Origin of the sequence: Marimonas lutisalis, assembly GCF_005434965.1 — a bacterium.
Classification (GTDB): domain Bacteria; phylum Pseudomonadota; class Alphaproteobacteria; order Rhodobacterales; family Rhodobacteraceae; genus Marimonas_A; species Marimonas_A lutisalis.
Genome location: NZ_SKCI01000004.1, coordinates 56335 through 276817, shown reverse-complemented (window position 1 = coordinate 276817; position 220483 = coordinate 56335). Strand labels below are relative to the sequence as shown.

The following is a 220483-nucleotide window of genomic DNA, read 5'->3' as shown; positions in this document are numbered from 1 at the left end:
AGTGCTGACTTCGAACCTTGGCAGCCAGGCGCTGAGCCAGCTGCCCGAGGGGGCGGACCCGAGTCAGGCGCGCCGGGACGTGATGGACGCGGTGCGCGCCCATTTCCGGCCCGAGTTCCTGAACCGGCTGGATGACATGATCGTCTTTGACCGTCTGGGCCGCGACGATATGGACGGCATCGTGGAGATCCAGCTGCGCCGCTTGGCAAAACGCCTGGCCGGACGCAAGATCACGCTGGAGCTGGATGATGCGGCCAAGACCTGGCTGGCCGACGAAGGCTATGACCCGGTCTATGGTGCGCGGCCGCTGAAGCGGGTGATCCAGCGCGCGCTGCAGGACCCGCTGGCCGAGGCGATCCTGGCGGGCGATATCCTGGACGGAAGCACCGTGCCGGTGAGCGCGGGCAGCGAGGGCCTGATCATCGGCGATCGCGTGGGCGCCACGAACAAGCCCAAGCCGGATGATGCCGTGGTGCACTGAGCCTGGTGGCCTTGACTGAAAATGACCCGCCCGGGAGACCGGGCGGGTTTTTTCTGGCCGGCCCCCGCGCCGGTGCGCTCACCCGCCCACCCCGCACCGGCGCGGGGGCCTCGTGCTTGACCCGATAGGCCGGCGCGCGCGGCAGAGGTCTGGATTGAGTATTTATTGCCAAGAAAGACCGGGTGGCGGTCTCGGGCTAGTTGGTCTTTCTTGGTGAAAATACTCACGACCACTGACCCGGCCGCCGCGTCCGAGGGTGCGGCGTGGTCCGGAGGTTTGGACAGGCGGGGCCGAGGCACAAGCCGAGGCCCCCCGGGGCGACGCGCGAAAGCGCGGCGCAACCGTGTCAGCCGTTTTGGCCGGAGCGGCGCAGCCAGAGGATTGACAGGGAGCCGAACGCGATGAGCGTGAGCGTGGCGAGCACCCAGATCGTCAGCGTGAGGTCTCCGACGCAGCCTTCGGCCCGGCCGAGGGCGTGCAGGCCCGAGGGATCGACGCGGGATTCGTACCAGAGCCCGAGGCAGACGATGCCCGAGAAGAGCGCTGCCACGCCGAAATAGAGTTTGCGGCCGGTGAGCAGCGCCAGCGTGAACGCACCCAGGATGCCAAGGCCCGGCAGGGTGGTGGCGATGTGAAACAGCTCATCGAGCCCGGTGGCCGGGCCGTCGGCGGGCGACCAGTAGGGGCGCTCCTTGTCGCAGATTTCCGCCAGGGCGGCGGAGGGCAGGATGGCAAGCGCGAGGCCGATGTGAAGGGCGCGGGAGATCATCTGAGGTTTTGTCCGGTGCTGGCGTCTGCTGATAAGGGTCAGTCTTCCTCGAAAGGATCCCATTCGTCTTCGACTTCGGGAAGGGCTTCGGCCTGGGCTTCGGCGACGATGTCCTGCTGGGTTTTGATGTCGATGATTTTCGCCTTTGGGAAGGCATCGAACACGGCCTGGACCAGGGGATGTTCGCGGGCCTCGGCCTCGAGCGCGTTGCGTTCGGCGTTGCGCAGCTCGAGGATCGAGGGGGCGCCGCCTTCGCTGACCACGGAGACGGCCCAGCGGTTGCCGGTCCAGCGTTGCAGGGCGGAGCCGAGGCGCTGGGCGAGATCGGCGGGGGAGGTTGGCGTCGGCTGATAGGTGATGCGGCCGGGCTGGTAGGAGACAAGCCGCAGGTCGGCCTCGACATCCATCAGGAGTTTGCCGTCGCGGTTGGCGCGGATGAGTTCCACCACGTGATCGAAGGTAGGATAGTGCGCGAGCGCGGTTTCCGCATCCTGCGCCAGTGCGGCGCTGGGCCCGCCGGAATGGCCGGCCTGCACCGTGCCGCGCGACATTGCATGGCTGCCGTTGCCGCCGCCCGGGCCGGGCGCGGGCGCACCGCCGCCCGTGGGTGGGAGGGGCGGCGGGGTGGCATCCTTGAGTTTCTTCACCAGTTCGTCCGGTGTGGGCATGTCGGCCACATGCGTCAGGCGGATGATCGCCATTTCGGCGGCCATCATCGCGTTGGGGGCCTGGGCCACCTCGTCGAGCGCCTTGAGCAGCATCTGCCACATCCGTGCCAGAACGCGCATCGGCAGGGCATCGGCCAACTGTTGCCCGCGGGTGCGCTCATCGGGGCTGACCGTGGGGTCCTCGACCGCTTCGGGGGTGATTTTCACCACGCTGACCCAGTGGGTGATTTCGGCCAGATCGCGCAGCACGGCAAGAGGATCGGCGCCATCGGCATATTGCGCGGAAAGCTCGGTCAATGCGCCGGCGGCGTCACCCTTCATGATCATGTCGAAGAGATCGAGCACGCGGCCGCGATCCGCGAGGCCGAGCATGGCGCGGACCTGGTCGGCAGTGGTTTCGCCGGCGCCGTGGGAAATGGCCTGATCGAGGAGCGAGGTGGCATCGCGCGCCGAGCCTTCGGCGGCGCGGGTGATGAGCGCCAGCGCATCGTCGGCGATCTGCGCGGACTCAGAGTCCGCGATGCGGCGCAGCATGGCGATCATGTCTTCGGGTTCGATGCGGCGCAGATCGAAGCGCTGGCAGCGCGAGAGCACGGTGACCGGCACCTTGCGGATCTCGGTGGTGGCAAAGATGAATTTCACATGCGCGGGCGGCTCTTCGAGCGTTTTCAGGAGCGCGTTGAACGCGCTGGTCGAGAGCATGTGCACTTCGTCGATGATGTAGATCTTGTAGCGCGCGGAGGCGGCGCGGTAGTGCACGCTGTCGATGATTTCGCGGATGTCCCCCACGCCCGTGCGCGAGGCGGCGTCCATTTCCATCACGTCGACATGGCGGCCTTCCATGATGGCGACGCAATGTTCGCACTGTCCGCAGGGTTCGGTGGTGGGGCCGCCGGTGCCGTCGGGGCCGATGCAGTTCATCCCCTTGGCGATGATCCGGGCGGTGGTGGTTTTGCCGGTGCCGCGAATGCCGGTCATGATGAAGGCCTGCGCGATGCGGTCGGCCTTGAACGCATTTTTCAGCGTGCGCACCATCGCGTCCTGCCCGACGAGATCGGCGAAGGTCTCGGGGCGGTATTTGCGCGCGAGAACCTGATAGGTTTTCTTTGCGTCGTCGCTCATGCGATGGCCTTTGCTGGATTCGGGCGTGGGGGGCACGGTAAAGCCGGGCGGCGGGGAGGTCTAGGCCGCAGGTGGGTCAAATGCGGGCCGGTCATTCGACGGGGATGGAATAGAGCACCAGATCGTCACGGAACGTTGCGCCGATGCTGTGCCAGAAAGCCCGGCCTTCGCGGTTCATTTCGAACACCATGAGATGGCATTTGCCGATGCCTTCGCCGCGAAGCCCGGCGATGGCCGCGTCGACAAGCGCGCGGGCGATGCCGGTGCGGCGGTGGTCCGCCCCGGTGGCGAGGTGGTGGATGAAGCCGCGCCGCCCGTCATGACCGACAAGAATGGTGCCGACGATCCGACCGTCGTGCAGGGCGACAAGGCTGAGGCCGGGATTGCGGGCGAGAAAGGCGAGAATGGGTGCATGTTCGTCTGCCGCGCTAAGACCGACACCCGGAGTGGCCTCCCAGAGGGCGCGGGCCTCGGGGTAGTCGCCGGGCAGGAAGGGGCGGAGCGTGATACCGGGGGACATGACCGTTAGATCAACCACAGGATGGCGCCGATGGACAGCGCGCCGAGCGTGACGGTGGCGCTGATCATGGTGAAGCTGTGGCGGTCTTCGACCCGGGCGGAATGTTCGGACAGCCGCTGCCGGGTTGCGACCGCGCGGGCCCGGGCCGACCAGACGAGAAACAGGGACAGCGCGAGAAAGAGGCTTGCCACGGCCTTGGGCGCCCAGGTGGGTTCGAGCGTGCCGAAAACCGCGTGCAGCCCGATGGCGACGCCGAGGCAGCCGAGCGCTGTGCCGAGCGCGCTGTTGAACGTGCGTTCCGAGGCCATGAGGGTGCGATCCTCGGACCATTCGGTGCGCCGGTGCGACTCGGCCTCGGGGCTGGTGTCGGGCTTATCCGTCATGCTCGGAAAGTAGGGGCGCGCAGGGGGCTGGTAAAGACTGGCCGGTTATTCCCATTCCATTTCCGTGAAGACCTGTTGCGCGTTGCGTCCGGCGAGAATGTCGAAGTCAATCAGGTAGGAAAACGCGGACTGGTCGATTTCTACCGAACCGATGATATCGCCGCCCTCGTCGATATAGGCGCGCATCGCGGTGCGCAGATGAGCGATGTAGTCGCGGGTTTCGCGTTTCGCGGTGGCCAGATCGGTGGCCGGACCGTGACCCGGGATAACATGGACCGGATCGAGCGCCGCCATGGCATCGAAGGCCTCGAGCCACTGGGACGACGAGGAGAAATCGAAGAGGCCCAGCAAGCGCCCGACATAGACGATATCGCCGGTAAAGACGGTCGAGGCATCGGGCACCCAGACGAAGCTGTCGCCCGGCGTATGCGCGATGGCCGGGTGGCGGATTTCAAGCGTTCGACCGCCGAGGGAAAGCGTGTAGCTGTCGTCGAAACCGATATCGGCATGGGCGGGCACGGTGCCTGCGAAGGCATCGCCCAGAAGGGTGGAGAGCATGGTTTGCTGCATCGAGGCGCGCGCGGCCTGATCGGCGATGGCGGCGGAGGAGGCGATGACCGTGGCGCCGCGGGCCTGCCAGTAGGCATTGCCGATCCAGCGGTGATCCTGACCGCCGGTGTTGATGACGAAGCGCACGGGCTGATCGGTGAGCGACTGGACGACGGTATCGAGCGCAGCGGCGCCCTGTTCACTGCCGCCCGGGTCGATCAGCACGGCGCCGTCATCGGTGACGACAAGGCCGAAGGTGGCGTTGTTGCCGAGGTTCTCGGGCGTTCTGTTGCCGAAGGGGCCGACGATGGCAAAGGTGCGCGGCGCCACCTCTTGCACGTCGTAGGGCGGGGCCGCACGGGCGGGGAGGGCGAACGCGATCAGGAGGGACAGGGCAAGAAGGACAAGACGCATGGCAGGCTCCGCTGGGTGGGCCCTTGTTATGGCACGAAATGTCACGCGCCGCGAAGCGTGCCGTTGTCGCGGGGCAACAAAGGATTGGCATGAGGGCGGAATCGGGCCAGTCTGGGCGAAGACGAGTTCTGGGGAGTTTTGGGATGCGACTGAGAGGAGTGCGCGGCAGCCGCAACGTGGAGGACCGGCGTGGACGGCGCGGTGCGGCCGGGGCCGGGATCGGCGGTGTCGGGCTGTTGGTGGTGCTGGCGATCGGGTATTTCGCCGGGATCGACGTGACGCCATTGTTGCAGGGGCAACTGGACGGTTCGGCGCAGCAAACCGGCGCGCCAAGGGAACTGACCGCCGAGGAGAAACAGGCGGGCGAGTTCGCCACGCGGGTTCTGGCAACGACAGAGCAGGTCTGGGGGCAGGTATTCCCGCAGGCCTTCGGGCGCGAGTATGCGCCGCCGGTGCTGGTGCTGTATAGCGGAGTGACGCAAAGCCCGTGCGGCGGCGCGAGCGGCGCGACGGGGCCGTTCTATTGCCCGTCCGACCGCAAGGCCTATCTGGATACCGAGTTCTTTGTCACCATGTCGCACCAACTGGGCGCGAGGGGCGATTTCGCGGCCGCCTATGTGATCGCGCACGAGGTGGCCCACCATGTGCAGAACGAGCTGGGCATCATTCCCAAGGTGCACCAGGCGCGGCAGCAATCGAACCAAGTGGAGGCCAATGCGCTGACCGTGCGGCTGGAATTGCAGGCCGATTGCCTGTCGGGGGTCTGGGCGCGGGCGGTGGATGGCCTGTTGGAGCCGGGCGACCTGCAGGAGGCGCTGAACGCGGCGCGGCAGATCGGCGATGATACGCTGCAGCGCCGGGCAGGGCGGGTGCCGCAGCCGCATACCTTTACCCACGGCACCAGCGAACAGCGCCAGCGCTGGTTCGCGACCGGATACGAGACCGGCGATCCCAACCGGTGCGACACGTTCGGGGCCAGCAGGTTGTAGGGCGATGTCCGATCTCGTGGTATTTGCCCTGCCGGTGGGTGGAGGGACCCTGGCGCTGTCGTCGCTACCCGGGCGCGGGGGCGACTATGCCGGCGACCTCGAGGTCTATCGTGAATGGAAGCCCGGAATCGTGCTGTCGATGACGACAGAGGCCGAGTTCATCGAGGTGGGCGCGCCGCATTTCGGCAGCGATATCCAGGGGTTGGCAAGCCGCTGGTGCCACCTGCCGGTGCAGGATTTCGGCACGCCGGGCACCGAGATGGAGGCCAAATGGCCCGAGGTCAGCCAGGCGGTGCGCAGCGCGCTGAACGGCGGCGGCCGGGTTATCGTGCATTGCAAAGGCGGGTGCGGACGATCGGGCATGGTGGCGCTGCGGCTGATGGTGGAATGCGGCGAGGACCGTTTCGAGGCGCTGAACCGCCTGCGGGCCCTGCGCGATTGCGCGGTCGAGACCAAGGGCCAGCTGCAATGGGCCTTTGCGGGGCAAGCCGCCGAGCCCGGGGAAGGGCGCGACCAATAGGCGCGAATCGTGATTATGCACGGGTGAGCGTGCGCACGGAAAACAGCCGGAGCGGGAAGCCCGTGCGAAAAATTGTGCATTGATCCAAGCGATTTGCGGGTTTTGGTAAAGTAACATTACCAGTTTTCGAAAAATCCAATTGTTTTCTGGTCCGACATGCTTAGTAATTGACGGCATGGAGGCTGCGGGGTTTACCTATGGCCTGTGAACGATAACGAAAACGACAACTCGGAGGAGATAAATGGAACGTCGTAAGTTTTTGAAAGGCGCAGCCCTTGGTGCTGGCGCAACCGCGCTGGCAGCGCCGGCGATTGCGCAGGACCGCAAGCAGCTGACCATCGTTTCGACCTGGCCGCGGGACTTCCCCGGCCTGGGCCTGTCGGCACAGCGCCTGGCCAAGCGGATCGTTGAGATCTCGGACGGCCACTTCAACGTGGAATACTTCGCCGCGGGCGAGCGCGTTGGCGCGTTCGACGTGTTCGACGAAGTCGCCTCGGGCAACAGTGAAGCCTATATCGCCGCTGACTACTACTGGGTCGGCAAGCACCCGGGCTTTGCCTATTTCACCGCCGTGCCGTTCGGCATGACCACCCCGGAATGGAACGCCTGGGTGAAGTTCGCTGGCGGCCAAGAGCTGTGGGACGAGCTGTCGGGCGAGTTCGGCCTGAAAGCACTGACTTGCGGCGGCACCGGCGCACAGGCCGGCGGCTGGTTCAACAAGGAAATGAACAGCCCCGACGACTTCAAGGGCCTGAAAATGCGTATCCCGGGCCTGGGCGGCACCGTGCTGTCGAAGCTGGGCGCATCGACCGTGTCGCTGCCGGGCGGCCAGATTTATGAAAACCTGGTGTCGGGCGCGATCGAAGCCACCGAGTGGGTTGGTCCGTACAACGACTACTTCATGAAGTTCTACGAAGCCGCCAAGTACTACTACACTGGTGGCATGCACGAGCCGGGCGGTGGTCTGGCCTTCGGCATGAACGCATCGTGGTGGGGTTCGCTGACCGACTATGAGAAAGCTGTTCTGACCGCGGCCTGCATGGAAGAAAACGGCGCCCAGCCGGAAGAAGCCGCAGCCCTGAACGGTCAGTACCTGCAGAAGCTGATCAACGAGCATGGCGTTGAAGCCCGTGCGTTCAACGAAGACATCTGGGATGCCTTCGGCGATGCGGCGGCGGAAGTGTTCGAGGAAACCCGCGAACACTCGGCCCTGGCTGCGAAGATCAACGACCACTTCCAGGAAAAACTCCGTGAAATCGGGTCCTGGCGCGCCGCGGCCGAGGTCGAATTCTCGCAGCAGCGTAACCGCGTGCTGGGCATGATCTGATTATTGCCTGAACGAGACTTGGGGCGGGGCCGTGAATTGGCCCCGCTCTTCTTACATGAGGCGCAGTCGGCTTCGGGGAGCGAAGTGAAGCCGAATGTCGGCAGTCGGGGGAGTTTCGATGACATCCGCTAGTGCAACACCTGTAGTGCCGAAGGTCGGCGAGACGTCGATGATCGCACGTCTGTTTGGCTGGGGAATGCTGGGCATACTGTTCGCCTTTGCAATCGTGAACGTCCTGAATGTCGGTTGGGGCATTCCAGGGACGCATGAGATTCTTGCCGGGAGCGAAGAGGGCGGCACCTTGATCGCTTGGTTGATTTACGCGGCCGGCCTGGGGCTGGCGGTGGCCTATGTGGTGACGACGCCGGGGCGGAACCTGCGCTGGGATGCCATGAAAATCCACGATTTCAACGTCTACCTGGTCCGAGCCTGTTTCTGGTCGGTCCTGCTGGTGGGCGTGGTCGATGCAACCATCGCGCTGATGCGCGTCGAGAACCTGCTGGGCTTCCTTGGCGAAGACATGGTGCGGGAACTGGGTCGCGCGCAGTTCATCGGACCCAATATTCACCTTCCGCTGGTCGGGCTGGGCCTGATCATCGCGTTGTTCACGCGCACGCTGGGCTTTCACTGGCTGGCGCTGCTGATCGTGCTGGCCGAGCTCTTGATCGTGATTTCGCGCTTCGGCTTTTCCTATGAACAGGCGCTGATGGGCGACCTCGTGCGCTATTGGTATGCCGCGCTCTTCCTGTTCGCGAGCGCCTACACGCTGTTTGAAGACGGCCATGTGCGGGTGGACGTTCTTTATTCCGGTTTCGGATACACCAAGCGCGGCTTCGTCAATGCCTGGGGCTCGATCCTGCTGGGCATGAGCACGGCTTGGGTGATCCTGGCCATCGGCTTCAATGGCAAGCAGTCGATCATCAACTCGCCGGTGATGAATTTCGAGGTGACCCAATCGGGCAGCACCGGCATGTACGTGAAATACCAGATGGCGGCCTTCCTAGGGATTTTCGGGGCGACGATGCTGATCCAGTTCATCAGCTATTTCCTGGAATCCGTGGCGGACTGGCGCGACCACAAGGGCCGGCGTGAAATCGCGCCCGCCGCGGCACATTAAGGAGCGACGGGATCATGGAACTTTATTTTCTCGCTCTTCTGATCTTCCTGATGGCGTTTGCGCTGGGCTCGGGCTATCCGGTGGCCTTCGCGCTGCCGGGCGCGGCGATCATCACCATCGGCGCGGCGGCCGGGGCGGGCTATCTGTTCGCCGGGTCGACGGATGCCTATTTCCACTCCGGTGGGCCACAGCAGTGGCTGTCGGCGGGGGTGACCAACCTTCGAGGGGTCTATTGGGAGGTCGAGAGGGATACGCTGATCGCGATTCCGCTCTTCATCTTCATGGGCATCATGCTGCAACGGTCGAAGATCGCCGAGGACCTTCTGGTAACCATGGCGCAACTGTTCGGCCCGGTGCCGGGGGGCTTGGGCATTTCGGTTGTCTTCGTGGGTGCGCTGCTGGCGGCCACGACGGGGATCGTGGGCGCCACGGTGGTGGCCATGGGCCTGATCTCGCTGCCCGCGATGCTGCGCAACAACTATTCGCCCAGCCTGGCGACCGGCACGATTGCCGCGTCGGGCACGCTGGGGCAGATCATTCCGCCGTCGATCGTGCTGATCATCCTGGCCGACCAGCTGGCCAGTGCGACCGACCAGGCGGGCACCGCGCGAAAGGCGCTGTACAAGGAAGCGACTGGCGAGATTTCGATGCCGTCGACCTTCAGTGTGGCCTCGACCAGCGCGGGCGAGATGTTCCTGGGCGCCTTCGTGCCAGGCATCCTGCTGGTGCTGCTCTACATGGCCTATATCCTGATCTTTGCCCTGTTGAATCCGAAATCCGCGCCGGCGGTGCATTCCGGTGGCAAGTTCGACCGTGCCTTCTGGGGCAAGGTTGCGCTGACGCTGATCCCGCCGCTGACACTGATCTTCCTGGTGCTGGGGTCGATCATCACGGGCGTTGCGACGGTGAACCAGGCCGGGGCCATCGGTGCCGCGGGCGCGTTGATCATGGCGGGCTATCGGCTGGCCGAGGGCAAGGGCAGATTGACCTATGCGCCCGCGCTGATGGCGCTTGCGGCGCTGGGCATGCTTGCCTTCGTGCTGTCGAATTACGAGATGAACCTCAAATCGGCGAACTCGGCCGAGGACTGGACCGGGATCTACCTGGGTGTTTTCGCCGCGACCGTTCTGATCGTTTCGCTGATCTGGAGTGGCCTGCGGGTTCTGAAGATCGAGAACACGATGCACGGCGTCATGCTGGAAACGGCAAAGACCACGTCGCTGGTGTTCATCATCCTGCTGGGTGCGGCGATGCTGACCGCGGCGTTCCGCGCCTTCGGCGGTGAGGAGCTGGTGCGCGAGTTCCTGAATGCGCTGCCGGGCGGGTTCTGGACGCAGTTTATCATCGTGATGGCGGTGATCTTCGTCCTGGGCTTCTTCCTGGACTTCATCGAGATCGCCGTTGTCGTGGTGCCGATCGTGGCGCCCATCCTGCTGGCCGATCCGGGGGCCAACATCACCGCTGTGTGGCTGGGTGTGATGATCGGCCTGAACATCCAGACATCCTTCCTGACGCCACCGTTCGGTTTTGCGCTGTTCTATCTGCGCGGCGTGGCACCGGCGACGGTGAAGACGGTGCAGATGTACAAGGGCGTGATTGCCTTCATCTCGTTGCAGCTGCTGGCGCTCGGGATCGTGGGCGCCTACCCGCCTCTGGTGAACTATCTGCCGAACCGCGTGTCGTTCCTTTCGGAAACCGCGCCACCGCCGAAGAACCCCAAGCTGCAATACTGCATCGAGGAGTATACCGGCAAACAGATCGCGCAGGGAGCGAGACCGGGCGAGGCAATTGCAACGGCGAAAGCGCTGAACCTGTCGGTTCTGCCCAAGGACCTGCAGAAGGACCTGAGCGAGAGCTTTGACAGTGCCGACCAGGCGTTGTTGGACCTGCAGGCGGCGTTCGATGCCGAGAACGTGGTGAACACGGCGGCCGATGATTACCGTCCGCTGCAGCGGCTGGTGCGCGATCTTGAAAAGGATATGCGCAAGCTGAACGAGGAAGCCGAGGAGCTGCGCACGCGCTTCGAGCGGATGCGCAGCGAAGGCGAGGCGGAAGAACGCGCCGAGCTGGAAGCCGAGCGCGAGGTGATGCTGGCCGAGGTCGAAGCTCTGAAAGCGCAGATTCCCGCAAACTGGGAAGAGGACCACAAGCGGTTCGCCGAACTGACCAATGCCGAGCAGAAAGCGCGCGTCACCTATCGCCGCAATGCCGACTCGTCTTGGGAGGCACCGGCGGAGATCTTGGGCGTGCTGCAGGCCAACGAGGCCTTCGCGGGGCTGGAGCAGGAACTGCGCGACATGCGCGGGTACATCGAGGGCGTTGCCGAGAACGATGAAGCGGCCGAAGCCACGGTCGAGGCATTGGAAGGCAAGTTCGGCGAAGTTGCCGGCGCTGGCGATGTGAAATCGGCCCTGTCCAAGGCCCGTCGGGCCCTGCGGGTGAGCCGGTTCGACCGCGAGAAAGCGCTGGAATCGTATGACGATGCGGTGGCGGAATACGAGGCGCAGAAAGCGTGGCGCGCCGAGGCCGAGAGCCTGATGCCGGGGCTGCAAGCCTATCTTGACGGCATTCGCGGAACGCTTGGCATCCGCTCGCAGGAGCGGCTGGACCGCGAACAGGCGCTATACATGGCGTCCTGTAGTGCGGTGCATCGCGATATCTCGCTGAACTTCTGATCAGAAGGCCCCGGGCAGCGCCCGGGGCCTTTTCGCTTTGGGGGCTGTGATGCTGGATGGCATTCGGATCATCGAGGTCGAGGGGCTGGGCCCCGGACCGTTCGCGGCGATGACGCTGGCGGACCTGGGCGCCGACGTGATCGTGGTGCACCGCAAGGGCGGCAACCCCACGCCGGGGGTGCCCGAGCGCTCCGTGCTGGATCGCGGGAAACGCTCGATTGCTCTGGACCTGAAGGATGCGGGCGATCTGGAGGTTTTTCGCAAGCTGGTGGCCACGGCCGACGGGTTGATCGAGGGATTCCGGCCCGGCGTAATGGAAAAGCTGGGGATCGGGCCCGAGGCCTGCCATGCGATCAATCCCGCGCTGGTTTTCGGGCGGATGACGGGCTGGGGTCAGGAGAGCCCGCTGTCGAGCGCGGCCGGGCATGATCTGAACTATATCTCGATGTCGGGGGCGCTGTGGTATGCGGGCGCGCCCGGCGATGCGCCCGTGACGCCCGCCACGCTGGTCGGCGATATCGGCGGCGGGGCGCTTTACCTGGTGGTGGGTCTGCTGGCGGGGATCATGCAGGCGCGGGCCACGGGCCGGGGCACGGTGGTGGACGCGGCGATATATGATGGTTCCGCCCACATGATGAACCTGCTGATGTCGCTGCGCCAGGGCGGCGGCATGCCCGAGACGCGGGGCGCAGGTATCCTGGACGGGCCGCACTGGTGCCGGAGCTACCGGACAAGCGACGGCGGCTGGATGTCGGTACAATGCCTGGAGCCGAAATTCTATGCCATCTTCCTGGACCTGCTGGGGCTGAGCGACGATCCCGATTTCGCCGGTCAGTTCGACCGTGCGCTTTGGCCGGGGGCGACGCGGCGGCTGAGCGAGATATTCGCGGGAAAGACACGACAAGAGTGGGCGGAGCTGTTCCTGGGCACGGATGCCTGCGTGGCGCCGGTACTGAGCCCGGATGAGGCGATGGCGCATGGAATGAACGCGGCGCGGGGCGTGTGGAAGGCGCCGTCGGGCGTGTTGCAGGCGGCGCCGGCACCGCGTTTTGCCGGGCGGGACGCGTGGCAACCGGTCGAGGCGCCGGAGCGCGGCCAGCATGGTGCCGAGATATTGGCGGAACTGAACGAGGCGGAATGATCCGCCAGGGGAGGACCTATGGCCGGGGTGACATTCGAAACGCAGGGCGCGGTTGCGGTGGTCACGCTGGACCGGGCCGAGAAGATGAACGCAATCTCGGTTTCGATGATCCGGGCGATGCACGCGCGGATGCAGGAGGTCGAGGCGCGCGACGACATCAAGGCGGTGATCCTGACCGGGGCTGGCAAGGCGTTTTGCACCGGCAAAGACCTGGAGGATGAGGCCGACCTGACCGACCGCGCGGCGCTGGAGGAAAGCGTCGGCCAGTTGCAGGACATCACCCGGATGATCGTGGAGAGCGGCAAGATTTATATTGCCGCCGTGAACGGCTGGGCCGTGGGCGCGGGATTCGAGATTGCGTTGAATTGCGACCTGTCGATCTGGGCCGAGGGGGCAAGGGCGTTTATGCCCGAGCTGAAATGGGGGCTCTATCCCAGCGGGGGCAGCACCGCAGCGATCCCGAGGCGAGCCGGGGCCTATGCGACCTTCGAAATGCTGTTGCTGCAGGAAAAGCTGCCCGCGCGGCGCTTGCAGGAAATGGGGATGGCCTGGCGGGTGGTGCCCGATGACCTGCTGATGGATGAGGCGCAGGCGGTGGCCGAACAGGTGGCCGGGCTGCCTGCGGCGCGGGTCGCGGACCTGAAACGCGCGGTGAACCGGGCGCTTTATGGCGACCTTGGTGCTGTGCTGGCTGATGAGACGCGGGCATTGGTCGACGCGCTGATGGACCCCGAGACGGCCGAGCGGATGAAGCAATTCGGCGGATAAGGAGGAGAGACATGGCCTATCCCGGACTGGACCCGACACTGGTACCGGTGGTTGCGGAGTTGCAGGCGGCCTTTCCCACCCCGCCGGACGAGCTGGGCCACCAGGAGTGGCGGCGGCTGATGGCAGAGCGGTCGGCCGCGATGCCGAAGACGCGGCCCGAGGGGATGGCGGTGGAAGACCTGGTATTCGAGACACCGTTTGGACCGGTCGGCGCACGGATGTACAGGCCCGCGGGCCTGCCTGATCCGGCGCCCTGCGTGATCTACATGCATGGTGGCGGGTGGATCATGGGCGACCTGAATTCGCATGACGGGGTATGCGTGGACCTGGCGCTGCAGGTGGGCGCGGTGGTGATCGCGCTGGATTACGGTCTGGCGCCGGAAACCCCCTATCCTGGTGCGCTGAACCAGTGCCACTGGGTCTATCACCATCTGCGCGAGACCGCCGCGGCACGCGGGATCAACCCCGGTTGCATGGCGATCGCGGGCGATTCCGCGGGTGGCAACCTGACGCTGGCGGTATGTATGAAGACGCAGGCAGAGGGCGGTGCACTGCCCCGGGCGCAGCTTCTGATTTATCCCTGCGTTTCGAAGAACCTTGAAAGCGCGTCCTATGTCGAGCACGCCGAGGCGCCGTTCCTGGACAAGCGCGGGATGGTTTGGATCTGGGACACCTATCTGCAGTCGCCCGAGAACTGGGGGGATCCGCTGGCCCTGCCGGAACTGGCCGAGAGCTATGCCAGGCTGCCGCCAGCGGTGGTGTTCACAGCGGCGCTGGACCCGTTGTGTTCGGAAGGCGATGCGCTTGCGCAGCGGTTCGTCGAGGATGGCGTGCCGGTGCTGCATGGGCGAGCCGAGGGGCTGATCCACGGGTTTATCCGGTTTCGCGGGGTCAGCCCGCCCAGCGAGGCCGCGTTCCAGCGGATGACCGCGGGGCTGCGCATGTTCCTGGGGCTGTGATCAGTCCGTCGGGGGGTTGAGCGCCAGCCACAGGACGGCGGCGGAGGATACTACGAGAACGGCAAGCGTGGTTGGGCCCAGGCCGAACACCTCGGAAATCGCCGAGATCGCGAAGGAGAGCGCCGAAGTCGACAGCGTGATCGAAACCATCCAGAGCGACATGATACGGCCGCGCAGTTCATCTTCGAGCCGGGCCTGGATGCCGATCTGGAGCGAGACGCCGACATAGGTGCCGGCGAATCCGACGACGGGCGCCATCACCATCGCCATGATGAAAGATGGTGCAAGGACCAGCGCGGCGGTGGCGAGAAAGCCCAGGGCGATCACGCCGAAACGGACGGCGGGCAGCCGCGCGAGGCGCGCGCCGGCGGCGACCTGGAAGAGCGCGGCGAGAAGCGCGCCCGCGCCGACAGCGGAGGTGAGCAGGCCCAGCCCCTCGGCGCCGCGGCCAAAACGGCCGTCGGCGATCAGCGCGAGGATCTCGGTGATCGCGCGGATGGGGCCGAGGGCGGCGACGGTGAGCATCAGGCTGCGCCGGATCGGCCAGCGCGCCCAGCCCTGGCGCAGACCTTCGGCAAGATCGGCGAGATAGCTTTGACGTGGGCCGGTCTGCGCCACTTCGCGCGGGCGCAGGGTGGGGCCGATGACGAGGTTGGGCAGGAACAGCGCAACGGAGAGCGCGGCGGTGGGAATGGTGCCGAACTGGCCGATGAGAAATCCGCCGATGGCCGGGCTGATGATGCGGCCCATGTTGAAATTGAGCGCGGCCAGCGCCACCACCGATCCGATGAGCGGTGGATCGACGAGCCGGGGGCCCAGTGACTGGCGCACCGGGTGGTAGGCCGAGATGATGGTGCCGAAAAGCAGCGCGATGCCGAGGATCGCGGCGGGCGAGAGCATGTCGGCGGCCATCAGCGCCAGAAGCGCGGAGGGGCAGATGACAAGCCCGAGCGAGACCCAGCGATAGGCCACGAGGATCGGCAGGCGATCGGTGAGCGCGCCGAAGAAGGGCGCGGTGAGCGCGACCGGGGCGAGGCTGGCCGCGGCGATGAGGCCCACGAAACTGGGCGATCCGGTGAGATCCCAGGCAAGCCAGGCCAGCAGGACCCGGAAGATCCAGTTGGCGTTGACGCCCGCGACCGCGCCGATGAAGTAGCGGCGGAAACCGGCATGGGAAAAGGCGGCGGCCGCGCTCATGCGCGCGCGCCGGGCTGTGGGTGTGCCGTGGGTTGCTGTTGCATGTGGCGTCCCTTTGCGACGCGTTTATCTGTAGCGCGGGGTGCGGGGGCCGCAAGTGTTACGCTGGGGCGGTCAGATCCTCGACCAGACCGGCGAAGAGACGCGCGCCGATGGGAATGAGATCATCTGGGAAGTCGAAATCGGGGTTGTGCAGCGCGGGGCTGTCGAGGCCGGAGCCCAGAAGGATCATCGCCAGTTCGGTGCCAACGCCGCCGAAGCGGCCGAAATCCTCGGATCCCGGCAAAGGAAAGGGATCGGAGCCGTGGGGGATATTCAGGCGGTGGAGCGTGCGGGTGACGATACCGGCGGCGGCCGGGGTGTTTTCTGTGGTCACGAACACATCCTCGTAGGCTATGTCGAGGGCGAGGCCATCGCTTTGCGCGGCTTCGCGGGCCAGGGTTTCGGCCTCGGCCACGAGGCGTTCCATGCGGGCATCGGTGAGCGCGCGTAGGGTGACGAACAGCTCGGCCTCGCCGGGGGCGACGCCGAAGGCGGGCTCGCCCAGGCGCGCGTGGCAGACGGTGGCGAGAGCGTAATCGGGATCGGTGCCGCATTGGCCTTGGCCAAGTGCCGCGAGCGCCGGCATCAGGCGCGAGAGGGCCGCCATGGGCGAGAGGCCGTTTTCCGGCTGCGAGGCATGTGCGGTGCGCCCGGCAAAGCGCAGGTGCATCCCGCGCGAGGCGCACATCACGGGACCGGCGGTAATGGCTGCGCGGCCCAGCGGCACGCCGGGCCAGTTGTGGATGGCGAAAGCGTAGTCGGGCCTGAAGTCGGCGAAGGCCGGATCGGCCACGACGGCGGCAGCGCCGGCGCCGGTTTCCTCGGCCGGTTGGAACATCAGCACGACCGAGCCGCGCGCCGGGCGCTGCCGGCCCAGCAGACGCGCCACGGCGGCGATCATCGTCATGTGGCCATCATGGCCGCAGAGATGGCCCTTGCCCGGGGTCTGCGAGCGATGGTCGTGGCTGGCGGTTTCCTGGATCGGCAGGCCATCGAGTTCGCACCGCAGGAGAATGCGGGGGCCGGGCGTGCCGCTGTCATAGAGTGCGGCGACGCCGTGACCGCCGAGGCCGGTAACGATGCTGTCGGGCTGCGTGGGGTGGAGCATCGCGACCACGCGGGCGGCAGTTGCGCGTTCCTCGCCGGAAAGTTCGGGATGGCGGTGCAGATCGCGCCGCCATTCGGTGAGTGCGACGAGGTCGGAATTGGTCAGGCCGGGCAGGTGGATCATGGTTGCGCCCCTTGTTCGCGTGCATGGCCCGACAGTATCGGCAGTAAACGCGGGGGCAAGACGGAACTGCGCCCGAGTGCTGCCCGGGCGCAGGGGGGCGGTCAGGCAGACACGTTCAGCGCGAGCGCGGCGGCAAGGTAGCAGAGTGCGGCGATGGCTGCGGCGGCAGAGCGCAGATGGTTCCACCGCGTCCAGTTGCGCTGGTAGGTTTGCCAGAGTGTGCGTGCGGATGCGCTGTGCGGGTCCTGCGAATCGAGCCGCTGGTTCATCGGTACGTTGGCCCTGGCCGTGACCGCCATGACGCCACCGAGGTAGGCGGCAGCGCCGGCCAGCAGCCAGAGTACGACCGGGCCAGAAGCCAGCACGAGACCGACAGCGGCCAGGGTGATCGCCGCGATCGCCATGCCGATCAGGAGGACCATGAATTGCGAGCGATAGACTTCGCGGTTGATGATCTGCATTGCCTCGATCCCCGCGGCGGGCCGGGCCCGAGCGAGCGACCGCATAACGAAATCGGAAAAGGTCAGGAATACGCCGGCGACTAGTGCGGAGGCAAGCGTGGCGGCGATGAGGGTGATCTGGAAGAGGTCAGAAAACATGGTGGCATCCTTCTTTGGCGGGTGTCAGTTGGAAATCGCCACAGTGCGGTGCAGGTTGCCCGCATCGGTGATCTGGTGTTTGAGGAAGTCGGCGATATCGGCGCGCGAGATTTTCAGCGTCAGGCCGCGCTCGTCGGGGCCGAAACCCTGCTTGAACCGGCCGGTGGCCGGGCCATCGGCAAAGGCCGAGGGGCGCACGATGGTCCAGCCGAGCCCGCTGGCCCGCACAAGGCTTTCCTGAAGTTCATGATCGCGATGTACGGGCCGCAGGAGCAGGCCGAACATGATGCGTTTCCAGAAGAAGTTCAGGTTGGCCCAGCTTTCATGCGCGCCGAGCGTGGATTGGCATACCAGGCGGCGAACGCCGTGGCGCTGCATCGCGTTGATGACGTTGAGCGTGCCACGCGACCGGATGGTGCTGGTGCGGGAGGTCCCCGCACCGAGGGTGATGACAGCCGCGTCCTGGCCTTCCACGGCACGCGCCACATCATCGGCGTTCTGCGCGTCGCCGGGGCAGAGCCGCAGGCTGGGATGATCCAGCCCGAGGGCCTGGGGGCGGCGGGCGAAGGCGGTGACAGTATGGTCGTCCGCCAGCAGGCGTTCGACGGCGAGGCGGCCAATGCTGCCGGTTGCTCCGAATACGATGACTTTCATGGGTATCTCCTTTCAATGTGGGAACGGCTGAACTTGACACCGTGTAAAGTTGACATCGTGTCAATACGCGGTAACTTTACATTATGTCAAGTTCGAATCCGAATGCCCGCTCTCGCATCCTTGATGCTGCCTGGACCCTGCTCGAGGAGGGGGGAAGCCGGGTGCGCATGTCAGATATCGCCAAGGCGGCGGGGGTCAGCCGGCAGGCGGTCTATCTGCATTTTCCGTCGCGTGCCGAGTTGCTGATCGCGACGACGCGGCATATCGACGAAGCCAAGCAGGTGGACGCGCGCCTTGCCCCGAGCCGGCAGGCGATGGGCGGACGCGCGCGGCTGGAGCTGTTCGTCGAGGCGTGGGGGAACTATATTCCCGAGATTTACGGCGTCGGGCGGGCGCTGATGGCGATGCAGGACAGCGACGAGGAAGCGCGCAAAGCCTGGGCCGACCGGATGAAGGCCTTGCGCCATGGCTGTGCCGCCGCTGTCGCGGCGATTGCCGCGGACGGGGAGCTGCGGGCGGACCTGACCGGAGAGAAAGCGACCGACCTTTTGTGGACGTTGCTGTCAGTCCGCAACTGGGAACAGTTGACCCGCGAGGCGGGCTGGTCCCAGGCGGAGTATCTAACCGCGGTGAAGGACCTGGCGATCCGGGCGCTGATGAAGCACGCGGGCTGATCCGGGCATGTGCAAATCAGCGGAACACCCGGAGCAGGTTCGATGGCGATCAGAAGTCCAGGTTTTCCACGCTGAGCGCGTTCTGTTGGATGAATTCGCGCCGGGGTTCGACGACGTCGCCCATGAGTTTGGTGAAGAGATCGTCGGCCTCGACCATGTCGTCGATCTTGACCTGCAGCAGGGTGCGGGCATCGGGATCGAGGGTGGTTTCCCAGAGCTGGTCTGGGTTCATCTCGCCAAGGCCCTTGTAGCGTTGCAGCGACAGGCCCTTTTCGCCCTCCTCCAGAATAGCGGTCAGCAGGTCGAGCGGGCCGTGTATGATCTGTTCGCGATCCTTGCGGACGAGGGTTGCGGGCTTGTCGTAGACCTCTTGCAGGGACCGGGTGAAGCTGCCGGTCTTGCGGGCTTCGCCCGAGCGCAGCATCGGGCCGTCGAGCGTACGGACCTCTTCGACGCCGCGCAGGATACGGGCGAGGCGGATGCCGTGATCCTGGGTGATGCGGCCCTGCCAGCCGCGTTCGTATTCAAGCGCGATCTGGTCGAGACGGGCGGCGACCTTGTCGGCGACGCCCTGCAGATCGGCATCGACCGCACCGGGCACGAAGGCGCCGGCAATGGCGGCCTGTTCGAGGATGTGGCGCGGGTAATGCGTGGGGAAGGCATCGAGCACGCGCCTGAGCTGGCGCGCTTCGTCGACCACGCGGGCCAGATCCTGGCCGGCGATCTCCATGCCTGAGCCGAGGCGCAACACGGCGCCGTCGATGCCCTGTTGAATAAGGTATTCATCCAGCGCTGCCTGATCCTTCAGATAAACTTCGGATTTGCCGCGCGCGACTTTGTAGAGCGGTGGCTGAGCGATGTAGAGGTAACCGTTCTCGATCAGCTCGGGCATCTGGCGATAAAAGAACGTAAGCAGCAGGGTGCGGATATGCGCGCCGTCGACATCGGCGTCGGTCATGATGATAATCTTGTGGTACCGCAGTTTCGAGATGTTGAATTCATCGCGCCCGATCCCGGTGCCGAGCGCCATGACGAGGTTGCCGATTTCCTGGCTGGAAAGCATCTTGTCGAACCGCGCGCGCTCCACGTTCAGGATCTTGCCGCGCAGCGGCAGGATGGCCTGGGTGCGGCGGTCACGGCCGGTCTGGGCAGAGCCACCGGCGCTGTCGCCCTCGACGAGGAACAGCTCGGTCTTGGCTGCGTCTTTCTCGGAACAGTCCTTGAGCTTGCCGGCGAGAAAGTTCACGTCCATCGCGGTTTTGCGGCGGGTGAGTTCGCGGGCCTTGCGCGCCGCCTCGCGCGCGAGTGCGGCCTCAACGATCTTGCCGACGATCATCCGGGCCTCGTTGGGGTTTTCCTCGAACCATTCGGAGAGCTTTTCGTTCATCAGGCTCTCGACGGCGGGACGGACCTCCGACGAGACGAGCTTGTCCTTGGTCTGGGAGCTGAATTTCGGATCGGGCACCTTGACCGAGAGCACGCAGGTGAGGCCTTCGCGGGCATCGTCGCCGGTAAAGTTGACCTTTTCCTTCTTCGCGATGCCGCTTTCGGTGGCGTATTTCTGGATCGTGCGGGTCAGCGCGGCGCGGAAGCCCGCCATGTGCGTGCCGCCATCGCGTTGCGGGATGTTGTTGGTGAAGGGCAGCACGGTTTCGTGGTAGCTGTCGTTCCACCACATTGCCACTTCGACGCCGATATCGTCGCGATCGCCTTTGACGTAGATCGGCTCGGGCATCATCGGGGACTTGTGGCGGTCGATGTATTTCACGAATTCCTTGACGCCGCCTTCGTAGAAGAGCTCGGCCTGCAGGGGTTCGGCGGGACGCTCATCGCGCAAGATGATGCGCACGCCGGAGTTTAGGAAGGCCAGTTCGCGCAGGCGTTTTTCCAGCGTGTCGAAGCTGTATTCGAGGTTCGAGAACGTGTCGGTGGAGGCGAGGAAGCGCACCTCGGTGCCCTTGCGACCGTCGGCATCGCCGACGACCCTGAGGTGCTCGGCGGTCTCGCCCCGGACGAACTTGGCATAGTGTTCCTTGCCGTTGCGCCAGATGCGCAGTTCGAGCCAGTCGGAGAGCGCGTTCACCACCGAGACGCCCACGCCGTGCAGACCGCCGGAAACCTTGTAGGAATTCGAGTCGAATTTGCCGCCCGCGTGCAGTTGGGTCATGATGACCTCGGCCGCCGAGACGCCCTCTTCGCGGTGGATATCGACGGGGATACCGCGCCCGTTATCGGAGACCGAGACCGAATTGTCGGCATGGATCGTCACGCTGACATGGTCGGCGTGGCCGGCCAGTGCCTCGTCGATGCCATTATCGACGACCTCGTAGACCATGTGGTGCAGGCCCGAGCCATCATCGGTGTCGCCGATATACATGCCAGGACGTTTGCGTACGGCCTCCAAGCCCTTGAGAACCTTGATGGATTCCGCGCCGTATTCAGGTTGTTGCTGCTCGTTCTCGGCCATGTCCGCGCCTTGGTTATTCTTGATGTCATTTTATACAATTTCTGGGGGGCGATGTTAAGTGGAACGCCAACATTTTGAGGTTTTTTCAACCTTTTAGAATGCGTGGGAAAAGCCGGGGATTTGCCGCATTTCCGCCGGTCTGTGGGCGGCCCGGACAAGGTAGCCTGACGCCGCTCCATTCAGGTGGTGGCAAGGATGGGGAGATCCAGATGTCTGACAATGTTGCGACAGAGACAACGGCCAAGGCGCCGGTGGGCGACAGGCCATTGCGGTTGTGGTCGCTGTTCGAGGCGGTGGCGCAATATGTGCTGATCGTGATCGCCTTTGCCTTCATCCTGGGTGGCAGGAACTTTGCCTTCGCGATCGAGCTTTTTGCGCCGGTGTTGCTGATTGGTGTCGTGGGCGCGGCGCTGCAGATGCTGGTTTCGGTATCGTGGTCATGGCTGTGGGCGGTGTGGCGCCCGGTACAGCGCGCGCCAGAGCCGGCGAAATTCACGGAGCGGGATGCACCTGATCTGCAACCGGCATGACGCCGGTCAGGTGAAGGGGATCACCAGCCCGACGCAGATCAGAAGGCCACCGGAGAAGATGTTGAGCCGGTGCAGCGCTGCCGGGCTTTGCAGGAGGCGCCGGGCCCGATCGAGAAAAAGCGCGAGGCCGAGATTGCCCAGCATCGGCACCACGGCCGAAACGGCGAGAATGGTGGCAACGTCGGATGCGGTGACGCGGGAGAGATCGAAGAACCCGGGAAGCACGCCCATGTAGAAGAGGATGGCCTTGGGGTTGCCCATCACGGCCGCGACGCCGACTGCGAAGCCGGGCCAGAGGCCGGGCCGCGTGAGGCGGCTATCGCCCTGGAGGCGATGGGCGGGTTTGCGGATCAGCATGACCCCCATGACAAGGAAAACAGCAGCCGCGACCCAGCGCATGAGTGACAGGAAATCACCATAGACCGAGAGCACCCAGGCAAGCCCGAAAATGGCGCAGAGCGGCCAGATGAGATCGCCTAGGGCAACCCCCACGGCCAGCGGCCAGGCGCCGCGCATGCCGCCCGAGAGCGCGCGGGCGGTGAGAGCGACCCACACAGGGCCGGGAATGGCCCAGAGCGCGGCCATGCCGCCGGCATAGAGCAGCAATTCGGAGAAGGTGATCGTCATTCGGGTTGGCCATGCATGCGGGTCTCGCTGATCCCGTTCTCTTCGGTCACTTCGAGCCGCTGGGCGCGGTTGCCCAGTTCTTCGAAGAGTTCCGGCCCCGTGCCGGTCATCCAGGCCTGGGCGCCGAGAGCGCAGATCTCGTCATAGAGCGCGGCGCGGCGTTCGGCATCGAGATGGGCCGCAACCTCGTCCAGCAACAGCAGCGGCGGGGCGCCGAATTCCTGGGCCAGGGCCCGGGCATTGGCGAGGATGAGCGAGATCAGTAGTGCCTTCTGCTCTCCGGTCGAGCAATCGCGCGCGGGCACGCCCTTGGCGGCATAGACGCCAGTCATGTCGGTGCGGTGCGGGCCGACAAGCGTGCGCCCGGCGGAGAGGTCGCGAAAACGACTCTCGGCCAGGGCTTCGGCCAGGTCGGCCGAGGTTTCGGGCATTGCGCCTTCGGTCTGGATCAGGTCGAGTTCCGAGGTGGGAAAGGCAGTTTCGGCGGCGCGCTGGGCCGCGTCGAGCTGAGCCAGCGCGGCAAGGCGGTTGGCATGGATCGCGGCGCCGGTTTCGGCCATTTGTTTTTCCAGCGCGACATACCAATGGGCATCGCGCACCATGTCCTTCAGGAGCTGGTTGCGCTGGCGCATGGCCTTTTCATAGGCGAGCGACAGCTCGGCATGGTCGGGAAAAAAGGAAAGGGTCATCCGGTCGAGAAAGCGGCGGCGGCCGTCGGCGCCTTCGATCCAGAGCCTGTCCATCGAGGGGATGAGCCAGAGCACACGCGCGATACGGCCCAGCGCCGTCTGTGCGGCTGCCTTGCCGTCGATGCGGGTCTGGCGGGGTTGCCCGTCCTCGGACCAGAACTCGATCTCATGGACTTGGTGGAGGCTGTGCAGGTGGCCGGTGATTTTCCAGCCCAGAGACTCGGGGCGGCGGGACATGTCCTGCGCGCTGGCGCGGCGCATGCCGCGGCCCGGGGAGAAGAGCGAGACGGCCTCGAGAATGTTGGTTTTGCCAGCGCCATTGGGGCCGTAGATGGCCAGGGGCCGCGCATCACATTCGATCACCGCGCGTTTGTGCGAGCGGAAATGCGAGAGCGTGAGACGGGTGAGCGCGAGGGTCATGACGATGAGGTAGCGCGAATGGCGGCTGGCCGCCAATGGGAAATCACGCGCGCGCGTAGAGCGCAGGCCTGGGGGCCAGCCCCCAGACCCCCGAGGTATTTCCGGTCAGATGAAGCAGGGGATCGGCGCGCGCGATCAGACCCGCATGGGCATGACGACGTAAACGGCCGACGTGTCGTTGCCTTCGCGCATGAGCGTTGGATCGCCCGAGGAATTGAACAGGAAGACGGCATTTTCGCGATCGACCTGGCTGGCGATCTCGAGCAGGTACTTCGCGTTGAAGCCGATTTCGAGGCGTTCGTCGCCATAGGCCACGGCGAGTTCTTCCTCGGCGGCGCCGCTGTCGGGGGCGTTGACCGAGAGGGTGAGCTTGTCTTCTTCCAGGGTCAGCTTGACCGCGCGCGAGCGTTCCGAGGAGACGGTGGCGACACGGTCGACCGCCTTGGCGAACTCGGCCGCGTCGACTTCGAGCCGACGGGTGTTGCCCTGGGGAATGACGCGGGTGTAATCGGGGAAAGTGCCGTCGATCACCTTGGAGGTCAGGGTGATGTCAGGTGTGGCGAAACGCACCTTGGTTTCACTGACCGAGACGGCGATCTGGGTGTCGTCGTCATCGAGCAGCTTGCGCAACTCGCCCACGGTTTTGCGGGGCACGATCACGCCGGGCATGTCGGCGGCGCCATTGGGCAGGTCGGCGTCGATGCGGGCGAGGCGGTGGCCGTCGGTGGCCACGCAGCGCAGTACCTTGCCGCCGTCGGATTCGGAAACGTGCATGTAGACGCCGTTGAGGTAATACCTTGTTTCCTCGGTTGAAATTGCAAATTTCGACTTGTCGAAGAGGCGCCGCAGCACTGGCGCGGGGGCCGAGAAATTCGAACTGTATTCCGAGCTTGCCATCACCGGGAAATCTTCTTTCGGCAGGGTGGCAAGGTTGAAGTGCGAGCGGCCAGCCTCAACCGAGAGGCGGCCCGAGGCGCCGTCATCGGTGAGGGTGACAAGCGCGCCATCAGGCAGCTTGCGGACGATTTCGTGCAGGGTGACGGCGGACACGGTAGTGGCGCCGGCGCGTTCGACCTGCGCGGGCGCGCGATCGACCACTTCGATATCGAGGTCGGTGGCGCGGAAATGCACGTCGGAGCCTTCGGCCTCGATCAGCACGTTGGCGAGGATCGGGATGGTGTTGCGGCGTTCGACGACCGATTGCGCCTGCGAAACGGCTTTCAACAGCGCGCCGCGTTCGATGCTGATTTTCATGCCCTCACTCCTTGACCTTCGGCGGGGAAGGGCACGGTAGCGCCTTTCCCCTGCTGCACAAGTATTTTCTTGGTTTTCGGGTCTATCGGGGCAGAGGTCAAGGGCCGGCGCGCCCGCTGGCGCGGGCAGGCGGGCGGTTTTGCATCAGGCTTCGAGCGCGCGGCGCAGAAGCTCGATATCTTCCTCGATCTGGGCGTCCTGGCTGCGCAGTTCCTCGATCCGGCGGACACCGTGCATGACAGTGGTGTGATCACGCCCGCCGAAGCGGCGGCCGATTTCGGGCAGCGAGCGCGAGGTCAGCTGCTTGCACAGATACATCGCCACCTGGCGCGGGCGGGCGAAGGTGCGCACGCGCTTGGGCCCGATCATGTCGGAGAGGCGGATGTTGTAGTGCTCGGAGACCTTGCGCTGGATTTCCTCGACCGTGATCTTGCGTTCGGAGGCGCGCAGGATGTCGGCGAGGCAGTCCTGCGCCAGTTCGAGCGTGATTTCACGGCCGACAAGCGAGGCGAAGGCGAAGAGCCGGGTGAGCGCGCCTTCGAGCACGCGGACATTGGTCGAGATGCGATGCGCGAGAAATTCGAGCACGCCGTCGGCGAGCACGAGATCGGGATATTGAGCGCGCTGGATGTCGACCTTGGATTGCAGGATGCCGAGGCGCAGTTCGTAATCGGTGGGATGCAGATCGACCACGAGACCGCATTGCAGGCGGCTCTTGATGCGGTCTTCGAGATCCTTGATTTCACCCGGCGCGCGGTCGGCGGAAATGACGATCTGGCGGTTCTGGTCGACGAGCGCGTTGAAGGTGTGGAAAAATTCCTCTTGCGTGGAGTCCTTGCCGGCGATGAATTGCACATCATCGACCATCAGCACGTCGACCGAGCGGAACAGTTCCTTGAAATCCATCATCTTGCGGTCGCGCAGCGCCTGCACGAAGCGATACATGAACTGTTCGGCCGAGAGGTAGAGTACGTTGAGATCGGGGCGGCGGGCCTGGAGCTCGTGTGCGATGGCGTGCATCAGGTGGGTCTTGCCGAGACCGACGCCGCCATAGAGGAAGAGCGGGTTGAAGGTGACCGGGCCGCCTTCGGCAACGCGTTTCGCCGCGGCATGGGCCAGTTCGTTCGGTTTGCCGACGACGAAGCTGTCGAAGGTGAAGCGCGGATCGAGCGGCGCGGCAGGAAGGATATCATCACGCGCTGCGTTGGCGGTGACTGCCGGTGCCGCGGTCTGAGCTGGGGCGGTCCCGTTATTGGCCGCGGGTTTGGCGGGGGCGGCCGCCTGGCCGGTGCCCACGCGGAAACGGATCCGGCGCACATCGGCGCCGGAGGCCGACATCTGATAGAGGATCACATCGCCGAAATTCTGGCTGACATAGTTGCCGAGGAAGCTGGTGGGCACCTGGAAGGTGGCGACGCCGTCGGTGAGGTTGTCGAAGGTCAGCGGCTCGATCCAATTGGTGAAGTTGTTCTTCCCGACCGTTTTCAAGAGAGCCTGCTGAACCTGTCCCCATTCTTCTTGCGTCATCTGTCCCCGATCCACGTCTAATAGCCCCAATCCAACCCTGATCACAAGGGGCACCATATCGCAGCCCCACCACACGAAACCCCTGACTGACAACAGCAACCGCGCACACTGCAAGGCATACAGTGCTGTTGTGATGTCCAGAACGGACCAGCCAAAGGTATGGACACATCTCCGCATCTTTGCACCGACTGTCCCCATTCGGCGCCGCAGACGCTGTGACCCGTCTGCGAGATATCGGACAATGCAGTGCGCAAAATGCGCATTCGAATTGCAGCTTTCCGTCCCGGTTTTCAGGGCTGGAAATGCAGTCCGGACAGCTTGTCCCCCCAACGGCGATGTGACTCGCAGGAGGGAAATTAGCAACATCGAAAGCGGCGGGGCAACGAAACTTCGCGCTTGACTCGGCCTTTTCTGAAAAAGAATCTCCTAAAGCCTTAAAACCCAATGAAATAAGGGCTTCGACAAAAAAGGGCGCTGCCAGCGGCGCGCCCCTTTTCAATCGAATTTCGGGTTCCCGACCTTAGCCGAGAGCTTTGACCCGTGCCGCGAGGCGCGACATTTTGCGCGAAGCGGTGTTCTTGTGGAAGATGCCTTTGGTGACGCCGCGCATCAGTTCGGGCTGAGCTGCGCGCAGGGCTGCCTGTGCGGCATCCTTGTCGCCGGATGCGATAGCCTCTTCGACCTTGCGCAGGAAGGTGCGGATGCGCGAACGGCGGGCTTTGTTGATTGCAAAACGGCGCTCGTTCTGGCGGGCGCGTTTCTTGGACTGGGGCGTATTTGCCATGGTGTCAGGGCCTTTGTCTGGTTCGGTTCATTTTCACTGCGTGACAATGCCCGAAAGGGCCCCGGCGTCGTCCGGGTGATTCTTGCCAAAGCGGGCATCACACGCATGTCTGGGGCGCTTAATACGCATTTGTGGGGAAAATGCAATTGGCAATGCGCCTGCAGCATTTGCCCGCGAACCGCGATACGGCTGGCGCGACCGCCCCCTGTTGTGTTAGCGATGCAATCAAAACGTGCGTGGGGCGCGGGCAGTATGATCCAGAAGGACCTGATCGTTCAATCATCGGCGATCCTGAAACGCCTGAGCGAGGCGGGTTACGATTTCGAGGTCGAGGATGATTTCGACGCGGTGATCGAGTGGAACCGCAAATCGAACCGGGTGCGCCCGCAGCACCCAATGATTTCGCCGATGCGCAACGATTATACCCGCGGAACCGCGTTCTGGACCTTTCTGCTGAAGGATGGCGAAAGGTTGGGCGCGCTGGGCGCACGGTTCATAGACCTGCGGGGCGAGCCCCTGGACCGCTACATCAGGCGCACGGCGAAGGCCCAGTTCGGCAATGGCGAGGACGTGATCGAGAGCATCGCCCCGGTGATGAGCGAATTGATCGGCGGTCGGATTGTGGTCTTCGGGGATCTGTTCATTCGTGAAAACGCGCGGGGGAACGCGCGGGTTCTGGCGGCTTATTCGCGGCTTTCGATGATCCTGGCGGGGATGGAGTGGCCCGATTTCGACTGGATGTTCGCCTATATCGCGCGTGAGCACCTGCGCCTGTCCGACCTGTACGGGTTCACCTATCGGCTGCCGCGGGTCATCATCTGGCGCAAACCCTACCCGGAAGGGCGCGATGACAGCCATATGCTGGTCGCGATCCCGGCCTGTGATTTCCGGCACCTGCTAGCGACGGGGGAAATGAGTAAGTTTTGAGAACAGAAGGATGAAGAGCTGCCCCGTGTCGTCAGTGACCGGTGCGAGCAACCGACGGTAGGTACCCGAGACCCGCACGCCGCCCAGTTCGGAATCGACCTTGCGATCGGAAATCAGATAGGGGTGATTGACCACCTCGGTATGCGCCTGCAGGATTTCCTGCTGAACTTCGGGATCGAAGCTTAGAAATACCTCTTCATAGGTATTGGTTTCGAGCAGGCGATAGTATTTCGCGGACAGACTGTCAGCGCCGATCCAATAGGGGCGGGGAACGGTTTCACCCGGTTCACACGGGTAGTAGAGATTGAGCTTGTTGATCAGCCATTCATGGTTCTGAAGCCGGTTGTCATTCGCCATCAGCCAGTCGAGCACGTCGTCGGTGCCGATGACCTGTCCGGCCTCCGATGCGGCGGCTTCGTGCTCGGCTATGCGTTCGGAAAGCGCGTTGGCGGATTCGGCCTCGGCGTCGGTGGCGGCGTCGGCGGGTGCGACCGAGAGAGAGGGGCGGGCTTCGGCGAAATAGGCGAGCGGCAGATTGAGCGTGGCTGCTAGCGACTCGACCGTGCGGAAGGGGATTTCACGGCCCTTGCGGATTTGCGAATGCAGTGTCGAATAGTTGAGTCCCGCACGCTTGCAGGCCCGCGAGAGCGACAGCCCGCGTGACTTGCATGCTCGCACTATGGTTTCGCCAAGCGACATGACCCTCAGAAAATCGACATATGCGTAAAGACCTGATCGAGATTTGACACGTGGAGGGAAGCTGGTCAACTCATACGTGTGACCGATCCGCAGGCGCGGCAATTCAAACAGTGAGGCAAGGGTAATGATCAAGGGACGGGTTGACGAAATTTTGCAGGAGCAGGACGCGACGCGTCAGCTTGCCTTGTCCCGACAGTTGCGCGCAAAGATCTGGGCGGCGCTGAGCGAGGATGATCGCGCCAAGCTGCGCGGGGCCGGCGTGGATGTCGACATGTTGAGAGCACGGTTGCGGCTTGTCGATCACGGAACTGCGCCAAGTTAGAACGCCCGACCGCGAGGGCCGGGCGTTTTCCATGGTCCTGCAACGGCGTGATCAGCGGTCGCGGAACTGGGGCTCGCGTTTTTCCATGAAGGCGGCCATGCCTTCCTTCTGGTCTTCGGTGGCGAAGAGAGAGTGGAAAACGCGGCGCTCGAAGAGCAGGCCTTCACGCAGCGTGGTCTCGTAGGAGCGGTTCACCGCTTCCTTGACGGCCATGACGGTGATCATGCTTTTCTCGGCGATCTTCTGGGCTGCGGCCATGGTTTCCTTCATCAGGTCCTTGGCGGGCACGACGCGGCTGACAAGGCCTGCGCGCTCGGCCTCGTCGGCGTCCATGAAGCGGCCGGTGAGGTTCATGTCCATCGCCTTCGACTTGCCGATGAAACGGGTCAGGCGCTGGGTGCCGCCGAGACCGGCCATGACGCCGAGGTTGATCTCGGGCTGGCCGAACTTGGCCGTGTCGGCGGCGATGATGAAATCGCACTGCATGGCAAGCTCGCAGCCGCCGCCGAGGGCATAGCCGGCCACGGCGCCGATCACAGGTTTGCGCACCCGAAGCATGGTTTCGGTTTCCGGCGTGAAGAGATCCTCGCAGAACACGTCCGTGAAGCTTTTCTCGCTCATCATCTTGATGTCGGCGCCGGCGGCAAAGGCTTTCTCGCTGCCGGTCAGAACGATGCAGCGCACCTTGTCGTTTTCCTGTGCCTCGGTCATCGCCTGGGCCAGTTCGCGAAGAAGCTGATCGTTCAGGGCGTTCAGCGCATCGGGGCGGTTCAGACGGATGAGGCAGATGTGGTCTTCTACTTCGACGATGATCGTCTCATAGGCCATTGGGAATTCGCTTTCGCTTGTTTCGCATGAGTGGGACTCATTACCACTGTGAAATCACGGATCAAGCTATCTTTGACATTTCGGGCAGTAGTAGGTGGAGCGGCCCGATTGCACGATCCGGCGGATTGTTCCGGTGCAGCCGGGGGTCTTGCAGGGCTCGCCTTCGCGGTCGTAGACATCGAAATTGTGCTGGAAATAGCCCAACTCACCATCGGTCTGGCGGAAGTCGCGCAGAGAGGAGCCGCCGGCGGCGATGGCGTCCTGCAGAACCTGGCGGATAACGGGAACAAGGGCGGCGACGCGTTTGGCCGAGATGCGCCCGGCCTTTCGCGTTGGCGCTATATGGGCGCGGAAGAGCGCCTCGCAGACATATATGTTGCCCAGGCCGGCGACGATGCTCTGATCGAGAAGGGCGGCCTTGATCGGTGTGTTCCTGCCCTTGAGGGCGGTGACGAGATATTCCTCGTTGAAGGTATTGCCCAGAGGTTCGGGGCCGAGTTTCGCCAAGAGCGGGTGCTGGTCGGCCTGATCTGTGGGCACGAGATCCATCGCACCGAAGCGGCGCGGATCGTTGAAGGTGATGCGGGCGCCGTTCTCCATATCGAGGATGACGTGATCGTGCTTTTCTTGCGGGGGGTGATCATGGACAAATTGCCCCAGCGGGTCGCCTGAGACGGTCATGCGGCCGGACATGCCAAGGTGAATCAGCAGGGATTCGCCATTGTCCAGATCCGCGAGGATGTATTTGGACCGCCGCCGCAGGCGCAGGACGGTGCGGCCGGTCAGGCGTTGGACGAAGTTTTCGGGAAACGGCCAACGCAGGTCGGGGCGGTTGACCGCCGCATGGACGATTTTCTGCCCCTCCATCGACGGGGCAAGACCACGGCGGACCGTTTCAACCTCGGGCAGTTCGGGCATCGACCCTCTTTCGACGTCACCGGGGCGCATTGTGCGCCCGTCGCGCCCCGTATAAGAGGGAGCGGACGACGAAACGGCAAGGCTTTACGCTGCGATCATGACCGAGAAAACCACGCATTTCGGATTTCAGGACATACCCGAGGATGAAAAGGCCGGACGGGTGCAGGGGGTGTTCGGTTCGGTGGCGTCGAAATACGACGTGATGAACGATGCGATGTCCTTCGGCATACACCGCGTCTGGAAGGATGCGATGATGGACTGGCTGGCGCCGCGGCCGGGCCAGCGGCTGCTGGACGTGGCTGGCGGCACCGGCGACATCTCGTTCCGGTTCCTGAAGCGGGCTGGACATGGGCATGCCACGGTACTGGACCTGACCGAGCCGATGCTGGTGGAAGGCCGCAAACGCGCGGAAGCGGCGCAGATGGCCGAGAGCCTGGACTGGGTGGTGGGCGACGCGATGGCGCTGCCTTTTGCCGACAACACTTTTGACGTCTACACGATCAGTTTCGGCATCCGGAACGTGACCCGCCCACAAGAAGCGCTGAACGAAGCGTTTCGTGTGCTGAAACCCGGCGGGCGGCTGATGGTGCTGGAGTTCAGTCAGATCCCCAACGATCTGATGCAGAAGGTCTATGACCTTTACTCCTTCAACATCATTCCGCAGATGGGCAAGGTGATCGCGAACGATCGCGAGAGCTATCAGTATCTTGTTGAATCCATTCGCAAGTTCCCGGATCAGGAAACGTTCCTTGAGATGGTGAAAGCGGCGGGGTTCGAGCAGGCGAAATACCGCAACCTGACGATGGGGATCGCCTGTCTGCATTCGGGCTGGAAGCTGTGAGAGGGCCGCACAACATTATCCGCCTGATCCGTACCGGCGCGACGCTGGAGCGGACGGGGGCGATGAAGGTGATCCTGGACGCCTATGACGCGCCGCGGCTGATGCGGGTGGTGCTGCGTGGGCTGGTCTGGCCGTTCCAGTGGCTGGGCGACAAGGGTGACAAGACGATGCCCCCGGCGACCCGGTCGCTGAGCGCACTGGGACCGGCCTATATCAAGTTCGGGCAGATCCTGAGCACCCGGCCGGACCTTGTCGGCGATGAGCTGGCCGTGCAGTTGCGCGTGCTGCAGGACAAGCTGCCGCCGTTTCCGACCGAGAAGGCCAAGATGGCAGTGCGCGATGCGCTCGCATTGCCGGTGCGCGAGGTGTTCGAGGAGTTTTCCGAACCGGTCGCCGCGGCCTCGATCGCGCAGGTGCACCGTGCACGGCTGAAGGGCACGGGCGAGGAGGTTGCCGTAAAGGTACTGCGCCCCGGGATCGAGCGGGCCTTTCAGCGCGATATCGACGCCTTCTATTTCGCCGCGGATGTGATCGAGTTCCTGAGCCCGGCATCGCGGCGATTGCGACCGCGTGACGTGATCAAGCATTTCGAAGGCGTGGTGAAGGGCGAACTGGATTTACGGCTCGAGGCGGCCTCGGCCAGCGAGTTCGCGGCGAACACGGCCAACGATGAAGGGTTCCGCCTGCCTGATGTGAAATGGGCTTTGTCGGGCCGCCGGGTGATGACGATGGGCTGGGCCGAGGGTCTGCCGCTGGGAGACAATGAGGCGCTGGAAGCGGCGGGACACGATCGCCGCGCGCTGGGCGAGCGGGTACTTCAGCTGTTCCTGAGCCACGCGTTGCGCGACGGTTTTTTCCATGCCGACATGCACCAGGGCAACCTGAAGGTCGCCGCGAATGGCGACATAATTGCCTATGATTTCGGGATCATGGGGCATATCGACGAATACACCCGCCGCGTCTACGCCGAGATCCTGTTCGGGTTCATCCAACGTGACTATAAGCGTGTGGCCGAGGTGCATTTCGAGGCGGGCTACGTGCCCGCAGACCGTGATGTCGACGAGTTTGCGCGCGCGTTGCGCGCCGTGGGGGAGCCCATTTTCGGCATGGATGCCAGCCAGATTTCGATGGGCCGGCTGCTGAGCTATCTCTTTGAAGTGACTGAACGTTTCGGAATGGAAACGCGCACTGAGCTGATCCTGCTGCAGCGCACGATGGTCGTGGTCGAGGGGGTCGCGCGGTCGCTGAGCCCGCATCTGAACATCTGGGAGGTCGCAAAGCCGATCGTCGAGGATTACATCAAGCAATCGATCGGGCCGAAGGCATTGGCCCGTGACCTGGCGAAAACGGCGCGGGTGCTGTCGAGGTTCGGGCCGCGCCTGCCCGGGCTGGTTGAGGCGATCCTGGTCCGCCAGAGCGAGCCGCCCGAAGCAGCGGGGCGCACGGGCGGGCGCCGGGTGCAGGTGCTGTGGCTGGCCGGTGGCGTGGTGCTTGGCGCCGCAGGGGCGGCAGCCGCCCTGCTGATCTGAGCCGAGCGCCAATATCCATGCAATATTGTGACACTTGCCGGTGGAGCAGTGCCGGTGGAGGATCGTGTCTGTTTTTTTCAAACAGGATTGCCTAGACTGCCGAAAACAAGTCGGAGTGGCAGGATAATGCGGGTTTTGAAGCCGGCGATTGTTGCAGGATTGGTGGTATCGATTCCGTGGACTGTTTTGGCCCAGAACCTGGTCACGACATCCAAGAACATGTACGGCACCCCGGGCGGGTTGATCGACATGCCCACCGCTGAGATGGCACACGATGGCGAGCTGTCCTCGACTGTGTCGCATTTCGGGGGCACCTCGAAGACTACCCTGACCTTTCAGATCACGCCGCGGCTGACCGGATCGTTCCGCTACTCGGCGCTGAACGAGTATCGCCCCGGACGGGGCGGGCCGAACCCCTATCCCAACGGCACCTATTACGACCGCAGTTTCGATCTGCGTTACCAGCTGTTGACCGAAGGCCAGTATCGCCCCGGCGTTGCCGTGGGTTTGCGCGACTTTATCGGCACGGGTCTTTACGGGTCGGAATACGTGGTGGCGACCAAGTCGATCGGCGATCGGTTGCGTCTGACCGGTGGTGTCGGCTGGGGCCGCCTGGGCAGTTTCAACAGCTTCGCCACGACGGGAACACGCCCCACGGGCGTGATCGGTTCGGGTGGTCTTCCGACCACGGACCGCTGGTTTCGGGGCCCGGTCGCCGGGTTCGGCGGCATCAGCTACCAGGCGACCGACCGGCTGAGCTTCAAGGCCGAGTATTCGTCGGATGCCTATCTGGAAGAGCGTGGTGGCGGCCAGGACCCGGGGTCGAACATGTTCCAGCGCAAGTCGCCCTGGAATTTCGGACTGGATTACCAGGTTAGCCGGTCCGTGAACGTGGGTGCCTATTACCTTTACGGCTCAGAAGTGGGGTTGAGCGTGACGGTGGCGCTGGATCCCAAGAGCTCTCCTGTGCCGGGCGGGGCGGACACCGCGCCATTGCCGGTAGCAATGCGACCGCGGTTTTCGGCCAGCGACCTTGGATGGAAAACGCAGCCGGGCGCCGAGGATAGCCTGCGCGCCCAGGTGGCCGAAACGCTGGCGGGCGAAGGCCTGATCCTGGAAGGCATACGCCTGGAAGGGACGCGCGCACATGTATTGCTGCGCAACACGCGATATGACGTTGAGGCGCAAGCCGTCGGCCGGGCCGCGCGCGTTCTGAGCCGGACGCTGCCGCCTTCGGTCGAAACGTTTACGATCGGGCAGACCTTCAACGGCATGCCGACCGGCGCGGTGACAATGACGCGCAGCGATGTGGAGCGCCTGGAAAACGCGCCGGCCACGGACATGTTCGAGCGCGTTACCTTTGGCGGAGATGCAGGGGCCTGGGCCGGGATGGCGCCCGAAGGCGGTTCGTATCCGAGGTTTGAATGGAGCCTTGGACCATATGCGAAGCTGAGCGTCTTTGACCCCGATAACCCCGTGAAGGCCGATATCGGCGCCCGCCTGTCGGCCGATTACCATGTCGCGCCGGGTTGGGTTTTGTCAGGTTCGGTTTCGGCGAAGATGGTCGGCAACCTGGACGATCCGCCCAGCGGGCGTTCCGGTGCAGGGCCGGGCACTTTGCCCAAGGTACGGTCGAATGCGCGACTTTATTCGATGGGTAACGATCCGCGGATCGATCACCTGACGCTGGCGCGGTACGGGCGTTTGGGCGAGGACTGGTACAGCCGGGTGACATTCGGCTACTTGGAGCAGATGTATGCCGGTATTTCCGGCGAAGTGCTGTGGAAGCCTGTCGATAGCAAGCTGGCGCTGGGCGCAGAGCTGAACTATGTCGCGCAGCGCGACTTTGACCAGCTGTTCGGCGTGCAGAATTACACCGTAGCGACGGGGCATGTATCGGCCTATTACGATTTTGGCGGCGGCTACCATGGGCAGATGGACATGGGCCGTTACCTGGCCGGGGATTGGGGGGCGACCGTGGCGCTGGACCGCGAGTTCGACAATGGCTGGCGTGTTGGCGCCTATGTGACCAAGACCAACGTATCCTCTGCGGCCTTCGGGGAAGGATCGTTCGACAAGGGCATCCGCATCACCGTGCCGCTGAGCTGGGCCACGGGCACCGCAACGCGCCGCAAGAACGACATCGTGATCCAGTCGCTCACGCGTGACGGTGGCGCACGCCTGAATGTGGATGGACGCCTTTACGAAGCCGTGCGCGATGCGCACAAACCGCAGATGGCGAAAACCTGGGGGAAATTCTGGCGATGATCGTGAAACGTAGCATTGCCGCCCTGGCAGCGTGCCTGGCTCTTGCCGCGTGCGGCAACAGGTCGGATCAGAACCAGATTTTCAAGACCTTGAGTGCGGGCTTCCTCAAGAAGGGTGACCAGCAGGGCGGTTCAGTGACGCCCGAGCAGGTGGCCATTGCGATACAGCAATCCCTGCAGGGCACTGATCTGCCCTTGGCGCTGGCGGTGATGGACAAGCGGAATGCGACTGCGATCCTGACGCGGATCGAGACCAATGGCGCCTATGGGACCTGGGGAACATCTGACCGGCGTACCATCATTTTGCGCGGTGGTCTGGTGACGGGCACGCGGGGCCTGGGAAATGATGTGATGTCTTCGGAGATCGACGCGGTTGCCGCGCTTGTTTCGGCGCGCAAAGGCGGGACCGCGACGCGGGTACAGCGGTATCTGGACGGGGAAAACCACACCGTTGCCCTGGTGGCCGAATGCACAGTCGCGCGTGGCGGTGCCAAGCACGTCAAAATCGGCGAGATCAACACCCGCGTAACCGAGATGACCGAGCGGTGTTCGGCCGGTCAGACGCAGTTCGAGAACAGCTACATGGTTGATCCCTCGGGCTATGCGGTGCAGGCGCGCCAATGGCTGAGCCCGGCGAATGGCCATATCTCCATTCAGGCGCTTCGGCGCTGAACCGGGGACAGGGCAGAATGAAACGGCGGGCGTTGGTCACCGGATCGGCGGGTTTTATCGGATTCCATTGCTGCAAGCGATTGCTGGCGGACGGGTATGAGGTGACCGGTCTCGACGCGATGACCGACTATTATGATGTCGATCTGAAGCGGGCGCGGCACGAGATCCTAAATAACAAAGGTGGGTTCCGGGCCGTCGAAGAACGTATCGAGACCCCGGGTGTTTTGCTGGACCTGATGCACGCCGAGCGCCCGGAGGTGGTAATCCACCTCGCGGCGCAGGCTGGCGTGCGCTATTCGATCGAAGCGCCGCGCAGCTATGTCGATGCCAATCTGCGCGGCACGTTCGAATTGCTGGAAGCCGCGCGCGCGGTGCCGCCCGTGCACATGTTGTTGGCGTCGACATCGTCGGTCTATGGCGCGAATGAAAAGATGCCCTATGCCGAGACGGACCGCGCCGACTGGCAGATGTCGTTCTACGCGGCGACGAAGAAGGCAACCGAGGCGATGGCGCATTCCTATGCGCATCTGTACCAACTGCCGGTCACGATGTTCCGGTTCTTCACGGTCTATGGTCCCTGGGGCCGCCCGGATATGGCGCTGTTCAAGTTCACCAAGGCCATCCTGAACGGTGATCCGATCGACATCTATAATCATGGCGATATGCGCCGCGATTTCACCTATGTTGATGACCTTGTCGAAGGCGTGCGGCGCCTGATGGACGTGGTGCCCGGTATGGGACCCACGCAAACAGGGGACAGCCTTTCACTGGTCGCGCCGTGGCGCGTTGTCAATATCGGGCATGGCGCGCCCGTGCGCCTGCTGGACTTCGTCGAGGCGATCGAAGCGGCCATTGGCAAGCCTGCCGAGCGCAACATGATGCCGATGCAGCCCGGCGATGTGCCGGCGACCTGGGCCGATGCCTCTTTGCTACATGATTTGATCGGAGAATTGCCGAAGACCGATCTGCGAACGGGCGTAAGGGCCTTCGTGGATTGGTACCGAGAATATTTCGGCGTTTGATGATCCGAAAATGAGAAACGGCGGCCCGATGGTGACCGCCGTTCCCTGAACCTTTGATCCGGGAGAAGCCCGGAGCGTGATTACGAACCGTCGCTGCTTGAAATGGCTGCTACCGCCGATACCACCACGACCGCCACTGCAATGGTAGCACCTGCGCCCAAGCCACCAATCAAGGGAATGCTGCCCTGAGTGGAAACGAATGGGTCGTTCTTGGTCTCTGCTGCAACCGGTGCAGCGGTGACAGCGGCGAATGCAGCGGCTGCTGCGATAACCGAAAGCTTTTTCATAATTCTCTCCAAACCGTTATTGGCCCGACCGAAGCCGGAGCAATCACAGCGAATATTGCACAGAAAGACCAGTGTTGGAATATCTTTCATGAAGATCGTCCGGATAAATGCACGGGTGCATAAAATAGCATCGAGTCGGCGCAAGACTCTGAAACGACACATCATTCTTGTGAATTTGCACAGTTGGGAATGCGCAACACTCTGAGGAAAAAGGCTTCGGTCCGCGGTTGGGGCCGATTGAGCGATCAAACGGAGCCTGGCGCGGGCTGACGGCTCAGCAGCAGGGTTCGCGCGTTCAGTCGAAGTCGCCGAACCGCAGCCCCTTCATGTTCAGGCGCCAAAGGCTGCCTGCTCCAGGACAAAAGCCCGACGGTAATCCATAGCGCCATTCGCCACGCGCCACAGGCAGTAGGCCGCCATGCGAAGGTGGAACCAGGGGGCCAGGGATTTGTATCGTTTCACCGTTTCGGGGTCGTCGTAGGCATCCTGAAAACGAGCGATCTGGTCCGGGGTCAACGGCGCGCCGCGGTAGACCTGTTGCATGGCCGGTGAGAGAAAAACCGCGAGATCGTGCACCGGATCACCAACTGCCGGGCATTGCCAGTCGATCAGCGTGACGCCGGTATGCGATACGATGATGTTTCCCGGTACGCAATCGCCATGCAGAAGACGGGATTCGCTCGAACGGTCTGGCCCGCCTGCGGGAATGAGCGCGCTCAGCGTGGTGCTGTCTTGGGATGGGCAAAGTGACAGAATACGCCTTGTCTGACGGACAAGCGCGGCGGCACCATCGGCCGCGTGGGGCAGACCATGCGGGACGGGTTGATCATGAAGCCTGCGCAGGGCGCGTGCGACCGGTTCGGGATTCTCTGACCATGATGCGCCGTCGACATGGGAATAGACGATTACCTGGCCAAGGGGCGTTGCCTTTGCGGCGATGAGGCGCGGGGCGAGTCCGGTACCAGCCAGATGCGTGAGCAGTTGAGCCTCGGCCGTCGGTGTGTTGGGAAAAAGCGGGTTGTCATCGGAAGCCGCGAAGAGTTTGACCACGCAGGTTTTGCCGTTTGCCTGAACACGCCAGAGACGGTTGCTGCGCCCGCCTGAAAGTGGAACCCAACAATCAGGATCACCGAAGAGGCCAAGCGACGCGAGGTGCTGGCGCAATTGGGCCTCGATGGTCCGGTGAGGGGTGGGCGGGTTCACCATCACAAGCGCAGATTCCGGAATGGGCAGACTCCAAAGACCTGTCGGGCTTACGCGAGCGGTGGTGAGCCTTCAAGACCTTAGCCCGGGTCGCGCAGGGCCGAAACTTCGGAGGAGGTGACCTGAACGCCGCCGGCCAGGACGAGCGTGGTGGTGCCGGCGTTGTTCTGGGCTTCGATCACGCGTCCGTAGGTTTGAACCGGAGAGGTTGCGACGATCTCTCCGTTTGCTTGGTGTTCGACCTCGAACCGGTAGAGGCCGGAAGGCAGTGGCGCGCCGTCGCCGCTGACGCCGGCCCAGGTGACGGGATCACCCGAGATGTCGATGGGCATGCGCTGGACCTCGGAGCCATCTGTATCGCGCACCACGAGCGAAGCGGTATCGGCAAGCCTGTTGGCCGGTGGGTAAAGCGTGATTGGTGCGCCATCGAAATGGGCGGGCGCGGTGGTGCGTGCCTCCATGCCGACCCAGCTGGCGAGTTGTGTCATGCCGCTATCGCTCATCCGCTCGAGAAGTCCGTTCAGCAGGTCATTGGTCAGCACCTGTTGCTCGACCGAGGAGAATGTGGCGAGCTGAACCGCGTAGTCCGAGCTGTCGATCGGGTTGAGCGGGTCCTGGTTTTGCATCTGGACGGTCAGCATTTCGAGGAAAGTCTGGAAATCCGAGCTGATCTTGGGTTTTGCGGCACTGGCCTGGGCTGCGGATTGTGCGGCGGCTTGTGCGGCGGCGCCGGCAAGCGGTTGAATGGCATCGGTCATGGGGTGTCCTGTTCAGAGGCGAATGTCGAGTTCGGCGGTAGCGGATTGCTGGCGTGCGGCGGGATCCGGGTGGCCGGATGCTGGCGGGCGATCCGGCTCTTCCGGGTCGATCGGCTTGGTCGCGACTTCTGCGGTGCCGTCGGAATCGCGTTGCGCGCCATGGCCGAAATCAAAGCTGATATCGTCATAGCCGATCTGTTTGAATTCAGTGCTGAGCAAGGCGATATGCCGACGTAGCAGATCGAGTGTTTCTCCGCGATCCGCCAGAATGCTGACAGAGATCGACGTATCGGTCTGCACCATCGTCATGCGCACGCGGCCAAGTTCGACCGGGTCGAGTTGTATCTCGGTTGGCCGAGACGACAGCCTGGCGGCGGCCTCGGTGATCTGGGCCGCGATCTGACGGGCAAGACCGGGATGTGAGGCGGGATCGGCCCTTGCGGTCGGTGCCGCCTGTGGCGGGACGGGATCGCGCAGCGAGTCAAGCGGCGTGTCGGGCCTGAGCAGGGCCTCGGCCTCGGTGGGTTGAGCAGGGCGCAGGGTGGGCTGTGTGGGCTGAGCTGTAGCGTTACCTGCCGCCGGTTGCCCTGCGAGCCGTGCCCGGGCCCGGCCGGGTTCGGCCAGCTGCGGAGGCGTCAGCGCATGATCGGGGGGCAGAGAAGGCACAGGTTGCGTGGCCTCACGCGCCTGCGGCGATGTCAACGTTGGAACCGGGCCCGGCATGGCCTGCGCCGGTGCAGGGGGCGGCCCGAGAGGTATGTCCGCCCGCGACGGCGAAACCGGTGCTGAAGTGGCTGCCGAAGGCCGGGTCTGCCGGGCGTCGTGCCCGAAGTCCGGACCGGACGGCGGTGGCGACTTCGGGTCTGCCGCCGATGTGCCTTGCCTGTTAGACATGGATGGCGCAGCGAATGCCTGGAAATTCGCTGTCGGCGAAAACTCGGGCCCGCTCTTGTGCGAGAGGGCGTGCTGGGGCAGGGACGTACCGGCCGCGGTTTTAGCCTGAGCAGGCGAAGCCGGCAAAACGCGAAGCCGTATGTCGTTGGGTGCGTCATGCTTGAGGATGGCAGTTGCGGAGGCGGGCAAACTGGTTTTGTCGATTTGCGGCGGCCGCGCGCCTTGCACCTGGGATTGCGGAGAAGAAAACCTCCGCCCGTCGGAGTGGAGCATAAGCCCGGCATGGTCCCGGGGGGGCTCGAAAGCGCGAGGTGTCGCCGGAGTAGGTCGTGCCGGTGCTCCGAACGCCATATCCGGTTCTGCTGCGTCTGAAGACAGGCGCGTTTCCCTTTCCCGATCGGCATGCGCTGGTGCGGCGATGTCGGCCGTGCCCGCTTCGGGCGATGGTTCCGACGCGAGATTGCCGGTGCCGGTCTTTCCGTCATCGGCTTCCTCCTCCGCTTCGGCAGTGGCAGGAGCGTTGGCCTGATCGCCCGATTTCGGGTCTTCGGCAAGTATCATGCTAAAAACGGTGGCGAAGGCCACGTTTGCGTTTTCGCCCTCGATCGTGGGCGTTTCGGGTTTGGTAGCTGAAGCAGGATGTGCTTTCGTCGGGAAATGAAGCGCAGGGAGTTCTGGCATATCGGCCTCGGGAATTCTTCTGGTCAGATCCGAGTATTCCGCAACACGATTACCGGTTCTTTACCGTTGTCTGCGTAAATCGGGAAAACTGCATCGAATTGGAGATTTTCCCGTGACCGAGATTTCATCACTCTCCGTGGCGAATACTCAAAGGCAGGCGCCGGACACGGCAAGGCATGCGGCGCTGCGCGACGCGGCCCGCAAACTCGAAGCCGCATTCCTGGCGGAAATGCTGGAGTCGGCCGGCGTCGGAAAACCAAGTGAAAGTTTTGGCGGAGGAGCCGGAGAGGAGCAGTTTACCTCGTTCCTGCGACAGGCGCAGGCGGAGGAGATGGTGAAATCCGGCGGCATCGGACTGGCCGAGTCGCTCTATCACGCACTGAAGGAGAGACAGAATGACCACTGAAACCGCAATGCAATCAATCGAGGCGCTGGAGGCGCTTCTGGAGCGCGAGCGCCGCGCACTGCTGAAGGGCGACCTCGATACCCTTGTCGGGTTGCTTGATGAAAAGCGCACCCTGATCGAGACGCTGAGCGAGGATAGCTCGGCTGATGGTGCCGAGTTGCAGCCCTTGCGGGAAAAGGCCGCGCAAAATCAGGTGCTTTTCGACAGCGCACTGGAGGGCATCCGCAGCGTGGCGCAGCGGATGAGCGCATTGCACAGAATCCGCAGATCGCTGGAGACCTACGACGAAACCGGGCGGAAGACGACAATCGACACCCTGAGGCAGGGCGAAATGGAAAAGCGGGCCTGAGAGGCGGTTCGATGTAATACGCTTCAAATGCCGAACAGAAGGGGAGGACGATTTAGGACTACGTTAGGACATATGCGCACAAGGTGGTCTTGCATCCTGAACCGGATGGCGCCGCCTGGCCGATGCCAGCGCTGCACGCGTCAGAACGACATTGGATCCGTCCCGAAAGTGGGCGGGATGTGTAACGGGTGCAAAGCATCCACTGACCAAAGGAAAAATGCAATATCCCTATCTTTCTACCTTTCCTGATCATCGATCTGATCGTCGCGGCAATCCTCATGTCGATGGGTATGATGATGGTGCCCCCGGCGATTGTGTCTCTGCCATTCAAACTGTCCTTTTTCGTTTTGGCCGATGGCTGGAGCTTGATCGCAGGTAGTCTGGTCAGAAGCTATTTCTGACGATCAGCGCCAAGTTCGCACCCTTCAGCGACGACCTTCGCGCAGCCAGGCCGACAGCATGAACCCGGACACGAGGAGCAACACGAGCCAGGTTGGCAGCAGCCGATACTGCATGATACCCTTAGTCTCAAACGCTCCGCGTGGCGTAATGCCAAGCCAGTTGCGACCGGCTGCCGGACGGCCGGGGCGGACAGTCCGGAGCGACGGGAAACCTTCATCCAATAAGGCGAAACCGCCTCTATTCGCTTCGATCAAAGGCTCCAGAACCCCAGGTGTGGCGACGGTCTCGATCAGCTCGCGCGGGGAGCTCGGACCAAGACCCACCACATTCGACAGTTCGCCATCGGTATACCGGTAGAGGCCGATGTCCTCTCCGGTCAGTGTCACTTCGAAACGGCCGGGGAACGTCTCTTCCAACGTCAGGACCCGCGTTTCGCCACCCGGTGTGGTGACTGTCACCGGGGGCGTGGTCTCCTTCAATGTCCGCCTGATGATTCTAATCGTTTCTCCCGAAGTTTCAGCAATCAGCGCTTCCTCTTCCAGCTCGGGCTCTTTCATCATCCAGTGGGCAAGCCGGCGAAGCAATTCGAGCTGCGGTCCGCCATTTTCGTATCCACGGCTCCACAACCAGGCATGATCAGAAGCGAGAAGTGCCACCCGGCCTTCGCCGACACGGTCGAGAACGAGCAGGGGCTGGTCATCGAAGCCCGACATTACGACGTTCCCTCGTGTCGCTTCGACCTCGACCTGACGCAGCCAACGCCCCCACTCGGGCCCTTCACTCGGAGCCGTGAGCCCGGCAGTTACAGGGTGGCGCTGGCCCAATGCGGTTACGGCGGGCCGGTATCCCTGTTCGATGACCCGCGCAGTGGGCTCGGCGGGAATCACCTGCGACAATGGAGATCGATATATACTGTCGGCGCTGGCGAAATCGGGGCCAGCAGCAACAAGGATGGCCCCGCCATTTTCGACATACTGGCGCACGTTATCAAGGTAGAGCGATGGAAGGATTCCACGCCGTTTGTAGCGATCGAAAACGATCAGGTCGAAATCGTCGATCTTTTCGAGAAAGAGTTCGCGGGTGGGAAATGCAATCAGGGAAAGCTCGCCAACCGGTACGCCGTCCTGCTTTTCGGGTGGTCTTAGAATCGTGAAGTGGACGAGATCAACTGAGCTGTCGGACTTCAGAAGGTTTCGCCAGGTGCGCCCGCCGGAATGTGGTTCTCCGGAAACCAGAAGAACGCGCAGTCGGTCGCGAATCCCGTTGATCTGTACGAGTGCGGAATTGTTTCGGTCGGTCAGTTCTCCGTCCGCTTCTGGAATCCGGAACTGAATCACATTCCGCCCGGCATGCGAAAGCGTTAGGGGGAGTTCGATGTTCTGGCCAATGGGCACGTCGAACCGCATAGGCTCGTCCCCGTCCACGGAAATTTCAAGCTGCGTGGTCGTTTCCCCGGCCGGTGTCTGGCCCTGGTCCTCTACCCGGAGCGTCAACGTCGTGCTTTCCTCGACAATGGCATAGGCCGGGGCATCGTGAACAACCAGCCGACGATCCCAGTCATCCGGGCGGCCTGTCAGCATCAAGTGAACCGGTGCGGGCAGGTTGGGCGCGGCTTCAATATCGTGGATCCGGCCATCAGTGATCAGAAACACGCCGGCGATGCGCGACTGAGGCTCTTCCGCGAGAACCTTGGTGAGTGCCGTCATCGCCAGTGTTCCGGTGTCATTGACGCCATCGACCACATCAACGCGTCTGAGCTCGGTGTTTTCGAGGGTCGCAATTCGTTCCTGCAGAGTTGCCAGAGCACTATCAGTTTGCTGAGCTCGATCCGCCAAAGCCTGGCTGGTGCTTTTGTCGACCACGGCAATGACGATATCGGTCAAAGCCTCACGGTCTTCCTGTTGAAGTTGGGGAGAAACTAGCGCAAGGAACAAAACGATTGCTGCCCCGGCCCGAAGCGCCCAGCCCGATAGCCCGTGCAAGATGGCCAGGGCGATAAAGCCCACGGCAAGTACCGCAAGCACGATCAGTACCGGAACCGGAATCAGTGGATCCAAGACGATTGTCGTGATCATTGCCCCAGCCTCTCAAGCAGTGCGGGAACGTGAACCTGGTCGGATTTGTAGTTGCCGGTCAAAACATGCATCACGAGGTTGACGCCAAAGCGAAAAGCGAGTTCGCGCTGACGCTCGCCGGCGAGACCGCGACCGACGGGAAAAACCGGGTTCCCGCGGGCGTCCATGGCCCAGGCCGCAGCCCAGTCGTTGCCGCCAATTACAACAGGGGTCACGCCATCGTTCAGATTGCGGAACGGCATGCCCTCGATCTTTTCTGCATCGGGCGGGGCGGCCTCGACCCAGATATCATTGCTGGTGTGGCGCCCAGGGAACTCCTGCAGCAGATAGAAGGTGCGTGTCAGAACATGATCGGAGGGGACAGGCTCGAGCGGCGGAATATTCAGCGGTGCAGCGAGTTGCTGTAACTTGCGGCCATTCGGGCTGGCCGCGCCGAAACCGGCGATGTCAGCATCCCTGGTATCGAACAGGATCATGCCGCCCGTTCTGAGATAGCGGTTAAGTTTTTCGTACGCTGCTTTGGACGGTTGGGGTTGGTCCGGTGTGATAGGCCAATAAAGCAAGGGAAAGAACGCGAGTTCATCCGTTTCCAGGTTCGCGCCCATAGGGCTCGACGGCTCTACAGAGGTGCGGAAATACAGGGTTTCGGATAGGCCCAAAAGGCCTGCGCGCGCGGTATCGTCAACGGCTTTGTTGCCAGTCAGGACGTGAGCCAGAACAACATCGGCGGTCGCGTCGATAGCCATCTCGTCGTTCGCGAACGAAGGGTCGGGAGCGGCGGCAAGACCGATTGCGAGTGCCGTCAAGCCCGCCGTTCGTGCAGCGAATAACCGACCGCTCAGCCACAATGAGGCGAGGATGTCTGCGAAGAGAAGCAACAGCGCGCCGGCGAGCAGCCAGCCACCGAGAAGGCGTTCCACGCCAGGCTCCATCGACTTGATGGAAATGTCGGCCGGCCAACTGGCTTTGTCGAGCGTTTCACTCGCCGCGAGAACGTTTCGCGAGGTTTGCCGGGAACCGCTTTGGTAGAGACCCGGACGCAGTTCTGGGCCCAGTGGCGCGTTGACGAGGTCTGTGCCGTCGACGCCGGGAAGATCAGCGCCGTCCAGGATCATTCCGAAACCATCAATCACGCGCAGCGGTTGCCAGATTCTGCCTTCCATGTCCGCCGCATCGGGAGAAGTGGACGGCGTCGATACAGAGAGACGCTCGAGCATGTTGACGAAAAGCCCAGACAGGGGGAGCGTTGACCACTCGGCATTGGCCGTAACGTGAAACAGCACTACGTTTCCGGCGCCGATGGGTTTGCGCGTAACAAGTGGCGTGCCATCGCTGAGCCGGGCAATCGATCGCTCGGACAAAACGGGATCGGGTTGAGCCATGACTTGGGCGGAGACCACCACATCGTCTGGGATATCCAGGCCCGAGAACGGCGAGTCCTGATCGAATGGGGCGATTTTCTTGGGCTCGCCCCAACTCATCGCGCCGCCAACGGTGCGGCCACCGGTCCGCAGACGCACGGGCATCAATGGGTGTTCTTCGCGCCGGCTGATTTCACTGGCCGCAACGCGCGGCCCGGCGAAACGTACCAACACCCCCCCTTCCTCGACCCAGGTTTGCAGCGCTTCCTCTTCGATCGGAGATAGTTCGGCAATATCAGCAAGTATAATGACATGCGGGTTGCCGGGAAGCACGGTTTCCAGAGAACCTTCCAAGAGGTCGGTGCTCGTTTCGAGTGCGTTGCGGAGGTAGTGCAGGGGAGAGAGAAGTTCGAGCCCTTCCCGATTTTGCCGTACGGAAACAAGAGCGACTTCACGCCGGCTCAGCCTGTCGTCGGACAGCACGACAGTGCCCGCCCCTTGCAGTCCTCGTATCGAGAAGCGGGTGATGCGTCCGCGCAGCTCACCGGGAAGCGCGAGTTCTGCCTCTGCTTGCGTCTCGCCGGTGTCGAACCGCATCGGAAGTTCCGCAAGGACGCGTTCTATGCCCGCCGGATCGCGTCCGTGGGTCTGAACCAGAACATCGCGCTCCAGCAGAGGATTGGCCCGGGCAGCACTGATCTTGATGAGGCCGTCCTCGAACTCCGGGGAATGGAGTGCCAAGACATCTACCGTGCCCTCCACGACTGAAACAGGGCCTTTCCGCCTGAGATCGCCCAGCAGCTCGAACCTGCCGTCACGTTCTAGTCCGTCCGAGAACCAGACGGTTTCAAAGCTCTCGAGTTTTTCGAGATTGTGGGCGGTTTCCGTCATCATAGCCTTGGTGGGCCCCCACGGTGTTGGTGAAATTCCGGCTATGCGCGATCGCCAGTTTGATGCTGACAGGAACACGAGTGCCTCGGGGGAGGAGAGTTGAAGGACCGCAACGGTTCGTCCGGACCGGCCTGCCTCAGCAAGCAGGTTGTCGACCGAGGCCATTCGTTCCGACCAGTCGTCAGCGCTGGCCCAGCCGCCATCAAGAATGACAAGCAATGGCCCATCGCCCTGGGTTGCATTCTGTTCGGGGTTCAACACGGGCCCAGCCAGCCCGAGGATAACCAGGGCCGCAGCCAAGGAGCGCAGGAGCAGAAGCCACCAAGGTGTTCGATCGGATACGCTGTCATCGTCGCGCAATCCGATCAGCAATCCAACCGCGGGAAACAGGCGGCGGATCGGTGCCGGAGGGACGGCACGCAAAATGATCCATAGAATCGGCAGCGCCAGAAACGCAAGCAAGATCCAGGGGGAGGTAAAGGCAAGTGCGCCCAAGGTCACGATGTGCCTCCATCCAGCGCGCGATAGAGCCACAGCAGAGCGGATTGAGCGCTATCGCTTGTATGATGCAATGTATGTTGCCAGCCTGTCGCACCGCAGAGAGACGACAACTCGGCTTTGCGTTCGGCGAGTTTCCCCAGATATCTGTGGCGCAATTCGTCGGCTTTCAACGTCTCGTGCTTTAAAGTGCCGCCAACGCTTTCGAATATCGTGCGTCCCTTGTAGGGGAAAGCTTCTTCGGCAGGGTCCAGAACCTGAAGTAGAATGCCCCGGACACCGCGATCTGCCGCTTTGGTGAGGGCGGCGGAAACCGCTGCGGTGTCGCCCAGAAAATCGGAGATGAAGACTGCGCGCGCATGAGGCAGCATGCCACGCGCTTCGGGAGCGGCATAATCCACGACATCATCTTGTGACAGCAGTTGCGCGAGCCGGCTAATTTGCGCCTCGCCGCGTCTCGGCGGCAAGGTCGTGCCCGTGAGCCCGACACGCTCACCCCCACGCACGAGAAGGATGGCAAGAGCCAGCGCCAGCAGGCGTGCACGATCCGATTTCTGCGGGATGTCCGAGGCACTGGAGAAACGCATCGAGGCGGCCTGATCGACCCACATGAAAACGCTTTGAGCGATTTGCCACTCATGCTCGCGCACGTATTGTGTGTCCGACTTGGCCGATCGGCGCCAATCGATCATGCGGCGTGAATCGCCTGGCTGCATGGGGCGGTATTGCCAGAAATCGTCGCCGAGGCCCGATCGGCGCCGTCCGTGCTCCCCCAGGAGTATTGCCCCCGCCAAGTGCTCTGCGCGGGCCAGCAGCGGAGGCAAGTGCGCGGCTTCGTATTCGGAGCGCGCGCGCAGATTTTCGGGGGCATCGATCACGCGGCGGCCTCCAGCCCGAGAACGTCGCCGGCTGTCTTTTCAATCATTGCGCTCAGATTCTCTCCGCGTGCACGCGCGGCAAAGTTCAATGCCATCCGATGAATGAGAACAGGCCGCGCCATTGCCAGCACATCATCCGTGCTCGGGGCCAGTCTTCCGTGCAAAAGGGCTCTGGCACGTACCGTGAGCATCAGCGCCTGCGCGGCTCGAGGTCCCGGACCCCATGCGACGGTTGCGCGAACGGTGTCGCTGGCCGTCGGGTCTTCGGGTCGGAAGGCGCGGACGAGGTCGAGGATCTGCTCGACGACGGCTTCCCCGACCGGCATGCGGCGCAACAACGACTGTGCATCAACCAGCTCGGCCGCGGAAAAGACGCTGTGGGCCTCGTCCTCTTCATGACCGGTCGTAGCGAGGACGATCGCACGCTCGGTGTCCCGGTCCGGATAGGAAACGTCTATCTGCACCAGAAAACGGTCAAGCTGTGCCTCGGGCAGGGGGTAGGTGCCCTCCTGTTCAATCGGGTTTTGCGTAGCCAGAACGTGAAACGGTGAAGGCAGGGGGCGGTTCTTGCCGGCCACGGTGACCTGTCTTTCCTGCATCGCCTGCAAAAGCGCTGACTGGGTTCTGGGGCTTGCACGGTTGATTTCGTCAGCCATCAACAACTGGCAGAAAATGGGCCCTTGAATAAACTTGAACTCACGGCTGCCATCGCTTCCGGTTTCAAGCACCTCGCTGCCCAGGATGTCTGCAGGCATGAGGTCCGGAGTAAATTGAACCCGATTGCCATCCAGGCCCATCACGGTCGACAGTGTTTCGACAAGTCGGGTCTTGCCGAGGCCCGGCAAGCCGATCAAAAGCCCGTGACCACCGCACAGCAGCGCTGACAGCGTAAGGTCCACCACCTGTTCCTGCCCGATAAACCGGCGCGTTATCGAGTGTTTGGCCTCGGCCAGCTTTTCTTCGAGTGCTTCGATCTCACGGATGAGGCTGTCGGACTCGGACATGGCAATACTCCTGATGATAGGATAGTGTCTGCCCGACTTTAGCGCGCAGATTGCGAATGGCAAAAGCAATGAGCGGACAAATGAACGTGAACCCGTCGGCCGAAGGGATTGCACAGTCGGCCAAGGCGGCGACCAAAGGGAAAGGGCTTCCCCCGGTCCATCTGTGGAATCCACCGTTCTGCGGCGACCTGGATATGCGGATTGCCCGGGATGGAACATGGTATTACCTGGGCACGCCAATAGGTCGACCTGAACTGGTCCGGCTTTTCTCGACCATCCTGCGTCGGGATGGTGACAAGTATTTTCTGGTCACACCGGTCGAGAAGGTGGGAATCATCGTTGATGACGCGCCATTCGTCGCGGTTGATTTCACTGCTGAAGGCAAAGGGCCGGATCAATGCCTGCGTTTCGAAACCAATGTTGGCGATGAAGTGGATGCAAGCGCCGACAATCCCATTCGCGTCGAGATCGACGAAGAAACGGGCGAGCCGACGCCATATGTACTTGTCAGGGCGAACCTGGAGGCGCTGATTGACCGGAAGAGCTTCTATCGCCTCATCGAACTAGGCGTGGAGCGCGAGGTCGATGGGCAATCATGGTTCGGCCTGTGGTCGAATGGCCGGTTTTTTCCGATCATCCCGTCAGCTGAACTAGCGCGGGCGTAGGCTCCTGCGCTTCAGTGTACGACAAATTCAGCATGCAACGCGCCCGCGGCCTTGATGCTTTTTAGGATGTCGATCATGTCTCTGGGCGAAACGCCAAGCGCATTCAGGCCGGCGATCACTTCCGAAAGAGATGTGCCAGGTTGAACTTCAGCAAGTCCGATTCCCGGTTCTTCGGTTAGTGTGGCATTGGTACGTGGCACGACGACGGTTTCGCCTTCGGAAAACGGATTTGGTTGTATCGCGATCGGGGCTTCCTGCACGCGCAATGTCAGGTTGCCTTGCGACACAGCTACGCGTGAAATCCGGACATCCTGCCCCATGACAATCGTGCCGGACCGCTGATCGACGACCACCCGGGCCTTGCGTTCAGGGCGTACGAGGATGTTTTCGATCCGGCCAAGTGCATGGGCGGGAGATTGTTGCTGGGTGCGCGAAATGTCGAGTTTAACCGTACCGGAGTCCAGCATCAGTGCGACCCGACGCCCGAAGTCCCGGTTGATGGCGGTTTCGATCCTGCTGGCGGTCGTGAAATCGGGCTCGCGCAGGGCCAGTCGCAGTGTTGAGAGCGAGGCCAGCTCGAACTCCACTTCACGTTCTATGCGTGCACCGGATGGGATTACCCCGGCAGTAGGCACGCCCTGCACCACGCCGGCGCCGTCACCTTCGGCGGCAGCGCCGCCGGCGATGATCGTTCCTTGCGCGACTGCGTATATCTGGCCGTCGGCCGCATTCAGCGGAGTCATGACAAGCGTTCCGCCCAGCAGGCTTTTCGCATCGCCGATGGCAGAAACGGTAACGTCAATCGAACCGCCTGCACGGACAAAATGGGGCAGGCTTGTAGTGACAAAAACGGCGGCGACATTCTTGGGTCGGAATTGTTCGCCGGTTACGTTGACGCCAAGACGTTCGAGGATGTTCGACATTATCTCCTCGGTAAAAGGGGCGTTTCTGATTCCGTCGCCGGTTCCATTCAGTCCCACGACCAAGCCGTAACCCACCAGATCGTTGCTTCGGACGCCATCGAACTCGACCAGGTCTTTGATCCTGACCTGATCGGCCCGTACCGGCATGGCCAGCAGGGCAATCAGCATGAAAAATGCGGCAACAAGTTTCATCGCATGAACTCCACCAGTGACAACTGCGACAGGCGGACCGTTACCGTGTAAAGGCCCTCGAGTTGAAACTGCACTTCCTCCAGCCGCGTCGCCGTCTCATATGTGTCGACACCGAGCAATTCGCCAATGGCGTATTTGGAACTCGTAGTCTCCGCTGCGATGCGGGTCTCGATCTCTTCGATCCTTTGCTCCGCATAACCGAGATTCGCCCGGATTTCCGTTACCTCGGACTGAGCCGACAACAACCCTTCTCCAGCGGTTTCCAGGATTTGGGCCTGAAGATCGGGTGGATAGCCCAATCCCGGATCGGTCGCCAGGGCGGCAAGCGCAGTGAAGCGCAAGGTCGTGCGAATTTGCGGAGCATCAGCGCGAAGATTCAGATCGACAGCTTCACCCGGTCCGAGCAGAAATGCGCTCATCCTGCGCGTGGATCCCTTGTATCCTGCGCTTTCAAAGCCGCCGCGAGGAGTATCGAACGATCCTTCGACCGCGCTCAGTATTCCAGCAAGGGTGGTTTCGCCTGCTAGGGCAGTACGGAGATCGCCAAGCATCGTTGCGGCATCAGCGATGGCGCGCCCGTCCGTCAGTGCGCCGGCGAACAGCGTTCTTCCTGCGACGGTTGTGTTCAGGGCGGAAACCATGGCGTCCAATTCGCCGCGTGCCTTTCCGCCCGTGGCGCGCATCGCCTGGGGCAGGCCGTTCTTTCCGACGGAAAGCAGCTCTGGCGCCAATGTAGACATGGACTTTGAAATTCGGCCAAGGGACGATTGCATCACCGACGTTATCGTCTTTGCCTCGCGCGCGGCTGCCTGATATCCGTCCAGAACGCTCAACCCGTGTTCGAGTGCGCCGAGATAGGAATAGTTGCCGCGGAGGTGCTTTGACATATCCGATGCCGCCCCGCTGGCCAGTTCTTGCGATAGCCGCGAAAGTTCTGAGGCAAGTCGTGTATTCTGGCGGCGCAGCACGATGCTGTGCGCCATGTCGCCAATTGAATTGACGGTCATGGCTCAGATCCTCATTAGCGCGTCAATCATTTCGTCGACCGTCTGAAGCATTCGCGCGTTTGCGGCATAGGCCTGTTCGATCAGCATCAGGCGCTGCATCTCCGCATCCGAGTCCACGCCTTCCTCGAAAAGCTGTTTTTCTGCCTCGGCAAAGCGTGTTGTTGCGAAAGTGGCTGATTGCTCGCTGGCGAGGCGATCGACGGCGATGTCCGACAGCAAGCTGCTTTGCAGAGTTGCAGCGCTCACCGCGCCAGGACCGAAGCCACTCGAAGCGGGAACGCGCAGAGCTCCCAATGCGCCATGCATTGCCTGTAAAAGATCGGAATTGCCGACCTCACCTGGTGCTACGGCTCCAATCCCGTCGCGCAAGCGCCACAATCCGCCCCCGGTGGCCGGATCAACTGCAGTATTTACGGCAAGTCGTCCAGACAAGCCGATTTCATTCATATTGGAAAAGGCTGCGCCGGCATCGGTGAAGAGGCCCGCATCTCCGGGCAAGAGCGTTGGATCGACGCCGCTATCCTGGAACCGTTCGACCAGATCGCGCGCTACGGCATCAAGTCTCTCCTGAGCGCCGGGGGCGATCGCGTCGCGGATCTCGAACAGGGCCGACAGCCGCCCGCCCGTTCACGACGGCTGCGGAGATACGCAAATTCAGCTCTCGTATCTGGCCGAGTGCGGTGTTCAAGTGATCAACTGTCGAGGCGATCAATCGATCCGCCTCGCTGCGCAACGCTTGTATGCCGTCTGAGACGGCCTCGAAGCCGATAGCCAGACTCTTCGCATTTGACAGGACCTGATCGAGACGTGCGTTGAGGTCGGGACGACTGGCGGCGGAAACGACACTGGCTTCGAACTCGGCAAGTCTCGCCGACAGTGAAGCCGGATTGTCGGGCCTGCCGACAAGGGTTTCCAGGCGAGCGTGGAAATCCGCCAGTTCGCTGCTTTCGCCCTGTGCTGCAGCGGCCAGTCGATGCTCGCCGACCAGGCCTGGATTGGCGTGTCGCGTTATGCCCAAGACCTGGACGCCGCCATGGTAGCCGAGATCTCTCGCGCCGAGTGCGACTTCACGGCGACCAAATCCAGGTGTCAGCGCGTTTGACAGGTTCGAAGCTGTCACCTGTGCCGAGCGTGACGCGGCAGTAAGGCCGGAAAGAGCATTCGAAAGAGCGCCGGATAGGCTCATGTCTTTTCCCTTCGGTTAGGGGTGCAAATCAGAAACCGATCACCGTTTGATGTTGGTGGTTTCCTGCAGCATCTCATCGACGGTCTGGATCACCTTTGCGTTCGATGAATAGGCCCGCTGCGTTTCAATCATGCTTGTAAGTTCCCCTGCGACATCGGTGGTCGTTTCCTCGCGTGCGAAGGACACGATGTCACCGGTTGGGCCATCACTGGCGTCCCAGAGGAAGTAGGAGCCGCTTTCAGGCGAAGGCAGATAGGTCTGCTCATCCAGTGCGACCATACCGTTGGGATTGGGCAGATCGACCAGCGGGATTTGATAAATGGTCCGCGTAATGCCGGTGTCGAAGAACGCGTGAACGAACCCGTTCGGGTCAACTTCGACCGAGGTCATGTTGCCGACGGGGAAGCCGTCCTTGGAGATGGAAACCGGAGAGAAAGTATCCGATAGCTGGGTCAGTCCGTCCGGTGCGCCGACCAGGCCGATATTGACTTCCATCGGGCCGCCGGCGACATTGACGATCATGGATCCGGTCGCCGGATCATAGGCGCCGCCCGTGGCGCTGGTCACGGATTGAAGCGTGCCGCCCGAGGATCGGCTGTCATCGAAGACAAGTGTGTATTCACCGATCACCACGCCTGGCTGGGCCGTATCAGTGATCGTCATCGTCCATTCGTTGGATGATCCAGTGGCGGGCACCGATGGCGTGAATTCGATCGTGAGATTTTCCGAGGTTCCGAGGTTGTCGTAATATTCGACCGACAATTCTGATGTCGTGCCGGCTGCGCCGGCTTCGGTTTGGGTGGCTGGCAGGTTAACGCCCAGATCAATGCTTGTCGTGGGTTCGCCGGAGAACTGGTTGACGTTGATCTGCACCGGCTCCAACCCATCCGCGGTGTCGCGCGGATATGTTGGAACGGTGCCATCCGGCAGCGCTGGCCAGCCCAGCAGCACGAGCCCGGATTCGGTGCGCAGGTACCCGTCGGCATCCGTTCGGAATGAGCCCGTAGTGGTCAGGTGCATCTGGCTTTGGCCATTTGCGTTCAGCACATCGGTGATCTGTGCAACCGGAAGCATGCCGCGTCCGCGAACTGCCAGGTCGGTCGGGTTCGAGGTGGCCACCAGCGCGCCGCGTTCGTCGATCAGGCGCTGCGTGGTACTGCGCACGCCCCCTGCCGAGTAGGTACCGCCCTGGGAGGAAATGACCATCGAGTGAAAATCGGCTTCGATCCTCTTGTAGCCGAAGGTGGCCGAGTTCGCGATGTTGTCCGAAATTGCTGCCAGCCGGGTTGCATTGGCCGAGAGCCCCGCAACCCCCGCATTGAGCGAAGAGGAAATCGTCATGGATACGCCTTTCTGCTGCATCAACCGTCAATTGATGCCAACAGATATCCGCCCGCGATTAACGCCGCGCTAATGGATAAAATCCGACGGATTTCAGTTATCGCTGCGCAGAACGATCACCTCGAATCTGTTATTGCGAATGGACATCGGATTCTCGGTGGCGAGGCTTCGGTCGGCGTGGCCGGTGACACGCTGTATTCTGGCAGGAGGGAAGCCGCCATCTTCGAAAAGCATGCGGATTTCGTTGGCGCGGGACGCGGACAGATTCCAGACCGGATTGTTGGCCAGCACCACCGCATTCGCACGGGTATGACCGCCAATCGCCACGCCGTTTTCGACGAGGCCCAAAACGCGGACGAGCATCTTAGAGATTTCCCGCATCAGCCCAGTAGGGCGGCGCGAGCTTTTTTCAAAGAGATGTGCGCCCTCGCGTTCGAAAATTTCAATGACCAAGCCTTCATCCGTTACGCGCGTTATGATGTGTTTGAAAACCTCGGGGCTGACGGTACTTTCGCCACCACGACCCATCAGTGCCTCTTCGATTTTCATCAGGTTGTCGCGATCGGCTCCCTCGGTGCCTCCTGCGCCGGACTGCTCAAGGCCGGTGTCCGATACACCGCTTTCGCCGCGCGCTTTGTTCGCCTCCGTCGGGCGCAGGTTGGTCGCGCCGATACCATTCTGCGGAAGCTCAAGTTCAGAGAACACACTGTTCCCTCCGAACGAACCGTCGCCGCCGCCCGACACCCGGTTTATCGGGACTGTCGGGCTGAAATAGTCGGCCACGCCCTTGCGTTGTTTTTCCGTCGTCGCGTTCAGCAGCCACATCAGAAGAAAGAAGGCCATCATGGCCGTCACGAAGTCGGCATAGGCGACCTTCCACGCACCCCCGTGGTGACCGTCGCCGCCGGTGACTTTCTTTCTCTTGATGATGACCGGCGCCGCATTGCCCTGCGCGCTCATGTCCACCACCTTTTCTACTCACCCGAAACAAGCGGTATCAGCCCGGGTATTAACGGGGGTCTAAAGATAAAAATGGAGCTTGGAAAATGCCTAGCGTTTAAGCGTATCGCCCGGCGAGATCATCGGCGTCATCTCGATCTTGCGCGGGTCTGTTGGCGTTTCCGTTTCACTGCTGCGGCGCAGGATGATCTCGGCCGCTTTCTGACCGATCTCTAAACGGCATGCATCCATGGTGGCCAGACGTTTTGGCAACCCTTGCAGCAGTTCGACCCCGTTGAAGCCGGCAAGCCCGACCTGCCCTGGAACGTCGATGCCCTTTTCGAGCAGGTAGAGCAAGCCACCGGCACCGATCATGTCATTCGAAAAATAGATGAAATCGAGGTCAGGTGTCCGCCGGAGAACCGCTTCTGTCATCTCACGCCCTTTGAGGAGCGCGGATCCGCCGGAATAGAATTCCTGATCGGCTATCTCGATGCCGGCTTTCGCCAGAGCCTGAGTGAACCCCTCGAAGCGTTTGCGTGCCCTGTGGTCAAGCGGCATCTTGGTGCCCAGAAAGGCAATGCGTTTGTACCCCGCCTCGATGATCGCCTCGCCCATCATCCGGCCGGCCTTGCGGTGAGATATTCCCACCATGGTATCGATCGGCTGACCGTCGACATCCATGATCTCGACCACGGGAATGCCGCTCGCCTTGAGCATGGCGCGCGATGCGTCGGAATGCTCTAGGCCGGCAATAATCACGCCCGAGGGCCGCCAGGACAGCATTTCATAGAGAACCTTTTCTTCCTTCTCTGGAAGGTAGTCCGTGATGCCGACGACCGGTTGAAGGCCTGAATCCTCAAGCGTTCTGCTGATCGCCGTCATGACCTCGGGGAAAACCATGTTGGACATGGAGGGGATTATCACCGCCACAAGGTTGACCCTCTGACTAGCCAATGCCCCAGCGATCTTGTTCGGAACATAGCCCAAACGCTTGGCCGCCTGCAGGACCTTCTGGCGTGTTGCGTCAGACACGTCGCCCCGGTTGCGCAGAACGCGGCTGACCGTCATTTCGGACACGCCCGAGGCATCGGACACATCGCGTAGGGTGAGCGGTCGGTTCGGGGGCGTGGTCAAGTGAGCGTTTCCGGCATAATGACGTTGCGATCAGTTAGCCCGAACGTGAAGGTCTGTTCAAGCGATCTGCTTCTTGCAAGCCGTCATGCCGGACGTCTTTCATGACAACTGTTCATGACAAGCAGCAAATCCCGCGCTAATAAGGCCGCGCGTGGCCCCGTGGCTCAACTGGATAGAGCAGCCCCCTCCTAAGGGGCAGGTTGCAGGTTCGAATCCTGCCGGGGTCGCCAAAATCGGCGAAATAGGCAGACCCGTTCAACTGGCTCGAATATGCCGTCGTAGCTTTTGCCCGTGGTCGCTGTTTTGCTGATGAGCTATAGTGCGTTCGAAGGCACGGCGGGCAATGAAACCTGACATTTCTTACATGAGACGAGCAGCATTCATTCTGGCGATGGCCTGGCCCGGGGTTTGCGCTGCCGTAGAGCAAGTGGAGCTGCGCGTTTCGGGCGGAGCAAACCAAGCCCTGCAAGAAAAGCTGGCTGACAGTTCGGTCTTGAACAGCCTTGCCGGTCGGGAAGACGTGCAGCCCGATGAAGTCGTTGCGGCTGCTCGAAGCGATTACGCACGTCTGGTCGAAACACTTTACGCCGAGGGATATTATTCGGTCGTTGTGCACATTCGCCTGGATGGGAAAGAGGCAGCGCTGATCGATCCCCTGACCCCACCAGACCGCGTGAATGCCGCTCTTATAGAAGTTGAGCCCGGACGGTTGTTTCGGTTCGGCAATGTAAGAATTTCGCCGCTGGCGCCAGGTGCATCGCCTTCCGAAAAGTTCCTGGCAGGGGCACCAGCCTCGGCTACGGTCGTTCATGACGCGGCGCGGTCTGCGGTGGATGACTGGCGCCGGGCCGGCCATGCGAAAGCCCGCGTTGACCTGCAAGTTGTTCTTGCCCATCACGATGCCGCGCGTCTGGATGTGGATGTCGGTATTGTGCCAGGTCCGCGGGTAAGGTTCGGAGACGTGGTCGTGTCCGGGGATACTGCTGTGCGGGTGTCTCGGATTCGGCAAATCGCCGGCATTACTCGCGGTCTGCGATATTCGCCTGAAGTGATGGAAAAGGCCGCCACGAGACTGCGCAAGACAGGTGCGTTCAAATCCGTGCAGTTGACCGAGGCCGCGGGCGTGGCCCCTGATGGCGCCATGGATATCGGGATTTCCGTTGTCGATCAGAAACCCCGTCGTATTGGCGGTGGATTGGAGTATTCCAGTTTCGACGGGCTGACCCTGTCAGGCTACTGGCTGCATCGAAATCTGCTCGGCGGCGCGGAAAGGTTTCGGGTCGACGCCGAAATCGCACAGATAGGAACAATGCTGCAGGGCATCGATTATTCCCTGTCGTTCCGGCTGGAGAAACCGGCGGTCTACGGGCCCGACACGCACTTCTTTGCCGAGGCGGGCTTCTACTACCTCGATGAGCCCGGTTTCCTCGAGGAGCGGGCCGAGATTACCGTTGGGGCGTCGCGTACGTTCAGCGACAAACTTACTGGGGAACTGGGCATTGGATACGGTTTCGTAAGTGTTACCGATCGCTATACACTGCCGCACACCACGCGAGAGCTTCGGATCGTCGGCCTGCCGTTGACGGTGACGTATGACGGCCGCGACGACCCACTGGATGCCTCCAGTGGGGTTTATCTGCGCACAGATCTGCTGCCGTACTTCGAAACCTTTCAATCGCAGACCGGCGCGCGTCTGGAGTTCGACGCCAGAACCTACAGGACAATCGGGGAAAGCGGCGCCGTGGTGGCCGCGGGAAGACTGCAGCTCGGTGCGCTGGTCGGGCCTACGGCCCAGGCAGCGCCGCCGGCCTTTCTGTTCTATTCCGGCGGGGGGGGTACGGTGCGTGGTCAGCCCTATCAATCGCTGGGTGCCGATTACGGCGGCATTACGCTGGGGGGGCGAAGCTTCGCGGCACTTTCGGGCGAAGTGCGTTTTCCGGTCAGTGAGTGGTTCGGGCTTGTCGCGTTCGCGGATGCGGGCTTTGTCAGCAGTGGTCTTTTCGACGCGGGTGATTGGCATGCGGGGGCCGGTCTGGGGGTGCGATACAAAACCCCGGTTGGTCCGATTCGGCTGGACGTTGCTGGCCCTGTAGGGGGCGCTACCGGTGACGGCGTTCAGCTCTATGTCGGGATAGGGCAGGCGTTCTGATGCGGGTGCTTTTCTTCCTCATATGTTTTTTTGTGCCGCTGGCCGCATTGGCTCAGGACGAGCAAAGCGATCGCGGGTACATCCAGGGGCTGCTGGAAGATGCGCTTTCCGCACCTGGGCGCACAGTGCGCCTGGAAGGGTTCGAAGGCGCGCTGAGCGCGCGCGCAACCATCAAACGTGTCACAGTGACCGATCCGCAGGGGGTATGGTTCAGCGCGAGCGATGTCGTTCTCATCTGGAACCGGTCTGCGCTGCTGAGGGGGCGGATCGACATCCAAGAAATCACCGTCGGCCAGATTGACCTGCCACGCCCTACCGCCGAGCAGGGGCCAAGCCTGCCAAGTCCCGAGGCGCGCGGCGAATTCGCTCTTCCCGAACTGCCGGTCTCGGTAGCGATCGAGAAGATGGAGATAAAACAGGCGAAACTGGGCGAGGCATTCTTCGGAAAAGCAGCGAGTCTTGCGTTTGCCGGCAAGGCGGACCTGGCGGCGGGTTCCGGCAATGCCTCGCTTGAAGTAAAGCGCCTCGACCAGCCGGGAATGTTTCGCTTTGTTGGTGGCTTCGACAAAACGGAACGGGTTCTGGCCATCGATTTGAACCTGAGCGAGCCCGAGGATGGGATCGCGGCCAATCTGTTGAACTTGCCCGGCAAACCCTCGCTCGCCCTTGTCGTCTCGGGCAAAGATCCGATCAGCGATTTCAAGTCCAGTTTCAGCCTGTCCACTGATGGGCGGGAGCGCCTTGAAGGGGGCGTGGAGATCGTGCCGGAACAGGATGGCGCGACACGCTTTTCAGCTGCTATGAGCGGTGATCTGGCGCCGGTTCTGGCGCCAGAACTGCACGATTTTCTGGGAAGTGATCTGAAGCTTGTCGCGGAAGGCCGGCGCGCTGCAGACGGTGCTGTTGTTCTGGAAGACCTGCAGCTTCAGACCCAGGCAATGGAGATCAGGGGTGCTGCGGAACTGGCGAATGATGGATGGCCCGAGAGTTTCACGCTCGATGGCACGCTGACTCCTCCCAGTGGCGAGCGCGTCCTACTTCCTCTACCCGACGCTCGGATATCGCTTCGCTCGGCGGAGTTTTTCGCACGGTTCGATGCGAAAGCCGGGGACGCATGGCAAATCAACGGGACTGTCAAAGAGTGGAAGCAACAGGGCTTGCAGATCGACGCGGCCGCTGTTGCCGCGTCAGGATCAATTCTGCGGGACGCGCGGAGCGTCTCGGGGGCGGTGCAGATCCAGCTTGATGGTTTCACGCCGGCAGAACAGGTGATCGCGCAAGCGGTTGGTGAGCAACTGCGGGGCAGGCTGAAGTTCGGTTGGACGCGGGGTGCACCGCTGAGGGTGCGTGACATCGCGCTGGAGGGTGCAGATTACGGGCTGCGGGGCGTGACCACGATCAGCGGACTTGAAGGTCTTGGCGCGCTTGCGATCCTTCCGGAGCTCAGGTTGGAAGCGCGTGATCTTTCCCGCTTTGCGGGCGTGGCGGGATTTTCCCTGTCAGGACGCGCGCAACTGTCCGCGCGTGGTCAGGTCCAGCCGCTGACGGGCAGGATTTCTCTTGCTCTGAACGGTGCGACGCAGGATATCACCACGGGGTTTGCATCGCTTGATCCGCTGCTGTCTGGCGCTGGAGCGCTTGAGATGAAGCTGGATCGCGACGAGGCGGGATTGCGTGTGCGGCCTTTTATGATCGCGACGGATCATGCGCGTATCGAGGCCGATGCCGATCTGCGCACGGACCGCGGCGTTGTGTCGGCCAGCGCTACCCTGCCCGACGTTACGATTGCCTTGCCCGACTTGCGCGGCGCGGCCGAGGTAGCCGTCGAGGCCCGCCAGAACGGGGATGTCTGGACTGTCGATATCGGCACGAGCCTGCCCGGAGAGACGCGTGCGGAGTTCCGCGGCCTGGTCGAAGGCAATGGGCTGGACCGCCTGACCACGAGCGGCGAAGTCACTGCGCGGGTGGCGCGCGTTTCCGCGTTTTCGGAGGTACTGCACCGGCGCGTCGCTGGAGAGGTAGACTTGACCGCGGACATCTCGGCGGACTTGTTGAAGGGAAGTTATGACCTGGTGTCCACGGGGCAGGCGAAAAAACTGGATCTTTCCATTCCGACTCTGAAACCGGTGTTGGGGGACAGAGTGCAGTTCGACATCTCTGTCGCCCGGGGCGACAATAGCAGGATCGCGGTTCGGCAAGTGGCGGTATCTTCGCCTGCGGCAACTGCAACAGCCCAGGGATGGCTGGCCGGTGGCGCAGGCGAGTTTGAATACTCTTTGGGGCTTGGCAACCTGTCGACGGTGATCCCCGATCTGTCGGGGCCGGCTCGGTTTTCCGGCAGGGCAAGCAGACAAGGTCAAACCTGGCAAGTCGCGGCGAGCGGAAGCGGACCTGCAGGCATTACGTTTGAAACAGCGGGGGGGATTGCTCAGGACGGCTCTCGTGTCGATCTGCGCGTCAACGGGAAATTGCCGCTGGCGCTTGCCAATGCGAGGCTGCGCGGCCAGGCCCTGTCGGGGGTGGCGCGTATAGATGCCACGGTAAACGGCCCACTTGCGCTGAGTTCAGTCTCGGGTTCTGTCAACATCAGTGACGCGCGCTTTGCCGACCCTGCGCGCTATCTGGCCTTTGACCGGATACGTGGCCAGATCAATCTCTCGGGGGCGCGGGCGCAAACCATTCTTGAGGCCGACGTCGCGAGTGGCGGCACGGTTCGGGTGAGTGGACCGATTTCGCTTTCCGCGCCCTATCAGGCCAGCCTGGAAGCTGAACTCATTGATGTTACGCTGAGACAACCGGCCTTTGTCGAGGCAACCATGGCGGGCAGCGTGACGGTTGACGGCCCCCTGCAGGGCAACGCGCGCATCGGCGGTGCGATCGCCGTGCAATCGGCCGAGCTGCGTATCCCCCAGTTCGGGCCATCCTATTCTGCGCTTGAAGGGTTGCGACACTTGAATCCTCCGCGCGCGGTGCAGCGCACATTGCGGTATTCGGGATTGGACCAGGAAACCGCAACCGATGTGCCAATGCCGGACTTTCCGCTCGATCTCAGGATCAGTGCGCCCAGCCGGATTTTCGTGCGCGGGCGCGGGCTTGATGCCGAACTGGGGGGAAGCCTGCGGCTGACGGGCTCGACCAACAATATCGTTCCGATCGGGCGGTTCGAATTGATCCGTGGCCGGCTGGACGTGTTGGCGCGCAGGCTTGTCCTGACCGAGGGCAGCGTGACCATGCGCGGCAGTTTCGATCCGTACATTGCATTTGCCGCGACATCGCAGGTTGATGACGTGAGCGTTGCATTGCGGCTTGAAGGGGTGGCGTCGCAGCCGCAGCTGACCGTCAGCTCGGTGCCCGAGTTGCCGCAGGAAGAGGCGCTTTCGTACTTTCTGTTCGGGCGTGACGCGACCCGGATTTCCGCCTTCCAGGCGGTGCAGCTGGCGGCGGCGATCGCCACGCTTTCCGGCCAGAGCATCATCGATCTGACAAGTCCCCTGCGTGAGTCGCTGGGCGTGGACGACCTGGATCTGAGTACCGATGAGGGGGGGACGACACAGGCGCGTGTGGGCAAGTACATTTCGGACAAAGCCTATACCGACGTGACTGTCAAAAGCGACGGGACCAGCCAGATCAATCTCAATATCGAGGTCAGTCCGACCGTGAAAATGCGTGGCCGGTTGGGCAGCGATGGTGACAGTGGGATCGGGATCTTCTTCGAGAAGGACTATTGACCCCGGCGTGACGAGGCATAGGCCTCGGACGTTTCGTAATAGTCGTCGAAACCGATGCGGCGGCGCAGTTCGACGAAATCCATCTGGCCGGGGCGCTTGTCATCGCGCATCGAACGCAGTGACGTAACCATGGCCTGCATGGCCGCCGCCATCAGAGAAAGCGGATAGGCCGCGATGGAAAAGCCGATGTCATGCAGTTCCGCGTTTGGCAGGTCCGGCGTTTCACCGCCTTCCACGATATTCGCCATCTTGGGTCCGGGCAGGTTTGTGCAGACATCGCGCATTTCCTGAACTGTGCGCGGTGCCTCGACGAAAAGGATGTCGGCCCCAAGTTCTGCAAAATGCGCGGCGCGGTCGATCGCCTCGGCAAGCCCGTGTTCATGGCGGGCATCGGTGCGCGCGAGGATTAGGATGTCGCCGCCCGCTTCGCGCAGGGCCTCGCGTTCATCAGCCGCCGCACGGATGCGGTCAAACGCCTCGTCGCGGCCGACAACAGCCTTGCCGGGCGTATGCCCGCAGCGTTTGGGTGCGAGTTGATCCTCGATCATGACGGCCGCACAGCCGGCCTTGGCAAAGCCGCGCAGGGTGCGTCGCACGTTCATGGCGTTGCCGTAGCCGGTGTCGCCATCCCCGATCAGCGGAATGCTGATCGCATCGGTGATGTTGCGGGCTTGATCCACGACTTCGCCATAACTCATCAACCCGAGGTCAGGGGCGCCGATGCGGCTGGCCGAGGCTGCAAAGCCCGACATGAAGGTCAGATCATATCCCTCCTGCTGGATCAGCTTGGCGGACAGCGCATCAAAGCAGCAGGGCATCACGTGGCATTTGTCTTGTGCAAGAAGGCTGCGCAGCGTGTCGGCTTGGGTCATGAGATCACCATTTGAACGGGATGTAGAGGGCCAGGTCGGGCACGAGGTAGAGCAGGCCAACGGTGACCAGCATCAGGACGAGAAACGGCGTGACGCCGCGTGCCACATCGGAAAGCGAGGCGCGAGCAACCGACTGGATAACGTAGAGGTTCAGGCCCACAGGCGGGGTGATCAGGGCGCATTCCACCATGATCACCATGTAGATGCCGAACCAGATCGGATCGAACCCCAGGCCCATCGCAGCGGGCAGCAGGACCGGGGTCATGATCAGGATCATCGACAGGGTTTCGAACACCAGCCCCATGAGCAGCAGCACGATCGAAACCACCAAGAGGAACATGATTGGCCCGTCGATCGTGGCGGCGATGAAGGCCGAGATGTCCTGCGGAATCCGATAGAGAGCGATTGCCTTGCCGAAGACCTTGGCGCCCGCGACGATCAGCAGGATCGCCGTAGTGGTGATTGCTGAATCCCGGATCGCTTCCCAAAGGGCGGCCCAAGTCAGGGTGCGCAGCCACAGCGCCGTGATGGCAAGCGCGGCGCTGAACCCGACGGCGCCGGCCTCGGTCGGGGTGAAGGCGCCCGAGTAGAGCCCGACAACGACAAGCAGGGCCAGTGCGATGGAAGGCATGGCGCGGCCGGTGGCCTGAAGGCGTTCGGACCAATCTGCGCGCGCGACAGGTGTATATGCGCCCGACAGGCGGGCATGCAGCATCGCGAATATTACGAAAAGAACCACCAGCAAAAGCCCCGGGCCCACACCTGCGAGAAACAGCGCGATCACCGACTGCTCGGTGACGAAACCGTAGACGATCATCGGAATCGACGGCGGGATCAGGATGCCCAGTGTGCCGCCCGCGGCCAGCAGGCCATAGACGAAGCGCCGCTCGTACCCGCGCGAAATCATCTCGGGGATGGCGACCGTGCCGATGGTCGCGGCCGTCGCCACGGACGAGCCCGAGATCGCGGCGAAAAGCGCGCAGCTTAGGATCGTGGCAACCGCAAGGCCACCGGGCCAATGCCCGACCCAGGCCTGAACCGCGGCAAAGAGATCGCGCCCCACGCCTCCTTTGAGCAGCACATTCGACATCAGCAGGAACAGCGGCACGGCGAGCAGGATGAACCCATCCAGCGTAGACAGTATGGCCTGCGGCGCCATCAGTGGCGAAAACCCACCTAACATGAGCATGCCCAGGCCGATGCCACCCAGGGCAAAGGCGACCGGTACGCCCAGCAACAAAAGTGCGAAGAGCGCCGCGAGGATTAACAGAATGGTCATTCGTGGCTGCTCCCGAGGCTTGCATGCGCGGTGGCGGGCAGGCGGACCAGTTCAACCACGGCCTGCAGCGCCAGGAGCGCGAAGCCCACGGGCACCGACAACTCGGCGATCCAGACCGGCAGGTTCAGGAGCGACCCGGTGGTGCGTCCACGCACGAAACTGTCGTGGAAGATGTCCCAGCCCCAGATGGTGACAATTGCCGAAAACCCGATGATGAACAAAAGCGCGAGTCCCGCGCAGAACTTTTGCGCACGCAGCGGCAAGAGATTGGTGAGCGCGTTCACCGTGATATGTTGGCGCAGCGTCAGCACATGCGCCATGGCCAGCAGGCAGCCCCATATCAGGCAGAGTTGGCTGAGCTCGGCCGCCCAGATTGTCGGGCGGATGAAGAAATAGCGGGCAATCACCTCATAGGTCAGCATCAGGCCCGTCAGGGCCAGCAAGCCGGCGCCCGTGATGCCGGCCAGGCGTGAGATCAGGTTGATCAGGGACATTTTCCACAATATGCGGGCGGTGAAAGCGCACCGCCCGCAATCCTTTCAGGCCGAGGATCAGGACCCGCCGCCGACGGCGTCGAGAATCTTCTTGCCCGCGTCGCCCGCGGCCGAGAGATAGGCGTCATAGACGGGCTGGGCCACGGCCTTCCACGCGGCAAGGTCTTCGTCGCTGAGCTCGACCACAGTCATGCCGTTTTCCTTGGCCGCTGCATAGGCGTCGGCTTCGATCTGGGACATGCGGTCACGTACGTTGTCCTGGGCTACGTTGGCAGCCTCGGTGATCTGTCCGCGCACTTCCTCCGAGAGGCCGTTCCACCAGTCGGTGTTGACCACGACCACGAATTCGATATCGGCATGGTTGGTCACGGTGATTGTGTCCATCACCTCCCACAGCTTGCGCGATTTCACACCCGAAACACCGGTCATGCCCACGTCGACCGTGCCGCGCTGATAGGCGAGGTATTGTTCGGAGCCCGAGATCAGCGTCGGCGCGCCACCGGCCGCCGAGACGAAATCGCCCAGGGTCTTGCCGAAGACGCGGACCTTCTTGCCCTTCAGGTCGTCGGGTGTCTTGATCGGGCCGCCTTTGGACAGCATGATCGCACCGCCATAGGCCTGCCAGAACAAGATCTGGCCACCGGTCTTGGCAACTTCCTCTTCGATCACGCTGCGCACGGTCGAGCCCGGGGCCACGGCGGCGCGCACCTTCTCTTCGGTGTTGAAGAGGAACGGCATGTAGAAGACATCGACCACCGGCGCATCGCCGACATAGCGGGTGAGCGAGGCGACGCCCGCCTCGATCGCGCCGGAGCCGACGGCGGCGGGGACTTCCTTGTCCTTGTAGAGCTGGGCACTGTCATAAATCTCGACATCGATGGCACCGTTCGTACGTGCCTCGACCTCCTTTTCGAACAGCACGAGGTTTTCGCCGAGGTGACTGGTCAGCGGCAGCTGTAGCGATATGCGCATCTTCTCTTGCGCAAATGCCGACGTTCCAAGCACGGCAAGCATCGCCGCGCCGCAAAGGGCTTTCTTGAACATTTTCTCCTCCCGTATGTTTACCGCAGCCAAATTAAAGGTCGCGCGGCGACTGGCAAGTTTCTTTTTTGGCCAGATCAGCCATTGGGAGATTTCAAAAAAGTCGTGTGACCGATCCCACGAGCGCGCAACAAAAGACTGCCCAGAGATTGCAGTGCCAGGCTTTCCAAATGGTGAATAGTGTGCGCGTCAGTCGACCGGGCGGATCAACTTGCGCTCGAGTACGCGCAGAACGGTGCGCAGATCGTGCCCGCGTTTGAGGATCTGCCCATCCATGCCGACAACGCAGTACTGGCCCTGCCGGTTGCGCAGTTTCGGCCTTTTTTCAATGCGGTAGAGCGGATGCTCGGCAGTGCGCCGGAAGACGGAAAAGACTGCGGCATCGCGCAGGCAGGAAATGCCGTAATCGCGCCATTCGCCCGCGGCGACCATGCGGCCATAGAGCGACAGGATCACGCTAAGCTCGGTGCGGTGAAAGGACACCTGCGACGAGGTCTGGCCGGGAAAGGGCGTTGGATCCTGAATTGTCATGTTTTCAGTCTGCGCCCTTTCATGCGCGGAAATCAAGCCTTGGCTGTCCACCGTGCGATCGGGTTAACGCAGCCGCGGCGCGGCGAAAGCCGGGGGGTGATCTTCGGCTGTCCTCCGGCTGACATGCGTGCACCGCCGCAGCGCGGCAAATCTTTACGGTTTCTTTAGTTAACCGCGCGTGCGGTAGGCCGCCCCCCGGCACACGGCCCGCCCGCCCACCCCCGTGCGCCGGGGGGCTTGGCGCGCCATGGCAAAGGGTGCGCGCGTGGAGAGGGCGGAGTTTGAGTATTTGGACCAAGAAAGAGCGAAGGATCGGATGGCCCATGTCTCTTTCTTGGCAAAAATACTCAATGGCCTGACCTGTCGGCCGGCGGCGCGGTGGAGGATCAGGCAGGCGGATGATGGCCTGGCGGGGCCGAGGCGCCAGCCGAGGCTCCGCCCCGCCGCGGCGCGTGGAACACGCGGCGCAAAACCTCGGGCTCAGGCAAAGCTGCCATGACAGAACCAGCCCGGCGAGAGGGCGGCGCCATGGGCGAAGTAGAGCCAGAGCCGAAGACCCTCGGTCGTGGTGATGGTCCAGTAGTCGCGGGTGCCGGTGCGCCAGTCGGGCATGTCGAGCCACCATTCCGGGGCAATCCGTTCGGGGCCGCGGGCCGTAGCGAGGCGATGCTCCTGGCCGCGCCAGCGGAAATGCTCGGCGGGGCTGGGATGGTCGGGGGCGAAGACCGGTTCGGGCGGCCAGAGCAGCAGCGGCCGGGGCGGGCCCGGGCGCGCGGGCCAGGCGGCGCAGGGCGCGGACCAGGCAGCGGCCAGGACCTGGGCGCCTTTTTCGGGCAGGTGGCTGTCGCCCGGATGGCGGCGGGTGATCGCCTCCATGCCGATGCGTGCGCCCAACCGGCCGATCAGGTCTTCGAGTGCCGCGCCATTGGCGCGCCGGCTGCGGCTGTGGCGGCTGGCGTGATCGTGGCCGCCATGGACGCGGTCGGCCGGTTCGGTCTGCACCGCCTCGAGCCGCAGCATGTCGATGCCGAAGCCGGCCTCGATCTCGTCGAGTTTCATCGCCAGGAGCGGGCGGATGCGGTGCGGATCGGTGCCGGGGCGGGCCAGCGTGACGTGCACCGCCTGCATCGTGCCGTCGCTGAGGAAGGCCTGCAGAGCGACCGTGCGGGCGGCATGGCCCTTTTCGTCCAGCATTTCACACAGCCGGGGCAGGAGCCGGTCGAGCGCGGCCAGCATGTCGTCGATCAGGCCGATCGGCTCGGGGAGGGTGAGCCGGGTGGCAAAGCGTGTGTCGGGCCGGGCGGGCGAGACCGGTTCGGGGGTGGCGCCGAGCGCCTGGTCGAGCCGGTGCACCAGCCCCTTGCCGAAGCGGCGGGCAAGCCCGGCGCGTGGCTGGCCGGCCAAGTCGCCGATCTGGCGCAGCCCGAGGCGGTTGAGTTGTTCGATCGTTGCAGGCTCGATCCGCAGCGCCGCCACCGGTAGGGGGGCGAGCGCGGCGCGGGTCTGGCCTGGGGCGGCGATGCGGTGGCTGGCATGGGCGGCCGGGATGGCTGGACGGGGCGCGGTGCCCCCGCGGCGGGTCCAGTGGCGGCGCCTGGCCGCGCGCGAGCGGGTGGCGCGGGCCTCCTGGTCGATGGCGTCGCCCGAGCGGTGAGATACTGTCCCTTGCCCGGCAAAACGCGCCAAGGCCCAGGCCGCGCCGCGGCTGTCGGCCAGGCCGGCGCGCAGGCTGAGCCCGAGGGCGGTGCAGCTTTCCTCGATCTCGTTCAGCATCGACTCTTCGCCGCCGAAGAGATGGGCGCAGCCGGTGGTATCGAGCACCAGCCCGTCTTCGCCATCTTCGGCCACCCAGGGCGAAAACCGCGTGGCCCAGCGGCGCAGGGTGGTCAGGAACGCCGCCTCGGCCTGGGCGTTGCGCAGCCGTGTCACCAGTTGCGGGCACATCGCCATGGCATCGCGCAGCGGCTGGCCGGTGTGCAGCCCGGCATCCCGCGCTGCGGGCGAGAGCGAGCTGAGCACCTGCATCTGCCCGGTATCGCGCACCACGGCGAAGGGCACGGTCGGATCATGCGCCGTGGCGGCGTGGCGCAGGAGCCGTTCGGCCCCGAGGGCGGGGAACCAGAGCGAAAGGATGCGGCGGGCAGGCATGGCAGCAATACATGTTCATGATTTGTTCCAATTCTGCCGCGAGTCGCGCCGCGAGTCGAGAGGGCGCGTGCGGATCAGGTGCCGCGCGGACGGAAGGGGCAGGTGGCGGGAAAGTTGTCGTTGTCGTCGGGTAGGGCGTATTGCGGCCATTCCAGTTCGCCCTTGAGGTATTTGCCCAGCACCGGCGCGTGGGGCATGCCGTCATAGGCCTCGGCCCGGGCGCGGATCACGCTGCGCACGCGGCGGCCTTCGGGGGTTTCGCCCGCGACCATGTCAAAGCGTTCGCGCGGGTTCACGATGAACAGGAAATGCCGGCCAAGGTTGCGGCTTTTGCGGCGCTCATGCGCGGGTGCGGACATGTTGATGAACAGTTGCATGCCGGCAAAGCACATTGACCAGAAGGGTGCGGCCGGATCGCGGGCGACATCGTCGGGCCAGGGGGCGGGATCGTGATCGTGCCAGTTCTGGATCATGTCCCACCCGAAGGCGTGGTAGCCGGCAAGTTCGGTGGGCGGAACGGCCGTGGCCGAAAACGCCATCACCAGCGGGTGCGCTGTGTTGATCTGCCCGTCCCATTGCCGGCTGAGCGCCACGTATTCGGCCAGGTCGGCGCGCATGGCGGCCAGCGCTTGCGCGCCCGTGTCCTCGACAAAGGAAAACATAACGAGCGAGCGGCGGAAGGCGTTCTGCGAGAAAGTGCAGGGAAACCCAGAGGGCGGCGTCAGGCGCTGTGCCAAGTCTTCAAGCACGTGGCCATGCCAGTCGGCGCCGCGATAGGACGGATCGGCAAGAGTGCTTTGCGAGACGAGGGCCAAGGCGGGTCTCCCTTCCTGCCATGGACGGTTGCGGTTTCGCGAATATGTAGGGGGTGAGGCGCGAAAGGCAAGCCGGTCACGCCCATGTCAGTTGCGCGGGCGGGCGTGGCAGGGCACGGTCATGCAAATCGCAAAGGAGGACAGGATGCGAAAAATCGGCATGGTGGCCATGGCGGCGATCGGGTTGGGCACTGCCGTTCTGGCCCATTCCGGGGTGAAGAACCCGGCGGTCAAGGCGCGGATGGACCTGATGGGCGAGATCAAGGATGCAACCGGCGTTCTGGGCGGCATGGCCAAGGGCGAGATCGCTTTCGACCCGGCCCGCGCCGCCGCGGCGCGCGAGGCCCTGATCGAACAGGCGGGCCGGATTCCGCCTGCCTTCGAGGCACGGGAGACCGATCCGAAATCCGAGGCACGGGACGAGATCTGGACCGATTGGGATGGTTTCATCGCCCGTGCGCGGGCGATGGAGGATGCGGCCGCGGCTCTCAATGCGGGCTCGCTTGACGGGGTACGCGCCGGGATGGGCGCGCTGGGCCAGAGCTGCGGCGGGTGCCACAAGCCCTATCGCATCGACAAGTGATGCCTAGCCGCAATGCACCTTGGTGATAAGCCCGTTTTCATCGAGTAGGACATTGAGCCGCATCGGGTTGTAATCCATCGTCATGATCGAGCCCGGCGGCAGGATGCGCAGCGGGTCATGCCCGGTGAGATCGACCGAGTTCACCGGCTGGCCTATTGCCGATTGCAGCGCCGCGGCGCCGCAGGTGGTTTCATCCGGTTGTGTTGCGGGCGGTGACTCGGCCATGCAGCCGGGCAGCAACAGGCTCGCCGCGAGAGCGGTCAGGATCGGGGTGCGCATTGGGGCTCCTTCGGTTTTCCGCATGATGGAGGCAGGAGGCCCGGCAGGCAAGGGCGGGGCTGACGCCTAGCCGGAAACCCGTCCGAAGCAGGCCCGGAACTCGCCCGAGCTCAGTGCGTCGGGGGCGATGAAGATGCCCAGATCGTCGGTATCGCCGAAGGTCCAGCCGATCAGTTCGCTGCTTTGCAGGCGCAGGAGCAGCGCCGAACCGGTGTCGGCGGCGTCGCGGAAGCGGGCGGGGATCGGGCCACCCATGGTGCCGCGTTCGTGGATCGCGTGCCAGGCCCAGAGCTCTTCGAACATACGGCGCTGGGGCTGCGGAAGGTTATCGGGTGCAGCGGCGTAGACCTGCCGCGCATAACGATCGAGCCAGCGGAAATAGCTGTGCAGGATCTGGTCATGCTCGAGAACGCTGCGCATCACCGGCACCTGCGTACCGTCGGCGGCCACTTCGTAGCTTTCCAAAGTCAGGCTTTCGAGGCCCGACAGCATCAACGACAGGATTTCCTGGTCGAGCTCCAGGCCAAGGCCTTCGGCACGCTGCAGTTCGCTGGACAGTTCGGCAAGGTGGGTGCGGGTTTCCTCGAGCGACAGGAGAAACGCGTGGGTCTTCGGATTCTTGTCGTTCGCGTCGCTCAGCGTTGCGAGTACCTGGTGCTGCCAGTCCAGATCGGTGCGGATCACCGCGACCAGCAGCTGTGCCGAAACCCAGTCGAACGGATGGAAACGCGGATCGGACAGGTCCAGCTCGGACTCGAGCAGGGCGCCGCGATTGTCGGGGCGCGTGTATTTGAACCGGCGTTCAAGGCGGGCATCTTCATCCGGGTCGACCGGGCGGATGTCGATCGGCCAGCGTGGCATGAGCGACGGTTTGCCCGTGATGTCGGCAATCAGGTCCGAGCGCGACAGGCGCGGGCGCGGATAGACGAGTTTTGCGGGCGGCTGGCGTTCCGGCCCGAAGCGCTCGGAATGGACCACGGCCAGGCGGCCCTGCCGTTCCTGTGACATGAAAATCGCGAGCCAGCCCTGGTGCGGGCCACGCCCGCCCCACAGCCCGGCCGGCAGGTGTGAACAGCTGATCTGGGCCAGGAAAAGCGCTGGTTTGTTGTCGAGTACCGGCCATTCGATATCGGACGGCAGGTGCGGAAGGCCACCCAACCAGCTGTGCACGTCGGTATGCCGGTTGAGCGGCACGACCGGACGCAGGCGCACGGCCTCGGCCTGAAGCGGGGTGTGATCCACTGTCGGATCGAAAGAGGCCTCGGACGGGATCTCCGCGATTTCGGCGCCCGTGCCGCCTGCATCGGCGAGAAAGGCATGCGTTGTTTCGACGGGTGCGGGCTGGTCCGCGGTTGCATCAGCAAACCCGGCTCCGGCGGGAACCATGCCGGCGTGCTGCATGTCTTCCGCGTCTAGATTGGCCAGGGCGCGGCTGCGCGAGACCGCAGCAGTGACGCGATCAGCCGACCCGGCGTTGGAGCCGGTCAACTGGGCGCTGGCAAAGATCAGCATCCCGAAGAACGTGAACACGAATTCGCCGGCGATGAAGCCATTGAAGAAAATGGCCAGGCCCAGCAGGCGCAACAGCGGTTTCGTCCAGCTTTGTTCGGCGCGAATAGCGATCATGGCAGCATCCTGTTCCCCGATTTCCCAGGAGTCTCGGCCCGGACAGTGACGATTCTGTGGCACCCTTGGGGCATTGCAGCGGCGAACGGGGACGATGCTCTGCAATCGCCGCCACCCATGAACTTGCCTTGATCTATGTGCCGTATTGCCGCAGTCTGCAGCGGAACAAGCGAGGGAGGATCGACGCGATGCGCACCAGAGCCGCCGTGGCCGTAGAGGCCGGTAAACCACTGGAAATCATGGACGTGAACCTGGAAGGTCCCAAGGCCGGCGAGGTTCTGGTCGAGATCAAGGCGACGGGAATCTGCCACACGGACGAATTTACCCTGTCGGGCGCCGATCCCGAAGGCCTGTTCCCGGCGATCCTGGGGCATGAGGGTGCGGGCGTGGTTCTGGAAGTAGGGCCGGGGGTAACCTCGCTCGCGCCGGGCGACCACGTGATTCCGCTCTACACGCCGGAATGCCGCGAATGCGAGTACTGCCTCAACCCGAAGACCAACCTTTGCCAGTCGATCCGGACAACCCAGGGCCAGGGCCTGATGCCGGACGGCACCAGCCGGTTCTCGATGCTCGATGGCACGCCGATCCTGCATTACATGGGCTGCTCGACCTTCTCGAACCACACGGTCCTGCCCGAAATCGCGCTGGCCAAGGTGCGCAAGGACGCGCCGTTCGACAAGATCTGTTATATCGGTTGCGGCGTGACCACCGGCATTGGCGCGGTGATCAACACCGCCAAGGCCGAGATCGGCTGCCGCGCGGTCGTCTTCGGGCTGGGGGGCATCGGCCTCAACGTGATCCAGGGGCTGCGGCTTGCCGGCGCCGACCAGATCGTCGGCGTCGATATCAACGACTCGAAAAGCCAGATGGCGCGGCATTTCGGCATGACCGATTTCGTCAACCCGAAGGATGTGAAGGGTGATCTCGTGGGTCACCTGGTCGAGCTGACCGGGGGCGGCGCGGACTATTCCTTCGATGCGACCGGCAATGTCGATGTGATGCGCACCGCGCTGGAATGCGCCCACAAGGGCTGGGGCGAAAGCATCATCATCGGCGTGGCCCCGGCCGGCGCCGAGATCTCAACGCGGCCCTTCCAGCTGGTCACGGGCCGGGTGTGGAAAGGCACCGCCTTCGGCGGCGCACGCGGCCGCACCGATGTGCCCAGGATCGTCGACTGGTACATGGACGGCAAGATCGCGATCGACCCGATGATCACCCACACGATGGGGCTCGAGGATATCAACAACGGCTTCGACCTGATGCACCGGGGTGAATCGATCCGCTCGGTCGTGGTGTACTGACGCAGGCGATGGGGCGCTGCGCCCCGGGCCGCATGACAGGCCCGGTCAGATGAAGGCGGGCTCGATCCCCGGATTCATCTGACCCCAAATACCTTGGGGGTGAATGGCGAAGCCAGAGGGGGCAACGCCCCCTTTCGGCCGAGCGGAGCGAGGCCCCCCGGCGACGCGCGGCGCGCGGCGCAAACCCTCAGCTCGATTTGCCCTCCAGCCCCACCAGCGTGGCCGGGTTGTCTGAGGGGATCTTCATCTCGAACACCTCGGTCACCGAGGTGTAGTCATAATATCCCAGCCGCGCGAGCGGACGGATGCGGGGGATATCCAGCTTGCCTTCGGCGGTGACAACGTCGTCGTTGACGTGGATGCGCATGACCTCGCCATAAACCACATCGACCCAGCCGTGGTTCGAATGCCCGCGCAGGCGATGGGTCGAGAGGTAGCGGCATTCGAAATGCGCGGGGCTTTCGGCCACGCGGGGGGCGGGAGCGTCGATGCAGGCGGCCCTGGTCACGCCCGCGCGGTCGAATTCATCCACATCGGCAGGCAGTTCCATGGCCGAGATATTGACCGCCTCGCGCAGGTCATAGGTGGCCATGTTCCACACGAACCAGCCGGTCTGCTCGGCGTTCACCACCGTGTGCTTGCGCGTGCCATCCGACAGCTGGTTGGCGGCGAACATCACCATCGGCGGATCGAAGGTGAGGTTCTGCCATTGGGAATATGGCGCAAGGTTGGGCACGCCGTCGGTGGAAATGGTCGATAGCCAGCCGATCGGCCGCGGTACGGTGCAGGATTTGAACGGCGAAAACGGCAGCGGGCAGTCTTCGGATTGGGGCGCGTAATGCATGGCGGTCTCCTTTTACCTGCCAGACTGGGGCAGGCCATGCGGCCAAGGCAAGGGGTTTCGCCCGGCGCGGACGCGGCGTAGGGTTGTCGGGAAAGGAAACCACATGAGCGATGCGACCCCGCTTCTGGCGGTGCTGATCGATGCCGACAACACCTCGCCCAAATGGACCAAGGCGATCTTCGACGAGATCGCCGGTATGGGCGAGGCCAGCGTGCGCCGCGTCTATGGCGATTTCTCAAGCCAGCAGATGAGCGGCTGGAACAAGGTGCAGGCCGAGTTCGGCCTTGTGCCGCATCACCAGCCGGCCAACACCGTGGGCAAGAACGCCAGCGATATCGCGCTGGTGATCGACGCCATGGACCTGATGCATTCGGGCCGGTTCGACGGCTTCGTGCTGGTCAGTTCGGACAGCGATTTCACCCGGCTGGCCAGCCGGGTGCGCGAGCAGGGACTGGATGTTTACGGCATAGGAGCGCGCAAGACGCCCGAGGCGTTTCGCAAGGCCTGCAAACGGTTCATCTTCCTGGAGAACCTGGAAGGGGCCGAGACGGTTGCGGGCGGCAAGGCCGGGGGCGGCGCAAAGCCCGCGGCCGGCGGCAGGCTGACCGAGGCGCGCGACCTGATCCTGAAGGCGATGGACAGTATCGACCAGGAAGAGGACTGGTACAACCTGGGCCGGTTGGGCCAGATGATCCTGGCCGCGCATCCCGATTTCGATACCCGCAGCTATGGCAAGAAGAAGCTGAGCGATCTCGTCACAGAGCTGAAGATCTTCGAGACCCGCCGCGGTGCTGGCAACCAGCTGGAAGTGCGGCGCATCGATTGAGCCGGGGCGCGTCGGCGGCAAAAACGTGGTGGCGGTAACGGATTCTTTGCCCCTCTGGACAATGCTGGGGCGGAACCTTTTCCGGATGGGGACGCCATGCCACGCCAAGCCGCACTGCCCGTGACCCGATACCGGGCGCCCGACCTGGACGGAATTAAAAAGCTTTACGATCGTGGCGCCTGGCGCAAGGCGCTTTACCGCGCGAAGCAGGCGTTGCGGCAGATGCCGGATCACGCCGGATTGCTGGCGCTGGCCGGGATGGCGGCGCGCAAACTGGGCCATTGGAGCGAGGCCGAGGCGTTGCTGCGCAGGGCGGTTAAGGCCGATGCGCCGGGTGGAGACCCTGCGCGGCGGCTGGCGGCGCTGCTCCTGGAGCGCGACAGGCCGGAGGAGGCGGTGGCATGGTTTTCCGAACGGCTGCGCACCGCGCCGGAAGACGCATCGGCCTGCAACGGGATGGGCATGGCGCTGTTGGCGACGGGGCGGTTTCCACAGGCGCTGACCATCCTTTCGGAGGCGGTCCGGCTGGCTCCGGATGAGGCGGATTACATGGCCAACCTGGGCCGGGCCTTCGAACTGGCCGGGATGATGGCCGAGGCGCGGCGGGCCTTTGGCCTGGCCTGCGCGATCGCCCCGGACAATCCTGGCCACCACGCCGCCCGGGCGCGGCTGGAGCAAAAAAATGGTGCCACCGAAGCGGCGCTGGAGAGCTTGCGGGCGGCGGGTGAGCGATGGCCGCAAGATGCGGAGATATTGAACACGCGGGCCGTGATCCTGTCGGCGCTGGGCGAAGTGGACGCCGCCAGGGACGCGTTGCGCGCGGCGATCCGGGCAGATCCGGGCAACCATGCGCCGCTGGTCAACTACGCGACGTGGTTTTCGGTGGCCAATGCCCCGGAAATTCCCAAGGCACTGCGGCGGATGGCGCAGGATGAAGGGGGCGATCGGTCGAAACGCGCCTCGGTGATGTTCACGCTGGCGCGGACCGAGGAAGAGGCGGGCGACGACGCGGCGGCCTATGAAGCATTGTTGCAGGCAAACCGGATGCGGCGGGCCGGCCTGCGGTATGACCCGGAAAATGATGCGCGCATGTTCGCCGCACTGAAACGGGAGTTCGCCGACGCCAGAGCGGCAGAGCCGGCGGGTGACGCCGCGGGGCCGGTGCCGATCTTCATCACCGGCCTGCCGCGCTCGGGCACGACGCTGACCGAAACGATCCTGTCGCGGCACGCAGATGTCACCGCGCTGGGCGAGCTGGACACGTTGATGCATGCGGTGCGGCGCAACTGGCTGAACCCGGACCTGCCCGTAGCGGAGAAACCCGCCGCGCTGGCACGCGACTATATGCAGGCGCTACCGCCCGTGGCGCAGGCAGCGCGCCATGTGACGGACAAGATGCCGCTGAACTTCCGCTTTATCGGGCATGTCGTGCTGTCGATGCCACGGGCGCGTATCGTGCATGTCACCCGCGATGCGCGCGCGACGTGCTGGTCGATCTTTCGGCACAATTTCTCGAGCGCGGGCAACGCCTTTGCCTATGATCCCGAAGACCTGGTGCGTTATCATGCGCTCTATCGTGACCTGATGGCGTTCTGGGAGGCGCGGTTTCCCGGGCGGATCGTCACGCTGGACTACGATGCGCTGGTGGCCGACCAGGAGGCGCAGACGCGGGCGTTTCTGCGCGCGCTGGGGCTGGAATGGGACCCGGCCTGCCTGAGCCCGGAGAAATCCCGGCGAGCGGTGCTCACGGCATCATCGGGGCAGGTGCGGCGCAAGGTCTATGGCGGCAGTTCGCAGGGCTGGCGGCGGTTTGAGCGATTTGCCGGGGAATGGCTGAACCAGCTGGATCAGGCGCCGTAGCGGGCAAGGAACGTATCGACGGCCTCGCGGGCGACTTCGGCGATCTCGTCTTCTGAGAACTGCGATTGCACGCCGAAAACGGCGCGCAGCCAGAGGCGCGATTTGGCCAGGTCGGCGAATTGCTCGGCGGCGAGCGTTGGGTTCTCGATCCTGAGTTCGCCGCGCGCCACCGCGTCCTGAAATCCGGCTTCCAGCTGCTTGCGGCCCATTTCCGGGCCGCTTTCGTAATAGGCGCGTGCAAGTTCGGGAAAGCGGTCACGCTCGGACACGCAGATGCGGAACATCTGCTGGGAAAAATCCGACAGAAGGAAGCGCGCCAGCTGGCCGGCGACCATGGTCAGCACCTCGCGGATGGGGGCATCCATGTCGATTTCCTGGCGCGCGGCGACGGCCATGCGGTCACACTCGGCCCGGGCCACCTCCATGAAGAGCAGCGCCTTGTCCGGGAAATAACTGTAGAGCGTGGCCTTGGAGACGCCCGAGGCGCGGGCGATGTCATCGACGCTGGCGCCTTCGAAGCCGTCGGCAAGAAAGACCTTGCGGGCGCCTTCGAGCACCTGGTCGAATTTCCGGCCGGTTCGCTTGATCTCGGTCCGCGCGTTCATGTCGCCCCTCCCTTCGGACCTTGGAATACTAAACCGCACAGTTCAGTTGCGACAAGGCCGCAGTGCGCCAGGGGCAATCTGTCGCTTGTCTCGGATCGGCGCGGCCCATAGGCTTGGGGCAATTCCATAACGGGGGACAAGATGCGTTTCTTTACCCAACGCCGCCATTTTTCGGACCTGAGCGAGCAGGAAATCCTGGCGCTCGCGATTTCGTCGGAAGAGGACGACGCGCAGATTTATCGGACCTATGCCGAGCGTCTGCGCGCGGATTTCCCGGATTCGGCCAAGGTGTTCGAGGGTATGGCCAAGGAAGAGGATGGCCACCGCCAGCGCCTGATCGACGTGTTCAAGCGGCGCTTTGGCGATACGATTCCGCTGATCCGGCGCGAACATGTCGCGGGCTATTACGCGCGTCGGCCCGTCTGGCTGATCGAAAACCTCGGCCTGGAGCGGATCCGCGAAGAGGCCGAGGCGATGGAGCGCGATGCCGAGCGGTTCTACCTGGCGGCCGCCAAGAGGACCGAGGATGCCGCGACGCGCAAACTGCTGGGCGATCTGGCCGCGGCGGAAGCGGGTCATCAACATACCGCCGAACGGCTGGAGAGAGAGCACCTGCCGGAGGACGCGCGGGAAGAAGAGGCGCGCATGGCGCACCGGCAATTCGTGCTGACCTGGGTGCAGCCCGGCCTGGCGGGATTGATGGATGGCTCGGTCTCGACGCTGGCGCCGATCTTTGCCACCGCTTTCGCCACGCAGGATACCTGGACCACTTTCCTGGTGGGGCTGGCGGCGTCGGTGGGCGCGGGTATCTCGATGGGCTTCACCGAAGCGGCCAGCGACGACGGCGAGATTTCGGGCCGGGGCAGCCCGCTCAAGCGGGGGATTGCCAGCGGGGTGATGACGACCGTAGGCGGGCTGGGCCATGCGCTGCCCTACCTGATCCCCGATTTCTGGACCGCGACGGTGATTGCCATCATCGTGGTGTTCGTCGAGCTGTGGGCGATCGCCTGGATCCAGAAGAAATACATGCAGACGCCGTTCATGCGCGCCGCGTTCCAGGTGGTTCTGGGCGGTGCGCTCGTCTTTGCTGCCGGTGTGCTGATCGGCAGCGGCTAGCGTCAGTTGCGCGCGCGGCGGCGGGCGCGTTCGCGTTTCGTCGCCAGCACTTCGAGACGGGGTTTCCATGCGTAGTCGGGATCGGTGCGCGTGGGCGTCCATGTCAGGCGTCCATAGCCTGCGCGCCACGGATCGAGCACGATACCCTGGTACATGCCTTCGCCCATGGACGAGATGATCGCGGTGGAGTGGTCGATGCGCAGCGGGTTGTCGGAATTGGCAATCGCGCGGTGGATCGACAGGGTTTCGAACTGCTCTTGCTGCAGGCGGCGTTCCATCGCCTCGGCCCAGTGCCAGCAGAGCCCACGCGGGCGCAGGCCCATGTTGACCTTGGTGTTGTGCAAGAGCGGCGAATCCGAGACCTGCCATTGGCTGGCCAGTTGCAGGGGATAGAGATGGGCGATTTCGGCAGCGCGGTAGGCCTCGGCCGGTTCGATGTTCGGGCCCATAGCCTGGATGGCGCGGGCCAGGTCGGCAATCTGGTCGTCGCGCGATTGCGGCGCGCTGGCGCAGGCGGCAAGAACCAAGAAGGCCAGCATGGCCCAGAGCGTTGTGATTTTTCGAAGGATATCCATGGCACCGGTCCCGATCATTCGATGCATAATGTGCTAGCGTCTGTCCGCCGGGCTGTCGAGAGGGCGGGGAAAATGCGGGCGGAGATGTTTCCCCGTTGCACTTGCCCGCCTGCATGATACGACATTTTCATGCTTGAGGTGTTCCTGCAGACCATCCCTTTTTTCGCGCTGATCGGCGTGGGATACGGCGCGGGCAAGACCGGCTTCTTTACCGAGGAAGCCACCGCCTACCTGACCAAGTTCGTCTTCTACTTTGCGCTTTCGGCGATGATCTTCCGGTTTTCGGCCAACCTGACGCTGCGCGAGCTGATCGATACCCGTTTTATCAGCGCGTATCTGTGGGGGTCGGGTTTCGTTTACGGGATTGCGCTGGCCATTGCCTATCTGCGGGGGCTGGGGACCGAGGAAGCTTCGGTCGAGGCGCAATGCGCGGTCATTGGCAATACCGGGTTCCTGGGCGTGCCGATGCTGGCGCTGCTGCTGGGCGAAGCGGCGATCGGACCGGTGATGATGGTGCTGGCGATGGACCTGATCGTTTTTGGCTCGCTGATCGTGATCCTGATCACGGGCGGGCGCGACGGGCGGATGAGCGTGGCGGTGCTGGGCACGGTGGGCATGGGCCTGCTGAAGAATCCGATGATCATGTCGATGGCGCTGGGCCTGCTGTGTTCGGGGCTTGAGATTCCGATCCCCGGTCCGGTGAACGATTTCGTGGGTATCCTGGGCGGGGCGGCGACGCCGGGTGCGCTCTTTGCCATTGGCGCGTCGCTGGCCAGCAAATCGGCCGAGCGGATGTTCGTGGCGGGCTGGCTGTCCTTCTGCAAGTTGATCCTGCATCCGCTTTTCGTGGCCTTTGCCGCGCTCTACCTGTTCCCGGTCGATCCGTTCCCGGCGGCGGTGATGATTGCCTGTGCCTCGCTTCCGGTGGCGGGCAATATCTATATCCTGGCACAGCATTACGGGGTGGCGCCGCATCGCGTGTCGGCCTCGATCCTGATTTCGACGGCGATCAGCGTGCTGACCGTGCCACTGGTCATCGCCTGGATCACGCAGCTTTACTGAGGGGGACCGCCATGGCGGAAGATTACAAACCGGTGCCGCTGCCCGACTGGGTGGACCGGCCGGATGACGAGATTGCCGCGCGGGCGCACGAGTTTCGCGCGGAGATGGCCCGGCGGCACACGATCCGCGAGTTTTCCACCCGGCCGGTGGCGCGCGGGGTGATCGAGGATTGCATCGCCACCGCGGGCCTTGCGCCCAGCGGGGCGAACCACCAGCCCTGGCATTTCGTTGCGATCGCCGATCCGGGCGTGAAGGCGAAGATCCGCGAGGCTGCGGAGAAGGAGGAAGAGCGGTTCTATGCGGGTGCGGCTGGCGATGAGTGGCTGAGTGCGCTGGAGCCCATTGGCACGGGCGTTTCAAAACCGCACCTGGAGGTGGCGCCCTGGCTGATCGTCGTCTTTGCCCAGCGTTGGGGACTGCGCGAGGATGGCAGCCGTTACAAGCACTATTACGTGCCTGAAAGCGTGGGCATCGCCAGCGGCTTCCTGATCGCGGCGTTGCACCGGGCAGGGCTGTCGGCGTTGACGCACACGCCGAACCCGATGAAGTTCCTGACCGAGATCTGCGGCCGGCCGGAGCATGAAAAGCCGATCATGATCGTGGCCGTCGGCCATCCGGCGGATGACGCAACCGTTCCGGAAAAGGCGCTGAAGAAGAAGCCGCTGGGCGAAATTTCGACATTCATGGACAAGTGAGCCGGCCCTGAGGGCCGGGATGAAAAGACAGGAGAGCGCGATGGAAACGGTATCGGAAAACAAATGTTTCGGCGGGGTGCAGGGGGTTTATACCCATAGCTCGGACGCCTGCGGCTGCCCGATGACATTCGGTCTTTTCCTGCCGGAAGAGGCGCGCGACGGGCCCGTACCGGTTCTGTGGTACCTGAGCGGGCTGACCTGCACGCATGAAAACGCGATGGTGAAGGCGGGCGCGCAGGGCTGGGCCGCCGAACAGGGCATCGCGCTGGTGTTCCCCGACACCAGCCCGCGCGGCGAGGATGTGGCCGATGACGAGGCCTATGACCTGGGCAAGGGCGCGGGGTTTTACGTGAACGCGACGCAAAGCCCCTGGGCGCCGCATTACAACATGTGGGATTACGTGGCCGAAGAACTGCCCCGCGTGCTGGATGCGAATTTCGCCGTGGACATGGAGCGGCAGGCGATCACCGGCCATTCGATGGGCGGGCATGGCGCTCTGACGCTCGCAATGGGTCTGCCCGGGCGCTACCGTTCCGTCTCGGCCTTTTCGCCGATCTCGCACCCGACGGCGAGCGACTGGGGACGCAAGCAACTGAGCGCCTACCTGGGCGAGGACGAGGGTACATGGCGGCGCCATGATGCGACGTTGATGATGCGCGAACACGGGTTCGATGGTCCGATGCTGATCGACACGGGCACCAACGACCAGTTCATCGACCTGCTGCGCCCCGAGGACTTCGCCCAGGCGGTCGCGGTGCGGCGCCAGCAGGCGACGCTGCGGCTGCAGCCGGGCTATGACCACAGTTACTTTTTCGTCAGCACTTTCATGGAAGATCACGTGGCCTTCCATGCCGCGGCGCTTTACGCGGGATAAGCATGCGCGATTACGACCTGATCATTATCGGCTCGGGGCCCTCGGGCCGGGCGGCGGCCATTCAGGCCGGCAAGCTGAAGCGCCGGGTGCTAGTGATCGACCGTAAGTACCGGCTGGGCGGGGTTTCAGTGCATACCGGCACGATCCCGTCGAAAACCCTGCGCGAGACGGTGCTGAACCTATCGGGCTGGCGCGAGCGGAGCTTTTACGGGCGGTCCTACCGCGTGAAGGACGATATCGACGCGGGAGACCTGAAAGCACGGCTGCACATGACGCTGGATCACGAGGTCGACGTGCTGGAGCACCAGTTCAACCGCAACCACGTGGATACGCTGAACGGCTTTGCCCGGTTCACCGGCCCGAACGAAGTGGAAGTGGCCACCGAGGCGGGAGAGACAAGACGCCTGACAGCCGAAAAATTCATCATCGCCACCGGCACCGTGACCTTCCGGCCCGACTATGTGCCGTTCAATGGGCAGAGCGTGGTCGATAGCGACGAGTTCCTGGAACTGGCGCGGATTCCGCGTAGCCTTGTCGTGGTGGGGGCCGGGGTGATCGGGGTGGAATATGCCACGATGTTCTCGGCGCTCGATGTGCGGGTGACGCTGATCGAGCCGCGCGAGACCTTCCTTGATTTCATCGACAAGCGGCTGATCGAGGATTTCACCCACCAGATCCGCGAGAACGGTGTCGACCTGCGGCTGGGATCAAAGATCGACAGGATCGAGGACGCGGGCGAGCATGTCGAGGTGACGCTGGAAAACGGCCGCCACGTGCGCGCCGAGATGCTGCTTTTTGCTGCTGGCCGGATGGGCGCGACAGCGAAGCTGAACCTCGAGGCCGTGGGCATCGAAACCGACCATCGCGGACGGATCGAGGTGGACCGCAAGACCTATCAGACCGGCTCGGGGCATATCTATGCCACCGGCGACGTGATCGGGCATCCCTCGCTCGCCTCGACCTCGCTTCAGCAGGGGCGGGTGGCGGCCTGTCATGCGCTGGAAACGCCGACGCTGCCGGAGAGCCCCTGGTTTCCCTATGGCATCTACTCGGTCCCCGAGATTTCCACCTGCGGCATGTCGGAGGAGGAGATGCAGGAGCGCGGCATTCCCTACGAAGTGGGGATCGCGCGACTCCGCGAAACCAGCCGCGGGCATATCATGGGGCTGGAACACGGCATGCTGAAGATGTTGTTCTCGCTCAAGACCCGGCGGGTCCTGGGCGTGCAGATCGTGGGCGAAGGGGCGACCGAACTGATCCACATCGCGCAGGCGGTGCTGAACCTGAAGGGCACGGTGGATTACTTCGTGCAGAACACGTTCAACTATCCCACCCTGGCCGAGGCCTACAAGATCGCCGGCCTGGACGCGTTCAACCGCATGCCGATCCCCGAGGAATACAAGGTCAGGAAGGGCAGGGCGGAGTGATTTACGTTGATGCTGATGCCTGCCCGGTGAAAGTCGAGGCCGAGCGGGTTGCCACGCGGCACGGGACGAAGATGTTCCTGGTGTCGAATGGCGGGCTGCGGATGTCGCAGAACCCGCTGGTCGAGGTGGTGATCGTGCCCGAGGGGCCGGACGTGGCCGACATGTGGATCGCCGAGCGGGCGCGGCCCGGCGATGTGGTGGTGACGGGGGATATCCCGCTGGCGGCGAAATGCGTGGAAGCAGGGGCAGCCGTGCTGAAGCCCAATGGCGAGCGGCTGACCCAGGCAAATGTGCGCGAGGCGCTGGCGATGCGTGACCTGATGACCGACCTGCGCGCCGCCGATCCCTTCCGGCAGGGCGGCGGCAAGGGGTTCACCAAGACCGACCGGTCAAGGTTCCTGGAGGCGCTGGAGCGCGAGTTGCGGGCCGCAGCACGCGGGTGAGGGGCGCGGCGCGGCGACGTCCCGCCCACCCACCCCCGCCGCCGCGCCGCGCGGCGTCTCTCGGGCCGATTGTCAGGTGGCGCCGTTGGACGCCTCCGGCGGGAGTATTTCGGGCAAGATGAAGAGTGCCGGCGCTTTACTTTTTCCGATGGCTTGCGTCTTGTGATCGGGAAGGGAGCGGGGAATGCGCGCGGTGAGCGGGACAAGCGGCAACTTGATCGGGGCGCTTTGCGCGGCCGTGGCGGTGATGTGTTTTTCCGTCAACGACGTCGGCATCAAGTTCCTGTCCGGAGATTATGCGCTGCACCAGGTGGTGTTGATCCGCTCGTTGATCGGGACGGCGGTGTTCGTGGCCGTGATCATGCCGCTGAGCGGCGGTTGGCGGGTGATGAAGACGGCCCGCCTGGGTATGCACATGATCCGGGGGCTGTGCGTGGTGCTGGCCAACATGTGCTTTTTCCTGGGTTTGGCGGCGTTGCCCATTGCGGACGCAGTGGCGATTTTCTTCATCTCGCCGCTGGTGATCACGGTGTTTTCCGTGGTGTTCCTGGGCGAGCATGTGGGGCCGCGGCGGTGGATGGCGATTTTCCTGGGCTTCGCCGGGGTGATGGTGATCGTGAAGCCGGGAACCTCGGCGTTTCAACTGGCCTCGCTCTTGCCGATCGTGGCGGCGACGCTTTATGCCACGCTGCACACGCTGACCCGCAAGATCGGCGGCACCGAAAGCGCCGCGACGATGGCGTTTTACATCCAGATCACCTTTGTCGCGACCTCGGCTGCGATCGGGCTGGTGCTGGGCGATGGCGCATTGGCGGGAAATGCGCATCCATCGCTGGAGTTTCTGACGCGGGCCTGGGGGGCGGTGGCGCCGGGGGATTATGCCGTGCTGGCCGCGATCGGGGTGACGAGCGTGGCGGGTGGCTATTTCATCAGCCAGGCCTATCGGATGAGCGAGGCGGCCTTCGTGGCGCCGTTCGAATACGTGGCGATGCCGATGGCGGTGATCTGGGGGGTAACGGTGTTTGGTGAATGGCCCGATTGGACCGCGTGGGTGGGCATCGCGATGATCGTGGGCGCGGGGCTGTTCCTGCTGTGGCGCGAGGCCGAGGTGCACGAAGAAGTGGCCGCCGAGGGGCCGAAATACAGGCGGTGATTTGACCCGACGGGCAACGGCGTTAGGGTGGGGCCAGAAAACCAGGGAGCGGACTGATGGACGTGACGATGATCCCCTTTGCAGAGGGGGAGAAGCTGCTGGACTGGGTCGGGCTGACCCGGGCCTTTGAAGAAGGCCACAAGCGGCAGAAGGCCGAGATCGGGGACACGTTTCTTTATCGTGATGCCGATACCCTGCTGAGCCGGGCGGCGTGGATCGATGGCATGGGCATCGCGGTGAAAAGCGCCACGGTGTTTCCGGGCAACCCGGGCAAGGGCAAGCCGATGATCGGCGGCGCGGTGAACCTTTACGACGATGCCGACGGGCGGTTCGAGGCGGTGCTGGATTTCCACCTGGTGACCAAGTGGAAGACCGCCGGAGACAGCCTGTTGGGGGCGCTGAAGCTGGCGCGCAGGGATGCGCGCAAGGTTCTGATCGTTGGGGCGGGCACGGTGGGCCGGTCGCTGCGCGAGGCCTATGCGGCGGGGTTTCCCGAGGCAGAGTTCACGGTATGGAACCGGACACGGGAGAATGCCGACAAAATGGCTGCGGAGTACCCCGGCATGGCCGTGGCCGATGACCTGGAGGCGGCGGTGAAAGAGGCCGATATCGTTACCTCGGCCACGATGGTGACCGAGCCGGTGCTGAAGGGCGAGTGGTTCCAACCGGGGCAGCATATTGACCTGATCGGCGCCTATCGGCCCGACATGCGCGAGGTGGATGACGTGGCGCTGCAAAGGGCGCGGGTTTTCGTGGACAGCTACGACACCACGGTGGGCCATATCGGCGAGATCAAGATCCCGCTGGAGACGGGCGCGATCCGGCGCGAGGACCTTGTGGCGGATTACTACGACATGGAGAAATTCGTGCGCGGCTCGGACGACGAGATTACGCTGTTCAAGAACGGCGGCGGGGCGCATCTGGACCTGATGACCAGCCGCTATATCCTGGATGCGTGGCGGGCGCGGGGGTAGGTTTCCTGCTTCGTGTGCCGGGCTGAAGCCCGGCCTACGCTTGATTTTTCACGAAGGGCAGGATGGCAGGCAGGTGTTAACAGCGGTTTAACCGGTCGTTCAGGCCGGCACGAGGCGGCGTTCCCTGACCGGCAGATGCACGATGGCGGAAAATGCGCCGACGCCGACGCCCACCCACCAGACGGCGGTGTAGCTGCCGTAGATGTCATACATCCGCCCGCCCAGCCAGACGCCCAGGAAGCTGCCCAGCTGGTGGGAGAAGAACACGATGCCGTAGAGCGTGCCCATGTAGCGCAGCCCGTAGAGATGCGCGATCAAACCGCTGGTGAGCGGCACGGTGGCAAGCCACAGCGCGCCCATCGAGACCGAAAAGAGAAGCACGGTGGCCGGTGTCATCGGGGTAAGGATGAAGGCCGCGGCCACCAGCGTGCGACCGGTGTAAATACCTGCAAGAAGGTACTTTTTCGAGTAGCGGTTGCCGAGCCAGCCCGCCAGCAGCGTGCCCGCCACATTGGCCAGGCCAATGAGCGAGATCGCCACGGCGCCGAGCCGCGAGGTGGTGGTGATGCCGAGATTGTGCAGAAGCCCGCCCGAGGCGATGGGGCCGCACATTTCGGTGACGAAGGCGGGGAAATGCGCGGTGACGAAGGCGAGTTGGTAGCCGCAGGAGAAAAACCCGAGGAAAATCAGCGTGTAGGAGGGATCGCGGAAAGCCTTGCGCAGGACCGCGCCCATGCTTTCCTCGAGCTCGGCACGGGTGGCGGGGCGGGGCGCGCGCATCATCGGCAGCATCAGGAGCGACAGGAGAATGGCGGCGGCGAAAATCACGAAGACGGTTTGCCAGGGAAACCAGGTGAGCAGCCATTCGGCGGTGGGGGCGCCCACCACCTGTCCGGCCGAGCCCGCGGCGGTGGCGATGGCGAGGCTCATCGAGCGGTTTTCGTCCGAACTGGCGCGGCCGACGACGGCGAGGATGACCCCGAATCCGGTGCCGGCGATGCCGAATCCGACAAGGATTTCAAAAAGTTGATGCGCCGTGGGTGATGTGGCATAGGAGCTGAGCACGAGGCCTGCGGCATAGGTAAATGCGCCGATGACGATCGCCTTGCGATCGCCGATTTTCTCGGCGATGGCGCCGAAAATGGGCTGGCCGATGCCCCAGAAGAGGTTTTGCAGGGCAATGGCCATCGAGAACTCGGCCCGGGCCCAGCCGAACTCTTCGGCGATGGGGATCTGGAACACCCCGAAGCTGGCCCGCACCGCGAAGGACACGAGGATAATGATACACCCGGTTACGAGGACCGGGGTGATGAGCGGTGCGGATTTCTGCATGCGCGTCTCCTGTCGCGGCGGAGACTAGCGGCGGCGGACAGGACGTCAATTCAGGAAATGGAAAGAAAGGTTAACGGCAGCGAGCGGCCCGGGAGAGGGGGGTGATGTCCGGCTGACATCCGGCTGACATGCGTATGACATACGAGAGGGTATGGCGGTGGCCGGTGGCTGGTTAATGCGGCGTGCGCCGGCGGGGGCGCTGCCCCCGCACCCCCGAGGTATTTCCGGTCAGATGAAGCAGGCGGATCAGGCCGGGGGCAAGGCGCTGGCCCATGTGAGGAAAACCCCGGCGCTGGTCTGCCAGTGGCGCGAGAGCATGAGGTCGTGCGGGGCGTCGGGTATGACGTGAGCGGATGTTGCAAACCGCGCGGCGAGGCGCTGTTGCGAGGCGGGCGGGAAGAGTTGATCGGCGCTGCCGCCGACGACGCAGACCGGTGGTGGATCGCGCGGTTTGCGCGGCAGGGCCAGCGCGGTCAAGTCGAGGAAGGCCAGGAAGCTTTCGTCGGTGAGGCGGGGGTGGAAGGTGGCGATCTCGTCCGGTGAGGCATCGGCATCGAGGAAGAGATGCGCGGCGGCCTGCGGATCGGACACCATCGGGTAGAGCGAGGCGGTGAGGAGGATGCGCGCCAGGGTGAGCGGGCGGGTGCGCAGGGTTTTGAGCGCAACGGGCAGCGCGCCGGTATGGGGCAGCGCGGCGAGGAGGCCCGCGCCGCGCAGGGGCACGCCGCGCGCCATCAGGTGCTGAACCACGAAGCCGCCCATGGAATGGCCGATGACGATGGGCGGTGCGGGCATGTCAGCAATAGTGCGGGCGGCATCGTCGACATAGTCGCGGATGCGGTTCCAGCGCATTGCCCGGATGGCGGGGCTGTCGCCGTGGCCGCGCAGATCGAGCGCGTGGGTGTGAAAGCCGGCCTGCGCGAAGTAATCGAGATAGTTGCCCTGCCAGCACCACGCGCCGTGCCAGGCGCCGTGGATCAGCAGGAGCGGGGGGCCGTCGGCGGGGCCGGCGCGCAGGATGTTGAGCGGGGCTGTCATGGTGGCAGGGTAGCGCCTCTGGCCCTTGCCGGGAAGCCGCGCTAGAGGTGGGCCATGACGCGTGACGTGATCGAGGAATACAGGGCCCGCGTGGCCGCCGGCACGATCCGGCCCGACCCGGCGCAGGAGGCGGTGCTGCCCGAGCTGGAGCGGATTCGCGCCGTGCTGGACCGGCCGGTCAAGAAGGGCTGGTTCGGGCGGGCGAAGCCCGAGCCGATCGAGGGCCTTTACCTGTGGGGCGGTGTCGGGCGGGGCAAGTCGATGCTGATGGACCTGTTCGTGGATTGCCTGGATGGCGTGCCGGCGCGGCGGGTGCATTTCCATGCCTTCATGCAGGAGATTCACGAGGAGATGCATGCGGCGCGCAAGGCGGGGGTGGAGGATGCGCTGATGCCGGCGGCGCAGAGCGTGATCGACAGCGTACGCTGCCTGGCCTTTGACGAGATGCAGGTGACCGACATCACCGACGCGATGATCGTCGGGCGCCTGTTCGAGGTGCTGATGGGGGCGGGCGTGGCGGTGGTGACCACGTCGAACCGGGTGCCGGACGATCTCTACAAGGACGGGCTGAACCGGCAGTTGTTCGTGCCGTTCATCGAGCTGCTGAAGGCGCGGATGGTGGTGCATGAGCTGACCAGCCCGACCGATTACCGGCAGGACCGGCTGGAAGGGCAGCCCACCTATTTCAGCCCCAATGATGCGACCGCGCGCGCCGCGATCGAGAGCATCTGGCACGATTTCAGCGGCGGCATGAGCGAGGTGCTGGTGTTGCGGGTGAAGGGGCGCGAGGTGGAGGTGCCGCAGTTTCACAACGGGGTGGCGCGGGCGGGTTTCTATGACCTGTGTGGCAAGGCACTGGGGCCGGGGGATTATCTGGCGCTGGCCGAGGAGGTGAAGGTGCTGATCCTGGAAGACATCCCGAGGCTGGGGCGCGGCAATTTCAACGAGGCGAAACGCTTTGTCACGCTGATCGACGCGCTTTACGAGGCCGGTGTGCGGCTGATCGCGAGCGCGGCGGCCGCGCCCGAGATGCTGTATGTCGAGGGCGCGGGCAGTTTCGAGTTCGAACGCACGGCCAGCCGGCTGCGCGAGATGCAGAGCGAGGACTGGGCCCGGGGCTGACGGGTCAGTTGCTCCACGCGTGCACGTGCACGTCTTTGCCGGAATGGCCCTTGAGGATTTTCACTGCGAGATCTTCCTTTTCCTTGTCGGCGACGCGGACCCAGAGAAGGATGCCGCCGTGTTCGATCTGGGACTGGTAGTAGTCGCGGTGATGCTTGTCGACGCGGCGGGCGAGAAGCGCGCCGACGATCGTGGCGGGCGCGCCGCCGATGGCGATGGCGGCGATCGAAGCCGCCAGCGTGCTGGCCGGGGTCAGCAGGGCGGCCATGGCGATGTAGGAGCCGAGGAAGAGAAAGCCGCCGATGATGCCGCCTTCGAGCTCGCCCATGGCCTCTTCGGAGACGAAGGCGGCACGGGGCGCGGCGGGATCATCCTCGAGTTCTTTCGAATGCCAGAAGGCCTTGCCGAATTTCTCTTCCAGCGCTTCCTGGCTGCCCAGGAGGCTGATGTCCTGCCGGGTAAAGCCGAGCATGCGCAGGTCGTAGAAAGCGGCCTGGAGCGCTTCGACCGAATCGAAAACGCCCACGGCTTCGGGGAGGTTGATGACGGTGTCGGGGTTCATGGGTGTTTCGGTCATGTGTGTAATTCCTGCAAGCGTTGACCAGGGAAGAGTGCCGACACGCGGGGAAGAGTGCATTGATCGAAGTCATGTTGAGGCACGAGGGGGCCGAAAATGAAAGGGGGCCGTTGAACCGGCCCCTCGATCATTCCTGCCTTACGTGACTGGACCCGGTCAGAGCGCCGGGATGGTAAGACGTTGCCCGATACGTATCTTGTCGGGGCTGGAGAGCTTGTCCTGGTTGGCGGTGAAAATCTCGCGGTAGCGCAGGGTTTCACCGTAAAAGCGGTAGGAGATGGCCGCGAGGCTGTCGCCGGGCTGGACCACGTAGACCTGATCGTAGGCGAGCGCGGCGGGGCGCGGCTGCGGGCGGCCCGCGGCGGCGGCCAGGGCCGAGGTGTCGAGCCCGGACTGCCCGCTGGATTTCTGCACCAGGTTGGCCAGCAGCGTGACGGTGTCGACCCGGCCTTCGGATGTCACTAGGGCCGAGGGGACCTGAATGGCGCCGGTCGCCGCGGCTTCGTTCAGGAGCGCGTCGAGATAGGCGTCGGACTGGCCTTCGCGCAGGGCCTGCACGATGATGGTTTCCAGCGGGGCGGGCCCGTCCGTGCTGCGGGTGGTGGTTGCTGCATTGAGACTGGCCAGCACGCCCGATGTCATCGAGCGCAACGCATCCGCATCATTCGTGGCCGACGGCGCCCCCAGATCGGCGAGTACGCCGGTGGTCAGGTTACGCAGCGCATCGGGGGAAGCGCTATCGCCAGCGGGCGCCGCGGCGGGCGCGGTGGCCAGGGCCACGGCGGCACCGAGACGATCGGCGGGGTTGGCGGGCGCGGCGGCATCGGCCTGTCGCGTGACGATATGGCTGAGATCGGTCTCGGCGCGCGAGACCTGGGCATCGGGGGCCGGGGTGCGCGGTGCTGGCGACGTGGCGAGGGTGTCACGCGCCGGCTCGCTGCCGGGTTGCAGGAGCAACAGGCCGACCGTGACCGAGAGGAAGGCGGCGGCGATGATCAGGATGCGGATCATGTCACTCCTCCCGATCTCAGCTTGTCGGGGTGCGGACGGTGAGGCCGAGCAGCATCCACAGTTGCATGCCGCCGCGGTAGTAGCGGATCTTTTCGGCCGGGTAGCCCGCATCGGTCAGGTTGCGGATCGCGCGCGGGCTTTGATCGCACCACGGGCCGTTGCAGAACATCATCAGGTCGAGCGCGTTGGAGAAATCCCAGCCGGTGCCGTTCTGGCGTGCGCCGAGCGCCTTGAGGATTTCATCGCGGTAGGGGTTGGTGGGTTCGAGCGTGGAAAACGGCACGTTGACGGCGCCGGGGATCGTGCCCTTGGCGAACCATTCGGGCACGCGGCTGTCGATCAGCAGGCCCTTGCCCTGCGCGACGGTGTCTTCGAGGAAGTCCATCACCTCGATCTCGCCCACGGTTGCGACGCCGGGTGCGGCGCTGATCGGGAGGATACAGAAGGGCGGGCAGGGCCGCGATGTCTTGGTGAACTCGCTGTTGAGGCGATGGGTGGTGTCCTGGATACGCTCGATGACGAGCGTTTCGCCGTTCAACATGATGGTGCGCGCGGGCGTGTCGGGCGTGATGCGAACCTCTTGCGCGCCGGCGGCAACTGGTAACGTGAAACTGATAAAAAACGCGATCGCGTGGCGCAGGTAGCGCAGCATGATTTCCCCCGAAGTTCCGTGCGCGCCGCGTGTTCATGGCCGGCAGGTGCCAAGGTGGGCGCGCTTTGACTGCTGTCCCAGATATAGGCGAATCATCGCGAATCAGTCAACATAAAGTGATTCGCGATGCCTGCGATTCGCCGAGGAAAAGAAGGCGATTCGAAGGAATTGAGTCGTTTCAGGTGGTTAGCCGTGGTCGCGCAGGATGGTGCCGGCGAGGTAGAGCGAGCCGCAGATCAGAATGCGGGCCTGCGGATTTTCGGCGGTGATTGCCTGCACCGCATCGGCGACGCTGGTGGCGGTGCCGGCGGGGATGCCCGCGGCGGTGGCGTGTTTTGCCGTTTCGTCGGCGGGCAGGGTGTTGGTTTCGCCCGGGATCGACACGGCGGTGAGGCTGGCGGCGTGGGGAACAAGCGGCGCGAGGTAGCCCGCGACATCCTTGGTGTTCATCATGCCGCAGACGAGATGGGTATCGCGCTCGGGCAGGCGGGTGAGGGTTTCGGCCAGCGTTTCGCCGCAGGCGGCGTTGTGGCCGCCATCGAGCCAGAACTCGGCGCCCGGGTGGGTGTCGATCAGCGGGCCGGTGCGTAGGCGCTGCATGCGGGCGGGCCAGCTGACGCGGGTGACCGCGGCCTCGGCCGCGTCTTCGCCAAAGCCAAGGTGGCGCAGCGCCGTGATCGCGGCGCCGGCGTTCTGGAACTGGTGCGCGCCCATCAGGGCAGGCGGTGGCAGGTCGAGCAGGCCAGTTTCATCCTGATAGACAAGGCGGCCGCGTTCCTCCCATGCGTCCCACTGACGGCCCTGCACCAGCAGCGGCGCGCCGACCGCGTCGGCGCGGGCCTCGATCACCGCCATCGCATCTTCGGGCTGGCGCGAGACGACGCAGGCCACGCCCGGCTTGAGGATGCCGGCCTTTTCGCCCGCGATCTCGGCGACGGTGTTGCCGAGGAATTGCGGGTGATCGAAGGACACGGGCGTGATGACGGTAAGGGCGGGTTTCCCGATCACGTTGGTGGCATCGAGCCGGCCGCCGAGGCCCACCTCGAGCAGGGTATAGTCCGCCGGGGTGCGGGCCATGGCGAGAAGCGCGGCCACGGTGGTGATTTCGAAATAGGTGATGCTTTCGCCGCCATTGGCGGCATAGCATTCATCGAGCACGGCGGTCAGGTGATCCTCGGAAATCAGATCGCCGGCAAGGCGGATGCGTTCGTGGAACCGCGCCAGATGAGGCGAGGTGTATGCATGGACCGTTTTGCCCGCGCCTTCGAGCCCCGCGCGGATCATCGAGAGGGTGGAGCCCTTGCCGTTGGTACCGGCGATGTGGATCACCGGGGGCAGATCGTTCTGCGGATTGCCGAGCGCGTCGAGCAGGCGCCAGACGCGATCGAGCGTGAGGTCGATGATCTTGGGGTGCAGCGCCATCATCCGCTCGAGGATGGCGTCGGAACGGGCGGTCATTTTTGCGGGGCTTCGGCGGGTTGCTCCTCCGCCGTTTCCGGCGGCGTCGCATCGGCCACGTCACCCGGGGCGGGCAGATCGCCGGCGACGGCGGGGGGCTGGCCCATCAGCATTCGGGTGATGGTGATCAGCTCGTCGCGCAGTTCGGTGCGCGGGGTCACGAGGTCGAGCATGCCGTGATCGAGCAGGTATTCGGCGCGCTGGAAGCCGTCGGGCAGTTTTTCACCGAGCGTTTGTTCGATGACACGGGGACCGGCAAAGCAGATCAGTGCGTTGGGCTCGGCGATCTGCACGTCGCCCAGCATGGCGTAGGACGCGGTCACGCCGCCGGTGGTGGGGTGGGTGAGCACGACGATGTAGGGCAGGCCCGCCTCTTTCAGCATCTGCACGGCCACGGTGGTGCGGGGCATCTGCATCAGGCTGAGGATGCCCTCTTGCATGCGGGCGCCGCCGGCGGCGGAGAAGAGGATCAGCGGGCGTTTCAGTTCGACCGCGCGTTCGGCGGCGGCGATGATGGCGTTGCCGACATACATGCCCATCGAGCCGCCCATGAACGAGAAATCCTGTGCCGCGGCAACGATCGGGGTGCGGCCCATTTCGCCCTCGGCCACGAGCATGGCTTCTTTTTCGCCGGTCGCTTTCTGCGCGGCTTTCATCCGGTCGGGATATTTTTTCTGGTCGCGGAATTTCAGCGGATCTTCGAGCGGTGTCGGCACGTCGATCTCGGTGAAGATGCCGCCGTCGAAGAGCGCGGTAAAGCGATCGCGGGGCGTGATCGCCATGTGATGGCCGCAGGAGGTGCAGACATTGAGGTTTTCGCGCAGTTCGCGGTGAAACAGCATGGTGCCGCAACCATCGCATTTGGACCACAGGTTTTCCGGCGTGTCGCGGCGCGAGAAGATCGAGTTGATCCGGGGCCGGACATAATTGGTGATCCAGTTCATCGCGATGCGCCTCTTTTCCTGCCGCTGCGTTGGGTTCGAGATAATTGCACGGGCCGTGAAATGCAATCAGCGCCTGAGCGCGACGCGCACGGCGAGCCACATGAGGCCGACAAGGATGAGCTCGACGATCAGCGAAACGGGCAGGAAGGGCAGGGCTTCGTCCGGTGAAAAAGGCTGCATCACCGCGTCGGGATCAAAGAGGAAAAGCGCAAGGCCCGAGTCGGGGCCGCGCAGTTCGCCATAGAACAGGAACGCGTAGGCGTTGTTGACGAGGTGCAGCGCGATGGCGGGGCCGAGCGAGCCGGAGCGCGCGGTGAGATCGGATGCCGCCAGCCCGAAGACGAAAGCCCAGAGCAGGTACTGGGCGTTGATGATCAGCGGCGCGTAGGCGTTCCAGTGCGCGAGCGCGAAGACGAGGTTGGGGATGACCAGCCAGGCCACAGGCCAGGGCATGAGCGCGGCGATATGCTGTTGCAGGTAACCGCGATAGAAGAGCTCTTCCGCGCTGGTCTGGATAAGAAGGGCGGCCATGCCGATGGGCAGCAGCGCCAGCCAAAGAAGCGGCGGGCGGATCTCGGCGATGGTGTCGAGGCTCCACCATGGCGGGGACAGTTCGACCAGCAGAACGACGGCAGCAAGCGGCAGAAGCGCCGCGCGGAACTGCGTGAAGGCGAGACCGGGAGGGCCGAGAAGGCTGGCCAGCCCGCGCCCGTGCACGAAGCGCAGCACCAGCGTGAGCGTGAGAATGAGGATGAGAAACGAGGCGAGATTGGTAAGCATGCCCGGCGGCGTATCGCCGTAGAACACGCTGTCTGCGAAGGCCGGTGCGAAGGTGTCCAGCAGGTAGCCGAAGGCGCGCTGACCGATTTCGTAGAGCGTTTCGATGACGATGAAGCCGAGGATCACCGGGCGCAGCCCGGGCGTACCGAGTGCAGGCGCGATGAAACCGCGATGCGCGGCATAGGGCGACGGGCGGCGGTGTGTCATCGGGTGATTGCCAGGCGTGCGGCCAGCCACGAGCACAGAAGCACCAGCGTGTCATAGGGAAGCCAGACCGCGCGGGCGGCGGTGTCATCGAGCGTGAACGGATAGGTGCCCAGCGCCAGCCCGTACATATGACCGGCGGGCGCGGTGACCAGCAGCGCGGGAATATTGACCGACAGGTGCAGCGCCAGCGCCGCCCCGAGATTGCCGGATCGCGCCGTCAGATCGGCGGCGGCCAGCCCGAAGAGGCACGCGGCGACGGCGAAGATGGCGGCATTGGCGCCCTGCGTCGCTGGATCGTAATGCAGCAGGCCAAAGAGCAGAGACGGCCCGAGAATCCAGATCACCGGTTGCGAGAAGCGCGCGGCGAGCTGGCTTTGCAGGTAGCCGCGAAAGGCAAACTCCTCGGCGCTGATCTGCACGAAGAGGAGCGGCAGGGACAGCGGCAGCAGCGCCAGCCAGCGCAAGAGCGGCAGGTTGGGTTGCGGCACCATCAGATCGGGTTCGGGCAATAGCCACAGGAGCACCGCGAGGGCGGTGAGCGCGATGGCCACGCGGAAGAAATCGGCCGCGGCGCGTGGCAGGGGGCCGACAAGGGTGACGAACCTGCGCCTGTGCAGGCTGCGCAGCACCAGGGCGAGCGACAGGGAAATCAGCCCGAAGGACCCCAGCAGCGCCAGCATGCCGCGGGGGGTGGAGCCTTCGTCGATCTCGGCGGCGAGGGTTGGCCATTCATCCTGGGTGACCAGTTCGGCCAGCAGGTTGAAATAGGCAAAGCCCATGGCAAAGAAGCAGGCCACGACGATCGCCACGCCGAGTGCCAGCCGCCACAGCTGGGCGCTGGGGCGGGCGGGATCGGACAGCAGGTGATGAGCGGCGTAACGCATAGGCCCAGCAATAACGCCAAGCAGAGGCTGCCGCCAGATGCCTTAGCCGGGCCGCGAGGAGGCGAGGCGCAGCACGTCGGCGTAAGAACGCCCGATCTGCATGGTATCGCCATGGCCGCGCGCGATCAGAATGTCATGCAGGCGCGGCAGGTTGTGGCAGGGCATGTGCATCACGAGATGATGTTCGAGGTGGTAGTTCACCCAGTAGGGCGCCACGAAGATGCGCATGAGCGGCCCGGCCAGCGTGGTGCGGGTGTTACGCAGCGGGTCGGCCGTGCGGTCGACCGCGCCATGTTCGGCGATGTTCCGGATGCGCACGACGAGCTGATACCAGGTGAGCAGCGGCAGGAGCCAGAACACGGGATACCACCACCAGGCGCCGATCGCGGTAAAGAGCGCGAAGAGCAGCGCATTGGCGAGCAAGGATTTGCCCAGGGCCGGTCCGGCGAAAGCCTGCGAGAGCCCGTCTGCATCGGCGGTGATGTCGGGATCGAAGGCTGTCTTGAAGGCGAAGGCGATCTGCTGGGCGCGCAGTTTCAGGCCGGTGCGGCCAGTAAGATCGCGCAGGATCTTGCGGCGCAGCGAGGCGCGGGTTGTCGGGAAGGGCGCCGACAGGACGAGATCGGGGTCGTCTTCAGTTTGCGTGTAGCGGTGATGCTTGAGGTGGTAGCGGCGGTAGGCGGGCAGATCGGCCAGGATTGGCCGGCCGCAGAGCCAGTCGCCCGCGAACTCGTTGAGCCAACGGGTTTTGAAGAGCGCGTTATGCGCCGCCTCGTGCATGAGAATCGCGAGGCCCAGCTGACGCGAGCCGATGAGCATGACCGCGACAAGAAGCGTGAGCGGATTGGGCCAGAGCAGGAAAAGCGCCATGGCCGCGGCAATGACGCCCCAGCAATGCAGCACCAGCCATGCGCCCCACAGGTCCGAGCGCCGGGCAAGCGGGCGGATCTCGTCGGATGTGAAGAGCCGGGGTGCCGGGGTCATGGTGGTTCCTCCTGCCTGTCAGGGTCGGGCAAGGTGGGGCGGTCTGTCAAACGTGACGCTGGGGCGGGTCCCCGCGTCATACGGCCTTGTGCCCCGTGCGCCCCTTGTTTATTCCGGATCGAGACGTTTTCCGGGAGGCCCGACATGACCAAATTCGACAAGTCCAAACTGCCCAGCCGCCACGTGACCGAGGGGCCCCAGCGGGCACCGCACCGGTCCTATCTGTATGCCATGGGTCTGAGCGATGTTGAGATCCACCAGCCGCTGGTGGGTGTCGCGACCTGCTGGAATGAGGCAGCACCCTGCAACATCGCGCTGAACCGTCAGGCGCAGGCGGTGAAGGGCGGCGTGAAAGAGGCGCATGGCACGCCGCGCGAGTTCACCACCATCACCGTGACCGACGGGATCGCGATGGGCCACGAGGGCATGCGCGCATCGCTGGCCAGCCGCGAGGCGATTGCCGATACGGTCGAGCTGACCATGCGCGGGCATTGCTATGACGCGATCGTGGGCCTGGCCGGTTGCGACAAGAGCCTGCCGGGGATGATGATGGCGATGGTGCGCCTGAACGTGCCGTCGGTGTTCATCTATGGCGGGTCGATACTGCCGGGCCGCCTGAACGGCAAGGACGTGGTGGTGCAGGACGTATTCGAGGCCGTTGGCCAGCACCAGGCCGGCAACATGAGCGATGCCGAGCTGGACATCCTGGAACGCGTGGCCTGCCCCTCGGCGGGGGCCTGTGGCGGGCAGTTCACCGCCAACACCATGGCCTGCGTGAGCGAGGCGATCGGCCTGGCGCTGATGAACAGCTCGGGCATGCCGGCACCCTACGAGAGCCGCGACCAGTATGGCGAGGCCTCGGGCCGGGCGGTGATGAACCTGATCGAGAAGAACATCCGCGCGCGCGACGTGGTGACCCGCAAGAGCCTGGAAAACGCCGCCCGCGTGGTGGCCTGTACCGGCGGCAGCACCAATGCCGGCCTGCACCTGCCGGCGATCGCGCACGAGGCGGGGATCGACTTCTTCCTTGATGACGTCTGCGAGATCTTCCGCGACACGCCCTATTTCGTCGACCTGAAGCCGGGCGGGCAATACGTGGCCAAGGACCTTTACGAGGCCGGTGGCGTGCCGGTCGTGATGAAGGAGCTGCGCAAGGCGGGCCTGATGCACGAAGATTGCATCACCGCCAGCGGGCGGAGCATGGGCGAGGAGCTGGACATGATCACCCGCGAGGCCGATGGCCGGGTGATCTATCCGGTCGACAAGCCGATTTCGAAAACCGGTGGCGTCGTGGGCCTGAAGGGCAATGTCGCGCCCGAGGGCGCGATCGTGAAGATCGCGGGCATGGCCGAAGAGGACATCGTCTTTACCGGTCCGGCGCGCGTGTTCGAATGCGAGGAAGACGCGTTCGAGGCGGTGAAGGCACGGCAATACAAGGAAGGCGAAGTGATCGTCATCCGCAACGAGGGTCCGTCGGGCGGGCCCGGTATGCGCGAGATGCTGGCCACCACAGCGGCCCTGTCGGGCCAGGGTATGGGCAAGAAGGTGGCGCTGATCACCGATGGCCGGTTCTCGGGGGCGACGCGGGGGTTCTGCGTGGGCCACGTGGGCCCCGAGGCCGCGCATGGCGGCCCGATCGCGCTGCTGAAGGATGGCGACATGATCACCATCGACGCCATCAAGGGCGAGATCAGCGTGGACCTGAGCGACGATGAGCTGGAGGCGCGCAAGGCCGACTGGAAAGGCCCGCGCGAGACGATCTACGGCTCGGGCGCGCTTTGGAAATATGCCCAGCAGGTCGGCGCGACCTACAAGGGTGCCGTGACCCATCCCGGCGGCAAGGCCGAGAAGCATGGCTACATGGACCTGTAAGACAGGTTTGCCCGGGCGCGCGATGCGCCCGGGGCTGGCCGCGACCCTGTTTCTGGCCCTGGCGGGATGCCTGGGCGAAGGGGCAGGCGGCGGGCTGGGCTTTGCGGGCCAGAAGTCCGATTCATCGGTGGGGCGCCGGGCGCCTCTGGCATCGGCCAGCCTGGCCGGCGGCAAGGTGGTGGTGGCCGCGCCCCGCGGATATTGCATTGATCGCAACACGCTCAAATCCGGGCCGAGTGGCGGCTTCGCCCTGATCGGATCCTGCGCGGTGCTGGGCACGTCCGGCCCGGATGTGGAGCCCGTGGTGATGACGGTGCAGGCACAGCCGCGCCTGCTGCGCCAAGAGGCCCCGGACGCCGCGGCGCTGGCCACGGCGGCGGCGCCCGCGAAGGTTCTGGAGCGTGCGGACGGCGACGGCATTTCGATGATCCACCTGGCCGAGGGCGGTGACCGCGTTCTGGGCGCGGGTGACGGGCGGTATTGGCGCGGGGCGATGCTGATCAACGGTTACCTGGTGGGGCTGGCGCTTTATGCGCCGAAGGACAGCCCGGCGGCAGGCACGCGCGGCAAGGCCTATATGCTGGCGTTGGCCGAGGCGCTGCGCGAGGCGAGCCCGATCAGGGATTATGCCGCCGAGGCTGCCGCCGCGCAGGCGGCACAGGCGGCGCGGGAGGCGCAGGGCGAGGCCGCGAGCCCGGATGTGCCACCGCGCGAGACGGGCGGGTTGCGCAGGTTGTTTCCAAATTTGTTCCAGTGAGACCTTTTCGTTAACGTTGTTTCCGGTAAAACTGTGCCGGGCGGCGGCAACACAACGACCGGCAGAAATGCGGATAGCGGGCAGGCATGGCGAAACTGGGCGGTGAATATCTGAGAAAGCTTCTGCACGAAGCCACCGTGCGCCGCTGGGCCCGGGCCGCGCGCGCGGCCGACAGCACGGACCTGCCGCGGCTGCGGGCGCAGCGTGGGCGGGCAAGACGGCTGAAGGCGCATCTGGACAAGCTGATTCATGTCTCGGAAAGCCGGCTGGCGCTGCCGATGATCGGATCGACCGCCTTTCCCAAGCCGCATGATTCCGACTGGGCCTGGCGGCCCGAACTGTGGCGCGGGCCGCTGCCCGTGCCGGGGATGAGCTCGGTCGAGTCGAAGAGCATGCTGGGGCGCGAGGTGACGCTGTTTCACGATTGCCAGCGTTCGGAACTGACACTGCGCCAGCTGCGCAACCGGCGCGAGGCCGACCTGGCGCCCTTTGGCCTGCGCCTGGACGTGTTCAATTTCGACGGCTCGTTCCTGTCGCTGGTCGTCGACCTGCCCGAAGAAGCGGCGCGCGACCTGAAGCGCAAGCACCTGCTGCGCGTGGACACGATCGTTGAAATGGAAAAGCCGCTGGAGATCTTTGCCCGGCTGAACGTCAAGCACGGCCCCAACGTGGAGCAGATCGTGCACGAGTTGCCGCTGGGCGCCGAAGATGTGATGGTCGAGTTCGACCTGGCCTATACCAAGCTGAATGAAAAGCGGGTCGAGAAGATCTGGCTGGACCTGATTTTCGAAGGGCCGCAGATGAACCAGGTGACGCTGAGGGACCTGACCTTCAGCCGTCGGCCGCGGGCGGACCTGTAGGCCGGAAGCGAGGGTGGTGAGATGAGTGATCTGACGCTGACGAAAACGCGGATGAAGGAAGGGGTCTGGGAAGGACTGCTGCGCCGCGACGGCGAAGACGGGGCGCCGCCACAGATCGTGGTGACGCTGGATGAGCAGACCATTCCCGGGATCGAGGTGATCCCCGATCAGCAGGGGGGCTGGGGGCTGCGGGTGCCGGTGCCGCTGGAGGCGATCGGCGATGGCGTGCAGACCTTCCTGATCCGCGAGAAGGACACGGCCGATAAGCTGGGTGCGTTCACGCTGATTGCCGGCGAGGCGATCGAGGATGACATCCGCGCCGAGATGGATTTGCTGCGCGCCGAGCTGGACATGTTGAAACGGGCGTTCCGGCGGCATTGCCTGGAGTCCATGTAAACCAGTGCGCTTGACCGGCCGTCGGGCTGGGCGCGCGGGGAGGCCGCGCGGGAAGGAGGAGCCGATGATTACCGAGATCGTGAATTTCGACCTGCCCGAGGGCATGACCCGCGAGGAGGCGGTGGCGCTTTACGAGAAGACCGTGCCGCGCTGGCAGGCCAACGAGGCGTTGGTGCGGAAATACTATCTCTATGACGAAGAAAACCGGATCGGCGGGGGCGTGTACCTGTGGCCGTCGATCGAGGATGCGAAGGCGGCGCATGACGCGGCCTGGTGCGACATGGCCGAGAAGATGTATGGCAGCCGCCCGCGGTTCCAGTATTTCGAGACGCCGGTGATCGTGGACAACGCCGGCTGAGGGGGGCGCTGCCCCCCTGCGACAAAACTCCGGCGAATTTTTTCGCCACCCCCCGAGGTATTTCCGGTCAGATGAAGAGGCGGATCGCGCCAAAGCGTTTTCCGATTGCATCGGGACGCGGCAGGCTGAGCCGGCGGGGTCGGCATGAAACCACTGAGGACAGGGCAGGCCACTGGCCGCCCTGGGGCTTGGGGGACGTTTCGGACGATGAGGTGCAGGCCGGCCCCGCACCCTTGCTGGACCATGACAGGCCGACGATGCCGGAGCGCCGTGGCAGGCTGACGCTGCGTTGGGGATGACAAGGGCGCGCGCCGGCGGCATTCTGTGCGCCTGACAGGGAGGCCGCCATGACGAATTACCCGCATCTTCTGAAACCGCTCGACCTGAGGCATGTGACGCTGAAGAACCGTGTTCTGATGGGATCGATGCATACCGGGCTGGAGGAGCGGGGCGACTGGGACCGGGTGGCCGAGTACTATGCCGAGCGGGCGCGGGGCGGCGTGGGCCTGATGGTGACGGGAGGCATTGCGCCCAATGAAGAAGGCGGCGTGTTTCCCGGGGCGGCGGGGCTTTATACGCCCGAGGACATTGCCAACCACCGCAAGGTGACGGACCGGGTGCACGAGGCCGGTGGCCGGATCGCGATGCAGATCCTGCACGCAGGCCGCTATGCCTATGGCCCGAATTGCGTGAGCGCGAGCCCGGTGAAGAGCCCGATCAGCCCGTTTCCGCCCAAGGAACTGGACGAGGAGGGGATCGAGAAACAGATCGCCGATTTCGCCACCACCGCGGCGCGGGCGCGCGAGGCGGGGTATGACGGCGTCGAGGTGATGGGATCGGAGGGGTATTTCATCAACCAGTTCCTTGTCACCCATGTGAACAAGCGCACCGACCGCTGGGGCGGATCCTATGAAAACCGGATGCGCCTTCCGATCGAGATCATGAAGCGGGTGCGCGCGGCGGTGGGCGAGGATTTCATCATCATCTATCGCCTGAGCATGATCGACCTGGTGCCTGACGGGTCCACCTTTGACGAGGTGGTGCAGTTGGCGCGCGAGATCGAGAAGGCCGGCGCGAGCATCATCAATACCGGTATCGGCTGGCACGAGGCGCGGATCCCGACGATCGCGACGAGCGTGCCGCGGGCGGCGTTTGCCTGGGTGACGAAGAAGCTGATGGGCAAGGTGTCGATTCCGGTCATCACCTCGAACCGGATCAATACACCGGAGGTGGCCGAAAGCGTGCTGGCCGAGGGCTGTGCCGACATGGTGAGCATGGCGCGGCCCTTCCTGGCCGACCCGGATTTCGTGAAGAAGGCCGAAGAGGGCCGGGCGGCCGAGATCGCGCCGTGCATCGGCTGCAACCAGGCCTGCCTGGACCACACGTTCAGCGGCAAGATTTCGTCCTGCCTGGTGAACCCGAAGGCCTGTTTCGAGACCGAGATCGTGGTGGAACCGGCCGCCACGAAGAAAAAAGTGGCCGTGGTGGGCGCGGGGCCGGCGGGCCTTTCGGTTGCGATGACTGCGGCCGAACGCGGGCACGTGGTGAAGTTGTTTGACAAGGCCGGCGAGATCGGCGGGCAGCTGAACATGGCCAAGGTGATCCCCGGCAAGGAGGAGTTTCACGGGCTGGTCGACTGGTTCGGCACGATGATCGCGAAGACCGGTGTCGAACTGCGGCTGAATACCGAGGCGACGGCGGAGATGCTGGAGGGGTTCGACGAGGTGGTGGTGGCCACCGGCGTGACCCCGCGCGATCCGCAGATCCCGGGGCAGGAGCGCGAGAACGTTCTGAGTTATATCGACGTGCTGCGCGGCGGGGCCGAGGTGGGCCAGCGCGTGGCGGTGATCGGCGCGGGGGGCATCGGGTTCGACGTGTCGGAATACCTGGTGCATGCGGGGGAAAGCCCGACCGAGGACCTGGAGCTGTGGAAAGAGGAATGGGGCGTGGGCGACCCGGAGGAGACCCGCGGCGGGCTGGCCAAAGGTGGGCCGCACCCGCACGCGCCCGCGCGTCAGGTGACGCTGATGCAGCGCAAGGCCAAGGCGCTGGGCAAGGGACTGGGCAAGACCACCGGCTGGATCCACCGCGCGGCGCTGAAGATGAAGGGCGTCGAAATGGTGGGCGGCGTCAATTACGAGAAGATCGACGAGACCGGCCTGCATGTCAGTTTCGGCGAGGCGCGCGAGACCCCCAAGGTGATCGAATGCGACAACGTGGTGCTGTGCGCCGGACAGGTGAGCGAGCGCGGCCTGGCCGACACGCTGGAGGCGAAGGGCGTGAAGGCGCATGTGATCGGCGGGGCGGAACTGGCTGCGGAGCTGGATGCCAAGCGGGCGATCGACCAGGGTGTGCGGCTGGGTGCGGCGCTGTAGCGGCGCGGCCGGGATGACGCGCCGGGACTAGGAATTGCGCAGGAGCGCTTCCTTTTCCGCCTTGAGGGCGGCGCGCGAGAGGCGGCTGCGGTTCAACTCGAGGAAGCGGGCGCGCAGCTCGTCACTCTGACCGATGTTGACGGGACGGGGATCGGGCAGGCTATCGCGCAGTGCCTGCGGTACCCGGGCAATATCGAGAACTGCGGCGGCGGGGCCTTCGCGGCGTTTCATCAGCTCGTCCAGCGTCGTGGCATGTACCGGGATCGGCGCGAACACCCGTGCGAGGCGGGCAACTTCGGCGGCGGGGGAAAACCCTGCGGGAAAGCGGGCGATGAAGGTATCGAGATCGTCGGTCAGCCGGATCGAGCGCAGGAGATGGCCGTGCACGCTTTTGAGCCAGGACTCGCGGGTACGGGTGGTGAACAGAAACTCGATCTGTGCCTCGGGTCCGAAGCGGTGGCGAAGTTCGCCGAGCAGGGTGGCAAGCAGTTTTTCCGCCGCGGGAAATCCGATCACCGGGCGCCCGCGCCAATCGCGGTGACCGGGCATGACGCCGGTGTAGTTCTCGCGGCTGATGACAACGGTTCCGGAGGCCGGATCGGGGATACCGGCGAGAAAGCGGCGCAGCGCCCGGCGGAACCGGTAAAGCCGCCAGGGAAAGGGGCGCTGGGCGTATTCGCGGGCATATTGGCCGCTGTTTCCGATATCGCCAGGCCCGTAGAAATCGAAATAGGGGGCGAGGGCGGACCGGTTTTGCGCAAGGAACGCCTGAACGCTGGAAGTGCCGGTCTTGTAGAACCCGGCATGGATCAGGATGCGTGTCATTCGGGGAAAAGACCGTCGGGCGGATCAGCGACGATACGGCCGGCGGTGAGGTCGACGGTTGGCACGGCGTCGCGGGTGAAGGGCAGGAGCACGGTGGACTTGAGCCCCGGTCCGTGGATTTCCAGCAGGTCGCCGGCACCATGGTTCTGCACCGATTTCACCCGGCCGAGTTCGTGCCCGCCGGTGTCGAAGACCTGAAGGCCGATCAGGTCGGCATGGTAGAATTCGTCATCGGGCAGCGAGGGCAGCTGATCGCGACGCGCAAAAAGGCGCGTGCCGCGCAGGGCATCGGCCTGTTCCTTGGTCGCGATGCCGCCCAGCCGGGCGGCGAAACCGCCCTTGATCGGCCGGATGATCGTGACGGTAAAACTTTGCGCGCCGTCCTCGGAGGACAGCGGGCTGTAATCGGCGATGGCCTCGGGCTCGGCTGTGAAACTCTTGAGCCGGACCTCGCCTCGGACCCCATAGGCGCCCGAGATGGCGCCGACGCAGATGAGATCGCTCATGGGATTGCCCCGTTGTGAAGGACGTTCCCGGGCCGGCAGGGGCCGGCCCGGGCGGCATTGCATGTGCCGCAAGCTGCGGACAGGGCGCGATTACTCGGCCTGTGCTTCCTCGGCAGCGGCCTCTTCGGCGGGTGCTTCCTCGGCCGGGGCTTCTTCTTCGACCGGGGCGGCAGCAGCTTCGGTGGCTGCGGCGGCCTTGGCGGCTTTCTCCTCGGCGCGATCCTGTGCTTTTTTGCCCGGCTCGCCCTTCTTCGGGTTCGAACGCTCTTTCTTCTCGATCACGCCGGCGGCTTCGAGCATGCGCGACACACGGTCGGTGGTCTGGGCGCCCTGGTCGAGCCAGTATTGCACGCGTTCCATGTTCATTTTCACGCGCTCTTCGCTGTCTTTCGGCAGGAGCGGGTTGTAGGTGCCCAGCTTCTCGATGAAGCGGCCATCGCGCGGCATGCGCGAGTCGGCCGCGACGATGCGGTAGAAGGGACGTTTTTTCGAGCCGCCGCGGGCGAGCCGGATTTTCATAGCCATGGTGTAATCTCCTGTTCGTGGCTTTGGGTGGGGTGCGCAGGCGCGCACCCGACGTTTCGGGTTAACTCTGGTGCTTTCTGTGGTGCTGGATCACTTCAGCGATGATGAAGTTGAGGAACTTCTTGGCGAATTCGGGGTCGAGGTCGGCCTCTTTCGCCAGGTCTTCGAGCCGTGCGATCTGTTGCGCCTCGCGCGTGGGATCGGACGGGGGAAGGTCGTGCTCGGCCTTGAGCTTGCCCACGGCCTGGGTGTGTTTGAACCGCTCGCCCAGGGTGTAGACGAGGATGGCATCGAGCCGGTCGATGCTGGCGCGGTGCTCTTTCAGGAGCGCGGCGGCGCGTTCAACTGCATCAGTCAATGGCCCATCCTTTCGGTTTGAAAAGGGGATCGGCGTAGTGCGCGATTTCCATCTCGATGCCGTGTTCGAGCTGGCTGCCCTTGAGCGTGCCCGGTGCCGGGTGGCGATAGACGGCGTCGGTGCCGTCGATGGTGGGTGCTTCCGGGTCCTTCTTCGCGCCAAGGCGTTCGGCCAGGCGGATCGAGTCGAGGTTCTTGGGGTCGATATAGCTGACCGCGCCTTCCCAGCCCTGCGTGTAGTAGAAATAGTTGCGTGCGGCGTTGGTCGCTTCGAGCGCGTAGCCGTGGCCGGCCTGGTCGGGCCAGATGATCCAGGCGATCTCGCGTTCGGGCCATTTGGCGGGCATCCAGCCGCCGGCCATGCCGACGGTTTCATCGGTATCTTTCAGGTGGATCATCCACATGCCATAGCCGCGGATGTTCCAGTGCCCGATCTCGGCGGCGTAAAGCATCCAGGCCTCGTAGGCATTGAGCGGCCCGCCCATGAAGCGGGCGCGATAGGAGCTGAAGGTGGCCTTGAAATCCGGATAATCCTCGGCCTCGGGTCCGCGCAGGACCAGGCGGCGGGTTTCGAGAACGGGGATGTTTTCGGTGTGGACCGAGATGCGCGCGGTATCCATCATGCGTAAGCCTCCATGCCGCCGTTTTCGATATCGGCCGGCGCGAGGTGGCGCCAGATTTCAACGGGCCCGTATTCGGGATCGTCGTGCATGCGTTCGAGCGTGGCGCCAAGGCGGCGGGCGACGGCCTTGGATGCGTCGTTTTCCGGGGCGATCAGCGAAACCGCAGTGTCCCAGCCCAGAACGTCATAGGCATGGGCGCGGGCGGCAATCGCGGCCTCGGTCGCATAGCCCTTGCCCCAGGCGTGGGGCATCAGCGTCCAGCCGATTTCGCGCTCGGCCCAGCCTTCGGGAAACCACAGGCCCACGCGGCCCAGATAGGTGCCGGTCGCCTTGTCCTCGACCCCCCAGAGGCCGAAGCCGCGGAAGGCCCAGTGCCCAACCACCATCGCCAGCGTGCGCCAGGCGCGATGCGCGGGCAGCGGCCCGCCGACAAAGCGGGATGCGTCGGAGGCAAAAAACGCGCGCTCATACGCGAAATCGGCCTCGCGGGGCTCCCGCAGGATCAGGCGCTCGGTTTCGAGCGAGGGTATGGTGAACTGGGCGCTCAAGTGGGTTACTTCTTCTTGCCCAGCCCGCTGAGACCCGAAGGCAGTTGCATGCCGCCGCCAAGGCCGGGCAGGCCACCGCCCTTGCCGAGCTGTTTGGCCGCCTGTTCGAGTGCCTTGGGATCCATGCCCTGGGCCATGTCCTCGGGCAGGCCGCCCTTGCCGAACATGCCTTTCATGGCTTGTTTCAGCATGCCGCCTTTGCCCATCTTCTTCATCATGTCCGACATCTGGCGCTGCATCTTCAGCAGCTTGTTGAGGTCGCTGACGTCAAGCCCGGCACCGGCGGCGATGCGTTTCTTGCGGCTGGCCTGAAGGATCTGGGGGTTGGCGCGTTCGATCTTGGTCATCGACTGGATCAGCGCGATCTGCTGGCGGATGATCTTGTCGTCGAAGCCGGCCTCTTCGACCTGCTTGGCCATCTTGCCCATGCCGGGCATCATGCCCATGATCCCTTCCATGCCGCCCATCTTCATCATCTGTTCGAGCTGCATTTTCAGATCGTTCATGTTGAAGCGGCCCTTCTGGAACCGTTTCATCATGCGTTCGGCCTGTTCGGCCTCGATGGTTTCCTGGGCCTTTTCGACAAGGCTGACGATGTCGCCCATGCCGAGAATACGGCCGGCGATGCGGTCGGGCTCGAAGGTTTCGAGCGCGTCCATCTTTTCGCCAAGGCCGACGAAGCGGATGGGCTTGCCCGTCACCGCGCGCATCGAGAGCGCGGCGCCGCCGCGGCCGTCGCCATCCATCCGGGTAAGCACGACGCCCGAGATGCCGATCTTGGCATCGAATTCCTCGGCCACTTCGACGGCGACCTGACCGGTCAGGCCGTCGACCACCAGCAGGGTTTCGCGCGGCTCGACCACGTTGCGGACGTCTTCGACCTCTTGCATGAGGGTTTCGTCGATATGCAGACGGCCGGCGGTATCGAGCATGTAGACGTCAAAGCCGCCCATCGTCGCCTGCTGCTTGGCGCGCTTGGCGATGTCGACGGGCTTCTGGCCGGGAACGATGGGCAGGGTATCGACACCGATCTGGGTGCCGAGGATCGCGAGCTGATCCATGGCCGCGGGGCGATAGACGTCGAGCGAGGCCATCAGCACCTTCTTGCCGTCGCGCTCTTTCAGGCGCTTGGCGAGTTTCGCGGTGGTCGTGGTTTTACCGCCGCCCTGAAGGCCGACCATCAGGATGGGCGCGGGCGGGTTGTCGATCTTGAGCTTGCCGGGGTCTTCCTCGCCGGTGAGCGTGTCGACCAGCGCGTCATGCACGATCTTGACGACCTGCTGGCCCGGGGTGACCGATTTCGTCACTGCCTGGCCGGTGGCCTGTTCCTGCACTTTCTTGACGAATTCGCGTGCCACGGGCAGCGACACGTCGGCCTCGAGCAGGGCGACGCGCACTTCGCGCAGGGCGGTTTTCACGTCGTCTTCGGAGAGCGCGCCCTGTTTCGTCAGGCGGTCAAAGACGCCGGAGAGGCGTTCGGACAGATTTTCAAACATCATGGCCTCCTTGACCTGTTGTCGTTTGCTGCACCTTAGATGGGGGCGCAGCGGCGAATGCACAAATGCCCCCGTGGGCGCAACGCGCTGACGGAGGGCGATCCCGGGCCAATGCCCATGGGACCGGAAGCCTGTGAACTTCCGGAAATCTTGTGCGCGTTTAGGGCGATAGGGCCATGGAGTCAAGCGCGGGGTTTGACCGCTGCCGGCGGGCCGTTAGAGTGCGAGGCGTATGTTGGGCCCGGGAGACCGTTCGTGGAAGCGCTTCTTATCCTTCTCGCTCCGTTGATCGAGATTTGCCTTGTGCCGCTGGCCGCCCTGGCCGGTGCGATGATCAGCATACTGGCGGAACTGGTCTTCGCCGTGGTCGCATTGCTGGTCGGGGTAATCGATGCCCTGCGCGGATCGCGGCGCGGCCCAACCCCGAAGAAACAGGCCGCACCGCGCAAGCCGCTGGTCCCGCGCAAGCTGCTGCATTGGAGTGCCGGCGTTCTTCTTGCGGTCGGGCTTGCCGGTTTGGCAGCCAGCTATCTCTTTTTCGATCCGATCCTTCGATACGGGTTGAGCCGGGCGGAGGCGAAGACCGGGGTTGAAATCCGCTATGAGCGCAGCGCGGGAAACCTGCTCTGGGGGCAGGTTTCGCTGGAAGGCATACATATGCGGCGCAGCGCCGAAGAGGGGCTGGCATTCGACATCCAGGCCGAGCGCGTGGCGCTGGATGTTGTTCTGACAAGTCTGCTGGGCGAGCCCGAGATCGAAAGCGCCGAGGTGATCGGGGTGCGCGGCTTCGTGACCCCGCCGGCGCGGGAGAAGGACAAGCCCGACGGTGGTAAGAGATCCGGGCGGGCCTTCCACGCCGACGATATCATGGTTGAAGACGTGGCGCTGGAGGTGCGGCCGCGCACGGGTGCGGCCTATCCCTTTGCGATCACGCAGGCCCGGGTTGCTCCGTTCCGCAGCCGGTCGGCGCTGTTCGACCTTTTGTTCCGGTCGAACATGCAGGCGCGGGTTGCCGGGCAATCGCTGTCTGTCGAGACGCGCGAGGTGACGGAATATGGGCGCGAGACCTTTTGGAGGTTCGAGGAAGTCGACGTGGCGAAGCTGGCGGCCGTCGTTCCCCGGGCGCCGATGACATGGCTGAGGGAGGGGCGCATGTCGGCGATTGTCGAGGACCGCTGGAGCCTGTCGGAGGACTGGATCGAGATGGATTGGCGGTTTCTTTTCGAAGGGATCGAGGTGGCCGTGCCGGACGAGGCCGGGTTGCGCGAGAAGGCATTGGCGGCAGGATTTGGCAGGCTGGTTGCGGCACGGGACGGCGATGCGGAATTCCACTATCGCCTGCGGCTGAACCAGAATGATATCGCGATGGCGCGGTCGGGCGATCTGAGCGGGTTCTGGGACGTCATCGCCAGCCAACTGGTCAACGGCGCGACCACGCCCGAGGCGGTTGACGCGGCAAAAGAGACCGACAGCAAGGTCAGGGGCGCGCTGGACAGGATGAAGGGCCTGCTGCGTCGGGACAGGGGCGGCGAATGACGCCCGGGCGCGCGTTGCATGGCGTGATCTATGTGGCGACGGGGGCCGATTACCTCGATCTTGCGGTTCAGTCTGCCCGGTCGCTGCGGGCGGTCGAGCCAGAGGTGCCAATCGATCTGTTCACCGACCGCCGGGAGGACGTGCCCGGCGGCCTGTTCGATCAAGTGCACGGAATTTCGAATCCGCATCGGCGCTCGAAGCTCGAGTGCATGGCCCGTACGCGGTTCGACCGCACCCTGTATCTGGATTGCGACACGCTGGTCACCGCGCCGCCGGGCGATCTGTTTGACCTGCTGGAGCGTTTCGAGATGGCGCTGGCCCATGACGTGCGCCGTGCCAGCGACCTGATCCGGCAAGGCCACGAACACGCCACGCCCTATGCCTTTCCCCAGCTGAATTCCGGCGTGGTGCTGTATCGGCGAAGCGAGCGGGTGCTGGCCTTTCTGACCGAGTGGGCCAGACGGTTTGCCGAGGCGGGCGTGACGCGTGACCAGCTGATCCTGAAGGACATGCTGTGGCAGAGCGATATGCGGTTCTACGTGCTGCCGCCCGAGTTCAACCTGCGGCGTCTGACGGTGCTGGATGCGTGGGAGCCCGAGGATGCGATCCCGACGATCATCCACTCCCACCGGTTGATGGATCACATGCGGGGGCAGGGTGAGCGCCTGCGCGGACTGGAGCGGATTGTCGAGGCCGAGCGCGCGGCGCTGGACCGGGAATGGGAGCGTGCAGGCGGGCGCGACACCGACCTGGTGGCGCGGTTTATCGGGCGGAAAGCCAATCGTTGATCGCACGGGCGACGCCGTGGTGATCGCCGGTGTTGGAATAGGCCATGGTCAGCGGGTGTTGCCCGGCGCTTTCGCCGTGGTCGATTTCCAGCGTGACACGATGCAGATCGCCGCTGTCGCCCGATGTGCGCTGGACGATGGCGCGCGAGACTTCGTCGAGCTGGTGGCGCACCGTGGCCCGGCGCAGCACGTTCGCGCGGCGGATCTCGACCCAGCCTTCGGGGCGGTAGAAGACGACCTGGACCCGGCGCACGATCAGGAAGAAGAACAGAAGGCCAAGGCCGCCGCCGATAACGGCGAAGAACAGCCCCATCCATTCGCCCGAGAAGACGAGGCCCATGCCGATACCAATGAAGACCAGTGTCATGATCGTGACCATGATCGCGAAGAGCCAGGGGGTGTCTTCGACGATCAGCAGGTCAGGTGTGTCGGTCTTGATTTTCATGATTGAAGCTTATGGTGTCTTGCGCGAGGGTTCCATTTGCATTTTTCAACAAGTGTGGCAGGGTTTCAGAAAATCGTTTGTCAGCGCACAGAGGGTGGCATGGATCATTGGGACGAAGTTCGAACCGCCTACCAGGTGGCGCGGCTGGGCACGGTCAGCGGCGCGGCCGAGGTTCTGGGCGTGCATCATGCCACGGTGATCCGGCATATCGACGCGCTGGAAGCGCGGCTGGGAGTGAAACTGTTCCAGCGCCACGCCCGCGGCTATACCCCGACCGAGGCGGGCGAGGACCTGCTGCGGGTGGCGCGCACCACCGACGACCAGTTCCAGCAACTGGCCGGCCGGATCAAGGGCCGCGGCAACGAGGTGACGGGTGAATTGGTGGTGACGGTGCTGGCCGAGTTCAGCCGGGTGGTGGCTCCGGTCCTGACCGAGTTCCAGCGTGCGCATCCCGGGCTCGTGGTGCGGCTGAAGGCGAGCGAGCGTTTGTTCCGGCTGGAATATGGCGAGGCCCATGTCGCCATCCGCGCCGGTGCCGAGGCACCGGGCGAGCCCGACAACGTGGTGCAGAAACTGACGGATCAGGCGATCGGGCTTTACGCCAGTGAGAGTTATGTCGAGCGTCACGGTGCGCCCGCTGCGCCGGAAGCGCTGAAGGATCATGTGTTCGTCAGCACTGACGACATGGAATCGCGCGCGCCTTTTGCCGTCTGGCTGCGTCAGCATGTGCCCGAAGACCGGATCGTGTTCCGGGCCGATGATTTCCGCGCGCAGGAAGAGGCGGTGCGCGCCGGTGCGGGCATCGGGTTTCTGGCGCGCACGGATGCCGGGCAGTTTCCCGAACTGGTCGAGGTGATGGAGCCGCGCGAGAGCTGGTCGATCCCGCTGTGGATCGTGACCCATATGGACCTGCACCGGACGGTAAAGGTGCAGGCTTTCCTGACCGCGCTCAAAGCCGCGCTGGGCGAGGGCGCACGCAAGTGACACGCGCACAGGCCGGACATCTGGCCATGCTGGCCTTTTCGGCGCTGGTGGCGGGATCGTTTTCGCTGGGCGTGATGGCCGCGCCGCATATCGCGCCCGCCGCGCTGAACGCGCCGCGCTTTCTGATCGCGGCGGTGCTGGTCGGAACGGCGGCACTGGCCACGACCGGCCTGCCGCGCAGCGCGGCCCGGGCGCCGTGGCGTTACCTGCTGCTGGGCGGCACTTTCGGCGCCTATTTCGTGCTGATGTTCGAAGGGCTGAAGACCGCTGCGCCGGTTTCGGCGGCGGCGGTCTTTACCCTGACGCCGGTGATGTCGGCGGCGATCGGATACATCCTGATGCGCCAGATCACCACGCCGCGCATGGCGCTGGGGCTGAGCGTGGGGGCGGCGGGGGCGCTGTGGGTGATCTTTCGCGCCGACCTTTCTGCCCTGCGCGCCTTCGAGGTGGGCCGGGGCGAGATGATTTATTTCTGGGGCTGCGTGGCGCATGCCGTCTATACGCCGCTGGTGCGGTTCCTGAACCGGGGCGAGGCGCCGGTGGTGTTCACCTTCGGCATGCTGGTCGCGGGCTGCATCGTGGTCACGGCCTATGGCTGGCGCGATATCATGGCCACCGACTGGGCCGCGCTGCCCGGGATCGTGTGGATCACTCTGATCTACGTGGCGATTTTTGCCAGCGCGGTGACTTTCGTTCTGCTGCAGTTCGCCACGCTGCGCCTGCCCTCGGCCAAGGTGATGGCCTATACCTACCTGACGCCCAGCTGGGTGATCGTCTGGGAAGTCATGCTGGGACACGATGTGCCGCAGGTTCTGGTGCTGGGGGGCGTGGTGCTGACCGTCGTGGCGCTGCTGATCCTGCTCAAGGACGAGGGGCGCTGAGCCTCAGAGGAAACCTTCGGTTTTCAGCGATGCGAGCAGCGCGGGCAGGTCAACCGGGGCGAAGGCGGCAGATTTTTTCTGTGGCAGCAGCGGGTCGAACGCCACGAGATCGACCTGCGAGAACGCCTCGACCTGGCGGCGGATCGCGCGGAAGACCGCGTTGCGATGGCGGCGCTTGATCAGGCCGACGCGCGTGCCGGGGGCCATCACCAGCGCTGCGAGGTGAAAGGCCGAACTGTCGGCGCCCACGATCACCCGCGCGGCGCGGTAGCACGCGATCTGGATGTCGAGGGGGTGCTCCTGCGGGTGGAAGATGTCATAGTCCGCGTCGGCCATTGCCTCTTCCACCTCGGGTTCGCGGTCAAAGCGCTTTTCCTCGCCCTCAAGCCGCGAGCGCGAGACATACAGGCGTTCGGGGCCTTCGGGGGCGAACCGCGCTTCGAGCCGGGTGCGGGTGAAGGCGCGGTATTCCGGGGTGCCGGTGCTCAAGCGAAGATGTCCCACGCCCTGTGTGGGCAGGATCAGCTCTTGCACGCGCAGGGGAGTATCGACCTGCCTGTAGGGCACATCGCCGATAATGGCCGAGACCAGAGGACGCAGACGGTTTTCGAGACTGCGGCGTAGCACGCGGCCCGGCATGGGCAGGAACAGCACCGCATCGGGCGGTGTATCGAGGTGGGCCAGGGCCCAGAGGCGGGTGATGGTTTCGACCAGGAAATGGCCGAAATGCACCCGGGCCAGCCCGCCGTAGAGATAACGGCCCGGCAGGTCCTGCACCGTGTCGGCGTGCGGCAGAACCGGCGTGCCGGTGAAACGCTGGCCTGACAGGGCGGTGCGCGATGCCGGTGCGAAACGGCCGTCGGCGCCGAAGATGCCGCAGGGCAGATCACGCCCGTCACCAACCGGAGTGACGATGGCATTGGCAAACCCTTGCAGCGTGGCCGGGGGCAGGGGCAGCACGTTCAGGCCTCGTCGCCTGGTTGCGACAGTTCGGTTTCGAGGAAGCGTTCGAACGCGTCGAGGTTGACCGGCTCGAACTGGCCGAAACCCTGCATCCAGACGCTGGCCGCGCGCAGCGCGTCGGGCTCGAGCTTGCACCATTTCACGCGGCCGCGCTTTTCCTGGCTGATGAGACCGGCGCGGGTGAGGATGGTGAGGTGCTTTGAGATCGCCGCGAGCGACATCTCGAACGGTTCGGCCACGTCGGTGACGGCCATGTCATCTTCGAGAAGCATGGTCAGGATCGCCCGGCGGGTAGGATCGGCCAGCGCGGCAAAGGTGGCATCCAGCGTGTCGCTCATGTCCAGCGGTTTGTCGAAGGCGGGCGCATTCGTCAACCATTTGGTTGAATATGCGTTTTCGCCGGAGTCAGCGCTAACGGCGGCTGCGACGCTTTGTGCTGCTTCGATTTTTCTGCGAAAAATCGTTTACAAATCATATGCTTGAATGGTTTGCTGGGGGCGCTTCGCGGCGCTTGACTCTGTAGCGCCGCGCCCCTAGCAAAGGCGCAATCGTCCGATGGGGGCATTCCGCGTGACCGATCCTGACCAGAAGCAGCGTTTGGCGGAGCTGGAAGCACGGATCGAAGCGGCGAAAGCCGCCGGCGCACCGGAAAAACGCCATCAGGACGAACACTATTCCCAGGCCCAGCAGGGCTGGCGAATGGTGATCGAATTGGTCGCCGGTCTGCTGATCGGCTTTGGCATGGGATACGGGCTGGACAGCCTGTTCGGGACGCTCCCGATCTTTCTTGTGCCGTTCACATTGCTGGGCTTTGTCGCCGGGGTGCGCACGATGATGCGGACGGCCAAGGAGTTCCAGGAGCAAAACGCGGCCCAGGCGCGGGCCGATGAAGACGAGAGGACGTAAGACGTGGCAACCGAGACGCATTCCACCGAAGCCGCTGCAGAAGGCTCTAGCCTGGTCTTTCACCCGATGGACCAGTTCATTGTCAAACCTCTGTTTGGCGATGGTCCGGTGGGCATGTTCACGATCACCAACGTGACGCTGTGGATGGCGCTCTCGGTCGTGGCGATCCTGCTGCTGCTGGTTGTCGGCACCTCGCGCCGGGCGATCGTCCCGAGCCGCAGTCAGTCGATCGCCGAACTGGCCTATGGCTTTGTCTACAAGATGGTCGAGGATGTCGCCGGCAAGGATGGCCTGCGCTACTTCCCCTATATCATGACGCTGTTCATGTTCATCCTGATGGCGAACATGCTGGGCCTGATTCCGATGGCCTTCACCACCACCAGCCATATCGCGGTGACGGCGGTGATGGCCGTGGCGGTGTTCCTGAGCGTGACGATCATCGGCTTCTGGAAGAACGGTTTCGGCTTCCTGAGCCTGTTCTGGATTTCGAGCGCGCCGCTGGTGCTGCGCCCGATCCTGGCGATCATCGAGATCATTTCCTACTTCGTGCGCCCCGTCAGCCACTCCATTCGTTTGGCCGGCAACATGATGGCGGGCCACGCGGTGATCAAGGTGTTCGCGGCCTTCGCGGCGCTGCTGGCGATCTCGCCCTTCGCAATCCTCGCGATCACCGCGATCTATGCACTGGAACTTCTCGTGGCCTTCATTCAGGCCTACGTCTTCGCGATCCTGACCTGTGTGTATCTGAAGGATGCACTGCATCCGCACCACTGATCAGGGCAAACAACTTTAGCCAATTCCAACGTAAGGAGAATCGAAATGGAAGGCGACATCGTACAAATGGGTGCTTACATCGGCGCAGGCCTCGCATGCACGGGCATGGGCGGCGCGGCTGTTGGTGTGGGCCACGTGGTTGGCAACTTCCTGTCGGGTGCCCTGCGCAACCCGTCGGCGGCCGGTGGCCAGACCGCAACCATGTTCATCGGTATCGCGTTCTCGGAAGCCCTGGGGATCTTCTCGTTCCTCGTCGCGCTTCTGCTGATGTTCGCCGTCTAAACCTTACGGACCATCCTTACGCTCGGGTGGGTCATCACGCATGACCCACCCGTTGTAACCCCGGTTCGAGGAGGACGACGACATGGCAACCGAGACGCACGCACCGGTCAGCTCCTGCGTAGATTCGCATGGCGGCGCGATTGGTATGCCGCAGCTCTGCCCCGACTGGATGGGCAACCAGATCTTCTGGCTGGTCGTCACGCTGGTGGTGATCTTCTTCATCCTGTCGAAAATCGCGCTGCCGCGGATCGCTTCCGTGCTGGCCGAACGGCAGGGTACGATCACGAACGACATCGCAGCGGCCGAAGAGCTCAAGCAAAAGGCCGTCGAGGCCGAAGAAGCCTATAACAAGGCGCTGGCGGATGCCCGTGCCGAAGCTGGCCGGATCATCGCCGAAGCCAAGGCCGAAATGCAGGCCGAAGTGGATGCAGAGATTGCCAAGGCCGACGCCGAGATCGCCGCGAAATCCGCCGAAAGCGAAAAGGCCATTTCCGAGATCCGCGCCGGTGCGCTGGAAGCGGTCAAGGATGTCGCCAAGGACACCGCCAAGGAAATCGTGGCGGCGATGGGCGGCAAGGCCGATGCCCGCAGTATCACCGCGGCCATCAATGAACGGATGAAAGGGTAATCAGATGCGCGCATTTGCAACCATGATCGCCCTTTTCGCCGCCAGCCCCGCGCTGGCCGCGTCGGGGCCGTTTTTCTCGCTCGCGAACACCAACTTCGTGGTGCTGATCGCGTTTCTCCTGTTCATCGCCGTGCTGGTCTACCTGAAGGTACCCGGGCTGCTGAGCGGGATGCTGGACAAGCGCGCCGAAGGCATCCAGGCAGAACTGGACGAGGCACGTAAGCTGCGCGAAGAGGCGCAGAGCGTTCTGGCCTCCTATGAGCGCAAGCAGAAGGAAGTGGCGGAACAGTCCGAACGCATCATCGCGCATGCCCGCGAAGAAGCCGAACTGGCCGCCGAGCAGGCCAAGGAAGACCTGAAGAAATCGATCGCGCGCCGTCTGGCCGCGGCCGAAGATCAGATCGCCAGCGCCCAGGCTTCGGCTGTCAGGGACGTCCGTGACCAGGCCATCGCCATCGCCGTTGGCGCGGCACAGGACCTGATCGCGAAAAACATGACGGCAGCGGACGGCAACAAGCTGATCGACGATGCGATCAGCGAGGTCGAAGCAAAGCTGCACTGAACACTCCGGATGCATAGCGTCCAGTGAGATCGGGAAACCCGGGCTGAATGCCCGGGTTTTTCGCGTCTATAGGCTCCGGCTAACCTGCCGCAAACATATAACCGGCCGCTTGCCGCGCCGGGCGGTGATAAACTCTTACCGCGCGTGTTCGTGCTGGATCCGCTGGCGCGCGATCTCTTCGTTGCGTTCGGCTTTCTGCTGAGCGGCCAGCGCGCCCTCGACGTAATCCATATGCGCCTCGACCGCCGCGCGCGCCGCTTTCGGATCGCGCGCCTGCAGCGCATCGTTGATGGCCGCATGCTGGGCCAGCAACTCCTCGCGCGAGGTGGACTGCCGGAACATCTGGGCACGGTTATAGAACACGCCCTCGCGCAGGAGCTCGTACATCGAGCGCATCATGTGCAGCATGATCACGTTATGACTGGCCTCGATGATCGCCATGTGAAAATCGGCATCCGCCTCGGCCTCGCGGGCGGCGTCCCCCTTGTCATGCGCGTCGGCCATCCGCTGGTAAGCCTTGGAAATCACGCGCAGATCCGTGTCAGAAGCAAAGCGCGCGGCGCGCTCTGCGGCAAGCCCTTCCATGTCGCGGCGAAAGGCGACGTAGTCGAAGACCGCTTCGTCATGCGACGCGAAAAGCCGCACCAGCGCCGGCGAGAAAGCCGAGCCCAGCACCTCGGCCACGTAAATCCCCGATCCTGCGCGCGAGGTCAGAAGTCCGCGTTCCTGCAACTCACCGATGGCCTCGCGCAGCGACGGGCGCGACACGCCCAGTTTCTCGGAAAGCTCGCGCTCCGAGGGCAGGCGCTCACCCGGGCGCAGGATGCCGCGCAGGATCAGAAGCTCGATTTGGCGCACCACGGCGCTCGAGAGTTTCTCGGGGTGAACGGGATGAAACGGCATGCGGCACCATTCAGTTAATTGGTCAGATCATATGACCGCTTTTGCACGCCGGCAAGGGACGGGTTAACAGCACCGAACGGTCCAAATGCGGGGGGTGATCTGCGTGCACCGCCCGGCTGACATCCGGCTGCCGGCTAATGCCTTCGAGGTTAACGCGCATTAAGGTTAGCGCACCGTTCGGCTGCTCTTTCTTGGCAAAAATACTCATTGCGCCCTTGCGGTCAGCCGAACGCCCCAAGAGGATCGCAGCGGTGGCAGACGTTTCAGCGGGGCCGGGGCGTCAGCCGAGGCCCCGCCCCGCCGCGGCGCGTGGCACACGCGGCGCACCCTCTTGTCTCAGGTCGCGGCCCGCCAGCCGCCGGGATGGTCCGGCAGGAACGCCTCGACCGCGGCGGTGGCGATGACGATCGGCGCGCCGCCTCGGGGCCCGGCATGATCCAGCCCGCCATGGATGACGTCCACCGTCACCCGCCCCGCCGGCAGCAGCGCGGCAATCGCCGCGCGGTCCACGGCGTTGGGGTCTTGCACGCCGACGGTGACCTGCACGCGCATGGCAGCCGGGTCGATCCCCTCGCCCCCCAGCAGCGCCAGTGACGAGCCCTGCAGCGCCGCCCGCACCGCGCGCAACGCCGCCTTGGTGTAGTCGCCGCCGTGCAGGTCGGTGCCCTGGGCCATCTCGATGATGAAACGACGATCGGTCATGGCGCGCGCTCCAGGTCCAGCGAGACCGAGATCGCCACCGTGGCGATCACGTTCGGCGCCGCGTCCGGGCGCGGCACATCGAGCCCGCCCTGTGTGACCTTCACCCGTGGCTGGCCATAGGGGAAGGCCGCCGCGACCTTGGCGACATCGACGGCACCCGGCTGCGCCACGCCAATCTCGACATCGAGGATCATCGCCTCTTTCGGGGCGCCGAACAGCTCGGCGAGGTTGATCGAGTTGCGCCACAGCGCGTCGCGGATGCCGCGCAGCGCGGCCTCGGTATAATCCTGGCGCCTGAGCGAGGTGCCCATGCCAATCTCTGTCAGAAGGCGGGTTTCGGGCATCGTGTCGTCCTTTCCTGCAACGCGGTCTGGATGCCCGTTCCTCAGGTCGCCGTCAATGCAGGGAGAGCAGGGAAATGCCCCCCACCGCGATCAGGCTGAGCGCCCAGACCACATCGAGATTGAACCAGCCCTTGGACAGGAACTTCAGGCCGAGCCAGTGATAGACGCCCAGTGCGATCGCGCCGCCCGAAAGCGTCATGGCGGCGGTGTGGGCCAGCGCGACGGTCACGGCCGTGCCGGCATTGCCGGCCATCAGGTCGCCGGCTGCGGCGTGGCCGGCATCGGTTTCGACCGTGCGGCAGATGCCCAGGTAGATCGGCACCAGCATCAGCCCGGCGCCATGCGCCATCGCCGCGAGGAACGACCACAGCGCCAGCCGTGACGGCGGGACCCGGGCAAGGAAGCGCGGGTGCCGGCGGTTGATAAGAAGGTAAACCCCGAGCGCCATGACCAGGATTGCGGCGCCGACCTGGATCCGGGTCTGCCATTCCGCCAGCACCAGCAGCGCGGTGAAGGGGAACAGGATTGCCGCCATGGCCAGCAGGTGACCGGCGGCCAGCGCGGTGAGCGCCTTGTAGAGGTTCCTGTAGTCCCGCTCCATCAGGGCGGCGGACACGGCCAGCGGCCAGCCCATGCCGGGATTGACCCCGTGATAGATCCCCGAGGCGACGACGGCCCACCACAGGGCCGCCGCCGTTGTCATCTCTGCCACGGCTCAGACGGAGGGGTAGCAGAAGCTGTCGGTCGAACAGTCTCCGCCTTCGAGGCGGATCTGGTGGCTGCGATAGCCCTTGGGGAACTCGATGTAGAAGTCCTTGTCGAGCTCAAGCCCGCCGTTTTCGCCGACGTTGGCCATCACCATCTGGCCGCCGTCGTCACCGGGATAGAACTGGTCATCCCAGGTGGAGTAGAGCGAGTTGGTCCAGTAGACGCGTTTGCCGTCGCGGCTGATTTCCACCATCTGCGGCCCATAGGCGAAATCCTTGCCGTTGGGGTGTTTGGCGCCGCGGGCGATGCCGCCGATTTCGACCTTGCCGGCCAGTTTCGGGTTCATCGGGTCCGACACGTCGTATTGATGCATCTCGCCCATGCCCCAGCAGGCGACGTAGAGATATTTGTCGTCGAGGCTGAGGTCGATATCGGTGACCAGCGGCGGCACCGCCTCGAACCCCTGCAGCAGCGGCGGCAGGTTCTCGGGCTTTTCCGGGCGCGGGTCGATGGTGAGGGTCTTTTTCGCCTCGAAGGTGCCGTCGTCCTTCTGCCACCAGGTGAAGATCGCGCCCTGCAGGTTGGTGGTGTCGACCACCACGCCGCAGAAGCCGTAATCCTTGGACGGGTCATGGGCGGGGCGGATTTCCAGTGCCATCTGGTGGTTTTCGCCCAGGTCGATGGTCTGCACGTTGCGGCGCTCGCGCAGGTTCCAGAAATGGATCTTGTGGCCGTACTTGTTCGACAGCAGGTCCTCGGGGACGATGCCGTTTTCGAATTGCGGCGGCAGGCCCCATTCCGAGCTGACCATGTAGTCGCGCGGCAGGTTCCACCAGAAATCGTAGTGCTTGTCCTGTTGGCCGCGATCCATTTCATAGCGGCCTAGGATCTCGAAGGTTTCACAATCCATGATGAAGATGCCCGGCGGTCCGTCGGTGCCGTCTGCGCCGCCGCCGCCCAGGGTCGAGACATAGATGCCTTCGGGGCCGCAATGGATGGTGTGCGGGCGCGAATAGCCGGTCTTGGCGAACACTTCTTCGGGTTCGATGATCTTGTGGATCTTGGCCTTGAGCGGTTCCTTGACGTCGATCACGTAGATCCGCGAGGACCGGATACCTGGGATAATCAGGTAGCGGCGTTCAAGGAACGCGTGCCCGGTGAGCGGCGAGAGCGCCGAGGAGCAGGCGTTCCAGCCGAAATGATGAAACTCATCACCTGTGTTGGGCATGATCACCTGGTGCACGATCTGGCCGTAGGTCTTGGACTTGGGGTCGACATCGACCACGGCGAGCCCGTCGGGCTGGCTGCCGTCGGGGCTGAGCATCAGGGTGAAGGCCAGCGTTTCCGCCGGGGCCTCCATCGCCAGTTTCGGGGTGGCGTGAAATGTGGGGTCCGGTCGTAGATTCATGATGAAATTCCTCCCTTGAAGACGCGCGAAGTGACGAAATACGTGAATGCGCCTGTGGCGGAATGTCGCACAGAATCAAATGTCGGACAATTGATTCTCTCGCAGAACACCAGCAGCGGCGGTTCGCCGCTTGGCCGTTCTGGCGGTAAGGCCCTGAAGTTTTTCAGAATTCCACGCCGATCTGCGCCTTGATGCCCGAGCGGAACGGGTGCTTGACCAACTCCATCTCGGTCACCAGGTCGGCGACCTCGATCAGTTCGTCCTTGGCGTTGCGGCCGGTGAGGACGACATGGGTCATCTCGGGCTTTTCATTGACGAGGAAATCGACCACCTCGTCGATCGGGATGTAATCGTAGCGCAGCGCGATGTTGATTTCGTCGAGCAGCACCATGCGGTTTTTCGGGTCGCGGATCAGCTCTTTCGACTTTTCCCAAGCGGCGCGGGCCATTTCGACATCGCGGTCGCGGTCCTGGGTTTCCCAGGTGAAGCCTTCGCCCATGGTGTGGAAGGCGCATTTGTCGGAAAAATGCCGGGTGATCAGGTCGCGTTCGCCGGTGCTCATCCCGCCCTTGATGAACTGCACCACGGCGCAGGGCATGTCATGGGCGATGCAGCGGAAGATCATGCCGAAGGCAGCCGAGCTTTTGCCTTTGCCCTTGCCGGTATGGACGATGATCAGGCCCTTCTCGTCGGTTTTGGTGGCCATGATCTTGTCGCGCGCGGCCTTCTTCTTGGCCATCTTCTGCGCGTGGCGTTCGCTGTCGGTGGTCATGCGCGTCTCCCTTGCCCTGACCTGAATGTGGGCAAGTGGGGGCGCGGGCGCAAGGGCGATTTCGGGGAGGTGGGAAATAGGGGCGGGCAGCTCAAGGAGGAAAGGGCTGCCCGCCCGAGTGCCGGGCCGCAAGGGAGGTCGCGGCCCGGGGGGGTGGTGAGTGGTGGTTATTCTGCGGGCACCGCGGCGGGCGCGGCGGGTTTGCCGAAATGCTGGCGGTTCAGGCGGATCACGAGGACGATCATCAGGGCCTGGCTGGCCAGTGCGATTGCGGTCAGCGCCCAGTAGCCTGTGCTGAACTTGGTGAGCACGCCGGCGCCAACGAGGCCTTTGTTGATGAAGAACTGCATCAGCACCGCAAAGGCCACGCCGGGGCAGACCAGCGCGTAGGAGCCGGGCGAGGTTTTCGGGCCGATCACGAAATCGGTGAAATAGCCCTGGCGGCGCAGCACGGTGAGGCCAAGCAGCAGGAAGACCACCTGCACCGCGATCATCTGGGCGAGGAACACCATGGTTTCGCCGGCCGAGCCGTGCACTTCGAAGGTGGTGTGCAGCCCGTGGCTCTGACGCAGGAAGAGGATTGACAGGATGGTGACGATGGGCACGATCACCATCAGGGTCGGGCCGGCCTCTTTATGCGTGCCGTAATGCAGCATCGACGAGAATGCGGTGATCGCGGCGACGACGGTGTAGATGAGGGCGGCCACGGCGAAGAAGGTGGAGATCACCAGAGCAGCGCCGACGGTGACGGTATTAGTGCTCATCGCGGCGGGGGCGGCAAAGCCCACGCCGACCATCGACAGGGCGAAGGCAGGCAGCAGCTGGGCAAAGCTGTTATGGGCGGTGACGTCGAAGATGCCGCCCTGCGACAGCACGCGACCGAGAAAATCGCCGATGATCTTGAGCGCCCAGAAACCGACTAGGCCGAAGGCGACCATGGCCAGCGGGAAGAGATATTCGACGATCGTCCAGAGCTGCGGCACGAAGGTGAGGCCGACGATGAACATTGCGTTGATCGTCATCGCCGCGGCCAGCGGCCCGGCCAGAAGCGTGGTTTCGGCGTTGGAATTGCGCAGTTTTTCGTAGGCCTCGGTTTTTTTGAACGCCGAGAGCGCGGAAAGGTTCCAGGCCAGGTATTTCAGGTTCAGAAAGGCAAAGACGGCGATACCGATCCAGGCGATCGCGATGGCGATCTGTTGCGGCAGGACCCCTTTGGAGAAGGCCGCCATCACGTCCTCGAAGATCGGGACGGGCTGGCCGGGATGGGGCACCCAGAAAAAGAGGAACATGAAGAAGGTCACGCTGAGGCCGCCCGCACCCAGCGAGGCGAGGAAATAGAGCGGCGCATAGCTGTCGGCGGGACGTTTTACATCGGTGGCCATCACAGGGTCCTTTCGGATTCGAATCTCATATAGCAACTTCCGAATATAAATAACATGCGATAAATGGAATATGAAAGAGAAAAGTTGCATCTGAAACTGACGAAATGTCGCGGCCTGTTTAACGCTTTCTTAACCGTGATCGCGCGACGCTGGCGGGATGAGACATTTGATCCTGTTGGCTTGCGTGTGGCTGGCCGCCTGCAACACGCCGCACCCCCGCTTTGCCGGGATCGCCCCGGTGCGGATCAGCGTGGGCCAGAGCGCCTTTGACATCCGGGTGAAGGGCCGCGAGGCGGAGGCAATCCGCCTGAACGCGGAATGGGCGCCGCGCCCCGAGGCGGTGGCGCCACGCGCGGTGGCGGCGATCGAGAAGGTGTCGGGTTGCACCGTGCGCCGGCTGGATGGCGACCAGGCGCAGTTCTTTGCCAGGCTGAGTTGCGGCAGGGAGGATCGGGCGATGGAGGTGATGCCCGGCCGGATCGTCTATGACTGCGATATCGCGGATGCCTACGTGAACCGCGGCCTGGGCGAGAGCATCAGCGAGATGACCTGCACGCCGCGCGCCTATTGAGACCACGCTTGCCGCCCGCAGGCGTTCCCGCCCACCCACCCCACACCTGCGGGCGACAAGCGCATTGACCGCCGGCGGCGCGCCAGAGGAGAGGCTGGGCAATTGAGTATTTTCGCCAAGAAAGAGCGGGGAATTGCAGGATCTTCTGACCGGGGACGGATGGTTCGCAGGCGGGCCACGCTGTCTGCGGTGCTTTGCAGGCTCAGCCGTTGCGGCGCAGGAAGGTGAGAAAACCGGGCGAGGGATAGCCATCGGGGACAAGCCCGCGCGCCTTCTGGTAGGCGCGCACGGCGTTGATGGTGAGCGGGCCGATCTTGCCATCGATCTTTTCGGGATCGAAGCCCGCGGTCCGCAGGCGACGTTGCAGGTCCTGTCTCTCGGGCAGGGTAAGGGCGCGGTCGCCGCGTGGCCAGCCGCCCCGGATCGCCGGGCCGCCGCCGATCCGATCGGCGAGGTGGCCGACGCCGATCACGTAGGCATCGGCCGTGTTGTAGGTTTCGATCACGTCGAAATTCGCGAAGATCAGGAAGGCGGCGCCCTGGTGCCCGCCGGGCAGCAGCACCGAGGCGGGGCCGTGATCGGGTACGGGGGTTCCGGCCATGTCGGTGACGCCCAGCCGCGCCCATTCGGAGGGCAGTTTGGTCAGGTCGCGGCGGGCGAGCATGTAGTTGAAGCCGTCGGGCAGTTTCACCTCGACCCCCCAGGGCAGGCCGGTCTGCCAGCCATTGGCCTTGAGATAGGCGGCGGCGGAGGCCAGCGCGTCGGACGGGTCATCGCCCCAGATGTCACGCCGGCCGTCGCCGGTGAAATCCTGAGCATGGGCGTGGAAACTGGACGGCATGAACTGGGTATGGCCCATGGCACCGGCCCAGCTGCCGCGCATGTTGCGCGGTGTGGTGTCGCCGTTGGCGAGGATTATCAGCGCGTCGAGCAGCTGGGCCTCGAAGAATTCGCCGCGGCGGCCGTCGAAGGCGAGCGTGGCCAATGCCTCGATCGTGGGGATGGAGCCGCGGAAGCTGCCATAAGCGGATTCGAGGCCCCAGATCGCGGCGACGATGTCCTTTTCAACTCCGTAGCGGGCCTCGATCCGGTCAAGAAGGGCGGCGTGTTTGCGCAGCGCCTTCTTGCCGGCGGTGATGCGGGCATCGGAGGCGGCGCTGTCGAGGTAGACCCAGACGGTCTTGGTGAACTCGTTCTGGGTGCGATCCTTCTGGATAACGTCGACGTTGTATTTCAGCCCTGCCAGTGCGCTGTCGAGCACGGTTGCGGGGATGCCGGCCGACATAGCGCGGCCGCGGAAATCGGCGATCCAGCGCTGGAAGGCGGCGTTCTTGGTCGAGATCACGGGATTGGGCGAGATTTGTGGGGGGCGGAGCGATTGCACAGGTGCCTCGGCCAGCGCGGGAAAGGCAAGAAACGCGAGAGATGCAACAAGATAACGGATACGCATGTGCCTGTTTGCCCCGGTTGTGGGTTCTGCCCGATGTTACGGGCAAAACCGGCACGGGGAAAGGCGGTTGCGATGCGTCGGCAAGGGGGTGCCGGGCGGACGCCCGGCCTACCGCCGTCGTCGGGTGACCTTGCGTTTGGTCTTGTCGGACTTGCGCTTGGCCCGGGCAGGCTTGCGACCCTTGGGTTTGCCACCGGAGCCACCGCGCGGGGCGCGGCGCATGGCCTTGCCTTCGAGCGAGACGAGTTCGAGCGCGATGCCGCCGGTGACGGGGGCGGCCTCCATCAGTTTCACCGTCACGCGATCACCGAGGCCGATTTCGGTGCCCGTGTCCGCGCCAGTCAATGTGCCGGCGTCGCGGTCGAAGCGGAAATACTCATGGCCCAGTGATCGCATCGGGATGAGCCCGTCGGCCCCGGTTTCATCGAGCCGGACGAAGACGCCGAAACGGGCGATGCCCGACACGCGGCCACTAAACTCGTTGCCCACACGCTCGGACAGGAAGGCGGCGAGGTAGCGGTCGGTGGTGTCGCGCTCGGCCATCATCGAGCGGCGTTCGGTTTCGCTGATATGCGCAGCGGTGGGTTCGAGGCGCTGGATATCGTCGGGCGTCAGGCCATCATCACCCCATTTGTGCGCCGAGATGAGCGCGCGGTGCACGACCAGATCGGAGTAGCGGCGGATAGGCGAGGTGAAATGCGCATAGGCCTGCAGCGCGAGGCCGAAATGGCCGAAATTCGACGGGCTGTAGTAGGCCTGGGTCATCGAGCGCAGGGTCGAGAGGTTGATGAGCTCGTCATGATCCGTGCCTTCGGCAGCGGCAAGGAGCGCGTTGAGGTGCGAGGTTTTCAGCACCTGCCCCTTGGCCAGCGTCAGGCCGGCGGCCTCGGCGGTGTCGCGCAGGCTTTCGAGTTTCTCGGGCGGGGGCTCTTCGTGGACGCGGAAAAGGAGCGGCGAGCGGCGCGCGATCAGCTCCTCGGCGGCGGCGACATTGGCGAGGATCATGAATTCCTCGATCAGGCGGTGGGCGTCGAGCCGTTCGAGGAAATTGACCGACTCGACCTCGCCTTCCTCGGTCAGCACGACCTTGCGCTCGGGCAGGTCGAGATCGAGTGGCTGGCGGCGGGCGCGGGCCTGGGTGAGCGCGGCGTAGGCGGCGTAGAGCGGCGCGATCACGTCGTCCATCAAGGGCGCGCATTTGTCGTTCGGGCTGCCATCCTGCGCCTCCTGCACCTCGCGGTAGTTGAGTGAAGCGATGGAGCGCATCAGGCCGCGATGGAAGGAATGCGACCGCTTTTCGCCATGGGCGTCGATCTGGATGCGCACGGCAAGGCAGGCGCGTTTGACGCCTTCGTGCAGGCTGCAGAGATCGCCCGAGAGCCGGTCGGGCAGCATGGGCACGACCCGGTCGGGGAAATAGGAGGAATTGCCGCGCTTGCGCGCCTCGGCATCGAGCGCGGTGCCGGGGCGGACATAGTGAGCCACGTCAGCGATGGCGACCCAGATCACGTGCCCGCCTTCATTCTTCGGATCGTCGTCTTCATGCGCCCAGCAGGCATCATCGTGGTCGCGGGCATCGGCCGGGTCGATGGTGATGAGCGGCAGCTCGGTCAGGTCTTCGCGGTTTTCATCGAGACCCGCGGGGTGCATGGCGTCGGCTTCGGCAATCACCTCGTCGGGGAAGTCATGCGGGATGCCGTGCTGGTGAATGGCGATGAGCGAAACGGCGCGGGGCGCCGATGGGTCGCCGAGGCGCTGGGTGATGCGGGCGCGGGGCAGGCCCATGCGGCCCTTGGGGCCGGATTGCTCGGCCTCGACCAGTTCGCCCTCTTTCGCGCCGCCGATGTCGGATTTGCCGACCTGCCATTCCTTGCCGTCACCCTTGTCGATTGGCAGGATGCGGCCGCCTTCAGGGGTGGCGCGGAAGATGCCGAGCACGCGGCGCGGGTTGGTGCCGATGCGGCGGATGAGCCGGGCCTCGTAGGCGAAATCGCCCTTGATCTCGGTCAGGCGGGCGAGGATGCGGTCGCCTTCGCCAAGGGCCGGGTCGGACGCGCGCGGGATGATGACGATGCGGGGCTCATCGCCCTCGCCCTGCCATTCCATAGGGCGCGCGGTCAGGTCGCCATCGGGGGTGGGCGTGGCCACCTGCAGCACCGAGACGGGGGGCAGTTTGTCGGGATCGCGGTAGGTTTTCTTGCGCTTGGCGAGGTGGCCTTCGTCCTCAAGCTCTTTCAGCAGGCGCTTGAGGTCGATCCGGGCGGCCCCCTTGATGCCGAAGGCACGGGAGATGTCGCGTTTCGAGGTCTGGGTCGGGTTGTCGGAGATCCATTGCAGGATCTCGTCCTTGGTGGGCAGCTTGCTCATGCTGTCCCGATAGCATGGGGCGCGGGGCGCGTCATTGGGAAAGTCGGCACCGCCCCCGCGGCGAACGGCCCACCCACCAGCCCCCGTCCGCCGCGGGGGCGGGTCAGGCGGTGGCGCATATCGGGGCCGGGGTGGAACGTCGGCCGCGTTGGGATTGAGTATTTTCAGGCAAGATGAAGCAGGGGGCGACCGGGCGCCGGGCAGTCACAGATCAGCGGCGCTGTCGACATCCGAGAGGGTGTCGGCGAGGGCCGTGCGGTGCTTGCCAAGCGTGGCAAGGGTGTCGGCAAGCGCGTGCGGTGTGGACCAGCGGACATTTTCGAAGAGGCGTGCGGGGCTGCGCGACGGGTGGCGCAGGCCGGCAAGCCAGAAGCCGCCATCGGTGGCGGGGCCGAAGACGGCATCATGCGCGCGGGCGAGATGGAAGGCGCGGGCAACATGGTGGGGCATCAGGCCCGGGATATCGCCGCCGACAAGGCAGACCGGGCCGGGATGGGGCAGGCGCAAGAGCCGGGCCATGCGCGCGCCGAGATCGCCGGGGCCCTGCGGCACGCGAGGCAGGTGCGCGGGGAAGGCGCGGCTGGCAATGGCCGTGTCGGGGGCCAGGGCCAGGACCATGTCCCAGCGCGGATCGGCCAGCCGGCGCAGCAGGCGCGCGGATTGATGGCGGAACCACCAGGTGGCGGGGATCGTGCCAATGTCACGCCCGAGCCGGGTTTTCACCCGGCCCGCGCGAGGCTCTTTCAGCATGATGACGAGGCGGGGCCTCATGCCAGGCCTCATGCAAAATAGTCGTGCAGGATCCGGGTATAGATCGATTTGAGTTCCTCGATCTGGGTGGCGGGCACGCGTTCATCGACCTGGTGCATGAAATGGCCGACAAGGCCGAATTCCACCACCTGGCAGTGATCCTTGACGAAGCGCGCATCCGAAGTGCCGCCGGTGGTCGAAAGCTCGGGGCGGCGGCCGGTTTCAGCCTCGACCGCGTTCGCGATCAGGTCCGAGAGCGGCCCCGGCGGGGTGAGGAAGCTTTCACCGGAGATTTTCACCCGCATGTCGATGCCGACGCCGAATTCCGCGGCGACCTTGTCGGCCTCCTGTTCGAGCCAGGCGGTGAGCGTGGCGCCGGAATGCGCATCGTTGAAGCGGATATTGACAGCGCCGGTGCATTCGGCCGGGATCACGTTGGTGGCGGGGTTGCCGGTGTCGATGCCGACCACGGCCAGCGTGGAGGGATCGAAATGCCCGGTGCCCTGGTCAAGCTCGTGGCTGGCGAGGCGGTCCATCAGCCGCGCCATCGCGGGCAGCGGGTTCTTCGCGCGGTGCGGATAGGCCGAATGGCCCTGAACGCCGGTCACGCGGAACCAGGCGGTCATCGAGCCGCGGCGGCCGATCTTCATCATTTCGCCCATTTCGTTGGGGCAGGTCGGTTCGCCCACGAGGCAGACCGACATCTGCTCGCCGTTGTCGGCCATCCAGTCGAGCAGCGCGGTGGTGCCATCGGTGGCGTCGCCTTCCTCGTCGCCGGTGATGGTGAGGATGATCGCGCCGTCGGGCGGCGTGTTGCGCACGAAGTCGACCGCGGCGGCGGCAAAGGCGGCAACCCCCGATTTCATGTCGGTCGCGCCGCGGCCCCACAGGATGCCATCAGCAAGATCGCCGGAGAAGGGTGCATGTGTCCAGGCGGCCGTATCACCCGGGGGCACGACATCGGTATGGCCGTTGAAGCCGAAGGTTTTCGCATGGCCCTTGTCACCCCAGCGGGCGAAGAGGTTCGACACCGCGCCACGATCCACGCGGGTGCAGGCAAAGCCGGCTTCCGTCAGCACCTCGTCCAGCAGGACGAGCGCGCCGCCCTCGGCCGGAGTGACGGAGTTGCAGCGGATGAGGTTCTGCGTGAGGTGAACGGGATCGAGCGGTTGGGTCATGGCGGGCGGCCCGGAGTTGTTGATGCGATGGCAAAGCCCTAGCGCGGATGGGGCGGCGGCGCAAATGTGGCGCAAATGCCGCGACCGCGCCACGTGACGCAGGGGAAGGCGAAAAATGCGGCTTAACAGATTCGCGTATTCCGTGTTAACTTTTGGTCAACAAAAAACCGAGGCAGGTTGCGGACAGAGGGCGACAACGCCCCGCCGAGCAGAAATGACCACTTGGGCCGGAAACATCCGGCCGGGAAACGGCATATTTGCCGTGGCCTGCCATTGGACATAGCGAGGTGTGCAGGTCATGGTTGCGGCGTCCGAACTTCCGATCAACACCAAAGCCTCCGCGATGCAGATGGCGGAAACAATTTTCGGCGATGGGGTGACTGTCGTGAGCGCATCCTACACCGGGGACTCGCGCTCGTCCGGGATTTACACTAACGGCGATACGATATCGCCCGGCGTTGTTCCCGGCGACGAGGGCGTGATCCTGTCGACCGGGCGAGCGCAGGATTTCACCAGTGAGGCCGGCAACCTTCCATGGTGGCAAGGTGGCGGCCCGGCGCAATCGAACCAGAACAGCAACACCTCGACCAACACCAGAGGCCCCAGCAACAACAGCGATTTCAACGATGCGGCCGGTGCGCGCACCTATGATGCGTCGTGGCTGGACATTGATTTCATCCCGACCGGCGACACGATGACGATGCAGTTCGTCTTTTCGTCGGAAGAGTTTCCCGAATACGCCAATTCGCAGTTCCAGGATTTCGGCGGCGTCTGGATCAACGGTGCGCAGGTCGACATGTCGGTGGGGGCGGCCAACCCCGGGAACCTGAATGGCGGGGGCAATGAGAACCTTTACGTCGACAACACGCAGGACCAGTACAATACGGAAATGGACGGTTTCACCGTCACCATGACGCTGACCATCCCGGTGACAGCCGGAGAGGTCAACACGATCCGGATCGGCGTCGCCGACGTGGGCGATTCGAGCTACGACTCGAACCTGCTGATCGCCGGTGACTCGGTCCAGACGGTCCTGGTGGCCAATGACGACGTGGTGCACCTGACCGGCAACCAGACCAAGGTGATGAACGCGCTGGCCAACGACTTTGACGCCTCGGGCGGGACGCTGACGATTACGCATGTTAACGGCATCGCGGTCAGCGCCGGTGACACCGTTACACTGAATACCGGGCAGACGGTGACGCTGAATGCCAACGGCACCTTCACGGTCGTGGGCGATGGCACTGACGAAACCTTCAACTTCACCTACACGATCGAGAGCGGCTCCAATACGGATACAGGGTTCGTTCTGGTCGACGCGATCCCGTATTTCGTGGCGGGCACGATGATCGACACCGTGAAAGGGCCGAGAGCGGTGGAGACGCTTGAGCCGGGGGACATGGTGCTGACCCAGGATAGCGGGCCGCAACCGTTGCGCTGGCGCGGGATGCGGCGGGTCAGGGCCGAGGGCAGGTTCGCGCCGATCTTTGTCGCGCCGAACACATTCGGGCGGCACAGCGCCATAGCCGTATCGCCGCTTCATCGCATACTCGTACACGACGGCGTGTCCGAACTTCTGTTCGGTGAACGCGAAGTCCTGGTGGCGGCGCGGGACCTTGTCGATGACAGGCGGGTGCGCCCGGTTCCCGGAGGGCTGGTCGACTATGTGCACCTGTTGTGCGATGAGCACCAGGTGATCTTCAGCGAGGAACTGGCGACCGAGAGCTTTCATCCCGGGCCGCAGGTTAACCACAGTTTCGAACCCGAGATGGTGGCGGAAATCTGCGAAATCTTCCCCGAACTCGACCCCGAGGCGGGAGAAGGCTATGGCCCGGCTGCCCGGCGCACGCTGAAGGGGTACGAAGCGGCGCTTCTGGCGGGCGAAATGCGGACGCGGGCGGCATAGGGACGGTATATGGGCTGGTTCGCGATATCAGATAATATGACCAACAGTTTCCGCGCGCCGGATGCGCTGCTGCAGGACGGTGTTCTGCCGCGCGGAACGCTGCTGGTTGAAACGCGGCTGTCCGCGGATGGCGCGCCGCAGACCCTGCTGGGATACGAGCGGCTGCATCCGCGGCCCTTCAAGCTTTCGATACAGGCGATACCTGGCGGCGGCGTCGTGGTGGTGATGGCCGATGGCGATGAGGTGTTTCACGCGGCGCTGAACCAGGACGCGCAGGAACGCGCGGATGTTCTGCGCGTGAGCCTGAGCTGGGATGTGACGAAAGGCTGGGGCAGGCTGGCTATCGAGCGGCCGGAACAGGACAAGACGGTTTCGACCGAATTGACCGCGCCGCATGGGATGCGGCTGGACGATATACGCGAGATGACGACGGATCCGCGCCGGCGGCTGATGGATGCCGATGTGCAGTTCTTTGCCGTGTCGAGCAAGGTGGAGCCGATTGGCCCGATGCCCACGCTGACGGGCCGCGTGCCGCTTCTGGGCGCGGGACAGTACATTTTCGCCGGCAAGCTGCGGCGCGGCGACCTGGTGGAAACGATGGAATCCGGGCTGGTGCCGGTGCTGCACGCGGTGCAGCGGCTGGTGCCGGCGCGCGGATCGTTCCGGCCGGTGCGGCTGCGTGCGCCCTATTTCGGGCTGCAGAGCGATATCGTCGTCGCGCCCGATCAGCGACTCGTGGTCGGTGGTTCGGAGGTGGAATACATGTTTGGGCGCGAGGCCGTGCTGGTGCCGGCGCGGCACCTGGTCAACGGCATTTCGGCCATCGCGGTCAGCGGGCCGCCTGTCGTGCGCTATACCCAGGTGATCCTGCCGGCACATGAATCGGTGATCGCAGCCGGTTGCCCGGTGGAGAGCCTCTATCTCGGGCGGATCAGACGCAAGGCCGACCGGCTGAGCGAGAGCCTGCTGGCCGGGATCGACCGCAGACTGCTGCCCGAGCATGCCAAATCGGCCTATCCGATGCTGAAACCCTTCGAGGCGCTGACGCTGGTGCAGCGCCGCGCGGCCTGATCCCCGCGGCTTTCGTCTTCAGAACGGTGTCTTGGCGCGAAACCGCATTCCACGCCCGCCATCGGGGTGGCGCAGGCGCAACTCTTCGGCATGCAGCATCATGCGGGGAAAAGCGCCGGCATCGTCCGAATAAAGCGGATCGCCCAGGATGGGGTGGCCCAGTTCGGCCATGTGCACGCGCAGTTGGTGGCTGCGCCCGGTGCGGGGGAAGAGGCGCACGCGGCTTTCTGCATCGCTGGCCTTCAGCACCTTGAAATCGGTGATCGCTTCCTTGCCGGTGTCGTGGCAGACCATCTGGCGCGGGCGATTGGGCCAGTCGACGATCAGCGGCAGGTCGATCGTGCCCTCATTCGGCTGCATGTGGCCGCGCACCTGCGCGACATAGGTCTTTTTCGTCTGGCGTTTCTCGAATTGGAGCCCCAGGTGGCGCTGGGCATGGGGCGTGGCGGCAAAGACCATGACGCCCGAGGTATCGCGATCGAGCCGGTGCACCAGGAGCGCCGTCGGGAAGGCCACCTGCACCCGCGTCAGCAAGCAATCGGCCAGGTGGGCGCCCTTGCCCGGCACCGAGAGGAGCCCGGCGGGTTTGTTCACGACGATAAGCTCGTGATCTTCGTGCAGAACCTCGAGCGGGTCCTTCGGGGGCGTGTAGCTGTCGCTCATGCCCTGCCAGATAGCGATGGGGCGGACCCGGTGCAACCCGACGTCAGGCTTGCCGGGGCGCAGGATGCCGCGCAGTCTGGCGCAAAGGGAGGGCTGCGCATGCATCCGACGATCGAAACCATGATGGAGGTGGTGGCCAAGGGCGACGATGCCGCAATTGCGCCGCTGATGGCCGAGACCGTGCGGTTCCTGCCACCGACCTACTGGGCCGTATGGCAGGGGCGCGATGCGGTGGCCGCGGTGCTGGGCCATGTCGGGCAGGTTTTTTCCGAGTTTCGCTATCGCCGGGTGATGGGCGAGGGGCGGGACTGGGCGCTGGAATTCCAGTGCAAGGTGGGCGATCTGGACGCCGTGGGCGTGGATCTGATCACGCTCGATGACGATGGCCTGATCGCAGAGTTCGAGGTGGCGATGCGGCCGCTGAAATCGGTGGCCGCCCTGCGCGAAGCGATGAACGAACGGGTCAAGACCGATGTGCGGTTCCTCGAGTTCCGCAAGGCGCTGCAGGCGGGCGGATGATCCGCAGGGGTTGACCGACCCGCCCTCGATGCGCTTGGCTGGGGCCATGACGCAGGACGATCCCGATCTTGACGCGGCCTATGCGCTGCAAACCCCCGAGGACAGCGTGCGGCTTTACCGCGACTGGGCCGAGACCTATGACAGCGCGTTCATCGACGAGATGGATTACCGCCTGCCCGCGCATGTGGCGCGCGTCTTCCTCGAGGCGGAGCCGCAGGGGCCGGTGCTCGATCTCGGGGCCGGGACGGGGGTGATGGGGGCGCTGCTTGCAGGTCGGGTCGCGCCGGTCGATGGTACCGATATCTCGCGCGAAATGCTGGAGGTGGCCGCGCGCAAGGGGGTCTATCGCAGGCTTTTCGAGGGCGACCTGACGCAGCGGCTCGACGTGGCGGATGGCAGTTATCAGAGCGTTGTCAGTTCCGGCACCTTCACCACCGGCCATGTCGGCCCCGATGCCCTGGACGAGGTTCTGAGACTTCTGGCGCCGGGCGGGTTGGCGGCGATCTCGGTCAATGCCAAGCACTGGCAGGGCGCGGGTTTTGCCGATGCCTTCGACAGGATGGCGCCAAACCTTGCCGCTCTGGAGCGGACCGAGGTGCCGATCTACGGGCCGCGTGCCACTGGCCCCCATGCAACGGATACCGGTTTCGTCCTGCTCTTTCGCAAAGCCTGACCCGGCATTTCAGGATAGTGGTTCCTGACGGTCTTTCTTGGCAAAAATACTCAATGGCCCGCGCCCTCCTGAGGCAAGCGGAAGAGAGGATGGCGCAGCGGCGCACATGTGGCCCCGCCGAGGCGACAGCCGAGGCCCCGCCGCGACGCGCGGCCCGCGCGGCGCAACCCCTCAGGCGTCGGGCAGCACCTTGCCCGGGTTCATGATGCCGTTCGGGTCGAGCGCGGCCTTGATCGCCCGCATCGCCGCCAGCGCGACCTTGTTCTTGCGCCGGGCCATCGACGGCAGTTTCGAGGTGCCGATGCCGTGTTCGGCCGAAAAACTGCCGCCGAGATCGAGCACGATCTCCTCGACCCCTTCCATGATCGCGTCAAAGGTCTCCGGATCCTGGCTTTGCGGCCAGACGGCGTAATGCACGTTGCCGTCGCCCAGATGCGAGACCACCATGGGAATCGCACCCGGGTCGGTCCGTTCCAGCATCGCATGGGCGCGCTCGAGGAAGCTCGCGACCTTGTCGAGCGGCACGGCGACATCGTTGTTCTGGATTGGCTGGCGCGACAGCGTCACCTCGGCCGCGGCTTCGCGGCGCGCCCACATCTCGCGGCGCTGGGCCTCGTTCTGGGCCACCACGGCATCGAGCACCGCGCCCTCTTCGAAGAGCTCCTCGAGCACGGTTTCGAAATAGGCGGTGATCGGCGGTTTGCCGTCCGGGCCGGGTTCGGCGTCGCGTGGGGCGGTGGCGCCCACCTCGACGAAGATGTTGACGTCATGCGGGGCGTCAAAAGGTTCACGCGCGCCGGAGACGACCTTGAGGTGCTGCTCGATATAGCTGCGCGGCATGTATTCGAAGGCCTCGACCGCGCCGCCGGTGGCTTCCTGCAGGCGGTTGAGCAGCGACAGCGCGCCGTCGAGCGAGGGCGCGGCGACCATCGCCGAAGCATAGGCGCGCGGTTTCGGCACCAGTTTCAGCACCGCGCCGGTGATGATGCCAAGCGTGCCCTCGGCGCCGATCAGCAGGTGCTTGAGGTTGTAGCCTGAGTTGTCCTTGTGCAGCTCGGACATGATGTCCATCACCTCGCCATTGGGCAGCACCGCCTCGATCCCCAGCACCAGGTCGCGGGTATTGCCATAGCGCAGCACGTTCGAGCCGCCGGCATTGGTGGAGAGGTTGCCGCCGATCATCGCGCTGCCCTGGGCGCCGAAGGTGAGCGGGAAGATCAGGCCGTGTTCCTCGGCCGCGGCGCGGATATCGGCCAGCACCACACCTGCATCGACAATCGCCATGCGCGCCTCGGGGCGAATTTCGCGGATGCGGTTCATCCGTTCGAGCGAGAGCATGATCGCGCCTTCGGCACGCGCGCCACCGGCAAGGCCGGTGTTGCCGGAGACGGGCACGATGGGCGTGCCTGTTTCATTGGCGAGCTTCACGATCTGCGCCACTTCGCTGGTATTCGCGGGGCGGACGACGGCCATGGGCGCCCAGCTGTAGGTATGAGTGAAGTCATGCGAATACCTGGCGGTATCAGTGTCTTGCAGCACATGCGCCGCGCCCACGATGGCACGCAGTTTGTCGATCATTCCAACCCTCCCTTTCGGTCCCGCGCAGAGTGGCGTGAAAGCGGGGGCGAGGCAAGATCAGTCAGGTCCGGGGATCAACTCTGCAATCGCGCGGAATCCACGGGCACGGGCCAGGTCGAGTGCGGTGCGCCCGTCTCGGTCTGTAATCGTGAGGTCGGCACCGGCGGCAACCAGGGCCCGGACCGTTTCCTGGTGATCGGGGCCACCATCGCCCAGCACCACCGCCTCGATCAGCGCGGTCCAGCCGAGGTTGTTGACGTGATCGAGCGGGGCGTTGGCGGCGATCAGGCGGCGTACAACCTCGGCATGGCCGAGATGGGCCGCTGCGATGAGCGCCGTGCCGTCATAGGGCGAGGTGACAAGCCCCGGATCGTTGCCCAGCTCGATTGCCAGCGACATGAGATCGGGGTCATTGGCGACGGCGGCGATGGTGACGACGTCATAGGCCATGAACTCAAGCGCGTTCATGTCGGCACCCGCCTCGGCCAGGGCGCGCAGGGCCGCATCGCTTGAGGCGAAGGCGGCGACATGGGCGGGCGTGCGTTGACGGTGGTCGCGTGCATTCACGTCGGCCCCCTGCGCCACAAGACGGCGGATGGCGGAAACATCGTCGGCATGCGCGGCGCTGTGCAGCCCTCTGTAGGCCTCGATCTCGATCGGCGTGGGGGCGGTTTGAGCCATCGCGGGCATGCCGAGGGCAAGCAGGACAGGCAGGACGAGGTGACGCAACATCGGGTTTCTCCTGAACCGGAAACGGGGGCAGTTTGCCACGACGGGCCGGGCGCGGCTTTCACGATCGCGTCATCGGGGTGGATTGACTCTGCACGCGGCGGGTGCCATTCCAAAAGGGCTGACGGTTCCGGGTAAACCCACGCCCGGATGAAAAGGGAACACGGTGCGGTGTAGCCATCAGGCGCCAAATCCGTGACTGCCCCCGCAACTGTGAGCGGCGAGCGCGGCCAGGAAAGCCACTGGGGTATGCCCCGGGAAGGCGAGGCCAAGCGAGGACCCGCGAGTCAGGAGACCTGCCGCCGGTGGCGTTCGGACCGCTTGTCCGGGTGTCGAACTTGAACGGATGCCGGGGTGAGCATCTGGCGAGGAAGCGGTCGCTTTTCCAAGCCGAAACCCCGTCGCCTTTGCCCGCAATCGCGGGCGTGGGAGACATGACATGCTGAAACGATTGATCCTTGCGGGGATCCTTGCCTGGCCGGGGGTGGCCGGGGCACATTTCCAATTGGCCTATTCGCCGCAAACCCAGCTGGAAAAGGCCGGTGACGTTCCGATCAAGCTGATCTTCTGGCACCCGTTCGAGAACGGCGCGGTGATGGACATGGGGCCGCCGCGCGCCGTCTGGGCGCTTCACCGGGGCGAGCGGATCGACCTGAGCGGGAGCCTGGCGCCGATCACCTTCACCGGCGCGCAGAATACGGGGCGAGCCTATGACGCGGTGCTGCCGGTCAAGCGGGCGGGTGATTACGTGATCGCGGTCGAGCCTGAGCCCTTCCTGGAAGAGGCCGAGGATATCTATATCCAGCAATTCGCCAAGGCCTACCTGAACCGCGCGGGCCTGCCCACCGACTGGGAGGCCGAGCTGGGCCTGCCGGCGGAAATCCTGCCCTTGTCGAAACCCTATAACCTGATCGCGGGGTCGAGTTTCACCGGACGCGTAATGGCGGATGGCAAGCCTGTGCCGGGGGCCGAGATCGAGGTGGAATACATCGCGGCGGAGCCCGACATGACGGAAAACCGCGCGGGGCCCGCAGCGGTGGGGCCGATGCCGGGAGGGGCCATCGTGATCCGCGCGGACGAGGCGGGCTATTTCACCTTTGCCGTGCCGCGCGCGGGGCACTGGGGCTTTGCCGCGCTGGATATCGGGCCGGTCAAGGAACACCAAGGCAAGCCGCTGAGCCAGGACGCGGTGATCTGGGTGCGCGCCTACGGGATGGGGGAGTGAGCCATGCATATCGTTGATGGAGCCCTGTCGAACCCGGTGGTGATCGGCGGCGCGGTCGTTGCCGCGGGGGGCATCGCGCAGGGGCTGCGCAGGCTGGAGATGGAGCGGATCCCGACGGCGGGAGTGTTGTCGGCCGCGTTTTTCGTGGCCTCGCTCATCCATGTGCCGATCGGGCCCAGCTCGGTGCACCTGATTCTGAACGGGCTGGCGGGGCTGGTGCTGGGCTGGGCGGCGTTTCCGGCGCTGTTCGTCGGACTGCTGCTGCAGGCGGTGTTCTTCGGGTTTGGCGGGTTGACGGTTCTGGGCGTGAACACGGTGCTGATCGCCGGGCCGGCGGTCGCGGTGCATTACATGTGCGGGCCTTTCACCCGGAGTGTGGCGCCGGGCCGGGCCGCCGTGGCGGGCGCGGTGGCCGGCGGGCTTTCGCTGGCGCTGACGGGTATGCTGGTGGCGCTGGCGCTGATGCTGACGGGCGAGGCGTTTTTCCTGGCGGCCAAGCTGGTGATCCTGGCGCATCTGCCGGTGATCGCGGTCGAGGCCGCGCTGACCGGGGCGGCGGTCTACCTGATGGCGCAGGTCAAGCCCGAGTTGCTGGGTGCATGGGCGGGGGCGCGGGCATGATCCGCGTGCTGGCCCTGCTGCTGATGCTGCTGCCGGGGGCGGTTTGGGCGCACAAGGTAATCGTGTCGGTCTATGCAGCGGGTGACATGATCGAAGGCGAGATCGGCCTATCCAGCGGCGCGATGGCAGGCGATGTTGTTGTCGAGGTTTTCGACGCCGATGGCACAAAGCTGGGTGAGACCGTGACCGACGCGGACGGGTTTTTCACCTACCGGCCCGAGCAGGCGGTCGCGCTGCATTTCCGCGCCGACCTGGGATCGGGGCACGTGGCGCAGGCGGTGATGCCGGTGGAGGATCTGCCGGAGGGGCTGCGCGCAGCGCCCGCGGGCGCGGTGCCGGTTGCGGCACAAACGTCGGCAGCCGCGCCGGTGGCGGCGGTCGACGAGGCGCGGATTGCCGAGATCGTGCGCGACGAGCTGCGCCCGCTGCGCCGCGAGATCGCGGCAATGAAGGACGAAACCGACCTGCGCGACATCCTCGGCGGGCTGGGCTTTATCGCCGGGCTGTTCGGGGCTGGGTTCTACATCGCGGCGCGGCGCAGGATGACGGGGCAGGGCGATGGCTGATGTCCTCGCCCGCCCGGTCGCCGCGCGGTCGCGCCATGGCTGGCTGACGCGGATCGATCCGCGGTTCCGGGTGGTCGCGGCGGTGGCCTTTGCCGTGGTCGCGGTGGCATTGTCGTCGATCACGGCACTGGTGGCGGCAATGGCGCTGGCCCTTGCGTTGATGGGCGCAGCGCGTTTGCCGGCGGGGCCGACGCTGAAACGCATGGCGGCGGTGGATGGGTTCATCATCCTGCTGGTGCTGATGCTGCCCTTTACCACGCCGGGCGTCGCGGCCTTTTCCATCGGGCCGCTGGTGGCAAGCTGGGCCGGTATCTGGACGGCGGTGGAAATCGCGCTGACGGCCAATGCGGTGATCCTGGCGCTGATGGCGCTGGTGGGCACGCTGGAGCCGGTGGTGATGGGCCATGCGCTGCATGCGCTGAGATGTCCCGAGCGGCTGGTGCAGCTGCTGATGTTCACCATCCGCTACCTTTCGGTGCTGCACGACGAATACCTGCGGATGCGCGCGGCGATGCGCGCGCGCGGGTTCCGGCCCGCGACCACGCGGCACACGTTGCGATCCTACGGATACCTGGTGGGCATGATGCTGGTGCGCGCGATCGAGCGGTCCGAGCGGATTTTGGGGGCGATGAAATGCCGGGGCTTTGCCGGGCGGTTCCCGATGCTGGAGACGTTCCGGGCCGGCCGGGCCGACTGGATCTTTGCTGCGGGATCTGCGCTGGCCTTGCTAGGTCTGGGCGGGATCGGGTGGGTCGATGCCGCTCTTTGATCTGCGCGATATCCACTTTGCCTATCCCGGGCGCGGTGAGGTTCTGAAAGGCGCCTCACTGGTGCTGGAGGATGGCGAGCGGCTGGCCATTACCGGGCATAATGGCGCTGGAAAATCGACGCTGCTGCGGATCATGGTGGGGCTTCTGCGCCCGGATGCCGGGACGGTGACGGCCTTTGGCCAGGAACGCGCAAGCGAAGCCGATTTCGTGCCGGTGCGGCGCTCGGCCGGGCTGGTGTTCCAGGATCCGGACGATCAGCTGTTCTGCCCCACGGTGGCCGAGGACGTGGCCTTTGGCCCGCTGAACCTGGGGCAGTCGCGCGACGAGGCGATGGCGCAGGTGGATTCGGTGCTGACGCTGCTGGACCTGATGTATCTGCGCGACCGGATCACACACAAGCTTTCGGGCGGGGAAAAGCGTCTGGTGACGCTGGCAGCGGTGCTGGCGATGTCACCGCAGGTGTTGTTGCTGGACGAGCCGACGAATGCGCTGGACGAAGAAAACGAGGCGCGGTTGGTCGAGATCCTGGAGGGGCTGCCGCAGGCGATGGTGATCGTCAGCCACGATCCGCATTTCCGGTCGCGCCTGGCGACGCGGACACTGCGGATGCAGGACGGGGTGCTGAGCGATCCGGCGCCGAAATGCCGGCATGCGGGGGGATGAAGAAAGGGCGGGCTGAAGCCCGCCCTACGCAGTCATGGCGGTGGTGCGCTCAGGCGGCCTTGCCCAGTTCGACGAAGCGGGCGAGGTGAAAATCCTGATCGCCCCATTCATGGTCGATCATGATGAGCCGCTTGGCATAGTGGCCCAGATCGTATTCCCAGGTCATGCCGATGCCGCCATGCATCTGGATCGACTCTTCGGCCACCAGCCGGCCGATGCGGCCGATGGAATACTTGGTCGCCGCCATGATCCGGGCGCGTTCGGCCCCCGAAAGGCCCATGGCGTTGGACGCGTTGATGACCGCGCTGCGCGCCTGTTCGATTTCCAGCAGCATTTCCGCCGTGCGGTGTTGCAGCGCCTGGAACTTGCCGATGGGCACGCCGAACTGCTTGCGGGTGCGCAGGTATTCGATCGTCATCTCGCGGATAGTCTGCATGATGCCCAGCGCCTCGGCCGAGAGGGCGAGGATGGCGCGGTCGGCGGCGTCCTGGAGCATGGCGGCGCCGGCGCCGTCTTCGCCCAGAAGCGTGCCCGGAGCGCCGTCAAGCGTGATCTCGGAGGCGCGGCCGCCTTCGACGGTGGTATAGCTGCGCAGCGCGACGTCACCGGGCGCCACCAGGAAGAGAGCGATGCCTTTGTCCGTGCGCGCCGAGACGATGAAGCCATCGCAGCCGCCGGCGTATTTCACCACCGTCTTTGTGCCGGTGAGTGTGAAGCTGTCGCCCGCGCCTTCGGCCGTGGTTTCGACGTGGTCCAGATCGTAGAGCGCCTGCGGTTCTTCGGCGGCGAGCGCATAGCGCGCGGCCCCGGCGATGATATTTTCCACCGCGTCCGATTGCCCTGCGGCGGCGAGGATAGGACCGGGGATCAGGGCGCTGTCCATCACGGGTTCGTTCACGAGCCGCTTGCCCAGTTCCTCGAACACGACGGCGATGTCGAAGCCTTCGCCGCCGAAGCCGCCCTGATCCTCGGGGAAGAGCGCGGCGATCACGCCCAGCTCGGCCATGCCTTCGTAATGCGCGGGCTGATAGCCTGGTTCTGCATTGCCGGCCTCGACGCGGGCGGCCAACGGATACTTGTCACGCAGGTAGCGGTCGATCGTGTCGGCCAGCATCCGGCGGGTTTCGGTATGGGTAAAGTCCATCGTGATGTCCCCCTCAGAGTCCGACGATCATCTTGGTGATGATGTTCTTCTGGATTTCGTTCGAGCCGCCATAAATGGTGGTCTTGCGGTGGTTGAAATAGACCGCCGAGGCGTTGTTGAAGCCTTCGGGCGCGACATGCGGGCCGTTATAGCCGGTCTCGTTCGCCTCGGGCGTGAGCGCGCGCGCCGAAGAGCCGAGCGCGCGGCGGGTGAGATCGGTCAGTTCCTGCTCGATCTCGGTGCCGAGGATTTTCAGCATCGAGCTTTCCGGCCCCGGTGCCCCGCCCGCTTCGGCCTGGGCCAGAACGCGCAGGTTGGTGATCTCCATGTTCATCAGGTCGATCTCGACCTTGGCCATGCGCGCGGCGAAATAGGGATCTTCGGACAGCGGCTTGCCCCCCCGTTTCTGAGAGGCGGCCAGCTCTTTCAGGCGGTCAAGCTCCTGGTTCGACTTGCCGACGCCGGCGATGTTGGTGCGTTCGTGCGTCAGAAGATACTTGGCATAGGTCCAGCCCCTGTTTTCTTCGCCGACCAGGTTTTCGACCGGCACTTTCACGTCGGTGAACCAGACCTCGTTCACCTCGCGGCCGCCGTCGATCGTCTGGATCGGGCGGACCTCGATGCCCGGTGTTTTCATGTCGATCAGCAGGAACGAGATGCCTTCCTGCGGTTTGCCTTCGGTCGAGGTGCGCACGAGGCAGAAGATCATGTCGGCGTGCTGGCCCAGGGTGGTCCAGGTTTTCTGGCCGTTTACGATGTAGTGATCGCCATCGCGCACGGCGGCGGTTTTCAGCGACGCCAGGTCCGAGCCCGCGCCGGGCTCGGAATAGCCCTGGCACCACCAATGGGTGCCGTCACACATGCGCGGCAGATAGTAATCCTGCTGTTCTTTCGAGCCGAACTTCATCAGCACCGGGCCCAGCATGCGCAGGCCGAAGGGCAGGATGCGCGGGGCACAGGCATAGGCCATCTCTTCTTCGAAGATGAACTGCTTGACCGGGCCCCAGCCTGTGCCGCCGAATTCGGCCGGCCAGCTGTAGGTGAGCCAGCCCTTGTCGTGCAGGATGAGCTGCCATTTCAGCATGTCATCCTTGGACAGGGGGGCATCGTGGCGCACCTTGGTGGCGATGTCCTCGGGGAGGTTTTCGCGAATCCAGCTGCGCACTTCGTCGCGAAAGGCGAGCTCTTCCTGGGTAAAGTTCAGATCCATTTCTGCCTCCTCAGGCTGCGGCGCGCTTGTTCAGGTCGTCGAAGGTTTCACCCTTCTCGACCATGTCGACGAGCAGTTGCGCCGGTTTCCAGAACTTGGGGTCTTCCTTTTCGAATTCGCGCAGATCGCTCAGCACGTTTTCAAGGCCGTACATGTCGGCGTATTTCATCGGCCCGCCGCGATAGCGCGGGAAGCCGTAGCCGAAGAGGAAGGTGACATCGATGTCAGAGGGCTTGAGGGCGATGCCCTCTTCCAGCACCTTGGCGCCTTCGTTGATCATCGCGGCGAGGTAGCGGCGGATGATTTCCTCCTCGGTGAATTCGCGCGGGGTGATGCCGAGATCCTTGCGGGCGTCGTCGATGATCTTCTCGACATCGGGGTTGGGCGTGCCGCGGCGGTCGCCTTCCTTGTATACATACCAGCCCTTGCCGGTCTTCTGGCCGAACCAGCCCTGTTCGCAGATGCGATCGGCGATGGTGCCGCTGTAGCGATCGTCGTTCGAGCGCGTCGCGGCCTTGTTCTTGCGGTTGGACCAGCCGATGTCGAGGCCAGCCAGATCACCCATGGCGTGGATGCCCATCGGGTAGCCAAAATTCACCAGCGCCTTGTCCACGTCATAGGGCGAGGCGCCATCTTCGACCATGTAGGCCGCGGCCCGGCCATAGGTGGCGAGGATGCGGTTGCCGATGAAGCCATCACAGAGACCGGCGCGCACGGGCACTTTTTTCATCTTCTTCGCCAGGTCGAATCCGGTGGCGATGGCATCGTCGCTGGCTTTCGACGGGATCACGATCTCCAGAAGCCGCATGATGTTGGCGGGCGAGAAGAAGTGCAGGCCGATCACGTCCTCGGGGCGCGACGTGGCCGAGGCGATTTCATCGATGTTCAGGTAGGAGGTGTTCGAGGCCAGCACGGCGCCGGGTTTCGCCACCTTGTCGAGGATGCCGAACACCTCTTTCTTGACGTCCATGTTTTCGAACACGGCCTCGATGATCAGGTCGCAATCGGCCAGATCCTCGTAAGAGGTGGACGGCGTGTAGCGCGCCATGATGGCGGCTTTCTGTTCCTCGGTCTTGCGGCCTTTCTGGACGTCGCGGGCATAGACCTTTTCGACATTCTGCTTGCCCTTGGCAATGCTGTCGTCGTCACGTTCGACCATGGTGACGGGCAGGCCGGCATTGAGGGCCGCCACGGTGATGCCCGCGCCCATCGTGCCGCCGCCGATGACGCCGATCCGGTTCAGCGGGCGCGGATCGGCGCGACCGTTTTCCGGCACCTTGGCGGAGGCGCGTTCTGCGAAGAAGGCATGGTTCAGGCCCTGTTGCTGCGGCGTGCCGAGGCAGGACATGAAGGCATCGCGTTCGTAATGCGAGGCGTCGAGCAGGGAGTGCGACAGCGAGTATTCCATCGAGTCGACCATGCGGGCGGGGGCGTAGAGGCCCCTGGCCTTTTTCACGACGCCGTTGCGAGCTTCCTCGAAAGCGGCGGCGTTTTCGGCATCGCTTCCGAGGCCCTCGGACCGTTCGGAGGTCTTGCGGGGGCCGGCGCCCTGGTCGATCAGTTCGCGCGCGAAGGTCTTGGCGTCGTCGAGCAGATCGGTTTCGGCCAGCCGGTCGAGAATGCCGAGCGAGAGAGCCTCCTGCGCGCCGACCTGGCGGCCGGAGACCATGATTTCCAGCGCGGTCGGGATGCCGGCGATGCGCGGCAGGCGGATGGTGCCGCCGGCGCCGGGCATGACGCCGATCAAAACTTCGGGCAGGCCAACGCGGCCCTTGGGGTCCGCGATGCGGTAATGCGCGCCGAGGCTGATTTCCAGACCGCCGCCAAGCGCGGTGCCGTGGATCGCGGCGATCACCGGCTTGGTGGTTTCCTCGATCCGGGTGCAGACCTCCCACAGTGCTGGGGGCTGGGGTTTTTGTCCGAATTCGCGGATGTCGGCGCCGGCAGGGAAAGTGCGGCCCTTGCCGATGATGATCGCGGCCTTGATCGCATCGTCGGCGTCGATCTCTTCCATCGCCTTGAAAAGGCCCTGCCGCACGGCGGTGCCGAGCGCGTTGACCGGCGGGTTGTCGACTGTGACCACGGCGATATCGCCGTCGCGGGTAAGGGTGACCTGATCGCTCATCGTGCGCATCCTTTTCTGAATCCTCCCGGGCGCACCGGTTGTCCGGCACGGGAGGCAATATGCCTTGCCCTGAGGTAAGGGAGCAACAGCGGCGCGCAAGCGATCGGTGGTTTCGCCGTTACGTCACCGCGCATGACGCGGCGTTATTCCCCGAGCCCGGGTTCATCGAGCAGGTGGCGGCCCTGGCGGTCCTCGACCTCGACCACCCAGAGATCCGGGTCGAAGCCGAGCTGTTTGGCGATCGAGGCGTCGACATCAACCTCGTCGCCGTCGACCAGCAGGTCCCACTTGCGCGAACCTGTCATCAAATCGAAGGTGCGGTGATAAGCGCACGCGCGGCCATCGAGCGTGTTGAGCTTGACCAGCACGGCGCCCGACGTGTCATCACCGTGCGAGGTGACGAAGGCCGGGATGTCGTACAGGCGAAGGCGGGCAAGGTAGGCATGTACCCAGAATTCGGCGGTCAGGCGTGACATCACCGGCCGCATGTGGGGGCCAGCCCCCACACCCCCGAGGTATTTCGGGTCAGATGAAGCAGGGGATCAGTTGCCATCTTTGAAGTCGAGGCCCATTTCGCTGTAGCGCTCTGATTCCTCCAGCCAGTTCGGGCGCACCTTTACCTGCAGAAAGAGGTGGATGCGGCGGCCGAGGAACTCTTCGAGCTCTTCGCGGGCGAGTTTCGAGATTGCCTTGATGGTTTCGCCCTTCTTGCCCAGAACGATGCCCTTGTGGCCGTCGCGGGCGACATAGATCACCTGGTCGATGCGGGCCGAGCCATCCTTGCGCTCTTCCCAGTTCTCGGTCTCGACGGTGAGCTGGTAGGGCAGCTCCTGGTGCAGGCGCAGGGTGAGTTTCTCACGGGTGATTTCGGCGGCGAGCATGCGCATGGGCAGGTCGGCGATCTGGTCCTCGGGGTAGAGCCAGGGGCCCTCGGGCAGGTTCTGGGCCAACCAGTGGCGCAGCGCGTCGGTGCCGTGGCCCTTTTCGGCCGAGATCATGAAGGTTTCGGCGAACGGGAACCTGTCATTGAGATCCTTGGTGAGTTTCAGGAGCGCCGGCGCCTCGACCTTGTCGATCTTGTTGATGGCGAGGGCGATCTTGCGGCCCTGGGGCAGGTCCTGCAGCCCTTCGAGGATTCGTTCGACGCCTTCGGTGATGCCGCGATGCGCCTCGACCAGCAGCACAATGATATCGGCGTCGGCCGCGCCGCCCCAGGCCGCGGCGACCATCGCGCGGTCGAGCCTGCGGCGGGGGCGGAAGAGACCCGGCGTGTCGACGAAGACGATCTGGCTGTCGCCTTCAAGCGCGACGCCGCGGATGCGGGCGCGGGTTGTCTGAACCTTGTGGGTGACGATCGAGACCTTGGCGCCGACCATGTGATTGGTCAGCGTGGACTTGCCGGCGTTGGGTTCTCCGATCAGGGCGACGAAGCCGCATTTGGTGGTCATTTCTCTACCTCGCCCAGAAGGGCCCTGGCCGCGGCCTGTTCGGCCTGGCGTTTCGATTTGGCGGTGGCGGTGGCGGCGTGGCCGTTATCAAGCCGCGCCTCGATGGTGAAGACGGGCGCGTGGTCGGGGCCTTCGCGTTTCATCTCGGTATAGACGGGCGGGGGCAGTTTTCGGGCCTGGGCCCATTCCTGCAGCGCGGTCTTGGCATCGCGGGCGTCGGTGTCGACGGTCCGTATCCGCTCGCCCCAGAGGGCGAGCACGAGGTTGCGCGCGGTTTCGAACCCGGCATCGAGATAGACGGCGGCAATCACCGCTTCCATCGCGTCGCCGAGCAGGGCCTGTTTGCGCCGCCCGCCTGACAGCATTTCGGAGCGGCCGATCTTGAGCACGGCGCCGAGATCGATCTGGCGCGCGACATCGGCGCAGGTTTCCTTGCGCACCAGCGCGTTGAAGCGCGGGGCGAGTTGCCCTTCGGTGGCCGAGGGATCGTGATCGAGCACGGCTTCGGCCATGGCGAGGCCAAGCACCCGGTCGCCCAGAAATTCGAGCCGCTGATTGTCATCGCGGGTGGGCGAGGAAATCGAGGCATGGGTCAACGCACGGATCAGCAGCGCCGGATCGGCAAAACTGTGCCCGAGACGGGTTTCGAATTCCTTAAGGTCGCGTGCGAGTTTCATGACAGGCCCTAGATGGCGCGAACCGGCGGCGCTGTCCAGATGCGCGATGCGGTTCGGTCGAGCCTGCCGGGGATCACTCGATCGCCTTGAAATAGCGATCCGAGCGCCAAGTCCAGAAATAGAGCATCGAGCGGCCGGCGGAGGAGAACATGATCCGGTCGGCACGGCCGATCAGGTCTTCGTAGGGCACGAAGCCGACGCCCTGGGCGGTCTGGGCAAAACGCGAGTCGGTGGAGTTGTCACGGTTGTCGCCCATGAAGAAATAATGGCCTTCGGGCACGGAAAAGACCGGGGTATTGTCCGACCGGCGGTCGGTGACGTTCAGGATCGCGTGGCGGGTGCCTTCCGGTAACGTCTCCCAATACCTTGATTTTTCGCAAATTCCGCCGGCGCCGACAGGGCCGTTTTCGCATTGCGGGGTGCGGCCTTCGGGGCCCTGGGGCTCGAAGATTTCGGTGAAGGTGCCGGCGGCTTCGATCTTGACCGGATCGCCGTTGATATGCAGCACGCCGTCCTTCATCTGCACCTTGTCGCCGGGCAGGCCGATGAGACGCTTGATATAGTCGGTCCCGGTGACGGGGTGGCGGAAGACGACGACATCGCCGCGTTCTGGCGCGCCGCCCCAGATGCGGGAATTGTCGGATTTCATCCAGCCGCAGATGTCCTCGGCGTCGATATCAAGGCCGACCTGGGGCAGGCGGATCGACGGGCAGGAGGCGTAGGAATAGCCGTAAGCCATTTTATTCACGAACAAAAAATCGCCAATGAGTAGCGTGTCCTTCATGCTGCCCGAGGGGATCCAGAAGGGTTGGAAGAACACGGTGCGGAAGACGCCCGCGATCAGCAGCGCGTAGACGATCGTCTTGATCGTCTCGATGAGGCCGCTCATGAACCCGCCTTTTTCACTCATGCCCGGAAACTCCCTGCCGCACTGTCCTGCGCTTCATGCGGGGCGGGGGCGGGGCTGTCAAGGTCGGGGGGGTGCGGACGCGGGTTAACGCCACCGCGCGGTCGAAACCGGAGGGGGTGATTTGCGTGCACCGGCCGGCTGCCCGCCGGCTGCCGCCGGATCGGCCCCGGGTTAACGCGGGTTAAGGTTAATGCGGCGTACGGTGGGACAATGGCGGTTGTCGGGAGTGCCGGGCTGAAGCCCGGCCTACGAAGCGGGTGAGGCAGGTGATGCGAGACAGGCGCGGCGGGCTGTGCTTATCTGCTGGAAAAGGGAGGGCGCGCATGAAGCTGAGACTGCATCACATCAACCTGGCGACCGAGAACGTCGAACGGATGGAAAGGTTCTATCGCGAGGTGCTGGACCTGCCGGCGCCGGTGGCCGACATTCCGGTGCTGGAGAAGACCAAGGGCTATGCCGGGGATGTGGGTTTTGCCTGGGATGGCAACATCCAGCTGCATATCGCGCAGAAGGACATGATGGCCGGGTTTCGCACCGGGCAGATCGTGAACCCGGTGGAGCGCGGCCATATCGCCTATCGCTGCGACGATATCGAGGCGGTGAAGCGCGAGCTGGAGGAGAAGGGCGTGGCCTATTCCGACTGGGGCGACCGGGCGGTCGAGGGCTGGCACCAGATCTTCTTCTATGATCCGGATGGCAACGTCATCGAGATTCACCAGAAGAAAGAGGGGTGAGGCGCGGCAAGCTTTCTACCAGCCGCCGTGCACGACCGCGAGAGCAAGCACGGCCAGGAGAAAGCCCGCGACCGCACCGATGAGCAGGCCGGTGCCGATGGGGAATCCGAAATTGAGCGCAGCGACGCCGCCTATGCCGACGCCGGCAATTGCGCCGGCGACCATGATGCCGACCGAGGTTAGCAGGAAGCGCAGCGTGTCTGTCAGGATGCCAAGCAGGAAGTCCCAGACCGTCGGCCCGCTGGCGCAGGACGGGCGCAATTTGTCATTCTTGCTCATTGTGCCTCCGAGGGCTGAACTTGTCACATGGCCGCAGGATAAGGGAAAAGGTGGCGAAAGCTGGGCGGTTTGGCCGATTTGACCGGCAAGTGTTGCGGTTGTGCCCTCAGTGCGACGGGCGCAGCGAGTTGTCCGCCGCCGTTCTGACGGCACGCCAAGCTGTCTACAAGGTGACGACGGAAACCAATTCGTAAGGGGCGGGCGCTAGCCTGACATAGAGGCTGATTTTCGGAGCAACTATGTCGAGGTACATCTCGGAATTCGCCATTTTCGGCGGTTCAGGTCAGGAGTTTGTTGAACTCGCTGTGCCCACCGGCACGGACACATCGTCTTACAGCGTTGTGATCTATGACTCGTCCGGTACGGTAAAATCGACCCATGCACTGGGGTCCGTGGTCAACACCGAGTATAATCAGGACATATACGTCGTCGATAGTGGCGAGGGCCTGAACGATATCGTAACGGGTGATGCCATTGCATTCGTCGATGACAGCGGGACCGTGCTTCAATTCCTGTCCTTCAACGGAGCAATCGTCACCGCGACGGACGGGCCAGCAGCGGGCGAAACCAGCACCGATGTCGGCCCTTGGGCCTTTGGCGAATCCTATGAGACCAGCGATGCAGGCGCCAGCTATCAGCTCCAACCGAACGAAAACCCTGGCTCGATACAGCCTTGCTATGCGTCCGGCACCCTGATCGACACGCCGGACGGGCCGCGTCCGGTCGAAACGCTTGGGCCGGGCGACATGGTGACCACGGTTGATCGTGGGGCAATGCCGATCCTCTGGGTGTCGGTCAGTGAACAGCCGCTGGAAGAAGCGCGGCCTGAAGGCCGTCCTGTTCTCATACAGGCGGGCGCACTTGGGTACGGTCGCCCCGCACGCGATCTGATCGTCTCGCCACAGCATCGAATGCTTGTTTGTCCCGGTCAGCTCGGAGGCGAAACCGGGGGGAAAGTCTTGGTGCCTGCGAAATCTCTTGTCAGTCTGCCCGGGGTCAGACACATGCTTGGCAAACGCAGGATAACCTGGCACCACTTTGCATTGGAGACACATGCGGTCGTGATCGCCGAAGGCGCGTTCTCGGAATCGCTTCTGTTGGGACCGGTGATCGTGAAGTCTTTTGGCGTGGCCACGCAGCGCAGGTTATCGCGCATGTTCCCCAATCCAGCGAGTGACGGTTTAAACGGTCCGGCTTGCCGACCTTGCCTTAGCATCCGTGCCGCCAAGCAGCATCTGTCTTCGGTACACGCGATCGCCTGAAGTGTGCAAAGGGCCATTGCCCCATTCGCTGCAGCGTCACGTTTCGTTCAGCAAGTCGCTGTCCAGCGCCTTAGTGCGACGGGCGCAGGGGTTCGGCGCCGGGCAGCGCGTCGTCGACGGGACGGGCCTCGATCAGGACGAAGGCCTGGGCCCAGGGGTGATCGTCGGTCAGGGTGACGTGGATGATCGCTTCGTAGCCTGGCGGGGTCATCTCATCGAGCCGTTCCCTGGCCCAGCCGGTGACATGCATGACGGGCTGACCTGTCGAGAGGTTGGTCACCGCCATGTCCTTCCATGAAATGCCCATGCGCAACCCGGTGCCAAGCGCCTTGGAGCAGGCCTCTTTCGCGGCCCAGCGCTTGGCGTAGGTGCCGACGGTGTCGCGGCGGCGCTCGGCCTTGCGCTGTTCGATCTCGGTGAAGACGCGATTGCGGAACCGATCGCCGAAACGGTCGAGTGTGCGGGCAATGCGATCGATATTCGCGAGATCAGTGCCGATGCCGAGGATCATTCGCGCCCCAGTTCGTGGTTGGCGGTGACCTGGCCGGTGGCCTGGTTCACGGTGGCGTGGATGATCAGGGAATTGGTGAAACCCTCTTCCGGCAGGTAGAGCCGCCCGGGCAGGGAAAGCGTGAGGCCGCGGGCGGGATCATACCCGGCGGTGAGCGCGGCGAAATCGAGCGCGGCATAGCCCATGCCGGAGCCAAACCCCACCAGCGAGCAGCGGCGTTCGCCCAGCACGCCGCGCGGCGGGTGCAGGATGAGAAGGTAGAAGGCGCCGGCGGCGGGCTCGATCCGGTCGATCAGGGCGACGCGCACCTCGCCGTTGGCGAAGCTGCGGGTGTTGGCCTCCCACGGTTCGGGGATGCCGTCGGCATGGGCGCGGTGATCGCACTGGCTGACCTCCTGCGCCTGCGCAGGCAGGCCGAGCAGCAGTGCAAGCGCCGTTGCCGCAAGGCGCGTCATGCGCGGGCCTCGTCCATCAGGCGGCGCATTTCGGCGATGGCGGCGGGCAGGCCGATGAAGATCGATTCGGCGATCAGGAAGTGGCCGATATTGAGTTCCATCACCTCCGGAAAGGCGGCGATCGGCCCAACGGTTTCGAAGGTGAGGCCGTGCCCGGCGTGCACCTCGAGCCCGAGGGAATGGGCAAAGGCTGACATATCGCGCAGGCGCTCGAGCTCGGCGTCGCGCTCGTCGAATTTGCCTTCGTAGTGAAGATCGCAATAGGCGCCGGTATGCAGTTCGACCACCTGCGCGCCGATGCGGGCGGCGGCCTCGACCTGGGCCGGGTCGGCGGCGATGAAAAGCGACACGCGGCAGCCGGCATCGCGCAGGGGGGCGATGAAATGGGCGAGGCGGTTTTCCTCGCGCGCGACTTCGAGCCCGCCCTCGGTGGTGCGTTCCTCGCGCTTTTCGGGGACGATGCAGACGGCGTGGGGCACGTGGCGCAGGGCGATTTTCTGCATCTCGTCGGTGGCGGCCATTTCAAAGTTCAGGGGCACCGAGAGGCCCTCCATCAGCGCCTCGATATCGGCGTCGCCGATGTGGCGGCGGTCTTCGCGCAGATGTGCGGTGATGCCGTCGGCGCCGGCCTCTTCGGCCAGTTTGGCCGCGCGCAGCGGATCGGGATAGGCGCTGCCGCGCGCGTTGCGCACGGTGGCGACGTGGTCGATGTTCACGCCGAGGCGGAGTTTGCCGGTGTCTTGCATGGCGATGATTCCCTTGATCTTCCGGGGCAAGGTAATGCCTTTGCCGGGCGGGGTGAATCAAAGAATGCCGGGGATGGCGCGGGTTATTCGCCGTGCGGGGTATCGTGGGATTTCGCCTTGGCCTCGGCGCGTTTCTGCTTGAGCGCGTCGAGCTTGGCCTTGAGCCGGCCCTTGCGGCGGTTCTGGTAGGCCTGGATCACCGGCACGGCGAGGTAATAGCAGATCGACGCCGCAACGACGCCGGGAACGAGCCCGCCGATCATGTAGGGGAAGAACACTTCGTCATAGAAGACCGACAGTCCGTGCCAGTCGGGCGTGCCGCCGGTGTAGAGGGTTTTCAGGTTGTGCCACAGGTCGGCCCAGGCATCGGCGAACTTGCCGCCGAGCGAGCGGTGCGCGCCCTCGTCGAACTCGGTCCCGAGGAGCCAGTGGCCGGTCTTGAGCGAGATCACCCCGATCGGGACGTAGGTGAGCGGGTTGCCGAAGAAGGTGGCCAGCAGCGCGGCGATGATATTGCCCTGCATGACCCGTGCGATGATCGCGGCGATGACGAAATGCAGCCCGTAGAAGGGCGTGAAGGTGGTGAACACGCCCGCCCAGATGCCGCGGGCGATGCGGTGGGGCGGGTCGGGCAGGCGGTGGAGGCGATGGCGGACATATTGCGCCGCGCGCAGCCAGCCGCCACGCGGATAGAAGAACTCGAGGAAGATCTTCCAGTAGGGCCGTTTGTCGCGTCTTTTGAAGACCAACGGTCTTCTCTCCTCAAATTCGTGTCCCTACTCGTGCACCATGCGCTGGCCCGCGCGGTCGGGGTCGCGATGGCGGCTTATGGCGGCGACGTCGCTATCGGCCTCGAGGACGGAAACAACGCGGTGCAAATGCTCGGCATCGCTGAGATCGACATCTATCAGCAGTCTGTAAAAGTCCGGCTTACGGTCCAGAAAGTGCAGATCGGAAATATTGGCCTTCTGTTCGCCTATCAAGGTGCAAATTCGTCCCAGCACGCCGGCATCGTTGCCGATGGTCACGTCCAGCGTGACGGTATATTCGGCCGGGTGCTTGCCCGGCTGCCAGTGCAGGTCCAGCCAGCGTTCGGGCTGTTCTTCGTAGGATGAGAGCACATCACAGTCGATCGCGTGCACGACCACGCCGCGGCCGCGATAGGTGATGCCGACGATGCGTTCGCCCGGCAGCGGCTGGCAGCAGGGCGCGCGCTGCATCGACTGGTCGGCGGCAAGGCCGATCACCGCGCGTTCGGTCGAGATCTCGTCGGCCTCGTCCTGGGCGAGATCGGGATAGACCGATTGCACCACCTCGCGGGCGGTGAGCTCGGCGCTGCCCATGCGGGCAAGCAGCGTATCGCGATCCCCGAGGCGCAGGTTGCGCGCGGCGGTGGCCAGCGCCTTGTCGGTGGCTTTCTTGCCGACGTGTTCGAAGGCGGCGCGCGCCAGCTCGCGCCCGAGCTTGATGAAGCGTTCGCGGTCGACCTCGCGCAGGGCGCGGCGGATCGCGGTCTTGGCCTTGCCGGTGGTGGCGATGTCGAGCCAGGTGGCCTGCGGCATCTGGCCTTCGGCGGTGATGATCTCGACCGACTGGCCGTTCTTGATGCGCGTCCAGAGCGGCACGCGCATGTTGTCGATCTTGGCGCCCACGCAGGCATCGCCGATGCGGGTGTGGATGGCATAGGCAAAGTCGATCGGGGTGGCGCCGCGCGGTAGTTTGACCACGTCGCCCTTGGGCGTGAAGCAGAACACCTGGTCGGCATACATTTCCAGGCGGACGGCCTCGAGGAAATCCTCGTGGTCTTCCTCGGTCAGGAAGCGTTCGGTCAGGCCCTCGACCCATTTCGCCGGGTCGACTGCGAAGGGGTTTTCCGAGCGCACGCCATCGCGATAGGACCAGTGCGCGGCGACGCCGGCCTCGGCCACGTCATGCATCTGAAAGGTGCGGATCTGCACCTCGACCCGGCGGCCATCGCGGCCCGAGACGGTGGTGTGGATCGAACGGTAGCCGTTCGATTTCGGCTGGCTGATATAGTCCTTGAACCGGCCCGGCACGGCGCGCCAGCGGCGGTGGATGACGCCGAGGACGGCATAGCAGTCTTCCTCGGAGCAGGTGAGGATGCGGAAGCCGTAGATGTCGGAGAGGCGCGAGAAGGAAAGATCCTTTTCCTGCATCTTGCGCCAGATCGAGTAGGGCTTTTTCGCGCGGCCAAGGACACGGGCGTCGATGCCGGCCTTTTTCAGTTCGGCCTTCATGTCCGCGGTGATGCGTTCGACGACGTCGCCGGTTTCCTTCTGCAGGGTCAGGAAACGGCGCATGATCGAGTTGCGGCCTTCGGGGTTCAGCACCTTGAAGGCGAGATCCTCGAGCTCTTCGCGCATCCACTGCATGCCCATGCGGCCGGCGAGCGGCGCGTAGATGTCCATCGTCTCGCGCGCTTTCTGGGCCTGTTTCTCGGGGCGCATCGCCTTGATCGTGCGCATGTTGTGCAAACGGTCGGCGAGTTTCACGAGGATCACCCGCAGATCGCGCGACATGGCGATGAAGAGCTTGCGGAAGTTTTCGGCCTGCTTGGTTTCGGTCGAAGAGAGCTGCAGGTTCGTCAGCTTGGTGACGCCATCGACGAGATCGGCGATCTCGCGGCCGAAGCGCTTTTCGACCTCTGAGTAAGACGCACCGGTGTCTTCGATCGTGTCATGCAGAAGGGCGGTGATGATGGTGGCATCGTCGAGCCGCTGGCCGGTGAGAATCTTGGCCACTTCGACGGGATGCGAGAAATACGGCTCGCCCGAGTGGCGAAACTGGCCTTCATGCGCAGCCCTGCCGAATTCATAGGCGTCGCGCAGAAGTTTTTCGTTGGTCTTCGGGTTGTAGGCGCGGACCAGCTCGATCAGCTCATCAACGGGGATCATCCGGTCCGCATCCCGGGTCTTGGGGCCGGGCGGAGATCAGCCCTGGCCCTGGGCTTCCATCAGGGCGCGCAGGAGCTGCTCTTCCGAGAGGTCGTCCTCGGCCGGTTTGTCGGCCTCGGCCCCCATCAGCAGCGCCATGGCGTCGTCTTCGGGCTCGTCCACCTCGATCTGGGTCTGGTTCGACTCGATCAGGCGTTCGCGCAGCTCTTCTGCCGACTGGGTTTCGTCCGCGATTTCACGCAGGGCGACGACGGGGTTCTTGTCGTTGTCACGGTCGACGGTGATCGGCGCACCGGCCGAAATTTCGCGCGCGCGGTGGGCGGCGAGCATTACCAGGTCGAACCGGTTCGGAACCTTGTCTACGCAATCTTCGACGGTTACGCGGGCCATGGGGCACTCCAGCTTGCAAACGGGCATTAGAAAGCGCGTGTTTACGCGCCGAAAGCGGGATTTGCAAGGGCAGATTTCAGCTGTTGCGCCCGGTTGCGGGATCGTCAAGCGGGCGAACCGCGGCGATATCGGCGGGGGGCAGGGCCGCCAGCATCTCGTCGACGCGGCGCCCGAGCACCGGATGCACCCAGTCCGGGGCGACTTCGGCCAGTGGGACAAGCACGAAAGCACGATCCTGCAGCCGTGGATGCGGGAGAATCAGTTGCTCGGGTGCGCGGTTGCGCTGCTGATCGGGGGGCAGATCATGCCAGAATTGCCAAATTTCCCTGTCAGGCAGCAGTAAATCGCCGATGGCCAGCAGATCGAGATCGAGCGTGCGCTGGCCCCAGCGGGTTGTGCGGGCACGACCGTGGCGGGCTTCGATCCGGTGCAGCAGTGCGAGCAGGTCCGCGGCGGTGCCATCAAAGCGTAAAACCGCAGCCGCATTGACGAAATCGGGGCCGGAACCGGCAGGAAAGGCAGGCGTGTTCCAGAAGCGGCTGACCGCGCTGATTTCGCAGCCCGCCACGGCCAGGTCGCGCAGGGCGGCGCGCAGGGTTTCCGCGGGCGGGCCGGCTTCAGTTTCCTGGTTCCCGCCGAGCGCGAGCAAGCAAAGTTGATTACGCGTTACATTAGACATAGGATTTTTCCCGTGATTACGGACTTGCAAGGTGATTTACTAAACAATATTCCACCTAGGCCGCTTTGCCGCCCCTTTACACTCACGGAACCTGTGGCAGAGCGCAATCGGAAGGACAATTTATGTTTTACAAAGACGAACGGCTGGCGCTGTTCATTGATGGGTCGAATCTTTATGCGGCTGCCAAGGCACTTAGCTTTGACATCGATTACAAGTTGCTGCGTCACGAGTTCATGCGCCGGGGAAAACTGCTGCGGGCGTTCTACTACACCGCGCTTCTGGAAAACGACGAGTATTCGCCGATCCGTCCGCTGGTCGACTGGCTGCATTACAACGGCTTTTCGATGGTGACGAAACCGGCGAAGGAATACACCGACAGCCAGGGCCGTCGGAAGGTGAAGGGCAACATGGATATCGAACTTACGGTCGATGCCATGGAACTGGCGCCGCGCGTCGATCACATCGTGCTGTTTTCGGGCGATGGGGATTTCCGCCCCCTGGTGGAAAGCCTGCAGCGCCAGGGCGTGCGGGTTTCGGTGGTTTCGACCATCCGCAGCCAGCCGCCGATGATCGCCGACGAGCTGCGCCGCCAGGCCGACAATTTCATCGAGCTGGACGAGTTGAAGGACGTGATCGGCCGTCCGCCGCGCGAGCCGCAGCCGGATCGCGAACGCGAAAGCGTGACCAGCGGCTGACCGGGGACCCAGGTTTCATTGATCCTGCGCCGCGTTCAATCGATCGTGGCGGGCGATGATCTGTGCCGGCCAGGTTGATTTGATATAGGCCAGAACGGCGAGGATTTCGTCATCGCTGAGCTGATCGCCAAAGCCCGTCATGCGGGTCTTGTAGTCGCCGCCCACGAGGGCGGCGGTTCCATGTTTGGTGATTGCGAAAAGCTGAGTATCGGGATGATGCCAGGTGTGGCCCGTGGCATCGTGCGGCGGCGCGGGCAGGTAGCCCTCGTCATCCGGCTGGCGCCAGTTGGGTTCGCCTTCGAGATTGTCACCGTGGCAGGCGGCGCAGGTTTCGGCATAGAGCTGTTCGCCCAAGGCCACCGCCGTTGGATCGGTGTATGGAAAGAGCCCCTGCGCGGTGGCCGGCATGGGCAGGGCGAGGGCGAAGAGGGCGAAAACATAGGCGCGCATGGAGGTCCTGATCCTGTTGGTTCGCGCAGGGATCAGAGCCTCCAGCGCGGGAAGGTCAAATCAAGCGGGCGTGAGCGGGGCGTTGCGGCCCAGGAGCAGGATGGCCCAGCCGGAGAGCAGCAGCACCAGGCCGGAGACCAGTGTGCGGATCACGTTGAAGACCTGCCAGCGCGGGGAATAGCCCGCCCAGATCTCGGCTGCCGCCGCGTGGCTTTCGGGCGTGGCGAGCTGCGCCAGTGCCTGGTTCATCGGGACGTTGACACCGATGGTCAGGATCATGCCGCCGACCAGGTAGAGGAGCCCGGCCGCGGCAAGGAGCAGTGCCGGCCGCGACCGGCCCGCGGCATGGGCCACCGCCGCGGTGAGCAGCAGGACGAAAGGCGTGCCGAAGAAGGCGGGGGCAAAGACGATGTTGCGCACCGAGGCGTTCATCGCCTGCATGGCCGGGATCGCGATGCGCGGGTCGGCGGCGTCGAGCCCCCACATGGTGGAGCAGACCCAGGCATAGAAAAACCCGAAGATCGCCCCGGAAAGCAGCAGCGAGAGGCCGGCGAGCGGATAGAGCAAGAGCGTTGTGGCGGAGGTGGCGGCGCGGGGCATGATGTGGATTCCTTTGCGTAATTGCAATTACGGTTATTGACGTCATCCGTAACCAGAATTACGGATATCGTCAAGACGGAGGATCGGACATGCGAAGCGAGGCGCGCGCGGCGCGGGCGAAGGAAATCGAGGCGGCGGCCTATCGGGTGCTGGACGCGAAGGGCTATGAGGGTTTGTCGATGCAGGCTGTGGCGAAGGACGCCAAGGCCTCGAACGAGACGCTTTACCGCTGGTATGGCGACAAGACCGGCCTTTTCGAGGCGCTGATCGCGGGCAATACCGCGCTGGTGCGCGCGGCGCTGGAAGAGGCGCAGGAGGGCGCGCCGCTGGAGGTCTTGGCGCGGGTCGGGCCGGTTTTGCTGAACATGCTGCTGGGGCCGCGGGCGGTGGCGCTGAACCGGGCGGCGGCGGCGGACGCCAGCGGGACGCTGGGCCGGGCGCTGGGCAAGGCCGGGCGCGAGACGGTTGCGCCCTGGATCGCTGGCGTAATGCAACGTGCCCGCGACGAGGGTATTCTGCGAGGTGAGCCGATGGAGATGGCCGAGGCATGGTTCGCGCTGCTGATCGGGGATTTGCAAGTGCGCCGGGTGACAGGCGCGATGGCGCCGCCGGACGCCGAGGTGGTCGCAGAGCGCGCGGCGCAGGCGCTGGCACGTCTGCAGCGGCTTTTCCCGCCGGACTGATCTGGACGCAGGCGGCCAAAGCGCATAGCTGTTGCCTGCGACAGGAGACGACATGACCAAGCCACCGCTGACACTTTACCTGGCTGCGCCGCGCGGGTTCTGCGCGGGTGTGGACCGGGCGATCAAGATCGTGGAAATGGCGATCGAGAAATGGGGCGCACCGGTATATGTGCGCCACGAGATCGTGCACAACAAATACGTGGTGGACGACCTTCGCGAAAAGGGCGCGGTGTTCGTCGAGGAACTGACGGACTGCCCGGATGACCGGCCGGTGATCTTTTCCGCCCATGGTGTGCCGAAATCGGTGCCCGAGGAGGCGACGCGGCGGCAGATGGTGTTCGTTGATGCGACCTGCCCGCTGGTCAGCAAGGTGCATATCGAGGCCGAGCGCCATTCAGCGCAGGGCCTGCAGATCATCATGATTGGCCATGCCGGCCACCCCGAGACCATCGGCACGATGGGGCAGCTGCCGGAGGGCGAGGTGCTGCTGGTCGAAACGGTCGAGGATGTGGCGACGGTCGCGGTGCGCGATCCGGAAAAGCTGGCCTTTGTCACACAGACGACGCTGAGCGTGGATGACACGATTGATATCGTGGCGGCGTTGCAGGCACGGTTCCCGGCCATTCGCGGCCCGCACAAGGAAGATATCTGTTACGCCACCACCAACCGGCAGGAGGCGGTGAAGGCGATTGCCGCCCATGCGCAGGCGATGCTGGTGGTGGGCGCGCCCAATTCATCGAACTCGCGCCGCCTGGTCGAAGTGGCGAGCCGGGCGGGGTGCAGCTATTCGCAGCTGGTGCAGCGGGCGGGCGATATCGACTGGCGCGCGCTTGAGGGTGTGACGGGCATCGGCGTGACCGCCGGCGCCTCGGCCCCTGAACTGCTGGTCGAAGAGGTGATCGACGCGCTGAAAGAGCGGTTCGACCTGACGATCGAGGAAGTCGAGACCGCGCAGGAAAACGTGGAGTTCAAGGTGCCCCGCGTGCTTCGGCAGGCGGGATGAGTGGCCCGGCCCCGATCCTGACCGGGTTTCGCCAAAGCGTTTATACCCGCGTAGTGCGGATCGCGCTGGCCGAAAAGGGCGTCGCCCATGACTATGAAGAGCACGACCCGTTCGCGCCGGATGCGCAGGGGCCGCATCCGTTTGGGCGCGTGCCGGTGCTGCGGCACGGCGACTTCCGGATCTACGAAACGGCGGCGATAACGGACTATATCGACCGGGCCTTTGACGGGCCCGCCCTGATGCCGGAAGGGGCCAGGCCCGCGGCGCGCGTGGCGCAGGTGATCGGGATCGTCGACGCCTATGGCTATTGGCCACTGGTGCGGCAGGTCTATTCCCATGCGGTTTATCGCCCGGCCCTGGGCGAGCCCTGTTCCAGCGACATCATCACCGAGGGGCTGGCCTCGGCGCCGCGTGTTCTGTGCGCGCTCGACAGCCTGGTCGAAGAGGGGCTTGTGCTGGCCGGTGGGTTCACCCGCGCCGATTGCCACCTTGCCCCGATGATCGCGGCCTTTTCTGATGCGCCGCAGGGGGCGGCGATGCTGGGGGATTTCCCGCGGCTCGCGGCGTGGTGGGCCGCGGCGCGCGAACGGCCAAGCGTGATGAGCACCCAAACGCCTCTTTCGCCGGGCGGGCCGGGCCGCTAGGTTGCCGGTGATCCGGTTCCGGGAGGTTATGCAATGTCGGTTCAGTTCCTGCTTACGGCGGTGGTCGTCTGCCTCGTGCCCGGGACGGGGGTGATTTACACGCTGGCGATGGGGCTGGGCCGCGGGCCGCGTGCGGCGCTGTGGGCCGCCTGGGGCTGCACGCTGGGGATTTTGCCGGCGATGGCAGCGGCGGTGCTGGGGCTGGCGGCGGTGCTGCATACCTCGGCCCTGCTCTTCCAGGTGGTGAAGTTCGCCGGCGTCGCCTATCTCTTGTGGCTGGCCTGGCAGGCGCTGAAAGCGGGTGGTGCGCTGAACGTGCGGGCCGAGCGGGGCGACGAGCCGGGCTGGCGCGTGGCGTGGCGGGCGGTGCTGATCAACGCGTTGAATCCGAAACTGTCGATCTTTTTCCTGGCGCTGCTGCCGCCGTTCCTGAGCGGCGATCCGGCGACGGCCACGCGCGAGATGGTGGCGATGGGGGCAGTTTTCATGGCGCTGACCTTCGGCATTTTCGTTCTTTACGGCCTGTTTGCCGCGCAGGCGCGGGCGCTGATCCTGGGCAATGGGCGGCTGATGGCCTGGGTCAACTGCGGCTTTGCCGCGATCTTTGCCGCGCTGGCGGGCCGTCTGGCGCTGGAGCGGGTGTGATGGGCGCGGCAGGCATACCGCGTGCAGCGCTGTGGCTGGGCCTGGCGGGCCTGTTGCCGTTCATCTGGGGCGCTGGCACGACGCTGATGCCCGAGTTGGGCGATGCGGCGCGTGAGGCGCTGGGCCAGCGAATGGTGGGGCCCTATGTGCAGCTGTTCTATGGCATGGTGATCCTGTCCTTCATGTCCGGCGTGTTGTGGGGCTTTGCCACGCGCGCCGAGGCGGGAGAGATCAAATGGTACGGGCTGTCGGTGATCCCGGCGCTGTGGGCGTTTTTCATGACGGGAGGCGGGCCCTACGGCGCGGGCCTGGCGCTGATCGCCGGGTTTGCCGGGCTTCTGGGGCTGGACTGGCTTTACTGGCGCGCGGGGCTGACACCGGAATGGTGGATGGCGTTGCGCGTGCCGTTGACGGCGGTAGTGATCGCCTGTCTGATGTTGGGAGTGATGGTGGCATGAGCGATGAACGCACGATCGCGGTCTATGACGAGCGCGCCGAGGATTACGAGAAGGCCAATGCGAAGCTTTATGAGCTGAAAGACCTCGAGGCCTTTGCAGGACGGCTGCCCGTGGGCGCTCGGGTGCTCGACCTGGGGTGCGGGCCGGGGTTCTACGCCGAGAAACTGGCCGAGTGGGGGTTCGAGGCGGATGCCACGGATGCTTCGGCCGAGATGGTGGGGAGGGCGGCGCGGCGACCGGGCGTGACCGCCTGGCAGGCGCGGTTCGACGAGCTGGGCGCCGAGGGCGCCTATGATGGCGTCTGGGCCAATTTCAGCCTGCTGCACCTGCCCAAATCCGAGATGCCGGACGTGCTGGCGCGTATCCGGCGCGCGGGCAAGCCGGGGATGGCGCTGCATGTCGGCCTGAAGATGGGCGAGGGCGAGGGGCCCGACAAGATCGGCCGGTTCTATGCCTATTACGGCGAGGAGGAACTGGTGGGTCTGTTGAACGCCGCCGGGTTCGAGGTGGTGTCCCGGCATTTCGGGACGGGCACCGGTCTGGATGGCAGCCCGTCGCGGCACATCATCGTATTAGCCATTGCAGAAAGCCCAACCGCATGAGTGATCTGGTTCTCTATTCGATGCCGTCTTCCGGCAACAGCTACAAGGTGCGCCTTCTGCTGGCGCTTTTGGGGCGGGACTACACCCATGTGCCGGTCGAGACGCAATCGGCAGAGATCGCGGCGGCGAAGGCCAAGGGCCAGTTGCCGCAGGGCAAGGCGCCGGCGCTGCACCTGGGGGACGGGGAAATCCTGACCGAATCGAACGCGATCCTGTGGTATCTGGCGCAGGGGAGCGGCTGGATCCCGCAGGACCCGCTGGCGCAGGCGCGGATGCTGGGCTGGATGTTCTTCGAGCAGAACCGGCATGAACCGGTGGTCGCGGTACGCGCATCGCTGCGCTGTTATCCGCACCTGGCGCAAGAAGCGACGGAGGCGCATATGGCCGAACTGCTGGACGCCGGGCACGCGATTTTGCAGATCATGGAAGAGGGATTGGGCGAGGCCCCCTATTTCGGTGGCGCGCGGCCCGATCTGGCCGATATCGCACTTTATGCCTACACCCACACCGCCGGAGAGCGCGGGGGCTTCGACATGGAGCGGTATCCGGGATTGCGCGCCTGGATCGAGCGGATCGCGGCGCTGCCGGGATATGTGGAACTGATGCCTGATGGCTGAGCTTTTCGCCTATACCGACGGAGCCTGTTCGGGCAATCCGGGGCCCGGGGGCTGGGGCGTGCTGTTGCGCGCGATGGAGGGCGAGCGCGTGGTGAAAGAGCGCGAGTTGAAGGGGGGCGAGCCCGAGACCACCAACAATCGCATGGAACTGCTGGCCGCGATCAACGCGCTGGAGGTGCTGGAGCGGCCCACGACGATCACCGTTGTGACCGACTCGGCCTATGTGAAGAACGGCGTGACCGGGTGGATTCACGGCTGGAAGCGTAATGGCTGGAAAACCTCGAACAAGAAGCCGGTGAAGAACGTCGAGCTATGGCAGCGGCTGGATGAGGCACGGGCGCGCCATGACGTGACCTGGGAATGGATCAAGGGCCATGCCGGCCATCCCGAGAACGAGCGCGCCGATGAATTGGCGCGCGCGGGGATGGCCCCCTACAAGGCCAACGGGCAATGAGTGCTGTCGCCGTTCTGGATTTCGCCGCGGTGCTGGTCTTTGCGTTGACCGGCGCATTGGCAGCGAGCCGGGCGCAGCTGGATATCGTGGGCTTTGCCTTTGTCGCCTGCCTGACGGCGGTGGGGGGTGGCACGGTGCGTGACCTGCTGCTGGACCGCAATCCGGTCTTCTGGGTGGCCGAGCCGACCTATATCGCGATCGCCTGCGCGGCGGCAGTGGTGGTCTTTTTCACCGCGCACCGGATGGAAAGCCGCTATCGCTGGCTGACATGGTTCGATGCGTTCGCGCTGGCCGTGGCGGTGCCCGCGGGCGTGAGCCTGGCGCTGGACATGGGCCAGAGCGCGCCGGTGGTGATCATCATGGGGATGGTGACGGGATGCCTGGGCGGGCTGATGCGTGACGTGGTCTGCAACGAGGTGCCGCTGGTGCTGAAGCAGGGTGAGCTTTATGCCAGTGCCGCGTTTGCCGGGGCCTGCGGCGCGGTCGCGGTGTCCGCTGCGGGGATGGGCGCGGCGGCGGCGCTGGTGGTTTGCGCGGGGCTTACGCTGGCGCTGCGCGCCGGGTCGGTCGGGCTGGGCTGGCGCCTGCCGGTCTACAAGGCGCGCGCGCCCAGGGAGTGACGGCCGCGCGCTATTTCTTCGGCCCGTAGGTTTCCCACAGCCAGATCAGCAGAAGCGCACCGAGGATGGCGCCGACGAAACCGGCGGCCATGCCCATGAGACCCAGGAGGATGCGCAGGATCAGGCCGCCGATGAGCGCGCCACCGATGCCGATGGAGATGGTGGTGATCATGTTTGTTTCGAGGTTCATCAGCCGCGTGGCGATGAAGCCCGCGGCGGCGCCGATGATGATGAGCCAGATGACGGCCATGGCGGCCTCCTTTGCTAGCGTTTGCGGTAATGGGTGGGCACGATGACAAGCGCGCCGATGGACGAGACGATGGCGTTGAGCCCCGGGCTGCCGAAGCCGATGCCGAACATCAGCCGCACGAAATAGAAGAGAAACGCGCCGCCCACGCAGATGATGATGGATTGAACATAGCCATTGCGGGTGAAGCCCGATTTCTCGGAGGCGTAGCCGATGATGCCGGCGATCACCACGGTGCCCATGATGGTGGGGAACATGACGTTCCTCCCTAGTCTAGTTGGGTGCCGGGCGGCAGGGGATTGCCGCGCAGGAACTCACCTGCATCCTGCGCCTTGCTGCCTGCCTTTTGCAAGCGTGTGATCTGTACCGCACCGTCGCCGCAGGCGATGGTGAGCGCATCGTCGAGCACCGCGCCGGGCTGGCCGCTGCCGGGGGCGAGGCGCGAGGCGAGCAGTTTCAGGCGCTGGCCGTCAAGCGCGCACCAGGCGCCGGGGAAGGGCGAGAGGCCGCGGATCTGGCGGTCGATCTCGGCCGCCGGGCGGGTCCAGTCAACGCGGGCCTCGGCCTTGTCGATCTTGGCGGCATAGGTGACGCCCTCTTCGGGCTGGGGTTCGGGGGTGAGCTGATCGAGGCGGTCCAGCGCCTCGGTGATGAGCGCGGCGCCCATCTGCGAGAGGCGGTCGTGCAACTGGGCGGTGGTTTCCGTGGCGCCGATGGGCGTGGCGCGGCGCAAAAGCACCGGGCCAGTGTCGAGCCCTTCCTCCATCTGCATGATGCAGATGCCGGTTTCGGTATCGCCCGCCATGATCGCGCGGTGGATGGGCGCGGCGCCGCGCCAGCGCGGCAAGAGCGAGGCATGGATGTTGAGGCAGCCCTGCGCCGGCGCATCGAGAATGGGTTTGGGCAGGATGAGGCCATAGGCGACGACGACGGCGACGTCGGCATGGAGCGCGGCGAAGGCCTGCTGTTCCTCGGGCGACCTGAGCGAGGTGGGATGTCGCACGGGCAGGCCGAGCTCTTCCGCGCGGGCCTGCACAGGGGTCGGGCGGTCCTTCTTGCCGCGCCCGGCGGGGCGGGGCGGCTGGCAGTAGACCGCGGCGATGTCGTGGCTGGCATCGGCCAGCGCGTCGAGCACGGGGACGGAAAACTCGGGGCTGCCCATGAAGATGATGCGCATGGCGGGTGTCCTTCGGGGGTGCCGGGCTGAAGCCCGGCCTACTGTGCCGGTTGGCGTAGGGCGGGGTTTAGCCCGCCTGTCCCGTCATTTCAATTTGCGCGCCCGCTTGATCAGCATGTCGCGTTTGAGTTTCGAGAGATTATCGAAATACATCCTGCCGTTCAGATGGTCGATCTGGTGCTGGACGGAGGTGGCCCAGAGGCCGACCAGGTCGCGCCGGTCCCACTGGCCGTGTTCGTTGAGAAAGCGCACGGTGACGCCGCGGGGGCGTTTGAGCCTGGCCGAGACGCCGGGCAGGTTGGGGCTGGCCTCGTCATGCTCGCGCATGACGGCGGAGGCGTCGATGATCTCGGGGTTGGCCATGCGAATGGGCTGACCGCGTTCGCGCGAGGCATCGACGACGGCCAGGCGCAGCATGACGCCGATCTGCGGCGCGGCGAGGCCGACGCCGGGCATCGCCTCCATCGTGTCGATCATGTCGTCCCAGGTGGCGCGGATCTCGTCGGTGATCTGGTCCACGGGCGCGGCGGGGGTGCGCAGGCGCTTGTCGGGCCAGGGGATGCAGGGGCGGACGGTCATGCGAGCGCCTTCAGGTAAGGGGTTTCCAGCGCGGCGCGCAGATCGGGTGCGATGTTGTCGAAATGCAGCTTACCGTTCAGGTGGTCGAACTCGTGCTGGATCACGCGGGCCTCGGCCCCGTCGAAATCGCCCATGTGTATATCGCCGGTCTCGTCCGTCCACTGCATGGTGACGGCGGTGTGGCGCTCGACCGGCACCGGCACGCCGGGCACCGAGAGGCACATTTCCTCCATCACCACGGGCACGCGCTCACAGGCCATGACGACCGGGTCGATCATCGCCATCGGGGTCTTCTCGCCCTCTTTCCAGGTCACGTCATAGACGAAGAGCCGCTTCATCACGCCCACCTGCGGCGCGGCGAGGCCGCGGCCCTGCGCATCGTACATGGTGTCGAACATGTCGCGGATAAGCGGGCGGAGATCTTCGTGCCCGACATGTTCGCAATGCTGCGAGAGGCGCGGGTCTGGCCATTTGAGGATCGGCAGGATGGCCATGCGGTCAGGCGCGCGCCTTCTCGCGCTTGAGCTTCTGCATCTTGCGGGTGATCATCTGGCGTTTCATTGCGCCGAGATAGTCGATGAAGAGCTTTCCGTTCAGGTGGTCGATCTCGTGCTGGACACAGGTGGCCCAGAGGCCGCCGAAATCCTCGCTCTGTTCGTTGCCGTCGCGGTCGATCCATTTCACCGTCACCTCGGCCGGGCGGGTGACATCGGCATATTGCTCGGGGATTGACAGGCAGCCCTCTTCATAGGTGTTCATCTCGTCTGACGCGGCCACGACCTCGGGGTTGAACATGACGATGGGGCGGGGTTTTTCGCCCTCTTCCTTGACGCAGTCGAGCACGATCAGCCGTTGCAGCACGCCGACCTGCGGTGCCGCCAGCCCGATACCGGGCGCGTCATACATGGTTTCAAGCATGTCGTCGGCCAGCGCGCGCAAATCGTCGCTGAGATCGGTCACGGGATCGCAGACCTTTTTCAGGCGCGGATCGGGGTGGATGAGAATGGGCCGTTTCATGGGGCTGATTTAGGCGATGCGGGCCGGTTCTGCAATGTTGCGGTGGGGCGCCGGCCCTGCGGGGCCGGAACCTTGTTGCCGCAAGTTATGCGCCGCGTCGGCGCCGTGGGGGAAAAAGTTCCCGAAATTTTTGAATATTGGTAATTTGTTCCAAAAACATCGTTAATAAATGAATTTCCTTCCATTCGGAAGGAAAGTATCGGAAAAGAAGTCTGCGCGCGGGATGCCGTTGTTTCCCGGCGCGTGTTGAGATTACTCTTCCCCGCAGCGCGTTCAAGGAGGCCCAAGTGAATTTCGACGAGATCATCGACCGCCACGGCACCCATTCTGTGAAATGGGACATGATGGAAAAACTCTATGGGGTTCCCGCCGAGGATGGCATCGCCATGTGGGTGGCGGATATGGATTTTCGCCCGCCGGAATGCATCCAGAATGCGCTGCAGGGCATGCTGGACCACGGGATTTATGGCTATTATGGCGATGATGCGTCCTATCGCGCGGCGATCCAGTGGTGGATGAAAACGCGCCACGGCTGGCAGATCGAGCCGGAATGGATTTTCACCACGCATGGATTGGTGAACGGCACAGCGATGTGCGTGGACACCTGGACCGATCCCGGCGACGGCGTGGTGCTGTTCACGCCGGTGTATCATGCCTTCGCCAAGGTCATTAACGCCAACAACCGCCGCGTGGTGGAATGCCCGATGGTCATCCGCGACGGGCGCTATGAGATGGATTTCGACAGCTACGACGCGATCCTGGATGGCAGCGAAAAGATGGTCATCCTGTGCAGCCCGCATAACCCCGGCGGGCGCGTATGGAGCAAGGCCGAGCTGGAGCAGGTTGCGGAGTTTGCGCGCAAGCATGACCTGATCCTGGTCAGCGACGAGATCCACCATGACCTGGTGATGCCGGGCCACACGCATATCCCGATGGCGACGATCGACGGGATCGCCGACCGGCTGGTGATGATGAGCGCGACGACCAAGACCTTCAACATCGCCGGCAGCCATTCGGGCAACGTGATCATCGCCGATGAAAAGCTGCGGGCCGAGTTCGGCGCGCGGATGATGGGGCTGGGGCTGTCACCGAACTCCTTCGGCCTGTTCATGGCCGAAGCCGCCTATAGCCCGGAAGGTGCGGCATGGGTGGATGCGCTCTGCGACTATCTTGATGGCAACCGCAAGGTCTTCGATGCCGGCATCAACGCGATCCCGGGGCTGCAGTCGATGAACCTCGAGGCGACCTACCTGGCCTGGGTGGATTTCGAAGGCACCGGCATGGCGCGCGAGGAGTTTACCGAGCGCGTTCAGAAAAACGCGCGGATCGCACCGAACCACGGGCCGACCTTTGGCACCGGCGGCGAAAATTTCCTGCGGTTCAACCTGGCCACGCCGCGTAGCCTGGTCGAGCAGGCGGTCGAGCGTATGCAGAAAGCCTTTGGCGATCTCCAGTAAGGGGCCCCGCGCCGCGGCTACTGGTGTTCGATCAGGCCGATCGGTGCGTCGTCTTCGCGGGCGAAATCGAGCGGGGCGCTGTCATGCGCCTGGGTGGAGCGCTTGTACTCATAGCGCATTTCGCCGTTCTCTTCCTCGGACGCGATGACCAGGCATTGCGCGGTATGGCGGCTGCCATCGTAGATGTCGACGAGGCCGCGCATGTGCGGCGCGTCCTCGGCATCGAGCGCGAAACCGTCTTTCCAGACGCGCAGCACCGGATAGGTGTCCTCGCCCACCTGCACCCGCAGGCGGGCGTTCTTCCTTGCCGCCAGTTTCCGCGCCTGCGCGAGACCCTCGCGCAACTCATCCGTCAGAAAATCCGTCATCAGCCCATCCCCATTGGTCTTGGGTCAAGTCTGGAGCGAAATGGTTAACAGTCAAGTAAAGCTTTGATGAAACAGACCGTTTCCGGCGCGGTACTCTACGTATTGTGGTCTTCGACCAAGTCGACACCTGCCACGGGGCGAAGCACATGGGGTTTTGCCGGGTCGTAAAGTGCCGAATCCGAGAAATCATGCGATTCGGCCAGGGCCGGACCGACGAGGATCAGCGCGGTGCGGGTGATCTTGGCCGCGCGGACGGATTTGCGGATGTCCGAAAGCGTGCCGCGAATGATCTGCTGGTCGGGCCAGCCGACGCGATAGGCCACCACCACCGGGCAGTCGGGCCCGTAATGCGGGACCAGCTGGCGCTCGATCTCGCGCATGTTGCGCACGGCCAAGTGGATGGCCAGTGTCGCGCCGGTGCGGCCGAAATTCTCCAGCGTTTCGCCCGCCGGCATCGAGGTGGATTGCATCGACATGCGGGTGAGCACGATCGACTGCGCGATCTCGGGGATGGTCAGTTCCTGCCCGATGGTGGCGGCAGCGGCGGCATAGGCCGGCACGCCGGGCACGATCTGGTAGTCGATACCATCCGCCTTCAATCGCCGGATCTGCTCGGCGATGGCACCGTAAAGCGAGGGGTCGCCGGAATGCACCCGGGCCACGTCCTGTCCCTTTTCATGCGCCCTGACGATTTCGGCATGGGTGTCGTCAAGCGTCATCGGCGCGGTGTCCAACACCCGCGCACCTTCGGGGGCGCAGGCGACGACTTCGGGCGGAACCAGTGAGCCGGCATAAAGGCAGACCGTGCATTCCGAGATGATGCGCTGGGCCTTCAATGTCAGCAGTTCGGGATCGCCCGGACCGGCGCCGATGAAATAGACGGTCATGGTTCAGCTCCCTTTCTTCATCTTGCCGGAAATACTCCGGGGGTCCGGGGGCAGCGCCCCCGGGTTTGCGGGCCGGGCAAGATCGCCGTCGATCTTGCGGGCATAACCGCGCGGCGTGAACATGCGCGGGCCTTCGCCCAGCCGGGCAAGGCGCGAGTTCGATGAGCCGACCAGTACCACGGTCAGCATGTCAACTTCATCCACCTGCAAATCTTCGAGGCGGCGATAGCGTACCTGTTCCTCGGGCCGGCCGAGGTTGGAGGCGAGCATGACCGGCGTGTCGGCGGGGCGATGTTGCAGAAGGATGTCGCGCGCCTCGGCCAAAAGCGTGCGGCGGGTCTTCGAGACCGGGTTGTAGAAGGCGATGACGAAATCGCCCTCGGCCGCAGCATGCAGGCGGCGGAGGATATCCTCGCGCGGGGTGAGCAGGTCACTGAGCGAAATGGTGCAGAAATCATGGCCCAGCGGCGCACCGGCGCGGGCGGCAGCGCCTTGCAGGGCCGACACGCCGGGCGAGCAGACCACCTCGACCCGTCGGGCGGCGTCGGAGACGCCGTGCTCGTCCGGGCCGCGATCCAGGAGTTCGAAGACGAGCGCGCCCATCGCGTAGATACCCGCATCGCCCGAGCAGACCAGCGCGACGTTTTTGCCAAGGGCTGCCTGTTCCAGCGCGTAGCGGCAGCGTGCTTCTTCCCCGCCCAGCGGGAAGTCCGAGCGTTTCTTGCCGGCGGCGAGCGGGCCCAGAAGGTCGATATAGAGGCCGTAGCCCACCAGTTCCTCGGCCTGCGCCACGAGGCGCGAGACCTCGGGCGTGCGCCAGGAGGGCTGGCCGGGGCCGATGCCGACGACCGAGAGGCGGCCTCGGGAGCGTCCGGCAAGCTGCGTCATCGGCTCATCCGCGCGGGTGAGCGCGCAGGTGCAATTGGCGGTTTTCCGTTTCGCCACATGCAGAGTGCCGCCGATGGCCAGCGCCGCGGCCTCGCTGACGCCATGGGTGCCGACTTCGGCAAAAACAACGTCCGAGGGGTTGGCGAGATGGGGTGTCTGCGCGTCCAGTTCGGCGGCCGTGAAGACGCGGAACGGCACGCCCAGGCGACGGGCCACGTCGTTCATCGCGGGTTCATCGGCCTTGAGATCGAGCGAGGCGACACAGGCGATGGCCCCGGGCGCGATGTTGTTCTGCGCCAGCGTGTGGGTGACGAGCTGCCACATCTCGTCCGGGTCGGCATTGCGGGCGCAGCCGAGGCCGAGGGCGTAGCGCTGTGGATGATAGACGAGCCGTTCGTCGCCCCCTTGCGCGGGCGCCTCGCTGACCAGGAGCTCGACATCGGTGCCGGTTTCATCGAGGCCGAAGATGTTGTCGCCGGTGATCTTGAGGCCCGCGCCGTTGAGCAGTGCGGACATCACCGGCTTGGCATCGCCGGGATTGGCGAGGCGGTACCCAGCTGGCGGCTCATCGAGCGCGGCGCCCATGGCGATGTCGCCCGCGGTGGTGACAGCGGGGGTGGCGCCGATCTCGGCGGCAATGCGCGCGGCCAGCCGGTTGGCGCCGCGATGGCCGCCCAGCAGCGGCACGACGACCGCGCCGTCATCGGAGACCGAAAGCACCGGCGGCTCAGAGGTCTTGTCGGCCAGCATCGGCGCCACGGCGCGGATGAGGATGCCGGAGGCGCAGACGCCGATGATGGGCGTGCCGGCGGAAAAGAGATCGCGGGCGTGGTCGAGCGCGTTGGGGAAGAAGGCATCGGCCTTTAACACGCGGTTTTCGCGGCCATGCACGGGGGCACCGAGAAAGGCGGCGAGGCGGTGGGCGAGCGGTTCGCCCGCGCGGTTGAGGCAGAGAATGACGGGTGTCACAGCCATGGGTCGGCGCCTTTCGTGACGAGGATCATGGAGAAATAGGGGGCGTTGGCGGGGGCGTCGGCGAGCGGCATGGCGCGTTCGTCGGCCAGCGTGGCGCGTTCGATATAGTGGGCTTGGGCGGTGAGCCCCATGCCCTCAAGCAGCGCGTGGATGCGGGGCATGTGGCGGCCGAGCTTCATGATGGCGAAGCTGTCCGATTGCGAGATACGTGCGCGCAGCGCGTCGTCAGGCAGGGGCGCGGGCAGGATGGTCAGGACCTCGTTGCGGGCCGAGAGCGGCAGGCCGATGCGCGAGGCGGCGGCCATGACCGAGGAGACGCCGGGGACGACCTCGACCGTGTAGCGATCCGAGAGCCGCGCGTGCAGGTACATGAAGGAGCCGTAGAAGAACGGATCGCCTTCGCACAGAAGTGCGACGTCCTGGCCGAGATCGAGCGCCTCGGCGATCCTCTGGGCGCCAAGGTCATAGGCGGCCTGGGCCGGAGCGCGGTCGCGGGTCATGGGGATTTCCATGACGATTTCATGCGTGCCGTCGGCAATGTGGGCGGCGGCGATGGAGCGCGCAAAGCTTTCGGTGCCGGGCAGGGCCGGGTAGGCCACCACCGGGCAGGCGGCGATGAGGCGGGCGGCCTTGAGCGTCATCAGATCGGGATCGCCGGGGCCGAGGCCGACGCCGTAAAGGGTGCCTGGAGTACTCATCGTTTCACCAGGCTCCATTGCGTGACCGGCATGAGCGGGCGCCAGCCGGTGCGGGGCCCGACGGGTTCGGCCCGCGCGACCGAGAGTTTCACCAGCTGGCCGCCATGTTTCTTGTGCAGCTGGAGCAACACGGCTTCGGATTCGAGCGTGACCGCGTTGGCGACGAGCCGGCCGAGTGGGCGCAGGGCGGCCCAGGCGGCCTCGAAGGTTTCGATACTCAGCCCGCCGCCGATGAAGATGGCATCTGGGGCTTCAAGGCCGGTGAGAGCCTCGGGCACGCGGCCGTCGAGCAGGTGCAGCCGGGGCGTGCCAAGCGCCAGCGCGTTGGCTGCGGCCATGTCGCGACGATCGGGGCGCGGTTCGATGCCGATGGCGCGGGCATAGCGGGCGCTGCGCATCCATTCGATGGCGACCGAGCCGCAGCCGCAGCCGATATCCCATAGAAGCGCCCCGCGCATCGGCATGAGCTTGGAAAGCGTTGCGGCGCGGACCTCCTGCTTGGTCATGGTGCCGTCGGAGCGGAACATGTCGTCGGGCAGGCCGGGCACGCGGGGCAGGAGCGCCGCATCGGGGGCCGCGATGCATTCGACGGCGAGCGTGTTGAAGGCGGGCACGGTGTGTGACCAGTTTTCGGCAATGCCGTCGAAGCGTTGTTCGTCGGCGCCGCCCATGCTGGCCAGTACGGTCATGCGCGATTTGCCGAAGCCCCGTTCGGTCAGGAAGCGGGCGATCTGCGCCGGCGTCTCGGCGCCGGTGGTCAGGATCAGAAGCCGCGCGTCGGGCTGGATGAAGGCGATCATCTGCTCGACCGGGCGGCCATGCACGGTGAGCGTTTCCAGATCGGCCATCGACCAGCCCATGCGGGCCGAGGCGAGCTGAAACGCGGAGAGCTGCGGATGAAAGATGATTTCCGCGGGGTCGATGCTGCGCCCGATGCGGGCGCCGACCGAGAACCACAGCGGATCGCCGGTGGCGAGCACGACGACACGCTTGCCCTTGTAGGATTTCAGCGTGTCGATCAGCGCATCGAAGGGCGAGGGCCAGGCGACGCGCTGGGCGGTGATGCTGTCGGAGAGCGTATGGTGGCGGTCACCGCCGATGATGATCTCGGCGGCTTCGACCACGGCGCGGGTGGCAGGCGTAAGCCCGTCAAGGCCGTCTTCGCCGATGCCGACGATATGCAGCCATGGATCAGTCATTGCGGGCTTCCTCGGGCAGGCCGGCGGCCAGCGCGTTGACAGCGGCCGAGGCGATGGCAGAGCCGCCGCGCCGGCCTCTGAGCGCCACGAAATCGCAGCCGCGCGGGTTGGCGGCCAGTTCGGCCTTGGATTCGGCTGCGCCGACGAACCCTACGGGGAAGCCGAGGATCACCGCAGGTTTCGGCGCGCCCTCGTCGAGAAGTTCGAGGAGGTGAAACAGCGCGGTGGGCGCGTTGCCGATGGCCACGACCGCGCCGTCGAGGCGATCGGCCCAGAGCTCGACCGCGGCGGCCGAGCGGGTGTTGCCGATGCCGGCGGCCAGGGCCGGGGTCTTTGCATCGTTGAGCGTGCAGATCACCGGGTTTTCGGCAGGCAGGTAGCGGCGGATGATGCCGGCGGCGACCATTTCGCAATCGCACAGGATGGGCGCGCCCGATTGCAGGGCGGTATGGCCAGCCTCGAACGCGAGCGGCGAGAAGGCCAGGCGATCGGCGACCTCGACCATGCCGCAGGCGTGGATAAGGCGGATCGCCAGCGATTGCAGCCCCGGCGGAAAACGGTCGAGCCGGGCTTCGCGGCGGACGGTGGCGAAGCTCATCTCGTAAATGCGGCTTGGGTTTTTCTCGTAGGGGCGCAAGGCGGCGTGGTCCTGGGTTTCGCGGGCAGGACCGGGGGCGCCGCCCCCGGACACCCGAGGTATTTGGGGTCAGATGAAGTTCGGATCAGTGCTTGTGCCGACGCGCGCTTTCGGGGCCGTGCGGATGTTTGGCATGCGGGTAGACCGGGTGGTGGTGATGGTCATGATCGTGGGCGTGGTGGTGGCCGTGATCATGCCCGTGTTGATGGCCATGATCGTGGCCATGATCGTGGTCATGGTGGTGATCATGATCGTGGTGGTGATGATCCATGTCGAGGCGGCATTCGCCGGTGCAGAACGTATCGCAGAGTTTGCAGTCGGCAACGTTGGAGCCCGGGGCATTGGCGCCCTGGCCTTCGACATGGTGGTGATGGCTTTCCTGCACGGCGCCGACCTCGGCCTCGAAGCCCAGCACCTGGGTGCGGTATTTGCACATCACGCAGGTGGGCGGCGGCACATCGGCGAAGGCCGGATGCGAGGCGCGTTCCTCGGCGGTGATTTCGCGGGTTTCGCCGTTTTCCAGAGCCAGGACCTGGGTCCGGTAGGCGCAGGTGCCGCAGTTGGGCGGTGGGGTCTGGCTGAGCTGTTCGGTGACGCGCTCGGCGAAGGTTTCGATCACCTTGGGGTGGTCGCCCAGGTAGCCCGCCTTGACGAACTGGATGCCGGGATGCGCGGCCGCGACCTGATCAGTAAATCCGTAGATGCGGTCGATCAGGATGCCGGTGAAGAGGAAATAGGGAAAAACGACAATACGCTTGTAGCCCAGTTTGGCGGCGTGTTGCAGGCAAGGCTCGACCAGCGGGAAAGTGACGCCGGAATAGCCCACTTCGAGCCAGCCGAAGCCCATCCCCTCTTGCAGGAGGCGGGCGATCTTGGCGACGTTGCCGTTGGCATCTGGGTCGGAAGCGCCGCGGCCGATGACGACGAGGCAGGTTTCCTCAATCGGAACCTCGCCCTGTTCGGCGTTTGCCTGGTCCACGGCTGCCTGAATGCGGGCACCGGCGGCGGCGATCATTTTCGGATCGACCCCCAGTTCGCGGCCGTAGGTGACGTCGATCCCGTGCTGGGTGGCGTAGGTGTTCAGAACGGTGGGAATATCGTTCTTGGTGTGCATGGCGGCAAAGAGCATGCCGGGCACCGCGAGGATGCGATCGCAGCCCTTGTCACGCAGCTTGTCGAGGCCGACGCGGATCACCGGGTTGGCGAATTCGAGATAGCCGTATTCTACCTCCCACTCCTGCGGGAAGTGGGCGGGCAGTTTCTCGGCCAGCACGGCGAATTCATCGACCGCCGCCTGGGAGCGGGAGCCGTGGCCGCAGATCATCACACCGATTTTCGACATTGTCTTCATGCCTCCTGCAGGTCGCCTTCGGCCTCTTCGCCCTCGTCCTCGGGCGCCTCTTCACGGCTGGCCTTCTTGTCCTGCGCCGCTTTCCACAGCCCGATGGCGATGGCCGCGCCGATGGCGGCGGCGCCGAGCCAGTGACCGTGGCCTGCGACCTCGGCCAGGTGGCCGGGATGGGCCTGCGCGGCAGAGGCCAGAAGGGTGGCGAGAAGAGTGGTGAAGATGCGCATGTCGGTCCCCCGTGGTGGTTCAGCCTGGCCCGAATGCCGAAAGCGGACCGGTGGCATGCACCGGGCCTGACGACGCTGCAATCGGCCCCCGGTTTGGGTCGGCCCCCTGAACAGCACACCTTTCCGGCCCTTGATCGGGCTTCGTCAGGGGTTGGTATAGGCAACGGCCGAGGGGCGCGCAATTCCCAATCCGCCGCAGGGGCGGCGCTTTGCGACATGTGCGCGGATGCACGACGTGCTGCGCGTTGGGGCGGAGTTGGGACCGGGGGCTTTCAGACATAGATCACGAAAAAGAGAGTGACGGAGGCGCGCAATGGGCCAGCTTGTGCATGGCGAGTGGCAGACGGGGTGGTACGACACCAGCGAGACCGGCGGAGCGTTCAAGCGCAGCACGTCGGGATTTCGCAACTGGATCACGCCCGATGGCAGCGCGGGACCGAGTGGTGAGGGCGGGTTTGCCGCCGAAAGCGGGCGCTATCACCTTTATGTCTCATATGCCTGTCCATGGGCGCACCGGACGCTGATCTTTCGCGCGTTAAAGGGGCTGGAGGATCATATCGGCGTGTCGGTTGTGCATCCCGACATGCTTGAGGATGGCTGGAGTTTCGACAGCGGTTTCGACGGTGCGACCGGCGACAGGCTTTATGAACTGGCGTATGCGCGGGACATCTATACCAAGGCTGATCCCGACGTGACGGGCCGGGTGACGGTGCCGATCCTGTGGGACGCCCAGCGCGAGACAATCGTGTCGAACGAAAGCGCCGAGATCATTCGGATGTTCAATTCGGCCTTCGATGCGATTACCGGCAACACCGACGATTATTGGCCCGAGGAGATGCGCCGGGAGATCGAGGCGGTGAACGCGCGCATCTATGACACGGTGAACAACGGGGTCTACAAGGCCGGGTTCGCCACCACGCAGGCGGCCTATGACGCGGCGGTCGTGCCGCTTTTCGACACGCTGGACTGGCTGGAGAAGCGCCTTGCCGGGAACCGTTACCTGATGGGTGAGCGGATCACCGAGGCGGACTGGCGGCTGTTCACGACGCTGGTGCGGTTCGATTCGGTCTATCACGGGCATTTCAAGTGCAACCGGGCCAAGCTGATCGAGTATCCGAACCTGTGGGCCTATACGCGCGAGCTGTATCAATGGCCGGGAGTGCGCGAGACGGTGCATATGGAACATATCACGCGTCACTATCACTACAGCCACGACTCGATTAACCCCAATCGCATCGTGCCGATCGGACCACGCCCGGACTTCGAGGCGGCGCATGGGCGGGGCGCCATGCGGTTTTGAGCGCATCGGGCTTGTCTTGCCGCGTGGAATCGTTTTGAAACGCGCGAAGCACGACAGGCGCGGAGGCGACATGACCACCTGGATCACGATTTGCGATACCTGCAAGCGCGAAGGCTGGGAGGCCGAACGCGACGGCGCGCCGGATGGCGAGAAGCTGGCCGCGCTGATCGAGGCGGCGGCAGAGGGCCGCGCAGTGAAAACGCGGCGGGTGTCCTGTACCATGGGATGCGAGCGGGCCTGCAACGTGATCGTGCAGGCGCCCGGAAAGATCGGCTATTCGCTGGGCAAGTTTGAGCCTGTGGATGCGGATGCGCAGGCGATCGTCGACTATGCCGAGATGCACGCGGAAACCGAGACGGGCCAGGTGCCCTTCCGCCAGTGGCCGCAGGGGGTGAAGGGTCATTTCGTGTCGCGCCAGGTGCCCGTGCCGCAGGCCGAGACTGAATGAGCGGCGCCCGCGATCATGGCGGGGGTGTCGATGCGGCGGTGGCGCGCTGGGGCGGCACGCGCGACGGGTGGATCGACCTGTCAACTGGGATCAACCCGGTGCCGTATCCCGTAGGTGCTTTTCCGGACATGGCCTGGACGGCCCTGCCCGATGCGGGCGCGCAGGCAAGGCTGATCGCGGCGGCGCGGGCGTTCTGGAGCGTGCCGGAGGGGCTGGAGATCGTGGCGGCGCCCGGGGCGTCGGCGCTGATCGCGGCGCTGCCGGGGTTGCGCCAGGCCGGACGGGTCGAGATTCCCGGGCCGACCTATAACGAGCACGAAGCGGCCTTCCGCAATGCCGGTTGGGAAATTGGCCGGGGCGGGTCGGCGAAGGTGGTCGTGCATCCCAACAACCCGGACGGGCGGTGGTACGGGTCCGGGGACCTGACCGCGGAGTTCTGCGTAATCGACGAAAGCTTCTGCGATGTTGCGCCGGAGCGGTCGCTGGTGGCGCAGGCCGGTCCGGGCCGGGTGGTTCTGAAAAGCTTTGGCAAGTTCTGGGGGCTGGCCGGGATGCGGCTGGGCTTTGCTATCGGCGTACCGCAGGACATGGCGCGGCTGCGCGAGCGGCTGGGGCCATGGGCGGTGTCGGGCCCGGCGCTGGAGCTGGGCGCGCGGGCGCTGGAGGACCGTGGCTGGGCCGAGGCGACGCGCGCGCGTCTGGCGCGCGACGCGGCGCGGCTGGACGGCCTGATGACGCCGCATGGGGCCTTGGTGGGCGGTACCGACCTGTTTCGCCTGTACAAAGTGGCTGATGCGGCTGCGTTCCAGGCGCGATTGGCCGAAGCCCATATCTGGAGCCGGATTTTTCCCTATTCCGCAACCTGGCTGCGCCTTGGCCTGCCGGCGCCGGAGCACTGGGCGCGGCTGGAGGCTGTGCTGTGAGCCTTGTGCTAGGCCTGATCCTGGATGCGCTTTTTGGTGAGCCGAAAGCGATCTGGGACCGGGTGCCGCATCCTGCGGTGCTGATGGGGCGCGCGGTGGGATGGTGCGATGCGCGGTTCAACCGTGGTCCAGCCCGGCGGGCAAAGGGCGTGGCCGTGATGGCCGGGCTTGCCATTGCCGCCATTCTGCTGGGCCGGATGATCGGTGCGCTGGGATGGGTAGCCGAGGCGCTGGTGCTTGCGGTGCTGGTGGCGCAACGGTCGCTGGTCGACCACGTGCAGGCGGTGGCCGATGCGCTGCGCCTGTCGTTGGCCGAGGGCCGGCGGGCGGTGGCGATGATCGTGGGGCGCGATACCGGTGAAATGGATGAGCCCGCAGTGGCGCGCGCCGCGATCGAAAGCGCGGCTGAGAATTTCAGCGATGGGGTGCTGGCACCGGTTGTCTGGTTTGCGGTGGCGGGCCTGCCGGGGCTGTTGCTGTACAAGATCACCAACACCGCTGACAGCATGATCGGATACCGCACCGAGCGGCACGAGGCCTTCGGCTGGGCGGCGGCAAGGTTTGACGACGTGCTGAACGTGATCCCCGCGCGGCTGACGGCGGTGCTGATCGCGGGGCTCTACGGGATTTGGGAGGCGTGGCGCGAGATCGTCGCGGATGCGCGGCTGCACCGCTCGCCCAATGCAGGCTGGCCTGAGGCGGCGATGGCGCGTGCGTTGGGCGTGGCCCTGTCGGGGCCGCGGGCCTATGAAGGCGAGATGCGTGAGTTCGCCTGGGTGAACGGAGCGGGGCGCCGCGACACGGGACCGCGCGATATCGAGGCGGCCTGCGCCGTGCTGTGGCGGGTGTGGGCGGTGATGCTGGCGCTGGCGGTTCTGGTCTGGATTTTCTGACTGGCGCAGGCGCGGCAAGCTGCTAGGGTTCCAGCCGTTGTTTTATTGATCCTAGAGGTGCGCATGCGTGTTCTGCCGATTCTTGCCGCGATTTTTCTGAGTGCGTCGCCTGGTGCAGCGCAGACGCCCTGTGGCGGCAGTTTCGCGGGGTTCGTTCAGGATCTGAAAGCCGAGGCGATGGCGAAAGGCCATGCGTCGGCCACGGTCGAGAAGTTCTTTGCCAGTGTTCGGCAGGACGGCAAGGTTCTGGCGGCGGACCGCAAACAAGGTGTGTTCCAGATGGATTTCACCGCGTTCGCGCGGCGGCTGATTTCTTCTGGTCGGTTGAACACCGGACGGGCCAAGGCGCGGGAATATGCCCATGTGTTCGACGAGATCGAGCAGCGCTATGGCGTGTCTCGCGGCGTGCTTCTGGCGTTCTGGGCGTTCGAGACGGATTACGGCGGCTTCCAGGGCAATTTCAACACGCTGAATGCGCTGGTGACGCTGGCGCATGATTGCCGCCGTCCGCATCTGTTTCGCCCGCAGATATTCGCGGCGCTCGAGCTTTACGAACAGGGCGATTTCAGCCCGACCAAGACAACGGGCGCCTGGGCGGGCGAGATCGGCATGGTGCAGATGCTGCCCAAGGATATCATCGAAAACGGCGTGGATGGCGATGGCGACGGGCACGTGCGGCTGAAGACCTCGGCGCCCGATGCGCTGATGTCGGGGGCGAAGATGTTGAGCCACCTGGGATGGCGGGCAGGCGAGCCGTGGTTGCAGGAGGTTGTGCTGCCCACGGACCTGGATTGGTCGAAAACCGGGCTGGAGACGCAGAAGACCGCCGCGGACTGGGCCGCGCTGGGGGTGAAGCCGCGTCAGGGGGCGCTGACCGATGGCTTGCCTGCCTCGGTCATCATTCCGCAGGGGCGGTTCGGGCCTGCCTTTCTGGCCTATCCGAATTTTCGCGTCTATTTCGAATGGAACCAGAGCTTTACCTATGTTCTGACCGCGGCCTATTTCGCCACGCGGCTGGAAGGGGCGCCGGTTTTCGAGCCGGGCAATCCCGAACCGGGCCTGTCCGGCGATCAGATGAAAGCGCTGCAGACCAAACTGGCCGAGCGTGGCTATGACGTGGGCGGGATCGACGGGATCCTGGGCGCGGGCACGCGGGCAGCGGTACGGGACATACAGGCCAAGCTGGGCCTGCCGGTAGACGGCTGGCCGACGGCGGCGTTGCTCGGACGGCTGTGAGGCCGCCCGAAGCATTCGATTGCGTCAGCCAGAAGCCGACGAGAAGCCCGCATCGAGTGCCGACAGGATCGTCTGCACGTCATCGGCTGTCAGCACCAGGGGTGGCGACAAGATGATGTTGGGCCCCGAGACGCGCACCATGGCGCCGGTCTGGTAGGCGACCTCCTGCACGGTGCCGATGGTTTTCTTGTCGATCGGTGTCTTGGTGGCGCGGTCCGAGACCAGTTCCATCGCGCACATCAGCCCGTGGCCGCCGCGCACGTCGCCGATAACCTCGTGTTTTTCCTGCAAAGCCAGCATTCCCTTATGCAACTCGGCTCCGCGGGCGGCGGCGTTTTCGGGCACGTTCAGGCGCTTGGTCTCAGTAAGGCAGGCCAGCGCCGCGGCGGCGCCGACCGGATGGCCGGAATAGGTGTAGCCGTGGCCAATCGCGGCCTTGCCGGTTTCGTCCTGTTCGAAGGTTTCGGCGACATGTTCCGCGATCATCACCGCGCCGAAGGGGAAATAACCGTTGGTGATGGCCTTGGCGGTGCACATCATGTCGGGCTGCACGCCCCAGTGGCGGCTGCCGGTCCAACTGCCGGTGCGGCCGAAGGCGGTGATCACCTCGTCGGCGATAAGAAGGATGCCGTTTTTCGAGCAGATCTCGCGCACGCCGGGCATGAAGCTTTCATGCGGGGGGATGACGCCGCCGGCACCGAGGATCGGTTCCATGATGAGCGCGGCGATCGTGCCGGCGCCCTGGAAGGCGATCTCGTCCTCGAGCGCCTGCAGGCAGAGCTGGGCGAGGCGCGCGGGATCGGTTTCGTTGAACGGGTTGCGATAGGTGTAAGGCGCCGGGATGTGGAAGCAGCCGGGCAAGAGCGGCTCATACGCGGTGCGGAAATTGGCGTTGCCATTGACCGATGCGCCGCCGAAATGGGTGCCGTGGTAGCCTTTTTTCAGGCTGAGATACTTGGTGCGCGCGCTGTCGCCGCGGATCTTGTGATACTGCCGGGCCAGTCGCAGCGCGGTTTCGACGCTGTCGGAGCCGCCCGAAGTATAAAAGGCGCGGGCGAGGCCATCAGGAGCGAAGAAATCGCGCAGCTCCTCGGCCAGTTCGATCACACAGTCATTCGTGGTGCCACGGAAGATTGAGTAATAGGGCAGTCGGTCGAGCTGGGCCGAGATGGCATCCTTGACCGGCTGGCAGGAGAACCCGAGATTCACGTTCCAGAGCCCGCCCACGCCATCGACCACGGTGTGGCCATCGACATCGGTGATGGTCACGCCCTCGGCGCCGGTGACGATGGTGGGCGGGTTGGCCAGGCTGTCGGCGGGATGCGCCATTGGATGCCAGAGGGAGCGCGCGTTCTTCTCTTTGAGGAAATTGCCGTCTTTCATGTGAATTCTCCCTTATTGAAGGCCGAGGAGGCGGAGCGCCTCGGCGTAACTGGTGCCCGGGCGGGCAACGTCGAAATGAACTGTTGGCAGGCCGACCGCGATGGCGCCGTCGACATTGCGCTTCTGGTCATCGACGAAGACGCAATCGGCGGCGGGCAGCCCTAGCTGATCCAGCACCTCGGCATAGGCGCGCGGATCGGGTTTGAGGACCTTGGTATAAGTGGCATCGACGATGACGTCGAAATCGGAAAGGAACGGCAGCTTGTCGCGGAAGTCGGCGCCGTAGAAAAGATCAAGCTCGTTCGACAGGATGGCAAGGCGGATACCGGCAGACTTGCACTGGGCGATGGCATTGCGGAACTCCGGGCGGATCACCGCATCGGGGTCGGCGCCGCGGGCGGCGCGGACGAATTGGCTCATCTCGGTCCAGTCCTGGCCCAGGAGCGCGCCCACCTCGCGCGTGCGTTCGCGCCAGTAGTCGCGCTCGGATATTTTGCCCGCCTGCATCGCCTGCCAGAGGCCGTCGGTTTCGGGATGAAATGGGCCCTGCCAGGTGAGCGTGCCGGGGCCGAGGCCCAGGGCGCGCTCGGTCAGGTCGTGGGTTTCAAACAGCGTGCGGGTGACGACACCGCCGAAATCGAGGATCAGGGCGCGGGTTGTCATGCGGCCTCCTCGCGCTGGAAGCCATCGGGCAGGAAGCCGCCCATCAGTCGGGTGAGGCGCAGGGCATGGTGGCGGAGTTCGCGCTGGATGAGGGCCTGGTGATTACGGGACATGCGGGCGGTGGGGGCGGCCACGGCGATGGCGCCGATGACGTGAGACTGGGCGTCGAAGAGGGGCATGGCATGGGAATGCACGTCGTCTTCGAAGCCGCCGATGTTCTGGGCCATGCCGCTGGTCCGCACATCGGAAAGCGTGGCGCGGATCTTGCCGGGGTCGGTTTCGGTGTGCGGCGTGCGTTTTTCGAGCGGGCGAGACAGGATTTCGTCAACGAATCCCGCCTCGGAGAAGGCGAGAGTCGCAAGACCAGAGGAGGTGTTGTGGAAGGTCAGCACCTCGGCGTCCTCCATCGTGACGCGGGTGCCGTGCTGGGGCGAATAGGCATAAGCCACGGTGACGAGCGTATCGCCGTGCAGCATAGAGACATGCGCGGTTTCGCCGGTGGCCTGCGACAGATCGGCCAGCACCGCTTGCGCCAGATCACGGGTGGGAACGGCGGCTTCGCGCAGGGCGGCGAGGCGCAGAAAGGCGGGCCCGAGCCGGTATTCGCGGCCTGCGCCGGTCTGTTCGACGAATCCCTGCGCCTGCATTTCCGTCAAAAGCCGGTGCACCGTTGCCTTGTTCAGCCCCGACAGGCGGGCCATCTCGCTCAGCCCGATGGTGCTGCGAGATCGGTTGAAAAAGCTCAACAAAGACAGGGCTTTGGTGACGGTTCCCATGGGTGTTTGCACAAGGCTCCCGGTTGTTTTTCTTTGCGTTGAAGTGGTGAATTCGTTTCACCTGTTAAATGTGTTGACAGACTCGAGCGCGGTCTGTCAATCTGTTTTAGAACCGTTGGTTTGAATAATGAACCGGTCCGAACGAGGCCGACACACAGGGAGAGCTGATATGAAAGCAAGCAAGCTTCTGGGCGGGGCGCTGGCCCTTGCCATGACCGCAATGGGCGGGGCCGCGATGGCCGAATATCCCGAAAAGCCGGTGAACTTCATCGTGCCGTGGCCGCCGGGTGATCTGGAGGATGTGCTGACCCGGATGATCGCCGAGGACTTCCAGGCCGAGTACGGCGTGGCAGCGGCGGTTGTGAACAAGCCGGGCGGCGGCGGCGGCCCGTTCCCCGGTGCGATCGAAGTGGCGAGCGCGCCCGCCGATGGCTACACGATCGGCAGTTTCGTGATCGGCGTGCCGGTGGTGGGTCACCAGATCGGCATCGACGAACTGACGCCCGCGAAATTCGACCCGCTGGGCATTTTCCTGACCTATCCCTTCGTCATCGCAACCTCCGGTGACGCGCCATATTCCAGCATGGACGAGCTGGCGGCCTATGCGAAAGAGAACGACGTAGCGCTGGGCCATTTCGGTGACGTTCTGACGCCGACGCAGGTGACCAAGGCGCTGGCCGTGAATAAGGGGTTCGAATGGGGCAGCGATGCGGCGTTCGACGCGCTGGACTGCAACACGCTGGCCAGTGGCGATGCCGACGTGATCAACACCACGCTGCAACTGATCCTGCCCTGCCTTGATGATGTGAAGGTTCTGGTGTCGATCACCGATGAGCGTATCGCACTGGTGCCCGATGCGCCGACGGCGGGCGAGGTTGATCCGACCCTCGACATCGCGCTGTGGAACGGCCTTTTCGTGACCAAGGACACGCCGCAGGACGTGCGCGACAAGATCATCGCGGTGGCGCAGAAAACCGTGATGAGCGATCGCGCGCAGGCGGTGGCCAAGGAAACCGGTGCGCTGGTCTACTGGCAGAATGCCGAGGACAGCGCATCCCGGATTGCCAAGGATATCGAGACGGTCGACCGTATCGGCAAGCTTCTGGAGTGATCCACTGAACACGGGGGCCGGGCAGGCGGACTGCCCGGCCTTTTTCTGTCCGGAGGCAGGCGGATGACCGAAGAGGAACGCAGATTCAAGTGGCCGATCAGGGGGCAACTTCTGTTTGCCGTCGTGTTTGTCGTTGCCGCTGTTCTGCTGCTGAGCCAGTTGGGCAATGAAACCAAGTGGGCCAAGGGCACCAAGTTTTTCGCCCAGCCCCGGTTCTGGCCTGCGGTGGCGGTGATCGGGATGGTCCTGTTCGGCGGCCTGCACCTGTGGAAACTGCCGCGAAAGCGGTTTGTGAAGCCCGATTTCGTGGAATGGCGAATCTGGTTCTTCGCCATCGAATGGGTGCTGTGGTTTCTTGTTTACGTCACGGTCGTTCCGGTGCTGGGATACCTGCCGACCACGCTGATCTTCGTGCCGCTGATGGTGTGGCGTATCGGCTATCGCAGCCGCAGGATGCTGTGGATTTCGGCCGGTTTCGCCATGGCCGTGGTGGTATTGTTCAAGACCTTCCTGCAGGTGCGGATCCCCGGTGGGGCGATCTATGAATACCTGCCGGGCGCGCTGCGCTCGTTCCTGATCCTGAATTTCTGAGGCGGGCATGGAGCTTCTTCTTTCAGCCACCGAAATCCTGGCGCGCTGGGACGTGCTTCTGGCCTTGCTGGTGGGATCGGTCGGGGGTGTCCTGATCGGGGCGATCCCGGGCGTGGGCCCGGCGGTGGCCATTGCCATCCTCTTGCCGGCCACGTTCAGCATGGACCCGATCGTGGGGCTGACTGTTCTTCTGGGAATCTACGGCAGTTCGATGTATGGCGGCGCGATCCCGGCGATCCTGATCAACACGCCGGGCACCGCGGTCAATGCACTGACCACCTATGACGGTTTCCCGATGACGGCGCGGGGCGAGGCGCGGCGCGCGCTGAGCCTGGCCTATTCGGCGTCGTTCTTCGGCGGCGTCTTCAGCGTGATCTGCCTGATCCTCTTTGCGCCGGTGCTGGCCAAGGTGGCGCCGATGTTCGGCAGCCGCGAGATTTTCCTGGCCGCGCTTCTGGGCTTGATCCTGGTGGTGATCGCGCATCGCGGGCAGGCGCTGATTGCCGCCGCGCTGGCCTGTTTCGGGATCTTCCTGAACACGGTGGGGCTGGAACCGGTCAAGTATTCCAAACGCTACACCTTCGATCAGAGCTGGTTGTCGTCGGGCGTTGACCTGATCGTCGTGGTGCTGGGTCTGTTCGCGTTGAGCCAGGCGTTTTTCCTGTTGCAGGGCGAGGATGAGAAAATCCGCCTGACGAAACTGCGCGGCGGGTTGTTCCAGGGCCTGCGCGAGCTGAGCCGGCATCCGCGGGTGGCGGGCATTTCGGGCGGGTTCGGCGTGCTGATGGGCATGATCCCCGGTGTGGGCGAGTTCACGGCGCAGTTCCTGAGCTATACCTATGCGCAGCGAAGCTCGAAACGGCCGGAGGATTTCGGCCATGGATCATCCGAGGGGCTGATCGCGGCGGAGACGGCAAACAACGCGGTGCCCGCCGCGGCGATGGTGCCGCTTCTGGCGCTGGGAATCCCGGGCGAGGCGCTGACGGCGATGATGCTGAGCGTTTTCTATGTGCACAATGTCGTGCCCGGGCCGCAGCTTTTCCAGAACGACATGCCTTTCGTGGTGGCGCTTTACCTCGCGCTTCTGATCCTCAACGTGCTGGTTCTGATCTTCCTGCTGTTTGCCACGAACAGCCTGATCAAGGTGGTGAAGATCCCCAACCGGTTCCTGGGCGTGTGCATCCTGACGCTGAGCTTTGTCGGCGTCTATTCCCTGCGCAACTCGTTCACGGATTGCCTGATCGCGGCCTGTTTCGGAGTGTTCGGTTTCGTGCTGAAGCGGCTGAGCCTGCCGGCGGTGCCGATCGTTCTGGGCATGGTGCTGGGCGGGATCATGGAGGTGAAGCTGCGCGCCGGCATGGCCCGGGTGAAAACGCCGCTCGATTTCATCGACCGGCCCATCGCGATGATCCTGTTTCTGATGATCCTGGGCGTTCTGGCGCTGCACATCCGATACGTGCTGGCCGAACGCCGCAAATTGAAGGAGGCCAAATGGTCAGCCAAGAGAGCATCGACGCGCTTCGGAATGCAGATGTTCCGCCGCAGAGATTATTTGTCGACGGAACGTGGCAAAAGGGTTCGGGAGAAACGCTCGAAATACACTCCCCGATCGACGGGCGGCCGCTCACCACGCTAGAGCGGGCGACGGCGGAGGACGTGAACCGCGCGGTGGCCGCGGCGCGCCGGGCGTTTGACGATGGCCGCTGGTCGCGGATCGCGCTGGCGCAGCGCAAGAAGGTATTGCACAAGATCGCCGACATCATCGAGGAGCGCGCGCTGGAGCTGACGGTGCTGGGCGTGCGCGACAACGGCACCGAGTTCAACATGGCGATCAAGGCCGAGGCCGGTTCGGCGGCTGGTACCTTCCGTTACTATGCCGAGGCGGTGGACAAGATCTATGGCGAGGTCGCGCCCACGGCCGATGACGTGCTGGGCCTTGTGCACAAGGAGCCGGTGGGCGTGGTTGGCGCCATTGTCCCTTGGAACTTCCCGCTGATGATCGGCGCGTGGAAACTGGCGCCGGCGCTGGCCACGGGCAATTCCGTTGTGCTGAAACCGGCGGAAACCGCGTCGCTCTCGCTGTTGAAACTGGCGGAATACTGCGCCGAGGCGGGCCTGCCCGATGGCGTGCTGAACGTGGTGACGGGGCAGGGCAGCGTGGCAGGTGAGGCGCTGGCGATGTCGATGGACGTGGATGTGCTGGTGTTCACCGGGTCGGGCATGACGGGGCGGCGGCTGTTGGAGTATTCCGCGCGGTCGAACCTGAAACGGGTCTACCTGGAACTGGGCGGCAAGAGCCCGAACATCGTTTTCGCCGACGCGCCGGACCTGGACAAGGCCGCGGCGGTGTCGGCGATGGGGATATTCCGAAATTCCGGCCAGGTCTGCGTGGCGGGTTCGCGCCTGCTGGTGGAGCGTTCGATCCATGACGAGTTTGTAAACGCCCTGTCGGCGCAGGCAGCGAATCTGAAGGTGGGTGATCCGCTGGACTTGGCAAGCCAGGTCGGCGCAATCAACTCGATGAGCCAGTTGGAAGGCAACCTGGGCTTTGTCGCGGATGCCACGGCGCAGGGGGCGCAGGTGGCTCTGGGCGGAGGCCGCATCCTTGAGAGCACCGGCGGTTATTACATGGAACCGACGGTTCTGACTGGTGTGCAGCCGGACAACCGGGTGTTTCGGGAAGAGGTGTTCGGCCCGGTGCTGGCCGTGACCGCATTTGACAGTGACGACGAAGCGATCGCGCTGGCCAACGCCACCGATTATGGCCTCTCGGCCGGGGTGTGGACGGGCGACCTGAGCCGCGCCCACCGGATGGTGAAGGGCGTGCGATCCGGCATCGTGCACGTGAACACCTATGGCGGGTCCGACAACACCGTACCGCTGGGCGGGGTAAAGCAATCGGGCAATGGCCATGACAAGTCGCTTCATGCGATAGACAAGTATCTTGATCTGAAAACCGCCTGGATACAGCTGTGAGTGAATCCCTTCTCGAGCGCCGTGACCGCCTTCTGGGCCCACGCCTGACCACCTTCTACGAAGAGCCCGTGCACCTCGTGCGGGGGCTGGGCACGAAACTTTGGGATGTAGAGGGGCGCGAATACCTCGATTGCTACAACAACGTGCCGCATGTCGGCCATTGCCACCCGAAGGTGGTCGAGGCGATCTGCAGGCAGGCAGGAACGCTCAACACGCACACCCGGTATCTGCACGAAGGTATCGTGAATTATGCCGAGGACCTGACCGCGACCTTCGCGGAGCCGCTGAAATCGATGATGTTCACTTGCACCGGGTCCGAGGCGAACGACATCGCGCTGCGCATGGCCCGGGCGGTGACCGGCAAGACAGGCGTCATCGCCACCGATCACACCTATCACGGCAACACGATGGCGGTGGCGCAGCTGAGCTGCACCAACCCGCCGCCCGACCGCTGGGACAGTGTGGAGTTCGTGCCCGCGCCCGACAGTTACAGGCCGATCTCGGCGCAGGACTGGGCCGGGCATGTCGAGGCGGCTATCGGGCGGCTGGAAGAGAAGGGCCACGGGGTATCGGCTCTGGTCATCTGTCCCTATTTCGCCAATGAGGGTTTTCCGGACCTGCCCGAGGGTTGGCTGAGCCCCGCGATCGAGGCGGTGCGGCGCGCCGGGGGCGTGATTATTGCCGATGAGGTGCAGCCCGGGTTTGGGCGGCTGGGCACGCATTTCTGGGGGCATGAAAAGGCAGGTTTCCTGCCCGAGATCGTGACCATGGGCAAGCCGATGGGCAATGGCCATCCGGTGGCGGGCGTGGTGACGAGCCGACAGGTGATGGAGGCGTTTCGCGACACGTTCCGCTATTTCAACACCTTTGGCGGGAACCCGGTCAGTATGGCCGCGGCGCAGGCCACCCTTGACGTGATCCGCGACGAGGGGTTGCAAGAAAACGCGCAGGAGGTCGGGGACTACGCCCGCGAAGGGTTGCGCGATCTTGCCGGCAAACATGCCTGCATCGGCGACGTGCGCGGATCGGGGCTTTTCTTCGGCGCCGAGCTGGTGCTGGACCGGGATGACAAGACGCCCGCGACCGAGTTCACGAAAAAGGTAGCCAACGCTGTGCGGCACAAGGGCGTTCTGATGAACTTTCTGGGGATCCACTACAACGTGCTGAAAATGCGTCCGCCGATGGTTTTTTCGCGCGAAGATGCGGACCGGATGTTGCAGGCCGTGGACGAGGCGCTGAGCGAGGTGCCGCTTGCTTGAGATCGCGCGAGAAGCGGCCCGGCACTGGGGGCTTGACGGGGCGGATATCGCCCTGGCCGCGCGGCGCGAGAACGTGGTGTTCCGGGTCTCGGCGCCGTCGGGCGACTATGCTTTGCGACTGCACCGCCCCGGCTATCGCAGCGATGCCGAGCTCGAAGCCGAGCTGGAATGGATGGCCGTGCTGGAAGCCGGCGGGTTGAGCGTTCCCGCGCCGCTGGCCGCGGGCGATGGGCATTTCATGGTCTCGGTGGCGGGTTATCAGGTGGACGTGCTGGGCTGGGTGCCGGGCGATGCTTTGGGCAAGGCGGGCGAGTTGCTGGGCGTCGCCGATCGGCCTGCCTTTTGCCATGCGCTGGGTGCGGCGATGGCGCGGATGCATGACGTGTCGGATGCCTGGGAACGGCCCGATGGGTTCACACGGCCCTTCTGGGACCGGCCCGGTCTTCTGGGCGAGGCGCCACTTTGGGGGCGGTTCTGGGAACATCCGCACCTGGAACCCGGTGAAAAGGCGCTTCTGGAACAGGTGCGCAAGGCCGCGGATAACGTTCTAGCGCGGGTTGAGAGAGAGGCCGATTACGGGCTGATCCATGCGGACCTGATCAGCGAAAACATGCTGTGGGACGGGACGCGAATTTTCCTGATCGATTTCGATGATGGCGGGTTAGGATTTCGCGATTTCGAGCTGGCCACGTTCTTGCTGCGCTTCGAGGATGCGGATGACTATGCCGATCTGCGTGCCGCGCTATGTGAGGGCTATGCCGCGAGGCGGTCCGTCAGGGCCGATGAGCTGGACCTTTTCTTGCTGCTCAGGGCGCTGACCTATCCTGGCTGGATCGCGGACCGCCTGGATGAGCCCGGCGCGGCAGAAAGATCGCAGCGGGCGATTGCCACGGCCATGCGCAGCGCGTGGAAGTGGCTGGACACATACGGAGGATGACGATGGCGGATGACAAGACGATCCTGGTGGTGGGCACCTATGACACCAAGGATGACGAGTTGAACTACCTGTGCGATTGCATTCGCGGGCAGGGCGGGCGGGTTTTGTCGATGGACGTGAGCGTTCTGGGCGATCCGAGCGCGCCCACCGACTATTCCAAGCATGACGTGGCCGAAGAGGGGGGATCCTCGATCCGGGCGGCGATCGACAGCGGGGACGAAAACCACGCCATGCAGATCATGGCCGAGGGCGCCGCGGCGCTGGCCCTGCGGCTTTACCGCGAGGGCAGGATCGACGGGGTGATCGTGTTGGGCGGCTCGATGGGCACCGACCTGGCGCTGGACGTCTGTGCGGCGCTTCCATTGGGCGTGCCGAAATACGTGGTATCGACCGTGTCGTTTTCCCACATGCTGCCGCCCGAGCGGCTGGCGCCCGACATCCAGATGATCCTGTGGGCCGGCGGGCTTTACGGTCTCAATTCGGTCTGCAAGTCCTCGCTGAGCCAGGCCGCCGGAGCGGTGCTGGGATCCGCGCGGTCGGTGGAGAAGCCCACCTTCGAAAAGCCGTTGATCGGCATGACCAGTTTCGGCAAGACGGTTCTGCGCTACATGGTCAGCCTGAAACCCGCACTTGAGGCGCGGGGTTTTGAAGTGGCAGTATTTCATGCCACCGGCATGGGCGGGCGGGCCTTCGAGGGGCTGGTGGCGGGAGGGGCCTTTGCCTGCGTCCTGGATTTCGCGCCTCAGGAGATTGTGAACCATCACTTCGGGTCGGGCATCACGGCCGGGCCGGACCGGATGACGAATGCGGGCCGCAAGGGTATTCCGCAGCTGGTGGCGCCGGGGTGTTATGACCTGGTGGATTTCGTGGGCTGGATGGACCCGCCCGAACGCCTGCGCGATCGACCGACGCACGCGCATAACCGGTTGCTGACTTCGGCCGTTCTGGACACCGAGGAGCGCCGCGAAGTGGCGCGGCTGATGTGTGAGAAACTCTCGGGCGCGAATGGTCCGGTCGAGTTCCTGTTGCCGCTGCAAGGCTGTAACGAATGGGACCGCGAGGGCGCCGATCTGCATGATGCCGAAGGGCTGGCGGCCTTCTGCGCCGAGGTGCGATCCTGCGTGCCCGCAAACGTGACGCTGCATGCGCTGGACAGTCATATCAATGACGCGGCCTTCAGCGAAAAGGCGCTGGAAATCGTCGACCGGTGGATTGCTGAGGGTGTGGTGAAAAAGTGATGTTCCCCCCGATGTGCCGGCGCTAGGCTTGCGCGCATGGAGTGGCGGGATCAGGGCATATTGCTGAACGTGCGGCGGCATGGCGAGACCAGCGCCATCATCGACATGTTCACCGAGGAGCATGGCCGTCATGCTGGCGTGGTGCGCGGTGGCACCAGCCGCAAGATCGCGCCCATTTTGCAGCCCGGCGCGCAGCTTGACGTGACGTGGCGCGCGCGGTTGGAAGATCATATCGGCAGCTTCACGGTCGAGCCGCTGCGCTCGCGCGCGGCGGCGGTGATGGGTTCGCGCCTGGCGCTGGCGGGGCTGAACGCGGTTTCGGGGCTCTTGCTGTTTTGTCTGCCCGAGCGCGAGGCACATCGCGGCCTTTACCGACGGACCGAGCAATTGATGGACTTGCTGGGGCAGGATGACCTGTGGCCGCTGGCCTATCTGCGGTGGGAGATGGCCCTGCTGGAGGAGGTGGGCTTTGGCCTGGATTTCTCGGCCTGCGCCGTGACGGGGGCAACGGAGGGTTTGGAGTTCGTTTCGCCCCGCACCGGGCGGGCGGTATCGCGCGAAGGGGCGGGTGAATGGCTGGACCGCTTGTTGCCCTTGCCGGAATGCCTGCTGGGGCGCGGTGGGGCGCCAGATGAGCAGATACTACAGGGATTTGAACTGACAGGGTATTTCCTGCGCGAAAAGCTGGCGCAGGAAATGCACAAGCCGCTGCCCGAGGCGCGGCAACGCTTTGTCGACCGGTTCAGCCGGAGCGTGGTGCCACGGTGAAGACCATTTCGCGCCCCGCATCGCTGGCCAGGATGAGGTCTTCGCCTTCGACATAGGCCAGCGTCATTTCCGACAGCGCGGTGAAATAGGCGGTCTCGTGGTCGAGATCGGGGCAGGCCATGCGCGTGGCGCCGATCCTTTCCGCCTTAAACCAGGGGTATTCGGCGCGCATTTCCGCAAAATACCGGTTGCAGGGGGCCTGCCCCGCGATGCGGCCGGTTTCAGGAAAGGTGAGAGTCGCACTGGCCGGAAACGGTTTGCCATCCAGCGAAACCAGGATCCAGGTGACATTCGGGTGCTCATAGGGCGACGGATCGCCGTGCGAGGCGGCGGTGACGCTGGCAAGGATGGCGAATATCAGGGCGGCCAGGTATTTCATCGCAGGGCCAGGAGCAGGTCGAGAAGGGTGCCGATGGGCTCGGCATTGGGTTGCCCGTCGCGGGTCGAAAGCTCTTCCATCCCGATAGAGGCGGCATAAAGCGCGCGAGCGAGGTCAGGATTGGTGACATCGCAGGCCGAGAGGAGCCCTGCCAGCAGGGAGAGCCGGGCAGTATCGACCTCTCGCACGGCCTCGGCCAGTGCCGGATCGGTCTGGGCCATGGCGCGAATGGCGGGTTCGGGGTTTAGCCCATCGGGAGATGCGATGTTCTGGATCAGCGCGCGCAACCGAACCGCCGGAGGGGCCGAGGCGGTGCTGACCGTCGCGACGGCGGCCAGTGCGGTATCTTGCCAGGTATGCAGAACCGCGCCGGCGAAATCGCCGACATCCCTGAAATGCCAGTAGAACGAGCCCTTGGTCGTGCCCAGCGTTTCGGCCAGGGGATCGACTCGCAGTGCCCGTGGGCCGTCCGTGGCCAGCGCGGCCAGACCGGCGGCAAGCCAGTCATCGCGATTGAGCCGGGCCTTTGGTTTCCTTGCCATGCAGAAACCCTACGGCAGGGTATTGTTTTCTGCAACTGCGAAATAACCGTGCGGCGCCTTGTTTGGCGGGCTGAGCAGCGGACGCAACAACGCCAGCGGATGCGCACGCAGCGAAAAGCGTGTGGCGACATAATCCTCGACCACCTCTTCGCCCAGATGCATCACGGGCAGGTTGGGCGATGGCTCCTCGATTCCTTCACCATCCATGTCACCGGCGAACAGCGGCAGCGGCGTATCAGCAGTGATGGCCTTGGCCTGCCACAAGGCCTCACGCCGGGAAAGGCCCAGTTCGGCAAAGACATCGGCCTCGGCCAGCCGCGCCAGCACGGCGGGCGACAGCCCCGCGCGGCGCCAGACATCCTCGACCGAGCGGTAACCGTTGCCGCGGGCGGCGGCGATCCAGCCGGCGTCTTCTTCACGCAGGCCCTTGATCTGGCGAAAGCCCAGCCGCAGCGCCAGCCCGCCCTTGCCATCGGGCTCCATCGCGTTGTCCCAGAAGCTGGACTGGATGCAGATTGGCCGCACGCTGACCCCGTGTTCGCGTGCATCGCGGATGATCTGGGCCGGCGCGTAGAAGCCCATCGGCTGCGAATTCAGCAGCGCACAGGCGAAGATGCCGGGATGGTGGCACTTGATCCAGGCCGAGGCATAGACCAGCAGCGCGAAACTGGCGGCGTGAGATTCCGGAAAGCCGTAAGAGCCGAAGCCTTCGATCTGGGAGAAACAGCGATCGGCGAAATCGGCGTCATAGCCGTTGTCACGCATGCCTTTCATGAAGCGGGTGCGAAACTCGCTGACCGATCCGTGTTTCTTGAAAGTGGCAAGCGACCGGCGCAGCCGGTCGGCCTCGGTGGGCGTGAAGCCCGCGCCGATGATCGCGATCTGCATCGCCTGCTCCTGAAAGAGCGGCACACCCAGCGTCTTGGCCAGAACCTCTCCCAGCGCGTCCGAGGGGAACTCGACCTTTTCCTCGCCATTGCGGCGTCGGATGAAGGGGTGCACCATGTCGCCCTGGATCGGGCCGGGGCGGATGATCGCCACCTCGATCACCAAGTCATAGAAATTGCGCGGCCGCATGCGCGGCAAAAAGTTCATCTGGGCGCGGGATTCCACTTGGAAGACGCCGACGCTGTCAGCGCGGCAGAGCATATCATAAACCTTCGGGTCTTCGGTCGGCAGCGAGGCCAGCGTGTGATCCTGGCCAACATGCATGCGCATCAGGTCGAGCGCCTTGCGGATGCAGGTGAGCATGCCGAGCGAGAGCACATCGACCTTGAGAATGCCGAGGCTGTCGATATCGTCCTTGTCCCAGCAGATTACCGTGCGGTCTTCCATCGTGGCGTTCTCGATGGGCACCAGTTCGTCCAGCCGGCCCTCGGTGATGATGAAGCCGCCGACATGCTGCGACAGATGCCTTGGAAAGCCCTCGATCTCGTGCACCAGTTGCATGCATTGCGCCAGCCGCCGGTCAGCCGGATCGAGCCCGATCTCGCGCATCCGCTGATGTTCAAGATGACCAGCGGCGAAAAACCCCCAGAGCTGTGAGGAAAGCGCCGATATCGTGTCCTCGCTCAGCCCCATGGCGCGGCCCACTTCGCGGATCGCACGTTTGCCCCGGTAATGCACGACGGTGGCGCAGAGGCCGGCGCGGTGGCGGCCATACCGCTCATAGATGTGCTGGATCACTTCCTCGCGGCGTTCATGTTCGAAGTCGACGTCGATATCGGGTGGCTCGTTGCGCGCCTCGCTGACGAAGCGTTCGAACACCATGGTGCCGATCTCGGGCGAGACCGAGGTGACGCCCAGGCAATAGCAGGTGATCGAGTTGGCCGCTGACCCGCGTCCCTGGCACAGGATGTCGCGGCGGCGGGCGAACTGCACGATGTCGTGCACGGTCAGGAAATATGGCTCGTATTTCAGCCGCGCGATCAGCGCCAGCTCATGCTCGAGCATGTTACGGACCTTTTGCGGCGCGCCGCCTGGATAGCGCCAGCGCAGCCCCTTTTCGGCCAGCTGCCGCAACCGCGCGGCGGGGGTTTCACCCGCGGCCACTTCCGAGGGGTATTCGTAACGCAGCTCGTCCAGCGAGAAGCCGAGGCTTTGGGCCAGCGTGCCGGCACGCTGGACGGCATCCTCAAACCCTTTGAAAATCCGCAACATTTCCTCCCCGGAGCGCAGGCGGCTCTCGGCATTGGCCAGCGCGGCGCGGCCGAGTTGATCGACCCTGGTTTTCAACCGGATGGCGGTGAGCACATCGGCCAGCCGCCGCCTGCGCCCGCGATGCATGAGCGGACAGGCCGAGGCAATCGTGGGCAGCCCCAATGCTTCGGCCAGCCGCGCGAGCCGGGCAAAATGCGTCCTGTCATCCCCATCGTAACGGGGAGACAGGACAAGAAACATCTGCCGGCGAAACCGGCTCGACAGATTTTTTGCCGTTTTTTCCCAGTGGGTTGCAACATCATCGGGTGCGTCCGGCCGCGGCGGATGCAGCAACAATTGCAGCCCCTCCGCATGCTCGGCCAGATCCGGCAGATGCAGCAGGCAATGGCCCTTTTCGGCGCGCAGGCGACCGCGGGTCAGCAGGCGGCAGAGATTGGCCCAGCCGGTGCGGTTTGCCGGCAGCGCCGTCAGGCGCATGCCCTCGGAAAACTCCAGCGTCGCCGCCGGGATCAGACGTGGCAGAACCGGCGCGGCGGGTGCCGGATGATCGGTGGGCGCGGGCGGGCCGATGATCCCGTACCTGGCCTCAAAATCTTGTTTTTCCTTTATTTCTTCGGCCATACGTCGGGCGGCGGTATGGGCGCGGACGATGCCTGCGACCGAGTTCACATCCGCCACGGCAAGCGCAGGCAGGCCCAGGCGCGCGGCCTGGTGCATATATTCCTCGGGGTGCGAGGCCCCGGTGAGGAACGTGAAGTTCGATATGGCGCAAAGCTCTGCAAACATGGGCGAATCGGAATTATATTCACGTTTTGTTCTTATTGCGAGAGTCCGCGCCATGACAAAGACACAACCGCACCGTCCCGGCGGCTTAACGCCGCCGCGGCGCGGCGAAAGCCGGGGGGTGATCCGCGGCTGTCCTCCGGCTGACATGCGTGCACCGCCGCAGCGCGGCAAATCTTTACGGTGTCTTCAGTTAACCGCGCGTGCGGTAGGCCGCCCCCCGGCACACGGCCCGCCCACCCACCCCCGTGCGCCGGGGGGCTTGGCGCGCCATGACAAATGGCGCGCGCGTAGAGAGGGCGGAGTTTGAGTATTTGGACCAAGAAAGAGCGAAGGTTCGGACAGCCCCATGTCTCTTTCTTGGTAAAAATACTCAATGGCCTGACCTGTCGGCCGGCGGCGCGGTGGAGGATCAGGCAGGCGGATGATGGCCTGGCGGGGCCGAGGCGCCAGCCGAGGCCCCGCCCCGCCGCGACGCGTGGAACACGCGGCGCAAAACCTCGGGCTCAGGCAGAAATCCGGTGGCCAAGTTCATCAGTCGTTAAGGTTAATCTGGGATGATGATGGCAGGGAATCGGTGGCGTAAGCATCGGCGAAGGGTCGACCGGCGCTGCCGCCCGGACCGGTCAGAAGGGCCGGAGGAGAACGTCCGGTACCTGCCAAAACGGCAGGGCCGGCGTTTTGCTGTTCGGGTTATTCGGGCAGGGGTGCGTCCGGGTCACAAGGCCCGCCCGCGTGGCAAGCCACCACCGCCGCGATCTGCGCTGTATCGAGGGCGGGGAAGAGGAAGAACGGGCAGGGCCCGATTTCCAGCGCATATTCCGCGCCATCGCGGCGCAGGAAGGCCAGAACGTCGCGTCCGGGCCGGGCGCTACCGCACCAGGCTCCGACGCAGCTGACCTCCAGCGTGATCGCGCGGTCGAAGGGCGCGGCAAAGCCTTGGGCGGTCAGCCCATGCCCCGACAGGCGCCCCGGAATCGTTACCGTGCGGGCGCGCTGGTTCTTCAGGTCCGGTTGTGGCAGCTGTGCGGTATCAAACGAAAGTCGCCCGCGCACGATGCTGTAGCGCTCCTGTGCGGCTTCGGCCTGCGCATAACTGCGGCGCACATCCGGGCGCATGCAGGACAGCGCCGCGGCTTCGGTTGCTGCCAGCACCCCGGCGGCAAGAATCAGCACGGTGAAACGCGGCTTCACAGCCTGTCCCGGAAGGCCGCCAGCACGCGCTCATAGACTGCGCGTTTGAACGGCACGATCTGGGCCACCACCTCGTCAGGTGCCAGCCAGCGCCATTCGGAAAACTCCTGGTGGTCGTCGGCGTCGATGCGCACCTGCTCATCCGTGCCGTGAAAACGCAGAAGGAACCATTTCTGTTCCTGTCCCTTGTAGCGGCCTTTCCAGATGCGCGGCACGATTTCGTGGGGCAAGTCATAGGGGATCCAGCCCTCGGTTTCGGCCTCGACCGTGACCAGGTCGGGGGTGACGCCGGTTTCTTCCTGCAGTTCGCGCAGGGCGGCGGCGCGGGGGTCTTCGCCCGCGTCGATCCCGCCCTGGGGCATCTGCCAGGCCGCGCTTTCGCTGTCCATGCGCTGGCCGACGAAGACGTGGCCGGCCTCGTTCACCAGCATCACGCCCACGTTGCGCCGATAGGGCAGGACGGCGATTTCTTCCGGCGTCATCACTTCCCTCCGGCCGGGGCCGCGTCAGTCACGCGGCCCGATTGCGCTCAGCCCCTTGAGGATGTCGATGGCATAGGCCAGCTGGTAATCCTCTTCGCGCAGCTTCGCAGCGGCCTCGGCCTTGGCGCGGTCTGCCTCGATCTGGCGGATCTCGTCTTCGCTGAGGCTGTCGTTGTTCAGGCGCCCGCGCAGGTCGGCCTCGGACCGGGTGCGTCGGTTGCTGTCAGCCTCTTCCTCGGTCGCGTCGGGATTGCGCCGGGGCTGGGCCACGACGATGTCGGGCGACACGCCCAGCGCCTGGATCGAGCGGCCCGAGGGCGTGTAGTAGCGCGCCGTTGTCAGGCGCATCGCACCGTCGCCACGCAGCGGCATGACCGTCTGGACCGAGCCCTTGCCGAAGCTTTTCGTGCCGACGACGATGGCGCGGCGGTGATCCTGCAGCGCGCCGGCGACGATTTCCGAGGCCGAGGCCGAGCCGCCATTGATCAGCACCACGATCGGTTTGCCCAGGGCCAGATCGCCGGGTGTGGCATTGTAGCGGTCGCCATCTTCGGGGTTTCGGCCGCGGGTCGAGACGATTTCGCCCGATTCAAGGAACGCGTCCGAGACCTTGATTGCCTGGGTCAGCAGCCCGCCGGGGTTATTGCGCAGGTCGAGCACGAAGCCGTTGACGCTGTCGATGCCGCCGGCCTCTTCCACCTGTTTGGCGATGCCTTCGGAGAGGTTGGGGAAGGTCTGGTCATTGAAGGTGGTCACGCGCAGCACCACGGTTTCGCCCTCGGTGCGGGTGCGCACGGCAGTGAGCTTGATCGTGTCGCGGATGATCGACACGTCGAAGGGTTCGTCCACGCCTTCGCGTGCGATGGTGATCACGATCTCGCTGCCAACCGGGCCGCGCATCAGTTCGACCGCCTCGTCCAGCGTCAGCCCGAGGATCGATTCGCCGTCGACATGGGTGATGAAATCGCCGGCTTCGATGCCGGCCTCGTCGGCGGGCGTGCCGTCGATCGGAGAGACGACCTTGACGAAGCCCTCTTCCTGGGTGACCTCGATGCCGAGGCCGCCGAACTCGCCCCGGGTCTGCACGCGCATGGCGGCGGCGTCATCGGGCGACAGGTAGCTGGAATGCGGGTCGAGCGAGGTGAGCATACCGTCGATCGCGGCTTCGATCAGGTCGGCCTCGTCCACTTCCTCGACATATTGCGCGCGGATGCGTTCGAAGATGTCGCCGAAGAGGTCGAGCTGTTCATAGACATTCGAGGTTTTCGCGGCTTCCTGCGCCAGCAGGGGCGCGGCCACCTGGGTTGTGACGAACCCGCCGGCGAGGATGCCGATTGATGCGGCCATCAGGAATTTCTTCATTTGTCGTCCATCCTATCTGTGCGGAACCACGAACCCGGGTCGACTGGCACGTTGTCCTCTCTGACCTCTATATAGAGCGTTTCTGTCCTGTCAGTTCCAGCCCCTTCGCTGCTTTGTGACAGAATCGTGCCGATGGCGGGATCATCGCCGCCCATCAGGCCGATGGGCGAGCCCGATGGCAGGACCTGACCGGCCTCACCATAGACCACATCGAGACCGGCCACCACGAAGAGAAGGCCCGCCTGCGGCTCAAGGATCATCACGTTTCCGTAGTCGAGCAGCTCGCCCCGGTAGCGGATCGTGGCGGCGGCGGGGGTGGAGACCAGTGCGCGGGGGCGGGTGGCCACCACGATGCCGGGGCGGGTGATGCCGGCGGCATCCGCTTCTCCCGCGGCGCGCAGTACGCGTCCCTGCACCGGCAGGGGCAGTTCGCCCCTGCGGTGCGAGATGTCAGGCAGGCTGCCCTGCGCCTCGTTCTCGGCGATCTGGGTGAGGCCGCTGGCAAACCCTTCGAGCGTTTCGGCCGAGGCGATGAGCAGCGCGGTCCTGATCGGGTCTTCGGTGAAGCGGCGGGGCAGGTCGGTGCGGTCGGCCACCGCCTGGCTGAGCGCGGTGCGCGCCTTTTGCACGCCGGTCAGCCCGTCGCGCAGGGTTTCGGCGGCACTGGCCTGCAGCTGGCGCAGGGTGCGTACCTCGTCGAGCTTGTCGCGCAGGGCCTGGGCGCGGGCGTTGAGCGCGGGCGTGACATCCGACAGGATCATGCCCGAGCGCGCGGTGCCGGTGGGCCCGGCCGGGTGCAGCAGGAGCGTGGGAGCCGGTGCCTTGCCGACGGTCTGAAGCACGCCCAGCAGGCGGGCAATCTCGTCTTCGCGGGCGGCCAGTTCACGGGTGAGCGCCAGTTCGCGGATCGAGGCCTGGCGCAGCCCTTCACGCATCGCCTGCAACCCGTCCTCGAAGGCGCGGATGGTTTCGGTCAGCGCTTTCACCCGGTTGCGCGCATCCTCTGCCGCGTCCAGCTGCGCGGTGGCGCGGTCGAGCCGCTCGGCCGCGGCGCGGGCGGCCGTTGCCGGATCGGCCGTTTGCGCCATGGCAGGGGCAGTGGCCAGCACGAGGCCGAAAAGGGCGGCGCGCAGCATCATGCCAGCAGGCTTTCCCCGGTCATTTCGGGCGGTTTTTCCAGCCCCATCAGTTCCAGCAGCGTCGGGGCAAGATCCGACAGCCGGCCAGCGCGCAGCCGCGCGCCCGCAGGGCCATTGAAAAGCGCCACCGGCACCGGGTTGAGCGTATGCGCGGTATGCGGCCCGCCGGTTTCCGGGTCGATCATCATTTCGCAATTGCCATGGTCGGCGGTAACGATCATCGCCCCGCCTTTCCGTTCCAGCGCGGCCATCACCCGCGCCAGGCCACGATCCACCGCCTCGCAGGCCTTGATCGCGGCCTGCAGGTCGCCGGTATGGCCCACCATGTCGGGGTTGGCGTAGTTGGTGACGATCAGGTCGTAGCCATCCTCGATCGCCTGCACGAAATGGTCGGTTACTTCCGCCGCGCTCATCTCGGGTTGCAGGTCATAGGTGGCCACCTTTGGCGAGGGCGCCATGTAGCGGTCTTCGCCCGGGTAGGGCTCTTCCTGGCCGCCGTTCAGGAAGAACGTGACATGCGGGTATTTCTCGGTCTCGGCCAGACGGAACTGGCGCAGCCCGTACCGGGCCACCCATGCGCCCAGCGTGTTCACGATCTCGCGCGAGGGGAAAACCGTGGTCATGTAGCCGTTGTGCAGGTCCGAATATTCGACCATGCCCAGGAGCGCAGCCAGCCTGGGGCGCTCGCCGGTGTCGAAGGCGCAGAAGCCCGGCTCGCCGATCGCGGCGAGGATTTCGCGGGCGCGGTCTGCGCGGAAGTTCAGGCAGAAAAGCCCGTCGCCGTCCTTCGCTCCGTCATAGTCGCCGATCACCGTGGCCTGGATGAACTCGTCGGTCTCTGACCGGTTGTAGGCGTTGTTGATCGCCGCCATGGCGCTGGTGGTGCGGAACTGGCCCTCGCCGCGGATCATCGCGCCATAGGCCTCGGCCACGCGCGCCCAGCGGTTGTCGCGGTCCATGGCGAAATACCGGCCCGTCAGGGTGGCGATGCGCGCGGTATCGGGCAGCGCCTCCTGCAGCCGGGCGACATAGCCCAGGGCCGATTTCGGGGCCACGTCGCGCCCATCGGTGATGGCGTGGATCGCCACCGGCACGCCGGCCTCCGTGATCGTGCGCACCGAGGCGATCATGTGATCGAGCGAGCCATGCACGCCGCCATCGGACACGAGCCCCATCAAATGCGCCGTGCCGCCGGTCTTTTTCAGCCTGTCGACAAAGGCCAGCAGGGCCGGGTTTTCGAAGAACGATCCGTCTTCGATCGCCAGGTCGATCTGGCCGAGATCCATCGCCACCACGCGGCCGGCGCCGATATTGGTATGGCCCACTTCGGAATTGCCCATCTGGCCCGAGGGCAGGCCCACATCGGGGCCGTGGGTGATCAGCTGGTTGTGCGGACAGGTCGACATCAGCCGGTCGAAGGCCGGTGTGTCGGCCAGCGCCGGGGCGTTGGCCGTGGTCTCCTCGCGCAGGCCCCAGCCATCGAGGATACAAAGAACGACGGGTTTCGGTATGCTCATGACCTGCCTTTCGCTTTGGCTCCGCATTTAATCGCTGCGAGGCAAAGGGGCAACCGGCGGATTGCCGCCCTCGGACCCCTCCCGGCCCGTTGGCGGCAGAGGCCCGCCGTGCTGGCATCGAGAGTGGCCCACCCCGGGGCCCTCGGGCGGCAAGGGGGCTTGATCCATGCTGACGGCGCTGATGGAAAGGGCGGCATTTTGAGTATTTGGGGGTGAAACCCCCAAGGTCCGACGTCTTCGACCGCGATCGGGAATATCGCGCACCGTTTCGTCAGGCCCGGTGATAGGGCAGGCCTGCCAGGATCGAAGCGGCGCGGTAGAGCTGTTCGCTGAGCATCGCGCGCGCCAGCATGTGCGGCCAGACCATCGCGCCGAAGCTGAGCGACAGGTCGGCGCGGGCGCGCAGATCGGGGGCAAGCCCATCTGCACCGCCGATCACGAAGGCGAGGTCGCCGCGCCCGTCATCGCGGAAGCGGGCCAGGGTTTGGGCGAAATCGGGCGAGGACAGGAGCTTGCCGCGTTCGTCGAGCGCGATGAGCGCCGCGCCGTCCGGAATGGCACGCGACAGCAGGGTCGCCTCGGTCTCCTTGCCGCCGCCCTTCCTGTCTTCGACTTCGCTGAAAGTAAGAGGGCCGAGGCCCAAGGCCCGGCCCGTCCTGTCGAAGCGGGTCGTGTAATCGTCGATCAGCGCCTTTTCCGGCCCCTTGCGCAGCCGGCCCACGGCGCAGACATGTACGCGCATCTAGCTGTGGCTTTGCGCAGCCGCCGTGGAGGGCAGCCACATCTTTTCCAGCTGGTAGAACTCGCGCACTTCGGGGCGGAAGACATGGACGATGATATCGCCCGTGTCGATCAGCACCCAATCGCCTGTGTCCTTGCCCTCGATCTTGGACAGGCGGCCGAAATCGGTCTTCAGTCGGTCGACCAGTTTCTCGGCGATCGAAGTGACCTGCCGCGAGGAGCGCCCCGAGCAGATGACCATGTAATCGCCGATCGAGGATTTGCCGCGCAGGTCAATCTGCACGATGTCCTCGGCCTTGTCGCTTTCGAGAGATTCAAGAATGCGGGCAAGCAGTTCTTCGCTTGTCACGTCGCGGACGCCTTGCAGGGCGTTTGCGTTATGCGCGGCCGTGGCCGCATCAACATGCGTTGACAGGACGTTGTCCTCCTTTGTTGCACACCGGTCCTGCGCCCCGGTGCCGGGCGTGTTTTCAGATTAGCACTGCATATGTGAATTCTCAATGACAGGATCAAGCATGGCGGGGCTTTGCCGGTCAGGGTTTTTCGCCCAGCATGCGCACTTCGCGCTGAGGGAAGGGGATGGAGATGCCGTTTTCCCGGAACGCATCCCAGAGCGCGAGATAGACATTGCCGCGGATATTGGTGAGCCCGCCGGTAGGATCGGAGATCCAGAAGCGCAGGATGTAATCGACGCTGCTGTCGCCGAAGCCGACGATATGGCAGACCGGTGGTTTGAAGCTGAGCACCCGGTCAACGCTCTGCGCGGCGTCGATGGCGAGTTTGCGCACCTGGTGCGGATCGTCGCCATAGGAGGTGCCGAAGAAGATGTCGAGCCGGACGTAATCGTTGGTGTGTGACCAGTTCACCACCTGGCCGGTGATCAGGTCCTCGTTCGGGATGAGGAATTCCTTGCCGTCGCGGGTGACCACCGAGGTGTAGCGCGCGCCCAGCGTGTCGATCCAGCCGAAGGTGTCGCCAAGCGAGATCACGTCGCCCGGCTTGATCGACTTGTCGAGGAGGATGATGACGCCGGAGACGAGGTTGGAGACGACCTTTTGCAGGCCGAAGCCGAGGCCCACGCCGATGGCGCCGGACAGCACGGCAAGGCCGGTGAGATCGACGCCGATCGCCTTGAGCCCGATGAAGACGGCGGCGCCGTAGAGCAGGACCTGGACGAACTTGACCGCCAGCACCTGCATCGAGGGCGAGATGTCCTTGTTGCGCTTGATCCCCGAGGCGGTGGATTTCGACACGAAGCGCGCGAGCGCGAAGAGGATGCCGAGGGTGATGACCGCCGAAATGAGCATCCAGAGCGACAGGTGCAGGTTGCCGAGGTCGACCGCGATGCTGTCGAGCAGGGCGCGGGCCTCGTCAAGCAGGCCGAGGATCGAGAGCGTGACCCAGATCCAGCCGGCATAGCGCACCACCATGCGCAGGAAATTGTTGTTGATGAGGCGGGTGGCCAGCGCGATGACCAGCCAGGCCAGCGCGAGATTGGCGATGATGCCCAGAAGGTAGGACCGCGAGGGCCAATGCAAATTCAGCGGCGCGGGCCAGGTGATGCCGCGCATGATCGTGACGGTGAGCCAGATCAGCGCGACGAAATAGATCAGCCGCAGCCGCCGTTCGATCAGCAGCAGGTAGCGATAGCGCCACTTGGGCCAGTTTTCCCGCGTGCGCATCCATTCCTTGAACCGCGGTGCGGTCAGGCGGCACAGAAGCCAGGCCAGAAGGAACAGCACAAGCGCGATGCCCACCTGGTAGGCATTCCAGGGACGCAGTAACCCGGTGAGGAAATCCTGCGCCCGGTCGGCCAGAGACAGGGCGATCTCCTGCGCCTGTTGCGTGGTCTCCGCCGCCGAGGTGGCAGAATCACCGGTTGCCTGGCCTGCCGAGGGCGCTGTCGTGGTGCCGGTGGTCTGGGCGGCCGGGTGGAGGGTCTGGATGCTCATCGTCTGTCCATTTTCAGGCGATGCTGGCACGGCGCAGGGCTTGCGGGCAAGCGCTTTGCGTGGGCCACCCCTTGCGAGAGGGCCGCGCAGACTGTATCTGATCGTCCATGAAACGCATTTTCGACATGGATGACCGTGCCCGCCTGCGCGAGCGCTTTTTCGGCGAGGCCCGGTCGGTTCTGGCGCGCCTATAAGGTGGCGCAAGCCACCCGTTTCGACATTTCCGAACATGCCATCCAAAGGGAGAGGACCGATGTCCCCCAAGACACTCTATGACAAGATCTGGGACGCACATGTCGTCCAGGAAGACGAAGACGGCACCTGTTTGCTGTATATCGACCGTCACCTCGTGCACGAGGTGACGAGCCCGCAGGCCTTTGAGGGGCTGCGCATGGCCGGGCGCGGCGTACGCGCGCCGGACAAGACCATCGCCGTGCCGGACCACAACGTGCCCACCACCGAGGGCCGCGAAGACCCCGCGCAGATGACCGAGGACAGCCGCATCCAGGTGGCGGCGCTGGACAAGAACGCCAAGGAGTTCGGCATTCACTACTACCCGGTGGATGACGTGCGCCAGGGCATCGTGCATATCGTGGGCCCCGAACAGGGCTGGACCCTGCCGGGCATGACCGTGGTCTGCGGCGACAGCCACACCGCCACGCATGGCGCATTCGGCGCGCTGGCGCATGGTATCGGCACGTCCGAGGTTGAGCACGTTCTGGCCACGCAGACGCTGATCCAGAAGAAATCGAAGAACATGAAGGTCGAGATCACCGGCAAGCTGCGCCCGGGCGTGACCGCCAAGGACATCACGCTGAGCGTGATCGGCAAGACCGGCACCGCCGGCGGCACCGGTTACGTGATCGAGTATTGCGGCGAGGCCATTCGCGACCTGAGCATGGAAGGCCGCATGACCGTCTGCAACATGGCGATCGAGGGCGGCGCGCGCGCTGGCCTCATTGCGCCGGACGAGAAGACCTTTGAATACATCAAGGGCCGCCCGCACGCGCCGAAGGGCGCGCAGTGGGAGCAGGCGATGGAATGGTGGAAGACGCTTTATTCCGATGACGACGCGCATTGGGACAAGGTGGTGACCATCAAGGGCGAGGATATCGCCCCGGTCGTGACCTGGGGCACCAGCCCCGAGGACGTTCTGCCGATCACCGACGTGGTGCCGGACCCCGAGAGCTTCTCGGGCGGGAAGGTGGACGCGGCACGCCGCGCGCTGGACTACATGGGCCTGACGCCGGGCCAGAAACTGACCGACATCAAGGTCGACGCGGTATTTATCGGATCCTGCACCAATGGCCGGATCGAGGACCTGCGTGCCGTGGCCGATGTGGTCAAGGGCAAGCACGTGGCCGAGGGTGTGCGCGCGATGATCGTGCCCGGCTCGGGCCTGGTGCGGGCGCAGGCCGAGGAAGAGGGCCTGGCCGAGATCTTCCAGGAGGCCGGGTTCGAATGGCGGCTTGCCGGATGCTCGATGTGCCTGGCGATGAACCCCGACCAACTGGCCCCGGAAGAGCGCTGCGCCTCGACCTCGAACCGCAACTTCGAGGGACGGCAGGGCTATAAGGGGCGCACCCACCTGATGAGCCCGGCGATGGCCGCGGCAGCGGCGGTGACCGGTCACCTGACCGATGTACGTGAACTGGCATAAGGAAGACCGCGATGGAAAAGTTTGAGAAACTCAGCGGGATCGCGGCGCCTTTGCCGCTGGTCAATATCGATACCGACATGATCATCCCGAAACAGTTCCTGAAGACGATCAAGCGCTCGGGTCTTGGTGTGAACCTGTTCGACGAGATGCGCTATGACCGCGAGGGCAACGAGAACCCCGATTTCGTTCTGAACAAGCCCGCCTACCGCGAGGCGCAGATCCTGGTGGCCGGGGACAATTTCGGCTGTGGGTCCTCGCGTGAGCACGCGCCCTGGGCGCTGGCAGATTTCGGCATCAAGGCGGTGATTTCGACCAGCTTTGCCGACATCTTCTTCAACAACTGCTTCAAGAACGGCATCCTGCCGATCGTGATGCCGCAGGAAGTGGTCGATGTGCTGATGAAGGATGCCGAGAAGGGCGCCAACGCGCGGATGGAAATCGACCTGGAGGCACAGACGGTCACCACCTCGGATGGCGAGACCTTCAGCTTCGAGGTCGACCCGTTCAAGAAGCATTGCCTGCTGAACGGGTTGGATGACATCGGGCTGACCATGGAGAAGGTCGGCGCGATCGACACGTTCGAGGCCAAAGCCAGCGCTGCACGCCCCTGGGTGTGACCAGCCTTTAGCGAAGTGCATAGGGACCGCCCGCAATTTGGGCGGTCCTTTTGTTTCTGTCTGATTGACGATACTGACGCCAAATGGCGTCATTTCCGCGTGAAAGTAGCACTTGCCGGACCTGCTTCCACAACATCTAGTAGGGCCTTCTACTCCGTCATTTTTTTGCACCAAAAATGATGCAATCGCGCACCACTCGCTCCCTCAAATCGCCCGAAAACTGAAGTCTTGTTAACCATGACTTGAGCCACAATGCGAAAGAAGGCAAAAATTGGGCAAGATTGAGGCAAACCGCGGGAAACCGCGGGGTCAAGTTGGAACAAGGGGCCGGCATCGTACCGGACTCGGCCAGTTTGAAGGGAATGGGGCAGTGGTATCCCGACTGACAAGTGCGTTCGTGCGCGCGGCACTGATGGCGTTGCTGATTGCAACCCCGTCGCTTATGCTGAGCGACGTGACGTCGGACACGACGCAGATCGTGGTGTTGGTGGCGATCCTCGCCTTCCTGATGACCTTTGTCGAATATTTCAGCGAATATCCCAGCATGATCGAGTTCCGCTTTGCGCCGCCGTTCAACCGGCTGCGCTTTGCCGCGCTGTTCGTGACGGTGGTGTTCCTGTCGGTGATCTGCGCCAGCAAGCAGGCGCCCAGCGACGTCGGCCTTCTGTTCACGAGGATCGGCACGCATCTGGGCAGCGCGATCGATTTTCCCTATTCGCCGGTGCGGCTGGTGGTGCTGATGATGCCCGCGGATGCCGCGCCCGAACTGATCTCGTCGGTGCGCACGGCGGCGGGGATTTCCTATATGCTGTCGCTGCTGATGCTCTTCGTGTTCGTGACCATGGTGCGCCTGCTGGGCTGGCCCACACGGCGCAGGGCGTTTAACGTCTGGGTCAACCTGCCGCTTTTCGACCCGACGGGCGGCGGCGACGTGCTGCAACGGCTCAAGCGCGATGCGGGCCTTAACATTGTGTTAGGGATTTTGCTGCCATTCTTGATCCCGGCGGTTGTGAAGGCCGCCGCGGACCTGATCGATCCGATTACGATGGAGAATCCGCAGACCCTGATCTGGACGATGAGTGCATGGGCATTTCTTCCGGCAAGCATGATCATGCGCGGCATCGCGATGAGCCGGGTGGCCGACCTGATCGAGGAAAAGCGCGCCCGCGCCTATGCCAAGGCCCGCGCCGAGGGCGAAATCGACGCCGAGGAAAAACAGCTGCAAACGGCCTGATCGCCGCGTTCTTCGCGCTGGCGCTGACCCATGTCGTCTGCGCCGAAACCATCCGACTGGCTACCTTCAATGCCGAACTGTCCCGCAAGGGGCCGGGCCTGCTGCTGCGCGATATCCTGAAAGGTGATCCGCAGGCCGAGGCGGTGGCCGCCGTCATCGCCCGGGTGGCGCCGGATATCCTGATTCTGACCGGCGTGGATTTCGACCACGAGGAGCGCACGCTGGCGGCGCTGAACGCGCGGCTGGAGGCGGCTGGGCACGGGTTTGCGCACCGGTTCACGGCGCGGCCCAACAGCGGCATGGCGACGGGCCTTGACCTAGATGGCGACGGGCGGCGCGGCGGCGCGGGCGATGCGCAGGGGTTTGGGCGGTATGCCGGCGAAGGCGGCATGGCGGTGCTGTCGCGCTATCCGATTGGTGACGTCCGCGACCTGAGCGGGCTGATCTGGGCCGAGCAGGCTTGGGCCACGCTGCCCGAGCGTGACGGCGCGCCGTTTCCGTCGGCCGAGGCGCTTGCAGTCCAGCGATTGTCGAGCGTGGCGCATTGGGTGGTGCCGGTGCAGGTGGGCGAGCAGTGGCTGACCCTGCTGGCGTTTCACGCCACGCCGCCGGTGTTCGACGGGCCCGAGGACCGCAACGGCAAGCGCAATCATGATGAGATCGTGCTGTGGCGCAAGCTGCTGGACGGGCATCTGGGCGAAGTGCCGGAGCCGCCGCTGGCGGTGATCGGGGATGCCAACCTGGACCCGGTGGATGGCGAGGGGATCAAGACCGCGATCACAGGGTTGCTGGCCGATGACCGGTTGCAGGATCCCAAGCCCATGAGCGAGGGGGCAAGGGCGGCGGCGGATGCAGACCACAGGGGCGATCCGGCGCTCGATACGGTGGACTGGCCCGATGGGGCGCCGGGCAACCTGCGGGTGGATTACGTGCTGCCCTCGGCCGATCTGACGGTAACGGGGGCGGGCGTGTTCTGGCCCGCCCCGGATCAGTCAGGCAGCGACCTTGCGGCCCGGGCCAGCCGCCACCGGCTGGTCTGGGTTGACCTGCGCCTGTGACAGGGCCTGTTTCACCGGCGTTTGAGTAAAGCCCGGCAACAGCCGGTCGAAGGTGCCGGAAGCGAGGCCGTGCGGCGTGTCCCAGAGGTAGCGCATTTCGAAGAGATGCTTGACGAACGGCACCAAGGGCTGCGCGAGGCGCAGCGGCCACCAGCGCATCGGCTTTACCCGGATGGCCCGCCCGTTGATGAGGCCGAGCACCTGCGCCATCTGCTGGCCAGTCAGGGTGTAGCCGGGGAAGGGGATATCGGCGAAGCGGTCCAGCCGGTCGCGCTGATTGGCGAGCATCACCGCCGCGCGGGCGAGATCCGGCAGGAAGGCCCAGGCATGGGGAATGTCGGCGCGTCCGGGATAGGTGAGCGCGCCCCGGGGCACGCTGGGCAACATCATCCGGTCAAGCCAGTTGCCCGATTGCGCGGTGTCGATGAAATCGCCCGCGCGCAGAAGGATGGTGCGCACGCCGTCGCGGCGGTAGGCCTCTTCCATCTCGCGCCGGATCCGGCCCAGCGGGTTGGCGGCGCGGTGTGGCGTGTCCGCCCCCCAGGGCGCGGGCGTGTCGGCGCCGAACACATAGACATTGCCGGGCAGGATGACGGTGGCGCCATGCGCCAGCGCGGCGGCGCGCACCTGGGCATGCAGTTGCGGCACCTGATCGGCCCAGTGGTGATAGGGCGGGTTCCAGCCCGCGACGATCACATCGGCGCCTTGTCCCGCCTGCATCAGGCTGTCGGTCTTGCGATCGAACTGGCGGGTGATCCAGCCGGCATCGTTGAAGGCCCGGGTCATGTGGCGGCCGAAACGGCCCGAGCCGCCGAGAATGAGGGCTGTCTGTGTCATGGCGTGTCTCCTGAAAGATGAACTGACGCCAGAGTGTGCTATTCACCAGAATTTTGGAATTGCCGAAAAGTGATGGTCGTGTATTCATAAATGAATGGCAAAGACGATCACAGAACTGGATTGGTCACTGGTCCAGGCGTTCCTCGCTGTGGCCGAGGTGGGGTCGCTGAGCGGGGCGGCGCGGGCGCTGGAGGCGAGCCAGCCGACGCTGGGCCGGCAGGTGCGCGCCATCGAGGACCAGTTGGGCCTACAGCTGTTCCAGCGTCAGCCCAGGGGGCTGGACCTGACCGAGGAAGGGCAGGCGCTGGTTGGACCGGCGCGGCGGATGCGGGACGCGGTGCGCGATATCGCGCTTTATGCGGCGGGCCATGACAGCGAATTGTCGGGCACGGTGCGGATCACCACTTCGGAAATGATGGCGCAGTATCACCTGCCGGCGATCATCGCGCGGCTGCGCCGAGACCTGCCCGAGGTGCAGGTGGAACTGGCGCCTAGCGATGCGACGGAGAACCTGCTTTATCGCGAGGCCGATATCGCCGTGCGGATGTACCGGCCCGAGCAACTGGACGTGGTGGCGCGGCATCTGGGTGACATGGAGATGGGGGCGTTTGCCGCGCGCAGCTACCTGGACCGGCGCGGAACGCCACGCAGTGCAGGTGAACTCTTCGAGCATGAGCTGGTGGGCTATGACCGCAGCGAGTTGATCCTGCGGGGCATGCGCGAGGCCGGGTTCGAGGCGACGCGCGACTGGTTCGCGACGCGGTGCGACATGCAGACGGTTTACTGGGAGCTGGTGCGGGCGGGATGCGGTATCGGCTTTGGGCAGCGCGCGGTCGCGGCGCACGACCCGCAGGTGGTGGAGATCGACCTGGGTTTTCCCATCCCGCCGCTGCCGGTATGGCTGGCCGCGCATCAGGGTATGCGCCATACGCCGCGCATAAAGCGTGTCTGGGACATCCTGGCCGAGGGGTTGGGCGCTGTGGTTTCTTGACCCTCGGGCAGCTTCCCGATAGGCGGGTGACAACGTTTTCCAAGGACAAGGGACACCCCATGAGCAACCCCTCGCTTCTTATCCTGCCGGGTGACGGCATTGGCCCGGAAGTCATGGCCGAGGTGGCCAAGATCATCGACTGGTACGGCGCGAAACGCGGATTGAAATTCGACGTGAGCGAGGACCTTGTCGGTGGCGCGGCCTATGACAAGCACGGCACGCCGCTGCATGACGACACGATGGAAAAGGCGCAGGAGGTGGATGCGGTTCTGCTGGGCGCCGTGGGTGGGCCGAAATACGACAACCTGGATTTCAGCGTGAAGCCCGAGCGCGGCCTTTTGCGCCTGCGCAAGGAGATGGACCTTTATGCCAACCTGCGCCCGGCGCAGTGTTTCGACGCGCTGGCCGATTTTTCGTCGCTGAAGCGCGACGTGGTGGCAGGCCTCGACATCATGATCGTGCGGGAGCTGACCAGCGGCGTTTATTTCGGTGAGCCGCGCGGCATCTTCGAGGAAGGCAATGAGCGGGTGGGTATCAACACCCAGCGCTATACCGAGAGCGAGATCGACCGGGTGGCGCGTTCGGCCTTCGAACTGGCGATGAAGCGCGACAAGAAGCTCTGCTCGATGGAAAAGGCCAACGTGATGGAATCCGGCATCCTGTGGCGCGAAGTGGTGACCAAGGTGGGCGAGGATTACCCCGAGGTCGAGCTGAGCCACATGTATGCCGACGCGGGCGCGATGCAGCTGACGCGCTGGCCCAAGCAGTTCGACGTGATCGTGACCGACAACCTGTTTGGCGATCTGCTGTCGGACCTGGCGGCGATGCTGACCGGCAGCCTGGGCATGTTGCCCTCGGCCAGCCTGGGCGCGCCGATGCCCAACGGCCGGCCGAAGGCGCTTTACGAGCCGGTGCACGGTTCGGCGCCGGATATCGCGGGCCAGGGCAAGGCGAACCCGATCGCCTGCATCCTGAGCTTTGCCATGGCGCTGCGCTATTCGTTCGATGCGGGCGAGGAGGCGACGCGCCTGGAAGAGGCGGTGAACGCGGTTCTGGCCGACGGTCTGCGCACGGCGGACCTGCTGGGCGAGGAAGGCGTGCAGCCGGTCTCGACCGGCGAGATGGGCGACGCGATCGTGGCCAAGCTCGAGGCGTCGCTCTGAGCGTGACGCGCATCCTGGCCGGGGCTGTTCTGGCCCTGGCCGTTGCGGCCCCGCTGCGGGCCGAGGTTTTCCTTGAGAACATGACCAGTCCCGAGGTGGCTACGGCCATCGCGGAGGGTGCGCGCACGGTGATTATCCCCACCGGCGGGACCGAGCAGAACGGCACGGCGATGGTGCTGGGCAAGCACAACATCCGGGTGCGGGCGCTGAGCGGGCTGATCGCCGAGGCGCTGGGCGATGCCATCGTCGCGCCGGTGATCGCGCATGTGCCCGAAGGCGGGATTGATCCGCCGTCGGGCCATATGCCGTTCGCGGGGTCCATGACGGTGCCGCCGGAGCTGTTTGCCGCCAACGTGGAATGGGCCGCGCGCAGCCTGCGCCTGGCGGGGTTCGAGACCATCGTTCTGCTGGGCGACAGCGGCTGGAACCAGCAGCCGATGGCCGTGGTCGCCGAGCGGCTGAACCAGGAATGGGGCGGCGGGGTGCTGTTTGCCGATGCCTATTACGGCTCACACGCGGTGTTTGCGGCGTGGTTGGAGGAGCAGGGCTTTGCGAACGCGGGCACCCATGCCGGGCTGGCCGACACGGCGCTGATGCTGGCGGTGGAGCCGGGAGCGGTGCGCGCGCCGGGGGATGCCACCGAAGAGATGGGGCGCGAAGGGGTGCGGATGTTCATTACCCGCACGGTCGAGCAAATTCGGGCGTATCGAACCCGCTGACCCGGGTTCGAGAGGCGCTGCCCCCCCAGTCACAAAACCCGGGGGTTTTGTGACCGCCCCCCGGGATATTTCCGGCAAGATGAAATAGCGAGGTCAGCCGCCCACGAGACGGTTGAGCAGGACGACCTCGCTGTTCTTTTCGATCGGCGTGGCCCAGGTATCGTTGTAGATCTTGCCGTCGATCGAGACCGAGACGCCGCGCTCGAGCTGGGGTTTCAGCGCGGGATAGTCGCGCGCCAGCCCGTCGAGAAGCTGCCGCAGGTTGGCGGCCTCGATCTCGACGGTTTGCTGGCCGTCCGCCAGCTCGGCCAGCGAGCCCCAGAGGCGGACGGCGACCACTACTGCCCCTTCAGCGCGGCCAGAACCCTGGGCGGGGACATCGGCAGGGAGGTGAGGCGCACACCGGCCGCGCGGGAGACGGCGTTGGCGATGGCCGCGAGCGGCGGCACGATCGAGGTTTCGCCAACGCCGCGCACGCCGTAGGGGTGGCCGGGGTTGGGAATTTCCAGGATCACCGGTTCGATCATCGGCAGGTCTGAGGCCACGGGAACACGGTAATCGAGGAAGCCCGGGTTCTGCAGCCGGCCGTCTTCGCCGTAGATGTATTCCTCGTTGATGGCCCAGCCGATGCCCTGGGCCGCGCCGCCCTGGAACTGGCCCTCGACATAGTCGGGATGCACAGCCTTGCCCGCGTCCTGGAACACGGTGTAGCGCAGCACCTTGACCGCGCCCGTTTCGGGATCGACCTCGGTATCGACCATGTGGGTGGCGAAACTGACGCCCGCGCCTTCGGCGTTGACCTCGTGGTGCCCGGCGATCGGCCCGCCGGTGTTCGAGGCGATGGCGGCGATCTCCTTGATGGTCATCGGGGGAAACTTGCCCGCGTTGGGCCCGGCCGGGTGGGCGGCGCCATCGTGCCAGTCGACCGCCTCAGGGTCGATGCCCCAGGTCATCGCGGCGCGTTCCTTCATGATCTCGATCGCATGGCGCGCTGCCTTGATCGTGGCAAGCCCCACAGCGAAGGTGACGCGCGAGCCGTCGGTCACCTCGTTCTGGCCGAGGCTGGCGGTGTCGGCGATGATGGTGCGCACCTGGTCGAGCGGCACGCCCAGTTCCTCGGCCGCCATCATCGACATCGAGGCGCGCGAGCCGCCGATATCGGGGTTGCCTTCGGAGAGCGACACGGTGCCATCGGGGTTGACCATCAGCGACACGCAGGTATCGCCGCCGAAATTGAACCAGAAGCCGCAGGCGACGCCACGGCCCTGGTTTTCGCCCAACGGCGCCGTCCAGTGCGGGTGGCTTTGCGCCGCTTTCAGCGTGGCCTTCAATCCGATCGCCGGGTAGGTGGGGCCATAGGCCGATTTGGTACCTTCGTCGGCGGCATTTTTCAGGCGCGTTTCCAGCGGGTCGAGATCGAGCTTCTGGCAGAGCTCGTCGATCACGCTTTCGACCGGGTAGGCGGCCATCGGCGCGCCGGGGGCGCGATAGGCGGCGGCCTTGGGCCGGTTGGTCATCACCTCAAAGCCCTCGGTGCGGACGTTTTCCAGATCGTAGGGCGCGAAACCGCACATCGCTGACAGGAAGGCGATGGCACCGGGATAGGCGCCGGCCTGCAGCCGGTAGGTCGCGGTGGCGCCGGTGATGGTGCCATCCTTTTTCATGCCGATCTTGACGTCGATCGACGAGGACGCGGTGGGCCCGGTGGCGCGGAATACCTCGTCGCGGCTCATCACCAGCTTGACCGGTTTGCCGGCCTTGCGCGACAGCATCAGCGCCACGGGCTCGATCCAGACATGGGTTTTGCCGCCAAAGCCGCCGCCGATTTCCGAGGCGGTGACGCGCAGCATGCCGGCATCGAGACCGAGAAGCCCGGCGCAGGTGTTGCGCACCATGTAATGCCCCTGGGTGCAGACCCAGAGATCGCCCTGGCCATCGGCGCCCAGCGTGGCAAGGCAGGCATGCGGCTCGATATAGCCCTGGTGGGTGGCGGCGGTGGTGAAGCTGCGTTCGATCACCAGGTCAGCCTGGGAAAAGCCGGCTTCGGGATCGCCATGGCCGTATTTCGAGCGGGAGGTCACGTTTTCCGACAGGCCCGCGGGCACGTTTTCCTGTTGCCGCCCGGCTTCGATTACCGGCGCGTCGGGCTTCATCGCCTCGTCCACGTCCGTGACATGGGCCAGCACCTCGTATTCGACCTTGATCGCGTCGAGCGCGTCATGGGCGATTTTCTTCGAGGTGGCGGCGACGGCGGCGACGGCATGGCCGTCATACCGCGCCTTTTCACCGGCCATGCAGTTGTCGAGCACATCGGCGAGGCCCGGATCATCGGGCTGATAGGTGAAATCGGCGCGGGTGATGACGGCCTTGACCCCCTTCATTGCCTCGGCCGCCGAGGTGTCGATCGAGACGATCCGGGCATGGGCGTGCGGGCTGCGCAGCACCGCGCCCCAGAGCATGCCGGGGGCGGTGACATCGGCGCCATAGCGCGCCTTGCCGGTGACCTTGTCGATCCCGTCGGGGCGCAGCGGCCGGGTTCCGACAATCTTGAAATCGCGGGCTTGGAATTCGTCCTTCGGCATCAGGCGGCCCCCCTCATTTCGGCGGCGGTGTCCATCACCGCGCGGATAATCTTGTCATAGCCGGTGCAGCGGCAGAGATTGCCGGCCAGCCAGTAGCGCACCTCTTCCTCGGAGGGGTTGGGGTTGCGCTCGAGCAGGTTCTTGGCCGCGACCAGGATGCCGGGCGTGCAGATGCCGCATTGAAGCGCGGCATGTTCGATGAATTTTTCCTGCAGCGGGTGGAGCTTGTCGCCCTCGGCCATGCCTTCGATGGTTTCGACGCTGCGGCCCTCGGCCTCGGCGGCAAGCACCAGGCAGGAGCAGACGAGGCGGCCATCGAGGATAATGGAACAGGCGCCGCAATCGCCCGAGCCGCAGCCTTCCTTGCTGCCGGTCAGGTCGAGATGATCGCGCAACACGTCGAGCAGGGTTTCGGTTGGATCGCAGAGGAATTCGGTTTCATCCCCGTTGATCGTGGCGGTGACATGGATCTGGGACATCAGGCGTCTCCCTTGGCGCGGGCAATAGCGATCTTGGCGGTACGGCGGGCAAGGACGCCGGCGATATCCTTGCGGAAGGCGACGGTGCCGCGCTTGTCGTCGATGGGGGTGGCTTCCTCCGTGGCGGCGGCGGCCAGCGCGTCGAGCGCGGCGTCATCGCCGGGCGTACCAATGAGCGCATCGGCGCAGGATTGCGACAGGATCACGGTGGGGGCGACAGCGCCCAAAGCGACGCGGGCAGCGGAAATTTTGCCCTGATCGTCGAGGGTTACGTGAACACCCACCCCGACAACGGCGATATCCATCTCGGTGCGCGGGATGAAGCGCAGGTAGGCATCGCCGGACATGGCCGGTTTCACGGGCAGGAAGATCGAGGTGATCAGTTCGCCGGGCTTGAGCGAGGTCTGGCCGGGGCCAGTGGGAATATCCTCGACCGCAACATCACGGGTGCCCGAGGGCCCCGCGATGCGCGCCACGGCACCGGCGGCGACCATGGCGGGCACGCTGTCGGCAGCGGGCGAGGCGTTGCAGAGATTGCCCGCCATCGTCGCGCGGCCCTGGATCTGGGTCGAGCCGATCAGGTCGGCCGCTTCCATCACGCCGGGCCAGTCGGCACATAAGTCACTCATTTCGTTCATTTCCGCAGAAGGCACAGCCGCGCCAATGCGCCAGCCCCCCTCTTCGCGGGTGATCACCGTCATCTCGGCGATGCGCTTAACGTCGATCACGGCGGAGGGGGCAACCTGGCGGGCGCGCAGCCGCACGAGAAGGTCGGTGCCGCCGGCCAGGATGCGCGCTTCGGGATCGTCCGACAGCAGGCGCACGGCCTCGTCCACGGTGGTTGGGGTTTCGAATCTCATCGTGTCCAGTCTCCCGAATTGGCCGCGCAAAAAGGGGCAGGTGCGGCAGGGCTGTTTCCAGAGTGTTGCGAGTCGCCCCGGATGACAAGCCCGCAAGCAGATGGATTTGCCAAGAAACGGTCAACGGCGCGCCCCGGCCGGTTAACGGGGCGCGGCGCGGCGCAATGTGGGGGGTGATTTGCGTGTACCCCCCAGCTGACATCCGGCTGCCGGGCAATGCCCCGCGCGGAAGCAGGAAAACCGGTTAACGCGCCGCGCGCTACCAGGCCTGAGAAAGCCCGGCAGATCCTGACTGTGGCTCTTTCTTGGAAATAAATACTCATGGCGCAGCCAGCGCAAAACCTGATCTCAGATCCCGAGATCGGCTGAAACCTTGCCGATCGACTCACGCAGGGTCGCCTCGATCTGGTGGATCATCGCGTCATCCATGATGAGCGTGGGCGACAGGATCAGGATATTGCCGAGCGCGCGGGCAATGAGGCCGCGTTTCTGCGCCTCCTTCGCAACAAGGCTGCCGACCATGGCATCGGCGGGGAATTCTTCGCGGGTGTCCTTGTTCTTCACGAACTCGATTCCCATCATGAAATGCGAGCCGCGCACCTCGCCCACCATATCCACGTCTTCAAGCCCGCGCAGCAGCCCCTCGAAAAGCTTGCCGGTGGTCTGCACGCGGCCGGGGATATCCTCGGATTCGAGGATCGCGATATTGGCAAGGCCCGCGGCGGCGGCGGCGGGGTGGCCCGAATAGGTCATCCCGTGCAGGAACATCGCATCGGGGCCGGAAATCACGTCATAGATCTCATCCGAGATGATCGTGGCCGAAAGCGGCTGGTAGCCCGAGGTCAGCCCTTTGGCGGTGGTGATGATGTCGGGCACGCAATCATAGGCGTCCTCGCTGGCGAACATGTGGCCCAGGCGGCCCCAGGCGGTCACCACTTCGTCGGCGACATACATGATGTCATGCGCGCGGGTGATTTCACGCATCCGCTTGTGATAGCCCGGCGGCGCGGTAATGACGCCGCCGGCGCCTTGGATCGGTTCGGCGAAGAAGGCGCAGATGTTCTCGGCGCCGATGCGGGCGATGGCGTCGAGCATGTCCTGTTCCAGCACGGCGAGGAATTCGGCATCGGTCATTTCGGGCGCCTCGCGATACTTGTGCGGCGCCTTGAGATGATGGACGAGCCCTTCGACCGCGCCCCAGCCTTCGGCATAGGCGGGCGTGGTCAGCGCCATCGCCATGTGGGTGGAGCCGTGATAGGCGCCCATGCGCGACAGGATCTGCTTTTTCTGCGGGCGGCCCTTGAGATTATTGTAGTGGTGCAGCATCCGCACCGCCGTGTCGTTCGCGACCGAGCCGGAATTGCCGAAATAGACGTTGTTGAGGTGGCCGGGCGCGAGCGAGGCCACCTTTTCGGCCAGCTGGGCGGCGGCGGGATGGGTGAAGTTGTAGAAGGTCGAGTAGTAGTCGAGCGTGTTGAGCTGCTGAGTAATGGCGTCGATGATCTCGTGCCGGCCGTGGCCCACGTTCACGCACCAGAGCCCGCCGATGCCGTCGATCAGCCTGTTGCCTTCGCTGTCGGTGACATAGGCGCCTTCGGCGGCGACGATGGCGGTACGGGCGTCATCCTGTTTCAGCGCGTGCAGGTTGGCGAAAGACTGGATGAGGTGGGAATCCTTCGTGAGGATCTCGTCGGTGGTCAGCTTGTTCATTCTCTCTCTCCCTGTTCAGGTGGCGCCGAGGAAACCCTGCAGCACGTTGACGGTATTGAGCCCGATTTCGTCAATGTCGTAGCCGCCCTCCATCACGAAGAGCGTGGGCAGGCCGAGCGCGGCGATATCGGCGCCGTAGGTGGTGAAATCCGGTGATTTCAGTTTGAAAAAGCTGATCGGATCGGTTTCGAACGTGTCGACGCCGAGCGAGACGATCAGCTGGTCGGGGGCGTATTGCGCGATTTTGTCCAGCGCGTCGGCGAGCGCCTTGCGCCACTGGGCAAAGGGCGTGCCGGGCGGCATGGGATAGTTGACGGTAAAGCCCGCACCCGCGCCGGAGCCGGTTTCGTCGGTATAGCCCAGGAAATGCGGGAAGGCGTTTTCCGGCTCGCCATGCAGCGACAGGAACAGCACGTCGGAGCGGTCATAGAAGATGTCCTGCGTGCCGTTGCCGTGGTGAAAATCGACATCGAGGATAGCGACGCGGTTCGCCCCGTTTTCGAGGTAATGCTGGGCGGCGATGGCGGCGTTGTTGAGAAAGCAATAGCCACCATACATATCCAGCGCGGCGTGATGGCCGGGCGGGCGGCAGAGCGCGAAGGCGGCACGCTCGCCTGTGCGGATCAGATCGGCAGCGGTAAGCGCGACCTGGGCCGAGCCATAGGCGGCGGGCCAGGTACCTTCGGTGAGCGAGGTTTCGGTGGCGAGCGCGAAATAGCCCAGCTTGCCGTCGATATGGTTGGGGCAGCGCTGCACCATGCGGCGGGCGGGCCAGCAGGTGGGGATCGCCTCGCCCGCGTAGCCGGCGGCGGTCCATTCGTCCCAGGCGGTTTGCAGGAAATCGACGAGGCCCTTGTCATGGATGGCGAGGATTGGACCCTGCCCGTGATCGTCAGGCGGCAGGATCGGGCCGAGTTGGACCGTGTTCAGCCGGTCGAGGATATAGGTCATGCGCGAGGGGCGTTCGAACGGGTAGACCAGTTCGCCGCCATAGACCTCGGTTTTCGCATCGCGCAGCGCGTGGGTCTCGGCATAGACGGTTTTCATTCCGGCACCTCGCGATAGTCGGCGGACTGGGTGGAGAGCAGCGCCGGGTCGTAGGCCTTGGCGATGTCGGTGACGAGCAGCGTTTCGGTGGTGTTCGCCGCAGCAAGCGCGGTCGCATCGGGGCCGACGATCACCGAGTGGCCACCGAAGGTCAGCCCGTTCTCCGCGCCGCAGAAATTGGCATAGGCGATGGTGAGCGCATAAGCCGAAGCCTGCGAGGGCACGATCGCAGTCGAGACATGCTCGAACCCGGCCGGGTTGGCGGTGGGCACGAGGATGAGCGTGACGCCCTGGTCGGCCAGCGCCTTGACGTGGTGGGCGAACTCGACGTCATAGCAGATCATCAGCGCGGTCTTGTGGCCCGCGTAGTCGAAGATCGTGTAGCTGCTGCCGAAGGCGAAGCTCTGCTGCTCCATCGGGCCGAAGAGCTGGATCTTGCGGTAATGACCCAGGATCGCGCCATCGGGGCCGAAGGTGGTGGCGGCGTTATAGACCAGATCGCCGTCGCGCTCGGCCCAGCCGAGGGTGAGGCCGCAGCCCGCGTCGCGGGCCAGCGCGCCGAGACGTTCGCACCACGCCCCGCCCAGCGGCTGCGAGAGCGAGGAGTGCAGGTCGGGCCGGTTGTAGCCCGGCAGGAAAAGCTCGGGGAAGACGGCCATGCGGGCGCCCGCAAGGGCCGCGGCGCCGAGCTGGGCCTTGATGCGGTCAAAGCCTGCCTCGATGTCGCCCTGAATGGGCGGGCCCTGGTAGAGCGCGAGTTTCATGGCCGTTCCCCCTTGTCTGAGGTCTGCGCGACGGTTGTCGGGAGAGCGGGGCCGCGCGGCCCCGCAGCGCGAGGGCGCGCGCCCTCGCGTCCCGGAGGTGCCGCTATTTCTTCAGGTTGGTCCAGATCGTGTCATAGACCTTCTGCACCTCTTCATCGCAGGCCTGCACGAATTGCGGGTTGCCGCCTGCGGGCGGGTTCAGTTCGGGCGCGGATTTCACCGCTTCCTCGAGGAAGGGTTCCACGCCTTTCACGCCGGCCGTGTAGCGGGCGTAGTTGGTGACCGCGGCGGCGTTTTCCGGTTCGAGCAGGAAGTTCATGAACTTCAGCGCGTTTTCGCGGTTGGGCGCGTCCTTGAGCAGAACGACGTTGTCCATCCAGACGATATAGCCCTGGGCGGGGTATGCGTATTCGATGTTGGCGCCTTCCTCGCGGGCTTTCATGCCGAAGCCGTTCCAGATCATCCCGGCGGCGGCATCGCCCGACACCAGCACGTCCTTGGCGACGTCCGAGCCGAAAGAGGCCCAGTATTGCTTGGCGTTCTGCACCAGGTCGTTCAAAGCCTTGAGCTGCTCGCGATCGGTGGTGCATTGCGGGATGCCGAGGTGGATCGAGGCGAGCGTCAGGGTTTCGCCCGCGGTATCCAGAACGTTGATCTTGCCCTTCAGCTCTTCGGGCGGGTTGAAGATGATGTCGGTGGTCTGGATGTCGCCGGAATAGACATCGCGGTTGACCGAAAACGAGGTCGAGCCCCACTGGTAGGGGATCGAGCTTTTGCGGCCTGGATCGAAGCCCACGTCCATCCACTGGGGCAGGATGTTGCCCTTGAGCGGCATCTCGTCATCGGTGAAGGTGTCGAGCATGCCTTCCTTGCCCATGATTTCGACCATGTAGTCGCCGGGCACGGCCACGTCATACTGGCCCAGTTTGCCGGCCTTCAATGCGGCAAGCAGCGCTTCGTTGCTGTCATAGGTGTCGAGCGTCACCTCGACGTCGTATTCGGCGGCGAACTTGTCCAAGAGCTCCTGCGGGATGTACTCGAACCAGTGATAGATCGAGAGCTTGCCCTCGGCCGTGGCGACAGTGGCCATCAGCG

At 64.6% G+C, this 220483-nt stretch carries 228 protein-coding genes, 1 tRNA gene, 1 pseudogene and 1 riboswitch (2 of these 231 running past the window's edge); of the genes and pseudogenes, 96 read left to right on the top strand and 134 right to left on the bottom strand.

Annotated features, from left to right (window positions below; translation table 11 throughout):
- A protein-coding gene (gene clpB / locus E0501_RS17215; RefSeq protein ID WP_137702634.1) for an ATP-dependent chaperone ClpB crosses the window boundary here: on the top strand, positions 1-481 show its 3' end. It extends 2138 nt beyond the left edge of the window; 481 of the gene's 2619 nt are visible here — the last part of the coding sequence; its start codon lies off the left edge, out of view; the stop codon is at positions 479-481.
- 346 nt (positions 482-827) lie between these two features.
- Here clpB and E0501_RS17210 read toward each other — a convergent pair whose 3' ends face one another.
- The 5 genes from E0501_RS17210 to E0501_RS17190 all read right to left on the bottom strand — a co-directional run bounded on the left by E0501_RS17210 (position 828) and on the right by E0501_RS17190 (position 4906).
- A complete protein-coding gene (locus E0501_RS17210) occupies positions 828-1250 on the bottom strand; it encodes a hypothetical protein (RefSeq protein WP_137702633.1) in 423 nt (140 codons plus the stop codon).
- Positions 1251-1288: 38 nt separating this feature from the next.
- A complete protein-coding gene (locus E0501_RS17205) occupies positions 1289-3040 on the bottom strand; it encodes a DNA polymerase III subunit gamma/tau (protein WP_137702632.1) in 1752 nt (583 codons plus the stop codon).
- Between the two features lie 91 nt (positions 3041-3131).
- Positions 3132-3560 carry a GNAT family N-acetyltransferase gene (locus tag E0501_RS17200; RefSeq protein ID WP_137702631.1) on the bottom strand — a complete coding sequence of 143 codons (429 nt, stop codon included), beginning with the start codon at positions 3558-3560 and terminating at the stop codon, positions 3132-3134.
- A gap of 5 nt (positions 3561-3565) precedes the next feature.
- Entirely contained in the window at positions 3566-3943 is a 378-nt protein-coding gene (locus E0501_RS17195) for a DUF202 domain-containing protein (protein ID WP_137702630.1), read from the bottom strand.
- Positions 3944-3988: 45 nt separating this feature from the next.
- Entirely contained in the window at positions 3989-4906 is a 918-nt protein-coding gene (locus E0501_RS17190; RefSeq protein WP_137702629.1) for an MBL fold metallo-hydrolase, read from the bottom strand.
- Between the two features lie 143 nt (positions 4907-5049).
- Here E0501_RS17190 and ypfJ point away from each other — a divergent pair, with 143 nt between their 5' ends.
- The 8 genes from ypfJ (at position 5050) to E0501_RS17150 (ending at position 14402) form a co-directional block, all read left to right on the top strand.
- A complete protein-coding gene (gene ypfJ, locus E0501_RS17185; RefSeq protein ID WP_137702628.1) occupies positions 5050-5895 on the top strand; it encodes a KPN_02809 family neutral zinc metallopeptidase in 846 nt (281 codons plus the stop codon).
- A gap of 4 nt (positions 5896-5899) precedes the next feature.
- Positions 5900-6415: a dual specificity protein phosphatase family protein gene (locus E0501_RS17180; RefSeq protein WP_137702627.1), complete on the top strand. Its 516-nt coding sequence runs from the start codon at positions 5900-5902 to the stop codon at positions 6413-6415.
- A gap of 241 nt (positions 6416-6656) precedes the next feature.
- Positions 6657-7742 (top strand): TRAP transporter substrate-binding protein, encoded by a 1086-nt coding sequence (locus E0501_RS17175; protein ID WP_137702626.1) that lies wholly within the window; start codon positions 6657-6659, stop codon positions 7740-7742.
- A gap of 118 nt (positions 7743-7860) precedes the next feature.
- On the top strand, positions 7861-8859 hold the full coding sequence (locus E0501_RS17170) for a TRAP transporter small permease subunit (RefSeq protein WP_137702625.1): 999 nt from the start codon (positions 7861-7863) through the stop codon (positions 8857-8859).
- A 14-nt stretch (positions 8860-8873) separates the two neighbouring features.
- Positions 8874-11534: a TRAP transporter large permease subunit gene (locus tag E0501_RS17165; RefSeq protein ID WP_137702624.1), complete on the top strand. Its 2661-nt coding sequence runs from the start codon at positions 8874-8876 to the stop codon at positions 11532-11534.
- A gap of 49 nt (positions 11535-11583) precedes the next feature.
- A complete protein-coding gene (locus tag E0501_RS17160; protein ID WP_137702623.1) occupies positions 11584-12675 on the top strand; it encodes a CaiB/BaiF CoA transferase family protein in 1092 nt (363 codons plus the stop codon).
- An 18-nt stretch (positions 12676-12693) separates the two neighbouring features.
- The gene (locus tag E0501_RS17155; RefSeq protein ID WP_137702622.1) at positions 12694-13443 is read left to right on the top strand and encodes an enoyl-CoA hydratase/isomerase family protein; all 750 of its coding nucleotides are present in this window, start codon (positions 12694-12696) and stop codon (positions 13441-13443) included.
- Between the two features lie 11 nt (positions 13444-13454).
- Positions 13455-14402: an alpha/beta hydrolase gene (locus tag E0501_RS17150; protein WP_137702621.1), complete on the top strand. Its 948-nt coding sequence runs from the start codon at positions 13455-13457 to the stop codon at positions 14400-14402.
- Here the strand turns inward: E0501_RS17150 and E0501_RS17145 are convergent, their stop codons facing one another.
- The 4 genes from E0501_RS17145 to E0501_RS17130 form a co-directional block, all read right to left on the bottom strand.
- A complete protein-coding gene (locus E0501_RS17145) occupies positions 14403-15599 on the bottom strand; it encodes an MFS transporter (RefSeq protein ID WP_137702620.1) in 1197 nt (398 codons plus the stop codon). It abuts the gene before it with no gap.
- A gap of 100 nt (positions 15600-15699) precedes the next feature.
- Positions 15700-16872 carry an amidohydrolase gene (locus tag E0501_RS17140; protein WP_137702619.1) on the bottom strand — a complete coding sequence of 391 codons (1173 nt, stop codon included), beginning with the start codon at positions 16870-16872 and terminating at the stop codon, positions 15700-15702.
- Between the two features lie 101 nt (positions 16873-16973).
- A complete protein-coding gene (locus E0501_RS17135; RefSeq protein WP_137702618.1) occupies positions 16974-17471 on the bottom strand; it encodes an anthrone oxygenase family protein in 498 nt (165 codons plus the stop codon).
- Between the two features lie 24 nt (positions 17472-17495).
- Positions 17496-18125, bottom strand: a complete 630-nt coding sequence (locus E0501_RS17130; protein ID WP_137702617.1) for an NAD(P)-dependent oxidoreductase — start codon at positions 18123-18125, stop codon at positions 17496-17498.
- Between the two features lie 83 nt (positions 18126-18208).
- On the opposite strand from E0501_RS17130, the gene E0501_RS17125 reads away from it, so the two are divergent.
- Positions 18209-18799 carry a TetR/AcrR family transcriptional regulator gene (locus E0501_RS17125; protein ID WP_137702616.1) on the top strand — a complete coding sequence of 197 codons (591 nt, stop codon included), beginning with the start codon at positions 18209-18211 and terminating at the stop codon, positions 18797-18799.
- Positions 18800-18848: 49 nt separating this feature from the next.
- Here E0501_RS17125 and gyrB read toward each other — a convergent pair whose 3' ends face one another.
- Complete coding sequence (gene gyrB, locus E0501_RS17120) at positions 18849-21266, bottom strand: DNA topoisomerase (ATP-hydrolyzing) subunit B (protein ID WP_137702615.1); 2418 nt, start codon at positions 21264-21266, stop codon at positions 18849-18851.
- A 209-nt stretch (positions 21267-21475) separates the two neighbouring features.
- On the opposite strand from gyrB, the gene E0501_RS17115 reads away from it, so the two are divergent.
- Positions 21476-21796, top strand: a complete 321-nt coding sequence (locus E0501_RS17115) for a hypothetical protein (RefSeq protein WP_137702614.1) — start codon at positions 21476-21478, stop codon at positions 21794-21796.
- A gap of 6 nt (positions 21797-21802) precedes the next feature.
- On the opposite strand, the gene E0501_RS17110 is transcribed toward E0501_RS17115, so the two are convergent.
- The 5 genes from E0501_RS17110 to rpsT all read right to left on the bottom strand — a co-directional run bounded on the left by E0501_RS17110 (position 21803) and on the right by rpsT (position 27097).
- Positions 21803-22423 carry a LysE family translocator gene (locus E0501_RS17110; RefSeq protein ID WP_137702613.1) on the bottom strand — a complete coding sequence of 207 codons (621 nt, stop codon included), beginning with the start codon at positions 22421-22423 and terminating at the stop codon, positions 21803-21805.
- On the bottom strand, positions 22420-23532 hold the full coding sequence (gene recF / locus E0501_RS17105) for a DNA replication/repair protein RecF (RefSeq protein WP_137702612.1): 1113 nt from the start codon (positions 23530-23532) through the stop codon (positions 22420-22422). Before recF ends, E0501_RS17110 begins: the two co-directional genes overlap by 4 nt.
- A gap of 135 nt (positions 23533-23667) precedes the next feature.
- On the bottom strand, positions 23668-24786 hold the full coding sequence (gene dnaN / locus E0501_RS17100) for a DNA polymerase III subunit beta (protein WP_137702611.1): 1119 nt from the start codon (positions 24784-24786) through the stop codon (positions 23668-23670).
- 144 nt (positions 24787-24930) lie between these two features.
- Positions 24931-26313: a chromosomal replication initiator protein DnaA gene (gene dnaA / locus E0501_RS17095; RefSeq protein ID WP_137702610.1), complete on the bottom strand. Its 1383-nt coding sequence runs from the start codon at positions 26311-26313 to the stop codon at positions 24931-24933.
- Positions 26314-26833: 520 nt separating this feature from the next.
- Positions 26834-27097: a 30S ribosomal protein S20 gene (rpsT, locus tag E0501_RS17090; RefSeq protein ID WP_137702609.1), complete on the bottom strand. Its 264-nt coding sequence runs from the start codon at positions 27095-27097 to the stop codon at positions 26834-26836.
- 252 nt (positions 27098-27349) lie between these two features.
- On the opposite strand from rpsT, the gene E0501_RS17085 reads away from it, so the two are divergent.
- Positions 27350-28024 carry a hypothetical protein gene (locus E0501_RS17085; RefSeq protein WP_137702608.1) on the top strand — a complete coding sequence of 225 codons (675 nt, stop codon included), beginning with the start codon at positions 27350-27352 and terminating at the stop codon, positions 28022-28024.
- Here E0501_RS17085 and E0501_RS17080 read toward each other — a convergent pair.
- On the bottom strand, positions 27995-28723 hold the full coding sequence (locus E0501_RS17080) for a helix-turn-helix domain-containing protein (RefSeq protein WP_137702607.1): 729 nt from the start codon (positions 28721-28723) through the stop codon (positions 27995-27997). The two genes, E0501_RS17085 and E0501_RS17080, sit on opposite strands and share 30 nt — an antisense overlap.
- A 124-nt stretch (positions 28724-28847) precedes the next feature.
- On the opposite strand from E0501_RS17080, the gene E0501_RS17075 reads away from it, so the two are divergent.
- Positions 28848-29045, top strand: coding sequence for a hypothetical protein (locus tag E0501_RS17075; RefSeq protein WP_137702606.1), 198 nt, complete (start codon positions 28848-28850; stop codon positions 29043-29045).
- Between the two features lie 51 nt (positions 29046-29096).
- Here the strand turns inward: E0501_RS17075 and E0501_RS17070 are convergent, their stop codons facing one another.
- Together E0501_RS17070 and mutM are read right to left on the bottom strand one after the other, a co-directional pair.
- On the bottom strand, positions 29097-29873 hold the full coding sequence (locus E0501_RS17070) for an enoyl-CoA hydratase (RefSeq protein WP_137702605.1): 777 nt from the start codon (positions 29871-29873) through the stop codon (positions 29097-29099).
- Positions 29874-29939: 66 nt separating this feature from the next.
- The gene (gene mutM / locus E0501_RS17065) at positions 29940-30791 is read right to left on the bottom strand and encodes a bifunctional DNA-formamidopyrimidine glycosylase/DNA-(apurinic or apyrimidinic site) lyase (protein ID WP_137702604.1); all 852 of its coding nucleotides are present in this window, start codon (positions 30789-30791) and stop codon (positions 29940-29942) included.
- A 97-nt stretch (positions 30792-30888) separates the two neighbouring features.
- Here mutM and ubiE point away from each other — a divergent pair, with 97 nt between their 5' ends.
- The 5 genes from ubiE to E0501_RS17040 all read left to right on the top strand — a co-directional run bounded on the left by ubiE (position 30889) and on the right by E0501_RS17040 (position 37122).
- Positions 30889-31632 (top strand): bifunctional demethylmenaquinone methyltransferase/2-methoxy-6-polyprenyl-1,4-benzoquinol methylase UbiE, encoded by a 744-nt coding sequence (gene ubiE / locus E0501_RS17060; protein ID WP_137702603.1) that lies wholly within the window; start codon positions 30889-30891, stop codon positions 31630-31632.
- Complete coding sequence (gene ubiB, locus E0501_RS17055) at positions 31629-33161, top strand: 2-polyprenylphenol 6-hydroxylase (protein WP_137702602.1); 1533 nt, start codon at positions 31629-31631, stop codon at positions 33159-33161. Before ubiE ends, ubiB begins: the two co-directional genes overlap by 4 nt.
- A 186-nt stretch (positions 33162-33347) precedes the next feature.
- Positions 33348-35429: a YjbH domain-containing protein gene (locus tag E0501_RS17050; RefSeq protein ID WP_235857890.1), complete on the top strand. Its 2082-nt coding sequence runs from the start codon at positions 33348-33350 to the stop codon at positions 35427-35429.
- Complete coding sequence (locus E0501_RS17045; protein ID WP_137702600.1) at positions 35426-36100, top strand: YjbF family lipoprotein; 675 nt, start codon at positions 35426-35428, stop codon at positions 36098-36100. Before E0501_RS17050 ends, E0501_RS17045 begins: the two co-directional genes overlap by 4 nt.
- Before the next feature lie 17 nt (positions 36101-36117).
- Complete coding sequence (locus E0501_RS17040; protein WP_137702599.1) at positions 36118-37122, top strand: NAD-dependent epimerase/dehydratase family protein; 1005 nt, start codon at positions 36118-36120, stop codon at positions 37120-37122.
- Between the two features lie 80 nt (positions 37123-37202).
- Here the strand turns inward: E0501_RS17040 and E0501_RS17035 are convergent, their stop codons facing one another.
- The 4 genes from E0501_RS17035 to E0501_RS17020 all read right to left on the bottom strand — a co-directional run bounded on the left by E0501_RS17035 (position 37203) and on the right by E0501_RS17020 (position 40945).
- Entirely contained in the window at positions 37203-37499 is a 297-nt protein-coding gene (locus E0501_RS17035) for a hypothetical protein (RefSeq protein WP_137702598.1), read from the bottom strand.
- Between the two features lie 240 nt (positions 37500-37739).
- Positions 37740-38615, bottom strand: a complete 876-nt coding sequence (locus E0501_RS17030; protein WP_137702597.1) for a phosphotransferase family protein — start codon at positions 38613-38615, stop codon at positions 37740-37742.
- A gap of 77 nt (positions 38616-38692) precedes the next feature.
- The gene (locus tag E0501_RS17025; RefSeq protein ID WP_137702596.1) at positions 38693-39370 is read right to left on the bottom strand and encodes a flagellar hook capping FlgD N-terminal domain-containing protein; all 678 of its coding nucleotides are present in this window, start codon (positions 39368-39370) and stop codon (positions 38693-38695) included.
- A 12-nt stretch (positions 39371-39382) separates the two neighbouring features.
- A complete protein-coding gene (locus E0501_RS17020; RefSeq protein WP_137702595.1) occupies positions 39383-40945 on the bottom strand; it encodes a flagellar hook-length control protein FliK in 1563 nt (520 codons plus the stop codon).
- Between the two features lie 136 nt (positions 40946-41081).
- On the opposite strand from E0501_RS17020, the gene E0501_RS17015 reads away from it, so the two are divergent.
- The 3 genes and pseudogenes from E0501_RS17015 to E0501_RS17005 all read left to right on the top strand — a co-directional run.
- Positions 41082-41351, top strand: coding sequence for a rod-binding protein (locus E0501_RS17015; RefSeq protein WP_235857907.1), 270 nt, complete (start codon positions 41082-41084; stop codon positions 41349-41351).
- Positions 41341-41700 carry a hypothetical protein gene (locus tag E0501_RS17010; protein ID WP_137702594.1) on the top strand — a complete coding sequence of 120 codons (360 nt, stop codon included), beginning with the start codon at positions 41341-41343 and terminating at the stop codon, positions 41698-41700. Before E0501_RS17015 ends, E0501_RS17010 begins: the two co-directional genes overlap by 11 nt.
- Before the next feature lie 230 nt (positions 41701-41930).
- Positions 41931-42101, top strand: a pseudogene (locus tag E0501_RS17005) (flagellar type III secretion system pore protein FliP); the annotation flags it as partial.
- 24 nt (positions 42102-42125) lie between these two features.
- Here the strand turns inward: E0501_RS17005 and E0501_RS17000 are convergent.
- Genes E0501_RS17000 through E0501_RS16985 form a run of 4 tightly spaced genes read right to left on the bottom strand, consistent with a single transcriptional unit; the run spans position 42126 to position 48809 of the window.
- Positions 42126-44177 (bottom strand): glutamine amidotransferase, encoded by a 2052-nt coding sequence (locus tag E0501_RS17000; RefSeq protein ID WP_137702593.1) that lies wholly within the window; start codon positions 44175-44177, stop codon positions 42126-42128.
- Positions 44174-46933: a DUF4159 domain-containing protein gene (locus E0501_RS16995; RefSeq protein ID WP_137702866.1), complete on the bottom strand. Its 2760-nt coding sequence runs from the start codon at positions 46931-46933 to the stop codon at positions 44174-44176. Before E0501_RS16995 ends, E0501_RS17000 begins: the two co-directional genes overlap by 4 nt.
- Positions 46927-47802 (bottom strand): DUF58 domain-containing protein, encoded by an 876-nt coding sequence (locus E0501_RS16990; RefSeq protein WP_137702867.1) that lies wholly within the window; start codon positions 47800-47802, stop codon positions 46927-46929. The genes E0501_RS16995 and E0501_RS16990 overlap by 7 nt, the downstream gene beginning before the upstream one ends.
- Complete coding sequence (locus E0501_RS16985; protein WP_137702592.1) at positions 47802-48809, bottom strand: AAA family ATPase; 1008 nt, start codon at positions 48807-48809, stop codon at positions 47802-47804. The genes E0501_RS16990 and E0501_RS16985 overlap by 1 nt, the downstream gene beginning before the upstream one ends.
- Positions 48810-48877: 68 nt before the next feature.
- Between E0501_RS16985 and E0501_RS16980 the strand changes: the two genes are divergently transcribed.
- A complete protein-coding gene (locus tag E0501_RS16980; protein ID WP_137702865.1) occupies positions 48878-49474 on the top strand; it encodes a DUF1285 domain-containing protein in 597 nt (198 codons plus the stop codon).
- An 11-nt stretch (positions 49475-49485) separates the two neighbouring features.
- Here the strand turns inward: E0501_RS16980 and E0501_RS16975 are convergent, their stop codons facing one another.
- The 7 genes from E0501_RS16975 to E0501_RS16950 form a co-directional block, all read right to left on the bottom strand.
- Complete coding sequence (locus E0501_RS16975; protein WP_235857906.1) at positions 49486-50565, bottom strand: flagellar basal body P-ring protein FlgI; 1080 nt, start codon at positions 50563-50565, stop codon at positions 49486-49488.
- A gap of 20 nt (positions 50566-50585) precedes the next feature.
- Positions 50586-51596: a flagellin gene (locus E0501_RS16970; protein ID WP_137702590.1), complete on the bottom strand. Its 1011-nt coding sequence runs from the start codon at positions 51594-51596 to the stop codon at positions 50586-50588.
- A gap of 3 nt (positions 51597-51599) precedes the next feature.
- Positions 51600-52094, bottom strand: a complete 495-nt coding sequence (locus tag E0501_RS21605; protein ID WP_235857889.1) for a flagellar basal body rod C-terminal domain-containing protein — start codon at positions 52092-52094, stop codon at positions 51600-51602.
- A 58-nt stretch (positions 52095-52152) separates the two neighbouring features.
- Positions 52153-52782, bottom strand: a complete 630-nt coding sequence (locus E0501_RS21600) for a FlgK family flagellar hook-associated protein (protein ID WP_235857888.1) — start codon at positions 52780-52782, stop codon at positions 52153-52155.
- A gap of 39 nt (positions 52783-52821) precedes the next feature.
- On the bottom strand, positions 52822-54123 hold the full coding sequence (locus E0501_RS16960) for a flagellar hook protein FlgE (protein ID WP_235857887.1): 1302 nt from the start codon (positions 54121-54123) through the stop codon (positions 52822-52824).
- A gap of 93 nt (positions 54124-54216) precedes the next feature.
- Complete coding sequence (locus tag E0501_RS16955) at positions 54217-55083, bottom strand: flagellar motor protein MotB (RefSeq protein ID WP_137702588.1); 867 nt, start codon at positions 55081-55083, stop codon at positions 54217-54219.
- A gap of 90 nt (positions 55084-55173) precedes the next feature.
- On the bottom strand, positions 55174-56199 hold the full coding sequence (locus E0501_RS16950; protein ID WP_137702587.1) for a LacI family DNA-binding transcriptional regulator: 1026 nt from the start codon (positions 56197-56199) through the stop codon (positions 55174-55176).
- A 153-nt stretch (positions 56200-56352) separates the two neighbouring features.
- Here E0501_RS16950 and E0501_RS16945 point away from each other — a divergent pair.
- From E0501_RS16945 to E0501_RS16935, 3 genes are all read left to right on the top strand, one after another.
- Positions 56353-56429, top strand: a tRNA-Arg gene (locus tag E0501_RS16945).
- A gap of 113 nt (positions 56430-56542) precedes the next feature.
- Positions 56543-58348: an autotransporter assembly complex protein TamA gene (locus tag E0501_RS16940; protein WP_137702586.1), complete on the top strand. Its 1806-nt coding sequence runs from the start codon at positions 56543-56545 to the stop codon at positions 58346-58348.
- A complete protein-coding gene (locus E0501_RS16935; RefSeq protein WP_137702585.1) occupies positions 58348-62076 on the top strand; it encodes a translocation/assembly module TamB domain-containing protein in 3729 nt (1242 codons plus the stop codon). Before E0501_RS16940 ends, E0501_RS16935 begins: the two co-directional genes overlap by 1 nt.
- On the opposite strand, the gene E0501_RS16930 is transcribed toward E0501_RS16935, so the two are convergent.
- The 7 genes from E0501_RS16930 to E0501_RS16900 form a co-directional block, all read right to left on the bottom strand.
- Entirely contained in the window at positions 62070-62948 is an 879-nt protein-coding gene (locus E0501_RS16930) for an isocitrate lyase/PEP mutase family protein (RefSeq protein ID WP_137702584.1), read from the bottom strand. The genes E0501_RS16935 and E0501_RS16930 overlap by 7 nt on opposite strands.
- Positions 62949-62952: 4 nt before the next feature.
- Complete coding sequence (locus E0501_RS16925; protein WP_137702583.1) at positions 62953-64227, bottom strand: TRAP transporter large permease; 1275 nt, start codon at positions 64225-64227, stop codon at positions 62953-62955.
- Positions 64224-64721 (bottom strand): TRAP transporter small permease, encoded by a 498-nt coding sequence (locus E0501_RS16920; protein WP_137702582.1) that lies wholly within the window; start codon positions 64719-64721, stop codon positions 64224-64226. Before E0501_RS16920 ends, E0501_RS16925 begins: the two co-directional genes overlap by 4 nt.
- Positions 64722-64778: 57 nt before the next feature.
- Positions 64779-65765 (bottom strand): TRAP transporter substrate-binding protein, encoded by a 987-nt coding sequence (locus E0501_RS16915; RefSeq protein ID WP_137702581.1) that lies wholly within the window; start codon positions 65763-65765, stop codon positions 64779-64781.
- A 186-nt stretch (positions 65766-65951) separates the two neighbouring features.
- Positions 65952-66293, bottom strand: coding sequence for a DUF2794 domain-containing protein (locus E0501_RS16910; RefSeq protein WP_137702580.1), 342 nt, complete (start codon positions 66291-66293; stop codon positions 65952-65954).
- A 480-nt stretch (positions 66294-66773) separates the two neighbouring features.
- Positions 66774-68441, bottom strand: a complete 1668-nt coding sequence (locus E0501_RS16905) for a Y-family DNA polymerase (RefSeq protein ID WP_137702579.1) — start codon at positions 68439-68441, stop codon at positions 66774-66776.
- 74 nt (positions 68442-68515) lie between these two features.
- On the bottom strand, positions 68516-69256 hold the full coding sequence (locus E0501_RS16900) for a YqcI/YcgG family protein (protein WP_137702578.1): 741 nt from the start codon (positions 69254-69256) through the stop codon (positions 68516-68518).
- Between the two features lie 145 nt (positions 69257-69401).
- On the opposite strand from E0501_RS16900, the gene E0501_RS16895 reads away from it, so the two are divergent.
- Positions 69402-69839, top strand: coding sequence for a c-type cytochrome (locus E0501_RS16895; protein WP_161594648.1), 438 nt, complete (start codon positions 69402-69404; stop codon positions 69837-69839).
- A gap of 3 nt (positions 69840-69842) precedes the next feature.
- Here E0501_RS16895 and E0501_RS16890 read toward each other — a convergent pair whose 3' ends face one another.
- Together E0501_RS16890 and E0501_RS16885 are read right to left on the bottom strand one after the other, a co-directional pair.
- The gene (locus tag E0501_RS16890; RefSeq protein WP_137702576.1) at positions 69843-70118 is read right to left on the bottom strand and encodes an I78 family peptidase inhibitor; all 276 of its coding nucleotides are present in this window, start codon (positions 70116-70118) and stop codon (positions 69843-69845) included.
- A 66-nt stretch (positions 70119-70184) separates the two neighbouring features.
- On the bottom strand, positions 70185-71744 hold the full coding sequence (locus tag E0501_RS16885; protein WP_137702575.1) for a DUF1963 domain-containing protein: 1560 nt from the start codon (positions 71742-71744) through the stop codon (positions 70185-70187).
- Between the two features lie 188 nt (positions 71745-71932).
- Between E0501_RS16885 and E0501_RS16880 the strand changes: the two genes are divergently transcribed.
- Positions 71933-73045, top strand: a complete 1113-nt coding sequence (locus E0501_RS16880; RefSeq protein WP_137702574.1) for an S-(hydroxymethyl)glutathione dehydrogenase/class III alcohol dehydrogenase — start codon at positions 71933-71935, stop codon at positions 73043-73045.
- A gap of 187 nt (positions 73046-73232) precedes the next feature.
- Here E0501_RS16880 and E0501_RS16875 read toward each other — a convergent pair whose 3' ends face one another.
- The gene (locus E0501_RS16875; RefSeq protein WP_137702573.1) at positions 73233-73889 is read right to left on the bottom strand and encodes a flavin reductase family protein; all 657 of its coding nucleotides are present in this window, start codon (positions 73887-73889) and stop codon (positions 73233-73235) included.
- Positions 73890-73992: 103 nt separating this feature from the next.
- On the opposite strand from E0501_RS16875, the gene E0501_RS16870 reads away from it, so the two are divergent.
- Together E0501_RS16870 and E0501_RS16865 are read left to right on the top strand one after the other, a co-directional pair.
- Positions 73993-74715 carry an NYN domain-containing protein gene (locus tag E0501_RS16870; protein WP_137702572.1) on the top strand — a complete coding sequence of 241 codons (723 nt, stop codon included), beginning with the start codon at positions 73993-73995 and terminating at the stop codon, positions 74713-74715.
- A gap of 96 nt (positions 74716-74811) precedes the next feature.
- A complete protein-coding gene (locus E0501_RS16865) occupies positions 74812-76575 on the top strand; it encodes a tetratricopeptide repeat-containing sulfotransferase family protein (protein ID WP_137702571.1) in 1764 nt (587 codons plus the stop codon).
- On the opposite strand, the gene E0501_RS16860 is transcribed toward E0501_RS16865, so the two are convergent.
- Entirely contained in the window at positions 76563-77180 is a 618-nt protein-coding gene (locus E0501_RS16860) for a TetR/AcrR family transcriptional regulator (protein ID WP_137702570.1), read from the bottom strand. The genes E0501_RS16865 and E0501_RS16860 overlap by 13 nt on opposite strands.
- Before the next feature lie 141 nt (positions 77181-77321).
- Here E0501_RS16860 and mbfA point away from each other — a divergent pair, with 141 nt between their 5' ends.
- The gene (mbfA, locus tag E0501_RS16855) at positions 77322-78296 is read left to right on the top strand and encodes an iron exporter MbfA (protein ID WP_137702569.1); all 975 of its coding nucleotides are present in this window, start codon (positions 77322-77324) and stop codon (positions 78294-78296) included.
- 2 nt (positions 78297-78298) lie between these two features.
- On the opposite strand, the gene E0501_RS16850 is transcribed toward mbfA, so the two are convergent.
- Positions 78299-78871, bottom strand: coding sequence for a hypothetical protein (locus tag E0501_RS16850; RefSeq protein ID WP_137702568.1), 573 nt, complete (start codon positions 78869-78871; stop codon positions 78299-78301).
- A gap of 129 nt (positions 78872-79000) precedes the next feature.
- Here E0501_RS16850 and E0501_RS16845 point away from each other — a divergent pair, with 129 nt between their 5' ends.
- From E0501_RS16845 to E0501_RS16815, 7 genes are all read left to right on the top strand, one after another.
- On the top strand, positions 79001-79933 hold the full coding sequence (locus tag E0501_RS16845) for an AEC family transporter (protein WP_137702567.1): 933 nt from the start codon (positions 79001-79003) through the stop codon (positions 79931-79933).
- Between the two features lie 11 nt (positions 79934-79944).
- Positions 79945-80628, top strand: a complete 684-nt coding sequence (locus E0501_RS16840; protein ID WP_137702566.1) for a nitroreductase family protein — start codon at positions 79945-79947, stop codon at positions 80626-80628.
- Positions 80629-80668: 40 nt separating this feature from the next.
- Positions 80669-81502: an S-formylglutathione hydrolase gene (gene fghA, locus E0501_RS16835; RefSeq protein ID WP_137702565.1), complete on the top strand. Its 834-nt coding sequence runs from the start codon at positions 80669-80671 to the stop codon at positions 81500-81502.
- 2 nt (positions 81503-81504) lie between these two features.
- On the top strand, positions 81505-82929 hold the full coding sequence (gene sthA / locus E0501_RS16830; protein ID WP_137702564.1) for a Si-specific NAD(P)(+) transhydrogenase: 1425 nt from the start codon (positions 81505-81507) through the stop codon (positions 82927-82929).
- On the top strand, positions 82926-83372 hold the full coding sequence (locus E0501_RS16825) for a YaiI/YqxD family protein (protein WP_137702563.1): 447 nt from the start codon (positions 82926-82928) through the stop codon (positions 83370-83372). Before sthA ends, E0501_RS16825 begins: the two co-directional genes overlap by 4 nt.
- Positions 83373-83556: 184 nt before the next feature.
- Positions 83557-84525, top strand: a complete 969-nt coding sequence (locus E0501_RS16820; RefSeq protein WP_137702562.1) for a DMT family transporter — start codon at positions 83557-83559, stop codon at positions 84523-84525.
- Between the two features lie 56 nt (positions 84526-84581).
- Positions 84582-85499, top strand: coding sequence for an ornithine cyclodeaminase family protein (locus E0501_RS16815; RefSeq protein ID WP_137702561.1), 918 nt, complete (start codon positions 84582-84584; stop codon positions 85497-85499).
- Between the two features lie 99 nt (positions 85500-85598).
- Here the strand turns inward: E0501_RS16815 and E0501_RS16810 are convergent, their stop codons facing one another.
- Positions 85599-86831 carry an MFS transporter gene (locus tag E0501_RS16810; RefSeq protein WP_137702560.1) on the bottom strand — a complete coding sequence of 411 codons (1233 nt, stop codon included), beginning with the start codon at positions 86829-86831 and terminating at the stop codon, positions 85599-85601.
- Positions 86832-87077: 246 nt separating this feature from the next.
- Entirely contained in the window at positions 87078-87869 is a 792-nt protein-coding gene (locus E0501_RS16805) for an alpha/beta hydrolase (RefSeq protein ID WP_137702559.1), read from the bottom strand.
- A gap of 54 nt (positions 87870-87923) precedes the next feature.
- Here E0501_RS16805 and zapE point away from each other — a divergent pair, with 54 nt between their 5' ends.
- Positions 87924-88991, top strand: coding sequence for a cell division protein ZapE (gene zapE / locus E0501_RS16800; protein WP_137702558.1), 1068 nt, complete (start codon positions 87924-87926; stop codon positions 88989-88991).
- A gap of 4 nt (positions 88992-88995) precedes the next feature.
- Here the strand turns inward: zapE and E0501_RS16795 are convergent, their stop codons facing one another.
- The 8 genes from E0501_RS16795 to E0501_RS16760 all read right to left on the bottom strand — a co-directional run bounded on the left by E0501_RS16795 (position 88996) and on the right by E0501_RS16760 (position 96488).
- Positions 88996-89568, bottom strand: coding sequence for a hypothetical protein (locus E0501_RS16795; RefSeq protein ID WP_137702557.1), 573 nt, complete (start codon positions 89566-89568; stop codon positions 88996-88998).
- A 156-nt stretch (positions 89569-89724) separates the two neighbouring features.
- Positions 89725-90579, bottom strand: coding sequence for a LysM peptidoglycan-binding domain-containing protein (locus E0501_RS16790; RefSeq protein ID WP_161594647.1), 855 nt, complete (start codon positions 90577-90579; stop codon positions 89725-89727).
- A gap of 16 nt (positions 90580-90595) precedes the next feature.
- Complete coding sequence (locus tag E0501_RS16785; protein ID WP_137702555.1) at positions 90596-91231, bottom strand: rhodanese-like domain-containing protein; 636 nt, start codon at positions 91229-91231, stop codon at positions 90596-90598.
- Positions 91232-91417: 186 nt separating this feature from the next.
- Positions 91418-92689 carry a bifunctional folylpolyglutamate synthase/dihydrofolate synthase gene (locus tag E0501_RS16780; RefSeq protein WP_137702554.1) on the bottom strand — a complete coding sequence of 424 codons (1272 nt, stop codon included), beginning with the start codon at positions 92687-92689 and terminating at the stop codon, positions 91418-91420.
- Complete coding sequence (accD, locus tag E0501_RS16775; protein ID WP_137702553.1) at positions 92686-93633, bottom strand: acetyl-CoA carboxylase, carboxyltransferase subunit beta; 948 nt, start codon at positions 93631-93633, stop codon at positions 92686-92688. The genes E0501_RS16780 and accD overlap by 4 nt, the downstream gene beginning before the upstream one ends.
- 66 nt (positions 93634-93699) lie before the next feature.
- Positions 93700-94620, bottom strand: a complete 921-nt coding sequence (locus tag E0501_RS16770) for a CPBP family intramembrane glutamic endopeptidase (RefSeq protein ID WP_137702552.1) — start codon at positions 94618-94620, stop codon at positions 93700-93702.
- Complete coding sequence (locus E0501_RS16765; RefSeq protein WP_137702551.1) at positions 94617-95504, bottom strand: CPBP family intramembrane glutamic endopeptidase; 888 nt, start codon at positions 95502-95504, stop codon at positions 94617-94619. Before E0501_RS16765 ends, E0501_RS16770 begins: the two co-directional genes overlap by 4 nt.
- A 42-nt stretch (positions 95505-95546) precedes the next feature.
- On the bottom strand, positions 95547-96488 hold the full coding sequence (locus tag E0501_RS16760; RefSeq protein ID WP_137702550.1) for a fatty acid desaturase family protein: 942 nt from the start codon (positions 96486-96488) through the stop codon (positions 95547-95549).
- A 144-nt stretch (positions 96489-96632) separates the two neighbouring features.
- Between E0501_RS16760 and ilvD the strand changes: the two genes are divergently transcribed.
- The 6 genes from ilvD to E0501_RS16730 all read left to right on the top strand — a co-directional run bounded on the left by ilvD (position 96633) and on the right by E0501_RS16730 (position 103106).
- On the top strand, positions 96633-98360 hold the full coding sequence (ilvD, locus tag E0501_RS16755; protein WP_137702549.1) for a dihydroxy-acid dehydratase: 1728 nt from the start codon (positions 96633-96635) through the stop codon (positions 98358-98360).
- Positions 98341-99117 carry a hypothetical protein gene (locus E0501_RS16750; RefSeq protein ID WP_137702548.1) on the top strand — a complete coding sequence of 259 codons (777 nt, stop codon included), beginning with the start codon at positions 98341-98343 and terminating at the stop codon, positions 99115-99117. Before ilvD ends, E0501_RS16750 begins: the two co-directional genes overlap by 20 nt.
- An 86-nt stretch (positions 99118-99203) precedes the next feature.
- Positions 99204-99977 carry a DUF6478 family protein gene (locus tag E0501_RS16745; RefSeq protein WP_137702547.1) on the top strand — a complete coding sequence of 258 codons (774 nt, stop codon included), beginning with the start codon at positions 99204-99206 and terminating at the stop codon, positions 99975-99977.
- Between the two features lie 21 nt (positions 99978-99998).
- Positions 99999-100373: a hypothetical protein gene (locus E0501_RS16740; RefSeq protein ID WP_137702546.1), complete on the top strand. Its 375-nt coding sequence runs from the start codon at positions 99999-100001 to the stop codon at positions 100371-100373.
- 64 nt (positions 100374-100437) lie between these two features.
- Positions 100438-100731 (top strand): monooxygenase, encoded by a 294-nt coding sequence (locus E0501_RS16735; RefSeq protein ID WP_137702545.1) that lies wholly within the window; start codon positions 100438-100440, stop codon positions 100729-100731.
- 347 nt (positions 100732-101078) lie between these two features.
- Positions 101079-103106, top strand: a complete 2028-nt coding sequence (locus E0501_RS16730; RefSeq protein WP_137702544.1) for an NADPH-dependent 2,4-dienoyl-CoA reductase — start codon at positions 101079-101081, stop codon at positions 103104-103106.
- 27 nt (positions 103107-103133) lie between these two features.
- Here the strand turns inward: E0501_RS16730 and E0501_RS16725 are convergent, their stop codons facing one another.
- From E0501_RS16725 to ffh, 7 genes are all read right to left on the bottom strand, one after another.
- Positions 103134-103931 carry a hypothetical protein gene (locus E0501_RS16725; protein ID WP_137702543.1) on the bottom strand — a complete coding sequence of 266 codons (798 nt, stop codon included), beginning with the start codon at positions 103929-103931 and terminating at the stop codon, positions 103134-103136.
- The gene (gene rimM, locus E0501_RS16720; RefSeq protein WP_137702542.1) at positions 103928-104437 is read right to left on the bottom strand and encodes a ribosome maturation factor RimM; all 510 of its coding nucleotides are present in this window, start codon (positions 104435-104437) and stop codon (positions 103928-103930) included. Before rimM ends, E0501_RS16725 begins: the two co-directional genes overlap by 4 nt.
- 90 nt (positions 104438-104527) lie before the next feature.
- Complete coding sequence (rpsP, locus tag E0501_RS16715) at positions 104528-104962, bottom strand: 30S ribosomal protein S16 (protein WP_137702541.1); 435 nt, start codon at positions 104960-104962, stop codon at positions 104528-104530.
- 61 nt (positions 104963-105023) lie between these two features.
- Positions 105024-105320 carry a chorismate mutase gene (locus E0501_RS16710; protein ID WP_137702540.1) on the bottom strand — a complete coding sequence of 99 codons (297 nt, stop codon included), beginning with the start codon at positions 105318-105320 and terminating at the stop codon, positions 105024-105026.
- Positions 105313-105939, bottom strand: a complete 627-nt coding sequence (locus E0501_RS16705; RefSeq protein WP_137702864.1) for a GNAT family N-acetyltransferase — start codon at positions 105937-105939, stop codon at positions 105313-105315. Before E0501_RS16705 ends, E0501_RS16710 begins: the two co-directional genes overlap by 8 nt.
- Positions 105939-106490 (bottom strand): GNAT family N-acetyltransferase, encoded by a 552-nt coding sequence (locus E0501_RS16700; protein ID WP_137702539.1) that lies wholly within the window; start codon positions 106488-106490, stop codon positions 105939-105941. The genes E0501_RS16705 and E0501_RS16700 overlap by 1 nt, the downstream gene beginning before the upstream one ends.
- Before the next feature lie 5 nt (positions 106491-106495).
- Entirely contained in the window at positions 106496-107986 is a 1491-nt protein-coding gene (gene ffh / locus E0501_RS16695; RefSeq protein ID WP_137702538.1) for a signal recognition particle protein, read from the bottom strand.
- A gap of 255 nt (positions 107987-108241) precedes the next feature.
- Here ffh and E0501_RS16690 point away from each other — a divergent pair, with 255 nt between their 5' ends.
- Together E0501_RS16690 and E0501_RS16685 are read left to right on the top strand one after the other, a co-directional pair.
- On the top strand, positions 108242-109522 hold the full coding sequence (locus tag E0501_RS16690; RefSeq protein WP_137702537.1) for an AsmA family protein: 1281 nt from the start codon (positions 108242-108244) through the stop codon (positions 109520-109522).
- Positions 109519-110310, top strand: a complete 792-nt coding sequence (locus E0501_RS16685) for a glycosyltransferase family protein (protein WP_137702536.1) — start codon at positions 109519-109521, stop codon at positions 110308-110310. The genes E0501_RS16690 and E0501_RS16685 overlap by 4 nt, the downstream gene beginning before the upstream one ends.
- Here the strand turns inward: E0501_RS16685 and E0501_RS16680 are convergent.
- Positions 110285-110755, bottom strand: a complete 471-nt coding sequence (locus tag E0501_RS16680; RefSeq protein ID WP_137702535.1) for a hypothetical protein — start codon at positions 110753-110755, stop codon at positions 110285-110287. The two genes, E0501_RS16685 and E0501_RS16680, sit on opposite strands and share 26 nt — an antisense overlap.
- Positions 110756-110854: 99 nt before the next feature.
- Between E0501_RS16680 and E0501_RS16675 the strand changes: the two genes are divergently transcribed.
- Together E0501_RS16675 and E0501_RS16670 are read left to right on the top strand one after the other, a co-directional pair.
- Positions 110855-111739 carry a LysR family transcriptional regulator gene (locus E0501_RS16675; RefSeq protein WP_137702534.1) on the top strand — a complete coding sequence of 295 codons (885 nt, stop codon included), beginning with the start codon at positions 110855-110857 and terminating at the stop codon, positions 111737-111739.
- On the top strand, positions 111736-112620 hold the full coding sequence (locus E0501_RS16670; RefSeq protein WP_235857886.1) for a DMT family transporter: 885 nt from the start codon (positions 111736-111738) through the stop codon (positions 112618-112620). Before E0501_RS16675 ends, E0501_RS16670 begins: the two co-directional genes overlap by 4 nt.
- 3 nt (positions 112621-112623) lie before the next feature.
- On the opposite strand, the gene E0501_RS16665 is transcribed toward E0501_RS16670, so the two are convergent.
- The gene (locus tag E0501_RS16665) at positions 112624-113580 is read right to left on the bottom strand and encodes a glycosyltransferase family 61 protein (protein WP_161594645.1); all 957 of its coding nucleotides are present in this window, start codon (positions 113578-113580) and stop codon (positions 112624-112626) included.
- Between the two features lie 2 nt (positions 113581-113582).
- The gene (locus E0501_RS16660; RefSeq protein ID WP_137702532.1) at positions 113583-113921 is read right to left on the bottom strand and encodes an ArsR/SmtB family transcription factor; all 339 of its coding nucleotides are present in this window, start codon (positions 113919-113921) and stop codon (positions 113583-113585) included.
- A 232-nt stretch (positions 113922-114153) separates the two neighbouring features.
- Between E0501_RS16660 and E0501_RS16655 the strand changes: the two genes are divergently transcribed.
- From E0501_RS16655 to E0501_RS16635, 5 genes are all read left to right on the top strand, one after another.
- A complete protein-coding gene (locus E0501_RS16655) occupies positions 114154-114489 on the top strand; it encodes an AtpZ/AtpI family protein (RefSeq protein ID WP_137702531.1) in 336 nt (111 codons plus the stop codon).
- Between the two features lie 3 nt (positions 114490-114492).
- Complete coding sequence (locus E0501_RS16650; protein ID WP_268888897.1) at positions 114493-115263, top strand: F0F1 ATP synthase subunit A; 771 nt, start codon at positions 114493-114495, stop codon at positions 115261-115263.
- 45 nt (positions 115264-115308) lie between these two features.
- A complete protein-coding gene (locus E0501_RS16645) occupies positions 115309-115545 on the top strand; it encodes a F0F1 ATP synthase subunit C (RefSeq protein ID WP_106471144.1) in 237 nt (78 codons plus the stop codon).
- 82 nt (positions 115546-115627) lie between these two features.
- Positions 115628-116173 carry a F0F1 ATP synthase subunit B' gene (locus E0501_RS16640; RefSeq protein ID WP_137702530.1) on the top strand — a complete coding sequence of 182 codons (546 nt, stop codon included), beginning with the start codon at positions 115628-115630 and terminating at the stop codon, positions 116171-116173.
- 4 nt (positions 116174-116177) lie between these two features.
- Positions 116178-116735 carry a F0F1 ATP synthase subunit B gene (locus E0501_RS16635; RefSeq protein WP_137702529.1) on the top strand — a complete coding sequence of 186 codons (558 nt, stop codon included), beginning with the start codon at positions 116178-116180 and terminating at the stop codon, positions 116733-116735.
- Between the two features lie 135 nt (positions 116736-116870).
- Here E0501_RS16635 and E0501_RS16630 read toward each other — a convergent pair whose 3' ends face one another.
- From E0501_RS16630 to E0501_RS16595, 8 genes are all read right to left on the bottom strand, one after another.
- On the bottom strand, positions 116871-117638 hold the full coding sequence (locus E0501_RS16630; protein WP_137702528.1) for a FadR/GntR family transcriptional regulator: 768 nt from the start codon (positions 117636-117638) through the stop codon (positions 116871-116873).
- A 22-nt stretch (positions 117639-117660) separates the two neighbouring features.
- The gene (locus tag E0501_RS16625) at positions 117661-117846 is read right to left on the bottom strand and encodes a hypothetical protein (protein ID WP_137702527.1); all 186 of its coding nucleotides are present in this window, start codon (positions 117844-117846) and stop codon (positions 117661-117663) included.
- A 128-nt stretch (positions 117847-117974) separates the two neighbouring features.
- The gene (locus E0501_RS16620) at positions 117975-118340 is read right to left on the bottom strand and encodes a Lin0512 family protein (protein WP_137702526.1); all 366 of its coding nucleotides are present in this window, start codon (positions 118338-118340) and stop codon (positions 117975-117977) included.
- Positions 118337-118684 carry a Lin0512 family protein gene (locus E0501_RS16615; protein ID WP_137702525.1) on the bottom strand — a complete coding sequence of 116 codons (348 nt, stop codon included), beginning with the start codon at positions 118682-118684 and terminating at the stop codon, positions 118337-118339. The genes E0501_RS16620 and E0501_RS16615 overlap by 4 nt, the downstream gene beginning before the upstream one ends.
- Before the next feature lie 52 nt (positions 118685-118736).
- Positions 118737-119387, bottom strand: a complete 651-nt coding sequence (locus tag E0501_RS16610) for a hypothetical protein (protein WP_137702861.1) — start codon at positions 119385-119387, stop codon at positions 118737-118739.
- A gap of 12 nt (positions 119388-119399) precedes the next feature.
- On the bottom strand, positions 119400-120800 hold the full coding sequence (locus E0501_RS16605) for a selenium-binding protein SBP56-related protein (RefSeq protein WP_137702524.1): 1401 nt from the start codon (positions 120798-120800) through the stop codon (positions 119400-119402).
- A gap of 163 nt (positions 120801-120963) precedes the next feature.
- Positions 120964-121572, bottom strand: coding sequence for a cob(I)yrinic acid a,c-diamide adenosyltransferase (cobO, locus tag E0501_RS16600; protein ID WP_137702523.1), 609 nt, complete (start codon positions 121570-121572; stop codon positions 120964-120966).
- A 167-nt stretch (positions 121573-121739) separates the two neighbouring features.
- On the bottom strand, positions 121740-122954 hold the full coding sequence (locus E0501_RS16595) for a TsoY family (seleno)protein (RefSeq protein ID WP_137702522.1): 1215 nt from the start codon (positions 122952-122954) through the stop codon (positions 121740-121742).
- A gap of 157 nt (positions 122955-123111) precedes the next feature.
- Here E0501_RS16595 and E0501_RS16590 point away from each other — a divergent pair, with 157 nt between their 5' ends.
- Positions 123112-123525, top strand: a complete 414-nt coding sequence (locus E0501_RS16590) for a hypothetical protein (RefSeq protein WP_193555912.1) — start codon at positions 123112-123114, stop codon at positions 123523-123525.
- Positions 123526-123727: 202 nt separating this feature from the next.
- Here the strand turns inward: E0501_RS16590 and E0501_RS16585 are convergent, their stop codons facing one another.
- From E0501_RS16585 to dapE, 4 genes are all read right to left on the bottom strand, one after another.
- A complete protein-coding gene (locus E0501_RS16585; protein ID WP_137702521.1) occupies positions 123728-124975 on the bottom strand; it encodes a lytic murein transglycosylase in 1248 nt (415 codons plus the stop codon).
- Between the two features lie 108 nt (positions 124976-125083).
- Positions 125084-127342, bottom strand: a complete 2259-nt coding sequence (rnr, locus tag E0501_RS16580; protein ID WP_137702520.1) for a ribonuclease R — start codon at positions 127340-127342, stop codon at positions 125084-125086.
- Between the two features lie 204 nt (positions 127343-127546).
- Positions 127547-128113: a TIGR04282 family arsenosugar biosynthesis glycosyltransferase gene (locus tag E0501_RS16575; protein WP_137702519.1), complete on the bottom strand. Its 567-nt coding sequence runs from the start codon at positions 128111-128113 to the stop codon at positions 127547-127549.
- Between the two features lie 8 nt (positions 128114-128121).
- Positions 128122-129270, bottom strand: a complete 1149-nt coding sequence (gene dapE, locus E0501_RS16570; protein WP_137702518.1) for a succinyl-diaminopimelate desuccinylase — start codon at positions 129268-129270, stop codon at positions 128122-128124.
- A 298-nt stretch (positions 129271-129568) separates the two neighbouring features.
- Between dapE and E0501_RS16565 the strand changes: the two genes are divergently transcribed.
- Both E0501_RS16565 and E0501_RS16560 read left to right on the top strand, forming a co-directional pair.
- Positions 129569-131176, top strand: a complete 1608-nt coding sequence (locus E0501_RS16565) for a choice-of-anchor L domain-containing protein (protein WP_137702517.1) — start codon at positions 129569-129571, stop codon at positions 131174-131176.
- Positions 131177-131212: 36 nt separating this feature from the next.
- Positions 131213-132247 (top strand): Hint domain-containing protein, encoded by a 1035-nt coding sequence (locus tag E0501_RS16560; protein ID WP_161594643.1) that lies wholly within the window; start codon positions 131213-131215, stop codon positions 132245-132247.
- Between the two features lie 18 nt (positions 132248-132265).
- Here the strand turns inward: E0501_RS16560 and E0501_RS16555 are convergent, their stop codons facing one another.
- Positions 132266-132910, bottom strand: coding sequence for an RluA family pseudouridine synthase (locus E0501_RS16555; protein WP_137702515.1), 645 nt, complete (start codon positions 132908-132910; stop codon positions 132266-132268).
- A 99-nt stretch (positions 132911-133009) separates the two neighbouring features.
- Here E0501_RS16555 and E0501_RS16550 point away from each other — a divergent pair, with 99 nt between their 5' ends.
- Together E0501_RS16550 and E0501_RS16545 are read left to right on the top strand one after the other, a co-directional pair.
- Positions 133010-133429: a nuclear transport factor 2 family protein gene (locus tag E0501_RS16550; protein ID WP_137702514.1), complete on the top strand. Its 420-nt coding sequence runs from the start codon at positions 133010-133012 to the stop codon at positions 133427-133429.
- Positions 133430-133475: 46 nt separating this feature from the next.
- On the top strand, positions 133476-134102 hold the full coding sequence (locus E0501_RS16545; RefSeq protein ID WP_137702513.1) for a class I SAM-dependent DNA methyltransferase: 627 nt from the start codon (positions 133476-133478) through the stop codon (positions 134100-134102).
- A 171-nt stretch (positions 134103-134273) separates the two neighbouring features.
- Here the strand turns inward: E0501_RS16545 and E0501_RS16540 are convergent, their stop codons facing one another.
- Positions 134274-135680 carry an FAD-binding oxidoreductase gene (locus tag E0501_RS16540; RefSeq protein WP_137702512.1) on the bottom strand — a complete coding sequence of 469 codons (1407 nt, stop codon included), beginning with the start codon at positions 135678-135680 and terminating at the stop codon, positions 134274-134276.
- Positions 135681-135737: 57 nt separating this feature from the next.
- The gene (locus E0501_RS16535; protein WP_137702511.1) at positions 135738-136412 is read right to left on the bottom strand and encodes an ankyrin repeat domain-containing protein; all 675 of its coding nucleotides are present in this window, start codon (positions 136410-136412) and stop codon (positions 135738-135740) included.
- A gap of 105 nt (positions 136413-136517) precedes the next feature.
- Positions 136518-136727, top strand: a riboswitch (cobalamin riboswitch).
- Positions 136728-136848: 121 nt separating this feature from the next.
- Here E0501_RS16535 and E0501_RS16530 point away from each other — a divergent pair.
- Genes E0501_RS16530 through E0501_RS16505 form a run of 5 tightly spaced genes read left to right on the top strand, consistent with a single transcriptional unit; the run spans position 136849 to position 140254 of the window.
- Complete coding sequence (locus E0501_RS16530) at positions 136849-137634, top strand: DUF4198 domain-containing protein (protein WP_137702510.1); 786 nt, start codon at positions 136849-136851, stop codon at positions 137632-137634.
- A gap of 3 nt (positions 137635-137637) precedes the next feature.
- Positions 137638-138255: a cobalt transporter CbiM gene (gene cbiM / locus E0501_RS16525; RefSeq protein WP_137702509.1), complete on the top strand. Its 618-nt coding sequence runs from the start codon at positions 137638-137640 to the stop codon at positions 138253-138255.
- On the top strand, positions 138252-138821 hold the full coding sequence (locus E0501_RS21180) for a cobalt ABC transporter permease (protein WP_161594641.1): 570 nt from the start codon (positions 138252-138254) through the stop codon (positions 138819-138821). The genes cbiM and E0501_RS21180 overlap by 4 nt, the downstream gene beginning before the upstream one ends.
- The gene (gene cbiQ / locus E0501_RS16510; protein ID WP_137702507.1) at positions 138814-139590 is read left to right on the top strand and encodes a cobalt ECF transporter T component CbiQ; all 777 of its coding nucleotides are present in this window, start codon (positions 138814-138816) and stop codon (positions 139588-139590) included. The genes E0501_RS21180 and cbiQ overlap by 8 nt, the downstream gene beginning before the upstream one ends.
- Positions 139577-140254: an energy-coupling factor ABC transporter ATP-binding protein gene (locus E0501_RS16505; protein ID WP_137702506.1), complete on the top strand. Its 678-nt coding sequence runs from the start codon at positions 139577-139579 to the stop codon at positions 140252-140254. Before cbiQ ends, E0501_RS16505 begins: the two co-directional genes overlap by 14 nt.
- 49 nt (positions 140255-140303) lie before the next feature.
- Here E0501_RS16505 and E0501_RS16500 read toward each other — a convergent pair whose 3' ends face one another.
- The 7 genes from E0501_RS16500 to lepB form a co-directional block, all read right to left on the bottom strand.
- The gene (locus E0501_RS16500) at positions 140304-141398 is read right to left on the bottom strand and encodes an acyl-CoA dehydrogenase family protein (protein ID WP_137702505.1); all 1095 of its coding nucleotides are present in this window, start codon (positions 141396-141398) and stop codon (positions 140304-140306) included.
- Positions 141399-141411: 13 nt separating this feature from the next.
- Positions 141412-142608 (bottom strand): acyl-CoA dehydrogenase family protein, encoded by a 1197-nt coding sequence (locus E0501_RS16495; RefSeq protein ID WP_137702504.1) that lies wholly within the window; start codon positions 142606-142608, stop codon positions 141412-141414.
- A gap of 10 nt (positions 142609-142618) precedes the next feature.
- On the bottom strand, positions 142619-144733 hold the full coding sequence (locus E0501_RS16490; protein ID WP_137702503.1) for a 3-hydroxyacyl-CoA dehydrogenase NAD-binding domain-containing protein: 2115 nt from the start codon (positions 144731-144733) through the stop codon (positions 142619-142621).
- Between the two features lie 143 nt (positions 144734-144876).
- Positions 144877-145209, bottom strand: a complete 333-nt coding sequence (locus E0501_RS16485; protein WP_137702502.1) for a DUF1491 family protein — start codon at positions 145207-145209, stop codon at positions 144877-144879.
- A 66-nt stretch (positions 145210-145275) separates the two neighbouring features.
- A complete protein-coding gene (gene era / locus E0501_RS16480; RefSeq protein WP_137702501.1) occupies positions 145276-146181 on the bottom strand; it encodes a GTPase Era in 906 nt (301 codons plus the stop codon).
- Positions 146178-146858, bottom strand: a complete 681-nt coding sequence (gene rnc / locus E0501_RS16475; protein ID WP_137702500.1) for a ribonuclease III — start codon at positions 146856-146858, stop codon at positions 146178-146180. Before rnc ends, era begins: the two co-directional genes overlap by 4 nt.
- A gap of 73 nt (positions 146859-146931) precedes the next feature.
- Entirely contained in the window at positions 146932-147768 is an 837-nt protein-coding gene (gene lepB / locus E0501_RS16470) for a signal peptidase I (RefSeq protein ID WP_137702499.1), read from the bottom strand.
- 323 nt (positions 147769-148091) lie between these two features.
- Between lepB and E0501_RS16465 the strand changes: the two genes are divergently transcribed.
- Positions 148092-148502 (top strand): VOC family protein, encoded by a 411-nt coding sequence (locus tag E0501_RS16465; RefSeq protein ID WP_137702498.1) that lies wholly within the window; start codon positions 148092-148094, stop codon positions 148500-148502.
- 15 nt (positions 148503-148517) lie between these two features.
- On the opposite strand, the gene E0501_RS16460 is transcribed toward E0501_RS16465, so the two are convergent.
- Positions 148518-148781 (bottom strand): hypothetical protein, encoded by a 264-nt coding sequence (locus tag E0501_RS16460; RefSeq protein ID WP_137702497.1) that lies wholly within the window; start codon positions 148779-148781, stop codon positions 148518-148520.
- A 239-nt stretch (positions 148782-149020) separates the two neighbouring features.
- Here E0501_RS16460 and E0501_RS16455 point away from each other — a divergent pair, with 239 nt between their 5' ends.
- On the top strand, positions 149021-150043 hold the full coding sequence (locus E0501_RS16455) for a Hint domain-containing protein (RefSeq protein WP_137702496.1): 1023 nt from the start codon (positions 149021-149023) through the stop codon (positions 150041-150043).
- A gap of 70 nt (positions 150044-150113) precedes the next feature.
- On the opposite strand, the gene acpS is transcribed toward E0501_RS16455, so the two are convergent.
- The 7 genes from acpS to folK all read right to left on the bottom strand — a co-directional run bounded on the left by acpS (position 150114) and on the right by folK (position 155739).
- Entirely contained in the window at positions 150114-150554 is a 441-nt protein-coding gene (gene acpS, locus E0501_RS16450) for a holo-ACP synthase (protein ID WP_137702495.1), read from the bottom strand.
- The gene (locus tag E0501_RS16445) at positions 150551-151009 is read right to left on the bottom strand and encodes a hypothetical protein (protein ID WP_137702494.1); all 459 of its coding nucleotides are present in this window, start codon (positions 151007-151009) and stop codon (positions 150551-150553) included. Before E0501_RS16445 ends, acpS begins: the two co-directional genes overlap by 4 nt.
- Positions 151006-151755 carry a pyridoxine 5'-phosphate synthase gene (locus E0501_RS16440; protein ID WP_137702493.1) on the bottom strand — a complete coding sequence of 250 codons (750 nt, stop codon included), beginning with the start codon at positions 151753-151755 and terminating at the stop codon, positions 151006-151008. The genes E0501_RS16445 and E0501_RS16440 overlap by 4 nt, the downstream gene beginning before the upstream one ends.
- A gap of 83 nt (positions 151756-151838) precedes the next feature.
- The gene (locus E0501_RS16435; protein ID WP_137702492.1) at positions 151839-152504 is read right to left on the bottom strand and encodes a DUF2062 domain-containing protein; all 666 of its coding nucleotides are present in this window, start codon (positions 152502-152504) and stop codon (positions 151839-151841) included.
- A gap of 27 nt (positions 152505-152531) precedes the next feature.
- Positions 152532-154670, bottom strand: a complete 2139-nt coding sequence (locus E0501_RS16430) for a RelA/SpoT family protein (protein ID WP_137702491.1) — start codon at positions 154668-154670, stop codon at positions 152532-152534.
- 36 nt (positions 154671-154706) lie between these two features.
- Positions 154707-155060: a DNA-directed RNA polymerase subunit omega gene (rpoZ, locus tag E0501_RS16425; RefSeq protein WP_137702490.1), complete on the bottom strand. Its 354-nt coding sequence runs from the start codon at positions 155058-155060 to the stop codon at positions 154707-154709.
- Positions 155061-155136: 76 nt separating this feature from the next.
- Entirely contained in the window at positions 155137-155739 is a 603-nt protein-coding gene (folK, locus tag E0501_RS16420) for a 2-amino-4-hydroxy-6-hydroxymethyldihydropteridine diphosphokinase (protein ID WP_137702489.1), read from the bottom strand.
- A 122-nt stretch (positions 155740-155861) separates the two neighbouring features.
- Between folK and E0501_RS16415 the strand changes: the two genes are divergently transcribed.
- Positions 155862-156434, top strand: coding sequence for a LabA-like NYN domain-containing protein (locus tag E0501_RS16415; RefSeq protein WP_137702488.1), 573 nt, complete (start codon positions 155862-155864; stop codon positions 156432-156434).
- A gap of 15 nt (positions 156435-156449) precedes the next feature.
- Here the strand turns inward: E0501_RS16415 and E0501_RS16410 are convergent, their stop codons facing one another.
- Positions 156450-156884, bottom strand: coding sequence for a c-type cytochrome (locus tag E0501_RS16410; RefSeq protein ID WP_137702487.1), 435 nt, complete (start codon positions 156882-156884; stop codon positions 156450-156452).
- 60 nt (positions 156885-156944) lie between these two features.
- Entirely contained in the window at positions 156945-157484 is a 540-nt protein-coding gene (locus E0501_RS16405; RefSeq protein ID WP_137702486.1) for an anthrone oxygenase family protein, read from the bottom strand.
- A gap of 89 nt (positions 157485-157573) precedes the next feature.
- Here E0501_RS16405 and E0501_RS16400 point away from each other — a divergent pair, with 89 nt between their 5' ends.
- From E0501_RS16400 to E0501_RS16360, 9 genes are read left to right on the top strand one after another with little or no spacing between them, the layout of a single operon-like run.
- A complete protein-coding gene (locus E0501_RS16400; protein ID WP_137702485.1) occupies positions 157574-158167 on the top strand; it encodes a TetR/AcrR family transcriptional regulator in 594 nt (197 codons plus the stop codon).
- A 52-nt stretch (positions 158168-158219) separates the two neighbouring features.
- A complete protein-coding gene (ispH, locus tag E0501_RS16395; protein ID WP_137702484.1) occupies positions 158220-159170 on the top strand; it encodes a 4-hydroxy-3-methylbut-2-enyl diphosphate reductase in 951 nt (316 codons plus the stop codon).
- Complete coding sequence (locus E0501_RS16390) at positions 159167-159814, top strand: glutathione S-transferase family protein (protein ID WP_137702483.1); 648 nt, start codon at positions 159167-159169, stop codon at positions 159812-159814. The genes ispH and E0501_RS16390 overlap by 4 nt, the downstream gene beginning before the upstream one ends.
- 33 nt (positions 159815-159847) lie before the next feature.
- On the top strand, positions 159848-160459 hold the full coding sequence (locus E0501_RS16385) for a LysE family translocator (RefSeq protein WP_137702482.1): 612 nt from the start codon (positions 159848-159850) through the stop codon (positions 160457-160459).
- Positions 160459-160917: a DUF3429 domain-containing protein gene (locus E0501_RS16380; protein WP_137702481.1), complete on the top strand. Its 459-nt coding sequence runs from the start codon at positions 160459-160461 to the stop codon at positions 160915-160917. The genes E0501_RS16385 and E0501_RS16380 overlap by 1 nt, the downstream gene beginning before the upstream one ends.
- Positions 160914-161519: a class I SAM-dependent methyltransferase gene (locus tag E0501_RS16375; protein WP_137702480.1), complete on the top strand. Its 606-nt coding sequence runs from the start codon at positions 160914-160916 to the stop codon at positions 161517-161519. The genes E0501_RS16380 and E0501_RS16375 overlap by 4 nt, the downstream gene beginning before the upstream one ends.
- A complete protein-coding gene (locus E0501_RS16370) occupies positions 161516-162136 on the top strand; it encodes a glutathione S-transferase family protein (RefSeq protein WP_137702479.1) in 621 nt (206 codons plus the stop codon). The genes E0501_RS16375 and E0501_RS16370 overlap by 4 nt, the downstream gene beginning before the upstream one ends.
- A complete protein-coding gene (rnhA, locus tag E0501_RS16365; protein WP_137702478.1) occupies positions 162129-162590 on the top strand; it encodes a ribonuclease HI in 462 nt (153 codons plus the stop codon). Before E0501_RS16370 ends, rnhA begins: the two co-directional genes overlap by 8 nt.
- Entirely contained in the window at positions 162587-163210 is a 624-nt protein-coding gene (locus E0501_RS16360; RefSeq protein ID WP_137702477.1) for a trimeric intracellular cation channel family protein, read from the top strand. Before rnhA ends, E0501_RS16360 begins: the two co-directional genes overlap by 4 nt.
- A 10-nt stretch (positions 163211-163220) precedes the next feature.
- Here E0501_RS16360 and E0501_RS16355 read toward each other — a convergent pair whose 3' ends face one another.
- The 6 genes from E0501_RS16355 to def (E0501_RS16330) all read right to left on the bottom strand — a co-directional run bounded on the left by E0501_RS16355 (position 163221) and on the right by def (E0501_RS16330) (position 166230).
- Positions 163221-163460 carry a GlsB/YeaQ/YmgE family stress response membrane protein gene (locus E0501_RS16355; protein WP_137702476.1) on the bottom strand — a complete coding sequence of 80 codons (240 nt, stop codon included), beginning with the start codon at positions 163458-163460 and terminating at the stop codon, positions 163221-163223.
- A 14-nt stretch (positions 163461-163474) separates the two neighbouring features.
- On the bottom strand, positions 163475-163714 hold the full coding sequence (locus E0501_RS16350; RefSeq protein ID WP_137702475.1) for a hypothetical protein: 240 nt from the start codon (positions 163712-163714) through the stop codon (positions 163475-163477).
- A gap of 11 nt (positions 163715-163725) precedes the next feature.
- Positions 163726-164634: a methionyl-tRNA formyltransferase gene (gene fmt, locus E0501_RS16345; protein WP_137702474.1), complete on the bottom strand. Its 909-nt coding sequence runs from the start codon at positions 164632-164634 to the stop codon at positions 163726-163728.
- Positions 164635-164718: 84 nt separating this feature from the next.
- On the bottom strand, positions 164719-165213 hold the full coding sequence (def, locus tag E0501_RS16340) for a peptide deformylase (RefSeq protein WP_137702473.1): 495 nt from the start codon (positions 165211-165213) through the stop codon (positions 164719-164721).
- On the bottom strand, positions 165210-165707 hold the full coding sequence (def, locus tag E0501_RS16335) for a peptide deformylase (RefSeq protein ID WP_137702472.1): 498 nt from the start codon (positions 165705-165707) through the stop codon (positions 165210-165212). The genes def (E0501_RS16340) and def (E0501_RS16335) overlap by 4 nt, the downstream gene beginning before the upstream one ends.
- 4 nt (positions 165708-165711) lie before the next feature.
- Positions 165712-166230 (bottom strand): peptide deformylase, encoded by a 519-nt coding sequence (gene def / locus E0501_RS16330; protein WP_137702471.1) that lies wholly within the window; start codon positions 166228-166230, stop codon positions 165712-165714.
- A gap of 287 nt (positions 166231-166517) precedes the next feature.
- Between def (E0501_RS16330) and E0501_RS16325 the strand changes: the two genes are divergently transcribed.
- The gene (locus tag E0501_RS16325; RefSeq protein ID WP_137702470.1) at positions 166518-167687 is read left to right on the top strand and encodes a MalY/PatB family protein; all 1170 of its coding nucleotides are present in this window, start codon (positions 166518-166520) and stop codon (positions 167685-167687) included.
- A gap of 17 nt (positions 167688-167704) precedes the next feature.
- Here the strand turns inward: E0501_RS16325 and E0501_RS16320 are convergent, their stop codons facing one another.
- The 8 genes from E0501_RS16320 to E0501_RS16285 form a co-directional block, all read right to left on the bottom strand.
- Positions 167705-168055: a hypothetical protein gene (locus E0501_RS16320; protein WP_137702469.1), complete on the bottom strand. Its 351-nt coding sequence runs from the start codon at positions 168053-168055 to the stop codon at positions 167705-167707.
- A 95-nt stretch (positions 168056-168150) separates the two neighbouring features.
- Positions 168151-168942, bottom strand: coding sequence for a precorrin-4 C(11)-methyltransferase (cobM, locus tag E0501_RS16315; RefSeq protein WP_137702468.1), 792 nt, complete (start codon positions 168940-168942; stop codon positions 168151-168153).
- Between the two features lie 3 nt (positions 168943-168945).
- Positions 168946-170805, bottom strand: coding sequence for a precorrin-3B C(17)-methyltransferase (gene cobJ, locus E0501_RS16310; RefSeq protein WP_137702467.1), 1860 nt, complete (start codon positions 170803-170805; stop codon positions 168946-168948).
- Positions 170796-171503 carry a precorrin-2 C(20)-methyltransferase gene (cobI, locus tag E0501_RS16305; protein ID WP_235857885.1) on the bottom strand — a complete coding sequence of 236 codons (708 nt, stop codon included), beginning with the start codon at positions 171501-171503 and terminating at the stop codon, positions 170796-170798. The genes cobJ and cobI overlap by 10 nt, the downstream gene beginning before the upstream one ends.
- Complete coding sequence (cbiE, locus tag E0501_RS16300; protein WP_137702465.1) at positions 171500-172702, bottom strand: precorrin-6y C5,15-methyltransferase (decarboxylating) subunit CbiE; 1203 nt, start codon at positions 172700-172702, stop codon at positions 171500-171502. Before cbiE ends, cobI begins: the two co-directional genes overlap by 4 nt.
- Positions 172695-173339 (bottom strand): precorrin-8X methylmutase, encoded by a 645-nt coding sequence (locus E0501_RS16295; protein ID WP_137702860.1) that lies wholly within the window; start codon positions 173337-173339, stop codon positions 172695-172697. The genes cbiE and E0501_RS16295 overlap by 8 nt, the downstream gene beginning before the upstream one ends.
- 85 nt (positions 173340-173424) lie before the next feature.
- Positions 173425-174681: a sirohydrochlorin chelatase gene (locus tag E0501_RS16290; RefSeq protein WP_137702464.1), complete on the bottom strand. Its 1257-nt coding sequence runs from the start codon at positions 174679-174681 to the stop codon at positions 173425-173427.
- A gap of 5 nt (positions 174682-174686) precedes the next feature.
- Positions 174687-174914 (bottom strand): DUF6732 family protein, encoded by a 228-nt coding sequence (locus E0501_RS16285; RefSeq protein ID WP_137702463.1) that lies wholly within the window; start codon positions 174912-174914, stop codon positions 174687-174689.
- Between the two features lie 313 nt (positions 174915-175227).
- Here E0501_RS16285 and E0501_RS16280 point away from each other — a divergent pair, with 313 nt between their 5' ends.
- The 5 genes from E0501_RS16280 (at position 175228) to E0501_RS16260 (ending at position 179714) form a co-directional block, all read left to right on the top strand.
- Positions 175228-176214 (top strand): glutathione S-transferase family protein, encoded by a 987-nt coding sequence (locus E0501_RS16280; RefSeq protein WP_137702462.1) that lies wholly within the window; start codon positions 175228-175230, stop codon positions 176212-176214.
- 70 nt (positions 176215-176284) lie between these two features.
- A complete protein-coding gene (locus E0501_RS16275) occupies positions 176285-176662 on the top strand; it encodes a DUF1636 family protein (RefSeq protein WP_137702461.1) in 378 nt (125 codons plus the stop codon).
- Positions 176659-177585 carry a threonine-phosphate decarboxylase gene (locus E0501_RS16270; RefSeq protein WP_137702460.1) on the top strand — a complete coding sequence of 309 codons (927 nt, stop codon included), beginning with the start codon at positions 176659-176661 and terminating at the stop codon, positions 177583-177585. Before E0501_RS16275 ends, E0501_RS16270 begins: the two co-directional genes overlap by 4 nt.
- A complete protein-coding gene (gene cbiB, locus E0501_RS16265) occupies positions 177582-178478 on the top strand; it encodes an adenosylcobinamide-phosphate synthase CbiB (protein WP_137702459.1) in 897 nt (298 codons plus the stop codon). The genes E0501_RS16270 and cbiB overlap by 4 nt, the downstream gene beginning before the upstream one ends.
- Positions 178479-178541: 63 nt before the next feature.
- Positions 178542-179714, top strand: a complete 1173-nt coding sequence (locus E0501_RS16260) for a lytic murein transglycosylase (RefSeq protein WP_137702458.1) — start codon at positions 178542-178544, stop codon at positions 179712-179714.
- A gap of 24 nt (positions 179715-179738) precedes the next feature.
- Here the strand turns inward: E0501_RS16260 and E0501_RS16255 are convergent, their stop codons facing one another.
- From E0501_RS16255 to E0501_RS16245, 3 genes are read right to left on the bottom strand one after another with little or no spacing between them, the layout of a single operon-like run.
- Positions 179739-181097, bottom strand: coding sequence for an aspartate aminotransferase family protein (locus E0501_RS16255; RefSeq protein WP_137702457.1), 1359 nt, complete (start codon positions 181095-181097; stop codon positions 179739-179741).
- A 12-nt stretch (positions 181098-181109) separates the two neighbouring features.
- A complete protein-coding gene (locus tag E0501_RS16250) occupies positions 181110-181760 on the bottom strand; it encodes an HAD-IA family hydrolase (protein WP_137702456.1) in 651 nt (216 codons plus the stop codon).
- Positions 181757-182536 carry an IclR family transcriptional regulator gene (locus tag E0501_RS16245; protein ID WP_137702455.1) on the bottom strand — a complete coding sequence of 260 codons (780 nt, stop codon included), beginning with the start codon at positions 182534-182536 and terminating at the stop codon, positions 181757-181759. Before E0501_RS16245 ends, E0501_RS16250 begins: the two co-directional genes overlap by 4 nt.
- A gap of 169 nt (positions 182537-182705) precedes the next feature.
- Between E0501_RS16245 and E0501_RS16240 the strand changes: the two genes are divergently transcribed.
- From E0501_RS16240 to recO, 8 genes are all read left to right on the top strand, one after another.
- Complete coding sequence (locus tag E0501_RS16240) at positions 182706-183647, top strand: tripartite tricarboxylate transporter substrate-binding protein (RefSeq protein WP_137702454.1); 942 nt, start codon at positions 182706-182708, stop codon at positions 183645-183647.
- A 63-nt stretch (positions 183648-183710) separates the two neighbouring features.
- Positions 183711-184238, top strand: a complete 528-nt coding sequence (locus tag E0501_RS16235) for a tripartite tricarboxylate transporter TctB family protein (RefSeq protein ID WP_137702453.1) — start codon at positions 183711-183713, stop codon at positions 184236-184238.
- 7 nt (positions 184239-184245) lie between these two features.
- Positions 184246-185874, top strand: coding sequence for a tripartite tricarboxylate transporter permease (locus E0501_RS16230; RefSeq protein WP_137702452.1), 1629 nt, complete (start codon positions 184246-184248; stop codon positions 185872-185874).
- Positions 185835-187214 (top strand): aldehyde dehydrogenase, encoded by a 1380-nt coding sequence (locus E0501_RS16225; RefSeq protein ID WP_137702859.1) that lies wholly within the window; start codon positions 185835-185837, stop codon positions 187212-187214. The genes E0501_RS16230 and E0501_RS16225 overlap by 40 nt, the downstream gene beginning before the upstream one ends.
- Entirely contained in the window at positions 187211-188473 is a 1263-nt protein-coding gene (locus tag E0501_RS16220) for an aspartate aminotransferase family protein (RefSeq protein ID WP_205123514.1), read from the top strand. Before E0501_RS16225 ends, E0501_RS16220 begins: the two co-directional genes overlap by 4 nt.
- Positions 188466-189410, top strand: a complete 945-nt coding sequence (locus E0501_RS16215) for a phosphotransferase enzyme family protein (protein ID WP_137702450.1) — start codon at positions 188466-188468, stop codon at positions 189408-189410. The genes E0501_RS16220 and E0501_RS16215 overlap by 8 nt, the downstream gene beginning before the upstream one ends.
- Positions 189411-189412: 2 nt before the next feature.
- Positions 189413-190648 carry a Tm-1-like ATP-binding domain-containing protein gene (locus E0501_RS16210; RefSeq protein WP_137702449.1) on the top strand — a complete coding sequence of 412 codons (1236 nt, stop codon included), beginning with the start codon at positions 189413-189415 and terminating at the stop codon, positions 190646-190648.
- A gap of 36 nt (positions 190649-190684) precedes the next feature.
- Positions 190685-191416 carry a DNA repair protein RecO gene (gene recO, locus E0501_RS16205; RefSeq protein WP_137702448.1) on the top strand — a complete coding sequence of 244 codons (732 nt, stop codon included), beginning with the start codon at positions 190685-190687 and terminating at the stop codon, positions 191414-191416.
- On the opposite strand, the gene E0501_RS16200 is transcribed toward recO, so the two are convergent.
- The 11 genes from E0501_RS16200 to E0501_RS16150 form a co-directional block, all read right to left on the bottom strand.
- Positions 191391-191795, bottom strand: a complete 405-nt coding sequence (locus E0501_RS16200) for an META domain-containing protein (RefSeq protein WP_137702447.1) — start codon at positions 191793-191795, stop codon at positions 191391-191393. The genes recO and E0501_RS16200 overlap by 26 nt on opposite strands.
- On the bottom strand, positions 191792-192337 hold the full coding sequence (locus E0501_RS16195; protein WP_137702446.1) for a TetR/AcrR family transcriptional regulator: 546 nt from the start codon (positions 192335-192337) through the stop codon (positions 191792-191794). The genes E0501_RS16200 and E0501_RS16195 overlap by 4 nt, the downstream gene beginning before the upstream one ends.
- Before the next feature lie 9 nt (positions 192338-192346).
- Positions 192347-195283, bottom strand: coding sequence for an error-prone DNA polymerase (locus E0501_RS16190; protein WP_137702445.1), 2937 nt, complete (start codon positions 195281-195283; stop codon positions 192347-192349).
- Between the two features lie 690 nt (positions 195284-195973).
- Entirely contained in the window at positions 195974-196456 is a 483-nt protein-coding gene (locus E0501_RS16185) for a hypothetical protein (RefSeq protein WP_137702444.1), read from the bottom strand.
- 14 nt (positions 196457-196470) lie between these two features.
- The gene (locus E0501_RS16180; RefSeq protein WP_137702443.1) at positions 196471-196956 is read right to left on the bottom strand and encodes an RNA pyrophosphohydrolase; all 486 of its coding nucleotides are present in this window, start codon (positions 196954-196956) and stop codon (positions 196471-196473) included.
- Positions 196957-196980: 24 nt separating this feature from the next.
- Positions 196981-198318, bottom strand: coding sequence for a S41 family peptidase (locus E0501_RS16175; RefSeq protein WP_137702442.1), 1338 nt, complete (start codon positions 198316-198318; stop codon positions 196981-196983).
- Positions 198315-199454, bottom strand: coding sequence for a murein hydrolase activator EnvC family protein (locus tag E0501_RS16170; protein ID WP_235857904.1), 1140 nt, complete (start codon positions 199452-199454; stop codon positions 198315-198317). The genes E0501_RS16175 and E0501_RS16170 overlap by 4 nt, the downstream gene beginning before the upstream one ends.
- Entirely contained in the window at positions 199454-200974 is a 1521-nt protein-coding gene (gpmI, locus tag E0501_RS16165) for a 2,3-bisphosphoglycerate-independent phosphoglycerate mutase (protein WP_137702440.1), read from the bottom strand. The genes E0501_RS16170 and gpmI overlap by 1 nt, the downstream gene beginning before the upstream one ends.
- Positions 200975-201245: 271 nt before the next feature.
- Positions 201246-201716 (bottom strand): 23S rRNA (pseudouridine(1915)-N(3))-methyltransferase RlmH, encoded by a 471-nt coding sequence (rlmH, locus tag E0501_RS16160; RefSeq protein ID WP_137702439.1) that lies wholly within the window; start codon positions 201714-201716, stop codon positions 201246-201248.
- Positions 201717-202130 carry a ribosome silencing factor gene (gene rsfS, locus E0501_RS16155; RefSeq protein ID WP_137702438.1) on the bottom strand — a complete coding sequence of 138 codons (414 nt, stop codon included), beginning with the start codon at positions 202128-202130 and terminating at the stop codon, positions 201717-201719.
- A 118-nt stretch (positions 202131-202248) separates the two neighbouring features.
- Entirely contained in the window at positions 202249-203667 is a 1419-nt protein-coding gene (locus E0501_RS16150; protein ID WP_137702437.1) for a mechanosensitive ion channel family protein, read from the bottom strand.
- Between the two features lie 253 nt (positions 203668-203920).
- Between E0501_RS16150 and leuC the strand changes: the two genes are divergently transcribed.
- The 4 genes from leuC (at position 203921) to E0501_RS16130 (ending at position 208236) form a co-directional block, all read left to right on the top strand.
- On the top strand, positions 203921-205327 hold the full coding sequence (leuC, locus tag E0501_RS16145; RefSeq protein ID WP_137702436.1) for a 3-isopropylmalate dehydratase large subunit: 1407 nt from the start codon (positions 203921-203923) through the stop codon (positions 205325-205327).
- A gap of 11 nt (positions 205328-205338) precedes the next feature.
- A complete protein-coding gene (leuD, locus tag E0501_RS16140) occupies positions 205339-205944 on the top strand; it encodes a 3-isopropylmalate dehydratase small subunit (protein WP_137702435.1) in 606 nt (201 codons plus the stop codon).
- Between the two features lie 370 nt (positions 205945-206314).
- On the top strand, positions 206315-207178 hold the full coding sequence (locus E0501_RS16135; RefSeq protein ID WP_235857883.1) for a hypothetical protein: 864 nt from the start codon (positions 206315-206317) through the stop codon (positions 207176-207178).
- Entirely contained in the window at positions 207175-208236 is a 1062-nt protein-coding gene (locus E0501_RS16130) for an endonuclease/exonuclease/phosphatase family protein (RefSeq protein ID WP_328591482.1), read from the top strand. Before E0501_RS16135 ends, E0501_RS16130 begins: the two co-directional genes overlap by 4 nt.
- Here E0501_RS16130 and E0501_RS16125 read toward each other — a convergent pair.
- Positions 208171-209073 carry a Rossmann-fold NAD(P)-binding domain-containing protein gene (locus E0501_RS16125; RefSeq protein WP_137702433.1) on the bottom strand — a complete coding sequence of 301 codons (903 nt, stop codon included), beginning with the start codon at positions 209071-209073 and terminating at the stop codon, positions 208171-208173. The two genes, E0501_RS16130 and E0501_RS16125, sit on opposite strands and share 66 nt — an antisense overlap.
- 94 nt (positions 209074-209167) lie before the next feature.
- On the opposite strand from E0501_RS16125, the gene E0501_RS16120 reads away from it, so the two are divergent.
- From E0501_RS16120 to E0501_RS16110, 3 genes are read left to right on the top strand one after another with little or no spacing between them, the layout of a single operon-like run.
- A complete protein-coding gene (locus tag E0501_RS16120) occupies positions 209168-210064 on the top strand; it encodes a LysR family transcriptional regulator (RefSeq protein WP_137702432.1) in 897 nt (298 codons plus the stop codon).
- A 59-nt stretch (positions 210065-210123) separates the two neighbouring features.
- Entirely contained in the window at positions 210124-211227 is a 1104-nt protein-coding gene (gene leuB / locus E0501_RS16115) for a 3-isopropylmalate dehydrogenase (RefSeq protein ID WP_137702431.1), read from the top strand.
- Between the two features lie 2 nt (positions 211228-211229).
- Complete coding sequence (locus tag E0501_RS16110; protein ID WP_137702430.1) at positions 211230-211946, top strand: creatininase family protein; 717 nt, start codon at positions 211230-211232, stop codon at positions 211944-211946.
- Positions 211947-212039: 93 nt separating this feature from the next.
- Here E0501_RS16110 and E0501_RS16105 read toward each other — a convergent pair whose 3' ends face one another.
- The 8 genes from E0501_RS16105 to E0501_RS16070 form a co-directional block, all read right to left on the bottom strand.
- Positions 212040-212285 (bottom strand): MoaD/ThiS family protein, encoded by a 246-nt coding sequence (locus tag E0501_RS16105; RefSeq protein WP_137702429.1) that lies wholly within the window; start codon positions 212283-212285, stop codon positions 212040-212042.
- A complete protein-coding gene (locus tag E0501_RS16100; RefSeq protein ID WP_137702428.1) occupies positions 212285-214528 on the bottom strand; it encodes a xanthine dehydrogenase family protein molybdopterin-binding subunit in 2244 nt (747 codons plus the stop codon). The genes E0501_RS16105 and E0501_RS16100 overlap by 1 nt, the downstream gene beginning before the upstream one ends.
- The gene (locus E0501_RS16095; RefSeq protein ID WP_137702427.1) at positions 214528-215007 is read right to left on the bottom strand and encodes a (2Fe-2S)-binding protein; all 480 of its coding nucleotides are present in this window, start codon (positions 215005-215007) and stop codon (positions 214528-214530) included. Before E0501_RS16095 ends, E0501_RS16100 begins: the two co-directional genes overlap by 1 nt.
- Complete coding sequence (locus E0501_RS16090; RefSeq protein WP_137702426.1) at positions 215007-215867, bottom strand: FAD binding domain-containing protein; 861 nt, start codon at positions 215865-215867, stop codon at positions 215007-215009. The genes E0501_RS16095 and E0501_RS16090 overlap by 1 nt, the downstream gene beginning before the upstream one ends.
- Before the next feature lie 348 nt (positions 215868-216215).
- The gene (locus tag E0501_RS16085; protein WP_137702425.1) at positions 216216-217577 is read right to left on the bottom strand and encodes an aminotransferase class III-fold pyridoxal phosphate-dependent enzyme; all 1362 of its coding nucleotides are present in this window, start codon (positions 217575-217577) and stop codon (positions 216216-216218) included.
- A gap of 15 nt (positions 217578-217592) precedes the next feature.
- Entirely contained in the window at positions 217593-218624 is a 1032-nt protein-coding gene (locus E0501_RS16080) for a histone deacetylase family protein (protein WP_137702424.1), read from the bottom strand.
- Positions 218621-219388 (bottom strand): carbon-nitrogen hydrolase family protein, encoded by a 768-nt coding sequence (locus E0501_RS16075; protein ID WP_137702423.1) that lies wholly within the window; start codon positions 219386-219388, stop codon positions 218621-218623. Before E0501_RS16075 ends, E0501_RS16080 begins: the two co-directional genes overlap by 4 nt.
- A gap of 103 nt (positions 219389-219491) precedes the next feature.
- On the bottom strand, positions 219492-220483 hold the 3' portion of the coding sequence (locus E0501_RS16070) for an extracellular solute-binding protein (protein ID WP_137702422.1). Its footprint extends 43 nt past the window's final position; the window shows 992 of its 1035 coding nt (coding positions 44-1035); its start codon lies off the right edge, out of view — the gene reads right to left on this strand; its stop codon occupies positions 219492-219494.

Bases quoted from the DNA above. Each gene is read 5' to 3' on its own strand.
- E0501_RS17210 (WP_137702633.1), bottom strand. From the start codon at position 1,250: ATGATCTCCCGCGCCCTTCACATCGGCCTCGCGCTTGCCATCCTGCCC.
- E0501_RS17205 (WP_137702632.1), bottom strand. From the start codon at position 3,040: ATGAGCGACGACGCAAAGAAAACCTATCAGGTTCTCGCGCGCAAATAC.
- E0501_RS17200 (WP_137702631.1), bottom strand. From the start codon at position 3,560: ATGTCCCCCGGTATCACGCTCCGCCCCTTCCTGCCCGGCGACTACCCC.
- E0501_RS17195 (WP_137702630.1), bottom strand. From the start codon at position 3,943: ATGACGGATAAGCCCGACACCAGCCCCGAGGCCGAGTCGCACCGGCGC.
- E0501_RS17190 (WP_137702629.1), bottom strand. From the start codon at position 4,906: ATGCGTCTTGTCCTTCTTGCCCTGTCCCTCCTGATCGCGTTCGCCCTC.
- ypfJ (WP_137702628.1), top strand. From the start codon at position 5,050: ATGCGACTGAGAGGAGTGCGCGGCAGCCGCAACGTGGAGGACCGGCGT.
- E0501_RS17180 (WP_137702627.1), top strand. From the start codon at position 5,900: ATGTCCGATCTCGTGGTATTTGCCCTGCCGGTGGGTGGAGGGACCCTG.
- E0501_RS17175 (WP_137702626.1), top strand. From the start codon at position 6,657: ATGGAACGTCGTAAGTTTTTGAAAGGCGCAGCCCTTGGTGCTGGCGCA.
- E0501_RS17170 (WP_137702625.1), top strand. From the start codon at position 7,861: ATGACATCCGCTAGTGCAACACCTGTAGTGCCGAAGGTCGGCGAGACG.
- E0501_RS17165 (WP_137702624.1), top strand. From the start codon at position 8,874: ATGGAACTTTATTTTCTCGCTCTTCTGATCTTCCTGATGGCGTTTGCG.
- E0501_RS17160 (WP_137702623.1), top strand. From the start codon at position 11,584: ATGCTGGATGGCATTCGGATCATCGAGGTCGAGGGGCTGGGCCCCGGA.
- E0501_RS17155 (WP_137702622.1), top strand. From the start codon at position 12,694: ATGGCCGGGGTGACATTCGAAACGCAGGGCGCGGTTGCGGTGGTCACG.
- E0501_RS17150 (WP_137702621.1), top strand. From the start codon at position 13,455: ATGGCCTATCCCGGACTGGACCCGACACTGGTACCGGTGGTTGCGGAG.
- E0501_RS17145 (WP_137702620.1), bottom strand. From the start codon at position 15,599: ATGAGCGCGGCCGCCGCCTTTTCCCATGCCGGTTTCCGCCGCTACTTC.
- E0501_RS17140 (WP_137702619.1), bottom strand. From the start codon at position 16,872: ATGATCCACCTGCCCGGCCTGACCAATTCCGACCTCGTCGCACTCACC.
- E0501_RS17135 (WP_137702618.1), bottom strand. From the start codon at position 17,471: ATGTTTTCTGACCTCTTCCAGATCACCCTCATCGCCGCCACGCTTGCC.
- E0501_RS17130 (WP_137702617.1), bottom strand. From the start codon at position 18,125: ATGAAAGTCATCGTATTCGGAGCAACCGGCAGCATTGGCCGCCTCGCC.
- E0501_RS17125 (WP_137702616.1), top strand. From the start codon at position 18,209: ATGTCAAGTTCGAATCCGAATGCCCGCTCTCGCATCCTTGATGCTGCC.
- gyrB (WP_137702615.1), bottom strand. From the start codon at position 21,266: ATGGCCGAGAACGAGCAGCAACAACCTGAATACGGCGCGGAATCCATC.
- E0501_RS17115 (WP_137702614.1), top strand. From the start codon at position 21,476: ATGTCTGACAATGTTGCGACAGAGACAACGGCCAAGGCGCCGGTGGGC.
- E0501_RS17110 (WP_137702613.1), bottom strand. From the start codon at position 22,423: ATGACGATCACCTTCTCCGAATTGCTGCTCTATGCCGGCGGCATGGCC.
- recF (WP_137702612.1), bottom strand. From the start codon at position 23,532: ATGACCCTCGCGCTCACCCGTCTCACGCTCTCGCATTTCCGCTCGCAC.
- dnaN (WP_137702611.1), bottom strand. From the start codon at position 24,786: ATGAAAATCAGCATCGAACGCGGCGCGCTGTTGAAAGCCGTTTCGCAG.
- dnaA (WP_137702610.1), bottom strand. From the start codon at position 26,313: ATGACGCAAGAAGAATGGGGACAGGTTCAGCAGGCTCTCTTGAAAACG.
- rpsT (WP_137702609.1), bottom strand. From the start codon at position 27,097: ATGGCAAATACGCCCCAGTCCAAGAAACGCGCCCGCCAGAACGAGCGC.
- E0501_RS17085 (WP_137702608.1), top strand. From the start codon at position 27,350: ATGATCCAGAAGGACCTGATCGTTCAATCATCGGCGATCCTGAAACGC.
- E0501_RS17080 (WP_137702607.1), bottom strand. From the start codon at position 28,723: ATGTCGCTTGGCGAAACCATAGTGCGAGCATGCAAGTCACGCGGGCTG.
- E0501_RS17075 (WP_137702606.1), top strand. From the start codon at position 28,848: ATGATCAAGGGACGGGTTGACGAAATTTTGCAGGAGCAGGACGCGACG.
- E0501_RS17070 (WP_137702605.1), bottom strand. From the start codon at position 29,873: ATGGCCTATGAGACGATCATCGTCGAAGTAGAAGACCACATCTGCCTC.
- mutM (WP_137702604.1), bottom strand. From the start codon at position 30,791: ATGCCCGAACTGCCCGAGGTTGAAACGGTCCGCCGTGGTCTTGCCCCG.
- ubiE (WP_137702603.1), top strand. From the start codon at position 30,889: ATGACCGAGAAAACCACGCATTTCGGATTTCAGGACATACCCGAGGAT.
- E0501_RS17045 (WP_137702600.1), top strand. From the start codon at position 35,426: ATGATCGTGAAACGTAGCATTGCCGCCCTGGCAGCGTGCCTGGCTCTT.
- E0501_RS17040 (WP_137702599.1), top strand. From the start codon at position 36,118: ATGAAACGGCGGGCGTTGGTCACCGGATCGGCGGGTTTTATCGGATTC.
- E0501_RS17035 (WP_137702598.1), bottom strand. From the start codon at position 37,499: ATGAAAGATATTCCAACACTGGTCTTTCTGTGCAATATTCGCTGTGAT.
- E0501_RS17030 (WP_137702597.1), bottom strand. From the start codon at position 38,615: ATGGTGAACCCGCCCACCCCTCACCGGACCATCGAGGCCCAATTGCGC.
- E0501_RS17025 (WP_137702596.1), bottom strand. From the start codon at position 39,370: ATGACCGATGCCATTCAACCGCTTGCCGGCGCCGCCGCACAAGCCGCC.
- E0501_RS17020 (WP_137702595.1), bottom strand. From the start codon at position 40,945: ATGCCAGAACTCCCTGCGCTTCATTTCCCGACGAAAGCACATCCTGCT.
- E0501_RS17010 (WP_137702594.1), top strand. From the start codon at position 41,341: ATGACCACTGAAACCGCAATGCAATCAATCGAGGCGCTGGAGGCGCTT.
- E0501_RS17000 (WP_137702593.1), bottom strand. From the start codon at position 44,177: ATGATCACGACAATCGTCTTGGATCCACTGATTCCGGTTCCGGTACTG.
- E0501_RS16985 (WP_137702592.1), bottom strand. From the start codon at position 48,809: ATGTCCGAGTCCGACAGCCTCATCCGTGAGATCGAAGCACTCGAAGAA.
- E0501_RS16980 (WP_137702865.1), top strand. From the start codon at position 48,878: ATGAGCGGACAAATGAACGTGAACCCGTCGGCCGAAGGGATTGCACAG.
- E0501_RS16975 (WP_235857906.1), bottom strand. From the start codon at position 50,565: ATGCTGATTGCCCTGCTGGCCATGCCGGTACGGGCCGATCAGGTCAGG.
- E0501_RS16970 (WP_137702590.1), bottom strand. From the start codon at position 51,596: ATGACCGTCAATTCAATTGGCGACATGGCGCACAGCATCGTGCTGCGC.
- E0501_RS21600 (WP_235857888.1), bottom strand. From the start codon at position 52,782: ATGAGCCTATCCGGCGCTCTTTCGAATGCTCTTTCCGGCCTTACTGCC.
- E0501_RS16960 (WP_235857887.1), bottom strand. From the start codon at position 54,123: ATGACGATTTCCTCTTCGCTCAATGCGGGGGTTGCGGGGCTCTCGGCC.
- E0501_RS16955 (WP_137702588.1), bottom strand. From the start codon at position 55,083: ATGAGCGCGCAGGGCAATGCGGCGCCGGTCATCATCAAGAGAAAGAAA.
- E0501_RS16940 (WP_137702586.1), top strand. From the start codon at position 56,543: ATGAAACCTGACATTTCTTACATGAGACGAGCAGCATTCATTCTGGCG.
- E0501_RS16935 (WP_137702585.1), top strand. From the start codon at position 58,348: ATGCGGGTGCTTTTCTTCCTCATATGTTTTTTTGTGCCGCTGGCCGCA.
- E0501_RS16930 (WP_137702584.1), bottom strand. From the start codon at position 62,948: ATGACCCAAGCCGACACGCTGCGCAGCCTTCTTGCACAAGACAAATGC.
- E0501_RS16925 (WP_137702583.1), bottom strand. From the start codon at position 64,227: ATGACCATTCTGTTAATCCTCGCGGCGCTCTTCGCACTTTTGTTGCTG.
- E0501_RS16920 (WP_137702582.1), bottom strand. From the start codon at position 64,721: ATGTCCCTGATCAACCTGATCTCACGCCTGGCCGGCATCACGGGCGCC.
- E0501_RS16915 (WP_137702581.1), bottom strand. From the start codon at position 65,765: ATGTTCAAGAAAGCCCTTTGCGGCGCGGCGATGCTTGCCGTGCTTGGA.
- E0501_RS16910 (WP_137702580.1), bottom strand. From the start codon at position 66,293: ATGACAATTCAGGATCCAACGCCCTTTCCCGGCCAGACCTCGTCGCAG.
- E0501_RS16905 (WP_137702579.1), bottom strand. From the start codon at position 68,441: ATGCCTGCCCGCCGCATCCTTTCGCTCTGGTTCCCCGCCCTCGGGGCC.
- E0501_RS16895 (WP_161594648.1), top strand. From the start codon at position 69,402: ATGCGAAAAATCGGCATGGTGGCCATGGCGGCGATCGGGTTGGGCACT.
- E0501_RS16890 (WP_137702576.1), bottom strand. From the start codon at position 70,118: ATGCGCACCCCGATCCTGACCGCTCTCGCGGCGAGCCTGTTGCTGCCC.
- E0501_RS16885 (WP_137702575.1), bottom strand. From the start codon at position 71,744: ATGATCGCTATTCGCGCCGAACAAAGCTGGACGAAACCGCTGTTGCGC.
- E0501_RS16880 (WP_137702574.1), top strand. From the start codon at position 71,933: ATGCGCACCAGAGCCGCCGTGGCCGTAGAGGCCGGTAAACCACTGGAA.
- E0501_RS16875 (WP_137702573.1), bottom strand. From the start codon at position 73,889: ATGCATTACGCGCCCCAATCCGAAGACTGCCCGCTGCCGTTTTCGCCG.
- E0501_RS16870 (WP_137702572.1), top strand. From the start codon at position 73,993: ATGAGCGATGCGACCCCGCTTCTGGCGGTGCTGATCGATGCCGACAAC.
- E0501_RS16865 (WP_137702571.1), top strand. From the start codon at position 74,812: ATGCCACGCCAAGCCGCACTGCCCGTGACCCGATACCGGGCGCCCGAC.
- E0501_RS16860 (WP_137702570.1), bottom strand. From the start codon at position 77,180: ATGAACGCGCGGACCGAGATCAAGCGAACCGGCCGGAAATTCGACCAG.
- mbfA (WP_137702569.1), top strand. From the start codon at position 77,322: ATGCGTTTCTTTACCCAACGCCGCCATTTTTCGGACCTGAGCGAGCAG.
- E0501_RS16850 (WP_137702568.1), bottom strand. From the start codon at position 78,871: ATGGATATCCTTCGAAAAATCACAACGCTCTGGGCCATGCTGGCCTTC.
- E0501_RS16845 (WP_137702567.1), top strand. From the start codon at position 79,001: ATGCTTGAGGTGTTCCTGCAGACCATCCCTTTTTTCGCGCTGATCGGC.
- E0501_RS16840 (WP_137702566.1), top strand. From the start codon at position 79,945: ATGGCGGAAGATTACAAACCGGTGCCGCTGCCCGACTGGGTGGACCGG.
- fghA (WP_137702565.1), top strand. From the start codon at position 80,669: ATGGAAACGGTATCGGAAAACAAATGTTTCGGCGGGGTGCAGGGGGTT.
- sthA (WP_137702564.1), top strand. From the start codon at position 81,505: ATGCGCGATTACGACCTGATCATTATCGGCTCGGGGCCCTCGGGCCGG.
- E0501_RS16820 (WP_137702562.1), top strand. From the start codon at position 83,557: ATGCGCGCGGTGAGCGGGACAAGCGGCAACTTGATCGGGGCGCTTTGC.
- E0501_RS16815 (WP_137702561.1), top strand. From the start codon at position 84,582: ATGGACGTGACGATGATCCCCTTTGCAGAGGGGGAGAAGCTGCTGGAC.
- E0501_RS16810 (WP_137702560.1), bottom strand. From the start codon at position 86,831: ATGCAGAAATCCGCACCGCTCATCACCCCGGTCCTCGTAACCGGGTGT.
- E0501_RS16805 (WP_137702559.1), bottom strand. From the start codon at position 87,869: ATGACAGCCCCGCTCAACATCCTGCGCGCCGGCCCCGCCGACGGCCCC.
- zapE (WP_137702558.1), top strand. From the start codon at position 87,924: ATGACGCGTGACGTGATCGAGGAATACAGGGCCCGCGTGGCCGCCGGC.
- E0501_RS16795 (WP_137702557.1), bottom strand. From the start codon at position 89,568: ATGACCGAAACACCCATGAACCCCGACACCGTCATCAACCTCCCCGAA.
- E0501_RS16790 (WP_161594647.1), bottom strand. From the start codon at position 90,579: ATGATCCGCATCCTGATCATCGCCGCCGCCTTCCTCTCGGTCACGGTC.
- E0501_RS16785 (WP_137702555.1), bottom strand. From the start codon at position 91,231: ATGCTGCGCTACCTGCGCCACGCGATCGCGTTTTTTATCAGTTTCACG.
- E0501_RS16780 (WP_137702554.1), bottom strand. From the start codon at position 92,689: ATGACCGCCCGTTCCGACGCCATCCTCGAGCGGATGATGGCGCTGCAC.
- accD (WP_137702553.1), bottom strand. From the start codon at position 93,633: ATGAACTGGATCACCAATTATGTCCGGCCCCGGATCAACTCGATCTTC.
- E0501_RS16770 (WP_137702552.1), bottom strand. From the start codon at position 94,620: ATGACACACCGCCGCCCGTCGCCCTATGCCGCGCATCGCGGTTTCATC.
- E0501_RS16765 (WP_137702551.1), bottom strand. From the start codon at position 95,504: ATGCGTTACGCCGCTCATCACCTGCTGTCCGATCCCGCCCGCCCCAGC.
- E0501_RS16760 (WP_137702550.1), bottom strand. From the start codon at position 96,488: ATGACCCCGGCACCCCGGCTCTTCACATCCGACGAGATCCGCCCGCTT.
- ilvD (WP_137702549.1), top strand. From the start codon at position 96,633: ATGACCAAATTCGACAAGTCCAAACTGCCCAGCCGCCACGTGACCGAG.
- E0501_RS16750 (WP_137702548.1), top strand. From the start codon at position 98,341: ATGGCTACATGGACCTGTAAGACAGGTTTGCCCGGGCGCGCGATGCGC.
- E0501_RS16745 (WP_137702547.1), top strand. From the start codon at position 99,204: ATGGCGAAACTGGGCGGTGAATATCTGAGAAAGCTTCTGCACGAAGCC.
- E0501_RS16740 (WP_137702546.1), top strand. From the start codon at position 99,999: ATGAGTGATCTGACGCTGACGAAAACGCGGATGAAGGAAGGGGTCTGG.
- E0501_RS16735 (WP_137702545.1), top strand. From the start codon at position 100,438: ATGATTACCGAGATCGTGAATTTCGACCTGCCCGAGGGCATGACCCGC.
- E0501_RS16730 (WP_137702544.1), top strand. From the start codon at position 101,079: ATGACGAATTACCCGCATCTTCTGAAACCGCTCGACCTGAGGCATGTG.
- E0501_RS16725 (WP_137702543.1), bottom strand. From the start codon at position 103,931: ATGACACGCATCCTGATCCATGCCGGGTTCTACAAGACCGGCACTTCC.
- rimM (WP_137702542.1), bottom strand. From the start codon at position 104,437: ATGAGCGATCTCATCTGCGTCGGCGCCATCTCGGGCGCCTATGGGGTC.
- rpsP (WP_137702541.1), bottom strand. From the start codon at position 104,962: ATGGCTATGAAAATCCGGCTCGCCCGCGGCGGCTCGAAAAAACGTCCC.
- E0501_RS16705 (WP_137702864.1), bottom strand. From the start codon at position 105,939: ATGGATACCGCGCGCATCTCGGTCCACACCGAAAACATCCCCGTTCTC.
- ffh (WP_137702538.1), bottom strand. From the start codon at position 107,986: ATGTTTGAAAATCTGTCCGAACGCCTCTCCGGCGTCTTTGACCGCCTG.
- E0501_RS16685 (WP_137702536.1), top strand. From the start codon at position 109,519: ATGACGCCCGGGCGCGCGTTGCATGGCGTGATCTATGTGGCGACGGGG.
- E0501_RS16680 (WP_137702535.1), bottom strand. From the start codon at position 110,755: ATGAAAATCAAGACCGACACACCTGACCTGCTGATCGTCGAAGACACC.
- E0501_RS16675 (WP_137702534.1), top strand. From the start codon at position 110,855: ATGGATCATTGGGACGAAGTTCGAACCGCCTACCAGGTGGCGCGGCTG.
- E0501_RS16660 (WP_137702532.1), bottom strand. From the start codon at position 113,921: ATGAGCGACACGCTGGATGCCACCTTTGCCGCGCTGGCCGATCCTACC.
- E0501_RS16645 (WP_106471144.1), top strand. From the start codon at position 115,309: ATGGAAGGCGACATCGTACAAATGGGTGCTTACATCGGCGCAGGCCTC.
- E0501_RS16640 (WP_137702530.1), top strand. From the start codon at position 115,628: ATGGCAACCGAGACGCACGCACCGGTCAGCTCCTGCGTAGATTCGCAT.
- E0501_RS16635 (WP_137702529.1), top strand. From the start codon at position 116,178: ATGCGCGCATTTGCAACCATGATCGCCCTTTTCGCCGCCAGCCCCGCG.
- E0501_RS16630 (WP_137702528.1), bottom strand. From the start codon at position 117,638: ATGCCGTTTCATCCCGTTCACCCCGAGAAACTCTCGAGCGCCGTGGTG.
- E0501_RS16625 (WP_137702527.1), bottom strand. From the start codon at position 117,846: ATGAGTATTTTTGCCAAGAAAGAGCAGCCGAACGGTGCGCTAACCTTA.
- E0501_RS16620 (WP_137702526.1), bottom strand. From the start codon at position 118,340: ATGACCGATCGTCGTTTCATCATCGAGATGGCCCAGGGCACCGACCTG.
- E0501_RS16615 (WP_137702525.1), bottom strand. From the start codon at position 118,684: ATGCCCGAAACCCGCCTTCTGACAGAGATTGGCATGGGCACCTCGCTC.
- E0501_RS16610 (WP_137702861.1), bottom strand. From the start codon at position 119,387: ATGACAACGGCGGCGGCCCTGTGGTGGGCCGTCGTCGCCTCGGGGATC.
- E0501_RS16605 (WP_137702524.1), bottom strand. From the start codon at position 120,800: ATGAATCTACGACCGGACCCCACATTTCACGCCACCCCGAAACTGGCG.
- cobO (WP_137702523.1), bottom strand. From the start codon at position 121,572: ATGACCACCGACAGCGAACGCCACGCGCAGAAGATGGCCAAGAAGAAG.
- E0501_RS16595 (WP_137702522.1), bottom strand. From the start codon at position 122,954: ATGGCCACCGATGTAAAACGTCCCGCCGACAGCTATGCGCCGCTCTAT.
- E0501_RS16590 (WP_193555912.1), top strand. From the start codon at position 123,112: ATGAGACATTTGATCCTGTTGGCTTGCGTGTGGCTGGCCGCCTGCAAC.
- E0501_RS16585 (WP_137702521.1), bottom strand. From the start codon at position 124,975: ATGCGTATCCGTTATCTTGTTGCATCTCTCGCGTTTCTTGCCTTTCCC.
- rnr (WP_137702520.1), bottom strand. From the start codon at position 127,342: ATGAGCAAGCTGCCCACCAAGGACGAGATCCTGCAATGGATCTCCGAC.
- E0501_RS16575 (WP_137702519.1), bottom strand. From the start codon at position 128,113: ATGAGGCCCCGCCTCGTCATCATGCTGAAAGAGCCTCGCGCGGGCCGG.
- dapE (WP_137702518.1), bottom strand. From the start codon at position 129,270: ATGACCCAACCGCTCGATCCCGTTCACCTCACGCAGAACCTCATCCGC.
- E0501_RS16565 (WP_137702517.1), top strand. From the start codon at position 129,569: ATGGTTGCGGCGTCCGAACTTCCGATCAACACCAAAGCCTCCGCGATG.
- E0501_RS16560 (WP_161594643.1), top strand. From the start codon at position 131,213: ATGACCAACAGTTTCCGCGCGCCGGATGCGCTGCTGCAGGACGGTGTT.
- E0501_RS16555 (WP_137702515.1), bottom strand. From the start codon at position 132,910: ATGAGCGACAGCTACACGCCCCCGAAGGACCCGCTCGAGGTTCTGCAC.
- E0501_RS16550 (WP_137702514.1), top strand. From the start codon at position 133,010: ATGCATCCGACGATCGAAACCATGATGGAGGTGGTGGCCAAGGGCGAC.
- E0501_RS16545 (WP_137702513.1), top strand. From the start codon at position 133,476: ATGACGCAGGACGATCCCGATCTTGACGCGGCCTATGCGCTGCAAACC.
- E0501_RS16540 (WP_137702512.1), bottom strand. From the start codon at position 135,680: ATGATCGACAAACTGCGTGCCATCGTGGGCGCGGCGCATGTGCTGCAA.
- E0501_RS16535 (WP_137702511.1), bottom strand. From the start codon at position 136,412: ATGTTGCGTCACCTCGTCCTGCCTGTCCTGCTTGCCCTCGGCATGCCC.
- E0501_RS16530 (WP_137702510.1), top strand. From the start codon at position 136,849: ATGCTGAAACGATTGATCCTTGCGGGGATCCTTGCCTGGCCGGGGGTG.
- cbiM (WP_137702509.1), top strand. From the start codon at position 137,638: ATGCATATCGTTGATGGAGCCCTGTCGAACCCGGTGGTGATCGGCGGC.
- E0501_RS21180 (WP_161594641.1), top strand. From the start codon at position 138,252: ATGATCCGCGTGCTGGCCCTGCTGCTGATGCTGCTGCCGGGGGCGGTT.
- cbiQ (WP_137702507.1), top strand. From the start codon at position 138,814: ATGGCTGATGTCCTCGCCCGCCCGGTCGCCGCGCGGTCGCGCCATGGC.
- E0501_RS16505 (WP_137702506.1), top strand. From the start codon at position 139,577: ATGCCGCTCTTTGATCTGCGCGATATCCACTTTGCCTATCCCGGGCGC.
- E0501_RS16500 (WP_137702505.1), bottom strand. From the start codon at position 141,398: ATGGACTTTACCCATACCGAAACCCGCCGGATGCTGGCCGACACGATC.
- E0501_RS16495 (WP_137702504.1), bottom strand. From the start codon at position 142,608: ATGGATCTGAACTTTACCCAGGAAGAGCTCGCCTTTCGCGACGAAGTG.
- E0501_RS16490 (WP_137702503.1), bottom strand. From the start codon at position 144,733: ATGAGCGATCAGGTCACCCTTACCCGCGACGGCGATATCGCCGTGGTC.
- E0501_RS16485 (WP_137702502.1), bottom strand. From the start codon at position 145,209: ATGTCACGCCTGACCGCCGAATTCTGGGTACATGCCTACCTTGCCCGC.
- era (WP_137702501.1), bottom strand. From the start codon at position 146,181: ATGACCACCAAATGCGGCTTCGTCGCCCTGATCGGAGAACCCAACGCC.
- rnc (WP_137702500.1), bottom strand. From the start codon at position 146,858: ATGAAACTCGCACGCGACCTTAAGGAATTCGAAACCCGTCTCGGGCAC.
- lepB (WP_137702499.1), bottom strand. From the start codon at position 147,768: ATGAGTGAAAAAGGCGGGTTCATGAGCGGCCTCATCGAGACGATCAAG.
- E0501_RS16465 (WP_137702498.1), top strand. From the start codon at position 148,092: ATGAAGCTGAGACTGCATCACATCAACCTGGCGACCGAGAACGTCGAA.
- E0501_RS16460 (WP_137702497.1), bottom strand. From the start codon at position 148,781: ATGAGCAAGAATGACAAATTGCGCCCGTCCTGCGCCAGCGGGCCGACG.
- E0501_RS16455 (WP_137702496.1), top strand. From the start codon at position 149,021: ATGTCGAGGTACATCTCGGAATTCGCCATTTTCGGCGGTTCAGGTCAG.
- acpS (WP_137702495.1), bottom strand. From the start codon at position 150,554: ATGATCCTCGGCATCGGCACTGATCTCGCGAATATCGATCGCATTGCC.
- E0501_RS16445 (WP_137702494.1), bottom strand. From the start codon at position 151,009: ATGACGCGCCTTGCGGCAACGGCGCTTGCACTGCTGCTCGGCCTGCCT.
- E0501_RS16440 (WP_137702493.1), bottom strand. From the start codon at position 151,755: ATGCAAGACACCGGCAAACTCCGCCTCGGCGTGAACATCGACCACGTC.
- E0501_RS16430 (WP_137702491.1), bottom strand. From the start codon at position 154,670: ATGATCCCCGTTGATGAGCTGATCGAGCTGGTCCGCGCCTACAACCCG.
- rpoZ (WP_137702490.1), bottom strand. From the start codon at position 155,060: ATGGCCCGCGTAACCGTCGAAGATTGCGTAGACAAGGTTCCGAACCGG.
- folK (WP_137702489.1), bottom strand. From the start codon at position 155,739: ATGTCTAATGTAACGCGTAATCAACTTTGCTTGCTCGCGCTCGGCGGG.
- E0501_RS16415 (WP_137702488.1), top strand. From the start codon at position 155,862: ATGTTTTACAAAGACGAACGGCTGGCGCTGTTCATTGATGGGTCGAAT.
- E0501_RS16410 (WP_137702487.1), bottom strand. From the start codon at position 156,884: ATGCGCGCCTATGTTTTCGCCCTCTTCGCCCTCGCCCTGCCCATGCCG.
- E0501_RS16405 (WP_137702486.1), bottom strand. From the start codon at position 157,484: ATGCCCCGCGCCGCCACCTCCGCCACAACGCTCTTGCTCTATCCGCTC.
- E0501_RS16400 (WP_137702485.1), top strand. From the start codon at position 157,574: ATGCGAAGCGAGGCGCGCGCGGCGCGGGCGAAGGAAATCGAGGCGGCG.
- ispH (WP_137702484.1), top strand. From the start codon at position 158,220: ATGACCAAGCCACCGCTGACACTTTACCTGGCTGCGCCGCGCGGGTTC.
- E0501_RS16390 (WP_137702483.1), top strand. From the start codon at position 159,167: ATGAGTGGCCCGGCCCCGATCCTGACCGGGTTTCGCCAAAGCGTTTAT.
- E0501_RS16385 (WP_137702482.1), top strand. From the start codon at position 159,848: ATGTCGGTTCAGTTCCTGCTTACGGCGGTGGTCGTCTGCCTCGTGCCC.
- E0501_RS16380 (WP_137702481.1), top strand. From the start codon at position 160,459: ATGGGCGCGGCAGGCATACCGCGTGCAGCGCTGTGGCTGGGCCTGGCG.
- E0501_RS16375 (WP_137702480.1), top strand. From the start codon at position 160,914: ATGAGCGATGAACGCACGATCGCGGTCTATGACGAGCGCGCCGAGGAT.
- E0501_RS16370 (WP_137702479.1), top strand. From the start codon at position 161,516: ATGAGTGATCTGGTTCTCTATTCGATGCCGTCTTCCGGCAACAGCTAC.
- rnhA (WP_137702478.1), top strand. From the start codon at position 162,129: ATGGCTGAGCTTTTCGCCTATACCGACGGAGCCTGTTCGGGCAATCCG.
- E0501_RS16360 (WP_137702477.1), top strand. From the start codon at position 162,587: ATGAGTGCTGTCGCCGTTCTGGATTTCGCCGCGGTGCTGGTCTTTGCG.
- E0501_RS16355 (WP_137702476.1), bottom strand. From the start codon at position 163,460: ATGGCCGTCATCTGGCTCATCATCATCGGCGCCGCCGCGGGCTTCATC.
- E0501_RS16350 (WP_137702475.1), bottom strand. From the start codon at position 163,714: ATGTTCCCCACCATCATGGGCACCGTGGTGATCGCCGGCATCATCGGC.
- fmt (WP_137702474.1), bottom strand. From the start codon at position 164,634: ATGCGCATCATCTTCATGGGCAGCCCCGAGTTTTCCGTCCCCGTGCTC.
- def (WP_137702473.1), bottom strand. From the start codon at position 165,213: ATGACCGTCCGCCCCTGCATCCCCTGGCCCGACAAGCGCCTGCGCACC.
- def (WP_137702472.1), bottom strand. From the start codon at position 165,707: ATGGCCATCCTGCCGATCCTCAAATGGCCAGACCCGCGCCTCTCGCAG.
- def (WP_137702471.1), bottom strand. From the start codon at position 166,230: ATGAAACGGCCCATTCTCATCCACCCCGATCCGCGCCTGAAAAAGGTC.
- E0501_RS16320 (WP_137702469.1), bottom strand. From the start codon at position 168,055: ATGACGGATTTTCTGACGGATGAGTTGCGCGAGGGTCTCGCGCAGGCG.
- cobM (WP_137702468.1), bottom strand. From the start codon at position 168,942: ATGACCGTCTATTTCATCGGCGCCGGTCCGGGCGATCCCGAACTGCTG.
- cobJ (WP_137702467.1), bottom strand. From the start codon at position 170,805: ATGGCTGTGACACCCGTCATTCTCTGCCTCAACCGCGCGGGCGAACCG.
- cobI (WP_235857885.1), bottom strand. From the start codon at position 171,503: ATGAGTACTCCAGGCACCCTTTACGGCGTCGGCCTCGGCCCCGGCGAT.
- cbiE (WP_137702465.1), bottom strand. From the start codon at position 172,702: ATGACTGATCCATGGCTGCATATCGTCGGCATCGGCGAAGACGGCCTT.
- E0501_RS16290 (WP_137702464.1), bottom strand. From the start codon at position 174,681: ATGTCGAAAATCGGTGTGATGATCTGCGGCCACGGCTCCCGCTCCCAG.
- E0501_RS16285 (WP_137702463.1), bottom strand. From the start codon at position 174,914: ATGCGCATCTTCACCACTCTTCTCGCCACCCTTCTGGCCTCTGCCGCG.
- E0501_RS16280 (WP_137702462.1), top strand. From the start codon at position 175,228: ATGGGCCAGCTTGTGCATGGCGAGTGGCAGACGGGGTGGTACGACACC.
- E0501_RS16275 (WP_137702461.1), top strand. From the start codon at position 176,285: ATGACCACCTGGATCACGATTTGCGATACCTGCAAGCGCGAAGGCTGG.
- E0501_RS16270 (WP_137702460.1), top strand. From the start codon at position 176,659: ATGAGCGGCGCCCGCGATCATGGCGGGGGTGTCGATGCGGCGGTGGCG.
- E0501_RS16260 (WP_137702458.1), top strand. From the start codon at position 178,542: ATGCGTGTTCTGCCGATTCTTGCCGCGATTTTTCTGAGTGCGTCGCCT.
- E0501_RS16255 (WP_137702457.1), bottom strand. From the start codon at position 181,097: ATGAAAGACGGCAATTTCCTCAAAGAGAAGAACGCGCGCTCCCTCTGG.
- E0501_RS16250 (WP_137702456.1), bottom strand. From the start codon at position 181,760: ATGACAACCCGCGCCCTGATCCTCGATTTCGGCGGTGTCGTCACCCGC.
- E0501_RS16245 (WP_137702455.1), bottom strand. From the start codon at position 182,536: ATGGGAACCGTCACCAAAGCCCTGTCTTTGTTGAGCTTTTTCAACCGA.
- E0501_RS16240 (WP_137702454.1), top strand. From the start codon at position 182,706: ATGAAAGCAAGCAAGCTTCTGGGCGGGGCGCTGGCCCTTGCCATGACC.
- E0501_RS16235 (WP_137702453.1), top strand. From the start codon at position 183,711: ATGACCGAAGAGGAACGCAGATTCAAGTGGCCGATCAGGGGGCAACTT.
- E0501_RS16230 (WP_137702452.1), top strand. From the start codon at position 184,246: ATGGAGCTTCTTCTTTCAGCCACCGAAATCCTGGCGCGCTGGGACGTG.
- E0501_RS16210 (WP_137702449.1), top strand. From the start codon at position 189,413: ATGGCGGATGACAAGACGATCCTGGTGGTGGGCACCTATGACACCAAG.
- recO (WP_137702448.1), top strand. From the start codon at position 190,685: ATGGAGTGGCGGGATCAGGGCATATTGCTGAACGTGCGGCGGCATGGC.
- E0501_RS16200 (WP_137702447.1), bottom strand. From the start codon at position 191,795: ATGAAATACCTGGCCGCCCTGATATTCGCCATCCTTGCCAGCGTCACC.
- E0501_RS16195 (WP_137702446.1), bottom strand. From the start codon at position 192,337: ATGGCAAGGAAACCAAAGGCCCGGCTCAATCGCGATGACTGGCTTGCC.
- E0501_RS16190 (WP_137702445.1), bottom strand. From the start codon at position 195,283: ATGTTTGCAGAGCTTTGCGCCATATCGAACTTCACGTTCCTCACCGGG.
- E0501_RS16180 (WP_137702443.1), bottom strand. From the start codon at position 196,956: ATGACGCCGGAAGAAATCGCCGTCCTGCCCTATCGGCGCAACGTGGGC.
- E0501_RS16175 (WP_137702442.1), bottom strand. From the start codon at position 198,318: ATGAAGAAATTCCTGATGGCCGCATCAATCGGCATCCTCGCCGGCGGG.
- E0501_RS16170 (WP_235857904.1), bottom strand. From the start codon at position 199,454: ATGCTGCGCGCCGCCCTTTTCGGCCTCGTGCTGGCCACTGCCCCTGCC.
- gpmI (WP_137702440.1), bottom strand. From the start codon at position 200,974: ATGAGCATACCGAAACCCGTCGTTCTTTGTATCCTCGATGGCTGGGGC.
- rlmH (WP_137702439.1), bottom strand. From the start codon at position 201,716: ATGCGCGTACATGTCTGCGCCGTGGGCCGGCTGCGCAAGGGGCCGGAA.
- E0501_RS16150 (WP_137702437.1), bottom strand. From the start codon at position 203,667: ATGAGCATCCAGACCCTCCACCCGGCCGCCCAGACCACCGGCACCACG.
- leuC (WP_137702436.1), top strand. From the start codon at position 203,921: ATGTCCCCCAAGACACTCTATGACAAGATCTGGGACGCACATGTCGTC.
- leuD (WP_137702435.1), top strand. From the start codon at position 205,339: ATGGAAAAGTTTGAGAAACTCAGCGGGATCGCGGCGCCTTTGCCGCTG.
- E0501_RS16125 (WP_137702433.1), bottom strand. From the start codon at position 209,073: ATGACACAGACAGCCCTCATTCTCGGCGGCTCGGGCCGTTTCGGCCGC.
- E0501_RS16120 (WP_137702432.1), top strand. From the start codon at position 209,168: ATGGCAAAGACGATCACAGAACTGGATTGGTCACTGGTCCAGGCGTTC.
- leuB (WP_137702431.1), top strand. From the start codon at position 210,124: ATGAGCAACCCCTCGCTTCTTATCCTGCCGGGTGACGGCATTGGCCCG.
- E0501_RS16100 (WP_137702428.1), bottom strand. From the start codon at position 214,528: ATGCCGAAGGACGAATTCCAAGCCCGCGATTTCAAGATTGTCGGAACC.
- E0501_RS16095 (WP_137702427.1), bottom strand. From the start codon at position 215,007: ATGTCCCAGATCCATGTCACCGCCACGATCAACGGGGATGAAACCGAA.
- E0501_RS16090 (WP_137702426.1), bottom strand. From the start codon at position 215,867: ATGAGATTCGAAACCCCAACCACCGTGGACGAGGCCGTGCGCCTGCTG.
- E0501_RS16085 (WP_137702425.1), bottom strand. From the start codon at position 217,577: ATGAACAAGCTGACCACCGACGAGATCCTCACGAAGGATTCCCACCTC.
- E0501_RS16080 (WP_137702424.1), bottom strand. From the start codon at position 218,624: ATGAAAACCGTCTATGCCGAGACCCACGCGCTGCGCGATGCGAAAACC.
- E0501_RS16075 (WP_137702423.1), bottom strand. From the start codon at position 219,388: ATGAAACTCGCGCTCTACCAGGGCCCGCCCATTCAGGGCGACATCGAG.